The organism is Streptomyces sp. S07_1.15, from assembly GCF_020739505.1.
GTDB classification, from domain to species: domain Bacteria; phylum Actinomycetota; class Actinomycetes; order Streptomycetales; family Streptomycetaceae; genus Streptomyces; species Streptomyces xinghaiensis.
In genome coordinates, this window is the sequence record NZ_JAJBZK010000001.1 from 3,272,065 (window position 1) to 3,500,365 (window position 228,301).

The window sequence follows — 228,301 nt, forward strand, 5'->3', positions numbered from 1 at the left end:
AGACCGGGTTCCCGCTCACGGACAAGCTGACCGAGGAGTACACCCGGCAGCATCCGAACATCACCTTCGACATCAACCGGGACACGTTCCAGAACCTCACGGCCAACGCCCCCCGGCTGCTGGCCAGCGACAATCCGCCGGACCTGATCCGGCTGCCCACCATGGGCGAGACGGTCAAGGACGGCCTGCTCGCCGATCTCGACCCGTACCACAAGGCGTACGGCTGGGACTCCTGGCCCGAGGCCCAGCTCGAACCGCTCCGGATGAACGAGGACGGGGTCCGCGGCTCCGGCCCGCTCTACCAGCTCGGCCTGGGCTACAGCGTCACCGGCATCTACATGAACACGAAGCTCGCCGGGGAACTCGGCATCGACGGCCCGCCCGAGACCCTCGCCGAACTGGAGGAGGACCTGGCGACCGCGAAGGCGGAGGGCGTGCTCCCCATCGTCGCCGGCGACAAGGACGGCGTGGTGAACTTCGTCGTCCAGGCGGCGATGAACCAGTACGCCGACAAGGACGAGTTCCTCTCCTGGATGTACAACGAGCCCGGCGCGCGCTACGACACCCCGGGCAACCGGAAGGGCGCCGAGCTGGTCCGGAAGTGGGCGGACGCCGGGTACTTCCCGAAGGACATCAACTCCCTGGACTACTTCGCCTTCGTCAGCCGCTTCTCCGAGGGCAAGGGCCTCTTCACCTTCAACGGCAACTGGGAGGCCGCCAACTACCAGAAGGCGCTCGGGGACGATGTGACCTTCTTCCTGGTGCCGCCGGAGAAGAAGGGCGGCAAGCACGTGGCCATGGGCGCCGCCAACTCCTTCTCCGTGGCCGCGAAGTCCCCGCACAAGAACGAGATCGTCCACTTCCTGAACTGGGTCCACAGCGACGAGAAGGCCCGCCAGATCGTCCTCGACGTCTCGGGGGCCTCGGCCGGCGGCGACCCGGACCTGCCCCAGCCGAAGGCGGAGGCCGGCTCGCTCGCCGAGGCGGCGCTGGAGATGTCCGCCCAGCTCGCCGAGGAGGGCGGACAGGTGGACTTCATGGCGAACACCACGGCCGGCATCTACTCCGGCTCGATCATCCCGGAGTCCCAGCTCCTGGTGACGAGCAAGCTCAGCGGCAAGGAGTTCGTCCGGCGCGTGCAGAAGTTCTACGAGAAGGAGGTCGGCAAGCGATGACCACGGGCATCGCGCGCCCCGTCCCCCGCCCGGCCTCCGCGGCCGGGCGGGCGGGCCGCCCCGCACGGGGAGGGCCGCAGTGACCGGCGCCCCGGCCCCCCTGCACCGCTCCGGCCGGGCACGCTCCCCCAGGGGTCCCCGGCGCGGGGCGGCGCGCGGGTGGCTGCTGCTCCTCCCCGCCCTCGGCGCCTACACCGGCTTCGTGGTCTGGCCCCTGATCGTGGGCGTGCAGTACTCGTTCTACGACTGGAACGGCGTCGGCACCGCGACCTGGGTCGGGCTCGGCAACTACGCCACCGTGTTCACGGACCCGGAGCTGCTCGGCGCCATCGGCAACGCGTTCGTCCTGCTGGTCTTCTTCACGGTCATCCCCGTTGGCGCCGGGCTGGTGCTGGCGACCCTCATCCGGTCGCTGCGCTCCGGCGGCTTCGCGCGGGCGTCCCAGACGATCCTCTTCCTTCCGCAGGTCATCCCGCTGGCCGCGGCCGGTATCGCCTGGTCCTGGATGTACGCGCAGACCGGCGCCGTCAACGAGATCCTCCGGGCGGCCGGCCTGGGGTGGCTCGCCCGCCCCTGGCTGTCGGACTACGGCACCGCGCTGCCCGCGGTGGGGCTGATCGGCTCCTGGGTGCTGACCGGTCTGTGCACGGTGCTGCTGCTCACCGGGATCGGGAAGATCGACCGCTCGCTCTACGAGGCCGCCCGGATCGACGGGGCCGGCTGGTGGCGGGAGTTCTTCGCCATCACACTGCCCGGGCTGCGCCAGGAGATCGCCGTCCTCGTCACGCTCAGCATGATCGCCGCGCTGAGCAGCTTCGACATCATCTACACCTCGACCCAGGGCGGCCCCGGGCGCTCCACGCTCGTCCCGGCCATCTCGATCTACCGGATCGGGTTCACCCAGAGCGATGTGGGGCTCGCCTCGGCCTTCGGCATCGTGCTCATGATCCTCGTGGTGGCCTGTGTGCTGCCCGTCCAGCGACTCGCCCGGGCAGGTGACCGATGAACACCAGCCGTACCGAAACCCTGACCGGCCGCGTCCTCCTCGTCCTCGCCCTGGTGCTCACACTGCTGCCGCTGCTCAACATGGTCTCGGCGGCGCTCCAGCCGGCGGACGTCAACCCGACCGGCCTCGCCTGGCCCACCGACCCGCAGTGGGGCAACTTCGCCGCCGCGTTCGAGACCGGGCACGTCGGCAAGCTCATGGGATCGAGCCTGCTGATCGTGGCCGGGGTCGTCCCCGCCGCCCTGCTGGCCGCCACCCTCGCCGGCTACGCCCTGGGCTCGCTGCGCGTCCGGGGCGGCGGCGCCGTGCTGATCTTCCTGGTGCTGGGGCTGGCCATCCCGTTCGAGTCCCTGATCATCCCGCTCTACTACCAGGCGCAGACGCTGGGGACGCTCAACACCCGGTGGGCGGTCGTCCTGCCGCTGATCGGCCTGTTCATGCCGTTCGGCGTCTTCTGGATGCGCGCGCACTTCGTCAACGTGCCCCGGGAGCTGTCGGAGGCCGCCCGCGTCGACGGCGCCGGGCTGTGGCAGGAGTTCCGGCGGATCCAGCTGCCGCTGGCGCTGCCCGCGGTGTCCGCGCTGGCGATCCTCTACTTCCTGTGGACGTGGAACCAGTTCCTGCTGCCGGTGGTGCTGATCGACAACCCGCTCGACCGGACGGCGGCGGGAGCGCTGACCTTCTTCCAGGGCCAGTACTCGCTGAGCATCCCGCTGCTCAACGCGGGCGCGCTGATCGTCATCACCCCGGTGATCATCGTGTTCCTGATCTTCCAGCGCCAGTTCGTCAAGGCGCTGCTCTCCGGCGCCGTCAAGAGCTGACCTCCGGGGCCCGTGCGGGCCCCGCCCCCGCCCCCGCTCTCGCTCTCGCGAACCACCGAAACGAGCACTCGTGACCTTCGCCCTCGACGACCACTGGGTCTGGGACTTCTGGCTCGCCGACTCCGGCGGCCTCCACCACCTCTACTACCTGCACGCACCCCGCTCCCTCGGCGACCAGCACCTCCGCCACCGCAACGCCGCCATCGGCCACGCGGTCTCCACGGACCTGCGCCACTGGGAGGATCTCGGCCCGGTGCTCGGGCCGGGCGGCCCCGGGGACCACGACGAGACGGCCACCTGGACCGGCTCCGTCGTCCGGGGCCCGGACGGCCGCTGGCGCATGTTCTACACCGGCGCCCGCTTCCCGGTGTCCGGCTCCGCGGCGAACATCGAGACCATCGGCGTGGCCGTCTCCACCGACCTCCACACCTGGACCAAGGAGCCCGCGGCGGTCGTCTCCGCCGACCCGCTCCACTACGAGACCTACGCGGACGGGACCTGGCGCGAGGAGACCTGGCGCGACCCGTGGGTCTTCCCCGACCCCTCCGGTGACGGCTGGCACATGCTGGTCACCGCCCGCGCCGCGCACGGGGACCCGCTCGACCGGGGCGTCATCGGCCACGCCACCTCCCCGGACCTGGAGACCTGGTCGGTGCGGGAGCCGCTCAGCTCCCCCGGTGCGGGCTTCGCCCATCTGGAGGTCCCGCAGCTCGTCACCGTCGAGGGCCGGCACGCGGTGCTCTTCTCCTGCGACACCCCGCACGTCGTGGGCGAGCGCCGCACCCGCGGGGAGCGCGGCGGCGTCTGGGCCGTTCCCGTCACCGACCCGGCGGGCCCCGTGCCCGCCGGGGACGCGACCCTTCTCACCGGCGAGGAGCTCTACAGCGGGCGCGCCGTCCGCACCCACGACGGGCGGTGGGTGCTGCTCGCCTTCGAGAACACCGGCCCGGACACCGACTTCGCCGGCCGGATATCCGACCCCCTTCCGCTCGGCTGGTCCCCCGACGGGCACCTGTCGGTCGCACGCCTGCAGGAGACCCGATGACACCCGCGACACCGGCGAACCCCGCCAACCCCGCGACCACCGCGACCCCCGCCGTCCACGGCCGGACGGCCCCCGGCTACGAGACGGTGCGACGCGCCTTCGAGCGCGCCTTCGACGGCAACCCGCGCATGGGGGCGGCCCTGGCCGTCCGCCACCACGGCGAACTGGTGGTCGACCTCTGGGGAGGCGTCGCGGACACCCGCACCGGCCGCCCCTGGGAACGGGACACCGCGAGCGTGATCTTCTCCTGCACGAAGGGGCTGATGTCCGTCCTCGCCGCGCGACTCGTGGCGGAGGGCCGGCTCGACTACCGGGCGCCGGTCGCCACCTACTGGCCGGAGTTCGCACAGGCCGGCAAGGGGGGCATACGGGTGCTGGACATCCTCGCCCACCGCTCCGGGCTCTCCGCGCCCCGCCGCGCGCTCTCGCCGTCGGACGTCCTGGACTGGCACACCGTCACCGGCGCCCTGGCCGAGCAGAAGCCGCTATGGGAGCCGGGCACGGGGTACGCATACCACGCCCTCACCCACGGCTGGCTGATCGGCGAGGTCATCCGGCGGATCACCGGCCTGCCGGTGCGCGAGGCGTTCGCCCGGTTCCTCGCCGAACCGCTCGGCGCCGACGCCTGGGTCGGCCTGCCCGGGCACCTCGGCGGGCGGGTGGCCCACCTCCACGCGGGGGCCGGCCTCGTGGGCCACGTGGCCCGGCAGGCGGCGGCCCGCGTGCCGGGCGATCCGGACTGGCCCGGCCGGGCGATGACCCTCGGCGGCGCCTTCACCCCCGAACTGATCACCCCGGACGGCGGTTTCAACGACCCCGCCGTCCGCGCCGCCGAGATCCCCGGCGCCGGCGGGGTGGCGACCGCGCGGGCGCTGGCCACCCTCTGGTCGGCCACGGTCACCGCCACGGAGGGCGTCCGCCTCCTGGACGACACGACCCTGGAGAGCGCGCTCGCGGTCCAGACCGAGGGCGCTCCCGTGTTCGACGTGCCGGGGCCGTGGCCGCGCTGGGGCATGGGCTTCCAACTCGACTCCGCGGCCCGCCGCTACCTCTCCCCCGGCAGCTTCGGCCACGACGGGGCCGGCGGCCAGGTCGCCTTCGCGGACCCCGGCGCGGAGATCGGCTTCGCGTTCCTCACCAACCAGATGGAGGCGGACGAGGACCTCCGCGCCACCGCGGTGGTGGACGCCTTGCGCGAGACCCTGAGCGGCTGACCGGCACGGGCCGGCAGCCGCCGGGGCCCACCGGCCTCCGGTGCGCCGGGACCAGGCGAGGCAGCCTCCGGGTCCCGGCCGGGGCCGGCGCCCGCGGTCAAGAAGCCTCGTGCCCGCTCACTGCCGCACGTCACCGGACCCGAGGCGGTCCGCGTACCACGCGTACACCTCGCCCACGCCCTCCCGCAGGCCGATCCGGGGAGCCCAGCCCAGTGCGGTGATGCGGGAGATGTCGAGGAGTTTGCGGGGGGTGCCGTCGGGCTGGTCGGCGTTCCATTCGACGCGCCCCCGGTAACCGACCACTTCGGCGACCATCTGCGCCAGTTCCCGGATGGACAGGTCGGTGCCGGTTCCCACGTTGACCGGTTCGTCCCCGTCGTAGTGCTCCAGGAGATGCAGACACGCCCTGGCCAGATCGTCGACGTGCAGGAACTCCCGGCGGGGAGTCCCGGAGCCCCAGTTCACCACGCGCCGCGCCCCCGTCCGCCGGGCCTCGTGGAAGCGCCGGATGAGTGACGGCAGCACATGGGAGTGCTCGGGGTGGAAGTTGTCCCCGGGCCCGTACAGATTGGTCGGCATGGCGGAGATCCACGGCAGACCGTGCTGCCGCCGGACCGCCTGCACCTGCAGGACACCGGCGATCTTGGCGATGGCGTAGGCGTCGTTGGTCGGCTCCAGAGGGCCCGTCAGCAGCGCCTCCTCCCGGATGGGCTGCTCGGCGAACTTGGGGTAGATGCAGCTGGAGCCCAGGAAGAGAAGCCGCTCGACCCCCTGCTCCAGGGCCGCGTCCAGCACATTGACCTGGATGCGCAGATTCTCCGAGAGGAACTCGGCGGGCCGGGTGGCGTTCGCCTTGATGCCGCCCACGCGCGCCGCGGCCAGGACCACCACGTCCGGGCGCGTCTCCGCGAACCAGTCGAAGACCGCCCCGCGTTCCCGCAGGTCCAGCTCCGCGGAGCCGGGCCCGACCACATCGGTGAACCCCTCACGGAGCAGTTCCCTCCACACCGCCGAGCCGACCAGCCCCCGGCCTCCGGCCACGAACACCCGTGCGGAGCGGTCAAGAGGGCGCCACCTCGCACCCCGGGCGCTCGGCTCCGCGGCGGCCGGGCGGGTGGCTCCGGTATGTGTACAGGTGACCATGGGCATCGCTGTCCTCCTTCACCGGCGTGATGCCGAGTTCTCGACGAGCGCGGAAGGGCTGGGCCTCGCGCCTGCGAAGAGCATCCCCGTCCGGGTCCGGCGGACGTGTGAGGCGCGCACGGGCTGCGGAGCCGACACGGCGCCGGGGCCGGGCCATGGCCTGCCGGTCGGGACGAGAGCCGTCCCCGGTGCGGACCCCGGGGGAACGAACGCCGTGTGCGCCGAATGGAACCGGGGTCACATGCATGGCATACACGACACACAGTCATAACAAGGACAAAGAATAGGATTTCCGTATTCTGGCCGGGTGCCCCGAGGTGCTCGCGATGTGAGTCGCCGTCTGCCCACCCCGACAGCCCAGCAAGAGAAGGCCCCATGACAGTCAAGACCGCGCTCATCACCGGCATCACCGGCCAGGACGGCTCCTATCTCGCGGAGTTGCTGTTGCGGAAGGGATACGTGGTGCACGGGATCGTCCGCCGCGCCTCGACCTTCACCACGCAGCGCATCGACCACCTCTACCGGGATCCGCACGATCCGGAGGCCCGTCTCTTTCTGCACTACGGGGACCTCACCGACGGGACCCGGATCGCGGGTCTGCTGAAGCAGGTGCAACCGGACGAGGTGTACCACCTGGCCGCCCAGTCACATGTCCGCGTGTCGTTCGACGAACCGGAATGCACAGGGGACTCCACGGGTCTGGGGACGACGCGGCTGCTGGAGGCCATCCGGACCACCGGCCTCCCCTGTCGCTTCTACCAGGCGTCCAGCTCGGAGATGTTCGGCGCCGCCCCACCGCCCCAGAACGAGGGAACCCCCTTCCACCCCCGCTCGCCCTACGGGGCGGCGAAGGTGTACGCGTACTGGGTCACCCGCAACTACCGGGAGGCCTACGGGATGTACGCGGTCAACGGCATCCTCTTCAACCACGAGTCCCCGCGCCGCGGCCCCACCTTCGTCACCCGCAAGGTCGCGACGGCCGCCGCGCGCATCAAAGCGGGCCTGGAGGACGTGGTCTACCTCGGCAATCTCGACGCCCGGCGGGACTGGGGCTACGCGGCCGAGTACGTCGAGGCGATGTGGCGGATGCTCCAGCAGGACGAGCCCGACGACTACGTGGTCGCGACCGGTGTCAGCTACAGCGTGCGCGACTTCGTCGAGCAGTGCTTCGCCCACGTCGGCCTCGACTGGCGCGACCACGTGCGCTTCGACGAGCGCTATCTGCGCCCGACCGAGGTCGACCACCTGATCGGCGACGCCTCCAAGGCGGAGTCGCACCTCGGATGGCGAGCGACCGTCCGCGCACCCGAGCTGGCCCGCCTGATGGTCGACGCGGAGCTCAACGTCCTCGGGAACGGCCTCGCGCCGGTGGACCAGGCCGCGCCGACCGCCGTTCCCGCCCCGGCCGCGCGGTGACCCGGTGCTCGCCGACCGCATCCCGCCCGGAGGCGCCCCGCGCGGCGTAGCTGTTCTGATGACCTGTCACAACCGCCGGGACAGGACGCTCGCGGCCCTCGCCTCGGTGTACGCCCAGACCGGTCTCCCGGCCGGCACCCGCTGTACGGTCCACCTCGTCGACGCCGGCAGCTCCGACGGCACGGCCGACGAGGTGCGCGCCGCCTTCCCCGGCACCGACGTGGTGACGGTCGGCACGGACGTCCACTGGGGCACCGGCACCGGGATCGCCGCCACCCGCGCCGATCCCGCCGCCCATGTGCTGTGGCTCAACGACGACGTGGTCCTCGACCCGGGGGCCCTCGCCGCACTGCTGCGCACCGCGGCCCCCCTGGACCGCCCGGCCGTCGCCGTCGGCGCCATGCGCTCCGGCGACGGAACCCGCACCACCTACAGCGGCTACCGCCTCGTCCGGCCCCGGCTCCGCCCCCCGGTTCTGGAACGGGTCGAGCCGGACGACCGGCACGCGAAGCCGTGCGACACCTGCAACGGCAACGCGGTCCTGGTCACCGCCCCCGCCCGGCGGATGCTGGGCGACCTCGACCCGGCCTTCCCCCACCGCATGGGAGACCACGACTACGGGCTCCGGGCCCGCCGGGCCGGCATCCCCCTGCTGCTCGCACCGGGCCACGTCGGCATCTGCGACGACAACTCCGGTGCCGTGCGGGGAACTTCGGCCGAACCCGGTCTCGACGCGCGCACCGCCCTGCGGCGGCTGGCCTCGGTGCGGGAGCAGCCGCCGGCACCGTGGTGGCGGTACTGCCGCCGCCACCTCGGGCCCTGGGCGCCGCTGGTCTTCTGCTCCCCGTATGTGAAGACCGTCCTGAGAGCCGGCGTGCGCCTGCCGGGAGCCGTACCGCGGCACCGGCAGTCGTCCCTTCGCGCCGAACCCTGACCGGTCGCGCACGCGGCCGGGCTCCACGGCCGACCGCACCGCCCGGCCGGGTCCACCCCCAGCGCGTTCCCCCATCCCAGAACGGATCACGGTGCGACTCCTACCCGCCGACCCGCAGACCCTGCTGATGCTCCTCGCGGCACCCCCGCTCGTGGGGCTGCTGCTGTGGGTCTTCGCCCGGCGCTGCGGAATCGCGATCGGGCTTCTGTTGGGCACCCAGGTCTGGGTCGTCGTCGCCGGGGGGCAGACGGCCGCCCTCGACATCGGCGTTCGCGTGTACCCGACCGACATCCTGGACGTGTGCGCGATCTCCGTCGCCCTGATGCGCGTTCCCCGCCGCAACCTGAAGTCCCACGCCGGGGTGGCGGCCCTGCTGGCCATGGTCGTTCTCACCGCCTGGTCCACCCTCCGCGGGGCGGACGCCTTCGGACTGCAGGCCGCGGGAAACGACTCCCGGACGTACTTCTGGCACTTCCTCGCCATCACCCTGTACCTGGCCACCGCACCGCTGAGCGCCTCGCTGAGCCGGATCGTCCCCCGGGCCTGGCTGGCCACCGCGGCTGCGTACGCGCTGCTCAGTGTGGCCGGCTGGGCGGACCGCGGACTGCATGCGGCGAACGCCCATCTCGCCGTCGACGGTGTGACGGTCGACTCCCGGCCGGTGCCGGCCGCCGCGGCACTGGTCCTGTCCCAGGCCGCGATGCTGCTGCTGGCTCCGGGCGCACCCGCCCCGCCGGCCGCCGGTGTGCCGGACCGCGGCGGCCCGGCGGGCGGACCGCGGGTGAACGGAAGACATCTGACGGCCTTCCTGTTCCTCGTTCTCGTGGTACTGCTCCAGCACCGGACGGTCTGGGTGGCCACCGCGATGATGGGGCTGGCCTGGTGGGTGCTGCGTCCCGCGCGCGGCGGACGGCGCTTGGTGTCGGCGGGCGCGGGAGCGCTCGCGCTCTCCCTGGCGGCGCTGCTCTACGCCGCCGGTGCCTTCGGCGCGATCGGCGGTTCCCTGACGGACTCGTTCAAGGAGACGCAGGGCACCCGCAGCACCTTCGTGTGGCGGATGCTCGGCTGGCAGGATCTGATCGAGGCCCCGCGGACCTTCGCCCAATGGCTGGTCGGCGCGCCGTTCGGGTCGGGCTACGAGCGGTTCATCGGGGGCGGTCTCGTCACGGTGTCCCCGCACGACTACTACCTGCACATCATGCTGCGGCTCGGACTGGTGGGGCTGCTGGCACTGCTCGTCGTCTATGTCCGGACCTGGAGGCGGCTCGCGCGCGGTGGCGCCGAGACCCTGGCCCTCCGTGTCGTGATGGTCGGCCAGCTGGTGCTGTTCGTGTCCTACTCGGCCTTCCCGGAGCAGGCGGTGCTGCTCGGGTTCTGTCTGTGGCAGGCGCGGCTCCGGTCGGCCGACGAACTCCCGCCGGCGCCGTCGCCGGGCGCTCCCGCCCCCGTGGCACCCGTGCCACGTCCCGAGCCGCCCGCTCGATCCGCCGTCATGGAGCGGGAGGGCGCGGCCCCGTCGGAGACCGGCGGAACCCGTGAGGGCACGGCGTGTAGGACATCGCTATCAGTGACAAAGCGTACGTAAGTCGATCACAATGGGCGGGTGACTCTTCTCCACCGGGGCCGCAAGGCCGTGCAGCGCTTCGGATTCGACGTGAACCGGTTTCCGGAGTGCTCCTACGACTACCGCACGGTGCGGCTGCTGCGTCATTCCGGCGCCGACGTGGTGCTGGACGTGGGGGCGAACCGCGGTCAGTACGGGCGCAACCTGCGGCGATTCGGGTACCGAGGACGCATCGTGTCCTTCGAACCGCTGCGCGGACCGTTCGAGGCGCTGCGCCGCCGGGCGGCCGCGGACCCGCTGTGGACCGTGTTCCCGTACGCCCTCGGCGACGAGCGGACCTCCGTCACCCTGAACGTGGCCGGAAACAGCGGACTGAGCAGTTCCGTACTGCCCATGCTGCCGCGGCACGCCGAGGCGTGCCCGGACTCCCGGTACGTGGGCCGCCAGGAGGCCGAGCAGTACCGCCTCGACGACCTCTGGCCGCAGCTGGCGGAACCCGAGGACCGCGTCTTCGTCAAGCTGGATGTCCAGGGCTACGAGGAAGCCGTCCTGAGGGGGGCCGAGGATCTCGCACGACGCTGCTGTGGACTGCAACTGGAGGCGTCCTGCGTCCCCTTGTACGAAGGCGGTCCCCTGCTGCACCAGGTGATGGACACCGCGCAACGGCGCTACGGCCTGACCCTGATGGCGGTGGTGCCCGGCTTCACCGACGGCCGGACCGGCCAGATGCTCCAGTGCGACGTGGTGTTCCTCCGCGACCCGGAGCCGTCGAGGCAACCGGAAGCGGCACCCGGGCGCTGATCACTGCGCCTGCGGCCGGGTGGTCCGGCCGCGGCGGAGGCCCGGTACCCGGAGGGGAAGCAGACCACGGGCGGCCGCCACCGTGTACAGCGGAAGCCGGGTGCGCAGCGGGCGGCAGACGAGCACGGCGAGTCCGACGGCCGGCAGCACCAGCAGGACGGCCGGGCAGGACTGGCCGGCGGCCGTCCGGGACAGCGCGGCTCCCGCCGCGTACGCCGCGAGCCCCAGGGTCGCGTGTACCGCGTAGCCGACCCACAGACGACGTGCCTCGACCACGCCGTGACCGCGCCACTTCCACATCTGCACCGCGAGACCGCCCAGTTGGCCTGCCAGGGCGGCCAGGGCCAGCAGGGTGAGGCTGTCTCCGGCGATGGCCACCACCGCCCCCGCCAGGGTCACGACCGCCGCCGCGGCCTGGGCGGCCGCCATCCAGCGGTGGGAGCCGCACACCGTGTCCACGGAGAGCCCGACCGCGTAGACGACGGCGACGGCGGAGAAGAGGCACAGCGGGGGCACCAGCCTGGCCGCCTCGTCCCAGCCGGGTCCCAGGAGCAGCCGCAGCGCGCCGGCCCCGGCCCCGGCGAGGAACGCGAATGGCAGGAAGGACAGCGCGGAGGCCGCGAGCAGGACGTCGGTCGCCGCGCGGCGGACGGCGGGCTCCTCCCGGCCTCCGGGCGGGCCCGTCTCCGGCGACGACTCCGGCGGCTGCGCACGCACCCTGGTGAGGGCGGGGGTCGTGACACGGGTCAGGCCGGCCGCGAGCGTGGTGAGGAGCAGCCCGGTGAAGAGTGTCGCCCGCGAGTAGTACCCGGCCGCGACAGGACCGAGCATCGCCCCGGCCGCCCACAGCGGCACCGTGTTCGTGACGAACTGGGCGAGCTGGTGTCCGGCCAGGAACCCGGAGGACCCCGCGAGTTCGCGGTACCGGCCGGGCCGGCCGCCGGCCCGGCCGCCCGGCGGCGGCAGCCGCCGGGCGGCCAGCACGCCGGCGAGGACCGCGATGCCCAGCTGGGTGGTCACCGAGGTGGCGGCCAGGCCCAGCGGGTTCCAGCCCGCCGCCAGGAGCAGGGTTCCCGTCAGCAGCCCGGCGGCCAGCGCCCCGGTCTCGACCAGGACCGCGGCCCGCTGGGCCTGCAGCCGCCGCAAGCCGGCGGTGCTCACCGCTCCCACGGGAAGGAACAGGAACTGGAGGCCCAGCACGCGCAACAGCCCCGTCGTCTCGGGGGCGTTCCACACCTCGGCCCACAGCGGGGCCGTCGCCTGCACGAGGGCGAAGCACACGAGTCCGCTGAGCAGGCCCAGACGGACCGTCGCCACCAGCAGTCCGCGCGTGAGCTCTCGCGAACGCAGCACGGTCGTGGCGAGTCCGGCGTTGGCGAAGTAGCCCAGCAGCTGGGTGATGGACAGGGCGGACGCGAAGGCCCCGAAGGCCGCGGCGCTGACGGCGCGTCCGGTGTAGGCCGTGTAGCCGAGCTGGAGGAGGGACGCCACGACGGCCGCCGAGTAGTTCCACAGCGTCCCGCTGACCACCGCGTGGGAGTGCGGACGCTCCTCACCGGGGAGGGCGGTCTCCTTCCCCGTCAGCGCTCCACCCGCCGGGCCGCCGTCGGTCCTCACCCCCGGTGTTCCTCCCGGGCCGCGATCCGCTTCCATGGGTCGGCGGGCGGCGAAGGCAGCGGCAGGAACGCGCCCAGCATGAACTGGACGGAGTGCAGATCGGTCAGGCGCGAGCGCACCCAGCGGCGCAGTCGCTCCGCGGCGGAGTCCAGCTCGTGCTGCTCCGCGCGCAGCAGGTCCCCCACGCGGTCCACCGCTTCCCGGGGAGTGCGCATGAGGTGCAGCCCGTCCTGCGGACCGGGCAGCCATTCCATCCCGGGCCGGCCCTGGCCGACGTGGACGCGGCCCGCGGCCCCGGAGATCGGCAGCCGGTCGGAGAAGTACCCGGGGTACCGCCCGTAGTGGTCCCATCCCACGCTCATCCGCGCGGAATGGAGGACGGCGATCTGCCGCTCGAAGGGGACCGGGCCCCGGGCGTGCGGACCGTGCCAACCCGAGCCGAACACGCCGAGCCGGCAGCCCAGGCGTCCCAGCCCGCGGACGACCCGGACCCGCTCGCCTGCGCCCGGCAGGCGGGGGAGGATCCGGGCCCGCACCACGCTGTTGCCGATCGTCACCACGTCGAACACGGCTGCGTCGCCCGGTGGAGCGGGCCGGTCCTGTTCGGGAAAGCAGTCCAGCGGCAGGGTGTGCGGCACGTAGCGGACCGGCTTGCCCGCGATGCGCCGCAGCATGGCCAGCTGCGCGCCTCCGGCGACGCTGAACACGGCGTCCGCCACGCGGAGCCACGAGCGGCTGGACGCGGGAAGCCGTTTGTTGCCGCCCCACGCGTCGCCCTCCTGGTACACCACGGGGGGTGAGCCCGCCAGCCGGAGCAGCCGGGCGACCTCCTCGTCGGAGAAGGGGAATCCGTGCGGAGACTGGACGAAGACCACGTCGGGCCGGCACTCGACGACCGTGGCCTCCAGCGCTTCGACTGCGGCCCGGTGCCCACCGCGGAGCAGTTCGGCCCGTGGCGCGGCCGGTACATGATTGAGGTGTCCCTCGGCCTGCAGTCTCCGGAAGGCGCCGGTGAACCGGCTGCGCCGCGTCAGCTCGGTCTCGTTGTTGAGGTGCAGCACCACCGGTGCGCTCACTTGTGCTCCTCGCGTCCAGGGTCACCGTCGCCACGGACCTCTGCGGCGTCTTCGCCAGGCCCGGAACGTCAGTCCACGAGGAAGTTGGCGTACCGCGGCGGTGGCACGAATCCGGGCGGGGCGGGCACCACTCCGTCCCTCCCGAGGTGGCGGATCTGCCGGTAGCCGAGTTCGAGGACGGCTCCGCGCAGCCTCTCCAGGGCGGTTCCGTCGAGGCACTCGGCGATGATCGTCGGACGGTGGGCCGAGATCGTGCGGCTCATGCCGCTCAGCACCTCGGGTTCCAGCCCTTCGACGTCGATCTTCACCAGATCGACGGGGAGGTCCCCGATCGCGTCGTCCCCGGTGGTGACGTCGACTTCCACCGTGTCGTTCGAGGGCTCCGCCGCGAGCAGGGAGGCGGCGGTGGTGTCGGCCGGGATACCGAGGACCGCGCGGCCGCCGGCGCTGGACAGCGCCTTCTCGACGAGGACGACCCGGTCCTGGAGGCGGTTGACCTCGATGTTGCGGCGCAGTTTGCACATCGCGGCCGGATTGGGTTCGACGGCGACGGCCCGGAGGCGCGCGTTGGCCCGGCAGGCCAGCAGGGTGTAGATGCCGGAGAAGGCGCCGATGTCCACGAACCCCCGGGCGTTGCGGGCGAGGTCGAAGAAGACCGGGTGGGTGGTCTCCTCCCAGTGGCGCATGTTCGTCCAGATGAGGCTGCGGGCCAGAATGTCGTCGGCGTCGCTGGCGTAGCGGAACCCACTGCCGTCCGGGGCGCGCAGCGTCCATACGCCGGTGGGGTGCAGGCGCTTCCATACGGCGTTCGGCACGCAGCCGCGCATCGTGGCGAGTCGGACGGTCCGCTGCACACCGGGGAACCGGAACAGCGAATCGCGGGTACTGCGCAAGGTGTCGTGCACTGTCACGCGGGTCAACGTACGGCAGCGGCCTCGGAGATCCGCGGCCAACGCCGAAGTGTCGGTGTTCTTCCCGGCCGCTTCACTCCTCGGCACCAGTGGCCCGGTGGGCGGCGGACTCTCCGCGGCACCGGGCCCGGGGCGTCATCCGGCGACGGGCTCCGCCCGCTTCCGGCCGGCGGGCGTGCGCGGAGCGCGGGTCTCGGGCGTTCTCAGGGACGCCACGTAGTTGCTCACCCCGCGGAAGTGCTCGAGTTCCTCGGTGTACTCCCGCACGGGCAGCAGGACCCCGCCCGGGCAGATCCGCCACAGGCGGTAGCCGAGCGGGGAGAGGAGGTCCCAGAAGTCGCGGAAGAAGGTGCGGGAGTAGACGTTGGCCGAGCCGAACTCGAAGGCGATGGTCGTCACCCTCCGGTCCCTGAGGCTGCCGGCCGCCCCGCGCAGGGCCTGGAACTCCGCTCCCTCGATGTCGAGCTTCAGCAGGTCGACCCGCTCGACCCCCCACCTCTCGACCTCGCGGTCGATGGTGGTGACCGGCACCCTCTCCTGATGGGCCGTCATATCGCCGAAGTAGGAGTCACGGCGGCGGTGGACGGACGCCACGCCCGAGCCCGGAGTGTCGGCGAAGATCGTCGCGGAGCCCTCCTCGTCGCTCACCGCGGCGGGAATGACCACCTGGTTCGGGATCCCGGCCCCGGCCAGCGCCGACCGGCACGTGGGCTGCGGTTCGAACAGGAAGAAGCGGCCGTTCGGCGTGCCGAGGGCGGAGCGCAGCCCGGCCGACCACTGGCCGTAGTTCGCACCCACATCGAAGACCACGGGGTCCTCGACGCCCCGGAGGCAGCGCCGCGCGGCGTGGATTTCGCCACGCAGGTCCCAGCCGGTCCCGGCGCCCCTTCCCTGGAGGATCTCCAAGTAGATCTCGAGCAGACGGGTCCCCTGCCGCATCCGCCGGCTGCTCGCCAGCCGGCACAGCTGGGGCGCCGCGGCCTTGGCGGTCCGGCCGAGGAGGCCGGCTTCATGTACCTGCATGCGGATTCCTTTGGTCTCGTTCCATCGCCTGCAGCAGCCCGTCGCCGAAACGCGCCGCCATGCCCTCCGTCGTGTACGCCGCGGCATCGCTCCGGCAGGCCGTACGGAGGGCGTCCAGCCGTGCGGGGTCGCGCAGCAGCGCGGTCACGGCGCCGACGTAGGCCGTGGGGTCGTCCGGCGCGACCAGCGCGTTGCGGCCGTCGGCCAGGTACTCGAACTCGGGGGCGTGCCAGGGCCAGTCCGTGGTGACGACGGGCGTGCGCAGGGCGAAGGAGTCCACCGCGCAGAGTCCGACCCGGCCCGGCATCAGCATGACGTCGCCGACCGCCCCGAGCGGCCCGGCGCTCGCTCCGCCCCGCCGGCCCACCGCGACGACCGGGCTGCCGGGCCGGTTCGCTGCGGCCTCGACCAGGTGGCGGTCGGCGCCGTCGCCCGCCACCAGCAGCCGGAAGCCCGGGAGTTCGGCGGCGATGCGGTCGGCGCACTCCAGCAGGAACGGGATCCGCTTGGGCGCGTCCAGCCCTCCGAGGTACAGGGCGGTGCGCCCCTCGGTCAGGCCGTACCGCTCGCGCAGCAGCGCCGCCTCGGCGAACTCCGCCGTCCCCGGCCGCACGGCCCGGGCGCGCGCGGCGACGAGTTCCGCGGTGTCGACGGAGTTGCGCACCACGGTGATGCGGTCGCGGGGGAAGCCCCGGGAGGCGACGTGTGCCGCTCCGCCCTCGGTGTAGGCGAAGAACCAGGATCCGAGCCGGGTCAGGGCGCCCTTGGCGACGGCTTCCACGCGGCTCGGCGGCTTGGTGTAGGTCCGGCCGTGCCCCCAGAACGCGACCCGGGGGGCGCGCCGCGGGCGGCCCGTCGACCGGAGGAGCAGGGGGTACGCCTCCAGGTTGTGCAGCGCCTGCTCCAGGACGACGAGGTCGGCGGAGGCGGCCCGGCGCTGCACTCGGCGCCAGAGCAGGGGCCGTCGCCCCGGCAGGGCGACGCGCCGGGTGTCGACCTGGGTCGCGCAGGCGCAGGACGCGGCGTCCCCGCGTTCGGCCTGGTGCGCGGGCGCGGGCCCGTGCAGCACTTCGAGTTCCACGCCCTCGGCGGCGAGCCGTGTCTGCAGCCGGTCGAAGAAGGACGTGCGGTAGCCCGGGACGTACGGCTGCACCACGACCACGCGGCGCCGGCCGCTTCCGGCGGTCACCACGACGGCTCCGCGACAGCGGCCGCCGGCCGGCTCGCGGCCCGCGCCAGGGCCTGGGCGTACACGGCCTCGATGCCGGCCGCCCAGGACCGTGCGCTGTACCGCTCGGCGTGCACCCGGCGGCAGTGCTCACGCAGCAGGGGGAAGCGCTCGCGTGCCGTCACGAGGGCGTGCGGCAGCTCGACCGAGGCGCCGTAGACCGCCCCCGTGCCGTCCCTGCGCACACTGTCCGCCGCCGCCGAGCCCGCGAGGGCGAGCACCGGCACGCCCGCCGCCAGCGCCTCCTGGCACACGAGCGCGGTGGCGGACTCGGGGCAGACGCTGGGGAAGACCAGACCCGTGTAACGCGGCAGCCGGGCGGCGACCTCCTGGCGCGGGAGGGGGCCGAGCAGCCTGACCGCGCCGGGCGCGACCTCCCTGCACGCCGACTCCAGCGGTCCGGAACCGATCACGTCGAGGGGTTCGCTCTCCGGCCAGTTCCGGAGCAGGGGCAGGATGCCCTTCTCCTCGCTCAGCCGCCCGGCGTACACCCATCGCGCGGCCGGTGCCGCGGGCAGGCCCCCGGGGCCGGTCCCCGGACTCCCCGGCGCGACGAAGTTGGGTACCAGGGCCAGCTTCTCCGGGGGCACCCCGAACCGCTGGTACAGGTCCCGGCTGCGCTCGGAGAGCGCCACCAGCCGCTCGGCGCGCCGCAGAAGGGGATGGGCCGCCGCTCCGTGCCGGCCGGCCCAGGTGAGGGGGAGTGTCGCGCCGCGCCGGCCCCGGTAGCACCCGTGCCGCAGTCCGGTCCACCGGTCGCCGTCGGGGCACGCGGTGCAGGTCTTCCCGTCGCGGAAGAGCGTGGCGGCCGCGCACACCGGCCGGTAGTTGTGGAGCGTGGCGACCACGGCGCCGGGCCAGCGGTCCAGCCAGTCGGTGGCGAAGTTGGGGAACAGGTTGTGCACGTGCACCACGTCGGGGCCGAGCCGGCGGAGTTCGGCCAGCGGCGACCTGCCGCGGCCCGTGGCGACCCGGACCGCCGCACGCAGGGTGTAGCCGCGCTCGGTCTCCAGCGCGTCGGTGTGGGCGGCGACGAGGGTGACGTCGTGCCCGGCGGCGCGCAGCGCCTCCGCCTGGTCGAGCACGGCGGCGTTCTCCCCGCTCGGCCGGCGGGAGGAGTAGAAGCTGTGCACCAGCGCCACGCGGTGGGCCGACGGGGTGCCCGGTGGACGGTCCGTCCGGAGACGGGGTGCCTCTTGTGCTGGCATGCGGTCTGCTGCTCTTTCGGTCGCGGATGGGCGGTGGACGGTGGGCGGCGCGCGGTGGGCGGCGGGGCCGGCCGTCGGACGGCGGCGGGCGCCGGCCCGGCACGTCAACGACGGTTCAGCACGGCCTCGTACAGCCGCTCGGCGAACTCGGCCTTCGCGGCCCAGGTGTGCTGCCTGGCCCACCGAGGCCCGGCCTCCGCCGTGCGGCGGCGGGCCTCCTCGTCGGCGAGCATTCCCGCCAGCGCGTCGGCGAGGCGCCCGGGCAGGTCCGCCGGGTCGCCCAGCGGCACGGGAGCCGCGCAGTCCGGCGCGGAGAAGTCCCCGACCCCCTGGTGGTCGAGATGCACCACGGGCAGCCCCCGGGCCCACGCCTCGAGGTTCTGCACGCCGAAGGAGTCGCGGAGGCTGGTGAAGAGCAGCACGTCCGCGTCGTCGTACGCGGCGAGGGTGTCCTTCCAGGGCAGCCGGCCCCGGAAGGACACGGACCCGGTGAGCCCCAGCCGGACGGTGAGCCGCTCCAGGTCCGCGCGGAGCGGGCCGTCCCCGAGCACCACGAAACGCGCGTCGGGAACGCGGGCCGAGAGGAGCGCGAACGCCCTCAGGGCCAGTTCCGGCGCCTTGATGGCGGTGAGCCTCCCGACCCAGAGCACGGTCGGCGGGCGGTCCGGCCGCTCCGGCCCCTCCCGCGCGGGCTCCCGCAGCAACGCGTCGGGCACACCGTCGCTGAGGACCATGCGGGGATCGGCGCGGCCCAGGCGGCGGGCCCGTCGCGCGGTGTCGCGATTGGTGGTGAGGACCAGGGCCGCCTCCCGGACCGTCGCACGGCACATCGGACGCAGGCTCATGCCCCGCACCCACAGCAACTCCCGCACCATCTCCTGGAAGTACGCGGGTCCCAGCCAGCGGCGGTGGCTGCGCGGCGCGGTCTGCCCGCCGCCCACGGGGCCGAACACCAGCGGCGGTCCGAGCCGCCGCAGCGCGCTGCCGCCCACGAGCGAGCCGTACGACACGTGGTGCACCAGATCGGCGCAGCCGAGCCCGTGGCCGCGCGCGTGTTCCAGGGCGCGCCGCTGCCATCCGTCGTAGTGGACGAACTCCAGGGCCTGGCCGCGCAGGAAGCCCGGCAGCAGACGGACCCACCAGGGGCGGGGCGGGGCCGGCACGACATGCGTCCTGATCCGCCGCCCCACCGGGCCGAGGGCCTCGATCCGCCTGCCGATGTGCTCCGTGTTGCCGCCGTGGGGACGGGTGAGCAGCTCGACCGTGTGTCCGCGCCGGGCCAGCGCCTCGGCCCAGGCCCAGCCCATGCCCGGCTCGGTGCCGCGGCTCGGGTCGCACGCGTACGACGCCAGGACGATGCGCAGCGCCCGCGCGGTGGGGGCGGGGGGCGGGACGTCGTGCCGGTGGCGTACGTCCGGGGCCCGGCCGGTCGGGGCCGTCAACGCGCCCTCTCCCGTCTGCCGGTGAGTCCCGTCCCGACGTCCGAAGACCGCGCCGGCGGGGCGGACGCCCGCGGAGCCCGCCGGAGGGCCGCCTGCCGGACGGCGCCCCCGATGAACCGGGCGTTGCCGAACAGATAGCGCCGCCACAGCCGGCGCGGCTCGCAGCCCAGCCGGAACAGCCACTCCAGTCCGCCCTGTTGCATCCAGGACGGCGCCTGCCGCTTGCTGCCCGCGATGAAGTCGAACGCGGCGCCCACCGCCATGGTCACCACCGGCAGCGCGGCGCTGAGCTCGGCGGCCCGGTGGTCCTGCAGCGGGGTGCCGAGACCCACCCAGACGATGTCGGCCCCGCGTGTGCGGATGTCCTCCTCCTGGTCCCGGAGCTCCTGGGCGGTCAGCGACCGGAACGGCGGGGAACAGGAACCGGCGAGCACGGCGCGGGGGAAGCGCCTCCGCAGTTCGCGCTGCAGCGCGGCCAGCACCTCGGGCGTGGAGCCCAGCAGGTAGTGGCGCAACCCCGTGCCCTGGCTCATGGAGAAGACGTCCAGCATCAGGTCGGGGCCGTAGACGCGCCCACGCGGCAGCGCCGTGCCCCGGTGGAGGAGCTGGTTCGCCCAGACCACCGGCTGCCCGTCGGCGAGGTTGAGGAACGCCGAGCGGAGGATCCTGAGCAGCACCGGGTCCCGGTCGGCCAGGGCGAGGGTGTAGGCGTTGCACAGGTGCACGTCGCTCCCCGCGGGGGCGAAGGCCGCTGTGCCGGCCCGTGCCGACCGGTGCGCCTCGCGCGCCTCCCGGGTGTGCAGGGCGCGGTCCACCACCCGGCGGGCGGCGCCCTCACGGGTGTGCGCCGTGACGGGCACGCCCAGACACGAGACGACGGGTACGGAGGCTGTGCCGCTCGCCGTTTCACCGACCGCCGTCATCGACGGGCCGTGCCGTTCACCACGGTGACGGGGTGCCGCCGGGGGGTGGTGCCGCCGGAGTCGATACGGCGGCGGAAGTCCCTGATGGTTTCGCGCAGGCCGTGCTCCACCGGGGTCGTAGGGTTCCAGTCCAGCAGTTCGCGAGCCAGCGTGATGCTCGGACGGCGTTTCTCGGGGTCGTCCTGCGGCCGGGGGACCAGCACGATCTCGGACGGGGACTCGGTGAGCTTGCTGATCCACTGGGCCAGTTCGAGCATCGTGATCTCGTGGGGGTTGCCGAGGTTGACCGGGCCGCCGTGGCTGCTCCCGATCATCCGCGTCAGCCCGTCGACCAGGTCGTCCACGTAGCACAGCGACCTGGTCTGGCTGCCGTCCCCGGTGACCGTGATCGGCTCTCCCCGCAGGGCCTGGTGGATGAACGTGGGGATCGCCCGGCCGTCGTCCGGCCGCATCCTGGGCCCGAAGGTGTTGAAGATGCGCACGATCTTGGCGTCCACGCCGCGTTCCCTGCGGTACGTCATCGTCAGGGCCTCGCCGAAGCGCTTCGCCTCGTCGTACACCGCGCGCGGGCCCACCGGGTTGACGTGCCCCCAGTAGCTCTCCGGCTGCGGGTGCACCTGCGGGTCTCCGTACGACTCGGAGGTGGACGTCAGCAGGAAACGGGCGCCCTTCCGCGCGGCCAGGTCGAGGGCGTGCCAGGTGCCGGCCGAGCCGACACGGAGTGTCTCCAGGGGCAGCCTCAGGTAGTCCGCCGGCGAGGCCGGTGAGGCCAGGTGGAGCACGGCGTCCACGGGGCCCGGCACGTCCAGGCCCTGCGTGATGTCCCGGTGTTGGAAATGGAAATGCCGGTTGCCGGTGAGGTGTTCGATGTTGTCGGGGCTGGAGGTCAGGAAGCTGTCGACGCAGACCACCTCGTGGTCCTGCTGAAGCAGCCGCTCACACAGGTGCGAGCCGATGAATCCGGCCCCACCCGTCACTACCGCACGCATGCAGATCCTCTCGGCCGTCCCGCCCGGGCAGCTGGGCGGCGGCAAGCCGCAGTGTCACTGCCGAGACTCGGACTGAAGTCATGTTTCTATTCGTTTGTCTGATATGGGTGTATTTGTCATTATCAGGGCGGTAACGCTCCTGTGTACGGCATGTTCCACCCGTCTGTCGCAGTCAGGAGAAGGGGTGTTGCATGCCGGTGTCCACAGCCGAAACGGCTCACCGCACACCGTCCCCGTGCCGGCAGGCGCGCCGGGGAGGCAGGACGGCCAAGCGGGCCATCGATGTGCTGGGCGCCGCCGTCCTGCTCCTGCTGGTGGCGCCGGTACTCCTCGCGGCGGCCATCGCCGTGAAGGTCGACACCCCCGGCCCACTGCTGTTCCGCCAGCGCCGTACCGGCTGGCGGGGCAAGGAGTTCGAGGTCCTCAAGCTCCGCACCATGGGAGTCGGAGCCGAGCGGTTGCGGGCGGCCATGTCCGCCCGCAACGAGGCGGACGGACACCTGTTCAAGATGCGGGAGGACCCCCGGGTGACCGCGGTCGGGCGGTGGTTGCGCCGCTTCTCCCTGGACGAGCTGCCGCAGCTGGTCAATGTGCTGAAGGGACAGATGTCCCTGGTCGGCCCCCGCCCGCTCCCGGTCGGGGACTCCGCGTTCACCGGGGAGGCCCGCCGCCGTCTGCTGGTCCGCCCGGGACTCACCGGTCTGTGGCAGATCAGCGGCCGGTCCGACCTCGCCTGGGAGGACGCCCTGCGCCTGGATCTGGAGTACGTCGACGCCTGGTCGGTCAGGCTGGACCTGACCATCCTCCTCCGGACCCTTCCCGCTGTGCTGCGTGGTGACGGTGCCTATTGAACGGTGCCTATTGAGGGGTGTCCGCCGAGCCGCGAGGGGACCGTCAGCCGCACGCCGGGCACCGACGAGGCCGCCGAGCACGGGCCACCGGACCCGGCCAACGGGATCAGCGAAGGAAAGTGACACCGGATGCCCGAGTTCCGCCCTGGTACGTCGCGCAGTCGGACGCCCCCTCCCCGGACCGGGTGGAGGCGCCCGGGACGCCTGCCGCCCCGGCGGACGAACGGCGGCCGGCGCGTCACCGGCCTCCCCCGGCTGCCCGCGCGCCGCGTCAGGGTGCTGGTGTACGCGACGGCCGGGCTGCTCCTGGCCGGTGCCGCCTGGATCGCGGTGACCGGTGTGCTCGCCGCCCAGGAGCTGCTGGCGGCCCAGCGGAAGCTGGAGTCGCTGCGCCCGCAGCCGGCCGCGTCGCGGTCAGCGGCGGGCCCACCCGCCGAGGCCGCGTCGCTGACGCGAACCGCCGAGGCCGCGGTGCGCGACGCCGCCGGGCATGCGGCACGGGCTCATCGCCTCACCACCGGCCCGGCCTGGTATCCGGCCGCTCAGGTGCCCGTGCTCGGCGCCCCGCTGCGGACCGTACGCGGTATCGCGGAGGCCGCCGACCGGCTGGCCGCCGACGTGCTCTCCCCGCTGGCGCGCACCGCCGGCGAAGTCGGCGCCGGCCCGGGGGAGGACGGCGGGCTGCTGAACCTCTCCGCCGTGCGCCGCGCGGCTCCGCTCCTCGATCACGCCGCGCGCAGCGCGGCACGGGTGCGGACCGAGGTCGACGACCTCCCGCACCACACCTGGCTGCCGGCCGCCGACCGGGCGCGCACCCGGCTCGCCCGGCAGCTCGACCGGCTCCGTCCTCTCACCGGAGACGCCGCGGCGGCGGCCCGGGTGATGCCGTCGATGCTCGGAGCGGACGGGCCGCGACGGTACCTCGTGGTGTTCGAGAACACCGCCGAGGCGCGTGGCACCGGTGGGCTTCCCGGGGCCTTCGCGGTGCTCAGGGCGGATCGGGGCCGGATGAGTTTCGAGCGCTTCGGGAACGACAGCGAACTGGCCGCGGTCACAGCGGATGTGGACCTGGGGGCCGAGTACGACGCGTTGTACGGTCCCAGCGCCCCGGCCGCGACCTGGGTCAACTCCAATGTCAGCCCGCACTTCCCCTATGCGGCCCGGATCTGGGCGGCCGCTTGGCACCGGCACAGCGGCCGGCGGGTGGACGGTGCGTTCTCCCTCGATCCCAGTGTGGTGTCGGGACTTCTCGCCGCCTCCGGCCCCGTCCGGCTGCCCGACGGGAGCACCGTCACCGCCGACAACGTGGTGGACCTCACCGAGCGCGCCAGCTACGCGGTTCATCGGGACACCCCGCGGCGCAAGGCCTTCTTTCTCGACGTCGCGCGTGCCGTGGCCACCCGGCTGCTCCACGCCGCGGACGATCCGGCGCGCCGGCCCGCCCTCGTCGCGGCGCTGCACCGGCAACTGGCGGCGGGGCGGATCAAGGTGTGGAGTGCCCACCCCGCCGAAGAGCGCGAACTCCTGGCGGGGTCGTTCGGCGGAGCGCTGCCCGACGGGTCCGTCCCGCTGGCCGGACTGGTGGTCAACAACGCGGCGGGCACGAAGCTGGACTACTACCTGGACCGCGAGCTGGTCTGGGCACCGGGACGGTGCGTCGACGGCCGGCGTGAGATCACCGTGACGGCCCGTCTGACCAATCGGGCCCCGGCGTCGGGGCTCCCGCCGTATGTCACCCAAAGGGTGGACGACCCGCTCCACGCCACCCGGCCGGGCGACAACCGTCTGCTGGTCTCCTACTACGCGAGCGCGGGGGCGATGCTGTCCCGGGCCACGCTGGACGGCCGCCCGGCGCTCCTGAACCACGCCACCGAGCGCGGCCACCCGGTCTTCACCCTCGATCTGGAACTGCCCGCGCGCAGCACGCGCACTCTCGTACTCCACTTGCTGGAGCCGCCTTCCGGCCGTGCTCCGGTCGTGCTGCGCCAGCCGCTGGTGCGTCCCCTGCGGGCCACGGTGCGCGAGAACGGTCCGTGCGGCGCCTGACACCCCACCGAGCAAGAGAGCACTGACGCCATGTCGGACGTTTTCCTCCCCGTTCCGGCCGAGGGCACCGCGCCTCCGCCGTATTTCCGCGTGCTCATCGTGTGCACCGCCAATCTGTACCGCTCGCCGCTCGCCGAGTGCCTGCTGAGGGAACGGCTGGCCGCGGCACGCGAGGTGGTTCAGGTGAGCAGCGCGGGAACACACGCCGCGCCGGGCGGGCCGATGGCGGCCGAGGCCGCCTCCGTCCTCGCCGGCTGGGGCGGGGATCCATCGGGTGCCGTCTCCCGCCGGCTCACCGCCGAGCTGGTCGAGAGAGCGGATCTGGTGCTGGGTGCCGCGGCGGAACATCGTGAGGCGGCCGTGCGGCTGTCCCCCGTACGAGCGTTGTCCCGCGCGTTCACGCTGCGCGAATTCGCCCGGCTGCTGCGGGCCGAGGACGCGGCGGACGCGACGGCACCCGTCACCCGGCTCACCTCGCTGGTCCGGGGCGCGGCCGGCCGGCGTGGAACCGAACGGGTGCAGGGGGGCGATGACGACGTGGCCGACCCCCTGGGCGCGGACGTGCGGAGCGCACGGCAGTGCGCGCTGCGCATCGAGGAGTCGGTGAACACGATCGCCGCGGCCATGCGAGCCGGCTGCTCCCCCGCCATCAGCTCTCAGCAGCGCGGCCGGCGGCACCCGTCCGCCCGGTGACGGACCTTCCGTCACCGGGCGGACGTGGCGCCGGGCCGTGCGGGGCACTGCCGCGGAGACCGCGGCGTGGGGTGAGGCGGGAGCTGTCAGTGCTTCCGGAGCCGGCGGGCGAGGAGGACCCCGCCACCGCCCAGGGCCGCCAGGCCCGCGGCCCCGCCCATCAGGAGAGGCGTTTTGTCGTCACCGGTGTCGGCCAGGTTCTGCTGTCCGGCGGGGAGCGCGGCGGTACGGGCCTGCTGCTTCGGTACCGCCTTGGTCGTGCAGGGATCATCCCCGGGGCGCTTGAGCACGGTGATCCCGGCCTCGAGGATCCGATTCGGGTTCGACGCCCGCAGCCGGAAGACATGATTGCCCGGCGTCGTGCACCGGGGGATACGCACCGATCCCCAGACCGCGCCGAGCCTGTTGGCCCTGAAGTTCCCCAGCCTGGTCTGTTCCGGAAGCAGTTCGGCCACGACCGCCTGTTCGGAGGCGAACCCCCTCCCGATGAAGGCGAGCTTGGCCCCCTGGTATACGGCCGTGGAACTCAGGGTGAGGCCCGGGGACGGTGGTGGGTATTGGGCGTGGGCGGGCTGGGCGCCCAGGACCGGCACGGCGGCGAAAGCAGCGGAAGCCGCCACGGCCGCCACGGCGGTACGCCACTTCGATGGCGCAGTCATCTCGTTCACTCTCCTCAGGTGGCATCCGACCGATGGAACATAACTGCCAAAAAAGACATGTTCATATATAACGACATATAGGCTTGACTAACACCTTGGACTTGGGTAGTCGCCGGATGGCTTACGCGAATGGCCCGACCGGCCCCGCCCGGCTCAACGACGGGCGGATCCGCAGCCCTGCACCTTTTGTGCGGGTTTCACGGATATGATCGCTTGACCTCTTACACCCCGTCTTGTCGATCTTGTGAACACCTGGGATGGATATCGTGGATCTGTCCGACTGCCTCCGGTTCCTCGTCAGGCGCTGGCGCGCCATCGCCGCTCTGGGGCTGCTGGGAACGGCGATCGGTGTGTTCGTCACCTACGCCACCACTCCTCAGTACCGGGCCACCTCGACGCTCTTCGTGTCTCTTCAGGACTGGGACGACACGGCCAAGCTCAACCAGGGCAACAGCTTCGCCCAGGCCCGCGTCCGTTCCTACGCGGAAGTGGTCCCCAGCCCCCGGGTGACCAGGCCCGTCGCAGAAGCTCTGGACCTGGGCCTGACGCCCTCCCAGCTCGCCCGGAAGATCACCACGGAGGTGCCGCTCGACACGGTGCTTCTCAAGATCACCGTCATGGACGCCCAACCGTCCCGGGCGGCCCGGATCAGCAATGCCGTCGCCCAACGCTTCACCGAGGTCATCGCCGATATCGAACGACCGGAGGGCGCCCGGAGCTCACCCGTCCGGCTGAGCGTCACCGAGCCCGCCACCAGGCCGGCCTCGCCGGCCTCGCCCACGCCCGTGCTCAACGTGGCGCTCGGACTCGTGGCCGGGCTGACCCTCGGTACCGGACTGGCGTTCGCACGGGAGTCGCTGGACACCTCGGTCCGCGGCCGCAACGACCTGACCCGGTGTCTCGCCGCGGCCGGTGGACCGGCCGTACTCGGCAGCGTCGTCTACGACCAGCGCGTGTCCCGACACCCGGTCGCGACGGACGACGACGTGTTCGGCCGGCGGGCGGAGGACTTCAGACGGCTGCGCACCAGCCTCCGGTTCGTGGACATCGACAGGCCCCCCAAAGTCATCGCGGTCACCAGCGCGGTGCCCGGCGAGGGGAAGACGAGCGTCTCGATCAACCTGGCCGCCGCGCTGGCCGAGTTCGGGTCCTCCGTCTGTCTCGTCGACGCGGATCTCCGGCGCCCCAACGTCGCCCGGACCCTCCGCCTGGTGGAGGGCGCGGGACTGACCACCGTGATGATCGGCCAGGCGAGTGCCGAGGAGGTGTTGCAGTCGGCGGGTTCCTTCACGGTGCTGGCCAGTGGGGTGCTGCCACCGAACCCGGCGGAGATGCTGGGCGCGGGGCAGTTCCGCACCGTGGTGCGTTCGCTGGCCGACCAGTTCGACCATGTCGTGATCGACACCGCGCCGGTGCTCCCGGTGGCGGACACTCCGGCCATGGCCTCGTCGGTGGACGGCTATCTGCTGGTGGCCCGGTTCGGGAAGAGCACCACGGGCCAGATCACCGAGGCCGTGCGGTCCTTGCAGGAAGTCGGCACGGCGGTGCTGGGCGGCATCCTCAACATGTCCCCCGCGAAGGGCGACACCGAGCAGTACGGCTACGGCTACACGTACAAGCCGAAGACCCAGGGCCGCCGAGCCCGGCTCCGGCGCCGCGGAAAGCCCGCGCCGATGGACGCCTTTCCCGCGCCGGCGGCACCGGCCGTACGCAGCTCCAGGCCCCTGCGCGGCGACAGCTCCGGGGACGGCTCCCCGGACCCGGCGGAGAACCGCTCCGCCCCGTCGGCCGCGAACGAGAGCGGAGACCGTCACTGACCGAAGAGGGCGGCACGCGGGCATGGTGCCGTGGACCCGGTCGTCGTCCGCACCCGGGATCCGGCGCGGCGCACGGTGTCTCCCGGCCGGCGTGCCGGTCCCGGCCCCTGCGCGCACTCCTGGCGTACCCGGCCGTCGCGGCCGTGGCTGTGGCCGGAGCCGTGCTCGTCCCCTCCTGTGGAACGGACGGGGGCTCACCGCTCCGGCCGGAGGCCGCGGCCCCGCCCGCCGCCGATCGCGTCGATCAACTGCGGACCGAGGTCCTCGACGTCATGCCGCATGATCCCAGGGCCTACACCCAGGGCCTTGAGATGGTCGGCGGCACCCTCTACGAGTCGACCGGCATGGCCGGGGAGTCGTCGGTCCGTCTGGGCCCGCCCGGCCGGCCTCCCACCGTGCGCGCCGACCTGCCGGAACCGCTGTTCGGGGAGGGCATCACCGTCCTTGGGCCGACGCTGTGGCAGTTGACCTGGCTCGACCACGTCGCGATCGAGCGCGACGCCAGGACACTGGCGGAGCTGCGCCGGGTCCCGTACGCGCAGGAGGGCTGGGGTGTGTGCCACCAGCCCGGGCGCGGCCGGCTGGTCACCAGTGACGGTTCCGCCCGGCTCACCTTCCGGAACCCGCGGACACTGGCCCCGACGGGCGGGATCGCCGTCACCCTCCACGGCAGCCCCGTGCCCCAGCTCAACGAGCTGGAGTGCGTGGGCGACAGCGTGTACGCCAATGTCTGGCCCTCCAGCCGGATCGTGCGCGTCGACGCCGGCACCGGCAGGGTGACTGCGGAGATCGACGCGTCGGGGCTGCCGGTCCCGGGAAAGCAGCGGCACACCGCCGTACTGAACGGCATCGCCGCCGTCCCCGGAACCGAGGAGTTCCTGCTCACCGGCAAATGGTGGCCCAGGATGTTCCGGGTGGCCCTCGTCTCCAGCTGACCCGGCGAACGGTTCCGCGGCTGCATCGCGCAGCCAGTCGCGGACCACGGTGTCGCCCTTGGGCTCCGATGCCGCGAAGCGCTCGTCCGGACCCGCCGGTCCTTCCGGGCCGATCCGGTCCACGGCACGACTGAGCGGTCGGCGGCGCCCGTGCCGTGAGACCCGTGCCCTGAGACCATTCGGATCCGGCAGACGTTCACAAGAACCGCCCCCGGCCTGCGCACGTCTGGATCTACGGTGCCATCAGTCACCTGCGACGGGGGAGAGTTCGTGGAGCAGACGAGAACCGCGCTCGCCGAGCGCATTGCCGAGCGGCGGAGGGGTGTGGGTGACCCTCGGGCGCTGGTCGGTGAGATGCGGCGTTCGGTGCTTCTGGTGCCGGTGGCCGGTGGGGGCCTCTGGTCGGCTCGGTCGGGCGGGGTGCGGTGGATCTGCGGGTTCACCGACGAGGCGGCGCTGGCCCGGTTCGCCCTGCGTCACGGATCCGGTGACCGGCCCATGGACTACGCGGCGTTGCTGGGCGCCCGGATCGTCGACGAGGTCGTGCCGTCCCTGGACGAGCCCGCCGGTCTGGCCGTCGACATCGCGACCGAGGACGGGTCGATGTTCTTCCCGCCGGTCGCCGGCATCGTTCCGGACGGTGTCGCCATCGACGCCGTCGACACCGGGGCACAGGAGGGGCGGGGCCATGGGCGGTGACGGGAGCGATCTGCAGTTCGACAAGGCGGCGGTCGCGAAGTTCACGCGGGGCGTGGGCGCGACCATCGACGGGCTCGGTGATCTCGGCGGCGCCACCGGTTCGGTGATGGCAAGGGTTTCTCGGCACTGTCGATGACGGGGGTGACTCCACCCACGCGTGAACGCGTGGGCTTCCTGCGGCGGTGGTTAGGCACCGTCGCAGAGGACCAGCCCGGCCCTGTGTTTGACGTTCAGCGCGCCGACGTGGTCGGCATGGGCCACCAGGCCACAGTTGACGCACTCGAACTTCGCCTGGGTGACGCGGTTCTCCTTCGCCACGTGCCCGCATCCGCCGATCTCCGGTGGGCAGGTGCGGGACGTGTTGCGGGCGTCCACCGGGATCACACGGCGACCGGCGCTTTCAGCCTTGCCCGCCAGGATCCGCAGGAACTGCCCCCAACCCGCATCCAGAATGCTCCGGTTCAAACCCGCCTTCGCCGCCGCGCCGTTCGCCAGGAACGCACCGTCGCGGTCGGGGTCGGGCCGGGGTGCGGGCGCTCGGGTCATGCCCGCGGTGTTCAGCCGCTCGCGCCCGATCACATCATGTTTACGGACCAGGGCCAGGGCCTGCTTGTGGTGATGATCCAGACGCCGGCGCCGGATCTTCGCGTGCAGCCTGGCGACCTTACGAGCTGCGGCACGGTGCTTCTTCGTCCGACGCCGCGTGCGCCTCGGAAACGTCGCCAGGTGCCGCTGCGCCGCAGCCAACTCCTCGGCCGAGGCCCGCAGGAACCCGGGGGTTTGGACGTGATGTCCGTCGGAGTCGGTGAGGAAGTGGACGGTGCCCAGGTCGCTGCCGACCGTGCTGCCGGTCGGGGGCAGCGGCTCGGCGGGCACCTCCTCACAGGCCAGGATCACGTACTAGCGACGGCCCTCCCGCTTCACACTCACCGTCTTCACCCGGCCCCGCACCGGGCGGTGCCGGTGGACCCGGACGTGTCCGACGCCTTGGAGGCGGACACGGGTGCGCGCGTCGTGGGGGGTGGAGTCCCACCGGCAGCCGTCCCCGTCCCTCGGGAACGTGACGGTGTCGAAATGCCCCACCCCCTTGAACCGCGGATACCCCGGTGCGCCACCGGCCTTCACCCGCCGGAAGAAAGCCTGAAACGCCCGGTCCAGGCGACGCAGGGTCGCCTGCTGGGAGGAGAAGGACCACCGCCCCTGACGCTCCGGATCAAACGCCCGGATCTCCCTCAACTGCGCCGACTGCTCCCCATACCGCACCGACGTCCGGGAACTGTGCCGCCAGGCATCACGACGCTCCCGCAACGCCCCGTTGTACAAGGAACAGTGATCCCGCAGCATCTCCACCAGCGCCCGCTCCTGACCAGCCGTGGGACGCAGAAGAAACTTGTACGCCCGCCTCACACGACCCCACCTCCCCCGGCTTCACGCTTGGCCGACCCTGGTTGCGTTCACGCTACCGGCCCCTACTGACAACCCAGCGCGCTCCGCCGCTGCGCGGCTCCGGCCCAAGGATGCGACTCCCCCACCGGCTGAAGCCGGTGGTCCCCTCGCAAGAAAGTCTGATGGACCTACGACGGCGAGGGCAACTGCCTCACCCACACCGACGCCTCCGGTGGCGTCTCCCGCTTCGAGTACACGCACTTCGACCTGCCGGCCGCCCGCACGCGACCCGACGGCGCCCGCTACGAGTTCGAGCACGACGCCGAACTGCGCCTCACCCGCGTCACCAACCCGCAAGGTCTGACCTGGAATTACGAGTACGACCCCGCGGGCGACGTCGTCTCCGAGACCGACTTCGACGGCCGCACCCTCACCTACCGGACGGACGCCGCGGGCCGGCTCGCCGAGCGCGTCGACGCGCTCGGCGGGACCATCTCGTTCGAGCGCGACCGGCTCGGCCAAGTGGTCCGCAAGGACGTCGACGGCCGGGTGACGACCTACGCCTACGACCGGGCCGGGCGCCTGGTGGAGGCCGTCGGACCGGGCAGTGAACTGCGCTACCAGTACGACCGCCGCGGACTCACCAAGGCGGAACTGGTCGACGGCCGGCCCATCCTGTACGCCTACGACGTCCTCGGCCGCCGCACGCGCCGCACGACACCCACCGGTCACGTCACGTCTTACGCCTACGGCGCCGACGGCCTGCCCCACCGCCTGACCAGCAGAGGGCACCGGATCGACTTCACGCACGACGCGGCCGGCCGGGAACTCGCCCGGGTCTTCGGCGACGCGATCACCATGACGTCGGCCCGGGACGCGGCCGGACGGCTCTCGACGCAGCACATCACCGCCGGAGGGCGCGACGTCAGCAGCCGCGCCTACACCTACCGCGCCGACGGTCACCTGGTCTCCGTCGCGGACCGGCTGTCGGGCACCCGCGCCTTCGATCTCGACCGGGCGGGCCGCGTCACCGCCGTCCACGCCCGGGGCTGGACGGAGCGCTACGCCTACGACGACGCCGGCAACCAGACCTCGGCGTCCTGGCCGTCCCGCCACCCCGGCAGCGAGGCAACCGGACCGCGCGCCTACACCGGCACCACCCTCACCCGGGCCGGAGACGTCCGCTTCGAGTACGACGATCTCGGCCGCGTCACCCTGCGCCAGAAGACCCGCCTCTCGCGCAAGCCCGACACCTGGCGCTACGCGTGGGACACGGAGAACCGCCTCACCTCGGTGACCACCCCTGACGGGACCCGGTGGAGGTACCGCTACGACCCGCTCGGCCGCCGCACCGCGAAACAGCGCCTGGCGGCCGACGGCGAGACCGTGCTGGAGGAGACCCGGTTCACCTGGGACGGCCTGACCCTGTGCGAACAGACCAGCCACCGGCCGGACGACCCGACCGTGGTCGCCCTCACCTGGGACCACCGGGACGTCGTCCCCCTGGCCCAGACCGAACGCATCCTCACGGCCGGCGACCGCCAGGAGGAGATCGACCGCCGGTTCTTCGCCATCGCCACCGACCTCATCGGCACACCGACCGAACTCATCGACGAGACGGGTGACATCGCCTGGCGCACCCGGAGCACACTCTGGGGCGCCACGGCCTGGTCCAGGAACTGCAGCGCCTACACCCCTCTCCGCTTCCCGGGCCAGTACTACGACCCCGAGACCGGCCTCCACTACAACCACTTCCGCCACTACGACCCGGAGACCGGCCGCTACACCTCCCCCGACCCCCTCGGCCTGGCCCCCGCGCCGAATCCCGTCGGCTACGTGGACAACCCGCTCATCGGGTGCGACCCGCTGGGCCTCATGCCCAAGTACACGAGGGAGGAGAGAGCCAGGAAACGGCTCGACAAGGTTCTGGACGAAATCGTCGAGAGAGCACAGGACGGCGGGTTCAAGAAGCGCCACGACTACCACGGGGACACGATGCACGGTATGAGCGACGAACGGGTTCTGGACATCCTGAAGAACCCAGACGCGGTGTACCACTCGACAGGCACGTCCGGAAGACTCACATTCCGGCAAGGCGAAGACATCGTCGTGGCCGATGGGCTCGGGAACACGCAAGGACAGGCCATCACGGCGTACGGACCGTCGGGTATCAAGGGCGATTCCGGGGTTGAGGCACTCGGCGGCAAGCCCACGGACCCCGGTGCCCCGGTGACCCACGAGGACATCGTGGAGGGCAGGATTCCTGCCAAGGGCGGCTATCTGGCCCCAGCAGTGCAGATCAGGTGAGGCAGGAATGACCACAAAACTGTCGTTCGACGGCGGCTGGCACGCAACAGTGACGGACGATCCGCTGCACATCGCCCCCCGGTTCGCGAGCAACTCCGTGTACGTCGCGCCCTACGCGAACGTGAAGGAACGTGAGGGCTTCCTGGTGACCACCTTCGGCAGCAAGGAATGGCTGTGGGACGCCCCTGACACCCTCCGGTTCGACCCGGACAGCCGGAAGCTGGTCGGGGCCGAATTTCAGATGCCGTACGGCTCCGCATACCACGAGACGTCCGTTCGCGTTCCCGTCATGCCCGCGGTACGCCCGGGCGGGCTCCGCGCGGACGAGGTCCGGGACTTCCGGCATGAGATGTGCGCCGTGCTGTGCCGCCATCCCGGGGACGCGGTGCTGACCTCCCTGCGCGATCTCGACGTCCTCGACAAGCCGCTGGAGGCCCGCATCGGCATCGCGCCCGACGTGGCGCTCCTCGTCCAGCACGGCACCGTCGTCGGCTGGAGCCTCACCGATCCCGCGCGCTACCTGACCACCGCCTTCGCCGCCCCCGACCCCGACCCGCCCGCCCCCGCCACCCGTCGCCTGCTCACCGAGTGCCTGAACCTGGTCACCACACCACTGGTCGACGACCTGGTCGACGGCGAACCGGCCGCCCTGGCCCGCCTCCGGGCCGCCGACGAAGCCCTGCGCAACCAACCGGAGGACCGGCACCGGGCCGACGCCCTGCGCGACCTCATCGCCACCATGGTCGACGACTACGGAAACTGGTGACCGAGTTCGACACGGGGCGTTCCCGTGCCATGAAGACGTCGGGGACGAGGCGGCACTCGCCATGAGACTCACCCTCGACGGCGACTGGAACGCGACGGTGACCGGCGATCCCCTGCGCATCACCCCGCGCTTCGACTTCCCGGGCCAATGCGTGCGCATCGCGGAGTACGCGGACGTGGAGCGATGGCAGCGCTTCCTCACGGACACCTTCGGCAGCCACGCGTGGCTGTGGGACGATCCCGACGAGCTCCGGTTCGCCCCGGACACCCGCGAACTGGCCGGCGCCGGGTTCCGGCTGCCCTATGAGTCCCCTACCGCCGAGGACCACGCCCGCGCTCCCGCCACACCACCCGTCCATCCGGGCGGCCTTCGCGCGGACGAGGCCCGGGACCGTGAAGGCCCAGGGCACAGCTCCGGCTCATCAGATCCGAACGCACACCCCCTGCGCTCCCCCTTCATCCGCGACCACGCTGCAGCATGACCAGCCATCGGAGGAGCAACGCAAAAGACCAGGTCAGAAGGGTTCTGACCTGGTGTTTGAGCGGAGCCGCCTTCGGGATTCGAACCCGAGACCTACGCATTACGAGTGCGTTGCTCTGGCCATCTGAGCTAAGGCGGCGAGCTGCGGCGACGACCCGGCCTCGCGGCACACGGGGGTGTCGGCAACAGCGCCAAGTCTACACAGTGCGGGAGGGTGCCCCGTACCGGGTTACGGCCGGCCCGGCGGCTGCCCTGCCCGTACCGCTGTGTGGCCGCCCGTTTGCCCTCGGCCTGCCGTCCGGCCCCGTCCCTCCCCGGCTCACGTGCACTTCGTGCCGTCCGACGGAGGCTTGCCCCGCAGCAGGTACGTGTTGACCGCCTGGTCCACGCAGGCGCTGCCGCGCCCGTATGCCGTGTGGCCGTCGCCGTCGTAGGTCAGGAGGGTGCCCGAGGAGAGCTGGCCGGCCAGGCCGCGGGACCAGATGTACGGGGTCGCCGGGTCGCGGGTGGTGCCGATGACCACGATCGCCGCTGCGCCCTCCGCCTCGATGCGGTGGGGCTTGCCCGTCGGCTCGACCGGCCAGTACGCGCAGTTCAGCGCCGACCACGCCAGCCCCTCGCCGAAGACCGGGGACGCCTTCCGGAACGACGCCGTGTGCTTCCGCACCTCCTCCGGGCTCGTGAAGGAGGCCGGGAGGTCCAGGCAGTTGACGGCCGGGTTCGCGTACATGAGGTTCTCGTACGAGCCGTCCTCATCCCGCTCGTAGTAGAGGTCCGCGAGCTGGAGGAGGGCGTCGCCGCGGCCCTCCATCGCGGACTGCAGGGCCATGCGGAGCCGGGGCCACGCCCCCTCGTCGTACATCGCGGCGATCACGCCCGTGGTGGCCAGCGACTCGCCCAGCTCCCGGCCCCCGCCCGCGGGGATGGGCCGGGCGTCGAGCTTCTCGAAGAACGCCCGGAGGCGCTTGCGCGCGTCGTCGACGCTCTTGTCGCCGAGCGGGCAGTCGTCGCCGCGCAGGCAGTCCTCGGCGAAGGCGGTGAAGGCGGTGCCGAAGCCGGCGGTCTGGTCGCGGTTCATCTGCACGGACGACAGGGAGGGGTCCATCGCGCCGTCGAACACCATCCGGCCGACGCGGTCCGGGAAGAGCCCGGCGTACGTCGCGCCGAGGAAGGTGCCGTACGAGGCCCCGACGTAGGTCAGCTTCTCGTCGCCCAGCGCTTCCCGCAGCAGATCCATGTCGCGGGCCGACTCCCTGGTGGAGACGTGTCCCAGGACGTCACCCGTATGCCGCTCGCAACCCTCGGCGAACTTCTTGTACGAGGCGACGAGCGCGCCCGTCTCCCGCTTGTCGTCGGGGGTGATGTCGACCTGGGTGTAGGCGTCCATCGCCCGGTCCGTGAGGCATTTGACCGGCTCGCTGCGGGCCACCCCGCGCGGGTCGACGGCCACCATGTCGTAGCGGGCGCGCACCGGCTCCGGGTAGCCGACGGCCGCGTAGGACTGCAGGTAGCCGACCGCCGAGCCGCCCGGTCCGCCCGGGTTGACCAGCAGCGATCCGAGGCGCTTCCCCGGGCCGGCCGCCTTCTTGCGCGATACGGCGAGCCGGACGTCCCGGCCCTCGCCCGGCTTGTCGTAGTCGAGGGGCGCCTTGAGGGTGGCGCACTGGAAGCCGGCGGCTCCGCAGGCCCGCCAGCGCAGCTTCTGTTCGTAGTACGGCCTGAGGGCCGGCGGGACGGCGGCGGGCAGGGGCTTCAGCACGTCGCGGGTGCCGGGGATGCGCCCGGGGCCGCCGGGGCCCGAGGCCGAGATCTCCGTGTCGGCACCGGACGAGCAGCCGGAGAGCAGCAGGGCGGCGGACACGATGAGGGCACCGGCGGTACGGCGCGGTCGGCGGCTGGTGTCCATGGGTACCCCTCGGGTCGGCGCGTTCTCGGTGTGCGGCGCTTGCTCGGCGTACGGCGGGCCGGCGCGCGGGACGCGTGCGGCGCGGAGGTGCCGCCGGGGCGGCACGCGCGGCGCGGGGGTGTCACCGGTTGCCCCGGGCACCACCGCAGCGGCGCGCGACGATCTGCGGCTTCTGTTCGGAGCGTAACCGTACGGGCCCTCGGGGACGCGGCCCACGGGGCCCGTACGAGTGAGCGAGCGCGGGCCGCGGCCGGACGGAGGGACGACGGACGGACGGGCGGGCAGAGGGGGTGCGGACGGGCGGGCAGGAGCACGGCCGACGGAACGGCCGCGTGGCGGGGCAAGCACCGAGGCGTGCGCGGACCCGGCCGCCCGGGCCCGTGGGCGCCCGGATCAGCCCGCGCGCAGCGCCAGCGTCATGGCCTCCACGGCCAGCAGCGGGGCGACATTGCGGTCCAGGGCACGGCGGCAGGCCAGGATCGCCTCGATCCGGCGCAGCGTCCGCTCCGGGGTGGACCCGCGGGCTATCCGCTCCAGGGCGTCGCGCTGCTCGGTGTTGGCGATGGCCACCGGGGAACCGAACTGCAGGGCGAGCACATCGCGGTAGAAGCCGGTGAGGTCGGTCAGCGCGAGGTCGAGGGTGTCGCGCTGGGTGCGGGTGCCGCGGGTCTTCTGCCGCTTCTCCAGGTCCTTCATCACCCCGGCCGTGCCGCGCGGCAGCCGGCCGCCCGGTCCGGCGGCGGCGCCGAGGGCGGCGCGCAGCTCCTCTGTCTCCTTGGTGTCGACCTCCTCCGCGACCTGCTTGGCGTCCTCGGCGGCGGCGTCCACCAGCTCCTGGGCGGCCTTGAGGCAGCCCCCGATGTCGTCGACGCGGAGCGGCAGCTTCAGCACGGCGGCGCGGCGGGACCGGGCCCGCTCGTCGGTGGCCAGCCGGCGGGCGCGGCCGATGTGGCCCTGGGTGGCGCGGGCCGCGGCGTGGGCGAGCTCCGGCTCGATGCCGTCCCGCCGCATCAGCAGGTCGGCGACGGCGTCCACCGGCGGGGTGCGCAGGGTGAGATGGCGGCAGCGCGAGCGGATCGTCGGCAGGACGTCCTCCACCGACGGCGCGCACAGCAGCCAGACCGTGCGGGGCGCGGGTTCCTCGACGGCCTTCAGCAGGACGTTGCCCGAACCCTCGGTGAGCCGGTCGGCGTCCTCCAGGACGATCACCTGCCAGCGGCCGGCGGACGGGGAGAGCTGCGCGCGCCGTACGAGTTCGCGGGTCTCCTTGACACCGATGGAGAGCAGATCCGTGCGGACGATCTCCACATCGGCGTGGGTGCCGATGAGGGCGGTGTGGCAGCCGTCGCAGAAGCCGCAGCCGGGAGCCGCGCCCAGGGCCCGGTCGGGGCTGACGCACTGCAGCGCGGCGGCGAAGGCGCGGGCGGCGGTGGAGCGGCCGGAACCGGGCGGCCCGGTGAACAGCCAGGCGTGGGTCATCCGAGAGGTCGAACGGTCGCCGTCCGGGGGCCCGGAGGCCGGGAACGGAGCCGGGGCCTCCGCCTCCGCCTCCGCCGCTGCCCCGCTGGGACGGCTGCCCGTACCGAAGCGGTGGTCCGCGCGCTCCTCGGCGCCCGCGGACTCCGCCGCCGTGACGTACGCGTCCGCGTCCCGGGCGGCCGCGGTGAGCGTCTCCGTCACCCGGTCCTGGCCGACCAGGTCGTCCCACACCGCCATGACCGCCACCCCTCTCCACCGGTTCTCGTCCGTACGCCCTCGCGGCTCCCCATTGTGGTGCACCGCGCCGACAACCGGCGCCGGCCGGGGCCGGCCAGTGGCGTCGCGCCTGTGCGCGGGGTCCGGGGGCGGCTGCGGCCGGGCACGGCCATCCGCACGGTCGGCCGCCGTCCCCGGCGACCGGGCCTCTGGCCGCGCGCCCGGGTGCTGCGCGCCGCGCCGGGGCGTACGGGCCGGGCCACCGCCCGCGCTCCGGAAAGCCCTGGGCGGCGCCGGCTCCGGCCGAGCCCGGACGGACGGCCCCGGCCGGTCCGACCCGAACAGCGCTCAACGCACCGGCGCCCGGGGGCACTTGGCCGACCGGGCGCCCGGTGAGGCGGCGAAGCGGGAAGCGGCGACCCGGCGGACCGGGACGGGAGCCCCGGCCGGCCCGCCGTGTCAGCCTCTGCGGCCGCCCCGCCGCCGGCCGTCGTCCTCGTCGTCCCTCGGGCCGAGCAGTTCGTCGGCGAGGGTCGGAAGGTCGTCGAGCGGGGTCTCCTCCGCCCAGTCCGGGCGGGGCCGGCCGCCGCGGCGTCCCGGCTTCCGTCCGGAGCGGCCCGCGGTGGTGCCCCGGGAGGTGTCCTCGTCCGGGTTGATCTGCGGGAGTTCCCGGGTCCGCTCGGCATCCGGGTCCGGGCCCGCGTCCGGGCCGGGCGTCCGGCCGTTCCCGTCCTCCTCGCGGTACAGCCACGGCGGTACGCGGTCCGCCGTGTCACCCTGCCGGTCCGGACGGGCGGACGGCGCCGGGTGCGCTCCCGACCGCTCACCGCGCGGCCCGCCGTCCCCGGGACGCACCGGCGGGAGGACGGCCGTCTCGTCGGCGGCGTCACTCCCCCGGCCGGTGCCCGCCTCCGGCACCTCCGGCAGGACGGCCGTCTCGTCGTTCTCGGAGGCGCGCGGCAGGACGGCCGTCTCCTCGGCGTCCGGTCCCGGCCGGTCGGCCCGCGGTGTGGGGACCGGCTGTGTGGCCTCCGTCTCCGGGGCGCGCGGTGCGTCCGGCTTCCGGGGGGACGGCTCGCTCGCGACGGGGGTCTGCGTCTGCACCGTCGGCGCGTCGTCCGGCCCGGCGGCAGCGGTCCCGCCCGCCGTTCCGGCCGCGGCGGCGGTGGCGGCCTCGGCCGCCTGCCGTTCCCGCTCCGCCCGCAGCAGCGCCTCCTCGGCCTTCCGCTGCTTCTCCAGCCGGCGCTCCTCGGCCTCCCGGCGCAGCCGCTCCTCCTCCGCCTGCTGGCGGCGGACCTGCTCCTGCTCGGCGCGGCGCTCCGCCTCCTCGGCCTCGCGGCGGACGCGTTCCTCCTCGGCGCGGCGCTGTGCCTCCTCGGCGAGCCGGCGGGCCTCCTCCGCCTGGCGGCGGGCCTCCGCGACCCGGGCCTCCTCGGCCTCGCGCCGCTTGCGCTCCTCCTCCTCGGCGCGCAGCCGGGCGAGCTGTTCCTGCCGCTCCCGCTCCAGCCGCTCCTCCTCGGCCTTGCGCGCGGCCTCCTCCTCGGCGCGGCGGCGGGCCTCCTCCTCGGCGGCCCGCCGGGCCTCCTCGCGGGCCCGGATCTCGGCCTCGGAGAGCGGCAGCACCTGGTCGAGCCGGTGCCGTACGGCGGTGGTGACGGCCTCGGGCTCCTGCCCGGCGTCCACGACCAGATAGCGCGCGGGGTCGGCGGCAGCCAGTGCCAGGAAGCCGGACCGCACCCGCTGGTGGAACTCGGGCGGCTCGGACTCCAGCCGGTCCGGTGCCTCGGTGAAGCGCTCGCGGGCGGTCTCGGGAGAGACGTCGAGCAGCACCGTCAGATGCGGTACGAGACCGTCGGTGGCCCACCGGCTGATCCGGGCGATCTCGGTCGGTGACAGATCACGGCCCGCACCCTGGTAGGCGACGGACGAGTCGATGTAGCGGTCGCTGATGACGACGGCGCCGCGTTCGAGCGCGGGCCGTACGACGCTGTCGACGTGCTCGGCGCGGTCGGCCGCGTACAGCAGGGCCTCCGAGCGCGGCGAGATCCCGGACGAGGAGACGTCCAGCAGGATCGAGCGGAGCCGCTTGCCGATCGCCGTGGCGCCGGGCTCCCGGGTGACGACGACCTCGTGGCCCTTGGCGCGGATCCAGTCGGCCAGCGCCTCGACCTGGGTGGACTTGCCCGCTCCGTCGCCGCCCTCCAGAGCGATGAAGAAGCCGTTGCCGGCCGGTGCGCGCCGGTCGGGGTCGCCGCCGCGCAGCGCGTCGCGCAGGTCGCGGCGGAGCGGTACGCCGGACCGGTCGTCGGTCCGGATCAGGACCAGCGCGGCGACGGGCAGCAGCAGCGCGCCGGTGAGCATCAGCGCGAAGCCGGCGCCGCCGTGCGCGAAGACGAACGAGCCGCTCTCCAGCCGGTGTTCCCCGATCGCCCCGGCGAGCAGCGGTGCCGCCACCGCCGCGACGGCGACGAACACCCGTACGACGGCGTGCAGATGATCGGTCGTCCGGCCGCGCCGGCTCTCCTCGGTCTCCTGGTCGAGCAGCGTGTGCCCGGTGTTCGCGGCGATGCCCGCGGCGGTGCCGGCGACGAGGGCCAGGAAGAGGACGGTCGCCGGGTCGGGCGTGAGGCCGACCGCGAGCAGCGCCAGCCCGGTGAGCGCGATGGACAGGGCCAGCATCCGCCGCCGCGACAGCGCGGGCAGCACCTTGGGCGCGCTGCGGATACCGAGGACGGTGCCGCCGGTCAGGGCCAGCACGAGCAGGGCGAAGCCGACCGGGCCCCCGCCCAGGTCGTCGATGTGCAGCAGGGACACCGCGACGGCCGCGGCGATCGCGGCGGCGACGGTCGCGGAGGCGGCCACCAGCAGCGGGACGGCGCCCGTGCGTCCCTTGTCGGCCGTGCGTCCCTTGTCGCCCGTGCCGCCGCTCGTGGGCCGGCGCAGCCCTTCCAGGGGCGAGCGCACGCGGGGCGTCCGCCCGCCGGGCAGTTCGACGAAGTAGAGGATCGACACGCAGGCGGCGAAGAGCCCGGCCGCCACATAGGAGCCGAGCGCGGCCTGGTGCAGATGGAACCACGCGACGACGGCACCGAGCAGGTTGCTGAAGAGCGTGATGGTGACGAAGGCCGCGGCGGCCAGCGGCAGCGCCACGAAGCCGGTGCGCAGCGAGAGCCGGCGCAGCGCGTCGAGATTGTCCGGAAGCGGCCGTACGGCGGCGTCGCCGGCCGGGACGGACGGCAGCAGCGCGGGGGCGGCGCTCTCCCGGCAGATGGTCCAGAGGCGTTCGGCGACCCCGGTGACGAAGACGGTGACGAGGAGGACGGCGGTGGCCTCGCCGGGGGTCCAGTCGATCCACAGCGGGGCGACGACGAGGAGCGCCACCCGCAGACCGTCGGCGGTCATCATGGTCCAGCGGCGGTCGAGCGGCCCGCCGCCGCTGCCGCTCTTCTTCCGGGCCGTGGTTCCCCTGGCGCCCTTCCCGGGCTTCTCCGGCTTCTCCGGTTTCCCGGGCCCGCCGGGCTTCTCCGGTCCGGACTCGCCGTCCGGCTCCTCCCGCGTCTCCCGCGGTCCGGGCTCCGGCTTCTTCTCACCGGTCCCGATCAGGGAGGTCAGCGGTCCCAGGAGTACCGCCCCGAAGAGCAGCGTCGCCAGGATGCGGGCCCCGAACACCGCCGCGACCGCGAAGGCCGCACCGCGGTATCCGGCGCCGAAGGTACCGGCCGCCACTGCCGCCTGATAGGTCAGCACCAGCAGGACCAGCAGGGCCAGTGCGTCTCCGACGCCGCCGACGAGCTGGGCGCTCCAGAGCCGCCTCAGCGGCGGGAACCGCAGCAGGGCTCGCACGGCGCGTTCGCGGGAGTCTGCGGCAAGGTGGTCCGAGGGGGGACTCACGACCGTTGGCTGCTCGGCTCGCGTCATCCGGCCAGCCTATCCGGACTGGCCGAATCCATGCCGCCCCGTCCGAACATGCGGCCGTACTTTCCGGAAACGGCCGGCCGCGGCCGGCCCCGAGCCCTCCGCGGGCCCGTCGCGGGCGGGGATCCGGCGGCCGGACGCGGCACGTCCGGCCCGCGCGGAGCCGCCCGCCGCCTCGGCTACTCGGTGCCGTCGGCCGCGGAACTGCTCTTGGCCGCCGCCTTCTTGGCGGTCTTGGCGGTGGTCTTCTTCGCCGCCGGCTTCTTGGCCGCCGTCGTCTTCTTCGCGGCCGTCTTCTTGGCCGCGGCCTTCTTCGCCGGGGCCTTCTTGGCGGTGGCGGCGCTCTTCTTCGCCGGCGCCTTCTTGGCCGTCTTCTTGGCGGGCCCCTTGGCGCGCTTTTCGGCCAGGAGTTCGTACCCGCGCTCCGGGGTGAGCGTCTCGATGTCGTCGTCCCGGCGCAGCGTCGCGTTGGTCTCGCCGTCCGTGACGTACGGGCCGAAGCGGCCGTCCTTGACGACGACGGGCCGCTCGCTGACCGGGTCGGTGCCGAGCTCCTTCAGCGGCGGCTTGGCCGCGCCCCGGCCGCGCTGCTTGGGCTTGGAGTAGATCTCCAGCGCCTCTTCGAGCGTGAGGGTGAAGAGCTGCTCCTCCCGCTCCAGGGAGCGCGAGTCGGTGCCCTTCTTGAGGTACGGGCCGTAGCGGCCGTTCTGCGCGGTGATCTCCTCGCCCGAGGCGGGGTCGGTGCCGACAACCCGGGGCAGCGACATCAGCTTGAGGGCGTCCTCCAGCGTCACCGTGTCCAGGGACATCGACTTGAAGAGCGAGGCGGTGCGCGGCTTGACGGCGTTCTTGCCCGTCTTGGGCGTGTCCTCGGGCAGGATCTCGGTGATGTACGGGCCGTAGCGGCCGTCCTTGGCGACGATCTTGCGGCCCGTCTCCGGGTCGGTGCCGAGTTCGAAGTCACCGCTCGGCTTGGCCAGCAGCTCCTCGGCGAGCTCGACGGTCAGCTCGTCCGGCGGGAGGTCGTCGGGGACGTCGGCGCGCTGCCCCGGCTCCGGCTTGCCGCCCTCCTCGGCGGGCGGCGCGGGACGCTCGACATAGGGACCGTAGCGGCCGACGCGCAGGACGATGCCGTTGCCGACGGGGAACGAGGAGACCTCGCGGGCGTCGATCGCGCCGAGGTCGGTGACCAGTTCCTTGAGGCCGCCGAGGTGGTCGCCGTCGCCGTTGCCCGCCTCGGCCGCGGCACCGCTGCCGGCCTCGTCGGCGCCGAAGTAGAAGCGGCGCAGCCACGGCACGGACTGGGCCTCGCCCGCGGCGATGCGGTCGAGGTCGTCCTCCATGCGGGCGGTGAAGTCGTAGTCGACGAGGCGGCCGAAGTGCTTCTCCAGCAGGCCGACGACGGCGAAGGAGAGGAAGGACGGCACCAGGGCCGTGCCCTTCTTGAAGACGTAACCGCGGTCGAGGATGGTGCTGATGATCGAGGCGTAGGTCGACGGGCGGCCGATCTCGCGCTCCTCCAGCTCCTTGACCAGCGACGCCTCGGTGTAGCGGGCCGGGGGCTTGGTGGCGTGGCCGTCGGCGGTGATCTCCCGCGCGGTGAGCGGGTCGCCCTCGGAGACCTGCGGGAGGCGGCGCTCGCGGTCGTCGAGTTCGGCGTTGGGGTCGTCGGCGCCCTCGACGTAGGCCTTGAGGAAGCCGTGGAAGGTGATGATCTTGCCGGAGGCGGAGAACTCGGCGTCCCGGCCGTCGCTCGCGCGCCCGCCGGTCTTCACGGTGACGGACTGGCCGACGGCGTCCTTCATCTGGGAGGCGACGGTCCGCTTCCAGATGAGCTCGTACAGCCGGAACTGGTCGCCGGTGAGGCCCGTCTCGGCGGGGGTGCGGAAGCGGTCGCCGGAGGGGCGGATCGCCTCGTGCGCCTCCTGCGCGTTCTTGACCTTGCCCGCGTACATCCGCGGCTTCTCCGGCAGGTAGTCGGCGCCGTAGAGCTGGGTGACCTGGGCGCGGGCGGCGGCCACGGCGGTCTCGGAGAGCGTCGTGGAGTCCGTCCGCATGTACGTGATGAAGCCGTTCTCGTACAGCTTCTGTGCGACCTGCATCGTCGACTTGGCGCCGAAGCCCAGCTTGCGCGACGCCTCCTGCTGGAGGGTGGTGGTGCGGAACGGCGCGTAGGGCGAGCGCCGGTACGGCTTGGACTCGACCGAGCGGACGGTGAAGGCGGCGCCCTCCAGGGCGGCGGCCAGCTCGCGCGCGGCGGTCTCGTCGAGGTGGAGGACCTGCGAGCCCTCCTTGAGCGTGCCGGTGGAGCCGAAGTCGCGGCCGGTGGCGACGCGGCGGCCGTCGACCGTGGTGAGGCGGGCGCCGAAGGTGCCGGGGTCCGTGGCGTCACCGGTGCGGCCGGTGGCGAAAGTGCCGGTGAGGTCCCAGTACTCGGCCGAGCGGAAGGCGATGCGCTCGCGCTCCCGTTCGACGACGAGCCGGGTGGCGACGGACTGCACCCGGCCGGCCGACAGCCGCGGCATGACCTTCTTCCACAGCACCGGGGAGACCTCATAGCCGTACAGACGGTCGAGGATCCGGCGGGTCTCCTGGGCGTCGACGAGGCGCTTGTTCAGCTCGCGCGGGCTGCGCACGGCGGCCTGGATGGCGTCCTTGGTGATCTCGTGGAACACCATCCGGCGGACGGGGACCTTGGGCTTGAGGACTTCCTGCAGATGCCAGGCGATGGCCTCGCCCTCGCGGTCCTCATCGGTGGCCAGGAAGAGTTCGTCGGACTCCGCCAGCAGCTCCTTGAGCTTGTTGACCTGGCTCTTCTTGTCTGCGTTGACGACATAGATCGGCTGGAAGTCCTGGTCGACGTTGACGCCGAGCCGGGCCCAGGACTCGCCCTTGTACTTCGCGGGGATCTCTGCGGCGACTTTGGGCAGATCGCGGATGTGCCCGACGCTCGCCTCGACGACATAACCCGGGCCGAGATAGCCCTTGATCGTCTTCGCCTTGGCAGGCGACTCGACGATGACGAGTCGGCGGCCGCCCTTCGCGGTCTCGCTGGTCGGGGACAACTTCGCTCTTCTCTCCGGTCGACGCTCGGTGAATATCACTGCCACTTCTGTGACGGCGTTGTCATGACGATGCGGAGTGTGACGGTACCTCCCGCCCCGCTGTCAAGCGGAAAAAGCCCGCAACGCCACTCGAACGGTAACCCGACAAGGGGCGTGCGTGCCGCCGTACCGCGAGGACCCCGCCAACCTCACATCCCGGGGCCCGGAGCCCACAGGTGCTTGCCAGCGCCCGGAGCCCGGCTGGCAGGATGGCGGGTGCCGGGGGCGTTCCCGGCGGCGCGCGCCGCGCGTTCAGTCATTCGCACTCACGGGGGGAAGCCCATGTCCAATCCCTACGGCCCGCCGCCGCAGGACCCCAACGGCGGCTACGGATACCCGCAGCAGGGCCAGCAGCAGGGCGGCCAGCAGCCGTACGGCCAGCAGCCCGGCTACGGCTACCCGCAGCAGGGCCAGCAGCCCGGCTACGGCTACCCGCAGCAGCAGCCCGTGGCCCCCGGCCAGTACACCGGCGACCCCAACGCCCCGTACGGCTACGACCCCTACGGCCGGCCCTACTCGGACAAGTCGAAGATCGTCGCCGGGGTCCTGCAGCTCTTCATCGGCACCCTCGGCATCGGCCGGTTCTACACCGGCCACACCGGCATGGCGCTCGGCCAGCTGTTCACCCTGGGCGGCTGCGGCATCTGGGCCCTGATCGACGGCATCATGCTGCTCACCGGCCAGCCCACCGACGCCCAGGGCCGTCCGCTGCGTGGCTGACGGCGGTATGGCCGGCAGCGGTGTGACCGGCAGCGGTGCGGCCGGTGGCTCCACGGTCACCGGCGGCGCGGTCGGCGGAGGCCCTGCCGGAGGAGGCGCCGACGGCGGAGGCATGCGGACGGTGCTCCGCAAGGCGGCCTCGCACCCGGCCGCAGCACCGCTCTCGGTGCTGGCGGCCGGGGCTGCCGGGGCCGTCCACCTCTACGGCACGAACCCCCATGAGGCGGGGCAGTGGCTGCTGCGCTGCCCCTTCAACTGGCTGACCGGCCTGGACTGCCCCACCTGCGGCGCGACCCGCATGGTGTACGACCTGATGCACGGCGATGTGGCCGCGGCCTTCCACGACAACGCGGCCCTGCTGGTCCTCGGCGTCCCCGCCGGCCTGTTCCTCGGCTGGCGCTGGGTGCGCGAGGGGCTGCGCGGGCGGCGCTACCGCCCCTCACCCGGCCGGGTGCTCACCGCGGTGGCGCTGACGCTCACCGCGCTCTGGGGCATCGGGCGCAACCTGGTGGGCTGACGCACGGTCCGGGGCGGGCTGGGGACGAGCCACCGTGAACTCCCTTGATGGGTCCGGCCCGCCGGGTCCGGCCGCCCGGATCGTCCCCCTTCTCCCCGCCGTTGCATCACCGAACGATCACAATGCCGTGAGCCGCACAACTGATCGGCTCTCTCCCGGGTCATGTGATCGTCGCGGCACGTCCCCAGGTCCCGCGCGGAACATTCATTCGTGAGAGAAGAGTCCCACCTCATGTCGCACCCCGCTCAGCCGCCGGCCGTGGCCCCCAACGGGCAGCCGTACTCCGAGAAGTCGAAGATCGTCGCCGGCATCCTCCAGCTCTTCATCGGCACCCTCGGCATCGGCCGGTTCTACACGGGTCACACCGGGATGGCCCTCGGTCAGCTGTTCACCCTCGGAGGCTGCGGCATCTGGGCGCTGATCGACGGCATCCTCTTCCTGACCAGCAATGACCGTACGGACAGCGAGGGCCGCATCCTGCGCGGCTGACGCCCCGCCGGCTCCTCGCCGCGGCCCGCGTTCCGGATCGTACGGACGCGGGCCGCGCGCGTGCCGCCGGTTGCACACCGGCCTCCGGAGTCCGCCGGGCTCCGGCCCGCCGTGCCCTCCGTGCGCGGCGGACCCGCCGTCAGACCGACAGCAGAAGCCAGCCCCCCGTGACGAGCGCGGCCGGGCCGAAGAGCAGAACCAGCGGGACGGGCAGCGGAGAGCTCACCCCCTCGACCACCGGTGCGCCGCTGCGCAGGCGCGTTCCCGCCCACACCAGCAGTGCCGCTCCGAACAGGACGAACACTGTTCCGGCGAATATGGCCGGCCCGCTCTCCATCACTGCGTACCCCCTAGCACCGGGCATGGTGTGCCGGAGCGTGGCACGTCCGCGCGGCGCGGGAGCGAACGCCCGGTGAACAGCAGCCTCCGCCGTGCGCCCCGGCGCGTCCCCCGCGCCACCGCTGGAGCCCGGAGCCCGGGCCTTGGAGCCCGGGCCTGGGACCCCGGCCCCGGTCACTCCACGGGGATCAGGAACCCCTGTTCGACGAGCAGACGGACGGCTTCCGGCGTCCGGTCCCGCAGCAGCACCGGGTCCTCGCCGACGAGCTGGGCGATGGCGTCGAGGATGCGGCCCGCGCTGAGCGTTCCGTCGCACACCCCCGCGAAGCCGGCACCGACCGTGTCCACCTTCGTCGCCCGGCGCATGCCGCGGTTCTGACGGAGCACCACGTGCTCCGGGTCCTCCGCCCCGGGCAGCCCGACCTGTTCCTGCACCACGTCGTCCGCCAGCCGGAAGCGGGCGGCGAGCAGCGCCGCGTCGTCCGTGCGCCGCAGGAAGTCCTGGAGCGCGAAGTGGTCCAGCACCGTCTGTCCCAGTGGCTGTTCGACCGGGTGCGGCCACTCCTCCGCGATGACGGACGGCCGGGCGGCGCCCGACTTGCGCACGGTGATCCAGCCGAAGCCGACGGCCGTGGTCCCGCGCGCCTCGAACTCCTCCAGCCAGGCGCCGTAGCGCGCGGCGTAGGTCTCCGGCCCGGCCCGGTGGTCACCGGCGTCGCGCAGCCAGAGCTCCGCGTACTGCGTGACGTCCTGCACCTCGCGCTGCACGATCCAGGCGTCGCACCCGGGCGGCACCCAGGCGCGGACCCGGTCCCGCCAGTCCTCGCCGTCCCGGTGCTCCCAGTTGGCGAGGAGCTGGCAGTGGCCGCCGTCGGCGAGGTGCTCCGCCGACTGCCGGACCAGGGTCCGGCAGAGGTCGTCACCGGCCATGCCGCCGTCCCGGTAGGTCAGCCGGGCGCCCGGGGAGATGACGAAAGGCGGATTGGAGACGATCAGGTCGTACGGCTCCTCATCCGCCACCGGCTCGTAGAGCGAGCCCTCCCGGAGATCGGCCTCGTGCGCGCCGGAGAGCGCCAGCGTGAGCCGGGCGAAGGCCAGGGCCCGCGGATTGACGTCGGTGGCGGTGACGCGGGTGGCGTGCCGAGCGGCGTGCAGGGCCTGCAGACCGGAGCCGGTGCCGAGATCCAGCGCCCGCCCGACGGGGGTCCGCACGGTGAGACCCGCGAGCGTGGTGGACGCCCCGCCCACCCCGAGGACGAGCGCGGCGCGGTCCTGACCGGCGGACCGCCCGCCGGCAGTGCTCGCGCCGCCCGCGCCGCCGACGGCGCAGCCGAGGTCGGAGACGATCCACCAGTCCTCGCCCTCCGGCCCGCCGTACGGGCGGATGTCCACGGCCGCCCGCACCTCGCCGCCGTCCCGGAGCAGCCAGCCCTCGGCCAGGCAGTCGTCCGCGGGCAGCGCCGCCGACGCCTGCCCGTACTCCACCGGGCGCTGCAGCAGGAACAGCCGGACCAGGGTTTCCAGCGGCGATCCGCCGCGGGTCGCCCGCAGGGCGGGCACGGTCTCGCTGCGGGCGAGGGCCGCGTAGGCCGGTGCGCCGAGCAGGTCGAGGAGCCCGTCCGCGGTGAAGGCCGCGGCCAGGAACGCCTCGCGGAGCCGGGCCGGGAGGCCGGTGCCGGACCGGGGCGGCGCGGTGAGGGAGCCGTGCGGCGCGGTGCCACCGGACCCGGGTGCACCGGAGGGACCGGAGGGGCCGGGCTGCTCGGACCGGCCGGGCTGGGGGTGCTCGTGCGTACTCACCGGCCCATTGTCGGGGCTCGGGACCGGGAACGGCGACGGCCCGGAGCCCCGGGACGTCTTCCCGGGGCTCCGGGCCGTGCGGCGCGGGCGGACGGACCCGGCGAGCCGGGCCCGGTCAGGTGCTCGCGCTGGGTGAGCCGGACGGGCGCCGGCAGCCGGGCTGTTCGCTCATGGCCGCGCCGATGTCTCCGGACTGGAGCTTCCGGATGGCGTCGCCGCCGACCTTGTTGACCTTGTCGAGGTCCTCCGCGACGCCCTTCAGCCCTTCGGCGAACTTGGCCTGGTCCTTGGTGTCCAGCTTGTCGACGGAGGTCTTCAGGCCCGCGTACGCCCCGGCGGTGTCGTCGAGCTCCTTGACGGCCTCCCGCCGCGTCTTCTCACCGTCGTCGACCGGCGGGACGCCCGCCTTCTCGACCGAGTCCGACATGGCGGCGTAGGCGTCCGAGATCTTCTGGAACGCGGCCGAGTCGGCTTTCTTGATCTCCTCGGGCTTGCCGTCGGCCGCCGTGGAGGTGATGGACTGGTTCGCCTGAGCGATCTTCTCCAGCTGCGGCTGGACCTGGTCGCACACCTTCTTGGCGTAGGCGTCGACCTTCTCGTCGGTGTCGTCGCCACAGCCCGACAGCGCGAGTACGAGTGCCGCACCACCGGACAGCGCGGCCGCGAGCTTCTTGTTCACCGGATGGCCCCTTCCATGACTCTCGGCCCGGAACATACACGGCCAAAGGCCCGGGATCGCGAGCCCGATATCCCCGAAGGGGTTTTTGCGGTCTTCTGCACCGGACCGGTGCGGGCCGTCCGCCTCCGCTTCCGGGGCCGGGCAGACGGGCGGGCGGTGCGCCGCAGCACACCGCCCGTCCACCGCCTGACCTGGCACGGACCGGCCGGAACCGGTCCGGCGCTCAGGACACCACCGCGGCCCCGGAGGAGGGACCCGACGGCTCGGACACCCGGTCGGCGTTGTTGTCTTCGTCACCCACGGCGATTCCCCGCCGCTTGGATACGTAGACGGCGCCGATGATGATCCCGATCGCCACCAGCGCCACGAGCGCCCGGATGGCCGGGCTGGTGTCGTCGCCGTAGCTGAACTGCACCACGGCCGGCGCGATCAGCAGGGCCACCAGGTTCATCACCTTCAGCAGCGGGTTGATGGCGGGGCCCGCCGTGTCCTTGAACGGGTCGCCGACGGTGTCGCCGATGACCGTCGCGGCGTGCGCCTCGCTGCCCTTGCCGCCGTGGTGGCCGTCCTCGACCAGTTTCTTGGCGTTGTCCCAGGCGCCGCCGGAGTTGGCGAGGAAGACGGCCATCAGCGTGCCCGCGCCGATGGCACCGGCGAGGAACGATCCCAGGGCACCGACCCCGAGACTGAAGCCGACGGCGATCGGGGCCAGTACGGCGAGCAGGCCGGGGGTGGCGAGCTCGCGCAGCGCGTCCTTGGTGCAGATGTCGACGACGCGGCCGTACTGCGGCTTCTCCGTGTAGTCCATGATCCCGGGGTGCTCGCGGAACTGCCGCCGCACCTCGTAGACCACGGCGCCGGCCGACCGCGACACCGCGTTGATCGCCAGCCCCGAGAAGAGGAAGACGACCGCGGCGCCGAGGACCAGGCCGACCAGGTTGTTCGGCTGCGAGATGTCCAGACTGAGGTTCATCTCGCCCGCCCGGGCGTTGACGTCCGCGACCGCCGTGGCGATCGCGTCCCGGTAGGAGCCGAACAGCGCGGCGGCGGCCAGGACGGCCGTGGCGATCGCGATGCCCTTGGTGATCGCCTTGGTGGTGTTGCCGACCGCGTCGAGGTCGGTGAGCACCTGGGCGCCCGCGCCCTCCACGTCGCCGGACATCTCCGCGATGCCCTGGGCGTTGTCGGAGACGGGCCCGAAGGTGTCCATGGCGACGATGACGCCGACCGTGGTCAGCAGGCCGGTCCCGGCCAGGGCGACCGCGAACAGCGCCAGCATGATCGAGGTGCCGCCGAGCAGGAACGCCCCGTAGACACCCAGGCCGATCAGCAGCGCCGTGTACACGGCGGACTCCAGACCGATCGAGATCCCGGCCAGGACGACGGTCGCCGGTCCCGTCAGCGAGGACTTCCCGATGTCCCGGACCGGACGCCGGGTGGTCTCGGTGAAGTACCCCGTGAGCTGCTGGATGAGCGCGGCCAGCACGATGCCGATCGCGACCGCGACGAGCGCGAGGACCCGGGGGTTGCCCTCGTGCCCGGCGATGGCGATGTCCACACCGTCCAGGTCCGCGTAGGAGGACGGCAGATAGGTGAAGACCGCCACGGCCACCAGCACGAGCGAGACCACCGCGGAGATGAAGAAGCCGCGGTTGATGGCGGTCATGCCACTGCGGTCGGTGCGGCGCGGCGCCACCGCGAAGATACCGATCATGGCCGTGAGGACACCGATCGCGGGAACGATCAGCGGAAAGGCCAGACCGGCGTCACCGAAGGCGACCTTGCCGAGGATGAGCGCCGCGACCAGCGTCACGGCATAGGACTCGAACAGGTCGGCGGCCATGCCGGCGCAGTCGCCGACGTTGTCGCCCACGTTGTCCGCGATGGTGGCGGCGTTGCGCGGGTCGTCCTCGGGGATGCCCTGCTCGACCTTGCCCACGAGGTCGGCGCCGACGTCCGCGGCCTTGGTGAAGATGCCGCCGCCGACTCGCATGAACATGGCGATCAGCGCGGCACCGAGGCCGAAGCCTTCCAGCACCTTCGGCGCGTCGGCCGCGTAGACCAGCACGACACAGCAAGCGCCCAGCAGGCCGAGGCCGACGGTGAACATGCCGACGACGCCACCGGTGCGGAAGGCGATCTTCATGGCCTTGTGCGAGACGTCCGTGAGGTCCTTGGCCGGCTCGCCCTCGCCCGGAGTGGCCTCGCGCGCCGCGGCGGCCACCCGCACATTGCTCCGCACGGCCAGCCACATTCCGATATAGCCGGTCGCCGCGGAGAACAACGCGCCGATCAAGAAGAACACGGACCGCCCGATGCGCTGCGACCAGTCATCGGCCGGCAACAGCATGAGCAGGAAGAACACCACGACCGCGAATACGCTGAGGGTGCGCAGCTGCCGGGCGAGATAGGCATTCGCTCCTTCCTGTACAGCCGCCGCGATCTTCTTCATACTGTCGGTTCCCTCGCCCGCCGCCAGCACTTGACGCACCAGCATCACGGCGACACCCAGCGCGGCCAGCGCGACGAGCGCGACGACCACGACGATCAGCCGGTTGTCGGTGGTCAGTTCGGCGGCCGCGAGGGGCAGGGATGGGGAGAGGTCTTGCTGAAGAGGGGTAACGGGCCCCGCCATTCGTCCTCCTTGACGTTTGGCACATGGGCGCGCAGCACAGGGAACTGCCGCGGCACTCAGGCGTCCTGAGCAAAGATTGTGAACGGATTCTAGGGATCCGGACCGGGATCAAGACAGGGGCCATGAGGGGCAATTGACTCCCACCGGGGGAGATGAGCCGGAGAGCCCGCGATTAATTCGCCCGGACGAAGGAAATTGATCCATTCGCTGACGGTCGAATATTGCCTTTTTCTGGATCTTCAAATCCTATGAAATACCAGCTCAGCGGCGGTCTGGAAGAGACGTGGATCACACGGGGCCGGTGCACCGTGGCCATGGCTGCGGTGCGGAGCCACCCGCGGTGGGCGGCCGGAGCCCGCGGGGAAGAAGAAGGAGGAGGGAGGAGGGAGAGAGCGGCGCGGAGCGGCACGACCGGCGGGGACGGGGTCGGCGGTACGGGCCCGTGGCGGTCCGGGGCCGGCGGCCGCGAGGCCCGGAGGGGCCGCGAGCATCGGCTGGGCCGTGCGTGCTGGGAGCCCCGGGGGCCGCGAGGCCGCGAGGGCTACGGCAGGAGAGCGTCGGGGGTCGTCGGCCAGCTCATCCTGATACGGCCGCCCGTTTCGTCCGCGGACACCTCGACATCGTCGACAAGGCCGCTGATGACCGCGAGACCCATCTCGTCCTCGTCCTCGGCGACGGCCTCACCCGGGGTCACGGCGCCGGGCCCGCCGTGCTCGTCCCGCCGTGGGCCGGTGGGCCGGTGGGCGACCTCGTCGGCGACCTCGATGGAGAACTTCTTCTCGTCCTCGACCAGGACGACGCGTACGGGTGCCGAAACGTTGTTGCTGAGGTGCAGACCGACAGCGCGGCTGCATGCCTCGCCGACGGCGAGCCTCACCTCGTCCAGCACGGCCTCGTCGACCCCGGCCCGGCGCGCCACCGCCGCCGCCACCAGGCGCGCTGTGCGGACGTGATTGGGCAGAGCACTGAACAAGAGCTCCACGGTGGCCATGCCATCCCCCTCGGTCATACAGGCTTACGTCATGGAGGGCGGACCGCGGCGGCCCACCGCCGACCCCCCATCACTCCCACCCCCCGGGACGCGCGACCGGTGGACGGCACGCGACCCGGGGCACGGAAGCTGTCAGTCGGTGGCCGAGACGGCGTCATCGACCGAGGTGTGAATCGGGAACACCTTGGTCAGACCGGTGATACGGAAAATCTTCAGAATGCGCTCCTGGTTACAGACCAGGCGCAGCGAGCCCTCGTGCGCGCGGACGCGCTTGAGACCACCGACGAGGACGCCGAGACCGGTGGAGTCGAGGAAGTCGACGCCCTCCATGTCGACCACCAGGTGGTAGCTGCCCTCATTGACAAGCTCGACCAGCTGCTCACGCAGCTTGGGCGCGGTGTATACATCGATCTCGCCACCGACCTCGACGACCGTGCGGTCGCCAACGGTACGCGTCGACAGAGACAGGTCCACGGATCCTCCAGCACCTTGCAACGAGCGGTCGCCCCCCATGGATCGGCAGCCGCGATGGCATTCAATCACTTACCGGCAGGCGCGCACGACGCCTTGAGCCCATTCTTCATCAGGCCAGTGACACACTCGGTGCCGATGGCCGACGACCAACTCCCGCAGTCTGCGGGCACGCGCCCCGCCCCACGGGCGGTACTCGGCCTGCTCGCCGGCACGGCGGACCGGGCTGCACGCGTCACTCATACGGAGCACTTGCCCCCGCGCGTGGGCCGCCATGCGGACTGGCCGCGGGGGATCCGGGAAGAAGTCGTGGAAGCGCTCCGGAGCGCCGGAATGGAGCGGCCGTGGGAGCACCAGGCGCGGGTCGCCGGACACGCCCTGCGCGGTGAGTCGGTGATCGTGGCCACCGGTACCGCCTCCGGGAAGTCCCTCTCGTATCTCACACCGGTTCTCAGCTCCCTCCTGGACGGTTCCGAGGCACCGAACGGACGGGGGGCGACGGCGCTGTACCTCGCGCCGACGAAGGCGCTCGCCGCTGACCAGCGCCGGGCCGTGGGCGAACTCGCCGCTCCCCTGGGCCGGGCCGTGCGCCCCGCGGTGTACGACGGTGACACCCCGGTGGAGGAGCGCGAGTGGGTGCGCCAGTACGCCAACTACGTGCTGACCAACCCGGACATGCTGCACCGGGGCATCCTCCCCGCTCATCCGCGCTGGGCCTCCTTTCTGCGGGCGCTGCGCCATGTCGTCATCGACGAGGCCCACACCTATCGCGGGGTCTTCGGCTCGCATGTCGCGCAGGTGCTGCGCCGGCTCCGCCGGGTCTGTGCCCGCTACGGCTCCGACCCGGTGTTCCTGCTCGCCTCCGCCACCTCCGCCGAACCCGCGCTGGCCGCCGGCCGGCTGACCGGCCTGCCGGTCGCCCAGGTCACCGAGGACGCCTCGCCCCGGGGAGAGCTCGTCTTCGCCCTCTGGGAGCCCCCGCTGACGGAACTGCACGGCGAACACGGTGCGCCGGTCCGGCGCACCGCCACCGCGGAGACCGCCGACCTGCTGACCGACCTGGTCGTCCGGGGCGTGCGTACCGTCGCCTTCGTACGGTCCCGGCGCGGCGCGGAGCTGATCTCCGTGATCGCGCAGGAGCGGCTGGCCGCCGTGGACCGGTCGCTTCCCGGGCGTGTCGCGGCCTATCGCGGCGGTTATCTGCCGCAGGAGCGCCGTGCCCTGGAGGCCGCCCTGCACCGGGGGGACCTGCTGGGGCTCTCCGCCACCAACGCCCTGGAACTCGGTGTGGACATCGCGGGGCTCGACGCCGTCGTGATCGCCGGCTACCCCGGCACCCGCGCCTCGCTGTGGCAGCAGGCAGGCCGGGCGGGCCGCGCCGGGCAGGGCGCTCTCGCGGTCCTGGTCGCCCGGGACGACCCGCTGGACACCTTTCTGGTGCACCACCCCGAGGCACTCTTCCGGCAGCCCGTGGAATCGACCGTCCTCGATCCGGACAACCCGTATGTCCTCGCCCCCCATCTCTGCGCCGCGGCGGCCGAACTCCCGCTCACCGCGGCGGACATGGAGCTGTTCGGCCCCGCCGCGCCCGATCTCGTCCCGCAGCTGGAGCGCCGCAAGCTGCTGCGCCGGCGGGCCACCGCCTGGCACTGGACCCGCCGGGAGCGGGCGGCCGACCTCGCGGACATCCGCGGTGAGGGCGGCACCCCCGTCCAGGTCGTCGAGGCCGCGACGGGCCGCCTGCTGGGCACCGTGGACGCCTCCTCCGCCCACACCGCCGTCCACGACGGTGCCGTCCACCTCCACCAGGGCCGCACCTACCTCGTCAAGCGGCTGGACCTCGAGGACTCCGTGGCCCTGGTCGAGGAGGCGGACCCGCCCTACTCGACCACCGCGCGGGACACCACGGCCGTCACCGTCCTCGACACCACCACCGAGGTGCCCTGGGGGGGCTCCCGGCTGTGCTTCGGTTCGGTCGAGGTCACCCACCAGGTCGTCTCCTTCCTCCGCCGCAAGCTCATCACCGGGGAGGTGCTGGGCGAGTCCAGGCTCGATCTGCCGCCCCGCACCCTGCGGACGCGCGGTGTCTGGTGGACCGTCACGGAGGACCAGCTCGACGCCGCCCGGATCTCCCCGGAGCAGCTCCCGGGTGCGCTGCACGCCGCGGAGCACGCCTCGATCGGCATGCTGCCGCTCTTCGCCACCTGCGACCGGTGGGACATCGGCGGTGTCTCCGTGCCTCTGCACCCCGACACCCTGCTGCCGACCGTCTTCGTCTACGACGGCCACCACGGCGGCGCGGGCTTCGCCGAGCGCGCCTTCCACACCGCCCGGCGCTGGCTGACGGCCACCCGGGAGGCCATCGCGTCCTGCGAGTGCGAGTCGGGCTGCCCGTCCTGCGTCCAGTCGCCGAAATGCGGCAACGGGAACGACCCTCTGGACAAGAACGCCGCCGTCCGGCTGCTCTCCGTTCTCCTGGCCGGAGCCCCCGCGGAGTGACGGCCGGGGCCGCCCGGGCCCCGCCGTCCCCGGCGCGCGGACGCTGCCGTGCCCGCCGTCGGGCGCTGTGCCGGGGCCTTGCCGCTCGTCGTGCAGGCCGTCGTGCCGGGTGCCGTCCCGGGTCATCCCCCGCCTGAACCGGGTATCCGTTCCCGGGGACGGCCGGGGCCGTCCCTCTCCGGGTCCGCGCCTCCCACCGGGTGGTCCGCCGGACCCGCGCGGGCCCGGACCCGGGACGCGAACGGTCCGGTAGCGGCCTCGGCGGTCACGTCCGAGACCTCACCGCGCACCACACAGCGGACCAGCCGGACTCCCTGAGCCTCGGCGACCCGCCGGGCCAGTCCGCAGGCCGCGTCCTGGCCCGACAGTGCGTGATCGGCCGCCGCCAGGGCCGCGAGGTCCGCGCCGCCGCCCGCCCGGTGGCGGGTGACCACGGCTTGCCCCAGGGCCAGCACGGCCGCGAACACGGCGCACAGAGCCGTGGCCGCCACGGTCGTCCACACCGTGGCCGAGCCCCGGTCCGCATCCGGTGCTCCTCGCGCTCTCACCGTCCGCCCCCGGACTTCTCCGGCGGGCCCGCCGGGTCCACCGGTTCCGCGGCACCACCGTCCGGTGCCGGAGGGCCGGTACCGGACCGACCGGTCTCCGTCTCCTCCGGCGGGCCTGCCACGGACTCGTCCGAGGCGACGGCCTCGGACCGCAGCCGGAGGCCCAGCGGCCCAGGGCCCGGAGCCCGGACCGCGACCGTCACCCGGACCAGCCCGTCACCGCGGCGCAGGCCGATCTCCGCGCCACGGGGTGCGGCCGCGCGGGCCGCTGCCAGCGCGGCTTCCCGGGGTTCCGACCGGGCGGCGGCCCGCGCCCCCGCCCGTGCCGCGTCCACACACCGGATGTGTGCGGACGCGGCCATCTGACCCCAGATCAGGATCATGGCGAACAGTGCCAGCACCGGCAGCGCCACGGCCGCCTCCGCCGTCACATACCCGCGGTCAGAACTGCGCATCGAGCGCCTTTCCGATCACGGACTGCAGGGCGCCCGTGACCGCGTCACTGGTCACCACTTTGTAGAGGACGGCGCCGAAGCCGGCAGCCGCGATGGTGCCGACCGCGTACTCGGCGGTCGTCATACCGGCCTGCGCGTCCTTCCCGCGCAGCGCACGCCTGCGGTCCCACAACCAGGTATCCATGCCCACCCCTTGTCCCGCCCCGCTCCCGGGGCGTCCGTTCATGTGTCGTTCCGTGCCGATACCGCCTGAGCCCCGTTCGTCCGGAGGGGCTCTGGGCCGTGTCCGACAGCTCATCGAGGGCCGCTCAGCAGATCGCTCGCCAGACCGATGAGCACCGGCGCCACCCCGACGGTCAGAAAGGCGGGCAGGAAGCACAGGCCCAGGGGCGCGGTGGCGAGCACCGCCGCCCGCCGCGCCGACGCTGCCGCCGCCCGCGCCCCTCCGGCCCGGCACTCGGCCGCCACCCGAGCCACCGGCTCCACCGCCGACACGCCCGTGACCTGCGCTCGCGCCAGGCACCGGGCCAGCCCGGCCGCCCCGGGCACCTCGGCCAGCCGTCCCCACGCCCCCTCCGGATCTCCGCCCAGGCGCAGTTCGGCGGCCACTCGGTTCAGCCGCTCACCGACCGGCCCGCCGAGCGAACGGCCCACGGCCAGGGCGGCCTCTCGCGGCCCCGCACCCGCCGCCAGGCAGGCCGCCAGCAGATCCGCGGCCAGCGGCAGCCCGGCCGCCTCCGCACTCCGCCGGGCTTCTGGATCGGGTCTTCTCCGGGCCCATCTCCGGACGGCGTATCCGGTCGCGATCCCCGCCGCGCAGCCGACCGCTCCGCCGATGACCGCCACCGAGGCCAGTCCCGCACCGACCACCGGCCACCACTCCCGGGCCGCCCCGGTCCACCGCGCCGTGCGGCCGCGGCCGGAGCGCCGGCGGCCCCGCCAGGACATGCCGTGGCCGGGTGGGCGGCGCAGCGCGGCACCGTCGCGCCCCGGGGCATGGGCCGGGCTCAGCAGCAGGGCCAGCCGCCGCCGGGAGGCCCGGGACCGCGCGCCCCGCAGCACCGCTGCCGCGAAGACCGCCCCACCCGCCAGCGCCACCGCCCACAGGGTGTGGACGAGTTCCGTGTTCACGCCGTCCTCCCGGGTCCGAGTGCGGTGGCCCGGCCCTTGCCCGGGCCGTCGGTATACGCGGTGCCCTCGGCACCCCCGGCGTACCGGCCGTGTGCGGGCCCCGGGGGCTCCATCGCATCCGGCCGCGCCCCGCCGGACCCCTCCGCGGCCCGTACGATCCGCGCCGTCCAGGCCAGTCCGGCCGATTCCAGCGCCACCCCCGTCAGCAGACAGGCCAGGCCGGCCGGTGTGTGCAGCAGCACGCGGAGCGGATCCGCGCCGAGCAGGCCGCCCATCAGCAACCCGAAGGCGGGCAGCAGGGCCAGCAGAAGCGCGGTGGATCTCGTCCCCTCCAGTTGAGCGCGGAGGTCCTCCCGCTGCTCCCCTTCGGCTCGCAGGGCGGCCGCCACCCGGTCGAGCCCGCCCGCGAGCCCGGCCCCGGTGTCGGCCGCCGCCTGCCAGCAGGCCGCGACCCCGGCCAAGCCCTCCGCGCCCGGCCATCGGGCGGCCTGCCGCAGGGCTCCGGGCACGTCGCCGCCGAACCGGGCCGCGGCCGCCACCGAGGCCTGGGAGGGCCCCGGCCGGACCGGCGCGGCCAGCAGCGCCTCGGCCGGTTGCCGGCCGGCCCGCAACTCCCCGGCCATCACCGCGCACCACTCGATGACCTCCTTGGCACGCCGTTCCGCCGCCCGCCTCCCGTCCCGCCGCCGCAGCCGACGGCGCACCAGCGGTACGGCCCCGAGAGCCGCGAGCGGTGGGAGCGGCGAATTCCCGAACCAGCCGATCAGGAACCCGGCCGGCAGACACAGCCACTCCTGGCCGAGCCGGGGCCGTGTCCGCTCCCACCAAGCCCGGGCTGCGGCCGGCCATCGCGCGTACCGGCGGAGTCCGCCGTCCCCGTGGGCCACCGGGCGCGCTCCGGGCAACAGCAGCCGTGCGCGCTGTCGTTGCCCCCGCCGCCCCGCCGACAGCCACACGGCCAAACCCACGCACAGCAGAGCCGCGCAAGCCGTCATCTGGGCGGCGGGCCCCGTCACCCCGGTCACCACGTGCCTCCCTCCTCCGGGCTTGCGCCGGCGGGCACGGCCAGCAGCCGGTCCAGCCGCCGCCATCCGGGACCGAGCACGGGCTCACCGCCGGCCGTACCCCAGACCGCCGCCGGGACCGTGGTGACGAGGCCGGTGCCGTCCCGCTCCAGCACATGCATCTCGGCGATCCGGCGCAGACCCGTCCGCCGGTCCCGCACCAGATGGATGAGCACCGACAGGGCGGCCGCCAACTGGCTGTGCAGCGCCGCGCGGTCGAGCCCCGCGGTGGAGCCGAGAGCCTCCAGCCGGGCGGGGACATCGGCGGCGGCGTTGGCGTGCACCGTGCCGCAACCGCTGTGACCGGTGTTCAGCGCGGCGAGCAGATCGGTCACCTCCGGACCGCGGACCTCCCCGACGACCAGCCGGTCGGGCCGCATGCGCAGGGCCTGCCGCACCAGATCCCGCAGGGTGACCCGGCGGGACTTAGGAACAGTTCGGCTGTCTCAGCTCGCCTGGTGTCTAATCAGGGCTCGTGCGCAAATCCACCACCGACCCCACTCTTCTGCATTGAGATGTCTCACGAAGCGTTACCACTCCGTTACCTTTCTGGCTGACACCAAGCTGCCCAGCCACAGTCGACACGAGGGCACCACCACAGGCCACCGACCGACCGCCATGCTGCAGCAGAGCCGCAACTGCGGCTGCCCTGGCATGGCACCCATCCCGAGTCCGGGAGTTGCTTGGGATGACAGAGCAGGCAAGACCGGTGTTGCGCCCGATCTGAGCGATAGCGGATCAAGCAAAGTTCCGCGCCCCCACGAGACCGCCCAATGGCCTGCCATCGCGGACCAGCCTCCGCGAGCCAACCGCCTGCGGCCCAGGTCCGCCCCCTACTGGGGCAGCTGGACAGGCCCCTGGGCCTCCAGCTGAACCACATCCCTGAATGTGACTGACAGTACTTTCACGCATACTCTACGATGATCGCACATGGGTGCATCGAGGGAGCTGACTTGTCGATCTCAAACTCAGGAAACGTGAGTCCGGATGCGTCTCAGCGTCGCTTGGGGCGAGCCGTACTATTCCTGCAACAGCAGGCGCCACTAATTACGAATAATGTAGTCAGGGCGGATATTGAAACTCTCCTCCTGACTGGCTCAGCGATGGACCTGGCCTCACGCCTCAAGGGTTTCGGCAGAATTGACCGACCTGAACTCGTTCGTCAATTCGCGCGCCAATCGGGCGTGCCCGAGCGGCAGCTCCACAGTCAAGTACTCCCCGTACTAAAGCAAGCCGATGTCATCGACTACAAGGTCGATGTTGACGGCGGACTGACCCACCTCGAAGAATTTGTCGGTGTCACGGGTAACATCATCGCCCAAACTTTTCGCGTGCTTGATAGGCTCGGCCCCACGAACGCTGAGCTAGCGCTCCTCCATAGCATTGAAATTGCGTCTTGGGCACCACTGACTCAAGCACAACACTTGGACCAAATCACCAGGAGAGGGCTCACAGAGAGTGAGGCTCAAGAAGGTCTGAAGTATTCGCTTGCGATCTCTATCAATCAACGCATCTCCTCGACCGACCTCAATGAGCAGGTGGTCTTCAACCCGCACGTATGGGGCACGGGCCAAGTGTCGATCGCAAAATTCCTTCGCGACCTTCCACCGAACGAGCGGGACGCCTTGCTCGGGATTTGCGAAGGAGCTACGAAACGCCCTGGATCCACCATCGAGCGCCTAGGCGGTGATGCGAGCATCGTGAAGAGCGCACGAAAGGTCGGCCTAATCCAGGCAGCCACCGTAAAGTCGAGCACGGGTGGCAGGAACCTGAGTCAGACTTACGTTTTCTCACCTCTGATTCAAACTGAAGACGATCAGGCAACCACCACCGAGGCCCTCCATTTTCGCAAGCTGTTCTTGGCTCACATCCTTTTCGGAAAGGAGAAGGCACAAGCCGGTTACGGAAGGATTATCAGTCCTGTCGCTCTCGTCTCGAAGTTGCTTCGGACTGGCGCGGTCGGCCCGGCAACGAACATCGGAACCGACTACCACATGTTGGAGGCGGCCGGAGTTGTCCAAGTGCAAGATAGCTCTGGGGGACGTGCCTTCCTTAAGCTGATCAAGGAAGATATCGTGCGTGATGGGTTGGATTGGCTTAATGCAAGCCTCGGAAACACGCCAACGGGCGCCGGCAGTGCCGATGTGCTCAAGCTGGAGAATGTTCCGGGAACTTTCGTTAACCCCGAACGTGACCGCTCGACGCTGTCCGATGATGGCGCGAGTCATGAGATCGTGAGTTCAGCGGTCTTGGAGCTACGGAAGGAAGCCCAGCGTGCAGTCACGCACCAGAGCCCGTTCGGCCGGTAGCACGAGCAACTCCGGAGACCGGCTGAATCCCGGTGATGAACTTGAGGCAAGGGTCGCCCAGTTGTGGTTCTGGGAGGGTTTTTACTCTCGACGCGGTGTCAATCTTGAGAGGCACTACCAAGAACCCCTCACGATCACCGACGTGGATCTCTTCGCCTTCGACTTCAGTCCACAACTCGCATTGACTAAGTACATCGGTGAAGTCAAGTCCGGTACTGGCAAGAGTGCCGCTAAGCCGCTCGACCGCATCATCTGGCTCCGGGGGCTTAAGGAGCTCATCGGAGCGGATGCAGCGGAACTGACCATCGCAAGCCGCGTGTCCGATAAGGTCCGCTCCCTTGGGCGAAGTCTGGGCGTTTCCGCTCAACACGTACAGGACTTTGAGCGCCGGGAGAGCGACGCAGTTGGGCCACTCGCCGATTTGGGTGCCCACGGAGTCAGTTCGTTTGTCCTTGAGAAAAAGGTCCAAGCTACCTGCAAGCGCCAGGAAGACCTTGAGAGGGCCTTCTGGTTCCTGCGGGGGGAAGTCTTCTTCCTCGAACCTTTTCTGGCGATCAAACAGTTGGTTGAGTTGCTTCGACGGGTGAGTCAACTATGGACCCCCCGTATGCAGGATGACGAGTCCCAGGCAGTGAGATGGCTCGCTGCGGAAGCTGTCAGCCTGCTGACACTGAACCTCGTGGCCGCAGCCGGTACCGCTGTCACCCTCAGTAGAGAGAGCTGGGATGCTCTCGCGGCTGAAAGGATGGCAGAGGGTGCCGTTCCAATGCATCAAATGCGGCGGCTCTCAGATTCCATCGACAAGTTTGTCGCTGGCATCCTAACGACTGCCAAAGTTGCGCCAGAGATTCGTACTGATGTCATTGGCGCCTTCCTACCGGAGCCTCCCGACTACACAGACTCGCTCGCTGAAACATGCTGGCGAATGAAAAGCGATGCTCCAGTGGCTCGAGCCTTGCCTCGCCAGATGGACCTTCTTCTCTTCGAGAGGTTGGTCCTGCAGCGGGACCTTTCGACCTCCGCGATCTCGCGTATGGGCCTTGACCGAGAGGGAGCCGTGCGGATGAGACGTCTCGTTGCCGCCTTCCTGCGCGGCTGCGAGGCAAGCTTCGATGAGCTAGAAATGGCGCTAACAAAGACAGATAAACCGGCCAGTTGAGTCAGTACGTCTAGGGTCGCCAGGCCCAATTCTCCATGGAGCTCGCGGACGATCGTGTCGGCTGGGGGGTTCCCTGGACATCCTCGCTTGCGGGCGCGAGCCGGCCGTCCGCGAGTTCATCCACCGCTCCCGCACCGGACTCGGAATCGCCGCCTGAGCTGCCGTTCAAGTCTTGGGCGGCTTCTTGGCCAGCGAGGGATGAAGGCCCAGCAGCAGACGCGGCATCTCCCCCCACTTCGGCGTTGGCTGGCCTACATACTCGGCTGCGGCTTCGGCTGTGACCCGGACCACCGAGGTGAAGAAGTTCCGGCAGTCGATCGCATCGGTCAGCCGCAGTGTCGGGTCGGCCTTCAGCTTGGCGGATGCCTTCGGATCACGGACCGCAGTCAGGATCGGGAGGGCGTGAACGGTCGCATGGCCATGGGCGACATCGTGCCGGATCCGCAGCCACATCCCGATCACGTCAACCACGTGCTGGGGATTGACCTGAACCGAGCCGCTGCCCTGCCCGCCTCGCTGTTTCCATGCCCAACTCGGGTTGGGATTGAACCCTGCCCTCTTCAGCAGTGCGATCGTCTGAGCGGCGTCTGGCGTTGAGAACCTCTCCATCGCGCCGTCGAAGTCCGACTTCCACTGCGTCATCGCCGCGGCCAGGAGAGGTCGATCAAAATCGTCACCCATCTCGGCGAAGATCGCATCCCGTAAGGCCGTGGCCAAGTCCTGGACGAACGCCTGCCAGGCCGCAACGGTCATGACTATGGCGCCGCGGTTGATCGAGGTCTCGGCATCGCGCCGTCCGCGTCCACCGTTTCCTGCGGCCCGATGAGCCTTCTCAAGATTCTTGCAGTGCTTGATCGCGTTCGCGTAGTTGCCCACCGCAGTCTGAACGTCCACCCTCTGCCCCCTCGGAGACCGTTGAGGACCCATCGTCGCGGGCCTCGGCGTATTGAGCACCGCGTTCGGTGTCGCCGCTTGATCACGTTGCCGCATGCTTCCCCCCTCCCTGGGGGAAGCACGGAGGAACGTCCCCGGTCGCGTACGACTCTCTCGTGCGCCACCACGTACGGATCTATGTGCTCAGCCGTCTGTTCGAACGGGATCCGGCTCGGTGGCAGGGGCAGGGAGAGACGCCAGACGGCGACTGGTGCCGAGTTTCCTCTTCAGCGCAAGGTTCTCGTGGTAGAGATTCGCGGCGACTGCGGCCAGCGCGTCCAGCTTGCCCTGGACCTCGGTGACCTGGGCCTTAACCTCCCGCAGCTGCTTGCGGAGCTCCGCGATCGACTCGTCCCGCTGCACTTCGCCGGGGGTCCGCAGGACCGGCCGGGCGACCTTGGCGTCCCATTCAGCCAGGATCTCCTCGGCCCGGTGAACGGACGCGTGGCTGACCTTCGCCTCACGAGCGAGGTTCTCCTTGGTCAGAGCCCCGTTCGTGCGCAGGGGCTCGCCGGCCAGCAGCCGGGCCATGGCTTCGCGTAGTTTCGTGGCGGTCGCGGCGGATACCGGCATCAGAGGTCACCTTCCAGGGTGGCGAATTGTGAGGTGACCGACTGCACCTCGGCGAGACGGATCTCGAGGGACTCACGCCGCGGCGGGGACAACCGCTCCCGACGCAGGGTTTCCTGGAGGTCACCTTCTTCGGCGATCCAGTAGGGAGCGTTCTTCAAGGTCAGCACCGAGTTACGGCACTTGCCGGGCTGGCAGGCGCCGAGTAGGGGCTGCTTGCCCCGTTGCTCTGCCGGCAGCTGGTTCTGGCATTCCGCGGTCGATGCCTGCCACAGACAGTGGTTGATCGTGCCGAAGTGCAGCTGGGTGAACTCGTCCCGTAGCAGGCTGGCCTGCATCCGTTCGTCCGCGATCTGGGCCTGGAGGTGCGGGTCGCTGTCCATGGTCGTGATGACCTTGTCCAGGCCGGCGTGCAGTCGGGCGGCGCCGGGGCCGATGGCGACCGGCTCGCCCTGTCTGCGGGCTTTGAGGAGCTCGACAAGCTTGCGGGCGGCGGCCAGCTCGAGCTGGTTGTCGAACTCCTTGTGCCAGTTCTGATCGATCCTGCCGTAGCCGGCGGTGACCTGGTTGGCCAGGGCCCGGCGTGCGGCGTGCTTGAGCTGTATTCCGAGCGCGATCTCCCCGTCGGGCTGCTGTGCGGTGATGATCGCCATGGTCTTGCGGAACATGTGCGGCCGCACTAGACCCGCGGGGATGGCCTCCAGGCCGGTCCGGTCCAGCGTCTTGTTGATGTTCTCGATGAAGAAGTCGATGTCGCGGAAGGCGTCGAAGCCGGCACGGCCGCGGGTTCCTTCCGGCAGGAACCTGCTGGGCGGGGCCAGGGTGGCGAAGATGTGGCTGTCATGCCAGGACAGTCGTTCGGCGACCGCCACGGCCTGTGCGACGGGCTCGGTGATCCACCACTTGAGGCGGGGCCGGGATTCGTCGTGCTTGACCTTCCGCGAGGCGAGCGCTGGAGAGCCGAAGTACTGGACCACGGAGTCCCGTTCGATCTCCTGCAGTTCGCTGTCACGCATGAGTGTGAGTGCGGCGATGAAGATGTAGCAGGCAGCTCGGACCATCCTCAGGGCGTGCTCGAGATCGCCGTCCTCGATATAGTCGGTGCGGTCCTCGGTGATCGCCTCACGGACCCACTGCTGTCGTTGCCGGGTACGGGCGGTGCCGCTCGTGAAGACGTTGGCCTTGGTCACCGTGTCGAACACGCGGCTTTCCAGGGTCAGCCAGACTGGCTCGTCGGCCGGTCCGTGAGCGCTGGTCTCCCTGCGGACCGGGATGCGGTTGGCCGGGTCGGCCAGCCACTGGCGGACCTGGGTATCGAGGTCGTCAGGTCGCCGGTTGCGGCCACGGACGGGCCGGTTGATATTGCCCAGGGCAGCCCGGCCCTCGGAGGCCGTGATGGGTCGGACCCGGCCAGCGTCGACGAGTCGGTGCACCATCGTCCGCCTCATCTGGTGGCGCTCGGAGTTCCGGCCGGTCTTGAAGACGCCCTGGCTGACGCCGTCTGTCAGCCACAGGCTCAGCGTCGACCACATCACCGTGCCGGCCGGGTATCCGCGGTAGTCCCTGGCGTGGACGGGCACGAGGGTGGCGGGGTCCTGAACCCAGTCGGCGAGTTTCGCGTCGATGTCCTGGGCACGATGGGTTTGGCGCCGCGTCCCAGCAGAGGCCGCCAGGGCTGCGGCCTGCTGGTCGCGGCGTTCAAGGATCTGCGGGGCCATCTCGTCGATGTAGAACCAGCCGGCCCGTAGGAGCGGCCACCAGATGGCCGGGGGGATGGAGGGTGTGGTCAGCTCTCCCGTGTGTGTCCGCTCGGCGACCTCCGCGGCCGACTTCCCCGGCCAGGGGTCCTCGAGCAGGCCACCACCGGTCAGCAGCGGAGCGAAGTCCAGCAGGCGGCGAATGGTGAGGACATCGCTGGCCAGCGTCGATGTCCCGGATGTCAGCGCGTGATGGTCGAGGTAGTTCTGCCAGTCGTCCGCCGCCCAGGCGGCCAGATCGTGCGGCATCTCCTGCTCGACCGCCCATTTGGCGAGGAGCCGCATCTTGTCGCACATGTCCTTGACCGAGGACAGACCCCAGTTCTCTGCCCGGAAGAACAGACCGACATCCCGGAGGATCTTGTGACTGGAGTTGAGCATCCCGAAGGCGATCTCGCGAGTCCGCAGGTTCCAGAGCGGATCCGCGGGGAACGATGCCTGCCAGGCGCTCTTCACCCGGTTCACCGGCCGGCGAAGGCAGTCGCCGGGCCAGTACCCGGTCTGCCCGAAGAGCGGGACATCCACTCCGCGGATGAGGTTGCGGTGGCCGCCCAAGACGGGTGTGCCGTCGGGGATGGTCTGCGAGGGCAGAGCCTGGAAGGCGGCGGCGGTCGTCATCGGTCGTACTCCGTTCGCATTCCGAGCGGCAGATCGAGGCGGAATTTGCCCTCCTCGATCTGCTGGCGGGCATCGGGAAGCTGTTCCGCGCACTCGGCGAACACTTCCTTCAGCGCGGCTTCCTGAACACCCCAGGTGGCCTGCCAGACTGGTGGATTCAGTACCTTGCGCATGTGGGCGATGTGGTCGTCGAGCATCAGGAGCCGGGGTAGCTGCGAGGTGAACACGACCGCGTTCGGGCAGATCATGCACATCGCCGGCGCGACATGGCAGAGCCTGCCTTTGGGTGTGTGCGGGGAGTCTCGGGGATCCCGGCAGTTGACGACACCCATGTCGAGCTCTCCGTGCTGAAGGGCTTTCCCCTGCTCGGCCGAGATGCCCAGCTCAGCGGCCGTCTCCGGCTCCGCAAGCATGGCCTCGGCCCCCTCGGTGACCAGCACGGGCTTGCCCGATTTGATCTTGCTGAAGACTCCGCGCTGAGCCCGGTTTACGGCCCGGCCTGCGAGGACATGTGCGGTCGTGCCGTGCGCGTAGTGGCCTCGGAAGACCTCGATGTGGTGGTCGTCCCCGGCCAGGTCGCTCAGGCTGCCGCCCAGAGCGGCGACCCGTGTGGTCTTCGATGTCTTCCGCAGCCGCCGGACGTCATGCGGCTGGGAGATCTTCGCCGGCTCCCCATCCATGTCCGGATGGGTGGTGATCCAGTCGGTGAACCGGCGCCCGGAGAGCTTGAACATCGCCCGCCCCGCCTCCATGCGCTGGCGATAGTTAGTGGATTCGACGGCTGTGAACAGCCACGGATCGGTCTCGAACGCCTCCCGTGTCATAGTGTTCACCGCGATCAGGCGCCGCAGCAGTCCCGGGACGTCCCAGTTTCCGGCGCCGGGGTAGGCGGACTCACCAGGCGCCTCATCCTCTTCGAGAGTCCGCTCGCTCTCCCTCGGTCCGTCATTGCCGTGCAGATGCGGGCGGACCCGCTGGGCCCGCAGTTTGGTCTGGAGCACCCGGACTCCCTCGTCGCTGAACTCCAGGTCGCCCAGGGCGAGATCGTGCACCTCTTCGGGGGTGACATCGCCCATGGCCAGCAGGAGCAGGACACGGAACGGCTGCAGGTCGAGTTCGCTTGGGAACAGCAGCCCGGTGACCGTGGTCATCACCCCGTACTTCCCGCTGAAGCGGGCCATGTAGAGCGGGTCGGTCACCACGCCCCGCAAGGGCTTCGGCCACCGCTTGAAGTGCGACGGAAAGTGGGCCAGCAGAGCGGGCATGTCGAGCACGCCGTGCCGGGCCGCCCAGACCAGGTTCGGCAGCGACCGCCAGCCCTCGCTTCGTGGGTCCTGCCCCTCGGCGAGCAGGGCCCGGCCAGCGGAGAGCCGCTTCTCAAGGGCCCGAATATCGGCTTGGGCGGCATCCCGCAGGAGCAGACGCTCGTGATTGGCGAACTCGTCCAACGGCTCGCTCGAGCCGCCCCGGAACGTCGGAGGCATCTCCGCCCGCCGCCTCAGACGCTCGGGCACCTTCGTGTCCCGGACCGCCCGGTGACCCACCAGGGTCAGCAATGCCCCAGCCAACTTGTTGGGGCGGTTCGACGTCGGCTTGTAGCGGGGCAGGAGGTCTTCCTCCCACTGGTAGATGACTTCGGCCAAGTCGATCGGTCCTCCGTCGAGACGGGCTTCAGCCGGATCGTCGCCCTCGGCCGCCAGATGCGTGTCGGCGAATGCCAGAAAGCTGCGGATCGCGGAGACGTAGGTGTTACTCGAGGTCAGGCCCGCCTTGTGGTGATAGTCCAGCCAGGCGTCGGCCAGCTGGCCCGCCAGCAGCGAGCACCGGAACTCCGCCGGATCGATCCGGTGGGCCATCCGCTGGTGCCGGTAGACATAGACGAGTTCCCGGACCGCAATCCGTCCGGGCGGAGCTGGCGGCTTCGCGGCAACTGTGGGACGCGGCCGGCTCTTGCGTTCTCCTCGGCGTGGCATCAGGCAGCCCTCCCCGGGACGAGACGGGCCGCGTAGTCAGCGTAGGTGGTGTCCTGAGCGTTCCAGTCCGCGATCGCCCGGGCGACCAGCAGGTTCGTCTTTCGGATGTAGCGCAGGTAGCGCATGGTCGACGCCGCCTGACGATGGCCGAGCAAACGCTGAACCGTCAGCTGCGGCGACGTGCTGATGTGATCGGCCAGGTAGGCCGTGTGGCCGCCCAGGCTGCGCAGATCTGCCTCCTGCTTCGCGACCAGTTCGGTCAGCAACTGGAGCATGAAGATCGCGAATGTGTGGCGCAGATCGTGGATCTTGAATACTCGCGGCACCACCGTCTCGAGCTTGTGCTCCTTACTGATCCGCAGGGCCCGCACATGGGCTTCCTCGAAGATCTGATGCCAGCGTTGCGAGGAGAGCATGCGTCCGCCCCGGCCGACGAACAGCGCCATCGGCTCAAGCCCTCGGTCGCCTTCCATAACCGTGATCCGACGCGTGGCCACGTCCATGTCCTTGATCGTGAAGGTCCGCCGACGGCCGTGCAGGACCCCGCTGAGCTTGCCCTGCCGGGAGTTGATGTCGTCGACAACGAACAACTCCGCCCGGTGACGGTGCAGCGTGCGGGCCGCAGCATGCACGATCTTCGCCCGCTCAGTGCGCCGGTAGAAGTCAATCTCCCGCAACGTGGCGTGCTGGATCTCCACCGTGCGAGGCAGCTTGTACTTGGCCATCGCCCTCAAGTCCACCAGCCCCGCCGAGCCGTCCCGGCGGGGTGGTCCGACCTCAATGTCGAGGAGGGTGCTGAATTCCCGCAGACGCATCCCGGTGGTCACCGCCAGCTCCGCCGCCGCGCTGTTGCGCAACGGCGCCGCCCCCCGGAACGAGCGATCCGCCCGCTCGTCCGGCAGCAAGCCGCGAAGCCCTACCTGCTTCAGGAACCGCCACTGCGAATAGGTCAGGTGCCGGACATCGAGGTCGTTGACGACGGACACGGACAGGGCGTCCTTGCCGTTCTTGCGACGGTGATACGGACGCCGGTCCAGCAGCTTTACGTCCTCGACTGCCCAGTCGTAGAAGTTGTGGATCGCGGCCCGCCGGCGCATCCACGTCGCCGCCGACACCGGTTCCTCCCGGTACTCCATCAGCTCGTCTTTGTACGCGACGAGATCGTCCTCCGTAGCCGACAGCAGGTCCGTCGGCGGATCCAGACCTTCCAGGAAGTCGACCAAGTCCATCAGGTCGTACGCGTAGTCCTGCAGAGAACCCGCATCCAGCCGCTTGGCCAAGTCGAAGAAGCAAGAGGCCAACGGCTCCAGCGGGCGCATGTCCGACCCCAGGAAGAACGGCGTGCCCTCCTTGAGCGCCCCCGCACGGGTCACGTACCCGACCCAGTCCAGATCCACGCCAGCCACGGCACCCGCGTGCCGGCGCACCTTGGCATGCGACACGAAGAAGTACTCCACGAAGCCCTCACCCCTGAGACATCAACAATCACTTGAACCTAACAACCACCCAGGGCGTACCACTGAGACAGAGAGACATCTATAAACTCTTGTCCTAACCGGTGCCCTCCTGATTCGGCGGCCGGGTCTCCAGGCGGACCACATGCGGATGTCCGGGGCGCAGTTCCGCCGAGTCCTCGGCGAGCACGATGCGCTCGGCGGGATCCACCAGGCTCAGCAGGCTGGAGAGCAGGGTGGTCTTCCCCACTCCGGCGCCCCCGCTGACCAGAAAGGACAGCCGGGCCTCCAGCAGTGCTCGCAGCAGCCGTTCGCCACCGGGCGGCACCGTTCCCGCGGCGACCAGCCCCGTCAGGCCGAAGGCCCGGGGGCGGACCACCCGCAGCGACAGACAGGTGGAGCCGACGGCCACCGGGGGCAGCACCGCGTGGAGCCGGGTTCCGCCGGGAAGCCGGGCGTCCACCCAGGGCCGCGCGTCGTCCAGCCGGCGCCCGGCCACGGCGGCCAGCCGCTGGGCCAGTGCCCGCACCGCCGCGGCGTCGGGGAAACCCACATCCGTCAGTTCCAGCCCGCGGCCGCGGTCGACCCACACCCGGTCGGGCGCCGTGACCAGGACATCGGTGACCGCGGGATCGGCCAGCAGCGGTTCCAGGGGGCCGGCCCCCACCAGCTCCGAGCGCAGCGCCGTCACCACGGCGAGCACCCCCGCGTCACCGAGCAGCCGGCCCTCGGCCCGCAGCGCGGCGGCCACTCGCGCCGGTGTCGGCTCGGCCCCCGCCTCGGCGAGGCGCAACCGGACCGCGTCGACCAGGGCCGGCGGTACCGGCTGCCGCTGCCACGAGTTCCCCGCCGCTTCCGGTCCCGGGGCAGGCGCCCGGCAGGCGCGCCCGGAACCCTGTGGCGGTCCCAGGCCGCGTCCTCCGGGTTCCCCGGGTTCCCTGGCCCAACTGGGCGGCGCGGGCCTGCGGTTCGTCTCCGTACCGTTCATGCGGCGGCACCCCCGCCACCCGGCAGGGCCCGGTCCCAGAAGGCCGAGCAGAACCGGGCCAGCGGTCCGCGGGTGTTGTCGCCCGGGACGGACTCGCCCGGCGCCTCCGCGGGGAGTCCCGGCTCCGGAGGGATCTCCCCCGCCAGCGGGAGCCCGAGCAGCGCGGCGATCTCCTCGTCCTCCAGCCCCGCGCCGCAGGGCCCGCGTACCACGACCCGGAGATCCGGGAGGACGGTGCGGACGGCCGACGCCACCCGGTGCGCCGCGGCGACCGAACGCAGCCCGGCCGGTACCACCAGCAGCCCCAGATCGAGCTGGGCCAGTGCCTCGGCGACCGTCTCGTCCAGCCGCCGGGGCAGGTCGACGACCACGGCACCGCCCCGCCGCCGCGCGGCGGAGAGCACGGAACGCATGGCCTCGGGCGGGACGGCCGCCGTGTCGCCCCGGTCCCAGCTGAGCAGGCGAAGGGAGCGCAGCCGCGGAAGCGACTCCTCCAGCGCGCCGGCGGCCACCCGGCCGCGCGACTGGGCGAACGCCGGCCAGCGCAGCCCCTCGACGCTCTCCCCGCCGAGCAGCACGTCCAGCCCGCCACCGAGCGAAACGGGCGGGTTCCAGGAATCCTGAGCGGGTTTCGTCGAGAACCCGTAGCTATGTCCGGGGTTTTGAGCCTAGTGGCATGTAGGTTCGTCAGGGAGCGATCGGGTCTGGGCGGATGTCGGCCGGGTGTGCGGTGGCGACATAGTTCACCGCGGTGGTCTCGGCCAGGCCGAAGAGCCTCATCAGGTGGACGGGGTCTGCGGTCGCGTGGGCCTCGTCGAGGATCCGATCCTGGCGGAGGGCGCTGGCGGAAATGCCGACCCGGCGGAAGGTGGCTTGCAGCGGATACTTGGTGATCTCCGGGTTGCCGTCAGAGGCCGCGGTGACGCGGCTGATCAGCAAGTGTGGGTTGGTAGTTCGGGGCCAGAGGCGGCTGCGCTCGATCACCCAGTCCGTGGCCAGACCGAGTGTGAGCTCGTCGAGGAACACGATGTGATCACTGCGGCCGGGCCTGATCACCCGAAGTTGACCGCTGGCTCGGTCCAGGCCGCGCAATTGCAGTCTGCGCAGGTTGGCCGGGGTGAGCGCGTGGATAGCCACCAGCGCGAGGATGAGCCGGCCGCGGGTTTCAGGGACCTTGTCCAGCAGGCCGCGGAGCCGGTCGGAGGGGAGCGGGGCAGGCAGGCGGGGGCTGACGTGCAGGCGGATACCTCGCGCCGGATCGCGGAAGATCAGCCGTTCACGTCGCAGGGCCCGGAACAGCGAGCGGAGGGCGACGTGCCGGGCTCGACGCTCGACGGGGTCGGTGTCGTCGGTGATGGCGTCTTCGACGTGCGTTTTAGTGATCGCCCGGAGGTCGGTGAGCCCGTCGGCGTCCCACTGCTTCAGCACCGCGACGGCGTCGCGAACGTAGCGCCGGGCGGTGGCCGGTGCGACGGGCAGGCTGGGCTTGGTGGCCTGCCCGACCAGGACGTCGATCCAGGTGTTCACGGCCCTCGCGAACGCGTCGGGCAGTCCGTCAGCCACCGCCCGGGCTCCCGCCAGGTCGGCGTTCACCGACTCGTCCTCGTCCAGCAAGTCCCGACGACGTAGGTAGTCGATCACGCGAGCGCACTGATGATTGGAGCCCAGGGAGGCGAGCGAGCGGATGTCCGCCTCGCGGATCGGGACATCGGCGCCGAGGTAGGCCATGAGGATCCTCAGCACCCGGATGCTGCTGCCGACCTGCTCGCGCTGCCAGCCGCGGTCAGGGAGGTGGTGGCGCCCGAAGTCATCCAGCACGGCCGCCGCCGCGGCGGTCATCGCGGGCAGTTCGGCCTCGTCCAGCCGGCTCCAGTCGCGCGCCGGCCCGTCGAATAGTGCTTGCTGCCCGGGGGCGGCCAGGTGTGGAGAGAGCGGGCGGGCGGCGCGGGCAGCGGCCTTGGCCTGACGGCGGAGGGCCGCGTATCGGCCCTTGCTGGGTGCGGATCCGTCGGGGCCGTAGTCGGTTCGCATCGTGGGAGTGAACGGGCCACCGAACCAGAGCTGGTCTCCGCCGACCAGCGCGGCCTGGTGCAGGTCGACCTCGGTCTCGGCCAGGACGAGGGTGCAGAACCGGCAGAGGCTCTTGCTCAGTGGCAGGACTCGCCTGCAGCGTGAACACGGCGCCGGGTCAGGGTGCTTGATGCGCCAGTCCGTGCATGGAATGCAGACTTTCCACCGGTCGTTTGCCCAGGCCAGACAGTGCTCGCAGCTGCCGCGTGTGTGGTGAGATTGAGGAACAAGTCGCGGGCGGCGCCGGTCCAGCAGCCCGGCCCGGGCCAGGGCCTCGGCGATCGTGGGGGCCATCTGCGGCAAGTCGGTCAGCGTCTCGGGCCGCACCAGATCCTCGCCCGGTTCCCGTGCGGCCAGCGCCAGCAGGCCCAAACTGCGGACCAGTGCTCGCCAGCGATCACCAACACCGCGCTCGGCAGCCATGGCGTCCAGAACATCAAACAGTTCGGACCGACCGGGTAATTCGCGTCCCTGCAGGTGGGAAGCATGGCTCAGCAGCAGCGTCCGGGGTGGGGAGGCGAACAGGACGAGCTGTCCACTGAGCTGCAGCGGACACACCTCCAGCCCCTGCCGAACCTCACCCTCCTCCGCGCCGGAGCCGTGCTCGTCCTCGAGCCGGGGCAGGCGACGGGCCTTCGAGCTCGACTTCCCCACCCGGTTCCCTTTGCGGAAAGGCTGGAACCGCGGGAACTGCACTCCCGCCAGGAAGAATGCCAGCTGCCTCGGCCGACCCTTCGGGAGAGCCTCGCCGCGGACCTCCGCATGCATCCACTCGTCGTCCTCGCCGAGGCGAACGGCCAGGATGCAGGGTGAACATGTGCCCTCTGCATTGACAGCGGTCGGCCATCCGCAGCGGCGACAAAACGCCATCCGCCGTTCCCCGCTCCCGGACTGGGCAGCGAGCCAGTGGCGGTTGCAGGGCGGACACATCCCACTGACGCCATTGACGGCGCCCCAGCTGGCGCAGAGGGAACAGCTTCCTGTCCGACGACGCGGCGGCATGCCCCGGCCCTCCTGGGCGTCTCAGTTCGGCGGCAGGCCGCGGCGGCGGCCGCCGGTGGCTGGCCTGGGCACCGGCCGTGCTGACCCGGCAGAGGGACGGCCACTGTCTCCGACCGCCCGCTGTTGTGGGCCGTGCTCGGACTCGGGCAACTCGACCGGCTCAGCCTCCATGAGGTCGGCGACCGTGCACTGCAGCGCAGTGCAGATCTTGTCCAGGTCATCGAGCCTGATGGTGATCGGCTTGTTCGACCACAGTGCGGCCACCTTGCTCAGCGACGGGGTGAACCCCACCTCAGCAAAGGCCGCCTGCAACTGGACCGGCCTCCAGATGTCGCGCCGGGCCGCAGCCCAGCGCAGGTTCCACTTCACTTCATGCCTCCCCACTCAGTCGGCGAACAGCGCGCCGGGACGACTCCAGGCTCCTCCGCTCGGGATCTCCCTTGGCGGTCGCCAGATATCCAACCGTGGTGCTTGGCCACTCATGTCCGAGCAGCACCTGAACGTCCCACAAAGGCATCCCTGCCTCGTAGTTGTGAGTCGCGCACGCATGCCGCAGGAGATGCGGGAATAGCTCGGTGACCGGGCCCTTCAGGTGCTTGCGCGAGGCGGCCTTGAGCGCCCTTCGGAAGGTGTCCGCGCCCACCGCCGGGGCAATCGGCATGTTCAGAGCCTCGATGGCCTCCGGCAGCCGCTCGGAGGGGAACAGCGGCGCCTGCGGGTCGTTCACCTCGTCGCCGAACTCGCCGCGGATGTCCTCGATGTACCACCACAGCAGATCGCGTCCTTCCTGGAACATGAACGCCTCGCGTTCGCGCGGCCCCGAACCGCGGGCGCCCTTGCCCTGGACGACGAACCGTCCCCACTGGCCCAACTCCCAGTGAAGATCACACATGCGGACGCAACAGAGCTCCGAGGCCCGCACTCCGGACAGATAGGTGACCTTGGCCATCACGTAGTTGCGGACGGCCACCAAGTACTTCCGCTCGGCCGGAAGCGCGGCCCGCCAGTCGGCGAAGAACTCCTTCGTCGCCCGCGCAGACGGTGGGACCCTCAGCCCGAAGTCACCCCGGTGCTTGGGGCGGTTGAACGAGTCCACTGGCGACTCGACCGCGGCCCCGAACCGCATCATGATCTCGCCGGCGTATCGCTGCTCCAGGAACGCGAAATAGTTGTCGATCTTCGTGATCTTCGAGCGCATCGTCGAGTGACGACCCGGCTTGCCCGGTCCCGCGAAGTAGCGGTCCACATCTCGCGAGGTCAGACGCCATGGCACGACCTCGTAGAACGCGCAAACCTCCAGCACTGGTTGGACGAGGTTCTGCAACGTCCGCGGCGACAGTCCCGCGACGTCCCTCGCCCAGCAGTACTCGGCGAGGGTGTCCTGGTACAGATCCCGCTCGGCGTCCGGCGACGACGACTCGCTCGCCCGCCGCTGGAACGTACGCACATCGGCGAGCCCAGCCCCACGCTCCAACGTGCCTGTGCCGCCCTCACCTGCGATCAGCGAGAAGCGGCGAGTCCCGAAATCTGTCACGAGCTGCGAAGTTACGCGGCTAACTCCAGGAATCTGCCAGCAATCGTGGAAACCTCACACGATCGGGTGAAGCTACCCCACAAGCCCTCGACCAGGATGAACAGCAGAGACACACTGCGGGACCCCCCACAGGAACCCGTCGGATCTCCACTTGGATCACCGTCCACGAGCATGGTGCGCCGGCCGTCGCGTGCCGCCGTGACGGCGAGCGCGCAGGCCAGGGTGGAGGCCCCGGCGCCGCCCCGCCCTCCGATCACGCCGACGGCGAGCGCCGGTGCGGTGGTGCCCTCCAGGGCGTCGGCGATCCGGTCCACCAGCCAGGCCTCGCAGCCGGGGAGGGGAACGACGTGGTCGGCGCCGACGCCGACGGCCCGCTGCCAGATGCCGTGGTCCCCCGGGTCCCGGCTGATCAGCAGGACCCCGGCCCGCCGCACGGCGTTGCGCAGCCGGGGCACGGCGTCGTCGCCGACGATCACCATCGGGGCGCGCTCCCAGCTGCCGCGCTCCGGGACGCCGTGGCAGACCTCTGGCTCGGCACCCGCCGCGGCGCACAACCGCAGGAGCTCGTCCAGGAGTTCCGTGTCCTCCGTGACCACCAGGGGTGGCCCCGCTCCTGTTACGGCGCTTTCCAGCCGATCGGAAGTGTTCAGTCCGTTCATGGCGGATCCCCTCTCGCTTCAGCACTCTCACTGCGCGAACCTCGCGGGAATCAGCGTGCGGCGATCCGGGAAATCCCGTGGATCTTGGTCTAAATCTGTGGACAACTCGGCAGTTGTGAATATCCGGACCACCTATACCGGTGACTTCCATCCGCAGCGTGACGATTACGCTCTGTAACAATAGAGGGTAGGGGGAAGCGGTCCGGCAGAGAACCGGACGGAGCGCCGAGCGAAGGGCGGGAGGACGGCAAAACGCGTCCGGACATGCGACGACCCCCGCCGGGGGGGAGAGCGGGGGTCGTCCCCACGGCCGACTCGGGGGGGGGAGGAGTCGGGCCGGGTTAGCACGGTCGCGAACGATCCGTGACTTCCATGGTGTACCCGAGGGCCTTCTCAGGCAAACCCACACGCCTCAGCTTACGCCGAATGGAGGGCCTTATGCTCGACCCGTGGAAAACCCCTCCTTGCCGCGCACAGCCGCCTTCTTCGACCTCGACAAGACAGTGATTGCCAAGTCGAGCGCACTGGCCTTCAGCAAGTCCTTCTACCAGGGCGGCCTCATCAACCGCAGGGCCGTCCTGCGCACCGCTTATGCCCAGTTCGTCTATCTTCTCGGCGGGGCCGACCACGACCAGACGGAGCGGATGCGGGAGTACCTCTCCGCGCTCTGCCGCGGCTGGAACGTGCAGCAGGTGCGGGAGATCGTCGCCGAGACCCTGCACGACCTGATCGACCCGATCATCTACGACGAGGCGGCCTCGCTGATCGAACGCCACCACACCGCGGGCCACGACGTCGTGATCGTCAGCACCTCGGGCGCCGAGGTGGTCGAGCCGATCAGCCGGCTCCTCGGCGCGGACCGGGCGGTCGCCACACGGATGGTCGTCGAGGACGGCTGCTACACCGGCGAGGTGGAGTACTACGCCTATGGGCCCGCGAAGGCCGAGGCCATCGCCCGCCTCGCCGAGAGCGAGGGGTACGACCTGACCCGCTGCTACGCCTACAGCGACTCGATCACCGACATACCCATGCTGGAGGCGGTCGGCCATCCCCACGCCGTCAACCCCGACCGCGGGCTGCGCCGCGAGGCCGTCGCCAGGGGCTGGCCCGTTCTCTCCTTCGACCGGCCGGTCCGGCTGAAGCAGCGCGCGCCGTCGCTCTCCCTCCCCGCCTGGGGACCGGCCTGGACGTCCCCGAGCCGCCCCCTGGTCGTCGGCGCGGTCGCCGTGACGGCGGCGGCAGCGGCCGCCGGACTCGTCTGGTACGCCGGCCGGCGCCGTGCGGCCGTCTGCCCGCCGGCATGAGAACCGGGCAAAGAATCCCGGCCCGGGCTTCCACTTACCGGCCTGGAGGAGTACAAAGGAATTACCGGCCCGTGAGACCGGGGAGACCTTTCCAAGAGGTCTTCCGCAATTGTCCACGGCCCCACGGACCGAAGCACGGAAGCCGGGCACCCACGCGACGCCGACCCGTCGATTACGGGCCAGTCGCACAGGTCACGGGCTCAGACCCGACCTGATGCGCATCTCGTGCACGCACTGGTAACCCGGCGGACGTGCCAGCGGCGGTACCGCGAGGTACCGCCGCATTAATGCCCGCCCGGAGTCGTGGGAAATACTGTTCGCATCCCCTCCGCAGCGGCTGCCGGAAATGCACCCGCCGCATTCCGGATCCGGATCGGCCCGGCCTCTTCCCCGGTCAGGCCGCACCCCGCTGGAGAGCCTCGCAGACCGCCGTGCTCTCCCGGGCCCCCAGTTCGACCGCCCGTCCGCAGTGCGCGATCCAGGCCGCCACCCCCTCGGGCGTACCGGAGGCATAGCCCGCCAGCGCCTCGGTGTACGCGGCGGATCCCAGCTCCGCGTGCCCGACCTCGGACGGGCACACCGCCTTGGGGTCCAGCCCGCTGCCGATGAGCACGATCCGCTCGGCGGTCCGCGCCACCAGCCCGTTGTACGAGCCGAACGGGCGGAGGGTGAGCAGTTCGCCGTGCACGACCGCCGCCGTGACCAGGGCCGGCGCGCCGCCCCCGGCCAGCAGCAGTCCGGCGAGCCCGTCCAGCCGTCCCGCCATCTCGTCCGCCTCCGGCAGCGGCAGTGTCACCAGCGGCTCGTCGACGGCCTCGCCCGCCAGCCGCGGCCGGCCCACCGAGTCCTCCGGCGCCGCGCCCGAGGCGGCCACCAGATGGAGCCGGGCCAGCACGCGCAGCGGCGACTGCCGCCACACGCCCAGCAGCTGCCCCGCCTCCGCGGTCAGCCGCAGGGCCGCGCCCACCACCCGGGGCTCCCCCTCGGCGCTGAAGTCCGTGCGCCTGCGGACCTCTTCCAGAGCCCAGTCGGCACCGGCCAGCGCCGCGGAAGCGCGGGCGCCGCGCAGGGCGGCCTCGGAGGTGATCTCGGTGCTCCGGCGGCGCATCACCCGGTGGCCGTAGACCCGGTCCACGGCCTTCCGTACGGAGTCCACGGAGTCGGCCACGCCCGGGAGGGCGCCGAGAGCGGCGAGCGGATCGGCATTCGTACGCATGGGAACGACCCTACGCACTCGGAGGTCGGCGCTCCCGATGGAGTGGTGTTGTTCACTGGCGTCCCTCACTCCGCGCTTCCGGTCCACTACGCTTGTTGAACATGAAGATCGCTTTCGTTGGGAAGGGCGGCAGCGGCAAGACGACGCTGTCCTCGCTCTTCATCCGCCGGCTCGCCGCCGCCCGGATCCCGGTGCTCGCCGTGGACGCCGACATCAACCAGCACCTGGGGACCGCCCTCGGCCTCGGCGACGAGGAGGCGGCCGCGCTGCCGGCCATGGGTGCCCGGCTGTCGCTGATCAAGGACTGGCTGCGGGGCACCAACCCGCGGATCGGCTCGGCCGAGACCATGATCAAGACCACCCCGCCGGGCACGGGCTCACGGCTGCTCCGGCTGTCCGAGGACAACCCCGTCTTCGCCGCCTGCGTCCGGCCGGTCCCGCTGGACGAGGGCGAGGCCGGGCTGATGGTCACCGGCCCGTTCACCGAGGCCGACCTGGGCGTGGCCTGCTACCACTCGAAGACCGGGGCGGTCGAACTCTGCCTCAACCACCTGGTCGACGGCCGGCAGGAGTACGTGGTCGTCGACATGACGGCCGGCTCGGACTCCTTCGCCTCCGGGATGTTCACCCGCTTCGACATGACGTTCCTGGTGGCCGAGCCGACCCGCAAGGGCATCGCCGTCTACCGCCAGTACAAGGAGTACGCGCGCGACTTCGGCGTCGCGCTGCGCGTGGTCGGCAACAAGGTGCAGGGCCCCGAGGACCTGGCCTTCCTCCGCGAGGAGACCGGGGACGACCTGCTGACCGCCTTCGGCCACTCGGACTGGGTCCGCGCCATGGAGAAGGGCCGCCCGCCCCGCTTCGACCTGCTGGAGGAGCCCAACCGCGAGGCGCTGCGGACCCTGCACGAGGCCGCGGACGGTTCGTACGAGCGCCGGGACTGGCGGCGTTACACCCGCCAGATGGTCCACTTCCATCTGCGGAACGCGGAGAGCTGGGGCAACACGCGGACGGGCACCGATCTGGCGGCCCAGGTGGACCCCGGTTTCGTCCTGGACGAGCGGGCGGTCAGTCCGCAGCCTGCCTGATCCGGGCCGGGATGCCCGCCGGCCGGGCCGGGCCCCCCGGTTCCGCGGGGCGCCGGGGCTCCGCGGAACCGGCGGGCCCGGCGGGCGGTCCGCCGAGAAAGGCCTTCCAGCCCTCCTCCGGCCGCTCCCCGACCCCCAGCGTGCGCAGCTTCGCCAGCACCCCGGGGTCCTGGACGTCCAGCCAGTCCGCCAGTTGCTTGAAGGTCACGCAGTGGACGTCCTTCTGCGGGCAGATCTCCTTGATGGCCTCTTCGACGGCACGCATATAGGCGCCCCCATTCCAGGACTCGAAGTGGTTGCCGATGAAGAAGGGCGCCCGGTTGCCCTCGTGGGCCCGCCGGAATCCCTGGAGGAGCCCGTCGCGCATCTGGCGGCTCCAGAGGGCGTGCTGCGCGGGGTCGCCCCGGACCGTGCCCGACTGGTTGGCGAGGAAGTTGTAGTCCATCGAGAGCGTTTCGAATCCGCGTCCCGGCATGGGGATCTGCTGGAGCGGGAAGTCCCAGAGGCCGCCCTTCTTCGACGGCCAGACCTGCAGGCCCCCGGGCGAACTGGCGTCGTAGCGGAAGCCCTCGGCCTTCGCCGCCGGCAACAGGCTCCGCTGCCCCTCCAGGCAGGGGGCGCGGCCGCCGACGAGTTCCCGGTCGTAGTCGAAGGGCAGTGGCGGCGCGCCGTCGAGACCCGCGTGCGTCTTCCAGCTCTTGACCAGGGCCTCGGCCTGCCGGATCTCGTGGCGCCACTCGTCCGTCGTCCAGGTCCCGACGCCGCCGTCCGGGCCGCAGAAGTGCCCGTTGAAGTGGGTGCCGATCTCGTTGCCCTCCTGCCAGGCCCCGCGCAACTGCTCCAGGGTGGCCTTGATCCCCCCGATGTCGTTGAAGCCGATGTCCGAGGAGCCGGGGGCGTGCCGCGGCGGCTTGTAGACCTCGCGCCGGGCGTGCGGAAGGACGTAGACACCGCTCAGGAAGTACGTCATCTTCGCGTCGTACTCCCGGCCGATCCGGCGGAAGTGGGAGAAGAGCTTCTGACCGTCCTCGCCGGCCCCGTCCCAGGAGAAGACCACGAACTGGGGCGGGCGGTGGCCGGCCTCCAGCCGCTTCGGGACGGGCTGGTTCGGCTGGCGGCCGGTGAAGGCCGTCGATCCGTCACCGATCAGCCTGACCGGGCCCGAGACCGCCCCGTGCTCCGCGGATCCCTGCCGCGCGTCGTCCGCTTCCCGCTCCCCGGTGGCGGAACAGCCGGTGACCGCCAGCGCCAGAACGGTGGCGACGGTCCCTGTGGTCACTCTCCGCGGGGCGGCCATCGGCCCACCTTCTTTCCTCCGCCTCGTGCGCTGCCGACACAGCGCGGACCAAGGTCGCATGGGAGGAAGAGCGGTTCATATCGACAAGCCGATAAACATACATATTCACCCTATTGAGTCAATCAACCAGCACTTTGTCCCGGATCACCCTCCACGGTCTTTACTCTGCATTACGGTTCGTTTACCAAGAGTTGGCATACCGCGTATGGCAGAGCCCAGGAGGCCGTCCCCGTGTCCCCCTGCACCCCGCCCCGGTCCGGCGATCTCGCCGCTTCCGTAACCGTCTTCCTGATCGCCGTTCCGATGTCCCTCGGTCTCGCCGTGGCCATGGGCGCCCCGCTGCAGGCGGGCCTGATCGCCACCGCTGTCGGCGGCATCCTCGGCGGGCTGCTCGGCGGGGCTCCCCTCCAGGTCACCGGCGCCTCCACCGGGCTGACCGTCGTCACCGCCGAGTTGATCCAGGTCTACGGCTGGCCGGCCACCTGCGGCATCACCGTCCTCGCAGGTCTGCTGCAGCTCGCCCTCGGCTGGCTCCGGGTGGCCCGCGCGGCGCTCGCCGTCAGCCCCGCCATCGTGCACGGCACCCTCGCCGGCATCGGCGTCACCATCGCGCTCGGACAGCTGCACGTGGTCTTCGGAGGTGAGCCGCACAGCACGGTCTTCGGCAATCTCCGCGCCCTCCCCGGCGAACTGGCCGGGGCCCCGCCCGCCGCGCTCGCCGTCGGGGCGCTGACCGTGGCCGTCCTCATCGGCTGGCCGCGGCTGCCGGGCCACGCGGGCAGGGCGCTGCGCCGCCTCCCCGCCGCCCTGGCCTCGGTCGCCGTCGCCACGCTCGTGACGGTCGTGGCCGCTCCGGAGCTGGACCGCGTCGATCTGCCCACCTGGCGGGCCCACATCCTGCCGGAGGCACCGGACGGCGCACTGCTGGGACTGCTGGCCGCGGTGCTCACCGTCGCGCTCGTCGGCGCCCTGGAGTCACTGCTCTCCGCGGTCGCCGTCGACCGGCTGGCCCGCGACCGCCCCGCGGGTGCCGTGCCGCCCCAGGCCGACCTGGACCGCGAACTGCGCGGACAGGGGACGGCCAACACCGTCTCCGGCCTGCTGGGCGGGCTGCCGGTCTCCGGCGGCGCGATGCGGGGCTCGGCCAACGTCCGCGCCGGAGCCGCCGGCCGCTGGTCCACCGTGCTGCACGGGGTCTGGGTGCTGCTCGCCGCAGGGCTTCTGGCCTCGGTGCTGGAGCAGATCCCGCTGGCGGCCCTCGGCGCGCTGGTGGCCGTGGTGGGCGTGCAGATGGTGAGCTACGCCCACATCCGCAACGTCCACCGGCACCGCGAGTTCCCCGTCTACGCGGCGACGATCGCGGGGGTGGTGCTGGCCGGCGTGCTGGAAGGGGTCCTGCTGGGGATCGCCGCCGCCCTGGCCGTGTCCCTGCACCGGCTGGCCCGGACCCGTATCTCCGTGGCCGAGGCCCGCGGCGTCCACCGGGTCCGCGCGCACGGCCAGTTGACGTTCCTGGCGGTGCCGCGGCTGAGCCGCGCCCTGGGCCGGGTGCCGCCCGGGGCCACCGCGCTCGTCGAACTGGACGGCTCCTTCATGGACCACGCGGCCTACGAAACCCTGCAGCACTGGCGCGAGACACATGTCGCGCGGGGCGGACGGGTCGCCGTGACGGGGCGGGCCGGGCAGGACATCTGCGAGCCCTCCTCGGGGCACGGCTGCAGGCCCTGGACCCCGTGGCGCAACCACCAGTGCGTTCAGGGACCGGCCGGGGAGGCGGTGCCCCGCGGGGAGAGGCGCCCGACGGCCGGCAGCGTCCAGCTCACGGGCGGGCTCCGGGCCTTCCAGCGCAACACCGCACCCCTGGTCCGGGAGGAGCTGGCCCGTCTGGCGAGGGAGGGCCAGCGGCCGTCCCAGCTCTTCCTGACCTGCGCCGACTCCCGGCTCGTCACCAGCATGATCACGTCCAGCGGGCCCGGCGACCTCTTCACCGTCCGCAACGTCGGCAACTTCGTGCCGCCACCGGGAGCGGACTCCGCCGACGACTCCGTCGCGGCGGCCATCCAGTACGCGGTCGACGTCCTGGGGGTGAGCAGTATCACGGTCTGCGGTCACTCGGGATGCGGCGCCATGCAGGCGCTGCTGGAGTCACCACCGGGCGGCTTCGCCACCCCGCTGGGCCGCTGGCTGCGCCACGGGATCCCCAGCCTGGAACGGCTGCGCGGCGGGGAGCCGGAACCAATGATCTCTGGCAGGCGCGCCGGGGACTCAGTTGAGCGGCTCTGTATCACAAATGTGATCCAGCAGCTGGAGCATCTGTCGGCGCATCCCTCGGTTGCCCGGCGGGTGACCGAGGGCACCCTCACGCTGCACGGAATGTACTTCCATGTGGCGGAAGCACAGGCCTACTTGCTCATCAACCAGGGCAAAACCTTCACACCCGTACAGCCGGAGGCCTGGTCCACCGGAGCCGGCGAGTCGGCGGAATCTCCACCTCTGCAGGTCTAGACCTCTTGTAGCAAGCTCTTGTCAGGTCCGGCAGTGGCCTGATGTGCTATCGCCGGGACCACAGCGGACACCCAGGGAATGGGAGTAGTCGTGAGCAATGAAAGCCTGGCCAACCTGCTGAAAGAAGAGCGGCGGTTCGAACCGCCGGCCGACCTGGCAGCGGCCGCCAATGTCACCGCCGAGGCGTACGAACAAGCCAAGGCTGACCGGCTGGGCTTCTGGGCCGAGCAGGCCCGTCGGCTGACCTGGGCGACCGAGCCGACCCAGACCCTCGACTGGAGCAACCCGCCGTTCGCGAAGTGGTTCGCCGACGGCAAGCTCAACGTCGCCTACAACTGCGTGGACCGCCACGTGGAAGCGGGCAACGGCGACCGCGTCGCCATCCACTTCGAGGGCGAGCCCGGTGACACCCGCGCCATCACCTACGCCGAGCTGCAGCGCGAGATCTCCAAGGCCGCCAACGCGCTCACCGAGCTCGGCGTCCAGGCCGGCGACCGGGTCGCGATCTACCTGCCGATGATTCCGGAGGCGGTCTTCGCGATGCTGGCCTGCGCCCGCATCGGCGCCCCGCACTCCCTCGTCTTCGGCGGCTTCTCCGCGGACGCCCTGGCCACCCGTATCGAGGACGCCGACGCCCGGGTGATCATCACCTCCGACGGCGGCTACCGCCGCGGCAAGCCCTCCGCCCTCAAGCCGGCCGTCGACGAGGCCCTGACCCGCCCCGGCACGGAGAACGTCCGCAACGTTCTCGTCGTCCGGCGCACCGGTGAGGACACCGCCTGGACCGACGGCCGCGACGTGTGGTGGCACGAGCTGGTGGACCGCCAGTCCGACCAGCACACCCCCGAGGCCTTCGACGCCGAGCACCCGCTGTTCATCCTCTACACCTCGGGTACGACGGGTAAGCCGAAGGGCATCCTGCACACCACTGGCGGCTACCTCACCCAGGTCGCCTACACCCACCGGGCCGTCTTCGACCTCAAGCCGGAGACGGACGTCTACTGGTGCACGGCCGACGTCGGCTGGGTGACGGGCCACTCGTACATCGTCTACGGCCCGCTGGCCAACGGCGCGACCGAGGTCATCTACGAGGGCACTCCGGACACCCCGCACCAGGGCCGCTGGTGGGAGATCGTCCAGAAGTACGGCGTCACGCTCCTCTACACCGCGCCCACCGCGATCCGTGCCTGCATGAAGTGGGGTGACGACATCCCGGCCAAGTTCGACCTGTCGTCGCTGCGCATCCTCGGCTCCGTGGGTGAGCCCATCAACCCCGAGGCCTGGATCTGGTACCGCAAGCACATCGGCGGCGACCGCACCCCGGTCGTGGACACCTGGTGGCAGACCGAGACCGGCGCCATCATGATCAGCCCGCTCCCGGGTGTCACGGCCACCAAGCCGGGATCGGCCCAGATCCCGCTGCCGGGCATCTCCGCGACCGTCGTCGACGACGAGGCCAAGGAGGTCCCGAACGGCGGTGGCGGTTACCTCGTCCTGACCGAGCCGTGGCCGTCGATGCTCCGCACGATCTGGGGTGACGACCAGCGCTACCTCGACACCTACTGGTCCCGCTTCGAGAATCGTTACTTCGCGGGCGACGGCGCCAAGAAGGACGACGACGGCGACATCTGGCTGCTCGGCCGGGTCGACGACGTCATGCTGGTCTCCGGCCACAACATCTCGACCACCGAGGTGGAGTCGGCGCTCGTCTCGCACCCCAAGGTGGCCGAGGCCGCCGTGGTCGGCGCCACGGACCCGCAGACCACGCAGGCCATCGTCGCCTTCGTCATCGTGCGCGGCAACGTGGACAGCGAGGAGGAGGGACTGGTCGAGGAGCTCCGCGCCCATGTCGCCAAGCACCTCGGTCCGATCGCCAAGCCCAAGCGCATCCTGCCGGTCGCGGAGCTGCCCAAGACCCGCTCCGGCAAGATCATGCGGCGGCTGCTGCGCGACGTGGCGGAGAACCGCGCCCTCGGTGACGTCACGACCCTCACCGACTCCTCGGTGATGGACCTCATCCAGACCCGGCTGCCCGGCGCCGCCTCCAGCGAGGACTGACCACCGGGCACCACCCCTGACCGGCCGAGAGCCGGGAGACGCCGCCGACCAGGACGGTTTCTCCCGGCTCTCCCGGGTAGGGTGAAGAACACAGCAGTCGTTCGATAGTCCTCAAGGTGCGCCGGGAAGTCTGGTCGGCAACCGCCGAGTCGTGCCCGGAAAGCGCGGCTCCGGCTGGTCTCCATGTCACCGACCGGAGGGTTCCTTTTCCGTGGCCACGCCCCAGCACCCCAAGTTCCTCGGCCGCATGTCGCTCCCGGAGCGCAACTTCGTCGCCGACGCGCTGCGGACCGAAACCGTCGGCGGTGTGCTGCTGCTCGCGGCCGCGATCGTCGCCCTGGTCATGGCGAACACCCCGCTGAGCGACTTCTACCAGAGCGTGCGGGACTTCACCGTCGGCCCCGAGTCCCTCCACCTGGACCTCTCGATCGGCGACTGGGCCAAGGACGGCCTCCTCACCATCTTCTTCTTCGTGGCCGGCATCGAGCTCAAGCGGGAGCTGGTCGCCGGTGAGCTGCGCGATCCCAGAGCGGCGGCCCTGCCCGTCGTCGCGGCGCTCTGCGGCATGATCGTCCCCGCGCTCGTCTACCTCGCCACCACGTCCGGCCTGGGCGGCAGCCTCGACGGCTGGGCGGTGCCCACCGCCACCGACATCGCCTTCGCCCTCGCCGTCCTCGCCGTGCTCGGCACCTCGCTCCCCGCCTCGATGCGGGCCTTCCTGCTGACCCTGGCGGTCGTCGACGACCTCGGCGCGATCCTCATCATCGCCCTCTTCTTCACCACCGACATCAGCCTCCCCGCCCTGGGACTCTCCCTGGCCGGGCTGGCCCTCTTCTGGTTCCTGCACCGCAAGGGCGTCCGCGGCTGGTACGTCTACGTCCCGCTGGCCGCGGTGATCTGGGCGCTGATGCACGCCAGCGGCGTGCACGCCACCGTCGCCGGTGTCGCGATGGGCCTGCTGCTGCGCTGCACGGTCCGCGAGAACGAGAGCCACTCCCCCGCCGAGCACATCGAGCATCTGGTCCGCCCGCTCTCCGCCGGCGTCGCCGTGCCGCTGTTCGCGCTCTTCGCGGCGGGCGTCTCGGTCTCCGGCGGGGCTCTCGGTGACGTCTTCACCAAGCCCGAGCCGCTCGGCGTCGTCCTCGGCCTCTTCCTCGGCAAGGTCATCGGCATCTTCGGAGGCTCCTGGCTGGCCGTCCGCTTCACCCGGGCCGAACTCAACGACGAGCTGGCCTGGGCGGACATCTTCGCGGTCTCCTCGCTCGCGGGCATCGGCTTCACCGTCTCCCTCCTCATCGGCGAGCTGGCGTTCACCGAGGACCCCGCCCTCGCGGACGAGGTGAAGGCCGCGGTCCTCATCGGCTCCCTGATCTCCGCCGTCGCCGCGGGCATCCTCCTCAAGCTCCGCAACAACAAGTACAAGCGGCTCTACTACGAGGAGAACCTGGACGAGGACGAGTCCGGCATCCCGGACATCTACGAGCGGCACGACCCCGCGTACCACCTCCGGATGGCGGCGATCCACGAAAAAAAAGCCGCCGAGCATCGGAAGCAGGCGGAACTCGCCGCCGCGGAACGCGCGGCCGGCGATGATCCGGCATGATCGGGGGCAACCGACCGGTAGATCCCGCCAGGGAGTGCCAGCAGACCGGAATTGAGGGATGAAGCGATGAGCCCAGTCGAACAGGACGGCGACCGCAGCCTCGGACAGCTGATGGCCACGGCGACCACCGAACTGTCCGCGCTCGTGCACGACGAGATCGCGCTGGCCAAGGCCGAGCTGCGGCAGGACGCGAAGCGGGCGGGCATCGGCGGCTTCGCCATCACCACCGCCGGAGTCCTGGCCCTGTTCTCCCTGCCCGTGCTGAGCTTCGCCGCCGCGTACGGCATCCACAACCTGGGGCTCGGACTGGCCTGGTCCTTCCTCATCGTGGGCAGCGCCTATCTGCTGCTGGCCGCGATCCTGGGCCTCTTCGCCGTCGCCAAGTTCAAGAAGGTGAAGAAGCCGGAGAAGAGCATGGCCTCCGCCCGGGAGACGGCGGCCGTGCTCGGCAACGCCAAACCCCACCCCCGCACCCGGGCGGCCGTGCCCGCCGAACCGGCGCCGTAGCGGGAGTGTGTGGCACGCTCTCCGCATGACCTCGCCCGAGACCCCCGCCACGGCCGTCAGGATCGGCGGTCCCTGGACCCACCGGGACGTCGCCGCCAACGGCGCCCGCTTCCACATCGCCGAGGCCGGCGACGGGCCGCTGGTCCTGCTGCTCCACGGCTTCCCGGAGTTCTGGTGGGCCTGGCGGCACCAGCTGACCGCCCTCGCCGACGCGGGCTTCCGGGCCGTCGCCATGGACCTGCGCGGCGTCGGCGGCAGTGACCGCACCCCGCGCGGTTACGACCCGGCCAACCTCGCCCTCGACGTCACCGGGGTGATCCGCTCCCTCGGCGAACCGGACGCCGCCCTCGTCGGCCACGGCATCGGCGGCTATCTGGCCTGGACCGCAGCGGCGATGCGCCCCAAGCTGGTGCGCCGGCTCGCGGTCACCTCCATGCCGCATCCGCGCCGCTGGCGCTCCGCGATGCTCACGGACGTCCGGCAGACCCGGGCCGGTTCGTATGTCTGGGGCTTCCAGCGCCCCTGGGTTCCCGAGCGGCAACTCCTCGCCGACGACGCCGCGCTGGTGGGCCGGCTGATACGGGAGTGGTCCGGCCCGCGGCTGCCGGAGGACGAGACGGTGGACGCCTACCGCCGGGCCATGTCGATCCCCTCGACCGCACACTGCTCGATCGAGCCGTACCGGTGGCTGGTGCGTTCGATGGCCCGCCCCGACGGCATCCAGTTCAACCGCCGGATGAAGCGCCCGGTCCGGGTCCCGACCCTGCATCTGCACGGCTCACTCGACCCGGTGATGCGGACGCGGAGCGCCGCCGGTTCCGGCGAGTACGTCGAAGCGCCGTACCGCTGGCGGCTGTTCGACGGCCTCGGCCACTTCCCGCACGAGGAGGACCCGGCGGCCTTCTCCCACGAGCTGATCAGCTGGCTCAAGGACACGGAACCGGACCGGTAGGCCCGGCAGCCGCCACCGGCCGGGCCGCGGCCGAGCGGGGACCGGCCACTTGCCCGGCGCATAGGCCAACTGGCCGAGTCCCGGGCGGTTACCGACCACCGGTCCCGGGAAAGCCCCCGGTATGGGTTGGACGCACGACTACCGTGACGTATCTCGTGATCACCGCGCCGCCATCGTGCGGAACACCCCCCAGGGGGTGGTCTCCCCCGGATCCTCCGGAAAACGGGCCCAAAACCCGTCCGTGGCCTTCCACCTGGAGCCTCCGGGTCTCGGTATCCCGCACATCCTCCGCCGCCGCGCCCGCTGGGTGTCGGCGCGCCTGCGCCATCCGCGCGACTGATCGCCGACCGCTGACGGCCGGCCGCCGGACCCCGGGCCGACTCGCGCAGACGGTTCCGGTACCGGCGCCACCGCACCACCGTCCCGTACGACATCCGACGCCGCCCCGGCCCCACGGGACCGGGGCGGCCCTCATGCGTACGGCCTGCCCGGCACCGCCGCTACAGGGCGCAGCCCTGGCTGTCCACGGTCTGCTCGGCGGTGCGGCCCCGGCTGATGTCCTCGCGCACCTCGTCGACCGTCAGCGCGTACCCGGTGTCCTCGTCGTCGAGGGACTTGGCGAAGATCACTCCGTAGACCCGGCCGTCGGGGGTCAGCAGCGGGCCGCCGGAGTTGCCCTGGCGGACCAGCGTGAAGAGGGAGTAGACGTCGCGGCTCACGGTGCCCCGGTGGTAGATGTCCGGGCCGTCGGCCTGTATGCGGCTGCGGACGCGCGCCGCGCGGACGTCGAATCCGCCGTTCTCCGGGAAGCCCGCGACGATCGCGCCGTCCCCGCGCTCGGCGTCCTTCTCGGCGAACTCCAGCGCCGGTGCGTCGAGGCCGGGGACGTTGAGCACGGCTATGTCGCGCTCCCAGTCGTAGAGCACGACCGTGGCGTCGTAGAGCCTGCCCTCGCCGCCGATCTGCACGGTCGGCTCGTCGACACCGCCGACGACGTGGGCGTTCGTCATGACACGGTTCCGCGCGAAGACGAAGCCGGTGCCCTCCAGGACCTTGCTGCAGCTGTCCGCGGTGCCGAGCACCTTGACGATGCTGCGCTGCGCGCGGGCGACGACCGGGCTGTTCACCAGCTCGGGGTCGGGCGGCTCCACGGTGGTGATGGGTTCGTTGGAGAACGGGCTGAAGACCTGAGGGAAGCCGTTCTGCGCCAGGACGGAACCGAACTCCGAGAACCAGCTGTTCGCGGCGTCCGGGATCACCTGCTCGACGCCCAGCAGCACCTTGGAGTTGCGGACCTCCTTGCCCACCGGCGGGAGCGCCGTGCCGGCCAGCGCCGAGCCGATCAGCCAGGCGACCAGCAGCATCGCGACGACGTTGACCAGCGCGCCGCCCGTGGCGTCCAGCGCGCGCGCCGGTGACCAGGTGATGTGCCGGCGCAGCTTGTTGCCGAGGTGCGTGGTGAAGGCCTGTCCGACGGAGGCGCAGACGATCACGATGACGACGGCCACCACCACCGCCGCGGTGCCCGGCGGGGAGCGGTCGGTGAGCCGGTCCCAGATCACCGGCAGCAGGTAGACGGCGACGAGACCGCCGCCGAGGAAGCCGACCACGGAGAGGATGCCGACCACGAAGCCTTGGCGGTAGCCCACGACCGCGAACCACACGGCGGCGAGCAGCAACAGGATGTCCAGCACATTCACCGGGACACCGTCTCACGCGCGCCAGTCGAGCGGCACTTGTCTGCCGCGGTCCCACGGCCGCTCCCAGCCCGCGTGGTGCAGGATCCGGTCGATCACGCCGGCCGTGAATCCCCACACCAGCGCCTCTCCGACCAGGAACGCCGGGCCGCGGTAACCACTGGGGTGGACGGTGGTCGCGCGGTTGCCGGGGTCCGTGAGATGCGCCACGGGGACGGTGAAGACCCGCGCCGTCTCCGCCGGGTCGACGGGGGCGACGGGCGTGGGCTCGCGCCACCAGCCGAGCACGGGAGTCACCACGAAGCCGCTCACCGGGATGTAGAGCCGCGGCAGGACGCCGAAGAGCTGCACCCCGGCCGGGTCGAGGCCGGTCTCCTCCTCGGCCTCCCGCAGCGCGGCGCGCAGGGGGCCGTCGCTCTGCGGATCACCGTCCTCCGGGTCGAGCGCCCCGCCGGGGAACGACGGCTGCCCGGCGTGCGAGCGCAGGCTGCTGGAGCGCTCGATGAGCAGCAACTCCGGCTCGCGGCCGTCACCGGCACCCCGGCCGTCACCTCCGGGGACGTGGCCGCGAGCACCGTCCCCGCCGCGGCCCTCGCCCTCTCCGAAGAGGATCAGCACGGCGGACTGCCTGCCGCCGGACTCCGGCGGCAGGAACCGGCTGAGCTGCCGCGGCTGGACGGTACGGGCCGCCTGCGCCACCGGATCCAGCCAGCCGGGCAGCCCGTCGGCGGTGACGGTGATGTCGCCCGCGCGGGCCGGCCGGGGACTCGCGGAGCCCGTCACTCCGCCCCCAGCGGCGGTGCCGGCCGGCCCGGGTAGTCCGCGGGCGGGTTCAGACGCTGGCCCGGCTGCCCGCCCATCTCGTACTTGAGCAGCTTCTTCGCCTTCTCCGGGTCCGTCTCGCCCTCGCCGTACGCCGGGCAGAGCGGGGCGATGGGGCAGGCACCGCAGGCCGGCTTGCGGGCGTGGCAGATGCGGCGGCCGTGGAAGACGATCCGGTGCGAGAGCATCGTCCACTCGCTCTTCGGGAAGAGGGCGGCGATCTCGGCCTCGACCTTCTCCGGGTCCTCCTGCTCGGTCCACTTCCAGCGGCGAACCAGCCGCCCGAAGTGGGTGTCGACCGTTATCCCCGGCACCCCGAAGGCGTTGCCCAGCACCACATTGGCCGTCTTCCGGCCGACGCCGGGCAGCTTGACCAGGTCCTCCAGCCGGCCCGGCACCTCGCCGCCGAAGCGGTCCCGGAGCGCGGCGGAGAGGCCCAGCAGCGACTTGGCCTTGGCGCGGAAGAAGCCCGTGGGCCGGATGATCTGCTCCAGCTCCTCGGGGTGGGCGGCCGCCATCTCCTCCGGGGTGGGGTACGCGGCGAAGAGACCGGGAGTGGTCTGGTTGACCCGGAGGTCGGTGGTCTGGGCGGAGAGGACCGTGGCCACCAGCAGCTCGAAGGGATTGCGGAAATCGAGCTCGGGGTGGGCGTACGGGTAGACCTCCGCGAGTTCGCGGTTGATCCGCCGCGCCCGGCGGACCAGGGCCAGCCGCGACTCGGGCTTCGCCGCCCCGGCGGACTTGGCCGCCCGGCCACCCTTCGCGGCTTTCCGTGCTGCCGCGGGCTCGCGTTCGCCCACAGCGGAATCAGGCGCCTCAGTCACCCGTCCGGCCCCCTTATCCTGTGCTCTCAAAGGCGTATTGGATACCCGGCCAGCCTAAGGCCAGGCACCGTCATCCGCCCCGGCCACAAAGAATCACCCCCCAATCGGCCCCCTGCCGTATGGCTTGCGGCAGCGATGCGCCACACTTGTGTTTGATCACACAGTTTTGCCGTCCGGCATCATGGGGACCAAGGTCCTCTGGGCATGTCGACAAGGAGAGATCTCGTGGACGACGTTCTGCGGCGCGCCCCGCTTTTCGCGGCGCTCGATGACGAGCAGGCCGCTGAGCTGCGCGCCTCGATGGCCGAGGCCACCCTCGCGCGAGGTGAGGCCCTGTTCCACGAGGGCGACCCGGGCGACCGCCTGTACGTGGTGACCGAGGGCAAGGTGAAGCTCCACCGCACCTCCCCCGACGGCCGCGAGAACATGCTCGCCGTGCTCGGCCCGGGTGAACTCATCGGTGAGCTGTCGCTCTTCGACCCGGGCCCGCGGACGGCCACGGCCACCGCTCTCACCGAGGTCAAGCTCCTCGGCCTCGGCCACGGCGACCTGCAGCCCTGGCTGAACGCCCGGCCCGAGGTCTCGACGGCGCTGCTGCGCGCCATCGCGCGGCGGCTGCGCCGGACCAACGACACCATGTCCGACCTGGTCTTCTCCGATGTCCCGGGCCGTGTCGCCAAGGCCCTGCTGGACCTCTCCCGCCGCTTCGGCGTGCAGTCGGAGGAGGGCATCCACGTGGTGCACGACCTGACGCAGGAAGAGCTGGCCCAGCTGGTCGGCGCCTCCCGCGAGACGGTCAACAAGGCGCTCGCCGACTTCGCCGGCCGCGGCTGGCTGCGGCTGGAGGCGCGCGCCGTGATCCTGCTGGACGTCGAGCGGCTCGCGAAGCGCTCCCGCTGACCTGCGGGCCCCGGCCGGTTCCACGGCCCCGGTCGCGCGGACGGGCCCCTGCCCGGATCTCCGGTCCCCGGACGTCCGGGCAGGGGCCCGTGCGCTGCCGGAGTGCGCCGTGTCCCCCGTGAACTCAGATCAGTCCGTGCTCCCGCAGGTAGTCGAGCTGCGCGCGGACCGACAGCTCGGCGGCCGGCCACAGCGTGCGGTCGACGTCGGCGTACACATGGGCCACGACGTCCGGCGCCGACCGGTGGCCGGCCTCGACCGCCGTCTCCACCTGCGCCAGTCGGCTCGCCCGGTGGGCGAGATAGAACTCCAGGGCGCCCCGGGCATCGTCGAGCACGGGGCCGTGGCCGGGCAGCACGGTGTCCACCCCGTCGTCGACGGTCAGGGAACGCAGCCGCCGCAGCGAGTCCAGGTACTCCCCCAGCCGCCCGTCCGGGTGGGCCACCATCGTCGTGCCCCGGCCGAGCACCGTGTCGCCGGTGAGGACCGCCGCGTCGGCCGGCAGATGGAAGGAGAGGGAGTCGGAGGTGTGCCCGGGGGTCGGGACGACCCGCAGTTCGAGACCGCCGGTGGTGACGACGTCCCCCGCGCCGAGCCCTTCCTCCCCGAGCCGCAGGTCCGGGTCCAGGGCCCGTACCGCCGAGCCGGTCAGCGCGGCGAAACGGGCCGCGCCCTCCGCGTGGTCGGCGTGCCCGTGGGTGAGGAGCGTCAGCGCGATCCGCTTGCCGGCGCGCTCGGCCGTCGCCACGACCTCGGTGAGATGGGTGTCGTCCAGCGGTCCCGGGTCGATGACGACGGCGAGGTCCGAGTCCGGTTCGGAGACGATCCAGGTGTTGGTGCCGTCCAGCGTCATCGGTGAGGGGTTGGGGGCCAGGACGCAGACGGCCCGTTCCGTGGCGGGGCCCGAGGCGACCCGGCCGCGCGGCTGTCCGGGCAGCGCCGCCGCGTCCGTCATGCGCCCGTCCCCTCGGCCGGGGCGGACGGGGCCGGATCGGGGGACGGGGAGGACGGCGGCGCTCCGGGCCCGCCCGGGATGTGGGTGGTGAACTCGTCGTTGCCCGGCCAGCTCAGCACGATGCCGTCGTCGCGCAGCTCCGCCACCGCCAGGACGGGCGTCAGCTCGCGGTCCGCGGCCGCGGCGAGCACCTCGGCGGCCGAGGCGTACGGCTGGAGGCGGCGCAGCGTGGCGATGGTCGGCGGCATCATCGTCAGTTCGCCCCGGTCGTGTCCGGCGGCGGCCTCCGCGGGGCGGATCCAGACCGTGCGGTCCGCCTCGGTGGAGACGTCGCGGGTGCGCTGGCCGCGGGGCAGGACCGCGGCGAAGAACCAGGTGTCGTAGCGCCGGGGCTCGAACTCCGGGGTGATCCAGCGGTCCCAGGGGGCCAGCAGGTCGCTGCGGAGCAGCAGCCCGCGCCGGGAGAGGAAGTCGGCGAAGGAGAGATCGCGGGCGACGAGCGCGGCCCGGTCGGCTTCCCAGTCCTCGCCCGTGGTGTCCTCGACGACGGTGCCGGGGCTCGATCCGGCGAGGAGCACCCCGGCCTCCTCGAAGGTCTCCCGGACGGCCGCGCAGACGATGGCCTGGGCCGCCGGCTCGTCGGTGCCGAGCCACCGCGCCCAGTCCGCGCGGGACGGGCCGGCCCAGCCGACGGGGCGCTCGTCGCGGGCGTCGACGCCGCCGCCCGGGTAGGCGTACACACCGCCGGCGAACGCCATGGACGTGCGCCGGCGGAGCATGTGGACTTCGGGCCCGGCGGTGCCGTCCCGCAGCAGCAGGACGGTCGCGGCCCGGCGCGGTGTCACGGCGGTGAGTTCACCGCTCGCCAGGGCCCGGATGCGTTCGGGCCACTCGGGCGGATACCACTGGCCATTCGTTGCGGACATGGCCGGATGCTATGCGCTCCCGGGCTGATGTTCGAGGGCGGCCGGGCAGGTGAGGGGCCTGCGGCGGCCGGACAGGGCAGCACGGCGGGCCGCACGGCCCGCCGGCCCGGCCGGAAATCTCCGGCCCCCGGCGAGGCCCCGGCCCCGGTCCCGGCCCGGGCTCAGCCCTCGACCTCGACCTGGATCTCGACCTCGACGGGCGCGTCCAGCGGCAGGACCGCCACTCCGACCGCGCTCCGCGCGTGCACGCCCTTGTCGCCCAGCACCTCGCCCAGCAGCTCGCTGGCGCCGTTGACGACGCCCGGCTGGCCGGTGAAGTCCGGGGCGGAGGCCACGAAGCCGACGACCTTGACGACACGGACGATCCTGTCGAGGTCACCGACCACGGACTTGACGGCCGCCAGGGCGTTCAGCGCGCAGGTGCGGGCCAGGTCCTTGGCCTCGTCGGCGGTGACCTCCGCGCCGACCTTCCCGGTCAGCGGCAGCTTGCCCTCGACGAGCGGCACCTGCCCGGAGGTGTAGACGTACGGGCCGGTCCGCACGGCCGGGATGTACGCGGCGACCGGCGCGGCCACGCCGGGCAGCGTCAGCCCGAGTTCCGCGATCCTGTTCTCGACGGCGCTCACGCGGTCTTCTCACGCTTCAGGTAGGCCACGAGCTGCTCCGTGTTGGGGCCCGGTACGACCTGGACGAGTTCCCAGCCGTCCTCGCCCCAGGTGTCGAGGATCTGCTTGGTGGCATGGACGAGCAGCGGCACGGTCGCGTATTCCCACTTGGTCATGGTGGTGACTGTAATGCCTGCGACACCCGGGCTCGTGCGTAGCCCGGGCCCCGACTGGTTAGGCTCCCTTGCATGAGCAGGCTCCACGTCGTCAGCGGCAAAGGCGGTACCGGGAAGACCACGGTCGCCGCGGCCCTCGCGCTCGCCCTGGCCGATGAGGGGCGGCGCACTCTGCTGGTCGAGGTGGAGGGCCGGCAGGGCATCGCGCAGGTCTTCGAGACGGACGCCCTGCCCTACGAGGAGCGCAAGATCGCGGTCGGCCCGGGCGGCGGCGAGGTGTTCGCCCTCGCCGTGGACGCCGAGCGGGCCCTCCTCGACTATCTGCAGATGTTCTACAAGCTCGGCGGCGCCGGCCGGGCGCTGAAGAAGCTCGGCGCGATCGACTTCGCCACCACCATCGCGCCGGGCCTGCGGGACGTCCTGCTGACCGGCAAGGTGTGCGAGGCCGTCCGCCGCAAGCGGAGGAACGGCCGCCCCGTCTACGACCACGTGATCATGGACGCGCCGCCGACCGGCCGCATCACCCGCTTTCTGAACGTCAACGACGAGGTCGCCGGGCTGGCCCGGGTGGGCCCGATACACAACCAGGCGCAGGCCGTGATGCGGGTGCTGAAGTCCCCCGAGACGGCGGTCCACCTGGTGACGCTGCTGGAGGAGATGCCCGTCCAGGAGACGGTGGACGGGGTGGCGGAGCTGCGTGCCGCCGCGCTGCCGGTGGGCGGGATCTTCATCAACATGGTGCGGCCGCCGCTGCTCGGCGAGGAGGAGCTGCGCCGGGCCGCGGACGGTGAGCGCCCGGCGGTCGCCAAGGCGTTCTCCCGGGCCGGCCTCGGCGGGGCCCGCCGCGGCGGGCTGGCCGAGCGGCTGGTCGATCCGCTGCTGGAGCAGGCCCGGGAGCATGTCGTACGGGTCCGGCTGGAGCAGGAGCAGCGCAAGGAGATAGCCGGTCTCGGACTTCCCGCGCCCGAACTGGAGTTCCTGGACGAGGGCGCGGACATCGCCGGTCTCTACCGGCTGGCCAAGGACATACGGAAGCAGGGAGTGCCGGGGGTGGCCGGATGAGCGGCGAGCGTCAGCGACCGGAGTCCACCGGGCACTCGGTCCTCGACGGGCCGGTGCCCCGGCTGGACACGGACGCCCTCCTGGACGATCCGGGGACGCGCATCATCGTGTGCTGCGGCTCGGGCGGGGTGGGCAAGACGACGACGGCGGCCGCCCTGGGCGTACGGGCCGCGGAGCGCGGGCGCAGGGTCGTGGTGCTGACCATCGACCCGGCCCGGCGGCTGGCCCAGTCGATGGGGATCGCCTCGCTCGACAACATCCCGCGCCGGGTGGAGGGCCTGTCCGCCGGGGACGCCGGGGACACCGGAGCAGCCGGCGAGGCCGGCGGGACCGGAGGAACCGGAGCCGGAGCGTCCGGCGAACTCCACGCCATGATGCTCGACATGAAGCGCACCTTCGACGAGATCGTCGAGGCGCACGCCGACCCGGAGCGCGCACGGGCGATCCTGGCGAACCCCTTCTACCAGTCGCTCTCCGCCGGCTTCGCGGGCACGCAGGAGTACATGGCCATGGAGAAGCTGGGCCAGCTCCGGGCGCGCGACGAGTGGGACCTGATCATCGTGGACACCCCGCCGAGCCGGTCCGCGCTGGACTTCCTGGACGCGCCCAAGCGGCTCGGCTCCTTCCTGGACGGCAAGTTCATCCGGGTGCTGATGGCGCCGGCGAAGGTCGGCGGCCGGGCGGGGATGAAGTTCCTCAACGCCGGTATGTCGGTGATGACGGGCACGCTCAGCAAACTGGTGGGCGGGCAGCTGCTGCGGGACGTCCAGACGTTCGTCGCCGCGATGGACACCATGTTCGGCGGCTTCCGCACCCGGGCCGACGCCACGTACCGGCTGCTGCAGGCACCCGGTACGGCGTTCCTCGTGGTGGCGGCGCCGGAGCAGGACGCGCTGCGCGAGGCCGCGTACTTCGTGGAGCGGCTCGCGGCCGAGAAGATGCCGCTGGCCGGGCTGGTGCTGAACCGGGTGCACGGCAGCGGGGCCGACCGGATCAGCGCCGAGCGCGCCCTGGCCGCCGCGGAGCAGCTCGAAGCGGAGAACGAGTCGGAAAATCTTGAGAACGGCCGCATCGCCGACGCCGCCGGCGGGCAGGCTGACCCCACCGGGACGGTTCCCGGCGATGCCCCGCCCGCGGACTCCCCCGCCGCCCCGGACACCGCCGAGGACGGCGCCTCCGGCGAACCGGCGACGGCACGGCCCGCGGCGGACACGGTGGACGGACCCACGGCGGATCAGCTCGCCGCGAGGCTGCTGCGGCTGCACGCCGAGCGCATGCGGACGCTGGCCCGGGAGCAGCGCACCCGGGAGCGCTTCACCGCCGTCCACCCGGATGTGCCGGTGACGGAGGTGGCCGCACTGCCCGGTGACGTACACGACCTGGCGGGGCTGCGTGCCATCGGGGAGCAGTTGGCGGGTCAGCCGGCGGCGGCGTAGTTACCGGCCTCCTCGAGCTCCACGGGCAGCAGGCCCGAGCTCTGCTCGTACTCCGCGCGTGCGGTCTCCAGCAGCCTGCGCCAGGACGTGACCGTCGGCCGCCGGCGCAGCAGTGCCCTCCGCTCCCGCTCCGTCATTCCCCCCCAGACGCCGAATTCGACGCGATTGTCCAGAGCGTCGGCAAGGCACTCCGTGCGCACCGGACAGCCGGTGCAGACGGCCTTGGCCCTGTTCTGAGCCGCTCCTTGAACGAACAGTTCATCCGGATCGGTAGTGCGGCAGGCTGCCTGCGCACTCCAGTCGGTTACCCAGCCCATGCTGGCGCCGTCCTCTCCCGAATCGAGGCTCCCCCACGGCGGCAGCGGCATATTCACCGTTGCCAGTTGAGGACGTTACGGAAGGTGGACAGAGCGCAACACCCCCAGCGGGCCCAATCTTGAATGGCCCGAACGGACTATGCGTACGCGGCAGATCACCCAACGGAGTGAGCCGGGGACATCACGGAAATCCCGGTCGGAGGGGGGTGGTTCAGGCTCGCCCCGACGTGAATCGGGGGGTACATGTCCGCATTGATGACAGATGTCGCACCCGAAGGAGCGGAAAAGAGTACGCGATGACAGCGTCGTTACGCTCGTGATGAGCTTAGGCCAAGGGATGCGTACCTGTCCGGCGAATGAGAACGTAGGCTGCCTCTATGGCTAACAAGCGCCCCGGCGGTGGCCGCTCGACCTCGCGACAGGCCGCCAAGTTCCTCGGTGTCAGTGTGCTCTCCGGAGCCGTGCTGGCCGGCATCGCGCTTCCGGCAGCCGGCGCGCTCGGACTGGTGGCCAAGGGTTCGGTCGAGGGATTCGACGAGATCCCCGCCAACCTCAAGCGTCCGCCACTGAGCCAGAAGACCAGCATCCTCGACTCCGAGGGCGGTCTGATCGCCACCGTCTACTCGCGCGACCGCACGGTGGTCCCGCTCAAGGACATCTCGCCGTACATGCGGAAGGCGATCGTCGCGATCGAGGACGAGCGCTTCTACGAGCACGGCGCGATCGACCTCAAGGGCATCCTCCGCGCCCTCAACAAGAACGCCCGGTCGGGCGAGGTCTCCGAGGGCGCCTCGACACTGACGCAGCAGTACGTCAAGAACGTCTTCGTCGAGGAGGCGGGCAACAACGAGGAGAAGTTCGAGGCCGCCACCCAGCAGACCCTCGGGCGCAAGATCAAGGAACTGAAGTACGCGATCCAGGTTGAGGAAGAGCTCGGCAAGAAGAAGATCCTGGAGAACTACCTCAACATCACCTACTTCAGCCAGCAGGCCTACGGCGTGGAGGCCGCGGCGAAGCGCTACTTCAGCAAGTCCGCGAAGGACCTGGAGCTGCAGGAGGCCGCGCTGCTGGCCGGCATCGTGCAGTCACCCAGCCGCTGGGACCCGGTGGCCAACGGCGACCAGGCGCTCAAGCGGCGCAATCTGGTCCTGGACCGGATGGCCGAGCAGGGCCACGTCAGCAAGGACGAGGCCGCCGAGGCCAAGAAGAAGGACCTGGGCCTCGACGTCAGCAAGCCGAAGAACGGCTGCATCACCGCCGTGAACGGCGCCGGCTTCTTCTGCGACTACGTCCGCAGGGTCTTCCTCGGCAGCGAGGAGTTCGGCAAGACCCGCGAGGAGCGGAACAAGCGCTGGAACGAGGGCGGGCTGACCATCCGCACCACCCTCGACCCCAAGGCGCAGAAGTCCGTTCAGGCGTCGGTCAAGGAGCACGTCTACCAGAGCGACGAGGTGGCCGCCGCGGTGTCGCTGGTCGAGCCGGGCACCGGCAAGATCCTCGGCATGGGCCAGTCCCGGCCGTACGGTCTCGCGAAGGACGAGACCACGATCAACTACTCGGTCAACAAGAGCATGGGCGGCGGCATGGGCTACCAGCCCGGCTCGACGTACAAGCCGATCGTCGCGGCGGCCGCGCTCGAGCGGGGGGTCAACCCGTCGCGGGCGTATCCCTCGCCGTACGAGATGACCTACCCGAGCCCGGTGCCCAAGTGCGAGGGCCAGTGGTCGTCGACGAACCCGCCCAAGGTCTCGAACGAGAACGAGTCCGAGGTCGGCCCGTACGGCATGCGGGAGGCCACCGCGAAGTCGGTGAACACCTACTATGTGCAGCTGATCAGCGACATCGGCATCTGCCCGGTGGTCGAGATGTCGGAGAAGATGGGCATCGAGCCGGCCGGGGGTGACGAGCTCAAGCAGGTGCCGTCCGTCACCCTGGGCGTCCAGGAGATGTCCCCGCTGACCATGGCCGCCGGCTACGCCGCCTTCGCCAGCCGCGGCACGTACTGCACCCCGGTCGCCATCGAGTCGATCAAGGACGCCAACGGCAAGTCCCTGGACGTCCCCAAGAGCAAGTGCACCCGGGCGATGAACGAGCGGACCGCCGACACGATCAACACCCTGCTGAAGGGCGTCGTCCAGGACGGCACGGGCACCCAGGCCGGTCTCACCGGCCGGCCGAGCGCGGGCAAGACCGGGACCACCGACTCCCGGTACGCGGCCTGGTTCGTGGGCTACACCCCGAACCTGTCCGGCGCCGTCTGGGTGGGCGACCCGCAGCACCAGCGCAAGATGATCGACATCACCATCGGCGGCGATTACCACGCCAAGGTCTTCGGTGGCGGCGTCCCCGGCCCGATCTGGCGGGACGCGGTGGCGGGGGCGCTGGAGGGCAAGGAGGCGCCGGGCTTCGTCGAGGTGCCGATCGCCGACCCGCCGAAGAAGGACGACAAGGAGAAGGACGAGGACGACCGGAAGCCGCGCGACCGTTTCCCGGGCGGCGGCAACGGCGGTCTCATCGGTGGCGGAGGCGACGGAGGCACCGAGCCGAACCCGACGTTCTCCATCCCGGAGGGCTTCATCCAGGGCCCGGGGAACGGCTCCGGCGGACGCCGCTGAGCCGGCCCGGCCCGCATCCGATGCGGACGGCCCCGCTCACCCTCCCGCGGGAGAGGGGAGCGGGGCCGTCCGTCCAGGCGCGCGGGGCCGCTGTCCGGCTCTCAGCCGGCGGCGAGCCGCTTCTTGACCTCGGCCGCCACCCGGCCGCCCTCGGCCCGGCCCGCGACCCTCGGGTTGACGATCTTCATGACCGCGCCCATCGCGCGGGGGCCCTCGGCGCCGCCGGCCACCGCTTCCTTCACGGCCTCGTCGACGATGGCGGCCAGCTCCTCGTCGGACAGCTGCTGCGGCAGGTACTCGGCCAGCACCTCGCCCTCGGCCCGCTCCCGCGCGGCCGACTCGGTGCGACCGCCCTGCTCGAAGGCGTCCGCGGACTCGCGGCGCTTCTTCGCCTCGCGGGCGATCACCTTCTGCACCTCGTCGTCGGAGAGCTCGCGGGCGGAGGTGCCCGAGACCTCCTCCTTGGTGATCGCGGTGAGGGTCAGCCGGAGCGTGGAGGAGCGCAGCTCGTCGCGGGACCGGATGGCCGCGGTGAGGTCCTCCTGCAGGCGGTTCTTGAGCGTGGTCATGCCGTGAGTGTGCCAGGAGGGGCGCCGATCCGCCCAGCTCATTAGCCCCGTCCCCCTCGGCGCACCGCGCCCCGGACGCGGCCCTCGGCTCACCGTGCCCGTTCCACCGGGGCGGGCCCGCGGGGCACCGGCCTCCTCGTCGTACCGCACCGCTCCGGCTCTGCGACCATGGAGGGATGCGCGCGCGATACGCAGTACCCCTGGGAATCACGGCAGTCGGCGCGGCGGGAATCGCCTACGCCGCCGGCTTCGAAGTCCGCTCGTTCCGGCTGCGGCGGGTGACGGTGCCCGTCCTGCCGCGCGGGATGCGGCCGTTGCGCGTCCTGCAGGTCTCCGACATCCACATGGTGGGCGGTCAGCGGAAGAAGCAGCGCTGGCTGCGCGAACTGGCCGGGCTGCGGCCCGACTTCGTCGTCAACACCGGCGACAACCTCTCCGACCCGGAGGGCGTGCCGGAGGTGCTGGACGCGCTCGGCCCGCTGATGGAGTTCCCCGGCACCTATGTCTTCGGCTCGAACGACTACTACGCGCCCAAGCTGCGCAACCCCGGCCGCTATCTGCTGGAGAAGGTCCGCGGAGAGCACGGACTGAACGGCAAGAACGATCCGGCGATCGGCGTCCGCCGCAACCCGTGGGAGGGACTGCGGGACGCCTTCGACGCCGCCGGCTGGGTCGGCCTGTCGAACTCGCGCGGGCGGCTGAAGCTGGACGGTATGGAGATCGCCCTCACCGGCCTCGACGACCCGCACATCAAGCGGGACCGCTACGAGGAGGTCGCCGGCGGCCCGGAGCAGGACGCGGACTTCTCCCTCGCCCTGGTCCACGCCCCGTACCTGCGCACCCTCGACGCCTTCGCGGCGGACGGCTACCCGCTGATCCTGGCCGGCCACACCCACGGCGGGCAGCTCTGCGTCCCCTTCTACGGGGCCCTGGTCACCAACTGCGACCTGGACACCGAGCGCGTGAAGGGCCTCTCCACCCACCGGGCGGCCGGCAACACCGCGTACCTCCACGTCTCGGCGGGCTGCGGCACCAACCGCTACACCCCGGTCCGCTTCGCCTGCCCCCCGGAGGCGACGCTGCTGACGCTGGTGGAACGGCGGGACTGAGGGGGGCGCTCGGCCGGGACGAGGGGGCCCACGTGGCCCGGGGGCTAGCGGCCTGAGCAGCCGGAACGGCCGCCCGGGCCCTGGTCTGGGCGACCGCGGCACCACCCCCGGATATCGGATTTCTCCTGTGGCTCCGGGTCCGCTAAAGTAGAGCTCGTTGCTTCGGGGTGTAGCGCAGCTTGGCAGCGCGCTTCGTTCGGGACGAAGAGGTCGTGGGTTCAAATCCCGCCACCCCGACTGAAGAAACACCAGGTCAGGGCCTGATCCAGCGAGTGGATCAGGCCCTGACGGGTTTCTGGAGATCGTTCGGGAGAAGATCCTGCTCGGGTTCTCCCAAGGGGTGACCAGGCCATCTGAAGTGCGGCGCCTGAGGGCACTCGGACCTGCGCGTTCGCGAACCCGGCCCGCGTAGTCGGCCGGGATCACCATGCCCACCCGCCTCAACCGCCCTTAGGATCACGACACATGGAAAGCCATCACTCAGCGCGCCCCCACGACCACGCCCGAGCACTCGCCCAGCGCGTGCGGGCGTTGCGGGATGGCCGAGGGTGGTCACGGGAACGGCTCGCCAAGGAAGCCGGCATCGCCGTAGGGACGCTGGCCCGCCTGGAGAGCAAGGGAGCGATCCAGCCAGGTTTCTTCACAGTCGGAGCGGTCGCCGAGGCACTTGAGGTCTCCCTCGATGAGCTCTTCCGGGAGACCAGGGCCACTCCCGGCCTCTGGTCCGCTGGGTACGAAGGCCGGGACATCGACTCGTTCATCGCCTCTCTTCTCGGCAGCCGTATCGATGTCGTGGCGGACGTACGACTCACGCCGATCAGCCGCAAGAAGGGCTTCAGCAAGACTCGCCTCGGGGAGGCACTTGCCGAGGCCGGCATCGAGTACACGCACCTGCGTGGCCTGGGCAATCCCAAGGACAATCGGGCGCCGTTCTGGGACGGCCGGCTCGACGTCGGCCGGGCTCGGTTCCGTGGGGTGTTGCGGTCGGAGGAGGCGCAGATCGATCTTAAGCGCCTCGCGGAACATGCCCGGCGGTCCCGGGTCGCGGTCCTGTGCTTCGAAAAGGACGAGAGCCGCTGCCACCGGCAGGTCGTCCTGGACACGGTCCGCAAACGGGCCGCGGTGCCTGTCATTCCTCTGGCCTGACTGCGTCCCTCGCTCCTGTACGCGCCCTTACGCGCCCTTGCCGGTGGCGCAGGCCTCTCCTCCAATCGGATCGGGAGATCAGTGGAGGGGGCAACCATGGGATCGCGGAATCGGCGGCGCGCAAGGATCATGATCACCGTCAAGACATACCCGGAGCTGTCCAACAGGTACCGCGAGACCAGCTGTGTGGCCGGCATACGCCTGGACCAGGGCGAGCCACAGCACGTACGGCTCTTCCCAGTGCCCTTTCGGCTCCTGAGCGAGGACGCCCAGTTCTCCAAGTACTCGATCATCGAGGTCGACGTCGAACCTCATCGTCCGGAGCGAGACTCACGCCCGGAGAGTCTCCGGCCCGACCTCGACACCCTGGAGATCGTGGGGGAAGTGCCGCCCGACGGCGGCTGGAAGAAGCGGTACCGGTATGTCGAGCCGCTGATCGCCCCGTCGCTCTGCGCCATCAAGCGGGATCAGGAGAAGCGGGGAACATCTCTGGGGGTCTTCCGGCCCGCCGAGATCACCCGCTTCCGGCTGGAGCCCGCCGCACCCTGGTCCGTGTCCAAGGCCGCGCTGGCCGACCAACTCGACCTGTTCGAGCAGGAGCTGAACCCGCTGGAGTGGGTGCCGCTCGACCTCCGCTACAGCTTCCGCTGTGCCGACGACGGCTGCCCGACCCACGACATGGGGCTTAAGGATTGGGAGGCTGGCCAGTCATACCGCAAGTTCCTGCGCAAGTACGGCGGGCGCGGGGTCCGTGATGCGCTGCGCGAGCGCTGGTACGACCGGATGTGCGCTCCGAACCGGGCCGTCCACTTCTTTGTGGGCAACATCGCGGCCCATCCCAAGACGTTCATGCTGCTGGCCGTCTTCTACCCGGAGCGGACGGTCGTCGAGTACGTGCAGGACAGCCTGTTCGGTGAGTGACGCGTCCCAGCCGGACATTCAGGCGGACTTGCTGTGCTGCTGCGCGCCGTTCCGCCTGTGGCGAACTGGTGGATAGATGAACATGTAGGGTCTCAAGTTTTGCTTCGGAATCTCACGCCTGGTGCCGGATGGTTGCCGGACCCGACCTGGCGCTGAGACGCACGGCCGCGCCGGGAACAGCGGGTGCGGCCGGCGCTGTTGCATCGACCGAGGGACCGGCGCTGCATGGGCGAGGAGCTCGGAGACCACAAGGTCGTCCGCCCCGACAGGATCCGGGCCCCGGGATCGCGGTACGCCCGCCGCGCGCTCGGCCCACGACGTATTTCTGCAGGAGGACTGCTTGATGACTGACCGGCCCTTGACGCTCATGGCGGTGCACGCCCACCCCGACGACGAGGCCACCGGAACCGGAGGAGTCCTCGCGCGGTACGCGGCGGAAGGCATCCGCACGGTTCTCGTGACGTGTACCGACGGCGGTTGCGGTGACGGGCCGGGGGGTGTCAAGCCGGGCGACCCCGCGCACGATCCGGCGGCTGTCGCCTTGATGCGCCGTGAAGAACTCAGGGCGAGCTGTGACGTCCTGAAGGTCAGCGATCTGGAGATGCTGGACTATGCCGACTCCGGGATGACGGGCTGGCCGAGCAACGACGCCCCGGGATCGTTCTGGCGGACCCCCGTGGAGGAAGGCGCGGCCCGGCTCGCGGAACTCATGCGGCACTACCGGCCTGACGTGGTCGTCACCTACGACGAGAACGGCTTCTACGGTCACCCCGACCACATCCAGGCCAACCGCATCACGATGGCGGCGCTGGAGATGACCGAGCTGACACCGAAGGTGTACTGGACCACGGCGCCCCGCTCGATGATGCAGCGGTTCGGCGAGATCATGCGCGAGTTCCATCCGGACATGCCGGAGCCGGATCCTGCCGAGGCCGCCGCGATGGCCCAGATCGGCCTCCCCGACGACGAGATCACCACGTGGGTGGACACCACCGCGTTCAGCGGCCAGAAGTTCGACGCGCTGGCCGCGCACGCCAGTCAGGGCGAGAACATCTTCTTCCTCAGGATGGGCAAGGAGAGGTTCGGCGAGTTGATGGGCATGGAGACCTTCGTACGTGTCCAGGACGCCACCGGCGAGGCCGTACCCGAGAACGATCTCTTCGCCGGACTGCGCTGATCCACTCGTCCGGAGCGGAGCCCTGGAGAGCTCAGTGCCTTCGTGACCAGGTCGGTTTGGCAATGCGTGGTGTCTCATCAGCGGCACCGGGCAGGAATCGGCCGTCCCCTCGGCTGCTGGTGCCTCCGCATGAGACTCCGGCCGTGACGGTGGCGGCCGTGCCGGGGGTGGTCATGCAGCGGGAAAAGCTTGTGCCCGGCCCCGGACCCCGCGGCTAACCTCGGCCCTCATGAACCAGCGGCAGCGGAAGAAGCTCTCCCGGCGTCTCTTCGGAGCCATTCTCGTGGGTGATGCCGCTCAGGCGAAGGCGGTTCTGCGCGCCGGAGCCGATCCTGAGCGGAGGGACGGCGACGGCGTCACCCCTCTTTACGCGGCATCCGTGCAGGGTGCCGCGGACATCGTCCGCCTGCTCCTGGCGGCCGGAGCCTCCCCCGGCACCGAGAGCCGCGGACCCGGCTCGGAGGGCACGCCGTTGTGCGCGGCCGCCTGCTGGGGGCACGCCAAGACGGTGCGGGAGCTGTTGGCGTACGGCGCGGATCCGAACCAGCGCGAGGATCACGGCACCGGCCTTTCCCCGTTGGCATGGGCTGACGCAGGCCCCCACCCGGAGACGGCCGGTCTCCTCATCGCGGCGGGTGCAACCCGGTCTCGGTAATGCGCACGCACGGCAGTATGCGCGCGCCCGTCACTCCCGGCGGCGTGCCGCGTCCGTGGCGCGCAGGCGGGCGATGACCGTCTCCAAGCCGTCCTGGATGGCCGACAGTTGTGGCGCCGGTAGGTCACCGAAGAGGTGTGCGGCCAGTTCGTCGCGGCCGGCTTGCAGGCCGGCGGTCAGGGTGCGGCCCGGTTCGGTGAGGGTGACCAGGGTGGCGCGGCGGTCGTCCGGGTGGGGCTCGCGGGCGACCAGGCCGTCGGTCTGGAGGGCGTCCAGCAGGCCGGTGACGTTGCGCGGGGTGACCCGCAGGTGCGCGGCCAGGGCCCGTTGCGTCATCGGGCCGTGGTGGAGGAGCGCCCACAGCAGCCCGGCCCGGGCCCGGGTCAGTCCGCGTTCGGCGACCCCGCGCTCCATCAGTGCGCCGAGCACTTCGGCGAGTTCGAAGAGCCGGTTCAGCGAGGCGCTGGCGGAAGTGGTCTCCCCGGGCCTATCGTGAAGTGGCTTCACTATGTAGCACCTCCACGCTCCATCGTAGCCCCGAGACACTGCCGCCGAGCAGGACGGTGACCCACCATGACCCCACAGACCGCCGCGCGGGCCAAACGCCGCCCGGTGTTCGCCCGCGTCTACGCGAAGTACGCGGGGCCCGCCCTGGACCGGGCCGGCATCACGGAATACCGCAGACGCCTGCTGTCCGGCCTCACCGGCGAGGTCGTCGAGATCGGCGCGGGCAACGGGCTGAACTTCGCCCACTACCCGCCCGGGGTGCGGCGGGTAGTGGCCGTCGAACCCGAGCCGCGCCTGCGGTCCCTGGCCGAGCAGAGCGCCCGCACGGCACCGGTCCCGGTGGACGTCGTCGGTGCCGTCGCCGAGCAACTGCCGTACCCCGACGGCTCGTTCGACGCGGCCGTCGCCTGCCTCACCCTGTGCTCGGTGGCCGACCCGCATGCCGCCCTCGCCGAGCTCCACCGTGTCCTGCGGCCCGGCGGGCAGCTCCGCTTCTTCGAACACGTACGCGCCGATACGCCCGCGATGCGCCGTGTCCAGCGGGCCCTGGACGCCACCCTCTGGCCCCTGCTGGCCGGCGGCTGCCATACCGGACGCGACACCGGGGCGGCCGTCGTCGCCGCCGGGTTCACGGTCACCTCGATGGAGAAGTTCCCCTTCCCCGAGAGCGGCTTCCCCTCCCCCGCGAGCACCCACATCCTCGGCACCGCGGAACGCCCCCGCCCGGGCGGCGCGTCATGACCGGCCCCGGGAACGAGACGTCACCGGCCCGGCTGCCGGACGCGGACGCTTCGGCCGCCCATGCCTCCATCACTCTGCTGGAACGCCTGGCCGACAAGCTCGGCGGCCGCGCCACGGTCACCGCCGTGTACGGGGAGCCCATCACCGCCGACGGCGTCACCGTCATCCCGGTGGCCAAGGTCGCCTTCGGCTTCGGCGGCGGCGCCGGGCGCGAGGCGGGCGCCGCGAAGAACGGCGACGGGGGAGGCGGCGGAGGCGGGGTCGAGGCCAGACCCCTGGGGTACATCGAGATCCGCGACGGCACCGCCACGTACAAGCCCATCCGCGACCCGTGGTCGGATGTCGTCCTTCCCCTCGCCGCCCTCGCCGTCGGAGGCGCCCTGCCGAAGATCTTCCGCTCGCTGCGCCGCCGGCGGGGGTGAGGGCGCCGCACAGTGTCCGCCGGGAGCGTTACGTCAACGCACCGTCTTCGGAGATACGTTCGCCGCCGCGTTCTCCACGGCTCCCTTGTCCGCGCGGTGTTCTCCGGCCGCGGCACGGGAAGCCGCCGGGGCCGTGCGTTCGTCCTGCCGCTCCCCCTGCCGCCGCGTCATCCCCACCCCGGCCAGGACCACCACCATGCCGATGACCACCCGCGGGCCGACGTCCTCGTTCAGGAAGAGCGCGCCCAGCAGCACGGAGACCACCGGCAGCAGATAGCCGACCACGGCCGCGTTGGTGGCGCCCTCCTCAGCGATCACGCGGTAGGTGAGATGGAAGGTGATCCCGGTGGTGAAGACGCCGAGGATCACGACCGCGATCAGCGTCGTCGTGCCCAACTCCGGTGGGCCCAGGCCCCCGGCGGGCAGGGCGAACGCGGCCAGGCCGGTCGCGGCGGTGAGCTGGGCGGCGGAGAGCGAAAGGGTGGGGATGCCCCTGCCGACGAGGGTGCGGCCCATGTAGGTGAAGGCGACGGCGTAGCTCGCCGCGGCGGCGACGATGGCGAGGGCGCCCCAGCCGACAGGACCGCCGTCCTGCCACGGGGCGAAGATGACGGCGGTGCCCGCGAAGCCGAGCAGCAGCCCGGCCAGGCGTACGGGGCGCGAACCGCGTTCCGTGCCCAGGACGAGGCCGAGGGCCAGGGACCAGAGCGGGGTGGTCGCGTTGAGGACGCCGGCCAGGCCGGAGCCGACGGTCTGCTGGCCCAGGCTGAACAGCGCGAACGGCAGGGCGTTGCAGAAGAACGCGGCGATGACGATGTGCCGCCAGACGGTACGTCCCCGCGGCAGCCGCCGGCCCGTCGCGCAGCCGGCGACGACGAGCACGAGTGCGCCCAGCGTGCAGCGGGCGAGGGTGACCTGAAGGGGCGACAGCCCGCGCAGCGCCAGCTCCGTCCACAGGAACGTCGATCCCCACAGCAGGGCGAGCACGGCCACCCGCACCCCACCGCCCACCAGGCTCCGCGTGCCGCTGTTCACAGCGTTTCCTCCATCGGTTCCCCCGCCCCCGGTCGGCCGGTCCGTCCGCCGGTGCTTCGACGGTGACCCACTCAAGCTTTCAGGACAAGCGAAAGTTTCTGCACAGACCGTTAAGCTGAGCTGCATGCTCGACGTCAGGCGACTCCAGGTCCTCCGCGCGGTCGTCACCAGCGGCACGGTGACCGCTGCCGCCGCGCACCTCGGCTACACCCCGTCCGCCGTCAGCCAGCAGGTGTCGGCGCTGGAGAAGCAGGCGGGTACGGCGCTGCTGGAGCGGGTCGGCCGGGGCGTACGGCCCACGGCGGCGGGCCTGCTGCTCACCGAGCACGCCGCGCTCATCAGTGCGGCCGTCGCCCGGGCCGAGACGGCCCTGGCCGACCTGCGCGCCGGGCGCACCGGCCGGCTGTCGGTGCGCTACTTCGCCACGGCGGGCTCCACCCTGGTGGCGCCCGCGCTGGCCCGGCTCCGCGAGGATCATCCTGGTGTCCGGATCGACCTCCGACTTGCCGACCCCGGGGACCCGTACCGGGAGGTCGCGCAGGGTCGGGCGGATGTGTCCGTGGTCGTTCGGGCCTCAGGCCACCGAGCCGACGACGGCGGCAGCGTCCGTGTGGTGCACCTCCTGGACGACCCGTACGCCGCCGTCCTGCCCGCCGGACACCCGCTCGCCGGGCAGGAGGTGCTGGACCTGCACGAGCTGGCCGGGGAGCAGTGGGTCGGCAGCGAGCCGCCGGGGCCCTGCCTCGAACCGGTGCTCGACTCCTGCGCGGCGGCGGGTTTCAGCCCCGATTTCGTGATCCAGAGCGAGGACTACGCGACCGCGCAGGGCTTCGTGGCGGCCGGTCTCGGCGTCGGCCTGATGCCGGGACTGGCGCTGCGCACCCCGCACCCCGGCGTCGTCGTACGGCGCGTCCGCAACCCGGAACCGGTCAGGGTCATCTCGGCGGCGGCCCGGAAGACCTCCCTGGAGCAGCCCGCCCTGCTCGCGCTCCTCGACGCCCTCCGGAACGCGGCCACCGCGGCCGGCCCGCCCGGCCCGCCCGACGCCCACGCGCCGGACTGACCGGGGTCCACGCCGCCAAAGGGCGATGACGGCGCCGGGCAGTCGTCGCGCCCCGCTCCCCTCCGCGGACGCCGGACGTCGGTGTCGTCACCGCGCCCCGCCCCGGGCGCCTGATCTCTGCCCCGCGTGCCCTGTGGAGGCGGGCGCGTGGGGAACCCCATGCGCGAGCTCGACACCGCTCTCCGCGTCCGAGGGCGATGGGGCAGAACGGCATGGATCACGTGCCCATCAAGCCAGTCGAGGCGTCCGTCGACACCTCCGCCCAGACCGTCTTGCCCACCAGGTGACGGGGCGCGCAGCCCCAGCGCACCGCCAGGACGTCCACCAGCAGCAGCCCGCAGCCCGACTCGCCCTCGGGACACGACGGGGGCGGGGCGGCGGGCGGCCGCTTCCCGGAGGCCGCGTCCGCGACCTCGATCCGGACCAGGCCCGCCGCGCCGTCCAGGCCGAGCCGGAGGCCGAAGTCCCGTCCCGGTACGCGGCCGTGCCGCACGGCGTTGGCGGCGAGTTCCCCGACGACGAGCGCGACCGCACAGGACACGTCCGACTCCGGCGGGTACCCCCAGTCCTCCATGCGCCGCACCGCGAGGCGCCGGGCGAGCCGCGCGCCTCGGGGGGACGAGGCGAACCGCGCCAAGAACTGCGGTGCGGATGCCAGGCGTTGGCCGGTCTCGCCGTCGGGCGCGACGGCCTCCGCCACCGGGGATCCGGTGCCCCGACGAGGTTCTTCACCCGAGATGGTCGTTCCTGTCAGCACAGTGTTTCCGTCCTTACCCGTTGAGCCGTCGCACGTCTCGCGGTGTAGGCGATGTGTCACGTTCCGTGCTCAAGCGTCGCCGGTCGGCCCTAGGCTCGGAAGACGGCTCAGCCTTATCTTGTGGTTCGTAAGGAACGGAAGTAACGCCTTGGCCAACGGAATTGACCCCAGTACGTCCATGGCGGCGCTGTTCGGTGCACGGGTGCGCAGACTCCGCACGGCGGCCGGTCTGACCCAGGCGGAACTCGGCCGGAGAACGCACGTGGTGAGCACCCGCATCACGCAGATCGAACGGGCTTCCGGGGCGAAACCAACGCTGGAGCTGGCACGGGCGCTCGATGCGGTCCTCGGCGCGGACCACCTGCTGGTGGACCTGTGGCCGTACGTGTACCGGGAGGCGTTCCCGGACTGGTCGCGGAAGTTCATGGCGCACGCGGAGCGGGCGGTGACCATCCAGCAGTACGCAGCACACGTGGTGCCCGGTCTCTTGCAGACCGAGGACTACGCACGGGCTGTTCTCGGCTTGGACGCGCTGCTCGACAGTGATGAGCGGTTGGAGGAGCGGGTCACAGCCCGAATGGGACGACAGGAACGACTGCGGCTGCCGGACCGACCGGAGCTGTGGGCGATTCTCGACGAGGCGGTATTGAGACGTCCCATCGGCGGCAGTGTCGTGATGCGGGAACAGTTGGAACGGTTGCTCGATGCGGCGGAACAACGCCACATCACCGTGCAGGTACTGCCGTTCGACCAGGGCGGGCACCCGGCGATGGGGGGATCGCTGACGGTCCTGACCCTCCCGGACGGCTCGGAGATGGCGTACACCGAGGGCTCGGATTACGGCCAACTCATCGAGGAAACAACCGAGGTCGACCGCTACAGGGTCATTTACGATCGGCTGCGGGCGGCAGCCCTGCCCCCACTCATGTCCCTCGACATGATCCGATCCGTGATGGAGGGCAACCACCGTGGAGCGAAAGTCCCGTCCCGATCTGAACGGCGCCGACTGGCGCAAGAGCAGCTACAGCAATCAGGCCGGGGGCGACTGCGTGGAGGTGGCCGACGGCTTCCCCGGCCTCGTCCCCGTCCGTGACAGCAAGACCCCACATGGCCCCGCCTTGGCCTTCGAGGCCCGCTCCTGGACGGCGTTCATAGGCGAGTTGAAGGCCGGACGGCACCAGGTCTGAGCCGGCCGGGCCCCGGTCGGGAGCCGTCTCCCGGGTCCGCCGGTTCCTCGTCCACCAGGTCCCGGCGGGCCGCTGACCTCCCAAAGAACCGGGAACAGAACTACCCGCCTACCCACCCTCCCGGCCCCGTGTCACCCGTCCGGGTGACCGGCTTGCCGGGGCGGGATTTGGGCCGTTACGTTCACCGGGACAACCACAAACAGACGGCCCCCGGCCGGGACGGCAATCCCGATCGAGGGCCTGACCGATCAGGAAGAAAGCCCCTTCCCGATGGCTGACCCGCAGTCTAACGCGCGCCTGCGCGCCGACGCCGGAGCTCCGACCTCCGGCGTGATCCACCTCCGCACCCGCCTCATGGCCGACTTCACCGTGATCTCCAACGCCCTCGCCCAGCGGCGCGGCAGCGCGGTCACGATCGGCGTCGCGGCGTACATCCTCTCCCTGCCCGACGGCTCCCCCGTGAGCATCGCCGCGCTCTGCGAGCACTTCACAGAGGGGGAGATCCTGATCTCCCGGGCGCTCAAGGAGCTTGAGCGGGCAGGGTACTTGGAACGCCGCCGCGAGCGGCTGCCCTCGGGGCGGATCCGCACCCGGACGTACTTCCGCGACGTCCCGGGCTCCGGACCCGATCCGGACGGACCCCCTCCTAGGTCGCCGGGGCCGCACCGGACCGGGCCCCGGAAGCGGTCCGTCCCGGCGGCGGCCGCACCCGTACCAGCGCCCGCGCCCGCTCCCCCGCCCGCGCGGATGGCGGCGGAGAGGCCGACCCCACTCGCCGACGCCGCACCGCAGCCGACCACCAGCCCGGAGCCTGCGGCTCGGCCCCAGGAACCCGCCGACCTGCAAGCAGTCACCGACCCCCGAGCCCTCGCCGTACTCGCCGCCCTCCGCCGGGCGGATCCACGTCTGGTCCTCTCCGCACAGGAGGCCGCGCGCCTCGCACCGGCGGTCGCCCAGTGGCTCGCTGCGGGCGTCGAAGCACCGCAGATCACCGAGCTGCTGACCACCGGGCTCCCGGACCGCTTCCACGCCCGCCCGGCGGGCATCCTCGCCTTCCGACTGCGCGAAACACCCCTCCCCGCCCCACCTCCACCCCCACCGGCGCACCCCGTGAACCACCCGGCCGTCCTGCCCTTCCAGACCTGCGACGGCTGCGAACGCGCCTTCCGCGCCCAACGCCCCGGACGCTGCCGGGACTGCCGCTCCGCGGGCGGTCTCCGAGCCGCCGGTTGAGCCGGCGGCCGGGGAACACCACCCGATCAGGCAGGGTGCGCGGTCCTGTATCGCCCAACGACGCTCCCCGTTGCACGAGTTCAAGGGCTGAGGTCCAGGGTGCGGACCGGTTGTTCCTTCCACAGGTGCGGTGTCGTGGTGGCGATCAGCGCGCCGTCCGGCCGGTCCGGGCCGGGCTGGGCGGCGTGGAACGTGTGCGCGCCGGACCATGTGGTCTCGCGGGCCACCGCCAGCGCGGCGGGCAGGTCCAGGTCGACGATCACGATGCCGGGCAGGGCCGCGATGTGCTCCGCGGTGCCCGGCCGGCCGCGATCCGCCTCGACCAGGGCGCACACGGTGGCGTACAGGAACCAGCCCGGCTCTGCGTGCGAACGGTGGATCAGCCGGGACGCCAGCACGTTGCCCCGCCCGGCCGCCACCATCGCGCTCTCGTCGAGCACCACGTGCACGTCACGCGTCACGGGGCACCCGCCTCAGCCATGCGGCGGTCCAACTCGCTGTCCAGCGCCGTCTGCTCACGCTCGCTGGGGTCGTAGCCGTTCCACTCGCGCAGCACCGTCCGTGCCTTCTCCGCCCGCTCGGCCCGCTCGGCCGGAGTGAGCAGCGTCTCCGCCAGCCGGGCCAGGTAGGCGCGCAGGGACATGCCCTCTCCAGCCGCTATCTCGGCGAGCCGGTCACGCGCCTCGGCGGGGATACGGACGTTGGCGTCGGACATGGTGCGACTCCCTTTCGACAGCTCTACCGGGGTACGGGTACGCACCCGTACCCCTCTGGAAACTGTAGCCCACCCGAACCCGGGCAGGCCGCCCGATGGTCCGGGCCGCTGCTCGGCACGGCGCGGCAGCGTCCCGGACAGCCGGTGCTCCTGCCGCCTGCGGTGCTGCCGTCGGGAGCGGCTGTCAAGACGCTTCAGGCGGCGCCGCGTTCGCCGGCGGGCCGGCGGCGGAGGCCCGGCTGCTGGAGGGCCGGCGGCACGTAGGCCTGGTCGAGCGGGCCTACGTCGGTGCCCGGCGGGACGATCTCGTCGATCCGGTCGAGGAGGTCGTCGGTGAGCGTCACGTCGATGCCGGCGAGCAGGTCGTCGAGATGGTTCATGGTGCGCGGTCCGACGAGCGCGCTCGTCACACCGGGGTGGGCGATGGCGAAGGCCATGGCGAGGTGGGTGAGCGGCACGCCCGCCTCCTCGGCGAGCGAAGTGAAACGCTCCACGGCATCGACACGGCGCTCGTCCGTCATGTGCCGGAAGAGGCCGGCGCGGCGGAGTTCGTTCGGCCCGCCCTTGCGGACGCGCCCCGTGAGCAGGCCCTGTCCGAGCGGGCCCCACACCAGCGTCCCCACGCCGTGGCGCTGGGCGACCGGCAGCACCTCGCGTTCGATACCGCGGTCGAGCAGCGAGTACGGCGGTTGCTCCGTGTGGAAGCGCGCCAGCCCGCGCCGCTCGGCGACCCACTGGGCGTCCAGGATGTCGGACGCCGGCATCGTGGACGTCCCGATCGCCCGGACCTTTCCGCTGCGGATCAGGTCGGTGAGCGCGGAGAGCGTCTCCTCGATGTCCGTGGTGGGGTCCGGCCGCTGGATCTGGTAGAGGTCGATGTGGTCGGTCCGCAGACGGCGCAGCGAGTTCTCGACCGCGGTCATGATCCAGCGCCGTGAGGCCCCCTGGTGATTGGGGTCGTCCCCCATCGGCCGGCTCACCTTGGTGGCGAGGACGACGCCGTCCCGCCGGCCCTGCAGCGCCTTGCCGACGACCTCCTCCGAGTCGCCGTAGGCGTCGGCGGTGTCGATGAGGTTGATACCCGCGTCCAACGCCCTGTGGATGATGCGGGCCGAGTCGCCGGGGTCGGGGTTGCCGAAGGACGTGGCGAACATCAGCGCGCCGAGCCCGTAAGGGCTGACCTTGATTCCGGTTCGCCCGAGTGTGCGGTACTGCATGCGGAACAGTCCTTTGTTCGCTGGGAAATTCGCTGGGAAGTGCGCTGGGAAGGAGGGTGCACGGCAGCGTCGGCAGACCTCGCGGAGGCGGACGAACTGCCGTGCGGACGGCACCGGTCCGCCGCGCCGGGCTCCAGCGTGCGGCGGTGCGGGCGGCGGCGGGAGAGACGTCCTTGTCCGGGGACGGGCGGTCCCTGGCTGCGCCCGGCGGGCCGGGGCACAGTGGGGGCGTGGACCGAACCGAACTGGCCGACTTCCTGCGCCACTGCCGTGCCCGGCTCGCCCCTGCCGACGTGGGCCTGCCGCGGGGCGCGCGGCGCCGCACGCCGGGGCTGCGCCGCGAGGAGGTGGCGCAGCTGGCGGGTATGTCCACCGATCACTACACGCGGCTGGAGCAGGCCAGGGGCTCACGCCCGTCCCGCCAGATGCTCGCCGCCGTCGCCCGCGCGCTGCGGCTGACCGGCGACGAACGCGACCACCTCTTCCACCTCGCCGGCGAGGAGCCCTCGCGCCACCGGCCGGTCACGGAGCATGTCCGCCCCGGCCTGCTGCTCGTCCTCGACCGGCTGACGGACACGCCCGCCCAGGTGGTGAGCGACCGCGGCGACGTCCTCGCGCAGAACGCGATGGCCAGGGCGCTCCACGGAGACGTCTCCGCCCGCCCGGCAGCAGAACGCAACATCGTCTGGCGCTACTTCACCGACCCCACCGCGCGGGAGCTCTTCCCGGTTGAGGACCGCGACCGTGCCGGCCGCGCGGCGGTGGCGGACCTGCGCGCCACCCTGGCCCGCCGCCCGGACGACGCCCGGCTGGCCGGGCTCGTACGCCGGCTCCGGGCCCGCAGCGAGGAGTTCTCGGCGCTGTGGGACGCCCACCACGTCGCCGTGCGCCGCACAGACGTCAAGCGCTTCGTGCACCCGGTCGTCGGCTTGCTGGAGCTGGACTGCGAGGTCCTGCTGAGTCCGGAGCACGACCAACGGCTGATCGTCTACACCGCCCGTCCGGGCAGCAGGTCCCACGAGAGGCTCGAACTGCTGCGCGTGGTCGGCCTCCAGGACCTCGACCGGGGCTCCGTGGCGGGCGGGGGCAGCGGCCTGCCCGCCTAGGTTCGCGGCGGGCAGCGCGGATCACCAGTCGGCCCGGCACGGCGCCCGGCTCAGCGCTAGGCGGCGGCGCAGCGCCGGGCCAGGCGCGCGAAGGCGTCGGTGAGTTCCGCGGGGCCCACGACCTCGAAGTCGGCGTCGAACCCGGCGACGGCGGCGGCTAGAGCCGGCCAGGACCAGGAGCCCAGGACCAGCCGGCAGCGGTGCGGCCCCAGATCCTCGACCGTTCCGTCGTGGACGTACGGGGCCGCCTCGGCGGCGGGCAGGTCCAGGATCACCTCGCCTCGGCAGGGCCAGCCATGGCCGCCGGGGCTGCCGGAGCTGCCGGAGCTGCCGGAGCTGTCGGAGCTGTTGGAGCTCGCGTGGTCGCCGGGGCCGGCTGGGGTCTCCGAGCCCCGGAACCTGGCGGTGACGAAGGCGGCCACGTCGCCGCCGGGCAGTTCGCGCGGGGTGAAGCGGGGGCCGGTGGGGGTGCGCGGGGTGATGCGGTCGGCGCGGAAGGTGCGCCAGTCCTCGCGGTCGAGGTCCCAGGCGACGAGGTACCAGCGCCCGCCCCAGGTGATCAGATGGTGGGGCTCGGCCCGGCGCGGTGGGGGCGCGCCGGTGCTGCCGCCGGGGGCCGGCGCGGACGGGGAAGCGGACACGGACGCGGACACCGGCCCAGGCGCGGAGGTGTAGTCGAAGCGCAGTGTCTCGTGCGCGCGGACGGCGGCGCTGAGCGTCATCAGCACGTCACCGCCGGCCCGCGGGGCCGGCCTACCGGCCGACGGCTCGACGGCGGTGAGGTGGAGGGTGTCGACGCGGTGGCGCAGCCGCGCGGGCATGACCTGCCGGACGGTGGTCAGCGCGCGGGCCGCGGCCTCCCCGATACGGGCACCGCCGGTGGTGGCGGTCTTCAGCGCGATGCCCAGGGCGACGGCCTGCTCGTCGTCGAACAGCAGCGGTGGCAGTCGCGTGCCGGCGCCGAGCCGGTATCCGCCGTCGGGACCCTTGGCGGCCTCGACGGGGTAGCCGAGTTCGCGCAGGCGGTCGACGTCGCGGCGCACGGTGCGCGGACTGACGTCCAGCCGTTCGGCCAGCAACGCCCCCGGCCAGTCACGGCGCGTCTGGAGCAGGGAGAGCAACGACAGCAGCCGCGCGGAAGTCTTCTGCATGTTCCCCATGCTGCCCCGGAAAGAGGACACATCCTGTCCGCTACTGCTGCGACGGTGGTCCTCGAACCGACCGGGCCGCCGGGCCCGCGGACCCGACCGCCACCGGTGGTCCGTGCGGGCTTCGGCTCTCAGGCGACGGGCCCGGTCCCGGTGGACCGGCGCGTTCAACGGCCCTTGCGGCCGGGCGCGTCAGCCATCTTGTGTTGTTCCGAGGCGAGGGAGCCCATCATGTCCGTCAACGCAGTGACCCATCTGAACTTCCGGGGCGATGCCCGCACCGCCCTGGCCTTCTACCAGTCCGTCTTCGACGGGCAGTTGACCGTGGTCACCTACAAGGACGCCGGCGACGTCCAGGACCCGGCGGAGGCGGATCAGGTGACGTGGGGCCAGGTCACCGCCGACAACGGGTTCCGGGTGATGGCCTACGACGTTCCCTCCAGCGAGGCGTGGGACCAGGGCGAGAACGCGTTCTTCCTCTCGCTGCGCGGCGATACGGCCGACGAGGTCACCGCCTACTGGGACGGGCTCAGCGAGGGCGCGACCGTCCTGCAGCCGCTGGGCCCCGCACAGTGGGCGCCGCTCTACGGCATGCTCAGGGACCGCTTCGGCGTCACCTGGGTCGTCGACGTCGCCGTCGCCTACCCCGCGGGCTGACCGGCCCCGGCCCGGGCGGGCGGACACCCGCCGCCTCCCGGGCAACGCCCGGCCACCGGCTCGCCGGAGACCGGCGACACGCCGCAGGAAAGCCGCACCCGGCTCCCCGGGTACCACCACACACCACACGGGGACCGCCGGGGCAGACCCCGGGAAGAAGGCAGACCGTATGACCGTTCTGGACGACAGGGCCCTGGGCCGCGCGACACTCGCCCGGCAACTGCTGCTCGAACGGGCCGACTTGCCGGCCGAAGACGCCATCACACATCTCGGCGGCCTACAGGCCCAGGAACCCCAGGAACCGTTCACCGGCCTCTGGTCACGGCTGCGCGCCTTCGCGCCGTCGCACCTGTCCGGCCTGCTGACCGGACGGCGCGTGGTGCGGACCCACCTCATGCGCCGCACCGTGCACCTGCTCACCGCCGGCGACGCCCTGGACTGGCGCTCCCGCCACGAGAGCATGCTCCGCCAGCGGGTCCTCGGCGTCTACCGCGGCGAACTCGCCGGGGTCGATCTCGATGAACTCGCCGCAGCGGGCCGGGCGGTGATGGCCGACGCCGAGCCCCGGACCATGAGCGAGCTGCTGCGGGCCGTCGAGGAGCGGTGGCCGGTGGCGGGGCAGTGGCCGGCCGCGGGGCGGCAGCGGCGCGCACTGGGCGAAATGCTGATCCCGGCCCTGGTGCCCGCCGCGCAGATCCCGCCGCGCGGGCTGTGGCGCACCAGAGCCGGTGTGCGCCACGTCCTGCTGTCCGCCTGGCTCGGCCGCGAGATCACCCCGCCCGCCCGGCACGGCACCGACCCCGTCGGCCAGGCCCTCGTACGGCGCTACCTGGCCGCGTACGGGCCCGCCACCTCGGCCGATGTGCGCGCCTGGTGCGGCCTCGCCGGGCTGCCCGCGGCGATCGCCGCGATCCGCGAAGAGCTGGTCACCTTTCGCGACGAGCGCGGCCGGGAACTCCTCGACCTGCCCCACGCCCCCCGCCCCGATCCCGGCACCCCCGCCCCGGTCCGGTTCCTGCCCGCCTTCGACAACGCCGTCCTCGGCTACCAGTACCGGGGCAGGATCATCGACGACGCCCACCGTGGCCTGTCGGTCGCCGGCGAGCGCGTCGTCCTGGCCGACGGCCGGGTCTGCGCGACCTGGACCACCGACCGGGACGCCACCGTCACCATCACCCCGCTGCGCCGCCTCTCCCGCACGGAACGCTCCGGCGTCGCCGAAGAGGGCCGGGCACTGGCCTTGTTCCTCTCCGACCAGGACAGCGACAGCGTGGAGATCACCGAGACTCCCTGATCCGCCGGGTGGGCGCGGGTTCCCGGAAACGAGACGGCCCGCCGGGGTCCGTCCCGGCTGGCCGCGCGAGTGCGTCAGTCCTCGGCGAGCAGGCGTTCCACCGTCTCGACCTTGGTGGTGAGGCCGTTCGTGACGCCCTCGCGGATGTCGGCCTTGAGGACGAGGCTGACGCGGCCCGCGCGGGCCTCGACCGCCCGGACGGCGCGCTTCACCACGTCCATCACTTCATCCCACTCACCTTCGATGCTGGTGAACATCGCGTCGGTGCGGTTCGGCAGGCCGCTCTCCCGTACGACGCGTACGGCCTCGGCCACGTCTTCGCCGACGTCCTCGCCGGATCCGATCGGCGTCACGGAGAACGCGACGATCATCCTTGGTCACTCCCTCGGCTGTCGGTTGTCGTGGAGCTGCTGGTCCGATCATGCCCGCGCGGGCGGCGCCCCCTCACGGCCGGGTGGCGCGGAGTGAGTAGAGCAGGGGGACGAGGGGGCGGTCGGCGGGGCGGCGGGGGCCGGGTCTGCGGGGTTCCAGGGAGCCGAAGCGCTGGAAGCGGGTGATGTCGTGCTCGTGGAGGAAGTCGACGCGCAGGCCCGCCTCGGCGACGGCGGTGACGACCTCGCCCATCGGGTGGCGGACGGCCTGGGTGTCGAAGTCCGGATGGCTGTCCGGCGTGTCGTCGAACGGGTCGCGGCTGAAGTGGTCGCGCACTATCCGGGCGCCCATCTCGTCGTCGAGGACGCCGGTGAGCGGGTGGAACTCGGTGAGGTGGAGGAAGCCGCCCGGGGCGACCAGGGCCGCCGCGGTCTCGGCCCAGCGGCGCAGGTCGGGGAGGCGGGAGAGGGTTCCGGCGCCGGTGTGGACGATGTCGTACGCGGGGTCCGGCACGGCCTGCGCCGCGTCGTAGAGGGGGGCGGTGACGAAGGCGGCGCGGTCCGGGCCGAGGCCCAGGTCGGCGGCGAGCTCCCGGGCGGCCTCCACGGCGGCCTCGGAGCTGTCGAGGCCGACGACGTGCCGGGCTCCCTGCCGCGCCCAGGAGAGGGTGTCCAGGCCGCTGCGGCAGCGGAGGTGCAGCAGGGTTCTGCCGGTGACGTCCCCCACCCCGGACGCCTCGATCTCGCGGATCGTGTCCTGTCCGTGCCGGAAGGCGTCGAGGTCGTCGGAATCCTCCGGCTCGGGCCAGTCGTCGGGGGCGGCGCGTCTCGCATGCATGCCGGGCACGTTATCCACAGGCGGCGGACCGCACCAGCGGCTTGTCGCACGCCTCCCGCAGAATGGGGGCATGACCGACGAGACCTCTGCCCGCTCCTCCGCCCTGCCCGCGTCCGCCGCCACCGGGGCCGCCGCGCCCTCCGGGCCCGGTGTGCCCGACTGGGAGCTGCGGTTCCGGGCCCCGCGGGTCGGCCTCCCCGAGTGGGCGGAGGACGCCCCGGACCGCTCGCTGTTCGTCTCGAACGCCACGGGCGTCTTCGAGCTGTACGCCTGGGACCGCTCGACGGGCGCGCAGCGCCAGGTCACGGACCGGCCGAACGGCACGACGGACGGCGTGCTGAGCCCGGACGGCCGGTGGATCTGGTGGTTCCGCGACACGGACGGGGACGAGTTCGGCGTCTGGATGCGGCAGCCGTTCGAGGGCGGGGAGGACGTACCGGCGGTGCCCGGCCTCGCCCCCTCGTACCCGGCCGGGCTGGCCCTCGGCCGGGACGGCACGGCGGTCGTCGGCCGGTCGGTGGACGAGTCCGCGGACGGCGAGGGGGAGGGCGGTTCGTCCCTTCATGTGGTGCGGCCCGGCGGTGAGCCGGTGGAGATCTACCGGCATCCGGAGTCCGCGGGGGTCGGCGATCTGTCGTACGACAGCTCCCTGATCGCCCTTGAGCACACCGAGCACGGCGACGCCATGCACTCGGCGATCCGCGTCGTCACGCTCGACGGGAAGACGGTCGCCGAGCTGGACGACACCAAGGGCGGCTCCGAGGAGCTCGGGCTGATGGTGATGGGCTTCGCGCCGGTGGCCGGCGACTCCCGGCTGCTGGTCGGGCACCAGCGCGGCGGCCGCTGGGAGCCGATGATCTGGGACCCGGTCACCGGCGAGGAGACCGCCCTCGCCATCGGCCTTCCCGGGGACATCGGCGCGGGCTGGTCCCCCGACGGCTCGGCGCTGCTGGTCGAGCACAGCCACCAGGCCCGCGGCGAGCTGTGGTGGTACGACCTGGCCGGCCGCGAGCTGTCCCGGATCGAGACGCCCGCCGGTACGGTCTCCGGCGCGACGGCGCGGCCGGACGGCACCGTGGAGTTCCTGTGGTCCTCGGCGGCGCAGCCGCCCGAGATCCGCTCGACCGCCGGCCGGGTCGTCCTCGATCCGCCGGGAGCGAAGGCGCCGGGTTCGGTGCCGGTCACCGACGCCTGGGTGGAGGGGCCGGGCGGCCGGGTGCACGCGCTGGTGCAGAAGCCGGCCGGCGAGGGGCCGTTCCCCTGCGTCTTCGACATCCACGGCGGGCCCACCTGGCACGACAGCGACGCCTTCGCCTCCGGCACGGCCGCCTGGGTCGACCACGGCTTCGCCGTCGTCCGCGTCAACTACCGCGGTTCCACCGGCTACGGCCGGGAGTGGACCGACGCCCTCAAGCACCGCGTCGGGCTGATCGAGCTGGAGGACATCGCGGCCGTCCGGGAATGGGCCGTGGAGTCGGGGCTCGCCGACCCGGAGCGGCTGGTGCTGTCCGGCGGCTCCTGGGGCGGCTATCTCACCCTGCTCGGTCTGGGCACCCAGCCGGGGTCCTGGTCGCTGGGGCTGGCGGCGGTGCCGGTCGCGGACTACGTCACGGCGTACCACGACGAGATGGAGGCGCTCAAGGCGATGGACCGGACGCTCCTCGGCGGAACGCCGGAGGAGGTCCCGGAGCGGTTCGAGGCCTCGTCACCGCTGACCTACGTCGACGCGGTGCGGGTCCCGGTCTACATCTCGGCCGGGGTGAACGACCCGCGCTGCCCGATACGCCAGGTGGAGAACTACGTCCGCCGCCTGGAACAGCGCGGCGTGCCGCACGAGGTCTACCGCTACGACGCCGGGCACGGATCGCTCGTGGTGGAGGAGCGGATCAAGCAGCTGCGGATGGAGATCGACTTCGTGCGGCGGCACCTGGGGGTGTGACCCCGGCGCCGGGGCGGCGGCGTGGCTCCGGGCGGGGCGTGCGGGTCAGGCTTCCGCTCCGGGGCGCCCGCCGCCGCTCCGGCCGGTGGCCGTCCCCGCCGGTGGCGGAAGCGCGGGTTCGTCCGCCGGCGTGTCCGGGGCGGCGGTCTCCGTGGGCTCCTCGGCCCCGGCCGCCCCAGCCGCCCCGGCCGTCCCGGCGGAGGGCGCGGCTTCTCCGGTCGGCGCCGTCCCGGCGGACGGAGCGAGTGCGGTGGCCGGGCCCGCCGCGGCCGGGACCAGGCCGAGGGCCAGGTCGCGCTGGGTCTCCACCTCCCGGCGGAACAGGCGGAACCACATGAAGAGCACGAAGCCGGCGAAGACGAACCACTCACCGGTGTAGCCGAGGTTCTGGAACGCCTTGAGGTCGAGTCCGGTGTTCTGGGCGACGGCCGGAGGAACCGGGCGCAGCCCGTCGCTGCCCTCGGTCAGGGTGATCCAGGCGTTGTGCACATCGTCCGGCACCACATTGACGAGCGCGGCGGCGCTGATGATGCCGATCTGCCCCTCGGGCAGGCCGCCGGCGCGCGCTCCCTCGGACCTCCGGTTCTCCGGGGCCTGAAGCGCGCCGACGACCGTGACCTCGCCCTTCGGCGGCGCCGGTGCCTCCGCGGTGTCCGCGTCACCGGGCAGCCAGCCCCGGACGACCGGCAGGGCGGGACCGCCACCGGTACGCAGCAGGGTCAGGACGTAGAAGCCGTCCCGGCCGTCCAGCCGGCGTTCCGGGACGAGCAGTTGGGTGCCGTAGGTTCCGGTCGCCTCGGCGATCCGGCCGGTGGTCCGCTGGGTGACCGGCAGCAGCTCGGCCAGCGGCTCGGCGGTCTGCCGCGTCGTGGACTCCGCGCTCTGCTGCTGCTCCCGGTGCGAGTCGGCGCGCGCCTCGAACCGGCCGAGCTGCCAGCTGCCCATGAAGAGGCAGAAGGGAATGGCGAGTGCGGCGAAGACATTGATTCCCCACCATCGGGGAGTCAGCAGAAACCGGTACACACACCCACGGTACGGGGAGACGGCCGCGGAGCGGATGCCGGGGTGCGCCGGGCCCCGGCCCGTCCCCCTGAACGCACCGCCTCGTCCGGCCGGGGACGCAGCCGGAGCGCGACCGGGGTTCAGCCGGCGATGACGCCGGTGCGGTAGACCGTTCCCGCGCAGACATTGCCGATCGTCACCGTGGACGCGGCCGGTTCACCCGCCTCGGGGATGTGCGTGAGCAGCACGCTGCCGCTCGGGGGCGGCTCCTCCTCCGTCGGCGCGCCCATGGTCTGGTTGCCGCCGTCGGACATGGTGCCGTCTCCGCTCGGGCTGTCGGAGGTCTCCGGTTCCGGGGACGTGCCCGGGGTCGGGCACCCTCCGGCACCGCCCTGGGCCGGCACCCAGGCGAATCTCACCTCGTACGCCTGGCCGGGTTCGAGGATGAGCTGCTGCGTGTCCTCGGCAGGGTCCGGCAGGCCGGTGGCCGCGTCGCCGAGCGTGTGGTCGACGACCTGGATGTTCTCCGCCGTGCCCTGCGGTGCGGCGGTCACCAGCCCGGGACCGGAGACGGTGCAGGTGGTGTCGGAGACGTTGACGAGACGGAAGCTGCCGTAGATCTTGCTCTCGGAGTCCGGTTCGCCCTTGACCGCCGTTCCGCTGCCGAGCTGAGTGCGTTCGCAGCTGGGCGAACTGGCGGCCATGCCCTGGGAGGGGGTGGCACCCGCGCTCGCACCGCTGCCGTTCCGCTGCCGGTCGCGCTCGCTCTTCCCGCCGGCCTCGGCGTCCTTGCCGCCGTCCTTCTCCGCGGTCTTGCCGGGCTTGCGCTCATCGGTCTCGCCGGCCCCGGAGTCGTCACCGCCGGTGCCGTCGGCGCCGCCCTGGGTCCGCTGGCTGCTGGCCGTGTTGGCCCGCTGGTCCTCGTCGGTCGTGCCGGAGTCCGCGACCCGGAGCAGACCCGGCACGGCGGTGCCGACGAGCAGTACGGCCGCGACGGCACCGACCAGCGCCTGCCGCTTGCGCGCACGGCGGGCCGGTACGGCGTGCCGCAGGTGATCCAGGGAGTCGCGGGACGGTTCGATGTCCTCCACGACGGTCCGCAGCAGCCGCCGCAGCGCCTCTTCGTCCATGGCCGAGTCCGGCTCGGCGGCGTCCGGGCCACCGGACTTCTCCGGGCGGGCGGACGGCTCCGGGCGGTCGCCCCGGGGGCCGGTGTCCTCCGGGGACTCCGGTTCCGCCCCGTTCTCCGGCGCCCCGGTCGCCCCGGTCGCTCTCAGGGCTTTCAGCAACTCCTCGACACCGGAGCCGGCGGATTCCCCCGCGGGCCCGTCCGTGCGGTCCGCGCCGTCCGCGCTCTCCGGGGAGCCCGAGGGTTCCGGCTCTTCGAGGCGCGGCGAATCATGGGAACGGTCCGGCCTCTCGGGGCCGTCCGCTCCATGCTGCAGATCTGTCATGCCGGGGCCTCCATGGCGACGCGCAGCGCCGCGATCCCCCGTGATCCGTATGCCTTGACCGAGCCGAGCGATATGCCGAGTGTGTCAGCGACCTGCGCTTCGGTCATGTCCGCGAAGTAGCGCAGGACGAGGACCTCGCGCTGCCGGCGCTGCAGCCCCCGCATGGCGCGGATGAGCTGGTCCCGCTCGAGTTGTTCGTAGGCGCCTTCCTCGGCGCTCGCCATGTCGGGCATGGGCTTGGAGAGCAGCTTGAGCCCGAGGATGCGGCGGCGCAGGGCCGAGCGCGAGAGGTTGACGACCGTCTGCCGCAGATACGCGAGGGTCTTCTCCGGGTCGCGGACACGGTTGCGGGCGGAGTGCACCCGGATGAAGGCTTCCTGGACGACGTCCTCGCACGAGGCGGTGTCGTCGAGCAGCAGTGCGGCGAGACCGAGCAGGGAGCGGTAGTGCGCGCGGTAGGTCTCGGTGAGGTGGTCGACTGTGGTGCCCGCTGCGATCACGTCGTCAGCGCCCTCGCGCTGGGTGGGGATGCGGGCGGGCCGCGCTGCGGGCATCGGGGCGATCACCGGCATCCCGCCGAGCGTGCGCGAACGGGGCGGGCGCAGAACCGCCGCGCCGCCCCCAGGGGTTGATGCCATACCGAATGCCTCTGCCACGCCTGTTGGACACGCGACCCCCCGTCAGGGTTGTACGCGCGCCCCGCCACGTTTGCCGATGCATCGAATGCCCTCATGTGCACAGTTCATCCCCCAATGCCCCATTGAGTTGAGCGACTTCGAGGGACTACTGCAAAGACGCTCCCCGCCCGGCCGCGGTTGCGGCAGGCGGGGAGCGCATCGTCGAACAGAACAATGATCCAGTTCAAGCGCCCTTGATCATCGTTACGATCACAAAGCCTTCACAGAACCCGCAAAGCGTCCACATCTTATCGCCTGGGTCAACCTTGTCGACCGGTTTCCGTCCGCTGAGCGGGCAGCCGAGCGGGCACAGCGTCCCGTCCCTTCGTACCCCCCAGCGTCCGGGGCGGCGTCCGCGTCACACCGCGGTCGCGTCACACCGCGGCCGTGAGCTCCGCGGCGACCACCTCGGCGATCTGGGCGGTGTTGAGCGCCGCGCCCTTGCGGAGGTTGTCGCCGCAGACGAAGAGCTCCAGCGCGTGCGGGTCGTCCATGGACCGGCGCACCCGGCCGACCCAGGTCGGGTCGGTGCCCACGACATCGGCCGGGGTGGGGAACTCCCCCGCGGCCGGGTTGTCGTAGAGCACCACACCGGGGGCGGCGGCGAGGATCTCGTGCGCCTGGGCGACGGTGACCTCGTTCTCGAAGCGCGCGTGGACGGTCAGCGAGTGCGTGGTGACGACCGGCACCCGGACACAGGTCGCGGTGACCCGCAGATCCGGCAGGCCGAGGATCTTCCGGGACTCGTTGCGGACCTTCAGCTCCTCGGACGTCCAGCCGTCCTCCTTGAGCGAGCCGGCGAACGGCACCACGTTGAAGGCGATCGGCGCCGGGTACGGACCGAGGTCGCCGACCACGCGGCGGACGTCGCCCGGCTGGGTGCCCAGCTCCGTCCCCGCGATCTTGCCGATCTGCTCGCGCAGGGTGTCGACGCCCTCCTTGCCCGAGCCGGAGACGGCCTGGTACGAGGAGACGATCAGCTCGCTGAGGCCGAACTCGGCGTGCAGCGCGCCCATCGCGACGATCATCGACAGCGTGGTGCAGTTGGGGTTGGAGATGATGCCGCGCGGACGGATCCGGGCGGCGTGCGGATTGACCTCGGGGACGACCAGCGGCACGTCCGGGTCCATCCGGAAGGCGCCGGAGTTGTCCACGGCGACCGCGCCCTTGGCGGCGGCGACCGGCGCCCACTGCGCGGACACCTCGTCGGGCACGTCGAACATCGCGACGTCGACGCCCTCGAACGCCTCTTCGCTGAGCGCGACGACCTCGACCTCCTCACCGCGCACGGTGAGCTTCTTCCCCGCCGAGCGCGGCGAGGCGATCAGCCGGATCTCGCCCCAGACGTCCTTGCGCTCGGAGAGGATGCCGAGCATGACCGTGCCCACGGCACCGGTCGCCCCGACGACGGCGAGGGTCGGCTTGCGGCCGGCCCCGCCGCCGGCGCCTGTGCCGGTTCCTGTGCCGGCGGCACTCATCGGCCGGTCCCTCCGTAGACGACGGCCTCGTCGCTGTCGCTGTCCAGGCCGAAGGCGGTGTGCACGGCGCGCACGGCCTCGTTGACCTCGTCGGCGCGGATGACCACGGAGATGCGGATCTCGGAGGTGGAGATCAGCTCGATGTTGACCCCGGCCTTGGAGAGCGCCTCGAAGTAGGTCGCGGTGACGCCCGGGTTGGTCTTCATGCCGGCGCCGACCAGCGACACCTTGGCGACCTGGTCGTCGTAGCGCAGCGACTCGAAGCCGACCGCGTCCTTGATCCGCTCCAGCGCCGAGATGGCCTTCTTGCCGTCCGTCATCGGCAGCGTGAAGGTGATGTCGGTGAGGCCGGTGGTGGCCGCCGACACGTTCTGCACGACCATGTCGATGTTGATCTCGGCGTCCGAGATCGCCCGGAAGATCTTGGCGGCCTCGCCCGGCTTGTCCGGCACCCCGACGACCGTGACCTTCGCCTCGGACGTGTCGTGCGCGACACCGGAAATGAGCGCCTGCTCCATCGGCTGGTCCCCTCGCGGTTCGTTGCTGACCCATGTTCCCTGCAGTCCGGAGAAAGAGGACCGCACGTGGATCGGGATGTTGTATCGGCGTGCGTACTCGACGCAGCGGTGCAGCAGCACCTTGGAGCCGGAGCTCGCCAGCTCCAGCATGTCCTCGGACGCGATCCAGTCGATCTTCCGGGCCTTCTTGACGACCCGGGGGTCGGCGGTGAAGACGCCGTCGACGTCGGTGTAGATCTCGCACACCTCGGCGTCGAGCGCCGCGGCGAGGGCGACGGCGGTGGTGTCGGAACCACCGCGGCCGAGGGTGGTGATGTCCTTCTTGTCCGCGGAGACGCCCTGGAAGCCGGCCACGATGGCGACGTTGCCCTCGTCCACCGAGCTGCGGATCCGGCCGGGCGTGACGTCGATGATCCGGGCCTTGTTGTGGACCGAGTCGGTGATGACCCCGGCCTGGCTGCCCGTGAAGGACTGCGCCTCGTGGCCCAGGTTTTTGATCGCCATCGCCAGCAGGGCCATGGAGATCCGCTCTCCGGCGGTCAGCAGCATGTCGAACTCGCGCCCCGAGGGCATCGGGGACACCTCTTCCGCGAGTTCGATCAGCTCGTCCGTCGTATCGCCCATCGCGGACACCACGACGACCACTCGGTGGCCGTTCTTCTTGGCTTCCACGACCCTCTTGGCGACGCGCTTGATGCCCTCGGCATCGGCGACGGAGGAGCCGCCGTACTTCTGTACGACAAGGCCCACGGTGCGCTCCTCGCAACTCTTGTCTTCCGGGGGCCCCGCGGCGAAGCGGAACCCTGCGGTCGGCTCAGTTTATCGAGCGGGCGAAAACGGACGCCCGGGTTTCACCCACTGAGACACCGTCTCAGAACATGATCACCGGGCGGGCGTCCCCACCCGCTCCAGCGACGACCCCTGCCCGGTTTCCGGCACCCCACACGGGAACGAGACGCAGCTCACGTACTGAGACGGCGCGTAACGGGGTGCTCACGGTCCCGCACCGGGGGCGGGCTGCGGGGAGCCGTCTCAGGGGAGATTGGCGAAACGTTCGACCTTGTCGATGCGGCCGAGGATGAGGATGACGTCCCCGTAGGCCAGAACGGTGTCGGGGGTGGTGTGGGTGAACTCGCCGCCGGAGGGCTGGACGGCGACCACGGTGACGTCGTACCGGTTCCGCACCCGGGCCTCGCGCAGCGGCACGCCGACGAGTTCCCCGGGCGGGCTGACCTTGACGAGCGCGTGGGCCGGGTCGAGTTCGATGTAGTCGAGCATCCGGCCGGAGACCAGATGGGCCACCCGCTCCCCCATGTCGTGTTCGGGGAAGACGACATGGTGGGCGCCGATCCGGTCCAGGATCCGGCCGTGCTGGATGCTGATCGCCTTGGCCCAGATGTTCTCGATCTCCAGCTCGGTCAGGAGCGAGGTGACCAGAATGCTGGACTCGATGTCCGAGCCGATGGCGACCACGGCGCGCGAGAAGTCGGGCACGCCCAGCTGACGCAGCGCCTCGATGTCCGTGCAGTCCGCGGTGACGGTGTGGGTGAGCCGGCCCGACAGGCTCTGCACCACCTTCGGCCTGTTGTCGACGGCCAGGACCTCGGTGCCCCGGCTGGTGAGCTCCAGGGCCAGGGAGCTCCCGAAGCGGCCCAGGCCGATCACGACGACGGGTTCCCTGCTGCTGTCAGCCAACGATGGTCCTCTCCTCGGGAAGCTCGTAGCGGCGGGCGCGGTCGCGCAGGGCGAGGGCGGACGCCACGGTCAGGGGGCCGAGCCTGCCCACGAACATCAGGACGGTCAGGAGCACCTTCCCGGCCGGTGGCAGTTCGCCGGTGATCCCGGTGGACAGACCCACCGTGGCGAAGGCCGAGATCGCCTCGAACAGTACTTGGTCCAGGCTGTAGGAGGTGAGAACCAGCAGGTTGAAGGTCGCCAGCGCCACACCGCCGACGCTCAGCAGGACGATGGCGAGCGCCTGCCGCTGGTTGCTCTCGGGCACCTTGCGCCGCCCGACCTGCACCCCCGGCTCGCCCCGCATCTCCGCCCACAGCACGAAGGCGAGCAGCCCGAAGGTGGTCACCTTGATCCCTCCGGCCGTGCCCGCGCTGCCCCCGCCGATGAACATCAGGACATCGGTCGCCAGCAGGCTCTCCGGTACCTGGGCCGAGGTGTCGATGCTGTTGAACCCCGCCGTGCGGGACATCACCGAGGCGAAGAAGCCCGCCAGCCACTTCCCGGGAGTGTCCAGCGGCCCCAGCGTCCGGGGGTTGGTGTATTCGGCGGAGGTGATCACGACGGTGCCCAGGACCAGCAGGACCGACGTCAGCACCACGGTGATCCGGGTCAGCACCGACCACGACCGCGGCCGCCGCCAGCCCCGCGCCAGCTCGAAGACGACGGGGAACCCGAGACCGCCGACGACGACGGCCGCCGCGATCGGCAGGCACACCCACGGGTCGTCCACGTATCCCATGAGGCTGTCGGAGTTGAGGGAGAAACCGGCGTTGTTGAAGGCGGAGACCGCGTGGAAGACCGCGTCGTACAGGGAGGCGCCGAGGGGACGGTCGTGGACGGTCAGGAACACCGCCGCGAGCACCGCGGCCACCACCGCCTCGACGGCCAGGCTGAACAGCACGATGTTGCGCACGACGCGGCGCATCCCGCGCATGCTGAGCGTCTTGGTCTCCATCTGCGCCAGAAGCCGGGTGCGCAGCCGCAGCCGGCGCGACACCAGCACCGCGAGCAGCGTGGCCAGCGTCATGATGCCCAGACCGCCGGCCTGGATGAGCACCAGGATGGTGACCTCCCCGAAGGTGGACCAGTGCCCGGCGGTGTCCACGGTGACCAGACCCGTCACGCACACCGCGGAGGTGGCGGTGAAGACCGCGTCGACCAGATGCGTGCGCTCCCCGGTCTCCGTGGCCACGGGCAGCGACAGCAGCACCGTGCCGACCGCCACCGCCGCCGCGAACCCGCCGACGAGGATCTGCCCCGGATGGCGCAGCGGGGCCGCCATCCCGGGGCGGAAACCGCTCCGTCCGAAGCGCTTCGCCACGAGGCCGGTCACCGGGGCACCGCCGGGGCGGCCGGGGCGGCCGGGGCGGCCGGGGCGGCCGGGGCGGCCGGGGCGGCCGGGGCGGCCGGGGCGGCCGGGGCGGCCGGGTGGACCGTACCGGTGGCCCCGTCCGGCCGCCCCACCGCGGCCGTCATGATCCGCACGTCACGTCTCCGCACTCCGCTCCGCGCTCCGTTCCGCATTCCGTTCCGCGTTCCGCGGCTCGGGACCCCCATCATGCTGCCGCGCTGCTCACCTGCCGCACCCCGGGCCGGGCGGGGCGGTGCGCGGCGGTGCGGTGCAGGGCAGTGCGGGGCAGGCATATGACCGTACCCGCCCTCAGTATGAACGGACCGGTCACGGGCGTCCCGCCGGAGGGATGCGCTCGGCGGACGGGGGCGGGCCCGGCGGGGTGCCGTCGCCGAAGGGACGGCCGCCGAGCTGCTCGCGGTGGTGGGGGGCGAGCCAGCCGGAGAGGTCCGGGCCGGCGGGGACGATGCCCGTCGGATTGATGCCGGTGTGGACCCGGTGGTAGTGGCGCTTGATGTGGTCAAAGTCCACGGTGTCGCCGAAACCGGGCGTCTGGTAGAGGTCGCGGGCGTAGGCCCACAGCACCGGGTCCTCGCTGAGCTTCCGCAGGTTGCACTTGAAGTGGCCGTGGTAGACGGCGTCGAAGCGCACGAGGGTGGTGAACAGCCGGATGTCCGCCTCCGTGATGCTGTCGCCGACCAGGTAGCGGCGGTCGGCCAGGCGTTCGGAGACCAGCGCCAGGCGGCGGAAGACGCCGCGGAACGCCTCCTCGTACTCGTCCTGGCCGGTGGCGAAACCGGCCTGGTAGACGCCGTTGTTGACGTCCCGGTAGACGCCCTCCATCACCTCGTCGATCTCGTCGCGCAGGGGCTCGGGGTAGAGGTCGGGTGCGCCGGGGCGGTGCAGGGCCGTCCACTCGGTGGCGAGGTCCAGGGTGAGGCGCTGGTAGTCGTTGGTGACGAGCCTGCCGGACGGTATGTCGACGACCGCGGGAACGCTGACGCCGCCCGGGTGGCCCTTCTCCCGCGCCTCGTACGCCTCGCTGAGGAAGCGGATGCCGAGGACGGGGTCGCGGCCGTCCGGGTCGAGGGTGAAACGCCAGCTCCGGTCGTCCTGAACCGGGTCCGCGACGGCGAGCGACAGCGCGTCCTCCAGGCCGAGCAGCCGCCGGGAGACCAGGGCACGGCTCGCCCAGGGGCAGGCGCGGCTGACGACCAGGCGGTAGCGGCCGGCCTCGACCGGCCAGCCGTCGCGGGCGTCGGCCGTGATCCGGTCGGTGAAGTGGCTCTTCGAGCGCCGGAAGGGCCGGTGTCCGTAGGCCGTGTTGCTGTTGGGGCCGTTCGCCTCGGGGCCGCCGGTCTCCGTGTCGGCGGTGTCCGTCTCGGCGGTGTCCGTGTCGGCGGTGCCGTCCATCCGTCGCTCCTCTCCCGCAGTGCTCGCGCCCGGGCCCTTCGGCGGCGGCGGTGCGCGGTGCCGGCACCGCGGGCGGCGGGCGTCGGTCTCCGTGCTTCTGCCCTGTTCCGGAGGGGATGTGCCCCTGAGGCCCGGTCCGGACGGTCCGGACGGTCCGGACGGTCCGGACGGTCCGGTCCCGGAGCGCGGGGTGCGCGCCTGCTCCGGGACCGTCCGCCGGTATCCGGCCGGTGATCAGCCGGTGGCCCCCGGGGCGCGGGTGGCCGCGTCCGCGATGCGGAGGGTCATCTCGGTCTGGGTGTCGTCGCGATGGGTCGGGTTGAAGGCGTAGACAAGACGGCGCTGCTGGTCGCGCGTGGCGACCATGCCGCCCGCGTAGCCGTAGCGCTCACCGGTCTTGCCCCAGAAGGTGACTCCGTTGACGGTCGCGGTCTGCAGGCCGGTGCTGTAGCGGGCGGGGCTCCCGTCCGTCATCGTCACGCCCTCGGGCAGGGTGAACATCCGGTCCAGCAGCCGGGGCGGGAGCAGCCGTCCGGAGAAGAGGGCGGTGATGAAGCGGGTGAGATCCCCGGTGGTGGAGATCATCTCGCCCTGGCCGAAGGAGGCCGAGGGGTCGAACGCGGTGATGTCCCGCAGGGTTCCGTCGGACATCTCCAGATAGCCCCGCACATGCGGTCCGCGGATCCCCGGATCGTCGACGGGCACGGAGGTGTGACGCAGGCCGAGCGGGCGGAGCAGGCGGGCGCCGATCGCCTCGCCGAAGTGGCGGCCGGTCACCTTCTCGACGAGGAGAGCGGCCAGGACGTAGTTGATGCCCCGGTACTCCTGCCGCTTGCCGGGCTCGAACTTCATCGGACCGGGAGGAAGGGTGGCGAGCCGCTGCTCCCGCGTCCAGTGGTCGAACCGGTGCTCGAAGACCGCCTCCGGGGTGCTCATGTCGGGCCATCCGACCTCGGCGGGCAGCCCGCTGGTGTGGTTGAGGAGCTGCTCGACGGTGACCGGGGCGTACGAGGCGGGCAGCGCGTCCGGCAGATAGTGCTGGATCGGGGTGTCCAGGTCCACGCGGCCCTCGGCGACGAGCTGGAGCACCACCGTGGCCACGAACACCTTGGTGACGCTGCCGACCTTGAAGCGGTCGTCCGGCCGCACCTTCCGGCCGGAGCGCAGGTCGGCCACGCCGGAGGCGCCGTACCAGGAGCCGGCCGACCCGCTGATCCGCACCTGCGCGGCGGTCACCGGCGGGTGCTCCAGGTCGTCGATCGCGGCGCGGAGCGCGGACGGGTTCAGGGCCGGTACGGGCGCGGAGGGCGCCGGGCGGCCCGCAGGGACGGAGCCGGCAGGGGCAGGGGCGGAGGCGGGCTGGGTGGGAACGCCCGGGGCGGCGTGGGCCGGTAACGGACGGGGGCCGGCCACCGCGCTCGCCGGCGGCGCGGCACCGGCCAGCAGGGCCGCGGCGGTGAGGGCGGCCGCGCCCGGCAGCAGCAGCCGGCCGTGGCAGCGGCGATGCGGTCCGGCCGGGCGCGCCCGGTCCGGCCCGCCGGGCTGTTCCGGTGTGGACGGGTTCACTGTGGACGGGTTCGGTGTGGACGGGTTCGGTGTGGACGGGTTCGGTGTGGACGGGTTCGGTGTGGATGCCATAGGGCAACGCTCTCCGTCCGGGCTCCCGGCGGGCATCGGGGCCGTCCCGGGACGGTCCCGGACCGTGGGCGGGGAGCGCCCCGGGGATGCCCCCTACATCCGTCGCGTCCGTACGGCCCTCCGTGCCCCCGCGCACCGGCCGCGCGCCGCCCGTACCGGCACCTCGCCCGTGTCCGTACGGTCCGGGCGGCCCGCCCGGTCGGGGTCGGTCCGGCCGGCCGGGCCTGTGTGCGCCGGCGGGCGGAAGGGCAGCGGCAGACCGCCCCGCTTCGAACGCCCTCGGTCACCCGGTCGGCGTCAGCGGCGCGGCGGGCTCGAGTCGCGGACGACGAGTTCGGGCTGGAGGACGATGTGCTCGTGGCGGTGGTCCGCCATGTCGCCGCCGGACTCCTGGAGGAGCAGTTCGGCGGCCAGCGTGCCCATCCGGACGGCCGGCTGGCGGACCGAGGTCAGCGGGACGGTCGCGGCCGCGGCGAACTCGATGTCGTCGTAGCCCACGATGGCCATGTCCCGGGGCACGGCCACCCCGGCGGCGAACATCGACTGGAGCAGGCCCAGCGCCAGGAGGTCGTTGGCGCAGAACGCGGCGGTGGGGCGGTCGGCCAGGCCCAGCAGCCTGGCTCCCGCGTCACGTCCGGCGGGGACGTCCAGGCTCTCGGTGGGGATCTCGCAGAGCGTCTCCGGCTCCAGTCCGGCCTCGGCGAGGGCCCGGAGGACGCCCTCGCGGCGGTCGCGGATCTGCTGGAGGTGCGGCGGTCCGCTGATGTACGCGATGGAGCGGTGACCGGCCGCCACCAGGTGCCGGACCGCCAGGGCGCCGCCCGCCACGTCGTCCACCGAGACGGAGCACTCGGCCGCGTCCGCCGCCACCCGGTCCACCAGCACGAACGGGATGCCGTGCCGGCGGAAGGCGTCCAGGTTGCGGCCGGTGGCGTCGGCCGGGGTGAGCAGGACGCCGCGCACCCGCTGCTCGGCGAAGAGGGAGAGGTACTCCGCCTCCTCCTCCGGGCTCTGCGCGCTGTTGCACACCATGACGCGCATCCCGGCCGCCCGCGCCGCGCGTTCGGCGCCGCGCGCGACGTCCACGAAGAAGGGGTTGCCCATGTCGAGGACGAGCAGGGCGACGATACGGCTCCGGCCGGCCCGCAACTGGCGGGCCGACTCGCTGCGGACATAGCCCAGCCGTTCGATGGCGGACTGGACCCGGGCACGGGTCTCCACCGCCACCGCGTCCGGGCGGTTGATCACATTGGAGACCGTGCCGACGGAGACCCCGGCGGCCCTGGCCACGTCCTTGATGCCCACCGACTGCGCCGCCATCAGAGCACCGCCCCGGGAACTCCGGCTCCGGCCCGGACCCCGGTTCCGGCTCGGGCTCGGGCTCGGGTTCGGGCTCGGGTTCGGGCTCGGGTTCGGGCTCGGGTTCGGGCTCGGGTTCCGGCTCGGGCTCGGGCTCGGGTTCCGGCTCGGGCTCCGGCCCCGTCCGCCCCGCTTCCGGGGCCGATCGGTGCGCGCATGACGGCGGGGACGCGGGTGGCCATCCGGGACTCCTGGAACTGGGGCGGGTGCGGGGCGGAACACGGGCGTGGGCATGGGCGGGGGCGTCCACGAGGGCGGGCGCCGCGGTGAGGGCCGGGGCGCGGGCCGGGGCACGGCGCCTCAGTCGAGATGGAAGACCTCGGCCAGCGGGCGCATGGCCTCGTCCGGCCGCGCCCCGTCGGGTGTCTCGAAGAAGGGCGCCATCTCCGCCTGCCAGCGGGCGTTGACCTCCGTCTCCGCCATCGCCCGCAGGGCGGCCTCGAAGTCGTCCGTCTCCAGATAGCCGACGAGCAGGCCGTCCTCCCGCAGGAAGAGCGAGTAGTTGCGCCAGCCGGCCGCGGAGAGCGCGTCGAGCATCTCCGGCCAGACGGCGGCGTGCCGCTCCCGGTACGCGTCGAGGCGCTCCCGGCGGACTTGGAGCAGAAAGCAGACACGCCGCATGTCCGGTCCCCTTCCGGTCCCCGTCGGCCGGGCTCAGAAGTCGAAGTCGTCGATGTTGTCCTCGGTGAAGACCGTCGGAGGGCCGAGAACGACCTCTCCGTCCGTGCCGATCGTGTACTCACCGAGCTCCCCGGCCGTGAACGTCTCGCCCTCCGCACCGGTGATCTGCCCGGAGGCGAGGGCCGCCGCGGCGTAGGCGCCGAGATAGCCCGGCTTCTCCGGGTCCCACAGGGAGAACCGCTCCACCGTGCCGTCCTTAATGTACTTGCGCATCTGGTCGGGCGTGCCGAGGCCGTTCAGGACGACCTTCCCTGTGTACGAGGAGTCGCTGAGGTAGCGGGCCGCCGCGGAGATGCCGACGGCGGCGGGCGAGATGATGCCCCGGGTTCCGCGCCCGGGTCGGACTCGTTCATGGGGGCTCCTCGGCGGCGGGGGCGGCTCGACGGTTCCGGGGCCGGGACGGCGAAGGGGTGGAGCGAGGAGGCCGGGTGAAAGGATTCATCCCGTTGCCGGGGAACGTAGAACCGCCCCGGCGGCGGCGTCAATGGGCGTGCACGCGGCAGTTCCCGATCTTCGCCCGCGAGCCTGGTTTGCCGGGTCCGGGCGGGCCGTTCCGCACCCTTGACAGCTCGGGAGGGCGCCCTTAGCTTCCGAGTCAAAACGATTCAATACCGAGGCCCGGGGGAGCGCCGATCCATGACTGCCGCCGTATCCGCCGTGCAGGCGGCTCTGAGGTCCCTGGCCATCGAGACGCCCTCATGGGCGTACGGCAACTCGGGCACCCGGTTCAAGGTGTTCGCGCAGCCCGGCGTCCCGCGCACGGTCCGGGAGAAGCTCGACGACGCCGCCCAGGTGCACCGGTACACCGGCGTCGCGCCGAGCGTCGCCCTGCACATCCCCTGGGACCGGGTGGACGACTACGCGGCGCTCGCCGCGTACGCCCGGGAGCGGGGACTGCGGCTCGGCACGGTCAACTCCAACGTCTTCCAGGACGACGCCTACAAGCTCGGCTCGGTCACCCACCCCGACCCGGCCGTGCGCCGCAAGGCCACGGACCACCTGCTGGAATGCGTCGCCATCATGGACGCCACGGGATCGCGGGACCTGAAACTGTGGTTCTCCGACGGCACCAACTACCCCGGCCAGGACGACACCGCCACCCGCCAGGGCCGGCTCGCCGAGGCCCTGGCCGAGGTGTACGAACGGCTGGGCGAGGGGCAGCGGATGCTGCTGGAGTACAAGCTCTTCGAACCGTCCTTCTACACGATGGACGTGCCGGACTGGGGCACCGCCTACGCGCACTGCCTCAAACTCGGGCCCAGGGCACGGGTGGTGGTCGACACCGGGCACCACGCCCCGGGAACCAACATCGAGTTCATCGTGGCCCTCCTGCTGCGCGAGGGAAGACTCGGCGGCTTCGACTTCAACTCCCGCTTCTACGCCGACGACGACCTGATGGCGGGCGCCGCCGACCCCTTCCAGCTCTTCCGCATCCTGCACGAGGTGGCCAAGAACGGCGGCTTCGAGGACGGGGACGGCATGGAGGGCGTCGCCTTCATGCTCGACCAGTGCCACAACATCGAGGCCAAGATCCCCGGGGTGATCCGCTCGGTGATGAACGTCCAGGAGGCCACCGCCAAGGCCCTGCTGGTCGACCTCGACGCGCTGCGCGCCGCACAGCGGGCCGGTGACGTCCTCGGCGCGAACGCCGTCCTGATGGACGCCTACAACACCGATGTCCGACCGCTGCTCGCCGGACTCCGCGAGGAGCAGGGGCTGCACCCGGACCCGATGGCCGCCTACCGGGAATCCGGCTGGCAGGAACGGATCGTCGCGGAGCGGGTGGGAGGCGAACAGGCCGGCTGGGGGGCCTGAGCCGGGTCGGCCCGGCCCGCCCGGCCGCGCCCCCTGCTCACCCGGTCCGCCGGCTCATCCCCGTACCCCGGTACACCCGGTCCCCCGGTCCACCGGTCCCCCTGTACATCCGGCCCTTCGCCCGCCTGTTCCACCGTCCGCCCCGCCGGTACGCCGCCCGCGCGCCGGCACCCGGAGCCCCGTACCCCCAGCTCCCCGCACCGTCTCCCGTCCCCTCCCCGCCACTTCGCCCCCGCGGGTCCGCACGCCTCACGCCTCTCCCCCGCACCGGCCCGTCCCCGTACCGAAGGGCTCCGCCATGGCTGCCACCGTCCCCACCGTCCACCCCGAGGTCGCCGCCCTGCTCGAACGCGCGCACCGGCTGGGCTCCGACCCCCGGAACACCAACTACGCGGGCGGCAACGCCTCCGCCAAGGCCACCGCCACCGACCCGGTCACCGGCGGCCCGGTCGAGCTGATGTACGTCAAGGGCTCCGGCGGTGATCTGGGCACCCTCACCGAGGCCGGGCTCGCCGTGCTCCGCCTGGACCGGCTGCGCGCCCTGCGCGAGGTCTACCCCGGGGTCGAACGCGAGGACGAGATGGTCGCCGCCTTCGACTACTGCCTGCACGGCCGGGGCGGCGCCGCGCCCTCCATCGACACCGCCATGCACGGCCTCCTCCGCGCCCGCCACGTGGACCATCTGCACCCCGACTCCGGCATCGCGCTCGCCTGCGCCGCCGACGGCGAGGCGCTGACCAAGGAGTGCTTCGGCGACCGCGTGGTGTGGGTGCCCTGGCGCCGCCCCGGTTTCCAGCTCGGGCTGGACATCGCCGCCGTCGAGGCCGCCCACCCGGAGGCGATCGGCGTCGTCCTCGGCGGGCACGGCATCACCGCCTGGGGCGCCACCTCCGAGGAGTGCGAGCGCAACGCGCTGCGCATCATCCGGGGCGCCGAGGAGTTCCTAGCCGAACGCGGCCGGGCGGAGCCCTTCGGGCCCGTGCTCGACGGATACGCACCGCTGCCCGAGGGGGAGCGCCGCGCACGCGCCGCCGCCCTCGCCCCGCTGATCCGCGGGCTGGTCTCGACCGACGCCCGCCAAGTCGGCCGCTTCACCGACTCCCCCGCCGTCCTCGACTTTCTCTCCCACGCCGCACATCCGCAGCTGGCCGCCCTGGGCACCTCCTGCCCCGACCACTTCCTGCGCACCAAGGTCCGCCCGCTGCTGCTGGACCTGCCGCCCGGCGCACCCCCGGCCGAGGCCGCGGCCCGGCTGCGGGACCTGCACGCCGCCTACCGCGAGGAGTACGCCGCCTACTACACCCGGTACGCGACGGCGGACTCCCCCGCCCTGCGCGGCGCGGACCCGGCGATCGTGCTCGTGCCGGGCGTCGGCATGTTCTCGTTCGGGAAGGACCAGCAGACCGCCCGGGTCGCCGGTGAGTTCTACCTCAACGCGATCAACGTGATGCGCGGCGCCGAGGCCGTCTCCTCGTACGCGCCCATCGAGGAGAGCGAGAAGTTCCGGATCGAGTACTGGCAGCTGGAGGAGGCCAAGCTGCGGCGGATGCCGGCGCCCAAACCGCTGGCGACGCGGATCGCGCTGGTCACCGGCGGCGGCTCGGGCATCGGACGGGCCGTCGCCCACCGGCTGGCCGCCGAAGGCGCGGCCGTGGCCGTCGCCGATCTGGACGGGGAGCGGGCGCGGACGGTCGCCGGGGAGCTGGGCGGGCCGGACCGGGCCGTCGCCGTCACCGCCGACGTCACCTCGGAGCAGGGCATCGCGGACGCCCTGCGCACCACGGCGCTCGCCTTCGGCGGGGTGGACCTCGTCGTCAACAACGCCGGGATCTCCGTCTCCAAGCCGCTCCTGGAGACGACGGCCGCGGACTGGGACCGGCAGCACGCCATCATGGCGCGCGGCTCCTTCCTCGTCTCCCGCGAGGCTGCCCGGATCATGACCGACCAGGGCCTGGGCGGCGACATCGTCTACATCGTCTCCAAGAACGGCGTCGTCGCCGGCCCCGACAACATCGCCTACGGCGCCGCCAAGGCCGACCAGGCCCACCAGGTGCGGCTGCTCGCCGCCGAGCTGGGCGGACACGGCATCCGCGTCAACGGTGTCAACCCGGACGGCGTGGTGCGCGGCTCCGGCATCTTCGCCGGGGGATGGGGCGCGCGGCGGGCCGCGGTGTACGGGGTGCCGGAGGAGAAGCTGGGCGAGTTCTACGCCCGGCGGACGCTGCTGGGGCGGGAAGTTCTGCCGGAGCATGTCGCGAACGCCGTCTTCGCCCTGACAGGAGGGGAGTTGAGCCACACCACCGGGCTGCACATCCCGGTGGACGCGGGGGTGGCGGCGGCGTTCCTGCGGTGAACCGGGGGCAGGGTCGCGGGCCGGGCGCGCGTGCGCCGGCCGGGCGCGTCCCGGTGACGGAGCGCGTGCCCCGTGAGCCGTGCGCCCGTGGAGCCGCCCCGGGTACGCCGCACGCCGCCCGTCGCCGCTGTACCCGCACGCCACCCGCGCCGCTGTGCCCGTACACCGTCCCGCTGCCACGGGCCGGCCGTTCCGCATCCGTACCGCGGCCGTCCTCCTTCTCATTCCCCGCCCCCCGTCTCCCGCCCCCCGCCCCCCCCGTCCGAGGTGCCGATGACGTCCACCGCTCAGTCCTCTCCCTCGCCCTCCACCTCGCCCTCGTCCTCCCCCTCCGCCGCCGTACCGCCCGTGTTCGCCGCGGCGGACCTCGGGGCGACCAGCGGCCGGGTGATCCTCGGCCGGTTCGGCCCGGGCCGGCTCGACCTGACCGAGGCGCACCGCTTCCCCAACATCCCCGTCCGGCTGCCGGGCGGGCTGCACTGGGACGTCCTCGCCCTCCACCAAGGCGTCCTGGACGGGCTGCGCGCGGCGGCGCGGGCGGGCGGCGTCACGTCCGTCGGCATCGACGGCTGGGCCGTGGACTACGGACTGCTGGACGCCGACGGCCGGCTGCTCGGTAATCCGCACCACTACCGGGACGGGCGCACGGAGCACGCGGCCGAGCAGGTGTTCGCCGTGGTGCCGCGCGAGGAGCTGTACCGGATCACCGGCCTGCAGCACTTGCCGTTCACCACCGTCTTCCAGCTCGCCTCGGCCCGGGGCAGCGCCCAACTGGACGCCGCACGGACCCTGTTGCTCGTCCCCGACCTGCTGGTGCACTGGCTGACCGGTACCGTCGGCGCGGAGGCCACCAACGCCTCCACCACCGGACTGTTCGACGCCACCACCCGTACCTGGTCCGCCGGGCTGGCGGACCGGCTCGGCATCCGGCCCGGACTGCTGCCGCCGCTGCGCCTCCCCGGCGATCCGGCCGGGACCCTGCTGCCGCACGTCGCCGCGTACACCGGGCTGCCGCCCTCGACCCCCGTCACCACCGTGGCCTCGCACGACACCGCCTCGGCGGTCGCCGCCGTGCCCGCCCGCGGACCGGACTTCGCCTATGTCTCCTGCGGCACCTGGTCCCTGGCCGGTCTGGAGCTGGACGCGCCGGTGCTCACCGAGGCCGCCCGGACCGCCGGCTTCACCCATGAACTGGGCACGGACGGCACCGTCCGCTTCCTCCGCAACATCATGGGCCTGTGGCTGCTGACGGAGACCCTCGGCACCTGGGCGGCGCGGGGCCTGCCGCACGCTCTCGGCCCGCTGCTGGACGAGGCGGCGCGGGCCCGGCCGTTCGCCGCCGTCATCGACCCGGACGCGCCCGGGTTCCTGCCCCCCGGTGACATGCCCGCCCGGATCGCGGCCTTCTGCGAGCGCACCGGGCAGGCGCCCCCGGAGAGCCCGGGCTCGCTGGTGCGCACCATCCTGGAGGCGCTGGCCCTGGCCCATGCCCGGACGGTGCGGCGGGCGGCGGAGCTGACCGGGCGGGACGTGGCCGTGGTGCATCTGGTCGGCGGCGGCTCGCGCAACGCACTGCTGTGCCAACTCACGGCCGACGCGGCCGGGTTGCCCGTGGTGGCCGGACCCGCCGAGGCCACGGCCATCGGCAGTCTCCTGATCCAGGCCCGCGCCCACGGCGTCGTCGGGGGCGACCGCTCCGCGCTGCGCCGGCTGGTCGCGGCCACGCAGCCGCTACGGCGCTACGAGCCGGGCGGTGACCGGCGTGCCTGGGCCGCGGCCGCCGCCCGGACCGGGCAGCGCGATCCCTGAGGCCCGGTCCGCCTCCCGCCCTTGACCCGCGGCAGGCCCTCCGGACACCGGCCGGGGCTCAGGACCGGCCGGACTCGATGGTGACGCCGAGCGGGATACCGATCTCGGCGGCCATCACCCGGCCCGCCTCCTCCTCCAGCGAACCGTCGTCCGTCTTGGCCTCGGCGTCGAGGTCGAGGCCGTCCAGCTCCTCCAGCGGACTGCCGGTCCGGATGTGGCTGAGCAGCGACTGGAGGGCGCGGAGGGCGGCCGAGGCCGTCGGGCCCCAGGTGTTGAAGTAGGAGAACTGCCACCACCACAGCGCCTCGGCGACCCGGCCGGCCTTGTAGTGGGCCATGCCGTGCCGCAGATCGCTGATGATGTCGGCGAGGTCGTCGGAGATCCGGTGCGGCACCGGCTCGCTCCGCGGCACGTACGGGTCGAAGACCTCGGAGTAGACGTCCGCCGGTTCGAGCAGCACCGCGAACCGCTCGCGCAGCTCGTCCATGTCGGGCTCCGGGCCGGTGTCCGGCTCGTACCGCTCGACGGGGACGAAGTCCTCGTGCGCACCGAGCCGCCCGCCGGCCAGCAGCAGCTGCGAGACCTCCAGCAGCAGGAACGGGATGGCGCTGCCGGGTTCGTCGCCCTTCGCCACCTCCGTGACCGCGACCAGGAAACTCTCGATCTGGTCCGCGATCTGTACGGAGAAGTCGTCCGGGTTCATCTGGGGGTTGTGCAGCGTGGCGTCAGACATCGAGCAGTCGTCTCCCTTCGAAGGCACGCCCGAGGGTGACCTCGTCGGCGTACTCCAGGTCCCCCCCGACCGGGAGGCCGCTGGCCAGTCGTGTGACCTTCATGCCCATGGGCTTGATCATGCGCGCGAGGTAGGTGGCCGTGGCCTCTCCCTCGAGGTTCGGGTCGGTGGCCAGGATCAGCTCGGTGACGGTGCCGTCGGCGAGCCTGGCCAACAATTCCCGTATACGCAAATCATCGGGCCCTACACCCTCGATCGGACTGATCGCTCCGCCGAGGACGTGATAGCGGCCGCGGAACTCCCGGGTGCGCTCGATGGCGACGACGTCCTTGGGCTCCTCGACCACGCAGATGACGGACGGATCGCGGCGCGGGTCCTGGCAGACCCGGCACCGCTCCTCCTGCGCCACGTTGCCGCACACCTCGCAGAACCGGACCCTGGCCTTGACCTCGGTCAGCGCCTGGGCGAGCCGGCGGACATCGGTGGGCTCCGCCTGGAGGATGTGGAAGGCGATCCGCTGCGCGCTCTTGGGACCGACGCCGGGCAGCCTGCCCAACTCGTCGATGAGGTCCTGGACCACGCCTTCGTACACGGGCCGCCTTCTCCTTCTTCTCTTCCCGCCGCCGCCTCACCGGACCGGTGTCCGGAGCGGCCGGCGGCGGTGTTGTGCCGCCGTCCTGCTGTCCTGCCGTGTTGCTGTCCTGCCGTGCTGCTGTCCTGCTGCGGTGCTCAACCGGTGGCCGGGCGGCCGCGGTTGGCCGGGCGGGGACCCGGCGGGGAGACCGCGGCCGGGGTCCGGACCGGCGGGCTCAGAAGGGCAGGCCCGGCATCCCGCCGAGCCCCTGGGTCAGCGGGCCCAGCTTCTCCTGCTGGAGCGCGCTCGCGGCGGCGTTGGCATCGCGCACCGCCGCCAGGATCAGGTCGGCGAGGGTCTCCGTGTCCTCAGGGTCCACCGCCTTGGGATCGATGGCCAGACCCTGGAGCTCACCGGATCCGGACACCGTGACCTTGACGAGCCCACCGCCCGCGGAGCCCTCGACCGACGACTCGGCCAGCTCCTGCTGCGCCTCGGCGAGGTCCTGTTGCATCTTCTGGGCCTGCTGCAGCAGCTGCTGCATATCGGGCTGGCCACCACCGGGAAACACGCGAGTTCGCTCCTGGCATCGACAACGGTTCGGTCTTCGCTTGACGAGCCTACGTGGTCCCCGGGCGCCGCGCTCTACACCGCAAGAAGGAGAAACCGGTACGGGACACCGACCCGTGCGCCACCGCCCCGGCTTCCGCTCCGCTGCGTATGAGGGCCGTCAACCGTCCGTACACCACGGGACACCAGGACCTCCGGCGACGAGTGCGCTCAAGGGCTGAGGGCACTCGGGGCCGGTGGTCGCCCCGGACCGGTGGACGCTCCGGGCTGGTGGACGCTCCGGGCCGGTGGACGCTCCGGGCCGGTGGACGCTCCCGGCCGCTACTCGTGGGCGATCTCCTCCACGACCGTCGCCCCCAGTTCGCGAACGATCAACTCGTGCCCGGAGAGGGCCGAATCGTCGAGGTCGGGGTCGTCGGCGGCCGGCATGTCGTCCTCCGGGGCCACCGGGGTGCGCCGCGGCTCACGCGAGGGCTGGGAGGGGACCGGAGCGGTCGCCTCCGGACGGGACCGCGGCTGCGCCGGGGCCGCACCCGGCGACCCCGGGTCCGCGGCGGGCGCCGGTGCGGCGGAGGGCTGGGCCGGAGCGGACTGCCGGGGCGCGGACGGGGCTCCGCCCCCGAAACCGCCTCCGCCGCCGAAGCCTCCTCCGCCGTTCCCGCCGCCGTAACCGCTTCCGCCGCCGAAGCCCGATCCCGGCCCGGAGGCGGGCGGGGCCGAACCGCCTCCGCCGCCTCCCGTGGTGTCGACCACCGATTCGATCTTCCACTGCACATGGAGCGACTCGGCCAGCGCCTGCCGCAGCACGTCCTCGCTGCCGCCGCTGACGAAGCTGTCACGGGCCCCCGCGTTCGAGAAGCCGATCTGCAGGGTCGTGCCGTCGAAGCCCAGGACATGGGCGTTCTGGCTCAGCAGGATCCAGGTGAACCGACGGCGGTTCTTGACCGCCTCCAGGATGTCCGGCCACATCTGCCGCACCTGGGCGGCGCCCTGTGCCGACCCCGGCGCGGGAGCGGACGCGGCGGCGTCCGGCACCGGTGCGGACTGCTGCGGCCCGGGCGCTCCGGCTCCGCCGGGCCCGGCGGAGCCGCCTCGCGGCCCCTGGCCGAGCGCGGCGGCCGTGGGCCAGCCGCCGGGCCGGTGACCCGCGCCCTCCGCACCGGCTGTACCGGGAGCCGCGCCCTGCGCACCGCCCGGGCCGCCCGCGCCGGGCCGTCCACCGGGCCGCTGCCCGCCGTCAGCGGCTCCGCCGCCCTGACCCGCCGGGGCCCCGCCGCCCTGACCGGGCCAGGCTCCGGCTGGCCGCCGCTCCTCACCGGCGCCCGCGCCCGCACCCGTTGCCGGAGCGGACGCGGCAGGGGGCGCCGCGGCCGGAGCCGCGCCACTGGGCCACCCTCCGGGGCCCGCACCGGGACCGGCCGGGGCCGCTCCGCCCTGCTGCCCCGGGGCACCGCCCGGAGCCGTCGCCCTTCCCTGCTCCTGACCCGGGCCGCCCGCCCCGGGGGAACCCGGAGGCGGCCCCTGAGCCGCCGGGGCCGTGGGCTCCTGACCGGGAGCCGGCGGCTGCTGCGCGGCCCGGTTCGGCAACGCGGCCCGGGCCGCGGCGGGCCCCGCCGGACCGGACGGACCGCCGGCCGGGGCCGCGTAGGCGTCCGGACCGGGCCCCGGACCCTGGCCCGCACCCGAACCCGCGCCCGTGCCCATGGCCGCGCCGCCCGCGAGGGCCCCACGCTCCAGCCGGTCCAGCCGGGCCTGGAACGAGCGCTCGTCGTCGAAGGCGGCGGGCAGCAGGACGCGCGCGCAGATCAGTTCGAGCTGGAGCCGCGGGGAGGTGGCCCCGCGCATCTCGATGAGCCCGGTGTTCACCAGGTCCGCGGCCCGGCTCAGCTCGGCCGCGCCGAACCGCTCGGCCTGCGCCCGCATCCGGTCGAGGACATCGGCGGGGGCGTCGATCAGCCCCTTGTCGGCGGCGTCCGGCACGGCGGCCAGGATGACCAGGTCGCGCAGCCGCTCCAGCAGATCTGCGACGAAGCGGCGCGGATCGTTGCCGCCCTCGATGACGCGGTCGGTGACCTCGAAGGCGGCGCTGCCGTCCCCCGCCGCGAAGGCGTCCACGATGGCGTCGAGGAGCGAGCTGTCGGTGTAGCCGAGCAGGGCCGTGGCCATGGCGTACGTCACGCCGTCCTCGGCGGCGCCCGCGAGGAGCTGGTCCATCACGGACATCGAGTCCCGCACGGAGCCGGCCCCGGCCCGTACGACCAGCGGCAGCACGCCCTCCTCGACGGGGATGGCCTCGCGCTCGCAGACCTCGGCGAGATAGTCCCGCAGGGTGCCGGGGGGCACCAGCCGGAACGGATAGTGGTGCGTCCGCGACCGGATCGTGCCGATGACCTTCTCGGGCTCGGTGGTCGCGAAGATGAACTTGAGGTGCTCCGGCGGCTCCTCGACCACCTTCAGCAGGGCGTTGAAGCCCGCCGGGGTGACCATGTGCGCCTCGTCGATGATGTAGATCTTGTAACGACTGGAGGCGGGGCCGAAGAACGCCTTCTCGCGCAGGTCACGGGCGTCGTCCACGCCTCCGTGCGAGGCGGCGTCGATCTCGATGACGTCGATCGAACCGGGGCCGTTGCGGGCGAGGTCGCGGCAGGACGGGCACGCGCCGCAGGGCTGGGGCGTCGGCCCCTGCTCGCAGTTCAGGCAGCGGGCGAGGATCCGGGCGCTGGTCGTCTTGCCGCAGCCGCGCGGGCCGCTGAACAGATACGCGTGATTGACCCGGTTGTTCCGCAGCGCCTGCTGCAGCGGGTCGGTGACATGCGACTGCCCGATGACCTCCGCGAAGGTCTCGGGACGGTAGCGGCGGTAGAGCGCGAGGGACGACACGCATACGACGATATCGGCCGCCGCCGACAACCGGCCCCACCCCGCGAATGACCCCGCGCACACGACCCGCGGCGCCTCGCGCGCCCCGCCCCCGGGCCGTCCCCGCTCACCGGCCGGCCCCGGGAACGTCAACGCCCCCCACGCACCCGCCAGAGCCCACTTACCCTTGCTGCCTTCCGGCCCTGGGGGAGTTCGGTGAGATAGCGCCACGTGAGGGGCTGGCCCCCACCCTAGCGGATCCCGGACCCCGATTCGAACCGGCGGGGTACCCACCGGACACCCGCACGGCACCCGGCGACAGCCCCGGCCGGCCTCCGCCGGGGGCCCGGGGTACGGGTTCGCTAGCACTGCCTCGCGTCTTGTATTGTTTGCGGCGGAGGATTCGCCTAGTGGCCTAGGGCGCACGCTTGGAAAGCGTGTTGGGGGCAACCCCTCACGAGTTCGAATCTCGTATCCTCCGCAGCCGCCTGAACAGGCGCACCGAAGACCCCGGACCGCTTCAGCGGTCCGGGGTCTTCGGCATGCCCTGGTCTCGGTTCCAGTCTCATCACTTCCGGCATTCGCGACATTCGTTGCGATGCACCGCGACGCCTCTCCAGCCGCCACCGAACGCCCGGACCGAAGACGCACGCCAGTGGCAGAAGATAGGAGTGCGTTTTATGAAGGTGTACTTCTCTATCTGGTGATCCGCCGTCCCCGTCCCGGTGAAGCCCGCAGCCATGGCGCACCCGATCCCCGCAGCGGCGGCGCGTTCCGCCCCCTACGGCGGGGTCTGCCCGCCGGGTGTGGCGGCGGCCGTTCCGGTCCGGTCCGCGGGCGGTTCGGTCGGGGTGGGGGTCGCCCATGTCTCCGCCGGTTCCCGCGTGGCGGTGCCCGGGCCGGTCGGCGGGCCGGACTCCTCGGGGCGCGGGCTGCCGGAGGGAACAAGGCCGGGGGTCTCCGGCGCGGTCGACGGGGTGGGCTCCGCCGGCGGGGTGGAGGGCGTCACCCGGCCGTGGGTGGGCGGGGGCGCCTGGGGGACCGTCGGGGTCGCGGGCGCCCCCGGTGACGCCAGGTAGAACGGCAGGGCGACGAGGGCCGCGACAGCGGCGGACAGACCGGCGCCGGCCGCGGTGCGCAGCAGCCGGCGGCGGGACGCGGCGCGGCGGACCGCCTCGTAGCGGCCGGGGGGCGGGCCGAGGCAGTCGGAGGCGGGCCGCAGGATCACCGCGAGGGGGTCGTCGGGCTCGAAGGGGCCGGGCTCCGGACCGTCGTCAAAGCGTGTGGTCAAGGCTTCTCCTCAGGTGTGCGCGGAGCAGTTCACGGGCCGCGTGGAGATCGGCCTTGACGGTTCCTTCCTTGCGCCCGGTCAGCGCGGACACCTCCCGGATCGGCATGTCAGCGTAGTAGTGCAGCAGGATCGGGACCCGCAGTCTCTGCGGCAGCGACTGCACGAGCAGGCGCACCGACGGGTCGGACTGTTCGGTGTGCGGGCGGACGGCGGCCTCGGTGGTGGCACGCCGCACCGCCTTGCGTTCGCGTTCCAGCTTGCGCCAGTGGTCCCGGACGAGGTTGGCCGCGGTGACGTAGAGGAAGCCGCGGGGCTCCTCCACGGACGTCCAGCGGGCCCAGAGCCGGGTGAACGCCTCGGAGGCGACCTCGTGGGCCGTTTCGTCGTCGTCGACGAGACGGCGGCACCAGCCGGCGAGGCGCGGGTAGAGGGCGGCGAACAGCTCGGACGCCGCCTCGTCACGGGACCGTTTCAACGCTCTCCAGGGTCGTGGTGGTGTGCCGTGCGTGCCCGGCTGGAAGATGCCGGGCCGCCGGTGTGCGTTCCGCCGGCCCGGCGTCCGCTCCGGGGGCAGGGTTCGTTCCGGGGTCAGGGGTCCGGCGGGCTCGGCGCGGCGAAGGCGATCACGTTGTCGCGGTAGCCGTCGGCGGTGCGGGGGCCGCCGCAGGTGATCAGCCGCAGCTCCGGGCGGTCCACGTCCCCGTAGACGTCGTCGGCCGGGAAGTCCGCCCGGGCGACCGTCCGTACGGTGCTGACGGCGAAGGCCACCGTCGTGCCGTTCTCCAGGCGCACCTCGATCCGGTCGCCGCGGCGCAGCCGTGCCAGGTGGCGGAAGACCCCGTCCCGGCCCTCGCCGACCGTGACGTGGCCGAGGATGACCGAGGGGCCGGTCCGCCCCGGGGGCGGCGAATGCCGGTACCAGCCCGCCCGGTCGTCCGCCGTGGCCGGGGGGACTTGCACGGTGCCGTCCGCCGCCAGTCCCAGCCGCATCACCGGGGTGTCGACCCCGATGGCCGGGATCCGCAGCCCGACCGGCACCGCCCCCGGCCGCCCGGAGGTCCGCCCCGGCCGCCCCGGCTTCCCGGTGGCGGGTGAGGACGGTGGCGGGGACCGGGGCGGCGGGGTGCTGCCGGAGGACGGGGTCGCGGCCCCGCGGCCTCCGCAGCCCGCGAGCAGGGAGGACACCGCCGCGGTGGCGAAGGCGCGCCTGGAGAGCGGCATCACGGGTCAGGCCCCGGTCGCCCGCCGGCGGCGTACGACGAGGGCCCCCGCGCCGCCCGCGACGAGCACCGCGGCGGCGGCACCGCCGATCAGCCCGCCGCCGGTCCCGGACTGCGGGGAGTCCGCCGTCACTCCGGTGTCGGGAGCGCCCGACGGGACGACGGAGACCTGCCCCTCGGCCGGCTCGCGGGACGGTTCGACGGTGGGGACCGCGGAGGCGGGAGCCGGCGCCTCGGACGCTTCGGCCCGGTCCGTCGGCGAGGCCGGGACCGGCGCCTCGGTGGGGACGGCCGTGGGAGCCGGGGAGGCGTCCGCGGCCGGACGGGCCGTGAGGGCCTCGGCCGCCCCGCCGGCGAACGCGGGCCCGGTGCCCGCCAGTACGGCGGTGCACGCGAGTGCGAGGGCACTGAGGACAGTTCGGCGCATGGGATCGCTCTCTTTCGTCGGTCCGCCCGGGTGCTCGGCGGACTGGGTGACGGTCGAGCGGAGAGACGAGGCGGCGGCGGAGCGGGTTGTAAAGAGCGGGCAAAGTCCGGTTTCCGGCAGCTCGCCGGCCGTGCCTCAGCGTTTGACGCGGCCGCGGACGGCCAGGACGGCGAGGCCGAGCAGAAGGGGTTCGGTGAGGCGGGAGGCCATCTCGATGTAGACGCCCGCGGTGGTCAGTTCGGCTTCGGCGGAGCGGAAGACCACCGAGTTGATCGCGACCCGTACCGACTTCTCCCACCGTTCGGTGGTGAGACGTTCGGCCAACGCGCCGTCCGGGGCGGCTGGTTCGGCGGGCGGTTCCGCGGCCGGTTCGCCAGCCGGTTCGGCGGCCGGCTGCGCGCTCTCGCGGTCGGCTCCGGCTGCCTGCCCCGGCTCGGGAACGGCGGCGGGTATGCCCCACAGCATCAGCGTCAGCACGGTGACGGAGATGGCGCCCAGCAGCCAGCACATGGCCCGTGAGGCGCGCAGCCCGTAGCCGGAGAGCGCCCAGTAGGTGGTCAGCAGTCTCCGTTCGGCGGAGGCCCGGGTGGGGTCGTGCCGGCGCATCTCCATCTCGCCGTAGTAGAAGTCGGCGGCGTCCGGTTCGTTCTTGCCGTCCTCCAGGGACTTGCGCAGCTGGCGGTAGAGCACGGCCAGCGCGGCGGGCTCCGGGGGGCGTGTGCCGTCGGGCGGCGGTTCCCAGCCGTGGGGCCGTCCGGGGCGGCGGCCGGATTCCCGTCCGGCCCGCCAGTGGTGCTCCTCCACCAGGGTGCTGCGCCGGGCCCAGCGGCGCGGCAGGATCCCGGTCCGGCCGGCGGGGCTCCGGCCGAAGACACACCGGCCCTCCAGGCGCAGCTGGTCGAGGTGGAGGGTGCCGGAGAAGCGGCAGGCGGTGAGGTCCACGTCGTTGAGCGTCAGATGCGCGGCGTCGGCTCCGGTCAGCGAGAGGATCCGGACCGCCGGGTCGCCGTCCGGCAGTTCCGCCTCGGGGACCGTGCCGCCCTCCGGGGCGGTGAAGGGGGCCGGGGCCGCGGCCACGGTGAGGGGGTATTCGAGGACGGCGTCGGTCAGGTCGACGCCGGCGTAGCGCAGCCGGAGCGTCGCCGTGGACGACCAGCGGGTCTGGACGCAGACCGCCTTCGTGACCGCCGCTTCGACGACGACGGGCGCCGCGAACACCGCACCGGAGAGGACGAGGGTGTCGGCGCAGGTCAGCGGGCCGAGTACGGGCGCTTCGTCGAACCGCGCCATGTCGAAGCGGGCATTGCCCGCGAAGCGTGCGCCGTGGAACAAGGTCTGCCCGGAGAACTGTGCCCCGCCGAAGCCCGCCGATCCGCGGAACTCCGTCCCGTCGAAGCCGGCGGCGCCGGAGAACCGGGTCACGGTGAAGTAGGCGTCGCCCTGGAACCGCGTGTCGTTGAAGCGGGCGTCACCGGCGAAGCGGGCCGCGCCGAACCGGGCCCGCCCCCGGAACCGGGCGCCGGTGAACCAGCAGGCCCCGTGGAACCGGGAACTGCCGAACCACCCGTCGCCGCCGAACCGCGTGTCGTGGAACCAGGCGCTGCCGCGGAACTGGGCGGCGCCGAAGCCCGCGGTCCCGGCGAAGCGGACCCCCTGGAACCAGGCGTCGGCGGCGAACTCCGCCCCGGACAACGACATGTCGCCGGCGAACCGCGCCCCGGAGAACCAGGCGTCGCCGGTGAAGCACGCCCCGCCGAAGTCGGCTCCGCCCGCGAACCGCGCCCCGTCGAACCGGGCGGTGCCGATCCGCGGCCGCCGGATGGCGGGGTCGCGCAGCGCGGTGAGGAGGGCGGTGAGCAGTTCCTGGGTGAAGGGGGTGCCGCGGTGGTCGACATCGGCGCCCGGGGTCAGGGAGGCCAGATAGGCGGCCCGGTCGGCGTCGGTGAGATGGGCGAGGCAGGCGCCGTGGTCCCCGACCGGGGTCCCGTCACAGGCGGGCGGGCCGGCGGCGGTGCCCGCGCCGGGGCCAGTGCCCGCGCCGGGGTCAGTGCCGGTGCCGGCGCCAGGGCCGGGGCCAGTGCCGGTGCCGATTCCCGTGCTCGTGCCGGTCGTTCGGCTCTCTCTGTCCACGTCGTCCTCCGCGGGAAGCCTAGTGGCGGTCGGTCGCGGGTCCGTGGCGGAGGGGCAACTCCACGGGCCGGAGAACCACTTGGACGGCGGGTTCCGGGGGCGCACAGCCGGAGGCCGGGGCACCGGGGACCGGCGTGCGGGGCCGCGGCGCGGCGGTGGCGTCACGGAACCGTAAGCACTCGGCGGCCCGTTTCCGGGCCGGTGGCGCCTAGATTCGCCGCTGACACACCGAATCCTGGGAGCTGCCATGCGCGTCCGTGTCCCCGTCCGCCGCTCGTTCCTTCCGGCCCTCGCGGCCGCCGTCCTCCTCACCGTCGCCGGGTGCGGCTCCGGCGGGGAGTCCGGCGCGTCGGGCGGATCGGGGGAGGCGGGCACCGCCGCCGGCTCCTCGCCGGAGGCCGGGTCCGGCGAGGAGCCGGCCGACGGGTCCGGCACGGACGACGGGACGAAGGGCGGGGACGCGAACGGGTCGGCGGAGGTGCCCGACGCCTTCCGGTTCACCGGGCAGACCCTGGACGGACAGAAGTTCGACGGGGCGGAGCTCGCGGGCAAGCCCACCGTGCTGTGGTTCTGGGCCCCGTGGTGCCCCAAGTGCAAGGCGCAGGGCCCGGAGACGGCGAAGGTGGCACAGGAGTTCGAGGGCAAGGCGCATGTGGTCGGCGTCGCGGGCCTCGACAAGCCGGCGGCCATGAAGGACTTCGTCAGCTCCGCGAAGGTCGGCGGCTTCCCCCAGCTCAACGACGAACCCGGCGCACTGTGGCGCAAGTTCGGGGTGACCGAGCAGAGCGTCTACGTGGTGCTCGACGGCAAGGGCGAGACGGTCTTCACCGGCAATCTGCCGGCCGGTGAGGGACTGGCCGGCAAGGTCCGCGAGCTGGTCGGCTGATCCGCCGTGCCGGATCTCCCCCTCGCGCTGGCCCTGACGGCGGGCATGCTCGCCGCCGTGAACCCCTGCGGATTCGCACTGCTGCCCGCCTACCTCTCCCTGCTCGTCCTGGGCGACGGCGGGGACGCCCCCTCCCGCGCGACCCTGGTCGGCCGCGCGCTGACCGCGACCGCCGCCATGACGGCCGGCTTCACGGCCGTGTTCGCCGTGTTCGGGCTGGCCGTCGCCCCCGTCGCGGGACAGGTGCAGCGGCATCTGCCCTGGTTCACCATCGTCTTCGGGCTGCTGCTGGGCCTCGTCGGCGTCTGGCTGCTGGCCGGCCGCCAGCTGCCCGCGCTGCTCCCCAAGCTCCGCCGCGCGCCCACCGTTTCCCGCTCCCTGCCCTCCATGGCCCTGTTCGGCGGCGCCTACGCGATCGCCTCCCTCGGCTGCACCATCGCGCCGTTCCTCGCCATCGTGGTCTCCGCGTTCCGCGGCGGCTCGGTGGCGGCGGGTGTGGCGCTCTTCGCGGCCTACGCGGCCGGGATGGGCCTGATCACCGGTGCGGCCGCGCTGTCGGTGGCCCTGACCCGCACCGCGCGGGTGGGCGGGCTGCGCCGGCTCGGCGGGGCCGCGTCCCGGCTGGGCGGCGGGCTGCTGCTCCTGGCCGGCGCGTATGTGGCGTACTACGGCTGGTACGAGATCCGGGCGCTCGGCGGCGGTCCGGTCGCCGACCCCGTGGTGGACGGCGCGGGCGCCGTGCAGCGGCTGCTGGCGGGGGCGCTGGCGGAGATCGGCGTACCCGTGGTGGCCGCGGTGTTCGCCGGGTTGCTGGCGGCGGTGTTCCTCCTCCTCCGCGCCCGCCGGGCCGTCGGTGCGGCAGCGGAGCCGGCGTTGGCGCCGGAGAAAGAAATGGGGCCGGAGCCGGGGCGGGAGTCCGGCCCGGAACCCGGTGACGGCCGGGACCGCCCGGCCGGGGAACCGGCCCGGCACGCGCCCGAGCACCGGTGACGCCCGTCCGCGCGTTCGACGGCACCGCCCCCGCGGCCGGCTCCGGGCCCGCCGCCGCTGCCCCCGGTCCGCCCCGGCGCGTCGTGCCGTGTCCCGCCCCGGGCCGGGTAGCCGAGCGGTCATGGGCGAGATTCTGGTGGGGACGTGTTCCTGGACGGACCGCGCGCTGATCGCCTCGGGCTGGTATCCGCCGGGCCGCCGGGACCCGGAGGGGCGGTTGCGGCACTACGCCGAGCGGTTCCCCGTCGTCGAGGTCGACGCCTCGTACTACGCCCTCCCGAGCCGTCGCAACAGTCTGCTCTGGGCCGAACGCACCCCGCCCGGCTTCGTGTTCGACGTCAAGGCGTTCTCCCTGCTGACGGGGCATCCGACACCGCAGGGGTCCCTGCCCGCCGATCTGCGGTCCTCGCTCCCCCGGCAGCGGGGCCGCGGCCCGGGCAGTACCGACCCGGCTCTGCTCGACGAGGTGTGGCAGCGCTTCACCACGGCGCTCGAACCCCTGCGCGAGGCAGGCCGGCTGGGCACCGTGCTGTTCCAGTTCCCGCCGTGGTTCGCGCCCGGCGCGCGGGCCGGAGACGTCCTCGGCGCCTGTGCGGAGCGCACCGCGGGCTGGCCGGTCGCGGTCGAGTTCCGGCACCCGGACTGGTGGCACGCGGACACCCGCGAGGCCACGGCCGCCCTGCTGACGCGGCTCGGCTTCGCGGCCGTGGCGGTGGACATGGCGCGGGGTCTGCCCGCCTCGGTGCCCCCGGTCACCCCGGTGACGTCGCCGCGGCTGGGCGTGGTCCGCTTCCACGGCCGCAGCACGGCCTGGGGGACCGGCAGCAAGGAGGACCGGTTCCGGTACGGCTACACGGAGGACGAACTGGCCGCCTGGACACCGAAGGTGCGGCGAATGGCGGAGCGGGCGGAGCGGCTGCACGTGCTGTTCAACAACTGCTGCGGTGACGCGGCCGTCCGGGCGGCGGAGTCGATGCGGACGCTGCTCGGGCTTCCCGCCGGGGTGACCTGAGACACCGTCACGGTGCCTCGGCCGCCGCCGGGACGACGAGGACGTCGCAGACCGCCTCCTGTGTCACGTGCCGGGCGACCCCGCCGAGCAGAGCGCGGCCCAGCCGGCCGTGCCGGGCACCGGTGCCGACCACGACCAGGCCGGCGCCGTAGCGGTCGGCCAGCTCGGGGACGGCGTCCTCGGCCCGGCCCGGGGTCACCAGGACCTGCGCGGGCGGCGGCACGAGCCCGGCCGCCCTGCGCTCGATCTCCGTCCGCGACCGCTCGGCGGCCGTACCCCGCAGCTGTTCCAGCTCGTGCTCGCCCATCCCCCGCATCAGCAGCAGGTGCTCGCCGGGGACGGTGATGGCATGGGCCAGCAGGTGCTCCGCGCCCGGGGTCAGCGCGATACCGGCCCCGGCCGTGATGAAGGAGGACTCGGACGTGCCGACGGCGAGCAGCACCCTGCCGTAGGGCACCCCGGGAGGGATCCGGACGACCAGCACCGGGATGTCGCTCGCCCGCACCAGGTCCTGAGGGGTGCCGCCGAGGAGACCCTCGGCCCTCCGGTGCCCGCCGTGCGCCCCGACGACGAGCAGGTCCGCGCCCCGCTCCCCCGCCTCCTCCAGGACTTCGGCCGCGGTTCTGCCGGAGCGCACCACGGCGTGCGCCTCCACCGCTCCCGCGCACCGGCCGAGCTGCGCCCGGAGCCGGTCACCGGCGTGCGCCAGGAGGCCGGGGTCCAGATCCGGGTCGGTCACGTGGACGGCGGTCAGCGCGGCGCCGTGCTCCGCGGCGAGCGCCGCCGCCCGCGCGACGGCCCGCTCCGCGTGCGCGGAGAGGTCGGTGGCCACCAGGACGTGCCGGGGCGGCCCCGGGCGCACCCGCGTCGCTCCCGCCGGATCGGACATGCCGTCACGCTAGCCCGTCCCCGGCCGGTACGGCACCTCGGACGGCACCTCGGAGGGCAGCGCGTCGGAAGCCGTCCCGGACGCCCCGGCCGGGTTCAGGCACCGTGCCCGCCCGCCCCGCCGTCCCGCTCCCGGCCGCCCTCGCCGTTCTCCGCGCCGCCGCTCTCCCGCTCCGCCCGTGCGACGTTCTCCTTGACGAGGAGGAAGCTGTCCGGCGTGACGGAGATCGAGTCGATCCCGGCGCCCACCAGGAAGCGGGCGAAGTCCGGGTCGTCGCTGGGGCGCTGCCCGCACAGCCCGGTCTTGCGGCCCTTGCGGTGCGCCGTCTCGATCAGATACTCGATGCTCCGGGTGACGGCCGGGTCGCGCTCGTTGAACTCCCGGGCCAGCAGCTCCGAGTCGCGGTCGATCCCCAGGGTCAGCTGGGTGAGGTCGTTGCTGCCGATGGAGAAGCCGTCGAAGCGGTCGGCGAACTCCGCGGCGAGGACGATGTTCGAGGGGATCTCCGCCATCACGTAGATCTCCAGCCCTTGCCGGCCGCGTTCCAGGCCGTGGGCGGCCATCGTCTCCAGCACCCGGTCGGCCTCCTGGAGGGTGCGGCAGAACGGGATCATGACGACGGTGTTCGTCAGCCCCATCTCGTCGCGCACCCGGCGGATGGCGCGGCACTCCAGGGCGAAGCCCTCGCGGTAGCCCTCGCTGTAGTAGCGGCCGGCACCGCGCCAGCCCAGCATGGGGTTCTCCTCGCCCGGTTCGAACGGCTCTCCGCCGATGAGCCGGGCGTACTCGTTGGTCTTGAAGTCGCTCATCCGGACGATGACGGGCTTGGGCCACCAGGCGGCGGCGATCCGGGCGACGCCGTGGGCGAGCCGGTCGACGAAGAAGGCGGTCTTGTCCTCGTAGCCGCGGGTGAGGGCGTCGATGCGGGCCCGGGCCTCCGCGTCCTCCAGGGTGGCGTGGTGGACGAGCGCCATCGGGTGGATCTTGATGTGGTTGTTGACGACGAACTCCATCCGGGCCAGCCCCACGCCGTCCGCCGGCAGCCGCCACCAGCGGAAGGCCGCCGAGGGGTTGGCGATGTTCAGCATGACCCGCGTGCGGGTGGGGGCGATGTCCGCGAGGTCGGTCTCGTGTTCGTCGTAGTCGAGGATGCCGGGGTAGACGCGGCCCTCCTCGCCCTCGGCGCAGGAGACGGTGATCTCCTGGCCGCTGCTGAGCACGGTGGTGGCGTCGCCGGTGCCGACGACGGCGGCGAGGCCCAGCTCCCGGCTGACGATCGCGGCGTGCGAGGTGCGGCCGCCGCGGTCGGTGACGATGGCCGCCGCCCGCTTCATGATCGGTTCCCAGTCGGGGTCGGTGGCGCCGGTGACCAGCACCGCCCCGTCCTCGAAGTCGGCGATCTCCCGGGCCGTGCGCAGCCGGCAGACCTTGCCGGTGGCGATGGCGTCACCGACGGCCAGGCCGGTCACCAGCGGACCGTCGTGGCCGGTCAGCCGGTACGAGCGGAGGATCCCGGCGTCCTTGCGGGTCTGCACGGTCTCGGGGCGGGCCTGGACGACGGAGAGCTCGCCGGTCCGCCCGTCCTTGGCCCACTCCAGGTCCATCGGGCAGCCGTAGTGCTCCTCGACGACGACGGCCCACTCGGCCAGCGCCAGGATCTCCTCGTCGCGGAGGACGCGGGACTCCCGCTCCTCCCCGGAGGTCTCCACGGTCTCGGTCGGCGCCCGGCCCGGGCCCCCGGCGCCGTAGACGATCTTCGTCTGCTTGCGGCCGGCCGTCCGGGAGATCACCGGTTTCAGCCCCGGCTTCCCGAGCAGCGGCTTGAAGACCAGGTACTCGTCCGGGTCCACCGTGCCGGAGACGACGGACTCGCCCAGCCCGTACGCGGCGTTGATCAGCACGACGCGGGGGAAGCCGCTGTCGGTGTCGAGCGTGAACGCCACCCCGGCGCCCGCCAGATCGGAGCGGACCATCTCCTGGACGCCCACGGACAGCGCCACCTGGAGATGGCCGAAGCCGTGGTGCTCGCGGTAACTGATCGCGCGGTCGGTGAAGAGCGAGGCGTAGCAGCGCCGGCAGGCGTCGAGCAGCGCCTCCTCACCGGTGATGTTGAGGAAGGTCTCCTGCTGCCCGGCGAAGCTGGCCTCGGGGAGGTCCTCGGCGGTGGCGCTGCTGCGCACCGCGACATCCGGGTCCTGCCGCCCCAGCCGGGCGGCGAGCTCCCGGTAGGCCTCCCGTACGGCCGCGGTCAGGCGGGGCGGGAGCTCCGCGCCGAGGATCAGCTCCCGGATCGCCCGGCCCGTCCCGGCCGGCGCGGCCCCGGCGCTCAGCGCGTCGAGCCGTTCCCGGATCCGGCCCCGCAGGTCCCCGGTGGAGAGGAACTCCTCGTAGGCCGCGGCGGTGGTGGCGAAGCCGGGGGGCACCCGGACGCCCCGGGCGGAGAGGTTGGAGATCATCTCGCCCAGGGAGGCGTTCTTGCCGCCGACCACCGCGACATCGCCGGAGGAGAGGTCCTCGAACCAACGCACCATGTCCCCGGCATCCTGACTGGCCATGCCGCCCCGGGTAGCCCCGAACGGCCGAAACAAAACAGGAAATTCCGGACGCCCTCGTCATCCCCGCAGACCCCCCGGGCACACCGCTCCCCCGGGCCCGGACACCGCCGCCACCGGCCCGCCGCGTCCCGCGTCCGGGGCCGCTCCTCCCTGGCGGCACCGGGCGACGGGCAGCAGGATGACGATCGACGCACCGACGAACCGGGAGTTGACATGGGCCGCTTGGACGGTCGCACGGCCATCATCACGGGTGCCGCGCGGGGCATCGGCGCGGCCATGGCCCGCCTCTTCACCGCGGAGGGCGCCTCCGTCGTCCTCGGCGACGTCCTCCGGGAGGAGGGCGAGGCGCTGGCCGCCGAGCTGGGCCCCGCTGCCCGCTTCCACCCGCTGGACGTCACCGTCGCGGACGACTGGTCCGCCGCCGTCGCGGCGGCCGAGGAGGCGTACGGCCCGGTGTCCGTGCTGGTCAACAACGCGGGCATCGTCGACTTCGGCACCGTCGGTGAGCAGAGCCCGGAAGCCTTCCGGCGGGTCCTGGACGTCAACCTCTACGGCGCCTGGCTGGGCCTGCACACGGCCGTCCCGTCCCTGCGCCGCGCGGGCGGGGGCGTGGTCGTCAACATCTCGTCCACGGCGGGGCTGATGGGCTACGCCAACCTCGGCGCCTACACGGCGAGCAAGTGGGGTCTGCGCGGCCTGACGAAGTCGGCCGCGCTGGAACTGGCCCCGGACGAGGTGCGGGTCTGCTCCGTGCACCCCGGCCCGATCGCCACGCCGATGACCGCCGGGCTGGACCCGTCCCTGGTCGCCACGCAGCCGCTCCCGCGCTTCGGGCGGCCGGAGGAGGTCGCGAAGATGGCGCTGTTCGTCGTCGCGGACGCGACGTACTCCACGGGCTGCGAGTTCGTCGTGGACGGCGGCGCGACCACCGGCTTCCCCCTGCCGGTGGAGGCCCCGCGGGAGTAGCGCAGGAGGAGGGAATGGGCCGTGAGGGACCGCGGACCGCTCCCCTCCCGCCGCCGTCCCGGGCCGGGCACACCGGACACCGATGCCGCACCCGTCGCACATGCCGCGCACCCCACCGGACCGGATACTGCCGTCATGACCGGAGAACCGCCGTCACAGGACGTCCTCACCACCGATCTCTACGAGGCGACCATGTGCCTCGCCTATCTGCGCGAGGGCATGACCGGCGAGGCCACCTTCAGCCTGTTCGTCCGCAAGCTCCCGCCGGGCCGCGGCTTCCTGGTCGCCGCGGGCCTCGAACCGGCGCTCGACCACCTCTCCCGGCTCCGGGTCGGCCCCGCCGAGACGGCCGCCTTCGCGGCGGCGATGAACCGGCCCGCCGAGGAGCTGGAGGCGATGAACGGCCTGGAGTTCCGCGGCGAGGTCCGCGCCGTCCCCGAGGGCCGGATCGTGCTGGCCGGCGAGCCGCTGCTGGAGGTCACCGCCCCGCTTCCGCAAGCCCAGCTCGCGGAGACCATCCTGCTCAACCAGGTCAGCCACCAGACGGCGGTCGCCTCCAAGACGGCCCGCTGCGTCCTCGCCGCCCGCGGCCGCCCGGTCGTGGACTTCGCGCTGCGCCGGACCCACGGCACCGAGGCCGGTCACGCCATGGCCCGGCTCAGCGCCCTGACCGGCTTCGCCGGCACCAGCGACGTCGCCGCCGCCCGCGCCTTCGGCCTGCGGGCCGTCGGCACCATGGCGCACTCGTACATCGAGGCGTACGAGGACGAGGAGGCGGCCTTCCACGCCTTCGCCCGCGTCCACCCCGGCCCGGTCACCCTGCTGGTGGACACCTACGACACCGAGGAGGGCGTCCACGCCGCGGCCCGCGTCCTGCACGACCTCGGCTACGGACCCGGCTGCGCGGTCCGCCTCGACAGCGGGGACCTGGGCGAACTGGCCGTCCGCTCCCGGCACATCCTCGACACGGCCGGGCTGCCCGAGGTGCGGATCACCGCCAGCGGCGGCCTGGACGAGTACGAGATCGACCGGCTGGTGGCCTCGGGCGCCCCGATCGACACCTACGCGGTCGGCACCCGGGCCGGCGTCTCCGCCGACGCCCCGTATCTGGACTCCGCCTACAAGCTGGTCGCCTATGACGGCCGCCCGGTGATGAAGCTGTCCCGCCGGAAGGTCACCCGGCCGGCGGCCAAGCAGGTCTTCCGCCGCCCCGGCCTGCGGGACACGATCGCGCTCCGGGACGAGCCGCTGCCGCCGGGCGCCGAACCGCTGCTGGAGACCGTGATGACCGGCGGGCGGCGCACCGCCCCGGCGGCCCCGCTCGACGCCGCCCGGCGCCGCTTCGAGGCCGATCTGGCCGAACTCCCGGACGCCGCACGGCGGATCAGGGATCCGCAGGCGCCGGAGGCCGGGGTGTCCGAGGCGCTCGCCCGGCTCACCGAGGAGGTCCGCCGGCGGATCGAGACCCGCGTCCTGGGCACACCGGGCCGCTGAACCACACCCGCCCACCGGGGCCGCGGCGGCCGCGCCACGCCGCGGAAGCGCCCGGCGCCCGGAGCCCGCCCCGGCCGCCCCGGCCGTCCCGGCCCGGGAGTTCAAGCCCGGAGGCGCCCAGGCCAGGGAGTTCAGGCCCGGGGAATCAGGACCGGCGGTCCGGTCCGCCCTCGTGGTGCAGATGACGGATGTGCGCGTCGGGCCCCGGGAAGACCACCGTCACCCGGCCGGTGTCCGACCAGCGCACGTCGTACGGGGGCGTGCCGTCGGCGTGGTGCAGTCCGACGATCTCGCCGTCCCGACGGGCGCCGCCCGTCGTTCCGCTCTCCACCACGATCTGGTCGCCGAGCTGTGCCTGCATCGTCCTCACCGCTCTCTGCCGGAGCTTCCGCCTCCAGCCTGGCACGCCCGCGCGGAGAGGGCACGGTGGCGGACGGAACGGCCGCCGCCGGGCCGCCCGGCGGCTCCCGTCCGCCGCACCCGGCCGTCGCACCCGTCCGGCCGCGCCCACCCGGCGGAGGCGGATGCCGAACGTGAAAATTCGAGGTGAAAACGTCGCGGCCGTTCCCAGCGGCGGCCCGCATCCCTTAACTTTCCCTTCCACACCGGCTGTTCGCATCACGGACCCGCTCCACCGGATGCCGGACAGTCGTCGCCGACCGCCCCCCATCGGCCCAGTCCTCTGCCGGAAGGAACCTCCGTGGATGTTCGCCACCCGCGCCGGACGATAGCGGCCATAGCCGCCGCCGCGCTCGCCACTCCGCTGCTGCTGGCCTCGGCCGGCCCGGCCACCGCCCACCCGGACCCGGCCCACCGGTCCGCCAAGCTCGCCAAGAAGCTGGTCAAGCGCTCCTCCGCCGAGAACGCCCACCGCCACCTGGAGAGATTCCAGGCCATCGCAGACTCCACCGGCGGCCACCGCGCCGCCGGTTCGCTCGGCTACGACGCCTCCGCCGCCTACGTCTACAAGCTGCTCAAGAAGGCCGGCTACAAGGTCGCCTACGACGACTTCACGTTCGTCTACACCGAGACGCTCGCCGAGAAGCTGTCCGTGGTCTCGCCGGAGGCGCGGGACATCGAGGTCTCGGCGATGACCTACACCACCAGCACCCCCGAGGGCGGCATCACCGCGCCCCTCGCCGCCGCGCCGGTGGACGAGGACGGCACCAGCGGCTGCGACGCCGCCGACTACGCCGGCCAGACCTTCACCGGGAAGATCGCGCTCATCAAGCGCGGCGGCTGCACCTTCGCCCAGAAGCAGGCCACGGCCGCCGACGCCGGGGCCGTCGGGGCGATCATCTACAACAACACCGACGGCTCCCTCGCCGGAACCCTCGGCGCCGCCGACGCCGGCCGCATCCCGACCGGCGGCATCACCCAGGAGGCCGGTGAGGCGCTCGCCGCCGGGGCCGCGCAGGGCGAGGTGACCGTCTCGTACGAGATCCGGGCCCTCCAGGAGGAGCGCACCACCCGCAACGTCATCGCGGAGACCCGCGGCGGCAGGGCCGACCACACGGTGATGCTCGGCGCTCACCTCGACTCCGTCGCCAAGGGCCCCGGCATCAACGACAACGGCTCCGGCTCGGCCGGCCTGCTGGAAGTGGCGCTGCAGCTGGCGAAGTCCCACGCCAAGCCCGCCAACAAGGTGCGCTTCGCCTGGTGGTCGGCCGAGGAGCTGGGCCTGCAGGGCGCCGAGAACTACGTCGCCGACCTGACCGAGGCACAGCGCGAGCAGATCGAGCTCTACCTCAACTTCGACATGATCGCCTCGCCCAACTACGGCCTCTTCGTCTACGACGGCGACGACTCCGACGCCGTGGGCGCCGGTCCCGGCCCCGAGGGGTCGGCCCAGCTGGAGCGCCAGATCACCGACTTCCTCGACCGCCGCGGCACGCCGCACGCGGGCACGGACTTCACCGGTCGCTCGGACTACGGCCCCTTCATCGAGGCGGGCATCCCCTCGGGCGGCACCTTCACCGGCGCCGAGGGCGTCAAGACGGAGCAGCAGGCCGAGCTGTTCGGCGGGCAGGCGGGCGTCGCGTACGACCCGTGCTACCACGAGGCGTGTGACGACCTGTCGAACGTCAGCATGGAGGCGTTCGACGTCAACATCGACGTGATCGCCAACGCCGTCGGCACCTACGCCCACGACCTGCGCTCCCTCACCGAGCCGGTGGAGTCCGTCCCCACCGACGGTGACGCGGGCAGCGGCGGCGGCCTGCACGAGGGCCACACCCACGAGCGGCCCACCGAGTAACACCGGGCGGAACCGGCCGGCACCCCGGCCGTCTCCCCGCCCGGGCGACCGCGGGTGCCGGGCCCTCCGCCCGGCGCCCGCGGCGCACACGCGGGCGCCCCGGGCGGGCCGCCTCGGATCGCCCGGCGCTCCGAGGCTGCGCCCGGAGTGCCCGGCCCGGTAGGCTTTCCGTGTGATCTTCAAGCGCATCGGAAACGGGCGGCCGTACCCGGACCACGGCCGGGACAGCACCCGCCAGTGGGCGGACGTGGCTCCCCGCCCGGTCCGCCTCGACCAGTTGGTGACGACCAAGGGGCAGCTCGACCTGGAGACGCTCCTGGCCGAGGACTCCACCTTCTACGGCGATCTCTTCGCCCACGTCGTGAAGTGGCAGGGCGATCTGTATCTGGAGGACGGGCTGCACCGCGCGGTCCGCGCCGCGCTCCAGCAGCGCCAGGTGCTCCACGCCCGCGTGCTCGACCTGGGCTGAGCCCGGCCGCCCGGCCGTCTGTTGCCCCTTTCGGGTTGAGGGGCCCGCCACACATTGATCCTTTAGTAGGCAGAAATGACAGCCCGCACTACGCTGCGCCCATGAGCATGCTCACTCCTCCCGGCATGGGCGGGAAGTACCGCATCACGGGCAACCGTTACCCGCGTATGCGCAGGCCGCGGCACCGCCGCGTCGTTCTCGCGGCGATCGGCGCCACCGCGGCCGTCGCCCTCATCGGGTGGGGCACGCTCCAGGTCGTCGACATCTTCACGGGCGGCGGCGGCAAGGCCCGCGCGGCCGCCGGCAACAAGAACTGCGCGGTGAGCCGCCAGGCGAGCGCCTCCCCCGCGCCGAAGCCGAGGGTGCTGCCGAAACCGGGCGAGATCACGGTCAACGTCTACAACGCCACCACCCGCGCCGGGCTGGCCAAGAAGACGGCCAAGGCGCTGGAGAAGCGCGGCTTCACGATCGGCGAGGTGGACAACGCCCCGGCCGCGTACGACAAGAAGGTCAAGGACACCGCGCTGCTGCTGGGCGCACCCGCGGCGGAGAAGGGCGCGTTCGAGGTGGTCGGCGCCCACGTCACCGACTCCCGGACGAAGCAGGACAAGGGCCGCAAGAAGACGGCCGAGGTCGACTTCATCATCGGCAAGGCCTTCACCGGGCTGGCGCCGGAGAAGCAGGCCGCCGAGACGGTCACCGCCCTGGTCAGCCCTTCACCCAGCCCCTCCGCCACCCCGAAGTGCTGAACCGGCCGCCGCCGGACGCGGCGGAGCCCGCCACCCCGTGAGGTGACGGGCTCCGCCGCGTGGGTCCGGGGGTCAGCCCGCGGTGCCGTACATGCGGTCCCCCGCGTCACCGAGGCCGGGCACGATGTAGCCGTGCTCGTTCAGCCGCTCGTCCACCGCGGCCGTCACGACCGTGACCGGGGCGCCGTCCAGCTCCCGCTCCATCAGCTCCACGCCCTCGGGCGCCGCCAGCAGGCAGAGGGCGGTGACGTCGTCCGCGCCCCGGGTGATCAGCTCATTGATCGCCGCGATGAGGGTGCCGCCGGTCGCCAGCATCGGGTCGAGGACGTAGACCTGACGCCCGGAGAGGTCGTCCGGCATCCGGGTCGCGTAGGTCGAGGCCTGCAGCGTCTCCTCGTTGCGGAGCATGCCGAGAAAGCCCACCTCGGCGGTGGGCAGCAGCCGCACCATGCCCTCCAGCATCCCCAGCCCGGCCCGGAGGATCGGCACCACCAGGGGGCGCGGGTGGGAGAGCCGCACCCCGGTGGTCGCGGTCACCGGGGTCTCGATGCCGGCCTGTTCCGTGCGCACGTCGCGGGTGGCCTCGTACGCGAGCAGGGTCACCAGTTCGTCGGCGAGCCGCCGGAAGGTGGGGGAGTCGGTGCGCTTGTCGCGCAGTGTGGTGAGTTTGTGCGCCACCAGCGGGTGGTCGACGACGTGGATCCGCATGGCACCGACACTAACCGCTCCCCGGCCGGGCGTGCGCCGCGCGGGCCCCCGGCGCACGCCCCGGCCCGCCCGCCCGCGTCCGGTCGCATCAATATCCGCGCGCGGGGAAAGTGGGAGGAATACCCCCCGGGCCACGGGGCCCGGGACCGGCACCGCCGTCCGGGCGGTGCCGCGAGCGGATGGGGATGGTGTCTGCATGGCGGACCGCGACCGGGGAACCGACGAGGCCTCGCCCGCGACCGCGGCGGAGTCCGCCGCGGAGCGGCGCCGGCGCCGTGCCCAGTTCCTGCGCGAACTCCACGAGGCCCGGGAGCTCCGCGACCGGGTGCAGCCGCGGCGCGCCCGCGCCGCCCGGATGCGCCAGCAGATGCGGATGCGCACCTTCCGCTGGTGAGCGGAGCCGGACACGCCGCCGACAGCCCTTCCCCTCCTTGCATTTCAGGGCAGCCCCGAACCGTCTCGATCAGGCTCGATAAGAGACCGATCACAGGACTGGTACACGACGCACAGTCGAAGACCTCTCACAATGGCGTTGTTTCTGCCACGATTCCGAGTGGACGGGACAGCGGAACAGCCGCGCCCGGTACGGCCCCGGCACACGCCTATGACCAGTGGGAGAGTCACGGTGTACTTCGCCGCACTGCTCGCGCGCACCGAAGACGGGTGGGAAGCGAGCGACACAGAGCTCGACGATGTGGAGTCCCTGGCCGATCTGATGGATCTGGCCCGAGGGGCATCGACCGACGACGACACGGTGATCGCCTTCATCGAGCAGGAGGACGCCTGGTTCGGCCTCCTGCGGGTCGACGGCGAAGAGGATCCGCGCATCTTCATCTCCGACGGGGCGGCCGCCGCCCGCAGCTCGTACGGCGAGATCATGCTCACCGACGAACTGCTCGGCAGGGACCCGGACGACCTCGACGACCTGGTCGACCTCGACGGCACCGAGGACGGCGAGCCGGACGACGACGAGGAGACCGCCGACGACGGCGTGCCCCCCGGCCCGATCGGGGACTCGCTGATCCTCGACGACCTCGGGATGTCCGAGAGCGACCTGCTCGCCCTGGACACGGACGCGCTCAGCTCGATCGCCGACGCCCTCGGCTGCGTGGACGTCCTGGAAGCGGTCCGCTGAGGAGCGGGCCGCCCCGCCCCTGCCCGACACTGTCCCCATGGACCCCACCCCCTCCCCGGCCGTCCGGACCGGACACCCCGGCCCGGACGGCCGCACCGAGCCCCCGCACGACCCGGTACGGGACCGCTGGCGGCCCGCCATGCGCCTGGCCCTGACCGAGGCCGTCCGCGCGCCGGAGACGGGTGACGTCCCGGTGGGCGCCGTCGTCCTCGGCCCGGACGGGGCTGTGCTCGGCCGCGGCCGCAACGAGCGGGAGGCGGCCGGCGACCCGACGGCGCACGCCGAGGTGCTCGCGCTCCGCGAGGCGGCCCGCGCCCGCGGGGAGTGGCGGCTGTCCGGCTGCACCCTCGTGGTGACCCTGGAGCCCTGCACCATGTGCGCAGGCGCCGCCGTCCTCTCCCGCGTCGACCGGGTCGTGTACGGGGCGCCCGACGCCAAGGCGGGCGCGGCCGGCTCGCTCTGGGACGTCGTACGGGACCGCCGGCTCAACCACCGCCCGGAGGTGATCGCCGGGGTGCTCGCCGAGGAGTGCGCCGCTCCGCTGACCCGCTTCTTCCGGGGCGGAGAGCCCTGACGGGCCCGTCCCGCCCGCCGCACGGGGAACCGGATTTCGATCCCGGGGCCGCCTCCGCTAAGCTCTCTCCCGGTAGCGTGTCCGAGCGGCCGAAGGAGCTCGCCTCGAAAGCGAGTGTGGCGCAAGTCACCGAGGGTTCAAATCCCTCCGCTACCGCTCTTCGCGAAGGGCCCCGCCGATCCGGCGGGGCCCTTCGCGCGTCCCGTTCCGGCCCTCTCCGCGTCCGCGGGTATCCGCAGGCCACCGGCCCATTGCCCGGAGCGGCAAGATCGCCGTACGCTCTGGCCCCGCACGGGCGTTCGGGCGCTAGACTCACGCGACTGCTCAGGGGGCAGCACGCTCGGCACCGGGGCAGGGAGGCGGTTCGTCATGGCACAGGCGAAGAAGATCGGGATGTACCTGCTCATCGTCTTCGTGCTGTACACGATCATCACCTCCCCCGACCGGGCCGGTGAGCTCGTCCAGATAGGCTTCGACGGCATATCCACCGCCGCCCAGGGCGTCGGTGAGTTCATGTCCCGGCTGGTCAACTGAGCCGGCCGGTGTCCGGCCGGGGGTCCCCGCCGGCCCCGTGAGCCCTGTGAGCCGCATGAGCCCCGCGAGGAGCGTCCCGTGATCCGCCATCTGGTCCTTTTCAAGCTGAACGAGGGCGTGCGGCGCGACGACCCGCGGGCCGCGGCCGGCGCCGAGGCGTTCCGGGAGCTCGGCGGAGTGATCCCGGAGCTGGAGTTCTGGGAGTGCGCCTGGAACATCGCCGACCGGCCCATCGCCTACGACTTCGCCATCAACTCCGCCGTGGCCGACGCGGACGCCCTGCGGCGCTACCTCGAACACCCGGCGCACCAGGCCGCCGCGGCGATCTGGCGCGAGTTCGCCACCTGGGTGATCGCCGACTACGAGTTCTGAGGCCGGCTCCGGCCGCGGGCGGCCCCTCACCCACCCCGGGTGAGGGGCCGCCGCCGTACCCGGGCCGGCCCCGAACACCCCCGGGGCGCGCCCCTAAGCGGCCGGGAACCGCCCGGGCGGCCGCTCCGCGCCGCGCCTCCGCGCACTCCTCACCGGCCGCGCCGACGGCCCAACTTGCCACGGACACGGCAGTATCCGGTGCTTGCACACGACGCGCATGTCTTGTGATGCTATGACCGCTTTTGCCGGATGATGAACTCTGTGAAGGGGTGGCATGACCGCTTCGGCTCGCACCGCGCCCGCGACGCCCTTCCGGAGCGGCATCGGCCGATCCCGCGAGAGCCGCGGGGCCGACACCCGCGCCCTCACCCAGGTCCTCTTCCAGAAGCTCTCCGGACTGACCCCCGGCACCGCCGAGCACGCCCGGGTGCGCACCGCCCTGATCGAGGCGAACCTGCCGCTGGTGCGCTACGCCGCCGCCCGCTTCCGCAGCCGCAACGAGCCCATGGAGGACGTGGTCCAGGTCGGCACCATCGGCCTGATCAACGCCATCGACCGGTTCGACCCCGAACGCGGCGTCCAGTTCCCCACCTTCGCCATGCCGACCGTCATCGGCGAGATCAAGCGCTACTTCCGCGACAACGTCCGCACCGTCCACGTACCGCGCCGGCTGCACGAGCTGTGGGTCCAGGTGAACGGCGCCACCGAGGACCTGACCGTGCTGCACGGGCGCTCCCCCACCACGGCCGAGATCGCCGAGCGCCTGCGCATCCCCGAGGAGGACGTCCTCGCCTGCATCGAGGCCGGCCGCTCGTACCACGCGACCTCGCTGGAGGCGGCCCAGGAGGGCGACGGCCTGCCCGGTCTGGTCGACCGCCTCGGCTACGAGGACCCGGCGCTCGCCGGGGTCGAGCACCGCGATCTGGTGCGGCATCTGCTGGTCCAGCTGCCCGAGCGGGAGCAGCGCATCCTGATGCTCCGTTACTACAACAATCTGACGCAGTCGCAGATCAGCGCGGAGCTGGGGGTCAGTCAGATGCATGTGTCACGCCTGCTGTCGAGGAGCTTCGCACGCCTGAGGTCCGCCAATAGAATCGAGGCGTAACCGGGACGAGTGGCCATTCCTGCGCAGATAAATCGACTTGGCACTACAGCGCGTTGCCGACATGTGACATTCTGCAGGAACTGTGTTTGCCGTGGCGCCGCCTCCGGTATTCAGGTGGAGGCTGGTTCTCCTCTTCCGCGAGGATGCCGCTGCGACTCGTCCGCAACCCAAGGGGGTGGCATGTCCGTAGAACTGGGCAGCTCGAAGGTGCTCACCAATGACGCACCGCATGTGTTTGACGACTGCGCCGCCATCGACACCCGCACCCTCTCCCGCTCCCTGTTCCTGCGGCTCGCCCACCTCGACCAGGACAGCCCCGAGCGTGCCTACGTCCGGGACACCCTGATCGAGCTGAACCTCCCCCTGGTGCGCTACGCCGCCGCCCGCTTCCGCAGCCGCAACGAACCCATGGAGGACATCGTCCAGGTCGGCACCATCGGCCTGATCAAGGCGATCGACCGGTTCGACTGCGAACGGGGCGTGGAGTTCCCGACGTTCGCGATGCCGACCGTCGTGGGAGAGATCAAGCGCTTCTTCCGGGACACCAGCTGGTCGGTGCGGGTCCCGCGCCGGCTCCAGGAGCTGCGGCTCGCGCTCACCAAGGCGAGCGACGAGCTCTCGCAGCAGCTCGACCGGTCCCCGACCGTCCCCGAGCTCGCGGCCTGCCTCGGCGTCTCCGAGGAGGACGTCGTCGACGGCCTCGCGGTGGGCAACGCCTACACCGCCAGCTCCCTGGACTCGCCCGCCGCCGAGGAGGACGGCACCGAGGGCTCCCTCGCGGACCGCCTGGGCTACGAGGACACGGCGCTGGAGGGCGTCGAGTACCGGGAGTCGCTGAAGCCGCTGCTGGCCAAACTCCCGCCCCGGGAGCGGCAGATCATCATGCTCCGCTTCTTCGCCAATATGACGCAGTCGCAGATCGGCGAGGAGGTCGGCATCTCCCAGATGCACGTCTCCCGGCTGCTCACCCGCACCCTCTCCCAGCTCCGCGAGGGCCTGGTCTCGGAGGAGTGACCCACGCCGGCCCCCGGGGCCGGTGACGCGTACGTACGCACGGACGGCCGCCGCGGCGCAGGGAAGCGCCGCGGCGGCCGTCCGTGTGGTGCAGAGGGTGAGGGGCGGGGCGGGCCCGTGGAGCGCGTCCCGCCCGGAGCTCCGGGCACGGCTCCGTACGCGGATCCGCGCGGGGCCGTACCGAGCGGCGCGGACGCGCGCCCCGGCCCGGGAGTGAACGGGCCCCGGGCCCCGGGGCCCGGGCGGCTCAGGACATGGCGAGCCAGGCCACCCCGGCGATGATCGCGAGCGCGGCGACGACGCCCACGATCAGTCCGACGCGCGGCCCGGAGGCGGCGGGGGCGGGCTGCCGCTGCGGAGCGCCCTCGTCGACGAAGGCGCGGAACATCTGGGTGCTGCCCGCGGGGTCCGGCTGGTGCGCGGGGCCGTGAGGGTTGTTCGTCATGGGGCGGACCCTAGCGAACCACCGGCCGCGCCCCAACCCCCGGGGCGTTCCGGGGGCCGTCCGCCCGCCGGGCCCGTCCGGGCCGGTCCCGGCCGGCCGCGCCCGGGTACCTCGTCCGCTTCCGGGGCGGCAGCCGCTCCCCGCCGGAACACCGGCGGCAGCGCACGGCAGCGCACAGCAGCGCACGGCCCGGGCGGCAGCCTTTCCGCTTCCTTTACCCGAGCCGCCCGGGTATGAACTTGCCTTCAGCAACCAACAGAACTTACTGTTGCCCTGAGCAACTACCAAGGAGGGGTGCGTGGCGGAGCTGAGCCACTTCGAGGAGCTGGCCCGCCGGCTCGGCGGCGTCGAGGCGGTGAGGCGCGGCCTCTCCCGCGCACTCCCGCCCGACTGCCAGCCCGCCTCGGCCACCGTGCTCGCGCTGCTGCACCACCACGGGGAGATGCGCATGAGCCGCCTCGCCGAACTGCTCGACATCGACATGTCGGTGACCAGCCGGCATGTCGCCCATGCCGTCGGCCGCGGCTGGATCGACCGCGCACCCGACCCGCTCGACAAGCGGTCCCGGCTGCTCAGCCTGAGCCCCCGCGGCCGCGAACTGCTCCGCGGGGTGTCCGCCCGCAGCGCCGCGACCCTCGCCGAGGCCCTGGCGGACTGGGCCGACGAGGACGTCGAGCGCCTGAACGAACTGCTGGCCCGGCTGCGGGCCGACTTCGGCTCCACCTGCCGGACCCGTGGTGAGCGGCATCAGCGCGCCGCGGGGCCCGGCACGGCGGATGCCCCCGCTCTCCCCACCGCCCCCTCGTCACCGTGATCCCCGAAACCCCCGTGAGGAAAAGGAAGCGCATGGCCACCACCCCGCCCGCCGGTGTGCGGAGGGACGCCCCCACCGGCTCGCCCGCCGGAGACACCCCGCCCATGACCCACCGGCAGATCATGGAGGCGCTCTCCGGGCTGATGCTCGGCATGTTCGTCGCGGTGCTCTCCTCGACGATCGTCTCCAACGCCCTGCCGGAGATCATCTCCGACCTCGGGGGCGGGCAGAGCGCGTACACCTGGGTGGTCACCGCGTCGCTGCTCACCATGACGGCGAGCACCCCGCTCTGGGGCAAGCTCGCCGACCTGGCGAGCAAGAAGACCCTGATCCAGCTCTCCCTGGTCGTCTTCGTGCTGGCCTCGGCCGGCGCGGGCCTCGCGCAGAACACCGGCACCCTGATCACCTTCCGGGCGGTCCAGGGCCTGGGCATGGGCGGCATGGCCGCGCTCACGCAGATCGTGATCGCCGCGATGATCTCGCCCCGCGAGCGCGGCCGGTACAGCGGCTACCTCGGGGCCACGTTCGCCGTCGCCACCGTCGGCGGCCCGCTGATCGGCGGTGTCATCACCGACACCTCGTGGCTCGGCTGGCGCTGGTGCTTCTACGTCGGTGTGCCGTTCGCCGTGGCCGCGCTGATCGTCCTGCAGAAGACCCTGCGGCTGCCGGTCGTCAAGCGGGACGTGAAGGTCGACTGGGCGGGCGCCTCGCTCATCGCCTCGGCCGTGTCGCTGCTGCTGATCTGGGTGACCCTGGCCGGTGACACGTACGCCTGGGCCTCCTGGCAGACCGCCGCCATGGTGGGCGGCTCGATCCTGCTCGGGCTGGCCTTCGTCCTCGTCGAGTCGCGGGCGAGCGAACCGATCATCCCGCTGCGTCTCTTCCGGAACCGGACCATCACGCTGACCTCGCTCGCCAGCCTCTTCGTCGGTGTGGCGATGTTCGGCGCCACCGTCTTCCTCAGCCAGTACTTCCAGCTCGCCCGGGGCGAGTCGCCGACCATGTCGGGCGTGCTGACGATTCCGATGATCGCGGGCCTGTTCCTCTCCTCGACCGTCTCCGGCCTGCTCATCACCCGGACCGGCCACTGGAAGCGCTGGCTGGTCACGGGTGCCGTCCTGCTCACCGCGGGCCTCGGCCTCCTCGGCACCATGCGGTACGACACCGCCTACTGGCAGCTCGCCGTCTCCATGGCCGTGCTCGGGCTCGGGGTCGGCATGATGATGCAGAACCTCGTCCTGGCCACGCAGAACCAGGTGGAGCCGGGCGACCTCGGCGCGGCCAGCTCCGTCGTCGCCTTCTTCCGCTCCCTCGGCGGCGCCATCGGCGTCTCGGCGCTCGGCGCGGTCCTCGGCCACCGCGTCGCCGGCTACGTCCGCGAGGGCCTGGCGGGGATCGGCGTCCGGCAGTCCGGTGACAGCGGCGGCATCCCCGACCTGGACACGCTCCCGGCGCCGGTGCGCGCGGTCGTCGAGAGCGCCTACGGACACGGCATCGCGGACATCTACCTCTACGCGGCCCCGGTCGCCCTCGTGGCACTGGTCCTGACGCTGCTGATCAAGGAGGTTCCGCTGAGGACGACCGGCGGCCTCCAGGAGGCCGTCGCCCGGCGGACGGCGGACGAGACGGCGACGGCCGGCCCGGGCACCGTGAAGACGGAACACCGGACTTCCGCGGGGGCCGGAACCACCACGGACGCCGGGCCCTCGGGCCCCCTCGCCGCGGCCGGCAGCCACCGGGCCTGCTCCGCGGCCTCCTCGCCGGACGGGAAGAACGGCTGACGGCCCCACGGCGCACCCCCGCGCGGAAGGGTCCCGGAGCGGGCGGCCCCGCGGTTCACGCGCCGCCCGCTCCGGGCTCCGTCCGCCGCTCCGCCCCGCCGCCGCCGCGCCGCACCGGCGGAGCCGCGGGACCGGCGGGCCGGATGCCGAAGTCGCGGGCGGCGTTGTCGTGACAGACCGCGCGCAGCCAGTCGTCCCCGAGGTCCAGCCGGGCCAGCGCGCGGAGGGCGTGCGCGTACGGGTAGGGGATGTTGGGGAAGTCGGTGCCGAGCAGCACGCGGTCACCGAGCGCGGCCAGCCGGGGGAGTTCCGGGAGAGGGAAGGGGCAGATCTCCTCGGAGAAGTCCGTGAACGCCATGGTGGTGTCCAGCCGCACCCCCGGATGGCGCTCGGCGAGGTCCAGGAAGTCCGCGTACTCGGGCATGCCCATGTGGGCGACGATCAGACGCAGCCGCGGGTGGCGGGCGAGCAGCCGGCCGACCGGCCCCGGACCGGTGAACCTCCCCGGGACGGGCCCCGAACCGCAGTGGATCACCACGGGGACGGCGGCCTCCGCCAGCAGCCCCCACACCGGGTCGAGCAGCGGGTCGTTCGGGTCGTACGCCCCCACCTGAAGGTGTGACTTGAAGACGCGGGCACCGCCCTCGACCGCGGCCCGCACATACTCGCCGGCCCCGGACTCGGGAAAGAAGGTCGCCGAGTGCAGGCAGTCCGGTGTGCGGCGGGCGAAATCGGCGGACCAGGAGTTGAGCCAGGCGGCCATCCCCGGCTTGTGCGGATAGAGCAGCGAGGTGAAGGCGCGCACCCCGAAGGCCCGGAGCAGGGCCGTGCGTTCCTCCTCCGTCCGCCGGTAGGTGATCGGCCAGGGCCGCCCGGTCAGCGGCCCGGCGGCGTCGAAGTAGGCCCAGACCTTGCGCAGCACGCGCTCGGGCATGAAGTGCGTGTGGACGTCGATCAGCCCGGCCAGCCCCAGCTCCCGCCGGAACCGGGCCACCTCCCGCACCTCCGCCCCGCCGCCCTCCCCCGGGCTCTCCTCGGCGGGCGCCCCGCTCCCGGCCGGGCCGGCGCCCCGTCCGGCGTGCCTCGGCGGCTCAGTCCTCCCGGTCATACAGCATGCTCCCCGGCTCGGCGGTCACGGAGCCGCCAGTATGCGCCGCGGGCCTGTCCGGCAGGTGTGGGAGGGGCACCTGATCCGGACGGCAGCCGTGGCCTCGCCGGGCCGAGGCGGCCACGTGCACCGGGAGCCCGGCGTTGTCGTCACCGACGGCGGACGGTCACCGCGCCACCACGGGGGGCGGCCTTTCAGCGCGAGCGGCACGTCGGCGACCGTGACCTCCGGGGCGGCCACGGTCGCCTCCCCGCCGTTCCTCCGCCGCGTCCCTGCCGTCTCCCCCCGCCGTCGGCGGGCTCGGTGCCCGGCCCGGGTCCAGTCGTCCGGCAGCAGGATCATGCGGTGGGCTTCGAGCGCTGAGCCGCGGCGGTGCAGACCGGGTCACTCTTGTCCGGCACCGGCACCGGCACCGGAACCGGCACAGGCACCGGCAGATGCAGATGCAGATGCAGATGCATACCGTTCACCTTCCTCGCTTGTCGTTCACCATCGGTCCGACTCGGAGGGGCCTTCTCGGAGCATGCCCCGATCGACCGGGCACCGGACCGACCGGACCAGTGCCCGCATCGGATGCCGTGCCGGCGACGCGCGCCTCACACCGGGCTGGGCAGGGCGCCGAGCGCGCGGCCGGCACGGTGGGCGGACTCCAGTGCTCCGGCGTGCATCCGCGCGGCCTGGTCCTTGAAGGAGTCGAGGGCGGGATTGACGCCGACGAGGGTGAACTCGCGTTCGATCACGGTGAGGTCGGCGCCCCAGTGGTCGGCGATGATGCGCCGCAGGTACGGCGTGGAGTGGTCCCAGCCCTCCCGCGGCGTGCCCGGGCCGTAGGCGCCGCCGCGGACGGTGGCGAGCACCACGGGCTTGCCGCCGAGGAACCGCTCTCCGGCCGCCCGCGGGTCGGCGCAGACGAGGTCGATGTACGTCTTGAAGTGCTGGGAGACGCCGTAGTTGTAGAGCGGGACGCCGAACAGGACCGCGTCGGCGGCGATCAGTTCGTCGACGAGCGCCGCCGCCAGAGCCACGGCCTCCCGCTGTTCGGCGGTGCGGTCGGACTCCGGCGTCATGCCGCTGGTCACCGCCGCCGCCCAGGCAGTGGCGGGCAGGGTCTCGACGCCGATGTGGCGGCTCACGACCGTGTCCCCGGGGCGGGCGGCGAGCCACTCCTCCTCGACCATGTCCGCGATCTCGCGGCTCGCGGAGTCATGCGTGCGGATGCTGGCGTCCAGCCGGAACAGGGTCACGGCTCCTCCTCGGATCGATTAGTTCAAGCTTGAAGTCACCATACCACCTCAACTTCAAGCTTGAACTGAACCGGAAGTTGTTACTTCACTCGTGAAGCGAACGGCTACGCTGAGCGGCATGCAGGACGAACCACGGTGGCTGTCCAGCTGGGAGCGCGAGGCCTGGCTGGCCCTGGCGGGCCTCATGCTGAAGCTCCCCGGCGCCCTGGACGCCCAGCTCCTGCGTGACAGCGACCTCACGCTCTTCGACTATCTGGTGCTCAGCTCCCTGTCGATGACCCCCGGGCGGACCATGCGACTCAGCGACCTGGCCCACCACACCAGCAGCTCACTGTCCCGGCTGTCGAACGTCGTCAAGCGGCTGGAGCGGCGCGGCCTGCTGCACAGGGAGCCCGATCCGGACAACTCCCGCTACACCGTCGCGGTGCTGACCGACGCCGGCCTGCAGCGCGTGGTCGAGGCGGCTCCGGGGCACGTCGCGGCAGTGCGCCGCTACGTCATCGACGGACTGACCAAGCAACAGGTCGAGGTACTGCGCGAGGTGGCCTGCCACGTGACCCGGCAGGTCGACGGAGAACCGGAGAAGCCGCCGGAGACGCCATCGTGACGTGAAGGGCCGGCCCTTCAGCTCACCGGCGGCGGCACCGCGAGGACCAGCCCGTTCCGCCCCTGCTCCTGCGCGGGGATTCCGCCCCACCCGTGCCATCCGGCAGCGAGGGCCGACCCCGGCGGCTGTCGCTTCACTGCCTACGGCACGCGAAAGCCCCCCGGATGATCTCCGAGGGGCTTCTGAACTGTGCGCGCTCGGCAGGATTCGAACCTGCAACCTTCTGATCCGTAGTCAGATGCTCTATCCGTTAAGCTACGAGCGCTTGCTTTTCCGGCGTTTCCGGCCGGTCGGCGTTGCGGGAACAACATTACATGACCCGTCGCGTGAGGCGAAATCCATTGTTCGGACCTCGCCCGACCTGCGGAAACAGCCGTTCGGGGCCCTCGCGCGGACCTGCCGGGACGACGGAAGCCCCGGCCGTCGGCCGGGGCTTCGATGATCCTGGGGATCGAGCGGAGGCTCCGGGATTTGAACCCGGGATGGGGGGTTACCCCAAACCGCATTAGCAGTGTTCTCCCCTTCGTCCGGCGGCCACCTTCCCCGACCTCTGCCGCTCCCTTTGCCCAGCTCAGAGGCATGGGCCCGTCCGGCGTGGACCACCCGGGACGACGCGCGGCCGTGCCTCTTGGTGCCATCGGTGTGCCATCCGAGGGACGGCCGGACGCGCGAGAGCCGCACCCCGGGAAGGCGTGCGGCTCTCGACGGCGCGGCGGATCAGAGGTCGGTGCGCTTCCCTTGGCCCGGCCGCTGGAAGTTCAGGATCGTGGCCGGCTTCCACACCGGGGAGCGGCCGAAGACGGCATCTTCCTTCGGCAGCTCGCCGCGCTTGCGGGTGCGGTACGCGCGGATGGTCTGCGGCTTGACGCCCCAGTGGTCGGCCACGTCCTGCACCGTCCAGTAGTCGGCGTTCGGGTCTGGCACGGTTCGCTCCCCTGTCTTCGTGGTGTGGACAAAGTGTATGGCCCCCAACTTCGCTCGCCTGATGTTGACAAGGTTCTACCCTGCCCCGTAACCTTGTCAACATCACAGGGACAAGGTGAGGGACAGGACATGACGAAGACCGAGGCCACCCAGACGGCCAACTGCCTCCGTTGCGGCAGGGCTCTCCGCGCCCCCCGCTCGATCGCCAACGGCTACGGCCGCACCTGCAAGGCCAAGGTCCGCGAAGCCGCCCGCGCCGAAGTCATCGCCGCGCACAAGCCCGCCCAGGTCGCCAAGGCCCTGGAGCTGATCGAGCTCGGCGGCATCGTCGCCGTCCGCGGCCGCCGCGTCTTCCGCACGGTGAGCAGCGACGGCACCCGCACCTACCTCAGCGCCCCGCAGGCGTGCAACTGCGCCGCCGGCCTCAAGGCCAAGCACGTCTGTTTCCACCGGATCGCAGCCCAGATCGTGGCCGCGGCCTGACAGCAGGACGGCCCCGGGCCGGTGCACGAACACCAGCCCGGGGCCTCGACCCGACCGCCCTCCGAGACAGGGAGATCAGACCTATGCAGGACCGTACCCCCGGCGCCCCGCCGGACAACCCCCGCACCGAGCCCGAGCCGCAGCACGACCGCGCCGAGGACACCCCGGCCGACGCCCTCCCCCCGCTCCCCCAGCGCACCCGCGGCGGGTCGCTGTGAACGCCCGGCAGCAGGCCGCCGCCGAGCTGGAGGCCGCCCGCCGCCAGGCCGCCGAAGACCTGGCCGCCGCCCGGGCCGCGCTCGACGCGCAGCGCGAGGCCGCCGCCCGCCTGGCCGCACTCCACCGAGGAGCCCAGCAGTGAACGCCCGCGACATCCCCGCCCCGGTGCGCGAGCTGCTCGCCGCCCTGGCCGACGCCGTCGACCTCCCGCTCCCCGACATCACCGACGCCGACGAGCGCCGGGCCGGGTACGTCCTCCGCGACCGGGCCCGCTCCGCCGTCGTCGTGGCGCGCACCGTCCTCGACAACGGCCACGACCCGGCCCACGCCGCCGCCTACCTGCGCAGGCGGACCGCCGAGACCCCCGCCGACTACCAGCCCTGGCGCGGTCCGCTGAACGGCGGTGAGGGCCGATGACCGCCGCCGCCCGTACCGTCCGCCGCGCCGTCCTGGCCGCCCACCACTTGATGGGCCGCCCCCCGGTGCTGCTGGCCGCCCTGGTCGTCGCCGTCGTCCTGCTGCTGGCCCACCAGTGGGAGCCCGCAGCCGCCGCCCTGGTGGTGGCCGCCGCCGGATGGGCCAGCGCCACCCGGCCCATGACGGGCGCCCCGGACGGCTGCCCGCTGTGCGCCCCCGCCCCCCGCACCACCGAGGAGACCCCCGATGCGTGATGTCCTGACATGGGCCACCGCCCACCCCCTGCCCGCGGCCGGCGCCGCCCTGCTGCTCCTGGCCGCCGTCTCCGCCCTCGGCTGGCTCGCTGTCCGCACCGTGCGGCGCGCCACCGCCCGCACCCCCGGCGCGGTCGTCACCGCTGCTCTGGCCGCCGCCGCGTGTACCGCCTACAGCGCTGACACCTCGTGGCGGTTCGCCGCACACCGGCTCGACATGGACAGTGCCATGGAGCGGGCCGCGATGTTCGCCGCGGCCGAGCTGGCCCTGTTCGCCACCGCCCTGATGGCACGGCAGAACCTGCGCACCACCGGAGCACCCGGCACCCCGGGCGCGCTGGTGTGGCTCATCACCGGGGTGCAGATCATCCCCGCGTTCGCCGAGTCCGGGTTCGTCGGCGGCCTGGTGCGCGCCGTCGTCGGCCCGGTGCTGGCCGCGCTGCTGTGGCACCTGGCCATGGGCATCGAGCTGCGGCACCACAAGCCGGGCGAGGAATCCGGGAGCCTGCCCGCGGTGCTCGGCAGGGAGCTGCGTGAGCGGCTGCTGTCCCGGCTCGGCCTGGCGGTGCGGGACCGCAGCGCGGAGCAGATCAGCCGGGACCGGGCCACGGTGAAGGCCGTCGCCCTGGCCGCCAAGCTGGCCGACATGGGCCCGAAGGCCCGGGGCCGGGCGCGGGTGGCGCACCGCCTGTCCGTGGCCGTTGGGCGGGCGCAGGCGGGCGCGGATGCGGATCAGCGGCGGATGCTGCTGGAGCTGCTGGCCGCGCGCCGTCACGCGGCCGACCTGGCAACGATCGCCCTGCCCTCGCCGTGGGAGACCGGGCGGACGCAGGTGGACGCCGAGGTGACGGTCGAGCGGGCCGACGGGTCCGGGGAGCCCGCCGAGGTGGACGCCGAGGTGAACAACGAGGTGACACCCGGGCCCCGCCCAGAGCTCGCGCCGGCACCGGCCGAACCGCTGGTCATCTGCGGTGGACACACCGCGTTCACCCCGGCCGTTCCGCCCCGTGAGGTGGACACCGAGGTGAACAACGAGGTGGACACCCCGGCGGGTCGGCTCTCCGCGGATGAGGCGATGAACCGTATCCGTGTGGCGTGGACGCTGGGCAAGCCCGTCACCGAGGCGGCCGAGCTGTCCACCCGGTCCCGGTCCTACGTGCACAAGGTGTACGCCCGGCTCGACGAGGAGCGGCATGAGCGCTGGGAGTCGGACCGTTCCGCGGATGCCGCCTGGATGGAGCAGCTGAACGCCGACCGGTCCGGGGCGGTGATGTCGTGAGCGCCCGCCGCGCCCCCAAGCGGGCCGCCGCCCCGGTCCCCGGACAGCTCGGCATCTTCGGATCCCCCGACCCCTGGCAGCCCACCGGCTGCGCCTGCTGGCCGCCCGTCCCCCGGGGCTGCCACCACTGCCGGACCTGCGACACCTGCCAGGACTGCGGCCGCTGCGCCGGCACCGGCTGTCTCTGCGAATGCGAGGACTCATGACCGAGCACGTCCACCACGCCGGATGCGGCTGCTACTCGCCCGACGCGCTGCCGGTGCACCGCCCGCAGCCGCTCCCCACCGAGCCGCAGCAACAGGCCGTGCCGCAGGTCGTCCACGTCCACCAGGCGCCGCCGGACCGCACCGTCCAGCGGGTCGCGCTCGGCGCCGGCATCGGCGCCGGGACGGTCGCGGCCGGGGTGTACTTCGGCCCGCTCCTGGTGGCCGCCATGACGTCCATGGCGATCAGCCTCGCCGTCGTCGCCCTGGTCGTCGCCGTCGTCGGCTGGACGGTCGTCTCCGTCGTCCGCGCGGTCGGCGGACCGGAAGGCACGCAGGCCGCGAAGAACCTCAAGCGCCGGAAGGGCTGACCGGCTGCCTGTCCTCGCCCGACCACGACGGCCGGGCGGGGGCGGGGAGCCGGGACAGACCCGGCCCACCACCGAGGAGGACACCCATGGACCGCCACCAGCTGCCCACCGGCCTGGACCTGGAGAACATGACCGGCCGCCAGCTGCGCGACCTCACCCCGGCCGACTTCCGGGCGAAGGCTGTCGCGCTGCTGCTCAAGGCCGAGATCCCCGGGGAGCACTACCGCCGCGCCGAGCTGACCGAGCGGGCCGCCGTCTGGGCCCGGCTCGCCACCGCCCCGCAGGAGCGCTGACCGATGCCGCTGCCCGAACGCACCTACACCCCGGCCGAGCGGCGCCGCCGTGCTGCGCTGCTGCTGCGCACCACCAAGCAGGCCGCCGCCGACGCCGTGAGCCCGCGGCTCAACCGGGAGATCGACCGCATCGACGCCGCCGCGGAGGAGCGGGCCGCCCGTGAGCGCAACGCCCTGGCCCGCGAGCTGGAAGCCGCGAAAGAGGAACTGGCCGCCGCCCGCGTCGCCGAGCGGTGCGCGCCCCGGCCGGACCGTGCCGCGGCCAAGACCGCCCGCAAGCAGGCCGAGGACCGGCTGCGCCGCGCCGAGCGGGCCGCCCGCAGGTAGAGACCCCCGGGGCGGGCGCCACGCCTGCCAGCAGACCGCCCGCCCCGGGCCCCCGGCACCCCTGTTACGAGCACCAGGAGAGACCAGCATGACGGAAACCACCACCGTCCCGGAGCAGGTGAACGGCATTGCCGTGCCCGCCCCGCCGACCGTGCCCCTGACCAAGCCCGAGCCCGCTGCGGAGGCGCCGGCACCGGCCGCCGTCGACGCCGACCAGGAGCAGCAGGCGCAGCCCGTCGACAACCCCGCGCTGCCCGCGCCCGGCGTCACCGAGGAGAAGCGGCGCCCGATCATCCCCGAATGGCTCCGCACCGACGCATGGGCCACCACCCGGCACGCCGCGTCCCGGGCCTGGTACGCCACCGCCTACCACGGCGTCCGGCTCCCCGCGTACAGCGTGCAGCTCTCCGCCATGGCGCCCCGCGGCGCCGCCCGCTTCCTCACCAGCACCGGCCGGTGGGTGTGGGACCGGGAGGCCGCGCCGCTCCGTGCGGCCGCCGTACGGGCCGAGGACGCGGCCGAGTACCTGACCCTCGCCCGGCTGCGGGCGCAGCGGGTCCGGCTGCGGGCCCTGGTCACGCTGGTGGCCGCCGTGTTCGGCGTCGGCCTGGCCGCCTCCCTGTACGTCATGGCCCCGGGCTGGCTGTACGCCATGGCGTCCGTGTCCGTCCTCGCCCTCGGGTGGGCCGGCCAGTCCGAAGACGCGCCGGTCGTCGGCCCGGCCGTGCTGCGCACCGAAGTGCAGAAGCTGACCAGCCACATCGTGCTGCGCGGGCTGGACGCCATCGGCAACACGAAGATCTCGGCCGCCATCAAGAAGGGCGGAGACATGAACGGGCTCCGCTTCACCGCCCCCATCACCCGCGACGGGCCCGGCTACCGCGCCGACCTCGATCTCCCCTACGGCGTGACCCCCGATGACGTCATGGAAGCCCGCAAGCCCCTCGCCTCCGGCCTGCGCCGCAAGGTCGGCTGCGTGTGGCCCTCCCCCGACCCCGACGAGCACGAGGGCCGCCTGGTCCTGTGGGTTGGCGACCGGCCGATGAACGAGACGACGAAGCCCGCATGGCCGCTGCTGCGGGAGGGGCAGGTCGATCTCTTCCGCCCGGTCGTGCTCGGCAACGACCAGCGGATGAGGGACATGACCGTGACCCTGATGTTCGCCGCGATCGTCATCGGCTCCATCCCGCGCATGGGCAAGACGTTCCTGCTGCGCCTGCTGCTGCTCATCGCCGCGCTCGACCCGCGCGCCACCCTGTATGCCTTCGACTTCAAGGGAACGGGGGACCTCGGCGCCCTCGAAGACGTGTGCCACCGCTACCGGGCCGGGGAGGAAGACGAAGACCTCGAATACGTGGTGGCCGCCCTGCGCGAGCTCAAGGACGAACTGCGCCGCCGGGCGAAGGTGGTCAAGTCCCTGCCGCGGTCGCGCTGCCCGGAGTCGAAGGTCACCCCGGCCCTGGCCAGTGACAAGTCCTTGGGTCTGCACCCGATCGTCGTCGGGTTCGATGAGTGTCAGGTGCCGTTCGAGCACGAGACGTATGGGGCTGAGCTGGAGTCCATTTGTACGGACATCACCAAGCGCGGCCCGGCCCTGGGGATCGTCGGCATCTTCGCCACGCAGCGGCCCGACGCCAAGTCGCTTCCGCCCGGGATCTCCGCGAACGCCGTCCTGCGGTTCTGCCTCAAGGTGATGGGGCACACCGCAAATGACATGGTGTTGGGGACCGGGGCCTACAAGGCGGGCATCCGGGCGACGATGTTCTCCCGGTCCGACCTCGGTATCTGCTGGATGGCCGGCGAGGGCGACGACCCGCGGATCGTGGCGTCGGCGTTCGTGGACGCGCCGGCCGCTGAGAAGGTGGTGGCCCGGGCGCGCAGGCTGCGTGAGGAGTACGGCAACGTGACCGGGCACGCGCTCGGCCAGGGGCCAGACGCCACTGCCGGGACGGACGTCCTGGCCGACGTCCTGGCCGTCCTCGCCCCTGACGAAGAGCGGGTGTGGTGCGAGCGCCTGGCCGCGCGTCTCGCGGAGCTGCGGCCGGAGACGTACGGCGGGTGGAAGGGCGAGCAGGTGACCGCTGCGCTCAAGCCGTGGGGCATCAAGAGCGGCCAGGTCTGGGGCACCGATGACGAGGGCCAGGGCGCGAACCGGCGCGGGATCACCCGGGCCGACGTGACCGCCGCCGTCACGCGCCGTAACGCCGATCGGGCCGCGGGCTGAGCCGAGCGGGGGTGCTAGGTCTAGCGGCCCGCGCTGCTAGGTCTAGCACCCCCGCTAGCGGCCGAACCCCGGCCTGACCAGTGATCTAGTGTCTAGCGCCTCACCAGCGCGAACGCCCGGAATCCCGCCCAGACAGGGAGTTGAGACCCCGATGGTCCTCGCTATGATCTCCGCCGTCCTCTGGCTCGCCGCTTACTCTGCGTTGTGTGCGGCGCAGCCGTTCACCCCGGCCGGGAAAGCGCGGCTCGGCCGCCGTCTGCTGAACCGGTGGCGCGCCACCAGGGACGCCGGCAGCCGCTGATCCCGCCCCCGCACGACGATGACGGCCCCGCCCCTGGGGAGCACCAGGGCGGGGCCGCCGTCGTGTTCTCAGCCGTCGGTCGGCGGGTGCTCGGCGACGAACGAACCCATGCCGGGCGTCGTCACGATCAGCCCCTCATCCCGCAGTGCCGCGGTGACCTTGCGCACCGTGGCCCGGGCCACGCCGAACTCGGCTTCCATCTGCACTTCGGACAGCCGGTGGTGCGGCGGGTACTCGCCGGTGCGGATGCGGTCCCGGATCACTTCGGCTATCTGTGCCCACTTCGGCCGGGTCGGGTCGAATTCGATCACGCGCCGGACTGTACGTATGCGGACACACCCGGGCATAGATGCGCCTAGGTATGGCTATGGATAGACACCCGTATACAGGATGTCTACGGTGTGTGAACCGCGAGAGCCCCGGCAACCGCGCGAACGGTCCCGGGGCACGGCCACCAGCGTGAAGGGCTGATGACATGACCGATGCTACCGACGGCCCAGACGGCCGCCCCTCGAACGGCTGCGAGACCTGCGGGCGGGACGGACGGGACGTCCAGCCGCGGCACATCATCGGCGGCACCGGCACCGGCTGGACGGTCGTCCTCTGCGACGACTGCGCCGGACTACCCCCGGACCCGGGCCGGGTGCCCGCCGGGGTCGACGCGGTGCTGCTGCGGACCGCCGAGCGGCGCCGCCGAGCGCGCGGCCAGTAGACCCCCGTCCCGGCCGGGGAAACCCTGGACAGGTCGAGCGGCCGGAGACGGGCCCCGGGCCCCGGTTGTCCTGCTTCCCCCTGTGGCAGGCGGCCGGGGCCCCTTCGCCTCCGGGGTGAGCCCGGGCAGGACGCGGCGTCACGAACCCGTCACAACCCCCCAGTACCCGCCCGACCACCCCACACCAGCCGACACCCTCACCACCCATGCGAACACCACACACCGCCGCCATAGCCACCGCCGCCGCGCTGCTCCTCACCGCCTGCGCCGGCCCCGACCCCGACCCCGCCGCGTGCAAGCAGGCCATGGCCGAGCAGCTGGACGACGCCATGAACACCGGCGCCGAAGGCCAGCGGCCGGCCGCCTGCGAGGGCGTGGACGCGGCCACCCTGGAACGCATCGTCGGGGAGGTCACCGAAGAGAAGATCGGCGAGGAGCTGGAAGACGCCTTCGGCGACCTCGGCGAGGACGAGGCGGAGCCCGCCACCCCGTAGCCCTCAGCGCCCGCCAGACGCCCGCACACGGGCCCCGGGCACAGCACGGCGCCCCCGGCCCGGGAACAGGCCAGGGGCGCCACCTGAGGGACGCTCAGTCGCCACGCCGCCGCGTGCTCAGCACCACCTGTGGGTTACCCCCACGGACGTGGATCGCCTGGCGCAGCCACATCAGCATCATGTCGTCCGTCCGGCCACCAGACGAGCGGATGTCCAACTCAACCTTGACCACCTGCTGACCACCGGCAGCAGCGATCCGCCGCGAGTCACCCGCCGTCCGCACCGTCGACCCCGGCGCCAGGTCCACCAACTCCGGGCCCTGCTCCCCGACCCACGTCAGACTCCCGCGCGGGCCGCCCGCGGCAGCACCACCGATGATCCCACCGTGAGCCTGCGGCTTGGCCTTCATGCTGCCGACGATGTTCATCACCACCGAGCCCACCGTGGCGCCCTGCCAACGGCGGATCGTGTCCCGCAGCGGCGAGGCGTCACCGAAGATCTTCGACGTCTTCGACGGCGCCCGCCACGCCTTCACCACACCCGCCGTCGCGTTGAACGCGGCCCGGTTACCGGCGATGATCGCGGTCTTCCTCGGCATCACCGTGTCGCGCACCCGCTCAACGGTGTTGTCGAATCCCTTCTTCGTGCCGCTGATCTTCGCCTGGTACTTCTTGGCGGCCGCACTGTCGCCCTGCCGCACCGCCTCCCGGATCTTCGTCTCCCAATCCGCGATGTTCTGCAAGAGCCGGCCGCGCTTCTCCGGCGGGAGATTCTCGTCGTTCAACTGCTCCCGCGCGGTGGCGATGTTGTCCTCCCAGTTCCGGATGTTCATCATCAGCCGGTTCTGTTCGAGCTTCGGCAGCGTGGAGTCGCGGAACTCATTCAGCTTCCCGGCCGCAGCGTCCAAGTTCTCCAGCACACCGTCCTTGAAGACTCGGAAGCTGTCAGCCGCGCCCTTCACGTCCTCGCCGATCCCGGGAATCCAGCCGAACGCGGTAGCCGCACCGTTGGCGATCACCCCGAACGCTTCCAGGGCGACGACCGCCATGATGCGGAAGATCCCGAACGCCTTCGGCAGGCCGTCCACCACCGCAATGGCGAACCGCATCACCGCGTCCGTGCCCTGCTGGAAGATCTCCTGAATCCTCCCGCGGTTGTTCTTCACGAAGTTCGTCAGCCGGTCCGTCCACCCCATCGAACCGTTCATCGACCCGAACGCCGGCAACACCGAATCCAGCAGGGCGCGGCCGAGGTTCTTCACGTACGGCAACGCGATCTGGAACAGGTCAAACAGGTTCTTCATTGGGATGATGGCCAGGCGCACCGCGCCGCCGAGGACCTTCCCGAACAGCTCGGCGAGCGGGCGCACCGATCCGCTGGTCTTGTCCAGCGAGCCGGCCATCGTGTCCATCAGCGGCTTGAGTGCGTCGATGGCGGGGCGCAGGCCGTCCATGATGGCGCTCACCACCGTGCCGATATGCCGGAACACCGCGCCGAGCGCTGCGCCGAACGTGTCGGAGAGCGACCCGGACAGGCGACCCAATGCGGGCAGGATCATGTTCAGCGCGTCGAAGAGCCCGGTGAACATCTTCGCCGAGCCGCCGATGCCCTGCTCCAAGCCCTTGAACATCCCGGGCAGGCCCTTGCCCAGGACATCCGCGAGGCCGCCGCCGAGCGCGTCCAAGGTCTGCTTGGACTTCGCACCGAACTCAAGGAACGCGATCGAGAACGAGCCCACCGACCGGGCGAACCGGTCCACGAACTGCGCCCCGAGTTCCATGTTCTTCTTGAGCGCCGACCGGAACCGGCTGCCGGCAATGAACTCCCCCGCGTCACGGCCGAGGTCACCGAGGACTTTCGCCATGTCCCGCAGCCCGCCCTTGAAGGTGTTCACCGCGGGCGCCGCGGCCTTGAGCCCGGCCGTGAATCCGGGAAGGGCGATCTTCTGAATCTCCTTGCCGAACCCGCCGAACTCTTTCTTCGCCGACACCAGCGTCTTGGTGAACTCCCGCTGCGCCGGACTCATCCGCTTGAGCGCCTTCGCGTACTCCTTCTGGTCCTCACCCGCCAACTGCACGGCGTCCCCCACCCCGGCAAATGCGAGCTTCGCCGTGATGCCCGCGACCGCGGCACCGGTCAGCATCGGCGCGAAGGAGCCCAACGCCGGGAGGGCGGACAGCGCGGCGACACCGGCCGCCGCCAACGCCCCCGCCATCCCCCCACCACCGCCGCCGGCCTTCGACCCGATCGCGCCGGTGGCATCCCCGGCCGCGTCCGCCAGCCCGTCCAGCCCCCCGGCGATACGGCGCAGGTTGCCCCGCAAGCCCGAGCTGTCGTCGGTCAGGCCGCGCATCCCGTCGCCAAGACTCGACACCCGCCCGTCAAGGTCGTTCAACCCGTCACCGAGCCGCACCGCGTCGTCGTTGAGGTCGGAGAACCGGGAGGTGACCGCGGCCGCCCTGGTGGACAAGGTCCGCAGCCCCGTACTGGCAAGCACTGCGTTCGTCCGCAGGTCCCCCAACGCCTCGGACGTCGCAGCCACCCGGCCCCGCAGCGTCCGCAACGCCCGCGACGCGCCCTGAGCGGTCCTCTCCAGCGCGTTCAGCGCCACCCCGGCCAGATCCGCCCGGGACGCCATGCCGTCCAGCGCAGGCCCCGCCTGGCGGGCGTTCTGCCGCAGCTGGCGGACGGCCTGGTTCACCGCGGCGATACCCGTACCGGTCTGGTTGGCGACCCGCACGCGGATCTCGATGTCATTCGCCATGCGGGCCACCGCCCGCCAGGAGCAGCAGCAACTCGGCCTCATCGCCCGGACCCCACGGCCCGGCATCCGCGGCGTCCACGGCCGCGGCCCGCAGCGCGTCCAGCAGCTGCTGGAACTCGGGCGCGTCCACCTGCCCGGACTCCCCCAGCTCCCACGCCCGCCGGAACTCGGCCTCCGTCCACCCGGGCAACGGGATGTCCAACCCGTCGAACTCGGCGAACCCGTTCAACCGCACCACCACCGGCACCGGCCCGCCTGCGCCGGAACCCCGGCCCTTCAACCAACCGAGCATGGCGACCTCCTCAAGGTCTTTGGACAACGTTGTCAGAACCCGGCCGAAGAGAAGGGGCGGACCAGCCGCCCCCGCCCCCGGCCGCCCCGGGCTACGCCACACGCCCGCACTCCTCCAGCAGCGCCGCCCCGCCCGCCGCCGCCCGCGGCTCACCACACGACGGCCACCGCATCCGGGACAGCACATGCCGCGGCGCCACCCCCGCCACCACCCGGGACAGGCGCTGCACCAGCAGCGACGGGCCGTCGACGGGAAGCCACTGCCGTCCGTCCAGGCGCAGCCCGCCGTCCCGGGCGCCGCCGGTCTCCTCCCCCTCGCCGGCCCTCAGGCCGCGCCGCCGGAGCTCGGCGGACGCCTCCCGCACCTGCGTGTCGTACGCGGTGAGCGCGGCCAGGGCTGCGGCCATGGACTGCTCGGCCGCGGCGAGGGCGTGTACGGCGTCCTCGCGGGCCGTGGCGATGCTGCGGGCGGTGGGCGTCATGTCCTTGGCGGCGGCGCGCCCTGCGGCCGCGCGGGCGTCGCGTGCGCCCTGCTGGGCGGCGTAGTCCTCGCGGAGGGTGCGCAGTCGTGCGGCGGCGTGTTCGGCGGCCATGCGGGCGTCGTGGAGTCGGTCGTGGGATCGGGTGTTGACGGCGCCTCGGGCGAACTCGCGCTCGATGGCGGCGCGGGTCGCTTCGGCTTGGGTGGCGGTGTGCTCGGCGGCGGTGAGGTCGTCGGTGGTGATGAGGATCATCGGGTCTCCCGTGGGCTGGTTTCCGTGATGCGGAAAGTTGTTTCCGGTGTTGTGTTGTCCGCGTAGGGGTTGGGCCGGGCTGGCCTGTGGCGGGGCGGTGTGGCGGAGTTTGGCGGCGTGGCGGTGGGCGAGTCCTGCGGCGCGTGCCGTGGCCCGCTGCTGTCGGTCTTGGCGGGCGGCTGTGCGGCGTTGTGCGGCGTTGCGGATGGTGGCTTGGATGCTGGTCTCGACTCCGGCGAGGACGGCGGCGAGTAGGGCATCGTCGTCGCGGGCGGTCATCGGGCACCGGCCGGGGTGTGTTGGGTGGTGCGCCATGCTTCGGCGGCTTGGATGAGTGCGGCTTGTCGGCGGGGGTCGGCGGGGTCGAGGGCGAGCCATGCGGGTGTGCCGTAGGTGGGGGCGGTGGTGAGGTGGCCTATCTCGGTGGCGGCCCACTGGGCGGTTTGGTCGTGGAGTTGGTCCGGTGTGGTCACCGTGGGCCCCTTCCTGGGTGTGGTGTGGTGTTGGGTGGCCGGCCCCGGTTGCTGCGGGGCCGGCCGTCGTGCTGCGGGTCAGGTGGTGACGCCTGCGCTGGCGAGGTACGCGGCGCGCTTGAAGGGGTCTTGCATCTCGCGGGCGTCGGCTTCCCATACGGCGCGCAGTCGGGGCGCGGCGGCCTGGTGGTCGGCGCAGTAGGTGACCCGGAGGCTGGTGCCTTCGGCCGGGTGCTGCTGGGTGATGGTGTTGCGGACGGCGATGGCGCCGGGGCGGGGGCAGGTGTCGTTGCCGTGGCTGCATTCGCCGGTGCTGACCGGGGTGATCTGCACGACGTACCGGGTGTCGCGGTCGTCGCCGAGTTCGATGACGGTCGTCTGGTCGGCGCGGGTCAGGAGTTCGTCGACGTGGCAGGGCTGGTCGAGCGGGCAGCGGCAGGCGAAGGGCGTGTCGGGGTAGTCGGTGGCGGCCAGGACGGGGAGGTCCGGGTTCTGGTTGAGGTGCTGGCGGTAGAGGCTGAGGGCTTCGGCGAGGGTGTGGCGTAGTCCGCATTCGGGGCAGGGCGTCTTGCGGCCGGGGGTGTCGACGGGGTGCGGGTTGGCGAACGGCGACTTCGGGAGGTGGGGGCGTTGGCGTCCGGCCCAGTGGGCGCGGGCGGGGATGTTGGGGTGGTACATGTCGCCGGTGACTTGGACGCGGCGGGGGTGTGGGGTGTGGGTCATGGTGCTGCTCCTTCTTCGGGTTGGCCGGCCGCCGTTCGACGGCCGGTAGCTCAGTGGTTGTGGTCGTCGTGCTGCGGCTCGGCGTCGTCCTGGTCGTCGTCCTCGGTGGGCCACTTGCCGTACGGCCCGTGCTCACCGGCCTGGCGGGCGCCGAGGTCGGAGGCGCCGCGGACACGCTGCGGGGTGCGCCACATCAGGCGGACTCCGTTCCGGCGCCGGGGTCGTGGTTGGGGCGGTAGACGATGGAGCGGCTGAACGCCTTGAAGTCGTCGGCGTTCATCAGGAGCGGTGGCGTGCAGGGGCCGCCGTCGACGTACGGCAGGAGCGTCGGCTCGCCGTCGGTGTCGGCGCCGGGGAGCCAGGCGACGACGGGAGTCAAGCTCTCGCCTTGCTCGTCGATCTCGTGGAGGTACCAGCCGGGGGCGGCGGGGATGGGGTTGGTCATGGGTCTGTCCTCGGGTCGGGGTTGGGCTACGGACGGGGGGGACAGGGGGGACGCGGTTTGTCCCCCCCTCCCTCGCGCGCTATGCGAGTCAAATAGTTGTTGATCTTGATTTTTGTTTACGCAGGTCAGAGGCTTAGTTGAATGAGAGAAAGTTTCGGGATGGAACTTGTTTCGGCTTCCGGGAGGGAGAGAGGGGGGACAAACCCTGTCCCCCTGTCCCTCTGTCCCCCCCGGTTGTCCCCCCCTCACGACGGGGGGACAGGTCCCGGGACGAACCTGCCGTCGGCCTCGACAAGCCACTCCCGCAGCACCGCGTAGGCGTAGGCATCGGGCAGCAGCTTCTTCTCCCGCCCGGCCGCCCGATCCCTCAACACAGACCGCGGCTGCGCCCCGTTCGCGTGGACATAGGCCGAGACCCTCCGGGCCAGCCGCTCGACAGCCCGCTCCGCCCGCTTCTCCTCGGCGGCCTGCTTGGCGCCCTCGACTCGCACCTCTTCCTCGATGCGGGCGAGCGTGCGCTGCTCCTGCTCCACGCGCCGCTTCGTCTCGGCGTACGCGATGACCGCATCACGGGTCTCGCACGACGCCGCCCACAGCATCTGAGCAAGCCGCCAGTCCTCGGGGTTCACGTACCGGCGGCCGGCGAGGATGGCCAGCAGAGAGGCGAGCTTCACCTTCATCACGGGCGCCTGCGAGTCGAACGGGTTCTCCAGTGCCTGCGACGCATGCCCGCGCGCCTTGGCCAAGTCCGCCGCCCGCAGCTCCGCCTTGATGGCCGGGTCGAAGGTGACCAGCGCGGGCCCGCTCGCTTCGTCGCCCGGTGCCGCGATGCCCGCGGTCTGCCACGCCCGCAGCTCGCCAGGCCACTCGGGCTGTTCGTCCGGGATCGCGGGGTCGATGACCTGAATCCACACGAAGCGCTGAGGCGTGCCCTCCGCGACCTCTTCGAAGAGCGGGGCAACGGTCTCCGGCTGGAAGCCGACCAGCATCCCCATGCTGTAGGAGCCACCCGGGATGTACCGGGTGGTGTCCTTGCTGGCGTTGGTCTGCCCGAGAGTCTGGCCGACGGCCGCGCTGCGGAGCGTCTCCCCGAGCGTCGACCCTGAGCGCTCCTTCATGAGGCGCGTGAGCGAGGCGCCCTCGTCAACGTAGAAGAAAGCGTGGTGCCGGACCTGCTTGCGGACCTGCACCGTGACGGGTGTCTCAGTCCCGCCGCGCCCCTTGCGCACCTCTCCGGTGTGCTCCTCGACGACGCCCATGAACACTTCCGCCAGGCCCTCGCCGGAGCCGATGGGGAGGCCGTCGCGGAAGTCGAGCCCGGGCGGCGCGGGCAGGAGACGACCGGCGACGCCGACACCAGACGACTTGCCGATGCCGGACGGGCCGATGATCCCGCCGAACAGATTCAGGGAGGCGAAGTCGGCCACGCCGGTGTCTGCCCGGATCTGGTGGGAAACCAGGGCCGACAGCCGTGTGAGCACGGCGAGTAGGGCAACGTCGCCGGAGCGGCTGCGGGAGTGGCCAGCCTGGCGGATGTGCCGCAGCTCTGGCCGCGCCGCCCAGAAGGCTTCCGGGATCAGCCCGCGGACGATGGGTGCTGCTTCGCTGGGCGCCCCGTCCGGGTCCTGCGGGGGTTCGTCCTGCGGCCCGTCCCACGGGTCCTCTGCGAGCGGCGCCCGTGGGCGTTCGTCGTCCCGGATGCATCGGCGTTTCACCTCGGCGAGGACCGGGGCGGGCAGCCGTGCAGCAGCTCCCGCCGCAGTGCGTCCGGCTGCGGCGCGCATGATGTCCCGCGCGGCTTCGCTGGTGTTCCCGGCGTAGTTCAGGTGGGCCCACAGGGTGGGGATGGTGAGCTTCCGCCCGGGAGGCAGCGCCCCGACCGGGAGGTCCGCCCGCTCCGACCAGTTGACCGCCACATGGTCGTCACAGACCAGACTGTGTGTGCTGCTGGCCGGACCGTCCGCTCCCTCCGGCCGCCTCCACATCTCCCGTCCGCCGGTCGTGCCCTGGTAGGTGAACCCCGCGGGTTCCAGCACGTCGCGGAAGGTGAGCATGTCGGCGAGGACGTCGAGCGGCCCGTCGCCAGAGTGCGCGGCGCGCGGGGCCTGCCGGGGCACGGCGGCCGGGGCGGGCTGGCCGAGGCGCGCAGCCTTGCGCTGCTGCTTCTCCTGGTCCGCCCGCGCCATGGTCTCCCGGGCCTCCGGACCCAGCCGGTCCGCGGCGGCGTGCAGCTCCTCCAGCTGGTAGAGGACTGCGGTCCCTTCGCCGATGGCCGTGGGCCGCTCCATGCCCTCCTTGCGGTTGACGGTGCCGGGCAGCCTCATGAGCCGGTCGAGGTTGCCGACACTGCCGTCCCACGACCAGCCGTAGCGGTATGCCTGCGCCGCGAGGATCGTCTGCCACGTAGTGGTCAGTGACTCGGTGCGGGCGCGGTCTTCCTCGCTGCTGATGACGTGCGTGTCGGCGAGCACCCATACGGGGTTGTAGCCGCCGCCGGAGTAGGCCCAGCCGGTGGGTTCGGGCAGGCCGGACTCGGCAACGACCTTCGCCACGGCGTCCGGGTCCGGCGGCGCCGGGAGGTCGTCGAGCCCGGGCTTGTGCCCGACGGTGCCGTAATCGCCATCGGCCCAGAGGTGGGAGACGGCATGGGCCAACTCCTTGCCGCCGCGGCCGCTGGCCGGCCGCTCCCGGAGGGTGGTCGTCTGGACGTAGATGCCCTTCGGCCGTCGCCGGTCCAGCTTCACGGCGTACCTGACGGCGGCTTCGATGCCTGCGGCGTCGGTGGCGAACCGGCGGCCCTGCTTCTCGGCGTCGGACCAAAGGCCGATCAGCCCGGGCCGGTCCGCGTACAGGAGCGTGAGCCACGTCCGGACCGTGTCCGGCTCCATGGCGGCGCCCTGGTCGGCGGCGTTCTGGTGCTTGGTCACTCGCGTGTCTCCAAGAGGTGCGCTGCTGCGCGCGAGTGCGGACGGGCGCAGCAGCCGGAGGGAAGGGGGGTCAGCATGCGGGCGCCCCGCAGTGGGCGGTGAGGGCGCGGGCGAGGGCGTCACGGGTGGCGGCCACGCCGTACGGGTCGGTGCCTACGACTTCGATCTCCGCGCAGTCGGTGAGGGCTCCGGCCAGGTGCTCCATGCGTTCGGGCATGCAGTGGTTGGCGGGGCCGATGTCGATGCGGAGCACGGTGCCGGGCGGGTACGGCAGGACTCCGCCGTATTGGGAGGTGGGCTGTGGGAGCCACACGGTGCGCCGGTCGTGGGGGAGTCGGAGGATGGTGACGCCGCGCACCGCGGGCCCCCGCCGCACGAGGGGGCGGGGGCTGCGGTTGCGGGCGGGGGTGGTCACTCGCCGGCCTGCCGGTTGCGGAGGGCGTCGCGGGCGGCGTCCGTGGTGAAGGTGGCGAGCATCCCCGTCAGCTCCCCGACCGCGCGGGCCGCGGGGATACCGCGCTCGTTGGCGTCGGCCACGCAGGCCGCGAAGAGCCCGTCGAGGTCCCTGATGCTGCGGCCGAGGCGGACGTTGTACCGGTCGGAGACTTCGCCGCGCGGCTCGCAGTGGGGGTCGGACGCCTGGTTCTCACCATCGAGGACGATGGCGGCGTCTTCGGTGCCCTGTTCGGCGGCGTGTGCGATGTCGAAGGCGCGGATGCGGGCGGGCCGGTCGTCGTCGTTCTGGTGGGCGTAGGTGTGGGCGGCGGTGAGGGTGAGGTCCCGGACGGCGGTGCGGACGCTGTCGGGGGTGATGGGCGCGGGGTCGGCGAGGGCGGCGGCCGCGAAGGTGTGGGCGAGGGCGACGGCGGCGGGGAGGCGGCCGGTGCCGGTGGTGGTGGCCTGCTGCGGGATCGTCGTACGCTGGTTCATGGCGTTCCTTCCAATCGGTTGAGACGGGCCCCGGGTAGCTGGCGAGCTATGAGCCCGGGGTCTCCGTCGTTCTGGTGGGGCGCTGAGGCCGCGGTCTCGTCGGTGCTGGAATCACCGGCGCGGCCGCGGCTGTCTTACGGGGCCGCCCGGAGAGGGCGGTACACCCCCTCCGAGGTCGACCTACAACCGCATTGGGAATGCGGTTCCGTGGCTGTGGCCTGCGGCGTTGCGGGGTGTTGGCACGGGGATGGCACACCGGCCTGCGGTGCGGAATCCAGCTCCGGCGCGTAGAGGACGGCGACGAGATCGCGCGTCGGGATCTTGATGCACCGGCCGATGCGCAGCACGCGAGTGATGTCCCACTCCCCGCGGCGGATCGCGCCGTACACGGTCTCCGCGTCGACGCCGACGATCTCGGCGGCGGTCGGCACGGTCGTGGTGGGGCCGAGAGCTTCGATCGCTTCGCGGGTCCACCTCACGGTCATGCCTCCTCCCGAAGGGTGCGCATCGCCGTGACGTACCTCTCCAGCAGCACGCCCTGCGGCGTGCGGGTGCCGGCCTCCCAGTGGCTGACGGCTTGGCGCGTCACTCCGATGGCCTGGGCCAGTTCCCCCTGCGAGAGGCCCGAGGCCTCCCGGATGGCTCGCCGCTGCGCCGGAGCGGGAAGGTCCCGACGAAGGCCAAGGCGAGCCCGAACGCGTAGCGCTGTGGCTGTCATGTGGCCAGCTTGGCAGACCTGGTTAGGCACGTCAACCAGGTCTGCCGGGCTGGTGTGTTGACCTGGTGTTGCCCATTTGGGATGCTCACCCCGTGACGAATCCCGAGACACCCGCATCATCCGGCGACCCGGAAGAGGTCTTCATCCGCGCCGACGCCCGCCCCGGCGCCGCGCTCAACGCAGCAGAGGGAGACGTCGTAGCCACCTTCGAATGCCGCCCGAGCACGGGAGAGTGGGCGGCCACCGGCGACGTGGCCAGGCACGCTCAAGGGCTGGTGATCTCCCGCCTCGAACTCTCAGCCACGGACCCGGCCGGCAACGGCATCACGGGCAGCCTGCTCCGCCGCGTCCAGATCAGCGACGTCCTGCACGTCGCCCGTGCGCACGTTGCGCTCTCCGTCTACGGCGGACCCGAGCAGCAGGCCGGCCCGCAGGAGAAGAGCAAGAGCCGCAGCGGCGGCCGCGCCGGCCTCAGTGACGAACTGCTGCGCAGCGTCGCCGTCGCCTACCTGGCCGAGACCGCGCCGGGTCGCCCGGCTGGCGCGGTCAAGCGCATCGCGGAGGAGTTCGGACGTCCTGACGAGACCATCCGCTCTTGGATCGCCCGAGCCCGGAAAGCCGGGTGGCTCGGCCCGAGCGTCAAGGGTCGCGCCGGTGCCGAGCCCGGACCGCGGTTGCGGAACCTGACGCCGGAGGAGTTCGCCCGGATCTTCTCCGAGGCGTACCCGACTCCTCCGGAGAGCCTGGCGGAGTTGGCCGCGGGGTTCGAGTCGATGCCCAAGGAGCGGGCGCAGGCCGCCTCTGTCGCCTGGCTCACCCGGGAGCGGATGGCCGAGCACAACCGGGCGGCCCTCGAATGGGACCGCCAGGAGCAGGAGCAGCAGGAGCAGCGCGAGAGCGGCGAGGGGGAGAAGGAGTGAAGCCGTACCGGGCCTGTTCCTGCCGCGATCCGGAGACGAAGAAGCTGCTGGGCAAGCAGTGCCCCGACCTCAAGAAGAAGGGGCACGGCGGCTGGTACGCCCGGTACGAGGCGCCCCGCTCCGCGGACGGGAAGCGCCGGCAACCGCGGGTCGGCCCGTACGACACCGAGCGCGAGTGCAAGAACGAGCTGGCGCGCGTGCTCGGCCAGGCCGGGAACGCCAAGGCCGTCGATGACCGCAAGACGACGCTCGGCGAGTACCTGGAACGCCGGTACGCCTGGCGGAAGTCGGAGGCCGAGACCGGCGGGCTCAAGGCCACGACGCTTGCCAGTGAGCGGGAGGCCATCGACCTGTACTTGGTCCCGGGCATCGGGCACGTCAAGCTGCTGGACCTGAGCGATCAGCACATCCGCGACCTGTACGCGGCCATGCGGAAGCTCAACCGGCCGGACGAAGCGGAGCAGCGCTCCGAGCTGCTGCGCCGCCTCCAGCAGGTGCGCGCCACCCGCGACGGCCGGCGAGTCCACACCCGGCCCATCTCGGAGTCACGCATCAAGCGCGTGCACGCCGTCCTCGTCGGTGCGCTCAACGATGCGGTGATGACGTCGAAGATCCTCACCGCCAACCCGGCCGACGGGGTGTGGCGGACGAAGGGCGGCAAGCGGAACAAGGGCCGCGTCCGTCCGCTGCTGTGGACCGCGGAGCGGGCGGAGCGGTGGGAGAAGACCGGGCACATCCCGACGAAGGTCATGGTGTGGAGCAGCGCCCAGTGCGGCGCGTTCCTGGACTTCGCGGAGGCGACCGGGGAGCGGCTGTATCCGCTGTTCCACCTTGACGCCTACTGGGGACCGCGGCGCGGGGAGCTGGTCGGTCTGGAGTGGTCCGATCTCAGCTTGGAGACGCGCCGGCTGCACGTCCGGCAGTCGCAGGCCGATGACGAGCTGGACGACACGAAGACCGAGAGCGGTGACCGGCAGATCACCTTGGATGAGGAGACGGCCCGGGTCCTCAAGGCGTGGCGGAAGACGCAGCTGGCGGAGCGGCTGCAATGGGGTGAGGCGTACCGGGACTCCGGCCGCGTCTTCACGTACGAGGACGGCAAGGAGTTGAAGCCGCCCTACGTCTCGCAGCGGTTCCGGCTGCTGATCGAGCGGCACGGGAAGCTGCGGGAGCGGCACGCAGATGGCTGGTCGGTGGAGCGGATCGCGCGGCAGCACCGGGTGCCGGCCGACGCGGTCCGGCTCGCGCTCGCCGCGCCCCTTCCGCCCATCCGGTTCCACGACCTGCGGCACGGTGCGGCCACGATGCTGATCGCCGCGGGCGTCCCGATGAAGCTGGTGTCCGAGGTGCTGGGGCACGCGTCGACGGCGTTCACGATGGACGTGTACGCCACGGTGGCGGAGGAGCTGGCGGAGCAGGCAGCGGTGGCGATCTCGGCGTTCATCCCTCGTTCGCGCCCGGCGGCCGTTGGTGCCATCAACGTGCCATCAGGGGGCGGTTCGTGAGCCCGGACATGACGAAGGGAGCCCGCCCCGTCGGGGTGGACTCCCTGGTCAAGCGGCGGAGGCTCCGGGATTTGAACCCGGGATGGGGGGTTACCCCAAACCGCATTAGCAGTGCGGCGCCATAGACCAGACTAGGCGAAGCCTCCACAACCGCCCGCGTGAGCGCGAGTGGCGTGTGCAGATGATGGCACAGCCTCATGGGCTGTCACCAATCGGACCCCACGGTACTCGGCGCGCGGGCCTCAGGGCAAAGCCCTTACCGGTCCGCACCGGCTCCCCGGAGCACGGGACACCGCGGAGACGGCCGCTCTCCCCTGCCTCCCACCCCCTGTTTCCGGCCACGCTGCTTCCAGGCGGGGCCGCCGTCCCCCGCTCCGCGCACCGGTGTCCGGGCCCGGCGCCCCCGAGCGCCCGGCACCCCTGCGCCGCGCCCGCCGAGAGCCCCCGCTCACGCCGGGCGTGCGCCCCCCGCGTGGATCAGCTCGTACGTACGGACGCGGCCGGATTGCGCAACGCAACGGCGCCCCCAGCGTTAGGAGAGACGAGGCCGGTGGGTTCTGCCGGACCCGTCCGCCCCGGCGGGGACGGCGCGAGAGGCACCGTCCCTTCCCCCTCGCCGTCCACCGCACCCCAGGAGACCCCATGCCGCTCCGCCGTCTCGCCGCCGGCGCGCTCTGCGCGCTCGCGCTCCTCACCGCCGCCCCCGCCGCCAGCGCCGGGGCGCCCCCGTCCCCGCCGTCCTCCCCGGCCGAGCCGGTGGACGGGTACCGCGTGCCCCCGGCAGGGGAGGACCGGCTGACCATCCTCGTCCGCGACGGCGGCGGCGACCGCATCCTGGAGGGCGCGTACTCGCTCGACTGCCACCCGCCGGGGGGCACCCATCCCCGGGCGCGGGCCGCGTGCAAGCGGCTGGACGAACTCACCCGGTACGGCAGGAACCCCTTCGCGCCCGTCCCGCCGCGCTCCGACTGCACCATGATCTACGGCGGTCGGGCCACCGCCCGGATCACCGGCTCCTGGGCCGGACGTCCGGTGAACGCCCGCTACAACCGCGTCAACGGCTGCGAGATCGCTCGCTGGAACCGCCTCCGCCCCGTGCTTCCCGACGTGGGCCACTGACCGGAGCGGCCGGACCTGGCCGGACCGCCTGCGTCCGGAAACCGTCAACCCCGGGAACCACCGGGGACACGGAACCGGAAGCACCGCAAGGGGAGCGCGGGCGGCTTCGCACGGGCCGCCCGCCGGCCCCGCCCCAAGCCGTCCGGCGCCGCCGGCGGCCTCCGCGGAACCGGCCGGGCACGGTCGCACGTCATATGTCCGGTCTACGCGGACCTGGACCGACCAGCACAAGGTCAACTTCTCCCCTCCCCTCATCCACCGCCGACCGCCGGGCGGCTGCCCGTAGACTCCCTCTAGTGACAGACCGCGGGACGCGCGCCACGATGTCCGGGGCTGTCGGCAATACGCGGTAACAGGAAGGAAGCGCCGTCGTGAGCAGCAGGCCATCCCGAGGCGCTGCTCGCCTCGCCGCCATACTCGACGCACTGCCCGACGCCCTGTTGCTGGTCAACTGCAACGGCACCGTCGTCAACGCCAACACCATCGCCCTGGAGACCTTCGAGTCGCCGGGTACCGCGCTCGTCGGCCGCGGCCTGCTCGACCTGCTGCCGTCCTTCGACTCCAAGCGCATTCCCGGTTCGATGCGCCGCCCCGACAAGGGCGACGAGGGCCGCACCAAGCCGACGCGGATGCTGGCCCGGCGCACCGACGGCAGCGAGTTCCCGGTCGAGGTGACCAGCGCGAACCTGGAGGACGGCCGCACGCCGTACGAGTCCGCGTTCGAAGCGGCGTACGCGGACCACCACCACTACACCGGTGACGAACTGCTGATGCTCGTCGTCCGGGACCTGACCGGCACCCTCGACACCGAAGCCGAACTGGCCCGCCAGCAGCGCCAGACCGAGATGATCCTGCGCGCGGCGGCCGAGGGTGTCATCGGCGTGGACGGCGAGGGCCGGGTCGTCCTGGTCAACCCCGCCGCCGCGCAGATCCTCGGTTATCGCGCGAGCGACCTCGGCGGCAAGGAACTGCATCCGCTGATCCACCACTCGCGCGCCGACGGCTCCCCGCTGCCGTTCGAGGAGACACCGCTCGCGGGCACGCTCAAGTCCGGGCTGAAGCACCGGATGCGCGGCCAGGTGCTGTGGGCGAAGGACGGGCGGCCGGTGCCCGTGGACCTCACCACCGCGCCGGTGCGGGACGGCGACCAGCTCGTGGGCGCCGTCCTGGCGTTCACCGACCGGCGGCAGTACGACGCCCTGGCCGCCCGGCACGCCCAGCTGCTGGCCGTCCTGGACCAGTCGCTGCGCGGCCCCCTGGACCAGCTCAGCGGTGAACTCGGCGGGCTCGCCGCCGACCCGGGCGGACAGCTCTGGCCCGAGGCCAACCAGATCCTGCACCACCTGGCCGCCGGGTACTCCCGGATGACCACCCTCGTCGACAACGTCCTCGCCTATCAGCGGCTCGACACCGGCAAGGAGAAGCTGCGGCGGGAGCCCGTCTCGATGGACGCGGTCGTCGCGGCCGGTGTCGAGGGCGCGGTCGAGCTGATCGGCCCGGGGCGCGCGCAGTTCGCGGTGCACGCCCCCGCGATCGAGGCGGAGGTCGACGGCGAGCGGCTGGCCACGGCCCTGGCGCATCTGATCGCGGATGTGGCGGGCGTCGACTCCACGGGCAACACGATGGCCGGAGGCGGCTCCGGCGACTCCACGATCGTCGTGGCCGCCGCCCAGCGCGGAGAAGTCGTACGGATCGAGGTCCGCGGCCCGTACACGGCGGGCGACCCCGTGCACGGGCCGATCGTGCGCGGCATCGTGCGGCGGCACGGCGGTGTGCTGCAGACCCACGAGGTGCCGGGGGTGGACGGCAGCGCGTACGTGCTCGAAGTGCCGCTCACCGCCGACGCCGGTTCCGCCGTCCGGCCGCAGGGCGACGCCGACCGCGACCGGGAGGGGGAGACGGCGGCCACGGTCATGCCGGTGCCGACGGCCCCCGCGCGCGGCACACCGGACGCGCCCGGAGCCCCCGGCATGCCGAACGCGCGGGCGAGCGCTCCGGCTTCCGAAGCCGGTGGCGCCCCGGTCACGGACGGAACGGCGACGGCACCGGCCGGCGGTGCCCCGGGCGGTGGGCCCGCGGAGAACGGTCCGGGCGACGGCGCCGGCACCGCGCCCGGCGTTCCGGGACCGGCCCGCCCCCGTCGCGGCCCGCGCCGGGAGATCGGCGCGGGCCCGCAGACACCCGAGCGCGCGACGGCGCCCGCGCAGGCCGCCGCGCACCCCCCGGCACAGGCCCCCCCGGCGCCCCCCGCCGGCCGGCGGGCCATGCCGGCCCTGCCCCCGGCCGCGGGCGACGCCGCCGGGCAGCAGGGCGGACCGGCCGCGGCCGAACTGCGCCCGGTCGGCAACGGCCTCCCCTCCCCCGGCGGACCGGCCGGCGCGGCCGGTCCCACGCCGCCGGGGCACCCCGCGGCACCACCGCCGTCCGGTGACGCGGCCGACCCGGCCGCTGCCGCTGCCGCTGCCCGGCCCACCGGTCGGCGACGCGGCCGTCCCAGTCCCGCCGAGGAGCAGCCCGGCGCGGGCGGTGTTCCCGTGGCCCCGCAGGCTGAGCCCGCTGCTCCGCAGGGCCGGCGGGCCCGCCACGGCGGGCCCCCTGCCGCCGCACCGGGCGGCGCCGGTCCCACCGGACCGCAACAGGGGCGGCCGGCCCTGCCCGCGGCCGCACCGGCACCCGCGGCCGCTCAGCCGTATCCGCGGCCCGGCGGGGAGCACCCGGGCGCTCCGCCCCACCAGGCCGCGGTGGCGACGGCGCCCGCCGAGTGGCCGGTGCCCCGGGAGGACATGACCGGCGAGGACGACTACGCGTCCGCGGCGCCCCAGGCCCCGTCCGCGGAGAACGCTCCGCAGCAGAACCCGGCGGGCCGTCGCGCCCGCCGGGTCCCCGGGCCGGCCGCCGAACCGGGCACCGGGGAACCCATGGCCGGTGCCGGTGCCGGTACGGGCTGGGGCCCGCAGGCCGCGCAAGCCCCGGCCGCGCTGCCGCGCCCGGCACAGCCCCAGGACACGCCGGTCACCGCCGGACGGCCGCAGCCCGGCGGCGGAACCGGCGCCCCCGCGGCGCAGAGCAGCGCCCTCCCGCAGCAGAGCGCCGGTGCCCCCGCGGGCCGGCGTGCCCGCCGCGCCCTCGCCCCGGGCGACCGGCCGATCCCCGAGCAGCCCCAGCCGCAGACCCAGCCCCCGTCGCAGCCTCAGCAACCGGTGTCCGGGCGGGCACAGCCCGCGCCCCAGGGACAGCCCGGACAGGCCGAGCCCCCCGCCGCACGGCAGGCGTTCGCACTGCCGCCCGCCGAAGCGGACCGGCAGCCGCCGCCCCCGCCCTCGGGCGCCCCGGCCGTCGCCGTCCCGGTGCCACCCGGTCCGGCGGGGCCCCCGCCCGCCCCGGCCCCCGGTGGCGGTGCGGGCGGCCCGCAGCCGTACGCGCCGGAGAGCGCCGGCGGGCAGCCGTACGCCCAGGGCGCACCCGCCGCCGGTCCCGGGCAGCAGCCGCGGCCACCACAGCCGTCGCGGCCCCGGCCCGCACAGCCGTACGAGCAGGAGGCGCACGGGCAGCTTCCTCCCGGAGCGGACCAGGACCACACCCCTCCGCAGCCGCACCCGCTCCCCACCGGACGCCGCCGCGCCCGTCCCGCGCCCGACGCCGGACAGCCCGTGCCCGGCGGCACGCCCCCGGCTCCGCAACAGGCCGCCGCCTCCACCGGGCAGCAGCCGCAGCCCGGTTGGGGCACCGACGGCCGGAGCGGCCACCCGGCCGCGCCGCCGGCCCCGGCACCTGCCGCGCCGGCGCCCGCCCAGGCACCGGCGCACCCCGGCGGCTGGGGTACGGACGGACGGGGAACCGCCGCGGCCGCCGCGCCCGCGGGCGGACAGCAGCAGACCGGCACGCATCCGTACCCGTCACAGCCCGCCCCGGACGGCGCCACCCCGCCGCCCGGCGGCCCCGCCGCCACCGGCCGCCGTGCCCAGCCACCTCAGCCGGCGGCGGACGGGCCCGCACAGCCCGCTCCGCCTCAGCCCGCACAGCCCACACAGCCCGCACAGCCCGCTCCGGCGCGGCAGGCGGCGCCGGAACCGGCACCCCGGCAGCAGACACCGGCGCCTCACCAGGCGCCGCCACCGCCGCAGGCACCGCGGCAGCAGGCCGTACCTCTCCGGCAGTTGCAGCAGCCCGCGCAGCCACAGCAGACACGGCCGCCGGTCACCACCGCCCAGGAGGCGGACACCACGCAGGGGCGCTCCATCAGCGTGCGCACCCTCGGCCAGGGTGTGCCGTTCGTCCAGCAGATCGCCGAGCGCAGCCGGGCTCAGCAGCAGCAGACCTCTCCCCAGCAGCCGTCTGCGCAGGCCGTCCCCCAGCCCGGCGGCCGGCGCCGCAAGCTGGCGGCCCCGCCGGAGACGGAGCCCACCGCGGGGACGTCCGCCGCCGCGCCCCCTCCCGGGCGCCCCCGGCAGCAGACCGCCCCGCAGCCGAACCCGCAGCAGCCGCCCCGGCTCCTGGACTCGCAGGGTGACGGCCGCGCCTACGCGATAGGCGCTCCCCAGGAGGGTTCGGAGGGCCCGGAGCCGCTGGACGGCCCGAACGGCGCGGTCGACGTCACCGACGCGCAGACCGGTCCGCCGCTCGACGACGAGCTGCCGCCGGAGCCGCTGGACAATCCGCGCCGGCTGCTCGTCTGGCCGGTTCCCGACGTGGGCACCCAGCAGGCGCTGAGCGACCGCGGCTACCGCCCGGTGATCGTCAACTCCCGCGAGGAGGTGGACGCGCAGATCGCCGCCTACCCTGCGGCGCTCTTTGTCGACCCGCTGACCGGGCCGATCACCCGGACCGCGCTGCAGTCGCTGCGGGCCGCCGCGGTGGCCGCCGAGGTGCCCGTGCTCGTGACGGCCGGTCTCGGCCAGGCCACGCGGGAGGCGGCGTACGGAGCCGACCCGGCGGTGCTGCTGAAGGCCCTCGCGCCGCGCGACAGCGAACAGCACCCGCCGCGTGTCCTGCTGATCGAGGAGCGCGACGCGATCGCGGGCGCCCTGACGGCGACACTGGAGCGGCGCGGCATGCAGGTGGCGCGCGCCGTCTCGGACGCCGACGCGGTGACTCCGGCGGCGCAGATGCGGCCGAATCTGGTGGTGATGGACCTGACGCAGGTGCGCCGCCGCCGGGCCGGCATCGTGGACTGGCTGCGCGCGAACGGGCTGCTGAGCCGCACGCCGCTGGTCGTCTACACCTCGGCCGGTATCGACCCGGCGGATCTGCAGCTGCTGAGCACGGGGGAGACGGTGCTCTTCCTGGCCGAGCGGTCGACGAGCCCCGAGGTGCAGGACCGCATCGTCGATCTGCTGGCGAAGATCGGCGCCAACTGACCGGCCGGGACCCGGTTCCTGCTCCGGGCGGGCCGCCCGGCCCGGCGGCCGCGCCCGTTGCCGTTGCCGTTGCCGTTGCCGTGTCCCCGAGGCCGCTTCCCGACCGGCGCCCGGGGCGGATCCTGCGACGGCCCTGACACGCAGGCCGCCGCCACCCCGCCCCTGGGCGGAGCGGCGGCGGCCGTTGCGCGATCCGGCGCCGGGCCGGCGGGCGCCGGCGGCCGGGCCCCGGTCAGACCTCGCTGACGTCCAGCTGACCCTCCGCGTACTGCTTGCGCAGCACCTTCTTGTCGAACTTGCCGACGCTGGTCTTCGGCACCGACTCGATCACCGACCAGCGCTCCGGCAGCTGCCAGCGGGCGATCCGCTCGCCGAGGAAGGTCTTGAGCGCCTCCAGGTCGGCGGTCGCCCCCTCCTTGAGCACGACTGTCGCCAGCGGGCGCTCGCCCCACTTCTCGTCCGGTACGGCGACGACCGCCGCCTCCGCGACCTCCGGGTGTCCCATCAGGGCGTTCTCCAGCTCGACGGAGGAGATCCACTCGCCACCGGACTTGATGACGTCCTTGGCGCGGTCCGTGAGGGTGAGGTAGCCGTCCGGGCTGATGGTGCCGACGTCACCGGTGCGCAGCCAGCCGTCGGGGCTGAACTTGTCCTCCGGGCGGAAGGGCTCGCCGTCCCCGCCGCCGTAGTACGCGCCCGCGATCCACGGTCCGCGTACCTCCAGCTCACCGGCGCTCTGTCCGTCCCAGGGCAGGTAGTCACCACCGGGCCCGGCCAGCCGCGCCTCGACGGAGGCGGGGAAGCGGCCCTGCGTGACGCGGTATCCCCAGGCCGCCTCCGCGTCCGCCCCGGCCGGCGGGTGCGCGATGCTGCCGAGCGGCGAGGTCTCCGTCATGCCCCAGGCGTGCACGACGGTGATGCCGTGCCGCTCCTCGAAGTCCCGCATCAGGGAGGGCGGGCAGGCGGAGCCGCCGATGACGACGTTGCGCAGCGAGGAGACGTCGCGCGGCTTGGCGTCCAGTTCGGCCAGCAGGCCCTGCCAGATGGTGGGGACGGCGGCGGCGAGCGTCGGCCGCTCGCTCTCGATCATCTCCGCGAGCGGTGCGGGCTGCAGGAAGCGGTCGGGCATCAGCAGCGAGGTGCCGGCCATGAAGGCGGCGTGCGGCAGGCCCCAGGCGTTGACGTGGAACATCGGAACGACAGGCAGCACGGTGTCGGCAGCGGTGGCGCCGAAGGACTCGCCGCTGTTCGACTGCATCGAGTGCAGGTAGATCGAACGGTGGCTGTAGGCGACGCCCTTGGGGTCACCGGTGGTGCCGGAGGTGTAGCAGAGGGCGGCGGCCTCGCGCTCGTCGATCTCCGGCCAGGCGTAGTCGGACGGGCGGCCGGCGATGAGCTCCTCGTAGTCGTGCACGCGGGGGCGGCAGCCGTCCAGGACGGAGCGGTCGCCCGGTCCGTTGACGACGACGTGCTCGACGGTGCCGAGCGCGGGGAGCAGCGGGGCGAGCAGCGGCAGCAGCGAGCCGTCGACAATAACGACGCGGTCGGCGGCGTGGTTCACGATGAAGGCGAGCTGGTCGGCCGGCAGCCGGAGGTTCAGGGTGTGGAGCACCGCGCCCATGGAGGGGATCGCGAGATACGCCTCCAGATGGACGGCGTTGTTCCACATCAGCGTGGCGACGCGCTGGTCACCGTGTACGCCGAGCTCGTCACGGAGCGCGTGAGCCAGCTGTCCGGCGCGCTCCCCCACCTCGGCGAAGGTCCGGCGCTGCGGGGCCCCCTCACCGGTCCAGGTGATGACCTGCGAGGTGGCGTGGATCGTCGAGCCGTGTCGCAGGATACGGCTCACGGTCAGGGGTACGTCCTGCATTGTGCTCAGCACCGTCGGCCTCCCGGGGCAGCGGTTACGCAGCGGTAATGTGCCGCTGATTCTGCGGCCATACCACTCGGTATGTCACTACCTCTGAGGTAACGCTTCTGCAATCCGGCCGCCCCCGGGGTCCGCCACCGGTGGGTGCGGGCGCGGGTCAGTCGCGCACGGGCCGCAGCTCCGGGTCTTCCCGCAGCTTGGCCAGTGCCCGGGAGACCGCGCTCTTGACGGTGCCGACGGAGACCCCGAGCACCTCGGCGGTCCGCGCCTCGCTCAGGTCCTCGTAGTACCTGAGGACGACCATGGCCCGCTGGCGGTCGGGCAGCCGCATCACGGCACGCCACATCGCGTCGCGCAGCACCTGCTGCTCGGCCGGGTCCGGCCCGGGGACGGCCTCGCGCTCCGGGAGCTCGGCGCACGCGAACTCGTCGATCCGGCGCTTGCGCCACTGGGAGGTGCGGGTGTTGATCAGGGCGCGCCGGACATAGCCGTCCAGCGCCCGGTGGTCCTGTATCCGCTCCCACGCGACATACGTCTTGGTCAGCGCGGTCTGCAGCAGGTCCTCGGCGTCGCACGGGTCCGGTGTCAGCGAGCGGGCGGTGCGCAGCAGCACCGGCCCGCGGGCCCGTACATAGGACGTGAAGTGGGTCGCGGTCGCACTGGTGCGGACTGGCGTGGTCATGGCTCAACGCTAGGAGCGGGCTTACCGCGGCGGATCGCCCGCAGGTGCCGAAGCCGCGTCCGCCTCAGGTTGTAGGGGTGTACTCAGGTGCACCCCCTCCGGGTGGAGAGGTGTCGTCCCCCGGGATCGGGACGGCCGGGGCCACGACCGCGGTCCGGGCCGGCCGTTTCCGGAACGGCGGGACGCCGCGGAGACGGAGAAGGGCGGTGTCCGGCTCAGCCGATGACGGCGACCGGGGCGTCCACCGCGTTGCGGTCGATCTGCATCGGCACCCCGCCGTGGCGCTCGGTGACGTCGCCCGCGTACTGGTGGATCCTGCGGTGCGGCTGCCAGGCATCCCGGTCCAGCACCGGCTCGTCGTCGACCGCCGGTTCGACACCCCAGCGGGCGAACCACATCACCTCGGGGAGATCCCGCACACCCTCCCGGCGCGCACGCTCCATGTGAGCCACGCCGGTTCCCGCGCTGCTGTAGAAGCCGGGGAGGTACCCGCGCCGGCGGACCTCGCGGCTCCAGGCCCGGACGAAGCGCAGGGTGGTGTCGGCGCAGCGGGTGTCGTCGTGGTCGTACGCCTCCATGTCGAGGTAGAGGGGGCTGCGTTCGGCCATGCCGAGCGCGGCAGCGCGGCGCACGGCGTCACGGCCCTCCGCCGTGCCCTCGCGCCAGGGCTCGTCGCCGATGGGGGTGTGCTTCTTGTTGTCGCTGTGAACACAGGGGGACTGGGATCCGACGTAGAGCGGCAGCAGCCGCCAGCCCGCCCGGTGCACGGCGAGCGTCCAGCGGCGGTTGAGGTTCGGCTGCCGCTTGCAGGCCCGCCCTCTGCCGCCGAAGTAGACGCCCACGGCCCGGTAGTGGGACTTGCGCCAGGCGTTCATGGCGCCCAGGGACGGCGTACGGCAGGTATCGAACCCGTACCCCCGGAAGATCTCCGCGCCCGGCTCGCGCGGATCGCCGGATCCGGCATCCGGCCCGCCGCCGGAGCTGCCGGAACCACCGGCCGGAACCGCACCGGTACCGGCGGGGCTCGCCGCGGACGGCGCGGCGGCGGTGGGCGCGGAGAGCAGCCCCGCGACGAACGAGGCCAGGGCGGTCAGCATGGCCACGAGGTATTGGATGATCTTCTTTCGTCGTTCCATACGGGGAAGTGAAAAGGTTCCGGAGCCACCGCGGCGGGCGGACACGCGACGGAGACCATGGAGATCATCCGTCTGCACCAAGGACGTCCCGGAACCCACCGAGCCCCGCGCCCCCACTCCCACCAGGGGCAACGGCCCCCCGCGCCCGCCGGCCCGCCGTTTCGCGAACTTGCCGCACCGGGCGGGCTGTGGCAAGAGCCGGAAGCAGGCCGACCGGGACCGACCACCGCGCCTCCACCTGCCCAACGGCGTGGTATCCGGCGCCCAAGCGACTGTTCCCTCCTCAGGCCCGGCACCTGGCACGGCGGGACTGGGCGTCCGGCCGTGATGATCCCGGTTTGCCGTCCCGCTGCTGTTGGCGTACGAAGTAGTGTCCCGATGCCCGTGCGGGGCCGGAGCTCGCAACGTGCAAGGTCTTCAAGGCGCGCTCGACCACCGGACCGTGACGCCGCACGGCGAACTACTTGGACTCCAATGCTCGCCTGCGCCTGCACGAAGCCCATCGGGCCTCTCGTGGGTCTGCCCCGGGACAACCGCCTCGGGCTGCGGGTCGGGCGCCATGTGGAGCAACACACCACCGGGAAGGCCGGATAGCCTGCCGAGTCACGCGGACAGCGCGAGAATCTCAGCCCCAGACGCTGGCAACGGCTCTGGATCTGTGCTGAGAGCCGTCAGACCGGGGACGTGATCGTGGAAGCAGCTGGCACATTAATCGGATTCACTGCGGCATTTTCGGTTCCTACGGGATTCGGGTGGCATTCAAAACGACCGTGGCATGCAATTGCATTCACCCTGATATATGGCGTTTTTGTGGTGGCACCTTCAGGAATCACACTGAAAGAAGCCGTTGCCGCAGCCTGCATCACCACAACTTCTGCATGCTTCGCACTGCTGCGCAAGCCAGCGTCCTGGAAATTTCCACACTTTGGATTAGCATGGCAGAAAATCAAGTCGAAGTTAATCGATCCCCCACAGCCGACAAAGGTTGAATACACCGCCGCGACCGCCGGGATCATTTCGATATTGTTACCGATTTTCCTAGGGCTGGATGCAGGGGTCAGTCTTGTTCGACGAGGCATTACCGAAGACGATCGATTCATCGTCGTCACCTCGGGGCTACTCATTGCGGTGTTCGGCTGCCAGCAACTGATCGGCACGATCGTACGACCACTCGTCAAGAAAATCTTAGAGAGGATCGAGAATGGCGACTTCGATGAGAACGTTGGGAGTTTCATCAAGGCAGGTCCTCATGTTGGATGGATCGAGAGATTCATCCTCTTCTCCTTCCTGATCTCCGGAAATCCGGCTGCTGCCGCTCTGGTGGTCACCGCCAAGTCGCTCGCCCGCTTCCCGGAAATTCAGCAGGCAGAGAAGCTTGTGGGTGACTACTATCTCGTGGGGACGCTCACCAGTGTCGCGGTAGCACTCGCCACGTCCAGCATTACCAGGTTGGCACTCGGGATGCCACCTCTATAGGAGGACCTTCATGGCGCTGCGCGATCACCCATTCTTTCGTGAACTGACGTCCCTGCGACTCCCTGCCGAAGACTATGTGATCGCGGGCAGTGCACCCATGCTGGCACATGGAATCAAAAGGGAGATCGGTGACATCGATGTTGTTGCCCGAGGGGAAGCATGGAAAATAGCATTGGGCCTTGGCCGGGTTTCGAAATCTCCACTGGGCCCCGCGCAACGCGTCGTACTCTTCGGCGGGGATATCGAAGTGCTCGACGGATGGTTCGATTACCCTGTTGATTTGTTGATCAACGAAGCTGACTATTTCGAGGGAGTCCGGTTTCTGCCGCTGGCCAGGACGATGGAGTGGAAAAGAACTCTCGACCGGGAAGTGGACAGAGAAGATATCGCTTTGATCCGTGATTCCCTCGGCGGCGCATAGAGGGATCTCTCCTCGGCGCGAACTGCCCGTATTCATGCACAAGGCTTCCGGTGCATCTTTCGTGATCACGAAGCTCTACAGAAGGCTGATCAGCAGGCACTTTGCAGAGACCCGACGCGCACGCCAATGAAAAGATGCGCGCCCTGAAGCGAGTCGACTCACTCGGGGCACAAGAGCCTGGTGCTGGTTGCATCGGGCGCGTTCTTGTGCGTCGTGCGGTGGGACCTTGGTGGAGGCCCGTTCGGCGGTGTCCTGCTGAATAACCGAATGATCACTTCGAACGCCTGCTCGAAGATAATGCACAGAAAGGCTTCGTAGGCACCTTGGGGAGGATGACGCAGGGAGCAGGCGTGCCTCCAGCTTCGTGGTCGCTCTCCGGGAGCTCGCTCTCTGCTGCGCACTCCGGAAGCTTGGCCCGCCGATGGCCACTGATGCTGGTCCACTCCCGCAAACTGGGGGAACTGCTAGCACACAGAAGAGGCACCCTCTATCGGAGAGCGCCCCTTCTGACCAGCATGTTTGATGACCTGGGCGGAGGGTGTGGGATTTGAACCCACGGTGGTGTCGCCACCACGACGGTTTTCAAGACCGTTCCCTTAGGCCGCTCGGGCAACCCTCCCTCGCCCCCGCCCACCTGCGGCGGAAGCGCCTACAGCCTACCTGGCGGGGCCGGGCGCCGGGGCTCTTGGTCCGTCCCTGGTCCGTGGCCTCGGAGACCGTGCTTCCGGCCGCTCGGCGCCGTGGGCAGGCGTCCCCATGCTAAGCGGCACGATCGCTTCTCTGTGGGGCAGTTGAGGAAGCAGCACGTCATGCTCACGTGGATGACCGCGACGTCGAGCAGGTGGTCTCCGCAGTTGTGGGCTGGACGAGATGCCCACCGCGGCTTTCAAGACCATCCCCGTAGCCCGCTCGGGCACCCCTTTCCCCCACCGGCACCAGGCTGGGGTGTGGTGCGGGAAAGGGCCCTCCTCGCCGTTCGTGGCGGGGAGGGCCCCGAGGTGGTGCGGTGGAGTTGCCGGTCTGGCTCCCGTGCCCCGGGCTCAGCCGTATCGGCCGGGGTCAGTGGCGGGGAGCGTCCGGTGGGCTTCCGGTCAGTCGCCCTTGCGCTGGCCCAGGGTGACGTCGACCGTGGTCTCCTTGCCGTCGCGCTCGTAGGTGATCTTCACCGTCTCACCCGGCTCGTGGGTCCAGATCTCGCTGATCAGGGTCGGGCCGCTGTCGATGACGGTGTCGTCCAGCTTGGTGATGACGTCGCCGGGCTTCAGGCCCGCCTTGTCGGCCGGTCCGCCCTCGGTGATCGGATCGCTGCCGCCCTGGCCGGTTTCGGGGATACGGGCGCCCTCGCTCTGCTGCCGCATGTCGACCTGGACGCCGATCACCGGGTAGATGGGCTCCCCGGTCTCGATGAGGTTCTCGGCGACGCGCTTGGCCTGGTTGATCGGGATGGCGAAGCCCAGGCCGATGCTGCCGGCCTGCGATTCGCCGAAGCCCCCGCCGCCCGCCGACTGGATCGCCGAGTTGATGCCGATCACGGCGCCCTGGGCGTTGAGCAGCGGGCCGCCGGAGTTGCCCGGGTTGATCGACGCGTCGGTCTGCAGGGCACTCATGTACGAGGCGTTGCTGCTGCCGCCGTCGCTGGAGGCGACCGGGCGGTTCTTGGCGCTGATGATGCCCGTGGTCACGGTGCCGGAGAGGCCGAAGGGAGCGCCGATGGCGATCGTGGCGTCGCCGACCGCGACCTTCTTGTCCGAGTCCCCCAGCGGCAGCGGCTTGAGATCCGCGTCCGAGGCGTTCTTGAGTTTGATCACGGCCACGTCATAGCCCTCGGCGCGGCCGACGATCTCGGCCTGGTACTCCTTGCCGTTGGAGAAGGTGGCGGTGAGCTTGCCGCCTTCCGCCGCGGAGGCCACCACGTGGTTGTTGGTGAGGATGTGGCCTTCCTTGTCGTAGACGAAGCCGGTGCCGGTGCCGCCCTCGGCCTCCTGACCGCCGCCCTGGGCGTTCAGCGTGACGACGCTGGGGAGCGCCCGCTGCGCTATGCCGGCGACGGAGTCCGGCGCACGGTCGAGAACGTCGGGGTCGCCGGGGGCCGAGACCGTCGTCGAGCCTCCGTCGTTCTGCTCGGCGGCCCAGAAGCCGAGGCCACCGCCGACACCGCCCGCGACCAGCGCGGCGGCGAGTACGGCCGCCACCAGCCCGCCGCGGCCCTTCTTACCCGGCTTGCCCGGCGCGGCACCGGGCGGCGGGGGTACGTGCCCCGGGGCGCCCCAGCCCGCGGCGCCGGAGGGGGGCGGCGGCGGAGGCCAGGCGGCGTTTCCCGCGCCCGCACCCGGCCCCTGGGCCGCTCCGTGCGCCGCGAGGCCGGCACCGTCGGCGGGAGCGCCGTACTGCTGTCCCTCTCCGGCCCGCGCTCCCTCGGCGCCGTGGCCGTCTGCCGGAGCCGGCTGGTGCGCCGGTACGGCCGGCTGCTCCGGCGGCCGGCCGGCCGCCGCCGCGCCGGGCTCGGGCCGCGGAAGCGGGTAGTCCGACTGCGCCGCGTTCCCGCCGGAGGGGCCCTCCGGGCCGTGCGGCGGCGCGGAGGGCGGGCTGGGCGGCGCTCCCGGCGCCGGCCGCTCCGTTCCCGGCGGAACGGCGGCGCCCTCGTTCTCGGTGCTCACGGCATTCTCCTTGGGTGCGCGAAAAATCTTGAGTCACGGCCCACAGTGCTGCATGTCCACCACCAGCTTTCCCCACGGCGTGTCAGGGCGCTGTAAGCGCGGCGGCTCGTCCGCCCGCCCTTCCCTTCCGGACATAACGCACGGCTTCCATGATGCCCGGGTCTCCGGACGGCGGCCGTTCACCCTGTGTGCCCGCAGGGGTGGCACCATAACGCGGTGACCGATGTGCGCCCGGCCCCCGGCCTCCGCCCGGAGCCCCCCACCACTGCTGTCGTCGCCCACCGCGGCTCGTCCGAGGAGGCCCCGGAGCACACGCTGGCCGCGTACCGCCGAGCCATCGAGGACGGCGCCGACGCTCTGGAGTGCGATGTGCGGCTCACCGCCGACGGGCACCTCGTCTGCGTCCACGACCGGCGGGTGGACCGTACGTCCAACGGCCGGGGGGCCGTGTCGGCGCTGGAGCTCTCCGAGCTGGCCGCGCTCGACTTCGGCTCCTGGAAGGACCGGGACGAGGCACCGGACTGGGAACGCACATCCGTCCTCACCCTCGAACGCCTGCTCGAACTCGTCTGCGACACCGACCGCCGGATCGAACTCGCCATCGAGACGAAGCACCCGACCCGCTGGGCCGGCCAGGTCGAGGAGAAGTTGCTGGACCTGCTCCGCCGGTTCGGGCTGACCGATCCGCCCCGGGGCGAGGACTCAGCCGTACGGGTGATGAGCTTCTCGGCCCGTTCCCTGCACCGCGTCCGGGTGGCGGCGCCCCGCATACCCACCGTCTATCTGATGCAGTTCGTCTCGCCGCGCCTGCGCGACGGGCGGCTGCCCGCCGGGGCCCGGATCGCCGGGCCGAGCATGCGGATCCTGCGGAACCAGCCCGAGTACGTCGCCCGCGCGCACCGGGCGGGCAACGAGGTCCACGTCTGGACCGTCGACGACCCCGCCGACGTCGAGCGGTGCGTGAGTCTCGGCGTGGACGCCATCATCACCAACCGGCCCGGGAGAGTTCTGTCACAACTCGGGCGTGCGGACGGCCTCCGGAACGGCTGAATTCCCCGGTGGGGAGCGCACCGGCGCGTTCAGTACGTCGTCGGTCGCGCGGAGTGCGCCACCGGATCGCTTATGGCCGGTTTCCGGCCCACCGGGGGAGGGCATCCATCCTCTGGCGTGGGGCGAAGGAGGTCTCGGGGGTGGCGTTGGTGGTGGCACAGGAAGTGCCGACTTCATCGAGCATGGCCGTGCCCCATGGGCCTTCGGGCGTGGGCATGGCACGGCGCCGGATGCGCGAGGGACTGGGCATGAGCGGCGTTCCCGAGGGAGTCGTCGACGATGCGGTCCTGGTTCTGTCGGAGCTCCTCAGCAACGCCTGCCGCCACGGCAGGCCCCTGCGAACCGGGCTTCCGGGCTGCGGCGAGGGCGAGGCGGTGCGCGCGGCCTGGCGGGTGGACGAATTCGGGCGTTTGACCGTTGAGGTGACAGACGGGGGCGGTCCGACCCGACCACTTCCGGCCACTCCGTCCGTAACGGCCCGCGGCGGCCGCGGGCTCAACATCATCAGATCCCTCGCCCAGGACTGGGGGGTCCGGGACGAGATGAGCGGTGAGGTGACCGTCTGGGCCCGCTTCGCCCCGGTGGCGCGGAACCGCGGGAACGGCCTCGGTGACCGGCTCGACCTGGGCGCGCTGCCCGGGCTGGAGGTCGCCGATCTGCTGGACGATCTGGCCTGACGGGCACGCGGCCGCACCGGGCACCGGCGCAGAGCAGCCGGGCGCGCCCGGGACTCGGGGCACGGACCCGTACAGCCGCAGTGCACGCGGCCGGGCGGCACGTTTCCCGGCCGCTCCCCTCCGCCGAGGCCGTGCGGCACCCGTTGCGTGTTCCGGACGGGCTCCTCCTTTCCTTCCGCGGGCGGCCTGCCGAGGACCGGCTCCGCCGTCCGCTTCCCGCCCGGCGCACGCCGCCCAGGCCAACGCACCCCGCCCCGCCCGGGGCAGGCCACGCCGCCGGCCCTCCGCGTTCGGCGGGCGGAGCCCCTGCGAGGGGCTAGGCTCGGCGGCCAAGACCTACCGCCGCACCCGGGAGAAAGCCACGCCATGGCGAAGAAGCGACCCCAGACCAAGGCCGGCAAGTCGTCCTCCGCGCGGGGCTCCGGCGTCCGCCCGGCGGCCGTCGCCGATGCCGACATCCCCGTCGTCGGCGCCCGCGAACCCTGCCCCTGCGGCTCGGGCCGCCGCTACAAGGCCTGCCACGGACGGGCCGCCGCCCAGGCCGTGACCGAACTCGTCCGGCGGCCCTTCGAAGGGCTGCCGGGTGAGTGCGACTGGGTGGCCCTGCGCGAACTGGTCCCGGCGGCCACGGCCGAGCTGCGGCTCAAGGAGCCGCTGCCCGACGGCGTGCCCTCGGTGACCCTGGCGACCGTTCTGCCGATGGCCTGGCCGGCGCTGCGCCGGGACACCGGCGCCGTCCTCCTGGCCCTCCAGAACGACACCGCCTCCGGCGACATCAGCCGCGATCTGGCCGATGTGCTCGGCCGCGCGCTGACCGCCACGCCGGGCAGCCCGATCGCCGCCGAGCGGGTGCCGGCCGGCGGGCCGCGCCTGCAGGACCTGCTGGACACCGGGGCTGCGTTCACGCCGGTGATCCACGACGGGTTCGAGTTCTGGCTGGAGGACGCCTCGAACACCACCCCGGAGGTGGCCGCCTCCCTGGAGCGGGCGAACGAGGCGGCCATCCCGACCGTCCGGCTGTCCGGCGTCGACGCCGCGTACTGGTGCGAGACACCGGAGAAGAACCATCTGCGCTGGGTGATGCCGCACTCCGAGGACGAGCTGCTCGACGCGCTGGCACGGCTGCACGCCGCCGGAACCTCCTCGCTCGGCGAGGGCACCCGGCTCGTCGGCTCCTTCCGGGCGCACGGTCTGCTGGTCCCGGTGTGGGACCTGCCGCGCGGTATGAGCGCCGACGACACCGAGAAGCCGGCGGCGGCGTTCGCCGAACGGCTCGGCGAGGTGCTCGGCGCGACGGCTCCGCTGACGCCGGAGGAGCGCCGGGCCCGCGGCGGCCTCACGAACCGTCAAGTCACGCTGAGCTGACGGGAGATGACGACTGCTGCGGTAGGAGTGATTCCTGTCACACCAGCTTCTACCGAGCAGTAAATTCGCCCTCGGATCCGCGCGATCGAATTTGCGAACGGCCGATCTCTTGTTACCGTTCTAGGAGCCCGGTCGCTGGTGCATCCCCCGTCGCCAGCGACCGGGCCTTTCCATGCCCGGCGCCGGGTACGCCCGGGTACCTCTCGCGTCCGGCCCCCAGAACCGGGAGCGTGGCGGAGAACTCCCCGCCCCGGCCCGCGATATGACCCGCCGCGGTGCGGGCAGCACACACGGCGGGCCGCTCCGGGCCCGGTGGGTACGACGGACGGGCTCACCGGTGGGTACGACGGGCTCAGTAGGGCAGTCGGCTGCCGCCGCCGGGCGTTCCGGCGCTGGCCTCCACCAGCGCCTCCACCACGGTCTCCACCCGCGGCAGCCACGGCCCGGCGGATCCCCGCCGCGGGGCCTGCTCCCAGCGGACGTGCCCGGCGCCCGTCTCCGAGGGCGGCAGGGCCAGGTACCCGCCCTCACCGTGGAAGCGCAGCGAACTGGGGACCCAGTCCTGGCTGTAGAGGAGTTCGCCCAGCTCCGGCAGCGAGTACGGCGCCACGAGCAGCGCCCAGCGGGACGGGGTGGCGACGACCGGCCCCAGCCGGACCCCCATCCGCCCCAGCTCGGTGACCGCTTCGGCACCCGCGACGGCCGGCAGGCTGACGGCGCACGGGGCGCGGCCCCCGGTCGCCAGGATCACCGGCGCGGAGGGGCGGTTGGTCCACCACCAGCGCACCATGCGGGCGTCGGTGGTCGCCGCGAGCAACCCCGGATCGAACGGATGTGCGCCAGGGGCGGCGCAGTCGGGGTGCGGGCAGGCGCAGTGGACCGCGCCGCCCCTTCCCGGCTGGGTGCCCACGCCGGGCAGTACCGGCCACCGCCACTCGGTGGCGCAGGTCAGTGCCGCATCGAGCATGACCGACCTTCCGCCGCGCCTGCGCTTGAGCAGGAGCCTGCGTCGCATTCCGGGGATCTCGCGCATGAGCGCTCGTTCCTTTCCGTTAACGCCGAGGGCTGTTTCCGTCGCGTGGAACTGCGTCTGACTGCGTGGAGCAGTGGAGCAACTGTCTGGCAACTACCTGGAGCGGAACTGCACGAACTGCGTGGCACTGCGGGTACCGCGCGCCCGGGACCCGGCCCGTCGCGCCGCGCGGAACACACCTGACTGTGCGTGGATCAGCGCATCACACCGCCGACCGGCGTGGAGCATGGCGTGGGGTGGCGCCCGTTCGGCGCGTGCCGCCCCCGTACCCCCCAGTGGCGAGGTGCCCCCCACCTGTCCGCTCACGAGTGGGAGCGCGGCGTTCGCAGGCTAGGACGCGCCCGGCCGCTGCCGGGTTCCAGCACGCCCCACTGCCCCCGCCCCCTGCCGAGTAGGTACCCGCCGTGGTGGACGTGACGCGTTGCCGACGAGCCTCAGTCGACCGCGCATCGACTGGAGCACGTCGTTTTCCGGCCAAACGTAGCAGCCTCCCGGGCCTCGTCAAACCCGGATACCCGAGGTCGGTCCCGGTACACGGGTCCCTGCGCGTCCGGGCCCCCCGGCCCGGCTCCTCACCGCGGGGGCGCCGGGCAGGGTGAGGGTGACCGCTCCGGTTCGTCCCGTTCGGCCTTGTGCCGGGGTGCCGCGGGACGCCCCCGCACCCGCTTCCGGCATATGCCGCCCAGCGGGCGGATCGGCGCAGAAGGGGTGGACGGAACGGGGGTCCGCCACCCCGGGGTGGCGACCGTGCGTACGTCATGTTCACGGAAAGTGGCCGGAATCCATCTGATCGCCCCGGGCTCCGGCCATAATGCCCGGCTCTTCGGAGCAGCCCTTGCGGCGCCGCCCTCCGGCTCACGGCACCGGCCGCTCCGGCCGCCCCGGCCGCCGGGGACGGCGCGCGGTGGTCCGGCGGCGGCTCCGCGCCGGTGTGCCCCGGCCTTCACTCCTGCCCCTGCTGTGCCCTTCCCGCCGCCCATACGATGGGGAGAAGGTCCCGTTCAAGGAGGAAACCGTGACCGAGCAGCCCGTACCGGCCCAGCAGAGCGAAACCGCCCCGGCGGGCGACCACCAGCCGGTCAAACAGCGGAAGAACGGTCTCTACCCGGCCGTCTCCGACGAACTCGCCGCCCATATGCGGAGCGGCTGGGCCGACACCGAGCTGCGCGGCCTGGAGCCGCTGCCCCAGGCGGCCGAGACCGCCCGCCGCCGCGCCGCGCTCTCCCGGCGTTTCCCGGGCGAGCGGCTGGTCGTTCCCGCGGGGAATCTCCGGACCCGCTCCAACGACACGGAGTACCCGTTCCGGGCCGGCACGGAGTACGCCTATCTGACCGGGGACCAGACGGAGGACGGCGTACTCGTCCTGGAGCCCGCGGCGGACGGCGGTCACGAGGCGGTGCTCCACGTACTGCCCCGCTCCGACCGGGAGAACGGCGAGTTCTGGCTGGACGGCCAGGGCGAGCTCTGGGTCGGCCGCCGCTACAGCCTGCGCGAGAACGAGCGGCGGCTCGGGCTGCCCTGCCGCGACGTCCGCAAGGCCGCCGGCGAACTGGCGGAGCTCGACGGCCCCGTCCGCCTCGTCCGCGGCCACGACGCGGGGCTGGAGGAGGCCCTCGCCGGCCGGCTGGACCCCGCGCGCGACGAGGAACTCCGGGTCTTCCTCAGCGAACTCCGGCTGGTCAAGGACGCGTTCGAGATCGGCGAACTGCAGAAGGCCGTGGACTCGACGGTGCGCGGCTTCGAGGACGTCGTCAAGGTGCTCGACCGGGCCGAGGCCACCTCAGAGCGCTACATCGAGGGCACCTTCTTCCTGCGCGCCCGGGTCGAGGGCAACGACGTCGGCTACGGCTCGATCTGCGCCGCCGGCCCGCACGCGACCACCCTGCACTGGGTGCGCAACGACGGCCCCGTACGCTCCGGCGAACTGCTGCTGCTGGACGCGGGCGTGGAGACCCACACCCTCTACACCGCCGACGTCACCCGCACCCTCCCGGTGAACGGCCGCTTCACCGATCTCCAGCGGAGGATCTACGACGCCGTGTACGAGGCCCAGGAGGCCGGGATCGCCGCCGTGCGCCCCGGGGCCAAGTACCGCGACTTCCACGACGCGGCACAGCGGGTCCTCGCCGGGAGGCTCGTCGAGTGGGGGCTCGTCGAGGGACCGGTCGAGCGGGTGCTGGAGCTGGGGCTGCAGCGCCGGTGGACCCTGCACGGCACCGGGCACATGCTCGGCATGGACGTGCACGACTGCGCGCTGGCGCGGACCGAGAGCTATGTGGACGGCACGCTGGAGCCGGGCATGTGCCTCACCGTCGAGCCCGGGCTGTACTTCCAGGCGGACGACCTGACCGTGCCCGAGGAGTACCGCGGCATCGGCGTCCGCATCGAGGACGACATCCTCGTCACCGAGGACGGCAACCGGAACCTCTCCGCCGCCCTGCCGCGCGCTTCCGCCGAGGTGGAGTCCTGGATGGCGCGGCTCAAGGGCTGAGCGGTCCGCGGGCGCTCGGTCCCCGGGCGCTCCGTCCGTGGGCGCTTGCTCGGTGGGTGTCTGCTCGGTGGGTGCCTGCTCGGTGGGCGTTCACGGGCTGAGGACGGGGCCGGCCACCGGGCCGCCCGCGAGGTGGGCACCGTCCCGCCACTTGAGCATCTTGCTGAAGCAGACGACCGCGCCCCGGCCCGGCCGGTTCCGGACGTGGAAGTGGTCGGCGAGGGCCTCGATCAGCAGCAGGCCGCGGCCGTGCTCGGCGTGGTCGGTGCGGCCGGCCTGCTCCGGGTGGTCGGGGTGGCCGGCATGGCCGGTGCGATGCGCACGGCCGGCGTGGCCGGTGCGGTCCACGGGGCCGGGGCTCCGGAGAGGGCCCTGGCCCTCCGGCCACGCCCGCCGGCCGCGGCGGCGGTCCGCGGGCCCGCCCGGTTCCTCACGCGCGGCGGGGAAGCCGGGGCCCGAGTCGGCGACCTCGATACGGCACTTCTCGCCGTCCAGGTACGCGGTGACGCGGTACCGCCCGCCGCCCGGGTCCGCACCGCCGCCACCGCCGTGTTCCACCGCGTTGGCACAGGCCTCGGAGAGGGCGACGGACAGTTCGTAGGACGTCTCGGGGTGGACCCCGGCGGTCTCCATGGTGCCGATGAGGAGCCGGCGGGCCAGCGGCACACTCGCCGCCTCGCGCCGCAAGTGGAGTGACCACCAGATGCTCATGCTGCGGCCTCCTGGCTGCGGCTCGACATACCGGTACGTATTGCCCGGGCCCCTCCCCGGTAAGCCTGTGCCGGACGGGACTCCGCTCGTTCGGCGGTGTGCCCCCGCAGGCGCGCGGGGGCGTGCCGGTGCGGCCGGCGTGTGCCTCCGCACCACCCACCCTGACGGAGGCGGCAGCGGGGAGCGGTGCGATGATGAGTCCGCCATGTCTGGTTTCACAGCACGCGCCGGCACGGGCCTGCGCCTGGTGAGGGCCGCGGTGTTCGCCGCGGTCTGCGTCGTGCTGTCCGCGACCGGGCACGTCCTCGCCTCCCCCGCCGTGGTCCCGCTCTGGGCTCTGGGCGGGGGGTTCCTCGTCGTCCTCGTGGTCGCCGCGGTGCTCGCCGGCCGGGAGCGTTCGCTGCCCGGCATCGCCGTGGTGCTGGGCACCGGGCAGGTGCTTCTGCACACCCTCTTCGGATACGCCCAGCAGCTCGCCGGTCCGGCCCCCGCTCCGGCGGGCGGCGGTTCGCCGGACGCCGTGACGGCGCTCGCCGCGCGGCTGCTGTGCGGTGAGGGCGGACATCCCCTGTCGGCCGCCGAGGCCCATCGCGTGGTGACCGCCGCGGGCATCGACCCCGGCGCGCACGCGGCCGCCGCGACGGCCAGGGGGACCGGCGGGCTCGGGACGGCGCTCCCCTCGGCGCTCCCGGCCTCGCTGCTGCCCTCGCCGGAGATGCTGCTGGCCCATGTGCTGGCGGCGCTCCTGCTCGGGCTGTTGCTGCGGCGGGGTGAGGCCGCGCTGTTCCGTCTCGTACGGCTGTCCGTACGGGGGCTGGCCGAGGGGGCGCTCGTACGGTCGCTGCGGGCCGCCGTCGGGCTGGCCCGGGCGCTGCTCGCGGGGCTGCCCGGGGCCGGAGGTCCGCGGGTGCGCGGGCTCCGCTGCCGCCGGTACGGACCGGGGCGTCCGCGGCCGCTGTATCTGGAGCACTCGGTCAGCAGGAGGGGTCCGCCGGACGTCCGCCTGGCGGCCTGAGGCAGCGGTTCCACCGGCCATGGCCGGGATCCGCGGGTGCCTCCGTACGCGCGTTCGGAGCCCCCGTCACCCCTGCCCGTGGGGATTCCCCCGCATGCCTCCCGCACGTGCCCGATGCGTCCGGTGGCCGGGCCCGGGGAAGCCGCCACCACCGCTCGCGGCCCGGCATCCCCGTGTTCCCACCGGCACCGCCGGTGACCTCCGGCCTGCCCGCCGCCCGCCGCCCTCCGAGGGCCTCACCGGCCCGGCGGACGATCCGGCGATCCGTACCCCCACCACGACCCAAACCAGGAAGACCCCTATGCGAACCACCCATCGCCCCGCCCGCAGGCGCGGCGCGAGGCGGACACCTCTGTGGCACGGCGGCGTGCTCGCCGTCACCGCCGCTCTGGCCCTCAGCGCGTGCGGAGGTGGCGGCGACGGCAGCGCCGGGACCGCCGCGGAGGTCTCCGCGGAACCCTCGAAAGCCGCGACCGTTCTCGACAATCCGTTCGAGAAGCCGGACCTCGTCCTCACGGACACGTCCGGTCGGGAGTACGACCTGGTCGAGGAGACCAAGGGACACCCGACACTCCTCTACTTCGGCTACACCCACTGCCCCGACGTCTGCCCGCTGACGATGAGCAACATCGCCGTGGCGAGCAAGACACTCAGCGAGGACCAGCGGAAGGACCTGCGGGTCGTCTTCGTCACCTCCGACCCCGAACGGGACACCCCCAAGCGGCTCGGCGCCTGGCTGCGCGGCCAGGACCCCGACTTCATCGGCCTGACCGGCGACTTCGACGCGATCCAGGCCGGCGCGCGCAGTGTCGGCATCGGCATCGCACCGCCGACCGAGGACGAGAACGGCGACATCGTCTCCACCCATGGCGCCCAGGTCCTCGCCTTCTCCCCGGAGGACGACAAGGCCCACGTCCTCTACGGCGAGGACACCACCGTCGACGACTACACCGCAGACCTGCCCAAGCTCCTCGAGGGAGAGACCCCGTGAACCGCCGCACCTCCACCGTTACCGCCCTCAGCACCGCACTGGTGCTCGGTGCCACGCTCTCCCTGACCGGCTGCGCCACCGGGCCGGAGCTCGGGACGAGCGGCGGCTACGTCCCGGAGCCCGTCATGCCCGACATGGCCGGCGGATTCCTCACGGTGACCAACACCGGTGACACCGCCGACCGGCTCACCCACGCCACCAGCGACATCTCCGACGACGTGGAGCTGCACCGCACCAAGGACGGCAAGATGCAGCAGGTCAAGTCGTTCGAGGTGCCGGCGAACGGCGAGCTCGTCCTCGAGCGCGGGGCGAACCACATCATGTTCAAGGAGCTCAAGCGCAAGCCGGCCGTGGGCGAGGAGGTCTCCGTGACGCTGCACTTCGCCGAGTCGGGCGCCCTCGAGGTGACCCTCCCGGTGAAGGCCGCCACCCACAACCCCGCGATGAAGAAGCACTGACCGGCATGGCCCCCGCACCCTGCCGGGACCGTCCGGCCGCCCCTGCCACCGCTGCCGTGCCCGGCACGCACGCGCGAGCCGCGCGCCCCGCGCGTGCCACCGCCGTGCTGCTCGGCGCCGCGGCCGTGCTGGGCGTACTGGCCGTGCTGCTCGGCGCCGCCCCGGCCTCGGCACACGCGGCGCTGACCGGGAGCGTTCCGCGGCAGGGTGCGGTGGCCGACCGGGCACCCGAGGAGGTGGTCCTCACCTTCTCCGCGCGCGTCACCCTGTCCGCCGACTCGATCCGGGTGCTGGCTCCGGGCGGCGGACGGGCCGACACCGGTGAGCCGCGCGACCTGGGCACCGGTGGCACCGTCCGGCACGGCGTCGCTCTGCGGCCGGGGCTGCCGGACGGGACCTACACCGTGGCCTGGCGGGCCGTCTCGGCCGACGGGCATCCGGTCTCGGGCGCCTACACCTTCTCCGTCGGCGCCCCGTCGGCGACCGCCGCGGCCCTGCCGGACGACCGGGCGGGCGGCGGGCTCACCGGCCTCCTCCACGCCGTCGCGCGGTACGCGGCCTACGCGGGCTTCGTCCTGCTCGTCGGTGGTGGCGCGTTCATCCTGGGCTGCCGCCCGGCCGGCGCCTCCGTTGCGGCACTGCGGCGGCTCGTGGTCCGGGGCTGGGCCGTGGTCACCGCGGCCACCTTCGCGCTGCTCCTGCTGCGCGGGCCGTACACCGGGGGCGGCGGACTCGCGGGGATGTTCGATCCGGGGGCGCTGCGGGACGTCGTGGCGACCCCCTCCGGGACCGCGCTGGTCTCCCGGCTGCTGCTGCTCGCGGTGGCCGCTCTCTGCGTGACGGTCCTGCTCTCCCCGGACCGGTGGTCCGCCGGCAGCGCGGAAGGAGCCACCGGGGAGTCGGCGCGGGAGCACCGGAATCCAGGCTTCTGGCTCGCGGCGGCCGGCGGGGCCGTCGTCGCCACCGGCCTGGCGGCCACCTGGGCCGCCGCCGGGCACGCGTCGACCGGTCTCCAGCCGTGGCTCGCCGTCCCGGTGGACCTACTGCATCTGCTGGCCGTGGCGCTCTGGCTTGGCGGTCTGGCGGCCCTCCTGGTGACGCTCCACCGGGGACCGGTGGCGGAACGGCAGGTGGTGCGGCGGTTCTCGCGGGTGGCCCTCGGCAGTGTGCTGGTGCTGGCCGCGACCGGGCTGTACCAGTCCTGGCGGCAGGCCGGCTCCTGGGACGCCCTCACCACCACCTCGTTCGGACGGCTGCTGCTGGTCAAGGTGGGGATGGTGGCCCTGCTGCTGTTCTTCGCCCGCTGGTCGCGGCAGCGCGCCGGCCTGCTGCCGGACGGGCCCGCGGGCACCGCCGGGGAGCGGCCGGATGAACCCGCCGCCCCGCCGGTGACGGATCCGGTGCCCGTACCGGAGCCCCCGGCGGCGGACCGGCCGGCGCCCGCCCGGAGCGGTGCCGCCTCCTCCCGCACCACCCCGGTGGACGCCGAGCGGGCCGCCCAGCTCGCCCGCCAGCGCGCCGCCCTGGCGGCGGCCCGTGAGCGGCGGATCCGTGACGCCGACCCGGAGCGCACCCGGCTCCGTCGCTCGGTGCTCGCCGAGGCCGGCGTGGCCGCACTGGTGCTCGCCGTCACCACCTCCCTGACCAGCACCGAACCGGCCCGTACGGAGGTGCGGACGGCCGGCGCGGCCGCCGGCACCCCGTCCGCCGCGTCCGGGCAGCCCGTCATGCTCGACATCCCCTTCGACACCGGCGGCGAGAAGGGCGCCGGTACGGCCGGGCTCCACCTCTTCGACCCGGCCAGCACCTGCGGCAATAGCCTCCACCTCTGGCTCGAGGACCCGGACGGCAAGCCGTTGGACGCCGCCGAGGTGAAACTCGCCTTCACCCTCCCCGCCGAGGACGTCGGACCGCTCCCGGTGAAGCTGGCGAAGCTCGCCACCGGCCACTGGTCGGCCGCCCGTTTCCAGCTCCCCCTGGCAGGGACCTGGAAGGCGTCGCTCACCGTGCGGACCTCCGACATCGACCAGATCACCGAGACCCGGAACGTGAAGATCAACTGATGACGACTTCTCCCCTCTCCCGGCGCAGACTGCTCGGAACCGCCGGCGCGGCCGGTGCCGCCGGACTCGTCGCCGGCGCGGCGGGCGGCGTGGCGGGCACCGCACTCGCCGGGGACGACACCCCGCCGCTCAGCACCGTCGGCTCCACCACCGTGATGTTTCACGGGAAACATCAGGCCGGCATCACCACCGCACCGCAGTCCCGCGGCCATCTGGCCGCCTTCGATCTGCTGCCGGACGCCGGCCGGAAGGGGGCGGCCGCCCTGCTGCGCCGCTGGTCCCGGACGGCCGAACGCCTGACCGCGGGCCGCGCGGTCGCGGACGACACCGCGATCGCCCTGGACGCCGGCCCGTCCTCTCTCACCGTCACCTTCGGCTTCGGGCACAGTTTCTTCAGCCGCACGGGGCTGGAGGACCGCCACCCCGCCGCGCTCGACCCGCTGCCCGCGTTCTCCTCGGACGCCCTGGACCCGCGGCGCAGCAACGGTGATCTGTGGGTGCAGATCGGCGCGGACGACGCGCTGGTCGCCTTCAACGCCCTGCGCGCCCTCCAGAAGGACGCCGCGGGGACGGCCCGGGTGCGCTGGCAGATGAACGGCTTCAACCGCTCCGCCGGGGCGACGGCCCGGCCCATGACCACCCGCAACCTGATGGGCCAGATCGACGGGACCAGGAATCCGCGCCCGGAGGAGGCGGACTTCGAGCAGCGGGTCTTCGTCCCCGGGGGCGGCGGGGCGAAGGACCCGGAGTGGATGGCGCACGGCTCGTACGCCGTGGTCCGGCGCATCCGGATGCTGCTCGACGCCTGGGAGGAGCTGTCGCGGGAAGAGCAGGAACGGGTGATCGGACGCCGCAAGGACACCGGCGCGCCGCTGACGGGCGGCACCGAAACCACCCCCCTGGACCTGGAGAAGACCGGCCCCGACGGCAGGCCCGTCGTTCCCGCCAACGCGCACGCCCGGATCTCGATGCCGGAGACGAACGGCGGGGCGGCCCTGCTGCGGCGTCCCTTCTCCTTCCACGACGGCTTCGACGAGAAGGGGGTACCGGACGCGGGTCTGCTGTTCGTCTGCTGGCAGGCGGATCCGCTCCGGGGCTTCGTGCCGGTGCAGCGCAAGCTCGACCGGGGGGACGCGCTGTCGCCGTTCATCCGGCACGAGGCGAGCGGTCTGTTCGCGGTGCCGGGCGGCTGCGAGCCGGACGGCTATGTGGGCCGGGAGCTGCTGGAGGGATGAGTCCGTACGGCCCGTACGGGGAGCGGCGGTCTCCGTACGGGCCCTCGCCGGGAGCGGTCGCGGTGGGCGGGCCGGGCTCCTCCGCCGCCGGTATGGTGGGAGGCTCCCCGTGAGAAGGAGCCCCGCAGCGATGTCCGTCAGCCGCTACACGTATCTGGGCCCCGAGGGCACCTTCACGGAGGCCGCGCTCAGGACCCTGCCCGAGGCGGCGACGCGCGAGCTGATGCCGATGGTCTCCGTCCCGGCGGCGCTGGACGCGGTGCGGTCCGGCGAGGCGGGCGCCGCGCTGGTGCCGATCGAGAACTCGGTCGAGGGCGGGGTCACCGCGACCCTCGACGAACTGGCCACCGGCAAGCCTCTGATGATCTACCGCGAGGTGCTGCTGCCGATCTCCTTCGCGCTGCTCGTCCGGCCCGGGACCGGGCTGACCGATGTGAAGACGGTGACCGGGCACCCGGTGGCGCAGCCGCAGGTCCGCAAGTGGCTGGCGGCACACCTCCCGGACGCCCAGTGGGAATCCGCGGCCTCCAACGCCGACGGAGCCCGGCTGGTGCAGGAGGGGCGGTACGACGCGGCCTTCGCGGGGGAGTTCGCGGCCGGGACGTACGGGCTGAAGCCGCTGGTCACCGACATCCACGACGCGCAGAACGCGGTGACCCGCTTCGTGCTGGCCGGACGGCCGGCCCGGCCCGCGGCGCGGACCGGTGCCGACAAGACGTCCGTGGTGATCTGGCTGGGTGACGACCATCCGGGCGCGCTGCTGGAACTGCTCCAGGAGTTCGCGGCCCGCGGGGTCAACATGATGCGCATCGAGTCGCGTCCGACCGGTGAGGGGATCGGCCGGTACTGCTTCTCGGTGGACTGCGAGGGGCACATCACGGACCGCCGGGTGGGCGAGGCCCTGATGGGTCTGAAGCGGATCTGCCCCAAGGTGCGCTTCCTCGGCTCGTATCCGCGCGCCGGTGCGAGCCCGGAGGAGCTTCCGCCGCTGCGGCACGGGACCACGGACGAGGAGTTCTCGGCCGCCTCGGACTGGCTGGCCCGCTGCCTGGACGGGCGGAGCTGAGCGCGCCGGACCGGGGGACACCGTAACTCGGTCAAGCGCTTCGGGGCTCCGGGGCGGAAGTCCGCGGACAGGCTGTGCACAGTTCGCCGAGTTATCCACAGGCCGGGACCGCCGCCTGGGGACAAGTCGACACAGCAACCGGACACAACAGACAAAACGTCCCAGTCGCCTCCCTTCCGTACACAGCACCTTCGATCCCTTTTCGTCAGCACAATTCTCTGCGGACACTCTTCGGAGTGAGGTATTACCGCCCGAAAGAGTGTGTGGAATGGGTTTGAGAAGGGAATTCATCGGCCTGCACGGAAGGGGCCGGAATGATCAATTCCGACTTCCACAGTTCTCGCACACAGCCTGTGGATAAAGTCTCCACCCCGCCCCCACCTGTGGAAAACCCCTCCGGCGAAATGTCCGCCCCCGCCGCGCCGGTCCTGTTGCCGACCGACTCCGTTCACCCCCATATCACCCGCGGCATCCTCGCCGGACGGCCGCGTGCGCCATTCCGGCCCGGGTTCGTTGATTTTCCTTTTCGGAACAAAAGGGACAAAACACTCCAGTCATTATCGGAGTCGAAGGCCGGGGCTCCGCACCGGTAGCCTGGAGCCGTGATTGACCTTCGCCTGCTCCGTGAGGACCCCGACCGTGTCCGCGCGTCCCAGCGCGCCCGTGGAGAGGACGTCGGCCTCGTCGACGCCCTGCTCTCCGCCGATGAACGGCGCAGGTCGTCCGGCGTCCGCTTCGACGAACTCCGCTCCGAGCAGAAGGCGCTCGGCAAGCTGATCCCCAAAGCCTCCGGTGAGGAGAAGGCGGAGCTGCTGAAGAAGGCCGGCGAGCTCTCGGCCGCCGTCAAGGCCGCCGACGCCCAGCAGAACGAGGCCGCCGAGGAGACCCAGCGCCTGCTGAGCGGTCTCGGCAACCTCGTCCACCCCGAGGTGCCCGTGGGCGGGGAGGACGACTTCACCGTCCTGGAGACCGTCGGGACGGCGCGCGACTTCGAGGCGGAGGGCTTCCGGCCGAAGGACCACCTGGAGCTCGGACAGCTGCTCGGCGCGATCGACGTCGAGCGCGGCGCCAAGGTCTCCGGCTCCCGCTTCTACTACCTGACGGGCATCGGTGCCCTGCTGGAGCTGGCGCTCGTCAACGCCGCCATCGCCCAGGCGACCGAGGCCGGCTTCATCCCCATGCTCACCCCGGCGCTGGTCAAACCCCGCGCCATGGAGGGCACCGGCTTCCTGGGCCAGGCCGCCGAGAACGTCTACCAGCTGGAGAAGGACGACCTCTACCTGGTCGGCACCTCCGAAGTCCCGCTCGCCGCGTACCACATGGACGAGATCGTCGACGCGGACCGGCTGCCGCTGCGCTACGCGGGCTTCTCGCCCTGCTTCCGCCGCGAGGCCGGCACCTACGGCAAGGACACCCGCGGCATCTTCCGCGTCCACCAGTTCGACAAGGTGGAGATGTTCTCCTACGTCACCCCGGAGGACTCCGAGGCCGAGCACCGCCGGCTGCTGGAGTGGGAGAAGCAGTGGCTCACCGCCCTGGAACTGCCCTTCCGCGTGATCGACGTGGCCACCGGTGACCTGGGTGCCTCCGCCTCCCGCAAGTTCGACTGCGAGGCCTGGATCCCGGCGCAGGGCAAGTACCGCGAGCTCACCTCCGCCTCCAACTGCACCGAGTTCCAGGCCCGGCGGCTGTCGGTGCGGATGCGCGACGGCAAGCACGTCCGCCCGCTGGCCACCCTCAACGGCACACTCTGCGCCGTGCCCCGCACGATCGTCGCGCTGCTGGAGAACCACCAGCGGCCGGACGGCTCGGTGCGGGTCCCCGAGCTGCTCCGCCCCTACCTGGGCGGGCGCGAGATCCTGGAACCCGTGACCGCGTGAGCGCCCCCGCCACCGCCCGCCCGGAAGCCCCGGGCGGGCACCTCCCGTACCGGCTGATCGCCACCGACCTCGACGGCACCCTGCTCCGCGGCGACGACACCGTCTCCCCGCGCTCCCGGGACGCCCTGGCCGCCGCCACCGCCGCGGGCGCCGCGCACATCGTCGTCACCGGCCGCGCGGTGCCCTGGGCCCGGCACGTCCTCGACGACCTGGGGTACCGGGGACTCGCGGTGTGCGGACAGGGCGCGCAGGTCTACCACGCCGGTGAGCACCGGCTGCTGACCTCCGTCACGCTCGACCGGCAGCTCGCCGGGCTGGCGGTCGCCAAGATCGAGGCCGAGACCGGGCCTCTGGCGCTGGCCGCCAGCCGGGACGGGCTGGACGGCGAGGTCCTGGTCGGCCCCGGCTACCAGGCACAGGGCCCGCTGCCGTACCTCACCTTCCAGGACATGGACGAGGTCTGGTCCGCGCCGCTCAACAAGCTCTACATCCAGCACCCGGAGCTGGACGACGACGCCCTCGCCCACGTCGCACGCACCGTCGCCGGGCATCTGGTGGGCGTGGTGATGTCCGGAGCGGGCATCGTGGAGCTGCTGCCCCTGGGGCTCAGCAAGGCCACGGGGCTCTCCCTGGCCGCCCGCCGGCTCGGACTGCGGGCGGCGGACACCATCGCCTTCGGCGACATGCCCAACGACATCCCCATGTTCGGCTGGGCCGGCTACGGCGTCGCCATGGCCAACGCGCACGCCGAACTGAAGTCCGTCGCCGACGAGATCACGGCCTCCAACGACGAGGACGGCATCGCCGTCGTCGTCGAACGCCTCTTCGGCTGACCTCCGGCCCCGGCGAACGTCCGGCTCCGCGTGACCGCCGCGCCGGCGGCTCGTTGCCCACCATGCGTGGAGGCAACTGGAGTTCGAGACGTCGAGAGTGCGTGAAGTGGCGGATTGCCGGGCGGCAGAACCGGTCATCGAGTACGTGGCTATATG

205 protein-coding genes, 7 tRNA genes, 1 other RNA gene and 8 pseudogenes (1 of these 221 cut by a window edge) are annotated in these 228,301 nt (G+C 72.5%); 107 read left to right on the forward strand and 114 right to left on the reverse strand.

The annotated features are described in order from the left end of the window. The 5 genes from LIX60_RS13985 to LIX60_RS14005 form a co-directional block, all read left to right on the forward strand. A protein-coding gene (locus LIX60_RS13985) for an ABC transporter substrate-binding protein (RefSeq protein ID WP_227958700.1) crosses the window boundary here: on the forward strand, positions 1 to 1,175 show its 3' portion. Its footprint begins 199 nt before the window's first position; the window shows 1,175 of its 1,374 coding nt (coding positions 200-1,374); its start codon lies off the left edge, out of view; the stop codon is at positions 1,173 to 1,175. Positions 1,176 to 1,254: 79 nt separating this feature from the next. Then, entirely contained in the window at positions 1,255 to 2,181 is a 927-nt protein-coding gene (locus tag LIX60_RS13990; RefSeq protein ID WP_227958701.1) for a carbohydrate ABC transporter permease, read from the forward strand. After that, a complete protein-coding gene (locus LIX60_RS13995) occupies positions 2,178 to 3,002 on the forward strand; it encodes a carbohydrate ABC transporter permease (protein ID WP_227958702.1) in 825 nt (274 codons plus the stop codon). The genes LIX60_RS13990 and LIX60_RS13995 overlap by 4 nt, the downstream gene beginning before the upstream one ends. A 70-nt stretch (positions 3,003 to 3,072) precedes the next feature. Next, positions 3,073 to 4,047, forward strand: coding sequence for a glycoside hydrolase family 68 protein (locus tag LIX60_RS14000; protein WP_227958703.1), 975 nt, complete (start codon positions 3,073 to 3,075; stop codon positions 4,045 to 4,047). Continuing rightward, positions 4,044 to 5,261, forward strand: a complete 1,218-nt coding sequence (locus LIX60_RS14005; RefSeq protein ID WP_227958704.1) for a serine hydrolase — start codon at positions 4,044 to 4,046, stop codon at positions 5,259 to 5,261. Before LIX60_RS14000 ends, LIX60_RS14005 begins: the two co-directional genes overlap by 4 nt. Before the next feature lie 117 nt (positions 5,262 to 5,378). Here the strand turns inward: LIX60_RS14005 and LIX60_RS14010 are convergent, their stop codons facing one another. After that, entirely contained in the window at positions 5,379 to 6,404 is a 1,026-nt protein-coding gene (locus LIX60_RS14010) for a GDP-L-fucose synthase (protein WP_227962768.1), read from the reverse strand. Between the two features lie 375 nt (positions 6,405 to 6,779). Here LIX60_RS14010 and gmd point away from each other — a divergent pair, with 375 nt between their 5' ends. The 4 genes from gmd to LIX60_RS14030 all read left to right on the forward strand — a co-directional run bounded on the left by gmd (position 6,780) and on the right by LIX60_RS14030 (position 11,119). Continuing rightward, complete coding sequence (gmd, locus tag LIX60_RS14015; protein WP_227958705.1) at positions 6,780 to 7,820, forward strand: GDP-mannose 4,6-dehydratase; 1,041 nt, start codon at positions 6,780 to 6,782, stop codon at positions 7,818 to 7,820. Between the two features lie 4 nt (positions 7,821 to 7,824). Next, positions 7,825 to 8,754 (forward strand): glycosyltransferase family 2 protein, encoded by a 930-nt coding sequence (locus tag LIX60_RS14020; protein WP_227958706.1) that lies wholly within the window; start codon positions 7,825 to 7,827, stop codon positions 8,752 to 8,754. Between the two features lie 91 nt (positions 8,755 to 8,845). Continuing rightward, a complete protein-coding gene (locus LIX60_RS31750) occupies positions 8,846 to 10,339 on the forward strand; it encodes an O-antigen ligase family protein (protein ID WP_227958707.1) in 1,494 nt (497 codons plus the stop codon). 18 nt (positions 10,340 to 10,357) lie between these two features. Beyond that, positions 10,358 to 11,119: an FkbM family methyltransferase gene (locus tag LIX60_RS14030; RefSeq protein ID WP_227958708.1), complete on the forward strand. Its 762-nt coding sequence runs from the start codon at positions 10,358 to 10,360 to the stop codon at positions 11,117 to 11,119. On the opposite strand, the gene LIX60_RS14035 is transcribed toward LIX60_RS14030, so the two are convergent. The 9 genes from LIX60_RS14035 to LIX60_RS14075 all read right to left on the reverse strand — a co-directional run bounded on the left by LIX60_RS14035 (position 11,120) and on the right by LIX60_RS14075 (position 21,536). Further along, a complete protein-coding gene (locus LIX60_RS14035; protein ID WP_227958709.1) occupies positions 11,120 to 12,736 on the reverse strand; it encodes an oligosaccharide flippase family protein in 1,617 nt (538 codons plus the stop codon). It lies immediately after the preceding gene. Beyond that, entirely contained in the window at positions 12,733 to 13,812 is a 1,080-nt protein-coding gene (locus LIX60_RS14040; RefSeq protein ID WP_227958710.1) for a hypothetical protein, read from the reverse strand. Before LIX60_RS14040 ends, LIX60_RS14035 begins: the two co-directional genes overlap by 4 nt. Before the next feature lie 68 nt (positions 13,813 to 13,880). Next, complete coding sequence (locus LIX60_RS14045) at positions 13,881 to 14,723, reverse strand: FkbM family methyltransferase (protein WP_227958711.1); 843 nt, start codon at positions 14,721 to 14,723, stop codon at positions 13,881 to 13,883. A 135-nt stretch (positions 14,724 to 14,858) separates the two neighbouring features. Continuing rightward, positions 14,859 to 15,746: an FkbM family methyltransferase gene (locus LIX60_RS14050; RefSeq protein ID WP_227958712.1), complete on the reverse strand. Its 888-nt coding sequence runs from the start codon at positions 15,744 to 15,746 to the stop codon at positions 14,859 to 14,861. Beyond that, positions 15,733 to 16,938, reverse strand: a complete 1,206-nt coding sequence (locus tag LIX60_RS14055; RefSeq protein WP_227958713.1) for a glycosyltransferase family 4 protein — start codon at positions 16,936 to 16,938, stop codon at positions 15,733 to 15,735. Before LIX60_RS14055 ends, LIX60_RS14050 begins: the two co-directional genes overlap by 14 nt. After that, positions 16,932 to 18,182: a glycosyltransferase family 4 protein gene (locus LIX60_RS14060; RefSeq protein WP_227958714.1), complete on the reverse strand. Its 1,251-nt coding sequence runs from the start codon at positions 18,180 to 18,182 to the stop codon at positions 16,932 to 16,934. Before LIX60_RS14060 ends, LIX60_RS14055 begins: the two co-directional genes overlap by 7 nt. A gap of 104 nt (positions 18,183 to 18,286) precedes the next feature. Further along, the gene (locus LIX60_RS14065; RefSeq protein WP_227958715.1) at positions 18,287 to 19,624 is read right to left on the reverse strand and encodes a glycosyltransferase family 4 protein; all 1,338 of its coding nucleotides are present in this window, start codon (positions 19,622 to 19,624) and stop codon (positions 18,287 to 18,289) included. Further along, a complete protein-coding gene (locus LIX60_RS14070; RefSeq protein ID WP_227958716.1) occupies positions 19,621 to 20,547 on the reverse strand; it encodes a WecB/TagA/CpsF family glycosyltransferase in 927 nt (308 codons plus the stop codon). The genes LIX60_RS14065 and LIX60_RS14070 overlap by 4 nt, the downstream gene beginning before the upstream one ends. Next, complete coding sequence (locus LIX60_RS14075) at positions 20,544 to 21,536, reverse strand: UDP-glucuronic acid decarboxylase family protein (protein WP_227958717.1); 993 nt, start codon at positions 21,534 to 21,536, stop codon at positions 20,544 to 20,546. The genes LIX60_RS14070 and LIX60_RS14075 overlap by 4 nt, the downstream gene beginning before the upstream one ends. 191 nt (positions 21,537 to 21,727) lie before the next feature. On the opposite strand from LIX60_RS14075, the gene LIX60_RS14080 reads away from it, so the two are divergent. From LIX60_RS14080 to LIX60_RS14090, 3 genes are all read left to right on the forward strand, one after another. Next, on the forward strand, positions 21,728 to 22,387 hold the full coding sequence (locus LIX60_RS14080) for a sugar transferase (protein WP_308101302.1): 660 nt from the start codon (positions 21,728 to 21,730) through the stop codon (positions 22,385 to 22,387). 282 nt (positions 22,388 to 22,669) lie between these two features. Beyond that, positions 22,670 to 24,433, forward strand: coding sequence for a DUF4012 domain-containing protein (locus LIX60_RS14085; protein ID WP_227958718.1), 1,764 nt, complete (start codon positions 22,670 to 22,672; stop codon positions 24,431 to 24,433). A 30-nt stretch (positions 24,434 to 24,463) separates the two neighbouring features. Then, positions 24,464 to 25,126 carry a low molecular weight phosphatase family protein gene (locus tag LIX60_RS14090; RefSeq protein ID WP_227958719.1) on the forward strand — a complete coding sequence of 221 codons (663 nt, stop codon included), beginning with the start codon at positions 24,464 to 24,466 and terminating at the stop codon, positions 25,124 to 25,126. 86 nt (positions 25,127 to 25,212) lie between these two features. Here the strand turns inward: LIX60_RS14090 and LIX60_RS14095 are convergent, their stop codons facing one another. Continuing rightward, the gene (locus LIX60_RS14095; RefSeq protein WP_227958720.1) at positions 25,213 to 25,785 is read right to left on the reverse strand and encodes an LPXTG cell wall anchor domain-containing protein; all 573 of its coding nucleotides are present in this window, start codon (positions 25,783 to 25,785) and stop codon (positions 25,213 to 25,215) included. A 257-nt stretch (positions 25,786 to 26,042) separates the two neighbouring features. Here LIX60_RS14095 and LIX60_RS14100 point away from each other — a divergent pair, with 257 nt between their 5' ends. The 4 genes from LIX60_RS14100 to LIX60_RS14115 all read left to right on the forward strand — a co-directional run bounded on the left by LIX60_RS14100 (position 26,043) and on the right by LIX60_RS14115 (position 29,372). Next, positions 26,043 to 27,602, forward strand: coding sequence for a polysaccharide biosynthesis tyrosine autokinase (locus tag LIX60_RS14100; RefSeq protein WP_227958721.1), 1,560 nt, complete (start codon positions 26,043 to 26,045; stop codon positions 27,600 to 27,602). A 143-nt stretch (positions 27,603 to 27,745) separates the two neighbouring features. After that, positions 27,746 to 28,537, forward strand: a complete 792-nt coding sequence (locus tag LIX60_RS14105) for a glutaminyl-peptide cyclotransferase (protein WP_227958722.1) — start codon at positions 27,746 to 27,748, stop codon at positions 28,535 to 28,537. A 270-nt stretch (positions 28,538 to 28,807) separates the two neighbouring features. Beyond that, positions 28,808 to 29,236, forward strand: a complete 429-nt coding sequence (locus tag LIX60_RS14110) for a hypothetical protein (RefSeq protein WP_227958723.1) — start codon at positions 28,808 to 28,810, stop codon at positions 29,234 to 29,236. Beyond that, complete coding sequence (locus tag LIX60_RS14115; protein ID WP_227962987.1) at positions 29,226 to 29,372, forward strand: hypothetical protein; 147 nt, start codon at positions 29,226 to 29,228, stop codon at positions 29,370 to 29,372. The genes LIX60_RS14110 and LIX60_RS14115 overlap by 11 nt, the downstream gene beginning before the upstream one ends. Positions 29,373 to 29,422: 50 nt before the next feature. Here LIX60_RS14115 and LIX60_RS14120 read toward each other — a convergent pair. Further along, positions 29,423 to 30,643, reverse strand: a pseudogene (locus LIX60_RS14120) (RNA-guided endonuclease InsQ/TnpB family protein). A gap of 162 nt (positions 30,644 to 30,805) precedes the next feature. Here LIX60_RS14120 and LIX60_RS14125 point away from each other — a divergent pair. From LIX60_RS14125 to LIX60_RS14135, 3 genes and pseudogenes are all read left to right on the forward strand, one after another. Then, positions 30,806 to 32,929, forward strand: a pseudogene (locus LIX60_RS14125) (RHS repeat-associated core domain-containing protein); the annotation flags it as partial. A 7-nt stretch (positions 32,930 to 32,936) separates the two neighbouring features. Continuing rightward, a complete protein-coding gene (locus LIX60_RS14130) occupies positions 32,937 to 33,695 on the forward strand; it encodes a hypothetical protein (protein WP_227958724.1) in 759 nt (252 codons plus the stop codon). Positions 33,696 to 33,756: 61 nt separating this feature from the next. Beyond that, the gene (locus LIX60_RS14135) at positions 33,757 to 34,176 is read left to right on the forward strand and encodes a hypothetical protein (protein ID WP_227958725.1); all 420 of its coding nucleotides are present in this window, start codon (positions 33,757 to 33,759) and stop codon (positions 34,174 to 34,176) included. 64 nt (positions 34,177 to 34,240) lie between these two features. Here LIX60_RS14135 and LIX60_RS14140 read toward each other — a convergent pair. The 5 genes from LIX60_RS14140 to topA form a co-directional block, all read right to left on the reverse strand. After that, a tRNA-Thr gene (locus LIX60_RS14140) sits at positions 34,241 to 34,314 on the reverse strand. A gap of 180 nt (positions 34,315 to 34,494) precedes the next feature. Then, positions 34,495 to 36,081 carry an alpha/beta hydrolase gene (locus tag LIX60_RS14145; protein WP_227958726.1) on the reverse strand — a complete coding sequence of 529 codons (1,587 nt, stop codon included), beginning with the start codon at positions 36,079 to 36,081 and terminating at the stop codon, positions 34,495 to 34,497. Positions 36,082 to 36,474: 393 nt separating this feature from the next. Next, a complete protein-coding gene (locus LIX60_RS14150; RefSeq protein ID WP_227958727.1) occupies positions 36,475 to 37,797 on the reverse strand; it encodes a DNA polymerase III subunit delta' in 1,323 nt (440 codons plus the stop codon). 438 nt (positions 37,798 to 38,235) lie between these two features. Beyond that, complete coding sequence (tmk, locus tag LIX60_RS14155) at positions 38,236 to 41,694, reverse strand: dTMP kinase (RefSeq protein WP_227958728.1); 3,459 nt, start codon at positions 41,692 to 41,694, stop codon at positions 38,236 to 38,238. A gap of 176 nt (positions 41,695 to 41,870) precedes the next feature. Next, positions 41,871 to 44,756 (reverse strand): type I DNA topoisomerase, encoded by a 2,886-nt coding sequence (gene topA / locus LIX60_RS14160; protein WP_227958729.1) that lies wholly within the window; start codon positions 44,754 to 44,756, stop codon positions 41,871 to 41,873. Between the two features lie 321 nt (positions 44,757 to 45,077). Between topA and LIX60_RS14165 the strand changes: the two genes are divergently transcribed. From LIX60_RS14165 to LIX60_RS14175, 3 genes are all read left to right on the forward strand, one after another. Then, positions 45,078 to 45,515: a TM2 domain-containing protein gene (locus tag LIX60_RS14165; protein ID WP_227958730.1), complete on the forward strand. Its 438-nt coding sequence runs from the start codon at positions 45,078 to 45,080 to the stop codon at positions 45,513 to 45,515. Continuing rightward, positions 45,508 to 46,032, forward strand: a complete 525-nt coding sequence (locus LIX60_RS14170; RefSeq protein ID WP_374117855.1) for a DUF2752 domain-containing protein — start codon at positions 45,508 to 45,510, stop codon at positions 46,030 to 46,032. Before LIX60_RS14165 ends, LIX60_RS14170 begins: the two co-directional genes overlap by 8 nt. Positions 46,033 to 46,263: 231 nt before the next feature. Next, positions 46,264 to 46,521 carry a TM2 domain-containing protein gene (locus LIX60_RS14175; protein WP_030543866.1) on the forward strand — a complete coding sequence of 86 codons (258 nt, stop codon included), beginning with the start codon at positions 46,264 to 46,266 and terminating at the stop codon, positions 46,519 to 46,521. A 139-nt stretch (positions 46,522 to 46,660) separates the two neighbouring features. Here LIX60_RS14175 and LIX60_RS14180 read toward each other — a convergent pair whose 3' ends face one another. The 6 genes from LIX60_RS14180 to bldG form a co-directional block, all read right to left on the reverse strand. Next, complete coding sequence (locus LIX60_RS14180) at positions 46,661 to 46,825, reverse strand: hypothetical protein (RefSeq protein ID WP_374117856.1); 165 nt, start codon at positions 46,823 to 46,825, stop codon at positions 46,661 to 46,663. Between the two features lie 209 nt (positions 46,826 to 47,034). Further along, positions 47,035 to 48,660, reverse strand: coding sequence for a methyltransferase (locus LIX60_RS14185; RefSeq protein ID WP_227958732.1), 1,626 nt, complete (start codon positions 48,658 to 48,660; stop codon positions 47,035 to 47,037). Positions 48,661 to 48,775: 115 nt separating this feature from the next. Continuing rightward, positions 48,776 to 49,339, reverse strand: a complete 564-nt coding sequence (locus LIX60_RS14190) for a hypothetical protein (protein ID WP_063831702.1) — start codon at positions 49,337 to 49,339, stop codon at positions 48,776 to 48,778. A 223-nt stretch (positions 49,340 to 49,562) separates the two neighbouring features. Then, a complete protein-coding gene (locus tag LIX60_RS14195) occupies positions 49,563 to 51,974 on the reverse strand; it encodes a sodium-translocating pyrophosphatase (protein ID WP_227958733.1) in 2,412 nt (803 codons plus the stop codon). Between the two features lie 541 nt (positions 51,975 to 52,515). Continuing rightward, positions 52,516 to 52,965 (reverse strand): ATP-binding protein, encoded by a 450-nt coding sequence (locus tag LIX60_RS14200; RefSeq protein WP_039820447.1) that lies wholly within the window; start codon positions 52,963 to 52,965, stop codon positions 52,516 to 52,518. A 132-nt stretch (positions 52,966 to 53,097) separates the two neighbouring features. Next, on the reverse strand, positions 53,098 to 53,439 hold the full coding sequence (gene bldG, locus LIX60_RS14205) for an anti-sigma factor antagonist BldG (protein ID WP_019707568.1): 342 nt from the start codon (positions 53,437 to 53,439) through the stop codon (positions 53,098 to 53,100). A gap of 54 nt (positions 53,440 to 53,493) precedes the next feature. On the opposite strand from bldG, the gene LIX60_RS14210 reads away from it, so the two are divergent. Continuing rightward, complete coding sequence (locus tag LIX60_RS14210) at positions 53,494 to 55,935, forward strand: DEAD/DEAH box helicase (protein WP_227958734.1); 2,442 nt, start codon at positions 53,494 to 53,496, stop codon at positions 55,933 to 55,935. A 122-nt stretch (positions 55,936 to 56,057) separates the two neighbouring features. On the opposite strand, the gene LIX60_RS14215 is transcribed toward LIX60_RS14210, so the two are convergent. The 6 genes and pseudogenes from LIX60_RS14215 to LIX60_RS14240 all read right to left on the reverse strand — a co-directional run. Then, positions 56,058 to 56,426 carry an Rv3654c family TadE-like protein gene (locus LIX60_RS14215; protein ID WP_374117857.1) on the reverse strand — a complete coding sequence of 123 codons (369 nt, stop codon included), beginning with the start codon at positions 56,424 to 56,426 and terminating at the stop codon, positions 56,058 to 56,060. A 53-nt stretch (positions 56,427 to 56,479) separates the two neighbouring features. Further along, positions 56,480 to 56,938 carry a TadE family type IV pilus minor pilin gene (locus LIX60_RS14220; RefSeq protein WP_227958736.1) on the reverse strand — a complete coding sequence of 153 codons (459 nt, stop codon included), beginning with the start codon at positions 56,936 to 56,938 and terminating at the stop codon, positions 56,480 to 56,482. Next, on the reverse strand, positions 56,925 to 57,122 hold the full coding sequence (locus LIX60_RS14225) for a DUF4244 domain-containing protein (protein WP_227958737.1): 198 nt from the start codon (positions 57,120 to 57,122) through the stop codon (positions 56,925 to 56,927). The genes LIX60_RS14220 and LIX60_RS14225 overlap by 14 nt, the downstream gene beginning before the upstream one ends. Before the next feature lie 110 nt (positions 57,123 to 57,232). Then, positions 57,233 to 58,069, reverse strand: coding sequence for a type II secretion system F family protein (locus LIX60_RS14230; protein ID WP_227958738.1), 837 nt, complete (start codon positions 58,067 to 58,069; stop codon positions 57,233 to 57,235). Beyond that, on the reverse strand, positions 58,066 to 58,956 hold the full coding sequence (locus LIX60_RS14235; RefSeq protein ID WP_308101311.1) for a type II secretion system F family protein: 891 nt from the start codon (positions 58,954 to 58,956) through the stop codon (positions 58,066 to 58,068). The genes LIX60_RS14230 and LIX60_RS14235 overlap by 4 nt, the downstream gene beginning before the upstream one ends. 134 nt (positions 58,957 to 59,090) lie before the next feature. Next, positions 59,091 to 59,549 (reverse strand): annotated as a pseudogene (locus LIX60_RS14240) (ATPase, T2SS/T4P/T4SS family); the annotation flags it as partial. A 537-nt stretch (positions 59,550 to 60,086) separates the two neighbouring features. On the opposite strand from LIX60_RS14240, the gene LIX60_RS14245 reads away from it, so the two are divergent. Then, positions 60,087 to 61,442: a hypothetical protein gene (locus LIX60_RS14245; RefSeq protein WP_227958739.1), complete on the forward strand. Its 1,356-nt coding sequence runs from the start codon at positions 60,087 to 60,089 to the stop codon at positions 61,440 to 61,442. Continuing rightward, a complete protein-coding gene (locus LIX60_RS14250) occupies positions 61,408 to 62,601 on the forward strand; it encodes a hypothetical protein (protein ID WP_227958740.1) in 1,194 nt (397 codons plus the stop codon). The genes LIX60_RS14245 and LIX60_RS14250 overlap by 35 nt, the downstream gene beginning before the upstream one ends. Positions 62,602 to 62,766: 165 nt before the next feature. Here LIX60_RS14250 and LIX60_RS14255 read toward each other — a convergent pair whose 3' ends face one another. The 11 genes and pseudogenes from LIX60_RS14255 to LIX60_RS14305 all read right to left on the reverse strand — a co-directional run. Continuing rightward, a complete protein-coding gene (locus LIX60_RS14255) occupies positions 62,767 to 63,495 on the reverse strand; it encodes a hypothetical protein (protein WP_227958741.1) in 729 nt (242 codons plus the stop codon). A gap of 183 nt (positions 63,496 to 63,678) precedes the next feature. Further along, the gene (locus tag LIX60_RS14260; RefSeq protein WP_227958742.1) at positions 63,679 to 64,107 is read right to left on the reverse strand and encodes a hypothetical protein; all 429 of its coding nucleotides are present in this window, start codon (positions 64,105 to 64,107) and stop codon (positions 63,679 to 63,681) included. Next, the gene (locus tag LIX60_RS14265; RefSeq protein ID WP_227958743.1) at positions 64,107 to 66,479 is read right to left on the reverse strand and encodes a hypothetical protein; all 2,373 of its coding nucleotides are present in this window, start codon (positions 66,477 to 66,479) and stop codon (positions 64,107 to 64,109) included. The genes LIX60_RS14260 and LIX60_RS14265 overlap by 1 nt, the downstream gene beginning before the upstream one ends. After that, positions 66,476 to 68,452: a hypothetical protein gene (locus tag LIX60_RS14270; RefSeq protein WP_227958744.1), complete on the reverse strand. Its 1,977-nt coding sequence runs from the start codon at positions 68,450 to 68,452 to the stop codon at positions 66,476 to 66,478. The genes LIX60_RS14265 and LIX60_RS14270 overlap by 4 nt, the downstream gene beginning before the upstream one ends. Beyond that, complete coding sequence (locus tag LIX60_RS14275; RefSeq protein ID WP_227958745.1) at positions 68,452 to 69,909, reverse strand: site-specific integrase; 1,458 nt, start codon at positions 69,907 to 69,909, stop codon at positions 68,452 to 68,454. The genes LIX60_RS14270 and LIX60_RS14275 overlap by 1 nt, the downstream gene beginning before the upstream one ends. 97 nt (positions 69,910 to 70,006) lie before the next feature. After that, positions 70,007 to 70,894: pseudogene (locus tag LIX60_RS14280) on the reverse strand (CpaF family protein); the annotation flags it as partial. Next, positions 70,891 to 71,490 (reverse strand): annotated as a pseudogene (gene ssd / locus LIX60_RS14285) (septum site-determining protein Ssd); the annotation flags it as partial. The pseudogenes LIX60_RS14280 and ssd, both read right to left, overlap by 4 nt. Positions 71,491 to 71,581: 91 nt before the next feature. Continuing rightward, complete coding sequence (gene xerC / locus LIX60_RS14290; RefSeq protein WP_227958746.1) at positions 71,582 to 73,618, reverse strand: tyrosine recombinase XerC; 2,037 nt, start codon at positions 73,616 to 73,618, stop codon at positions 71,582 to 71,584. A gap of 369 nt (positions 73,619 to 73,987) precedes the next feature. Then, on the reverse strand, positions 73,988 to 74,335 hold the full coding sequence (locus tag LIX60_RS14295) for a helix-turn-helix transcriptional regulator (protein ID WP_227958747.1): 348 nt from the start codon (positions 74,333 to 74,335) through the stop codon (positions 73,988 to 73,990). 1 nt (position 74,336) lies between these two features. Next, positions 74,337 to 75,440: a tyrosine-type recombinase/integrase gene (locus LIX60_RS14300; protein ID WP_374117977.1), complete on the reverse strand. Its 1,104-nt coding sequence runs from the start codon at positions 75,438 to 75,440 to the stop codon at positions 74,337 to 74,339. Positions 75,441 to 75,559: 119 nt separating this feature from the next. Next, positions 75,560 to 76,159: pseudogene (locus LIX60_RS14305) on the reverse strand (septum formation initiator); the annotation flags it as partial. A gap of 449 nt (positions 76,160 to 76,608) precedes the next feature. Here LIX60_RS14305 and LIX60_RS14310 point away from each other — a divergent pair. Further along, complete coding sequence (locus LIX60_RS14310; RefSeq protein WP_227958748.1) at positions 76,609 to 77,463, forward strand: HAD family phosphatase; 855 nt, start codon at positions 76,609 to 76,611, stop codon at positions 77,461 to 77,463. A gap of 394 nt (positions 77,464 to 77,857) precedes the next feature. Here the strand turns inward: LIX60_RS14310 and LIX60_RS14315 are convergent, their stop codons facing one another. After that, the gene (locus LIX60_RS14315; protein WP_227958749.1) at positions 77,858 to 78,679 is read right to left on the reverse strand and encodes an oxidoreductase; all 822 of its coding nucleotides are present in this window, start codon (positions 78,677 to 78,679) and stop codon (positions 77,858 to 77,860) included. A 101-nt stretch (positions 78,680 to 78,780) separates the two neighbouring features. On the opposite strand from LIX60_RS14315, the gene LIX60_RS14320 reads away from it, so the two are divergent. Continuing rightward, positions 78,781 to 79,767 carry an ATP-binding protein gene (locus LIX60_RS14320; protein ID WP_227958750.1) on the forward strand — a complete coding sequence of 329 codons (987 nt, stop codon included), beginning with the start codon at positions 78,781 to 78,783 and terminating at the stop codon, positions 79,765 to 79,767. On the opposite strand, the gene LIX60_RS14325 is transcribed toward LIX60_RS14320, so the two are convergent. Then, positions 79,748 to 81,064, reverse strand: coding sequence for a hypothetical protein (locus LIX60_RS14325; RefSeq protein ID WP_227958751.1), 1,317 nt, complete (start codon positions 81,062 to 81,064; stop codon positions 79,748 to 79,750). The genes LIX60_RS14320 and LIX60_RS14325 overlap by 20 nt on opposite strands. 231 nt (positions 81,065 to 81,295) lie before the next feature. On the opposite strand from LIX60_RS14325, the gene LIX60_RS14330 reads away from it, so the two are divergent. From LIX60_RS14330 to LIX60_RS14355, 6 genes are all read left to right on the forward strand, one after another. Next, positions 81,296 to 83,569 carry a SulP family inorganic anion transporter gene (locus tag LIX60_RS14330; protein ID WP_227958752.1) on the forward strand — a complete coding sequence of 758 codons (2,274 nt, stop codon included), beginning with the start codon at positions 81,296 to 81,298 and terminating at the stop codon, positions 83,567 to 83,569. Positions 83,570 to 83,659: 90 nt separating this feature from the next. Continuing rightward, positions 83,660 to 85,627 (forward strand): acetate--CoA ligase, encoded by a 1,968-nt coding sequence (gene acs / locus LIX60_RS14335; RefSeq protein ID WP_227958753.1) that lies wholly within the window; start codon positions 83,660 to 83,662, stop codon positions 85,625 to 85,627. 211 nt (positions 85,628 to 85,838) lie between these two features. Beyond that, positions 85,839 to 87,230: a Na+/H+ antiporter NhaA gene (gene nhaA / locus LIX60_RS14340; protein ID WP_374117858.1), complete on the forward strand. Its 1,392-nt coding sequence runs from the start codon at positions 85,839 to 85,841 to the stop codon at positions 87,228 to 87,230. A 66-nt stretch (positions 87,231 to 87,296) separates the two neighbouring features. Then, the gene (locus tag LIX60_RS14345; protein WP_227958754.1) at positions 87,297 to 87,737 is read left to right on the forward strand and encodes a phage holin family protein; all 441 of its coding nucleotides are present in this window, start codon (positions 87,297 to 87,299) and stop codon (positions 87,735 to 87,737) included. 25 nt (positions 87,738 to 87,762) lie between these two features. Then, a complete protein-coding gene (locus LIX60_RS14350) occupies positions 87,763 to 88,689 on the forward strand; it encodes an alpha/beta fold hydrolase (protein WP_227958755.1) in 927 nt (308 codons plus the stop codon). A gap of 121 nt (positions 88,690 to 88,810) precedes the next feature. Then, positions 88,811 to 89,029: a hypothetical protein gene (locus LIX60_RS14355; RefSeq protein WP_078649557.1), complete on the forward strand. Its 219-nt coding sequence runs from the start codon at positions 88,811 to 88,813 to the stop codon at positions 89,027 to 89,029. 160 nt (positions 89,030 to 89,189) lie between these two features. Here LIX60_RS14355 and LIX60_RS14360 read toward each other — a convergent pair whose 3' ends face one another. The 3 genes from LIX60_RS14360 to nth are packed head-to-tail and all read right to left on the reverse strand — an operon-like array spanning position 89,190 to position 92,032. Further along, entirely contained in the window at positions 89,190 to 90,389 is a 1,200-nt protein-coding gene (locus tag LIX60_RS14360) for a MarP family serine protease (protein WP_227958756.1), read from the reverse strand. A 12-nt stretch (positions 90,390 to 90,401) separates the two neighbouring features. Further along, positions 90,402 to 91,169, reverse strand: a complete 768-nt coding sequence (locus tag LIX60_RS14365) for a CoA pyrophosphatase (protein ID WP_227958757.1) — start codon at positions 91,167 to 91,169, stop codon at positions 90,402 to 90,404. Beyond that, positions 91,166 to 92,032, reverse strand: a complete 867-nt coding sequence (nth, locus tag LIX60_RS14370) for an endonuclease III (protein ID WP_043464697.1) — start codon at positions 92,030 to 92,032, stop codon at positions 91,166 to 91,168. Before nth ends, LIX60_RS14365 begins: the two co-directional genes overlap by 4 nt. A 225-nt stretch (positions 92,033 to 92,257) precedes the next feature. On the opposite strand from nth, the gene LIX60_RS14375 reads away from it, so the two are divergent. After that, positions 92,258 to 92,932: a Crp/Fnr family transcriptional regulator gene (locus LIX60_RS14375; protein ID WP_019707551.1), complete on the forward strand. Its 675-nt coding sequence runs from the start codon at positions 92,258 to 92,260 to the stop codon at positions 92,930 to 92,932. A gap of 124 nt (positions 92,933 to 93,056) precedes the next feature. Here the strand turns inward: LIX60_RS14375 and LIX60_RS14380 are convergent, their stop codons facing one another. From LIX60_RS14380 to LIX60_RS14395, 4 genes are all read right to left on the reverse strand, one after another. Then, positions 93,057 to 93,887, reverse strand: coding sequence for an MBL fold metallo-hydrolase (locus LIX60_RS14380; protein WP_227958758.1), 831 nt, complete (start codon positions 93,885 to 93,887; stop codon positions 93,057 to 93,059). Then, positions 93,884 to 94,813, reverse strand: a complete 930-nt coding sequence (locus LIX60_RS14385) for an NUDIX hydrolase (RefSeq protein WP_227958759.1) — start codon at positions 94,811 to 94,813, stop codon at positions 93,884 to 93,886. The genes LIX60_RS14380 and LIX60_RS14385 overlap by 4 nt, the downstream gene beginning before the upstream one ends. Positions 94,814 to 94,974: 161 nt before the next feature. Continuing rightward, complete coding sequence (locus tag LIX60_RS14390) at positions 94,975 to 95,439, reverse strand: RidA family protein (protein WP_227958760.1); 465 nt, start codon at positions 95,437 to 95,439, stop codon at positions 94,975 to 94,977. Then, positions 95,436 to 95,594 carry a DUF4177 domain-containing protein gene (locus LIX60_RS14395; protein WP_019707547.1) on the reverse strand — a complete coding sequence of 53 codons (159 nt, stop codon included), beginning with the start codon at positions 95,592 to 95,594 and terminating at the stop codon, positions 95,436 to 95,438. Before LIX60_RS14395 ends, LIX60_RS14390 begins: the two co-directional genes overlap by 4 nt. A gap of 72 nt (positions 95,595 to 95,666) precedes the next feature. Here LIX60_RS14395 and LIX60_RS14400 point away from each other — a divergent pair, with 72 nt between their 5' ends. Both LIX60_RS14400 and LIX60_RS14405 read left to right on the forward strand, forming a co-directional pair. Next, positions 95,667 to 96,656 (forward strand): ArsA-related P-loop ATPase, encoded by a 990-nt coding sequence (locus tag LIX60_RS14400; RefSeq protein WP_227958761.1) that lies wholly within the window; start codon positions 95,667 to 95,669, stop codon positions 96,654 to 96,656. Further along, positions 96,653 to 98,092, forward strand: coding sequence for an ArsA family ATPase (locus LIX60_RS14405; RefSeq protein WP_227958762.1), 1,440 nt, complete (start codon positions 96,653 to 96,655; stop codon positions 98,090 to 98,092). The genes LIX60_RS14400 and LIX60_RS14405 overlap by 4 nt, the downstream gene beginning before the upstream one ends. On the opposite strand, the gene LIX60_RS14410 is transcribed toward LIX60_RS14405, so the two are convergent. Continuing rightward, positions 98,074 to 98,409, reverse strand: a complete 336-nt coding sequence (locus tag LIX60_RS14410; RefSeq protein ID WP_039820431.1) for a WhiB family transcriptional regulator — start codon at positions 98,407 to 98,409, stop codon at positions 98,074 to 98,076. The two genes, LIX60_RS14405 and LIX60_RS14410, sit on opposite strands and share 19 nt — an antisense overlap. A 377-nt stretch (positions 98,410 to 98,786) precedes the next feature. Here LIX60_RS14410 and LIX60_RS14415 point away from each other — a divergent pair, with 377 nt between their 5' ends. Then, positions 98,787 to 101,024, forward strand: a complete 2,238-nt coding sequence (locus LIX60_RS14415; protein ID WP_227958763.1) for a transglycosylase domain-containing protein — start codon at positions 98,787 to 98,789, stop codon at positions 101,022 to 101,024. A gap of 101 nt (positions 101,025 to 101,125) precedes the next feature. On the opposite strand, the gene LIX60_RS14420 is transcribed toward LIX60_RS14415, so the two are convergent. Then, the gene (locus LIX60_RS14420; RefSeq protein WP_227958764.1) at positions 101,126 to 101,593 is read right to left on the reverse strand and encodes a GatB/YqeY domain-containing protein; all 468 of its coding nucleotides are present in this window, start codon (positions 101,591 to 101,593) and stop codon (positions 101,126 to 101,128) included. A 176-nt stretch (positions 101,594 to 101,769) separates the two neighbouring features. Here LIX60_RS14420 and LIX60_RS14425 point away from each other — a divergent pair, with 176 nt between their 5' ends. The 6 genes from LIX60_RS14425 to LIX60_RS14450 all read left to right on the forward strand — a co-directional run bounded on the left by LIX60_RS14425 (position 101,770) and on the right by LIX60_RS14450 (position 106,601). Further along, positions 101,770 to 102,702, forward strand: a complete 933-nt coding sequence (locus tag LIX60_RS14425; protein WP_227958765.1) for a metallophosphoesterase — start codon at positions 101,770 to 101,772, stop codon at positions 102,700 to 102,702. A gap of 163 nt (positions 102,703 to 102,865) precedes the next feature. Then, positions 102,866 to 102,939 (forward strand) — tRNA-Pro (locus tag LIX60_RS14430). 228 nt (positions 102,940 to 103,167) lie between these two features. Next, entirely contained in the window at positions 103,168 to 103,848 is a 681-nt protein-coding gene (locus LIX60_RS14435) for a DUF488 family protein (protein WP_227958766.1), read from the forward strand. A gap of 129 nt (positions 103,849 to 103,977) precedes the next feature. Continuing rightward, a complete protein-coding gene (locus tag LIX60_RS14440; protein ID WP_227958767.1) occupies positions 103,978 to 104,769 on the forward strand; it encodes a hypothetical protein in 792 nt (263 codons plus the stop codon). A gap of 343 nt (positions 104,770 to 105,112) precedes the next feature. Beyond that, complete coding sequence (locus LIX60_RS14445; protein WP_227958768.1) at positions 105,113 to 105,946, forward strand: PIG-L family deacetylase; 834 nt, start codon at positions 105,113 to 105,115, stop codon at positions 105,944 to 105,946. Between the two features lie 229 nt (positions 105,947 to 106,175). Next, positions 106,176 to 106,601 (forward strand): ankyrin repeat domain-containing protein, encoded by a 426-nt coding sequence (locus tag LIX60_RS14450; RefSeq protein WP_227958769.1) that lies wholly within the window; start codon positions 106,176 to 106,178, stop codon positions 106,599 to 106,601. A gap of 30 nt (positions 106,602 to 106,631) precedes the next feature. Here the strand turns inward: LIX60_RS14450 and LIX60_RS14455 are convergent, their stop codons facing one another. Further along, positions 106,632 to 107,108 (reverse strand): MarR family winged helix-turn-helix transcriptional regulator, encoded by a 477-nt coding sequence (locus LIX60_RS14455; RefSeq protein ID WP_227958770.1) that lies wholly within the window; start codon positions 107,106 to 107,108, stop codon positions 106,632 to 106,634. A 66-nt stretch (positions 107,109 to 107,174) separates the two neighbouring features. Here LIX60_RS14455 and LIX60_RS14460 point away from each other — a divergent pair, with 66 nt between their 5' ends. Together LIX60_RS14460 and LIX60_RS14465 are read left to right on the forward strand one after the other, a co-directional pair. After that, a complete protein-coding gene (locus tag LIX60_RS14460; protein ID WP_227958771.1) occupies positions 107,175 to 107,849 on the forward strand; it encodes a class I SAM-dependent methyltransferase in 675 nt (224 codons plus the stop codon). Beyond that, positions 107,846 to 108,271, forward strand: coding sequence for a spore germination protein GerW family protein (locus LIX60_RS14465; protein ID WP_227958772.1), 426 nt, complete (start codon positions 107,846 to 107,848; stop codon positions 108,269 to 108,271). Before LIX60_RS14460 ends, LIX60_RS14465 begins: the two co-directional genes overlap by 4 nt. 33 nt (positions 108,272 to 108,304) lie before the next feature. Here LIX60_RS14465 and LIX60_RS14470 read toward each other — a convergent pair whose 3' ends face one another. After that, positions 108,305 to 109,306 carry a DMT family transporter gene (locus LIX60_RS14470; RefSeq protein ID WP_227958773.1) on the reverse strand — a complete coding sequence of 334 codons (1,002 nt, stop codon included), beginning with the start codon at positions 109,304 to 109,306 and terminating at the stop codon, positions 108,305 to 108,307. A 124-nt stretch (positions 109,307 to 109,430) separates the two neighbouring features. Between LIX60_RS14470 and LIX60_RS14475 the strand changes: the two genes are divergently transcribed. Then, complete coding sequence (locus tag LIX60_RS14475; protein ID WP_227958774.1) at positions 109,431 to 110,369, forward strand: LysR family transcriptional regulator; 939 nt, start codon at positions 109,431 to 109,433, stop codon at positions 110,367 to 110,369. 217 nt (positions 110,370 to 110,586) lie between these two features. Here LIX60_RS14475 and LIX60_RS14480 read toward each other — a convergent pair whose 3' ends face one another. Next, positions 110,587 to 111,027: an ATP-binding protein gene (locus LIX60_RS14480; protein WP_374117978.1), complete on the reverse strand. Its 441-nt coding sequence runs from the start codon at positions 111,025 to 111,027 to the stop codon at positions 110,587 to 110,589. 277 nt (positions 111,028 to 111,304) lie between these two features. Here LIX60_RS14480 and LIX60_RS14485 point away from each other — a divergent pair, with 277 nt between their 5' ends. The 3 genes from LIX60_RS14485 to LIX60_RS14495 all read left to right on the forward strand — a co-directional run bounded on the left by LIX60_RS14485 (position 111,305) and on the right by LIX60_RS14495 (position 113,546). Further along, entirely contained in the window at positions 111,305 to 112,219 is a 915-nt protein-coding gene (locus LIX60_RS14485; protein WP_227958776.1) for a helix-turn-helix transcriptional regulator, read from the forward strand. Then, positions 112,182 to 112,313, forward strand: a complete 132-nt coding sequence (locus LIX60_RS14490; protein WP_227962773.1) for a DUF397 domain-containing protein — start codon at positions 112,182 to 112,184, stop codon at positions 112,311 to 112,313. Before LIX60_RS14485 ends, LIX60_RS14490 begins: the two co-directional genes overlap by 38 nt. A gap of 270 nt (positions 112,314 to 112,583) precedes the next feature. Beyond that, positions 112,584 to 113,546 carry a hypothetical protein gene (locus LIX60_RS14495; protein ID WP_227958777.1) on the forward strand — a complete coding sequence of 321 codons (963 nt, stop codon included), beginning with the start codon at positions 112,584 to 112,586 and terminating at the stop codon, positions 113,544 to 113,546. Positions 113,547 to 113,626: 80 nt separating this feature from the next. Here LIX60_RS14495 and LIX60_RS14500 read toward each other — a convergent pair whose 3' ends face one another. The 3 genes from LIX60_RS14500 to LIX60_RS14510 form a co-directional block, all read right to left on the reverse strand. Then, positions 113,627 to 113,968 carry a hypothetical protein gene (locus LIX60_RS14500; protein ID WP_265585435.1) on the reverse strand — a complete coding sequence of 114 codons (342 nt, stop codon included), beginning with the start codon at positions 113,966 to 113,968 and terminating at the stop codon, positions 113,627 to 113,629. 35 nt (positions 113,969 to 114,003) lie between these two features. Beyond that, a complete protein-coding gene (locus LIX60_RS14505; RefSeq protein WP_227958779.1) occupies positions 114,004 to 114,261 on the reverse strand; it encodes a hypothetical protein in 258 nt (85 codons plus the stop codon). 194 nt (positions 114,262 to 114,455) lie between these two features. Further along, a complete protein-coding gene (locus tag LIX60_RS14510; RefSeq protein ID WP_227958780.1) occupies positions 114,456 to 115,478 on the reverse strand; it encodes an aldo/keto reductase in 1,023 nt (340 codons plus the stop codon). 230 nt (positions 115,479 to 115,708) lie between these two features. Here LIX60_RS14510 and LIX60_RS14515 point away from each other — a divergent pair, with 230 nt between their 5' ends. Further along, the gene (locus LIX60_RS14515; RefSeq protein ID WP_227958781.1) at positions 115,709 to 116,584 is read left to right on the forward strand and encodes a helix-turn-helix transcriptional regulator; all 876 of its coding nucleotides are present in this window, start codon (positions 115,709 to 115,711) and stop codon (positions 116,582 to 116,584) included. Positions 116,585 to 116,640: 56 nt separating this feature from the next. Here LIX60_RS14515 and LIX60_RS14520 read toward each other — a convergent pair whose 3' ends face one another. Further along, complete coding sequence (locus LIX60_RS14520) at positions 116,641 to 117,735, reverse strand: YafY family protein (RefSeq protein WP_227958782.1); 1,095 nt, start codon at positions 117,733 to 117,735, stop codon at positions 116,641 to 116,643. 228 nt (positions 117,736 to 117,963) lie between these two features. Between LIX60_RS14520 and LIX60_RS14525 the strand changes: the two genes are divergently transcribed. After that, positions 117,964 to 118,389 (forward strand): VOC family protein, encoded by a 426-nt coding sequence (locus tag LIX60_RS14525; RefSeq protein ID WP_227958783.1) that lies wholly within the window; start codon positions 117,964 to 117,966, stop codon positions 118,387 to 118,389. Positions 118,390 to 118,558: 169 nt separating this feature from the next. After that, complete coding sequence (locus LIX60_RS14530) at positions 118,559 to 119,683, forward strand: winged helix DNA-binding domain-containing protein (RefSeq protein ID WP_227958784.1); 1,125 nt, start codon at positions 118,559 to 118,561, stop codon at positions 119,681 to 119,683. A gap of 74 nt (positions 119,684 to 119,757) precedes the next feature. Here the strand turns inward: LIX60_RS14530 and LIX60_RS14535 are convergent, their stop codons facing one another. Beyond that, positions 119,758 to 120,054 (reverse strand): MTH1187 family thiamine-binding protein, encoded by a 297-nt coding sequence (locus LIX60_RS14535; protein WP_227958786.1) that lies wholly within the window; start codon positions 120,052 to 120,054, stop codon positions 119,758 to 119,760. A gap of 73 nt (positions 120,055 to 120,127) precedes the next feature. Next, positions 120,128 to 120,892: a bifunctional 2-polyprenyl-6-hydroxyphenol methylase/3-demethylubiquinol 3-O-methyltransferase UbiG gene (locus tag LIX60_RS14540; RefSeq protein ID WP_227958787.1), complete on the reverse strand. Its 765-nt coding sequence runs from the start codon at positions 120,890 to 120,892 to the stop codon at positions 120,128 to 120,130. A 70-nt stretch (positions 120,893 to 120,962) separates the two neighbouring features. On the opposite strand from LIX60_RS14540, the gene LIX60_RS14545 reads away from it, so the two are divergent. Continuing rightward, positions 120,963 to 122,831, forward strand: coding sequence for a prolyl oligopeptidase family serine peptidase (locus LIX60_RS14545; protein WP_227958788.1), 1,869 nt, complete (start codon positions 120,963 to 120,965; stop codon positions 122,829 to 122,831). 45 nt (positions 122,832 to 122,876) lie between these two features. Here LIX60_RS14545 and LIX60_RS14550 read toward each other — a convergent pair whose 3' ends face one another. The 13 genes and pseudogenes from LIX60_RS14550 to LIX60_RS14610 form a co-directional block, all read right to left on the reverse strand. Next, a complete protein-coding gene (locus LIX60_RS14550) occupies positions 122,877 to 123,854 on the reverse strand; it encodes an SURF1 family protein (RefSeq protein ID WP_227958789.1) in 978 nt (325 codons plus the stop codon). Positions 123,855 to 123,973: 119 nt separating this feature from the next. Further along, the gene (locus LIX60_RS14555; protein WP_227958790.1) at positions 123,974 to 125,287 is read right to left on the reverse strand and encodes a hypothetical protein; all 1,314 of its coding nucleotides are present in this window, start codon (positions 125,285 to 125,287) and stop codon (positions 123,974 to 123,976) included. Next, the gene (locus LIX60_RS14560) at positions 125,284 to 125,859 is read right to left on the reverse strand and encodes a SigE family RNA polymerase sigma factor (protein ID WP_308101327.1); all 576 of its coding nucleotides are present in this window, start codon (positions 125,857 to 125,859) and stop codon (positions 125,284 to 125,286) included. Before LIX60_RS14560 ends, LIX60_RS14555 begins: the two co-directional genes overlap by 4 nt. Before the next feature lie 479 nt (positions 125,860 to 126,338). Further along, positions 126,339 to 127,442: an aspartate-semialdehyde dehydrogenase gene (locus tag LIX60_RS14565; protein WP_019707499.1), complete on the reverse strand. Its 1,104-nt coding sequence runs from the start codon at positions 127,440 to 127,442 to the stop codon at positions 126,339 to 126,341. Beyond that, positions 127,439 to 128,710, reverse strand: a complete 1,272-nt coding sequence (locus LIX60_RS14570) for an aspartate kinase (RefSeq protein ID WP_227958792.1) — start codon at positions 128,708 to 128,710, stop codon at positions 127,439 to 127,441. The genes LIX60_RS14565 and LIX60_RS14570 overlap by 4 nt, the downstream gene beginning before the upstream one ends. Before the next feature lie 282 nt (positions 128,711 to 128,992). Then, the gene (locus LIX60_RS14575) at positions 128,993 to 129,655 is read right to left on the reverse strand and encodes a TrkA family potassium uptake protein (RefSeq protein ID WP_227958793.1); all 663 of its coding nucleotides are present in this window, start codon (positions 129,653 to 129,655) and stop codon (positions 128,993 to 128,995) included. Continuing rightward, the gene (locus LIX60_RS14580; protein ID WP_227958794.1) at positions 129,648 to 131,030 is read right to left on the reverse strand and encodes a TrkH family potassium uptake protein; all 1,383 of its coding nucleotides are present in this window, start codon (positions 131,028 to 131,030) and stop codon (positions 129,648 to 129,650) included. Before LIX60_RS14580 ends, LIX60_RS14575 begins: the two co-directional genes overlap by 8 nt. Continuing rightward, the gene (locus LIX60_RS14585; RefSeq protein WP_227958795.1) at positions 131,027 to 131,197 is read right to left on the reverse strand and encodes a hypothetical protein; all 171 of its coding nucleotides are present in this window, start codon (positions 131,195 to 131,197) and stop codon (positions 131,027 to 131,029) included. Before LIX60_RS14585 ends, LIX60_RS14580 begins: the two co-directional genes overlap by 4 nt. 178 nt (positions 131,198 to 131,375) lie before the next feature. Next, on the reverse strand, positions 131,376 to 132,461 hold the full coding sequence (locus LIX60_RS14590) for a glutathione S-transferase family protein (protein WP_227958796.1): 1,086 nt from the start codon (positions 132,459 to 132,461) through the stop codon (positions 131,376 to 131,378). A gap of 234 nt (positions 132,462 to 132,695) precedes the next feature. Continuing rightward, positions 132,696 to 134,027, reverse strand: coding sequence for a serine hydrolase (locus LIX60_RS14595; protein ID WP_227958797.1), 1,332 nt, complete (start codon positions 134,025 to 134,027; stop codon positions 132,696 to 132,698). Between the two features lie 369 nt (positions 134,028 to 134,396). Continuing rightward, a complete protein-coding gene (locus LIX60_RS14600; protein ID WP_227958798.1) occupies positions 134,397 to 135,419 on the reverse strand; it encodes a LacI family DNA-binding transcriptional regulator in 1,023 nt (340 codons plus the stop codon). Positions 135,420 to 135,758: 339 nt separating this feature from the next. After that, on the reverse strand, positions 135,759 to 136,079 hold the full coding sequence (locus LIX60_RS14605; protein WP_227958799.1) for an L-rhamnose mutarotase: 321 nt from the start codon (positions 136,077 to 136,079) through the stop codon (positions 135,759 to 135,761). Positions 136,080 to 136,112: 33 nt separating this feature from the next. Continuing rightward, positions 136,113 to 136,463 (reverse strand): annotated as a pseudogene (locus tag LIX60_RS14610) (substrate-binding domain-containing protein); the annotation flags it as partial. A 312-nt stretch (positions 136,464 to 136,775) separates the two neighbouring features. Here LIX60_RS14610 and rhaI point away from each other — a divergent pair. The 3 genes from rhaI (at position 136,776) to LIX60_RS14625 (ending at position 142,116) form a co-directional block, all read left to right on the forward strand. Then, positions 136,776 to 137,954 (forward strand): L-rhamnose isomerase, encoded by a 1,179-nt coding sequence (rhaI, locus tag LIX60_RS14615; RefSeq protein WP_227958800.1) that lies wholly within the window; start codon positions 136,776 to 136,778, stop codon positions 137,952 to 137,954. A 298-nt stretch (positions 137,955 to 138,252) separates the two neighbouring features. Beyond that, complete coding sequence (locus LIX60_RS14620) at positions 138,253 to 140,307, forward strand: bifunctional aldolase/short-chain dehydrogenase (RefSeq protein ID WP_227958801.1); 2,055 nt, start codon at positions 138,253 to 138,255, stop codon at positions 140,305 to 140,307. 273 nt (positions 140,308 to 140,580) lie between these two features. Further along, positions 140,581 to 142,116: a rhamnulokinase family protein gene (locus LIX60_RS14625; protein WP_227958802.1), complete on the forward strand. Its 1,536-nt coding sequence runs from the start codon at positions 140,581 to 140,583 to the stop codon at positions 142,114 to 142,116. A gap of 58 nt (positions 142,117 to 142,174) precedes the next feature. Here LIX60_RS14625 and LIX60_RS14630 read toward each other — a convergent pair whose 3' ends face one another. From LIX60_RS14630 to ffs, 5 genes are all read right to left on the reverse strand, one after another. Beyond that, the gene (locus tag LIX60_RS14630) at positions 142,175 to 142,849 is read right to left on the reverse strand and encodes a DUF5063 domain-containing protein (RefSeq protein WP_019707484.1); all 675 of its coding nucleotides are present in this window, start codon (positions 142,847 to 142,849) and stop codon (positions 142,175 to 142,177) included. Next, a complete protein-coding gene (gene recR / locus LIX60_RS14635) occupies positions 142,842 to 143,441 on the reverse strand; it encodes a recombination mediator RecR (RefSeq protein ID WP_019707483.1) in 600 nt (199 codons plus the stop codon). The genes LIX60_RS14630 and recR overlap by 8 nt, the downstream gene beginning before the upstream one ends. A gap of 217 nt (positions 143,442 to 143,658) precedes the next feature. Continuing rightward, positions 143,659 to 143,994, reverse strand: a complete 336-nt coding sequence (locus LIX60_RS14640) for a YbaB/EbfC family nucleoid-associated protein (RefSeq protein ID WP_037679409.1) — start codon at positions 143,992 to 143,994, stop codon at positions 143,659 to 143,661. A 320-nt stretch (positions 143,995 to 144,314) separates the two neighbouring features. Next, the gene (locus tag LIX60_RS14645) at positions 144,315 to 146,873 is read right to left on the reverse strand and encodes a DNA polymerase III subunit gamma and tau (RefSeq protein ID WP_227958803.1); all 2,559 of its coding nucleotides are present in this window, start codon (positions 146,871 to 146,873) and stop codon (positions 144,315 to 144,317) included. A 124-nt stretch (positions 146,874 to 146,997) separates the two neighbouring features. Next, positions 146,998 to 147,096, reverse strand: an RNA gene (gene ffs, locus LIX60_RS14650) — signal recognition particle sRNA small type. A gap of 152 nt (positions 147,097 to 147,248) precedes the next feature. Here ffs and LIX60_RS14655 point away from each other — a divergent pair. Continuing rightward, positions 147,249 to 147,333 (forward strand) — tRNA-Ser (locus LIX60_RS14655). Positions 147,334 to 147,633: 300 nt separating this feature from the next. Here the strand turns inward: LIX60_RS14655 and LIX60_RS14660 are convergent. From LIX60_RS14660 to LIX60_RS14680, 5 genes are all read right to left on the reverse strand, one after another. Next, positions 147,634 to 148,143: a hypothetical protein gene (locus LIX60_RS14660; RefSeq protein WP_227958804.1), complete on the reverse strand. Its 510-nt coding sequence runs from the start codon at positions 148,141 to 148,143 to the stop codon at positions 147,634 to 147,636. Continuing rightward, positions 148,127 to 148,618, reverse strand: coding sequence for an RNA polymerase sigma factor (locus tag LIX60_RS14665; RefSeq protein ID WP_019706082.1), 492 nt, complete (start codon positions 148,616 to 148,618; stop codon positions 148,127 to 148,129). Before LIX60_RS14665 ends, LIX60_RS14660 begins: the two co-directional genes overlap by 17 nt. Positions 148,619 to 148,731: 113 nt before the next feature. Further along, entirely contained in the window at positions 148,732 to 149,367 is a 636-nt protein-coding gene (locus LIX60_RS14670) for a class F sortase (RefSeq protein WP_227958805.1), read from the reverse strand. 3 nt (positions 149,368 to 149,370) lie between these two features. Then, complete coding sequence (locus LIX60_RS14675) at positions 149,371 to 149,790, reverse strand: Tat pathway signal sequence domain protein (RefSeq protein WP_227958806.1); 420 nt, start codon at positions 149,788 to 149,790, stop codon at positions 149,371 to 149,373. Between the two features lie 135 nt (positions 149,791 to 149,925). After that, the gene (locus LIX60_RS14680; RefSeq protein ID WP_227958807.1) at positions 149,926 to 151,920 is read right to left on the reverse strand and encodes a pentapeptide repeat-containing protein; all 1,995 of its coding nucleotides are present in this window, start codon (positions 151,918 to 151,920) and stop codon (positions 149,926 to 149,928) included. A 247-nt stretch (positions 151,921 to 152,167) separates the two neighbouring features. On the opposite strand from LIX60_RS14680, the gene LIX60_RS14685 reads away from it, so the two are divergent. From LIX60_RS14685 to LIX60_RS14695, 3 genes are all read left to right on the forward strand, one after another. Next, complete coding sequence (locus tag LIX60_RS14685; RefSeq protein WP_227958808.1) at positions 152,168 to 152,806, forward strand: redoxin domain-containing protein; 639 nt, start codon at positions 152,168 to 152,170, stop codon at positions 152,804 to 152,806. Between the two features lie 6 nt (positions 152,807 to 152,812). Then, a complete protein-coding gene (locus tag LIX60_RS14690) occupies positions 152,813 to 153,796 on the forward strand; it encodes a cytochrome c biogenesis protein CcdA (RefSeq protein WP_308101331.1) in 984 nt (327 codons plus the stop codon). A 121-nt stretch (positions 153,797 to 153,917) separates the two neighbouring features. Continuing rightward, a complete protein-coding gene (locus LIX60_RS14695; RefSeq protein WP_227958809.1) occupies positions 153,918 to 154,808 on the forward strand; it encodes a DUF72 domain-containing protein in 891 nt (296 codons plus the stop codon). Positions 154,809 to 154,815: 7 nt separating this feature from the next. On the opposite strand, the gene LIX60_RS14700 is transcribed toward LIX60_RS14695, so the two are convergent. Both LIX60_RS14700 and ppsA read right to left on the reverse strand, forming a co-directional pair. After that, on the reverse strand, positions 154,816 to 155,697 hold the full coding sequence (locus tag LIX60_RS14700) for a universal stress protein (RefSeq protein WP_227958810.1): 882 nt from the start codon (positions 155,695 to 155,697) through the stop codon (positions 154,816 to 154,818). Positions 155,698 to 155,792: 95 nt separating this feature from the next. After that, positions 155,793 to 158,252 carry a phosphoenolpyruvate synthase gene (gene ppsA, locus LIX60_RS14705; protein ID WP_227958811.1) on the reverse strand — a complete coding sequence of 820 codons (2,460 nt, stop codon included), beginning with the start codon at positions 158,250 to 158,252 and terminating at the stop codon, positions 155,793 to 155,795. A 213-nt stretch (positions 158,253 to 158,465) separates the two neighbouring features. Here ppsA and LIX60_RS14710 point away from each other — a divergent pair, with 213 nt between their 5' ends. Continuing rightward, a complete protein-coding gene (locus LIX60_RS14710) occupies positions 158,466 to 159,218 on the forward strand; it encodes a glucose 1-dehydrogenase (RefSeq protein WP_227958812.1) in 753 nt (250 codons plus the stop codon). A 135-nt stretch (positions 159,219 to 159,353) separates the two neighbouring features. Then, on the forward strand, positions 159,354 to 160,712 hold the full coding sequence (locus LIX60_RS14715; protein ID WP_227958813.1) for a nicotinate phosphoribosyltransferase: 1,359 nt from the start codon (positions 159,354 to 159,356) through the stop codon (positions 160,710 to 160,712). Positions 160,713 to 160,857: 145 nt separating this feature from the next. On the opposite strand, the gene LIX60_RS14720 is transcribed toward LIX60_RS14715, so the two are convergent. Beyond that, positions 160,858 to 161,073 (reverse strand): DUF1918 domain-containing protein, encoded by a 216-nt coding sequence (locus LIX60_RS14720; RefSeq protein WP_043471845.1) that lies wholly within the window; start codon positions 161,071 to 161,073, stop codon positions 160,858 to 160,860. 366 nt (positions 161,074 to 161,439) lie between these two features. Between LIX60_RS14720 and LIX60_RS14725 the strand changes: the two genes are divergently transcribed. The 3 genes from LIX60_RS14725 (at position 161,440) to LIX60_RS14735 (ending at position 164,187) form a co-directional block, all read left to right on the forward strand. Further along, positions 161,440 to 162,969 carry a M28 family metallopeptidase gene (locus tag LIX60_RS14725; RefSeq protein ID WP_227962774.1) on the forward strand — a complete coding sequence of 510 codons (1,530 nt, stop codon included), beginning with the start codon at positions 161,440 to 161,442 and terminating at the stop codon, positions 162,967 to 162,969. 172 nt (positions 162,970 to 163,141) lie between these two features. Next, on the forward strand, positions 163,142 to 163,438 hold the full coding sequence (locus LIX60_RS14730; RefSeq protein WP_019707468.1) for a type II toxin-antitoxin system VapB family antitoxin: 297 nt from the start codon (positions 163,142 to 163,144) through the stop codon (positions 163,436 to 163,438). Between the two features lie 101 nt (positions 163,439 to 163,539). Next, positions 163,540 to 164,187, forward strand: coding sequence for a LytR C-terminal domain-containing protein (locus tag LIX60_RS14735; protein WP_227958814.1), 648 nt, complete (start codon positions 163,540 to 163,542; stop codon positions 164,185 to 164,187). A 72-nt stretch (positions 164,188 to 164,259) separates the two neighbouring features. Here the strand turns inward: LIX60_RS14735 and upp are convergent, their stop codons facing one another. Beyond that, the gene (gene upp / locus LIX60_RS14740) at positions 164,260 to 164,895 is read right to left on the reverse strand and encodes a uracil phosphoribosyltransferase (RefSeq protein ID WP_227958815.1); all 636 of its coding nucleotides are present in this window, start codon (positions 164,893 to 164,895) and stop codon (positions 164,260 to 164,262) included. A 196-nt stretch (positions 164,896 to 165,091) separates the two neighbouring features. Between upp and LIX60_RS14745 the strand changes: the two genes are divergently transcribed. From LIX60_RS14745 to LIX60_RS14780, 8 genes are all read left to right on the forward strand, one after another. Beyond that, entirely contained in the window at positions 165,092 to 165,289 is a 198-nt protein-coding gene (locus LIX60_RS14745; protein WP_019707465.1) for a hypothetical protein, read from the forward strand. A 210-nt stretch (positions 165,290 to 165,499) separates the two neighbouring features. Beyond that, positions 165,500 to 166,030 carry a hypothetical protein gene (locus LIX60_RS14750; protein ID WP_227958817.1) on the forward strand — a complete coding sequence of 177 codons (531 nt, stop codon included), beginning with the start codon at positions 165,500 to 165,502 and terminating at the stop codon, positions 166,028 to 166,030. A gap of 37 nt (positions 166,031 to 166,067) precedes the next feature. Continuing rightward, positions 166,068 to 166,604, forward strand: a complete 537-nt coding sequence (gene tadA / locus LIX60_RS14755) for a tRNA adenosine(34) deaminase TadA (protein ID WP_227958818.1) — start codon at positions 166,068 to 166,070, stop codon at positions 166,602 to 166,604. Positions 166,605 to 166,675: 71 nt separating this feature from the next. Next, positions 166,676 to 166,760: transfer RNA gene (locus tag LIX60_RS14760), tRNA-Ser, on the forward strand. A gap of 213 nt (positions 166,761 to 166,973) precedes the next feature. Beyond that, entirely contained in the window at positions 166,974 to 167,138 is a 165-nt protein-coding gene (locus LIX60_RS14765) for a hypothetical protein (protein ID WP_019706288.1), read from the forward strand. A gap of 78 nt (positions 167,139 to 167,216) precedes the next feature. Further along, positions 167,217 to 167,510, forward strand: a complete 294-nt coding sequence (locus LIX60_RS14770; RefSeq protein WP_227958819.1) for a Dabb family protein — start codon at positions 167,217 to 167,219, stop codon at positions 167,508 to 167,510. Between the two features lie 274 nt (positions 167,511 to 167,784). Further along, entirely contained in the window at positions 167,785 to 168,615 is an 831-nt protein-coding gene (locus LIX60_RS14775) for an RNA polymerase sigma factor SigF (protein ID WP_019707463.1), read from the forward strand. A 180-nt stretch (positions 168,616 to 168,795) separates the two neighbouring features. After that, a complete protein-coding gene (locus tag LIX60_RS14780) occupies positions 168,796 to 169,629 on the forward strand; it encodes an RNA polymerase sigma factor SigF (protein ID WP_227958820.1) in 834 nt (277 codons plus the stop codon). A 247-nt stretch (positions 169,630 to 169,876) separates the two neighbouring features. Here the strand turns inward: LIX60_RS14780 and LIX60_RS14785 are convergent, their stop codons facing one another. After that, positions 169,877 to 170,074, reverse strand: a complete 198-nt coding sequence (locus tag LIX60_RS14785; protein ID WP_227958821.1) for a hypothetical protein — start codon at positions 170,072 to 170,074, stop codon at positions 169,877 to 169,879. Between the two features lie 298 nt (positions 170,075 to 170,372). Between LIX60_RS14785 and LIX60_RS14790 the strand changes: the two genes are divergently transcribed. Together LIX60_RS14790 and LIX60_RS14795 are read left to right on the forward strand one after the other, a co-directional pair. Next, complete coding sequence (locus LIX60_RS14790) at positions 170,373 to 170,888, forward strand: MarR family winged helix-turn-helix transcriptional regulator (protein ID WP_227958822.1); 516 nt, start codon at positions 170,373 to 170,375, stop codon at positions 170,886 to 170,888. A 32-nt stretch (positions 170,889 to 170,920) separates the two neighbouring features. After that, positions 170,921 to 172,490, forward strand: a pseudogene (locus tag LIX60_RS14795) (MDR family MFS transporter); the annotation flags it as partial. Positions 172,491 to 172,724: 234 nt separating this feature from the next. Here LIX60_RS14795 and LIX60_RS14800 read toward each other — a convergent pair. The 3 genes from LIX60_RS14800 to LIX60_RS14805 form a co-directional block, all read right to left on the reverse strand. Next, the gene (locus LIX60_RS14800) at positions 172,725 to 173,777 is read right to left on the reverse strand and encodes an amidohydrolase family protein (RefSeq protein WP_227958823.1); all 1,053 of its coding nucleotides are present in this window, start codon (positions 173,775 to 173,777) and stop codon (positions 172,725 to 172,727) included. 338 nt (positions 173,778 to 174,115) lie between these two features. Then, the gene (locus tag LIX60_RS31465) at positions 174,116 to 174,238 is read right to left on the reverse strand and encodes a hypothetical protein (protein WP_265584859.1); all 123 of its coding nucleotides are present in this window, start codon (positions 174,236 to 174,238) and stop codon (positions 174,116 to 174,118) included. 135 nt (positions 174,239 to 174,373) lie between these two features. Continuing rightward, positions 174,374 to 175,021: an FMN-dependent NADH-azoreductase gene (locus LIX60_RS14805; RefSeq protein WP_227958824.1), complete on the reverse strand. Its 648-nt coding sequence runs from the start codon at positions 175,019 to 175,021 to the stop codon at positions 174,374 to 174,376. A 118-nt stretch (positions 175,022 to 175,139) separates the two neighbouring features. Between LIX60_RS14805 and LIX60_RS14810 the strand changes: the two genes are divergently transcribed. Next, positions 175,140 to 175,628: a MarR family winged helix-turn-helix transcriptional regulator gene (locus LIX60_RS14810; RefSeq protein ID WP_227958825.1), complete on the forward strand. Its 489-nt coding sequence runs from the start codon at positions 175,140 to 175,142 to the stop codon at positions 175,626 to 175,628. A gap of 192 nt (positions 175,629 to 175,820) precedes the next feature. Here the strand turns inward: LIX60_RS14810 and LIX60_RS14815 are convergent. Further along, a tRNA-Arg gene (locus LIX60_RS14815) sits at positions 175,821 to 175,893 on the reverse strand. A 452-nt stretch (positions 175,894 to 176,345) separates the two neighbouring features. After that, positions 176,346 to 176,552 carry an AlpA family transcriptional regulator gene (locus tag LIX60_RS14820; protein ID WP_227958826.1) on the reverse strand — a complete coding sequence of 69 codons (207 nt, stop codon included), beginning with the start codon at positions 176,550 to 176,552 and terminating at the stop codon, positions 176,346 to 176,348. A gap of 129 nt (positions 176,553 to 176,681) precedes the next feature. Between LIX60_RS14820 and LIX60_RS14825 the strand changes: the two genes are divergently transcribed. From LIX60_RS14825 to LIX60_RS14870, 11 genes are all read left to right on the forward strand, one after another. Continuing rightward, the gene (locus LIX60_RS14825) at positions 176,682 to 177,035 is read left to right on the forward strand and encodes a DUF6011 domain-containing protein (protein WP_227958827.1); all 354 of its coding nucleotides are present in this window, start codon (positions 176,682 to 176,684) and stop codon (positions 177,033 to 177,035) included. Between the two features lie 83 nt (positions 177,036 to 177,118). After that, positions 177,119 to 177,253: a hypothetical protein gene (locus LIX60_RS31470; protein ID WP_265584860.1), complete on the forward strand. Its 135-nt coding sequence runs from the start codon at positions 177,119 to 177,121 to the stop codon at positions 177,251 to 177,253. Then, entirely contained in the window at positions 177,250 to 177,396 is a 147-nt protein-coding gene (locus LIX60_RS14830; RefSeq protein WP_227958828.1) for a hypothetical protein, read from the forward strand. The genes LIX60_RS31470 and LIX60_RS14830 overlap by 4 nt, the downstream gene beginning before the upstream one ends. After that, positions 177,393 to 177,671: a hypothetical protein gene (locus LIX60_RS14835; protein ID WP_227958829.1), complete on the forward strand. Its 279-nt coding sequence runs from the start codon at positions 177,393 to 177,395 to the stop codon at positions 177,669 to 177,671. Before LIX60_RS14830 ends, LIX60_RS14835 begins: the two co-directional genes overlap by 4 nt. Next, positions 177,668 to 177,925 carry a hypothetical protein gene (locus LIX60_RS14840; protein WP_227958830.1) on the forward strand — a complete coding sequence of 86 codons (258 nt, stop codon included), beginning with the start codon at positions 177,668 to 177,670 and terminating at the stop codon, positions 177,923 to 177,925. The genes LIX60_RS14835 and LIX60_RS14840 overlap by 4 nt, the downstream gene beginning before the upstream one ends. Continuing rightward, positions 177,918 to 179,204 (forward strand): hypothetical protein, encoded by a 1,287-nt coding sequence (locus LIX60_RS14845; RefSeq protein WP_227958831.1) that lies wholly within the window; start codon positions 177,918 to 177,920, stop codon positions 179,202 to 179,204. Before LIX60_RS14840 ends, LIX60_RS14845 begins: the two co-directional genes overlap by 8 nt. After that, a complete protein-coding gene (locus LIX60_RS14850; RefSeq protein WP_227958832.1) occupies positions 179,201 to 179,410 on the forward strand; it encodes a hypothetical protein in 210 nt (69 codons plus the stop codon). Before LIX60_RS14845 ends, LIX60_RS14850 begins: the two co-directional genes overlap by 4 nt. Continuing rightward, entirely contained in the window at positions 179,407 to 179,778 is a 372-nt protein-coding gene (locus tag LIX60_RS14855; protein WP_227958833.1) for a DUF6251 family protein, read from the forward strand. The genes LIX60_RS14850 and LIX60_RS14855 overlap by 4 nt, the downstream gene beginning before the upstream one ends. A gap of 86 nt (positions 179,779 to 179,864) precedes the next feature. Further along, entirely contained in the window at positions 179,865 to 180,071 is a 207-nt protein-coding gene (locus LIX60_RS14860) for a hypothetical protein (protein ID WP_227958834.1), read from the forward strand. A gap of 3 nt (positions 180,072 to 180,074) precedes the next feature. Beyond that, positions 180,075 to 180,398: a hypothetical protein gene (locus LIX60_RS14865; RefSeq protein WP_227958835.1), complete on the forward strand. Its 324-nt coding sequence runs from the start codon at positions 180,075 to 180,077 to the stop codon at positions 180,396 to 180,398. A gap of 88 nt (positions 180,399 to 180,486) precedes the next feature. Continuing rightward, positions 180,487 to 182,622 (forward strand): FtsK/SpoIIIE domain-containing protein, encoded by a 2,136-nt coding sequence (locus tag LIX60_RS14870; RefSeq protein ID WP_227958836.1) that lies wholly within the window; start codon positions 180,487 to 180,489, stop codon positions 182,620 to 182,622. A gap of 369 nt (positions 182,623 to 182,991) precedes the next feature. Here LIX60_RS14870 and LIX60_RS14875 read toward each other — a convergent pair whose 3' ends face one another. Next, positions 182,992 to 183,234 (reverse strand): GntR family transcriptional regulator, encoded by a 243-nt coding sequence (locus tag LIX60_RS14875; protein WP_227958837.1) that lies wholly within the window; start codon positions 183,232 to 183,234, stop codon positions 182,992 to 182,994. 164 nt (positions 183,235 to 183,398) lie between these two features. Between LIX60_RS14875 and LIX60_RS14880 the strand changes: the two genes are divergently transcribed. Next, the gene (locus tag LIX60_RS14880) at positions 183,399 to 183,635 is read left to right on the forward strand and encodes a hypothetical protein (protein ID WP_227958838.1); all 237 of its coding nucleotides are present in this window, start codon (positions 183,399 to 183,401) and stop codon (positions 183,633 to 183,635) included. Positions 183,636 to 183,841: 206 nt separating this feature from the next. Further along, positions 183,842 to 184,129 (forward strand): hypothetical protein, encoded by a 288-nt coding sequence (locus LIX60_RS14885; protein ID WP_227958839.1) that lies wholly within the window; start codon positions 183,842 to 183,844, stop codon positions 184,127 to 184,129. A 94-nt stretch (positions 184,130 to 184,223) separates the two neighbouring features. On the opposite strand, the gene LIX60_RS14890 is transcribed toward LIX60_RS14885, so the two are convergent. The 12 genes from LIX60_RS14890 to LIX60_RS14945 all read right to left on the reverse strand — a co-directional run bounded on the left by LIX60_RS14890 (position 184,224) and on the right by LIX60_RS14945 (position 194,254). After that, positions 184,224 to 186,893 (reverse strand): hypothetical protein, encoded by a 2,670-nt coding sequence (locus LIX60_RS14890; RefSeq protein ID WP_227958840.1) that lies wholly within the window; start codon positions 186,891 to 186,893, stop codon positions 184,224 to 184,226. Beyond that, positions 186,883 to 187,185, reverse strand: a complete 303-nt coding sequence (locus LIX60_RS14895) for a hypothetical protein (protein ID WP_227958841.1) — start codon at positions 187,183 to 187,185, stop codon at positions 186,883 to 186,885. The genes LIX60_RS14890 and LIX60_RS14895 overlap by 11 nt, the downstream gene beginning before the upstream one ends. Before the next feature lie 91 nt (positions 187,186 to 187,276). After that, positions 187,277 to 187,918 carry a hypothetical protein gene (locus LIX60_RS14900; RefSeq protein WP_227958842.1) on the reverse strand — a complete coding sequence of 214 codons (642 nt, stop codon included), beginning with the start codon at positions 187,916 to 187,918 and terminating at the stop codon, positions 187,277 to 187,279. A gap of 275 nt (positions 187,919 to 188,193) precedes the next feature. Further along, the gene (locus LIX60_RS14905) at positions 188,194 to 188,391 is read right to left on the reverse strand and encodes a DUF2742 domain-containing protein (RefSeq protein ID WP_227958843.1); all 198 of its coding nucleotides are present in this window, start codon (positions 188,389 to 188,391) and stop codon (positions 188,194 to 188,196) included. A 78-nt stretch (positions 188,392 to 188,469) separates the two neighbouring features. Continuing rightward, positions 188,470 to 189,114: a DUF4326 domain-containing protein gene (locus tag LIX60_RS14910; protein WP_227958844.1), complete on the reverse strand. Its 645-nt coding sequence runs from the start codon at positions 189,112 to 189,114 to the stop codon at positions 188,470 to 188,472. A gap of 50 nt (positions 189,115 to 189,164) precedes the next feature. Then, complete coding sequence (locus tag LIX60_RS14915; protein WP_227958845.1) at positions 189,165 to 189,308, reverse strand: hypothetical protein; 144 nt, start codon at positions 189,306 to 189,308, stop codon at positions 189,165 to 189,167. Then, positions 189,308 to 189,559, reverse strand: a complete 252-nt coding sequence (locus LIX60_RS14920) for a hypothetical protein (RefSeq protein ID WP_227958846.1) — start codon at positions 189,557 to 189,559, stop codon at positions 189,308 to 189,310. The genes LIX60_RS14915 and LIX60_RS14920 overlap by 1 nt, the downstream gene beginning before the upstream one ends. Before the next feature lie 245 nt (positions 189,560 to 189,804). Continuing rightward, a complete protein-coding gene (locus tag LIX60_RS14925) occupies positions 189,805 to 192,486 on the reverse strand; it encodes a hypothetical protein (protein ID WP_227958847.1) in 2,682 nt (893 codons plus the stop codon). A gap of 70 nt (positions 192,487 to 192,556) precedes the next feature. Continuing rightward, a complete protein-coding gene (locus tag LIX60_RS14930) occupies positions 192,557 to 192,901 on the reverse strand; it encodes a chaperone NapD (RefSeq protein WP_227958848.1) in 345 nt (114 codons plus the stop codon). Further along, positions 192,898 to 193,416: a hypothetical protein gene (locus LIX60_RS14935; protein ID WP_227958849.1), complete on the reverse strand. Its 519-nt coding sequence runs from the start codon at positions 193,414 to 193,416 to the stop codon at positions 192,898 to 192,900. The genes LIX60_RS14930 and LIX60_RS14935 overlap by 4 nt, the downstream gene beginning before the upstream one ends. Before the next feature lie 134 nt (positions 193,417 to 193,550). Further along, on the reverse strand, positions 193,551 to 193,901 hold the full coding sequence (locus tag LIX60_RS14940; protein WP_227958850.1) for a helix-turn-helix domain-containing protein: 351 nt from the start codon (positions 193,899 to 193,901) through the stop codon (positions 193,551 to 193,553). Continuing rightward, the gene (locus LIX60_RS14945) at positions 193,898 to 194,254 is read right to left on the reverse strand and encodes a helix-turn-helix transcriptional regulator (RefSeq protein WP_308101348.1); all 357 of its coding nucleotides are present in this window, start codon (positions 194,252 to 194,254) and stop codon (positions 193,898 to 193,900) included. The genes LIX60_RS14940 and LIX60_RS14945 overlap by 4 nt, the downstream gene beginning before the upstream one ends. On the opposite strand from LIX60_RS14945, the gene LIX60_RS14950 reads away from it, so the two are divergent. Both LIX60_RS14950 and LIX60_RS14955 read left to right on the forward strand, forming a co-directional pair. Further along, positions 194,227 to 195,054 carry a hypothetical protein gene (locus LIX60_RS14950; RefSeq protein ID WP_227958852.1) on the forward strand — a complete coding sequence of 276 codons (828 nt, stop codon included), beginning with the start codon at positions 194,227 to 194,229 and terminating at the stop codon, positions 195,052 to 195,054. The two genes, LIX60_RS14945 and LIX60_RS14950, sit on opposite strands and share 28 nt — an antisense overlap. Beyond that, a complete protein-coding gene (locus LIX60_RS14955; protein ID WP_227958853.1) occupies positions 195,051 to 196,559 on the forward strand; it encodes a site-specific integrase in 1,509 nt (502 codons plus the stop codon). Before LIX60_RS14950 ends, LIX60_RS14955 begins: the two co-directional genes overlap by 4 nt. Positions 196,560 to 196,615: 56 nt before the next feature. Here the strand turns inward: LIX60_RS14955 and LIX60_RS14960 are convergent. Next, positions 196,616 to 196,705 (reverse strand) — tRNA-Ser (locus LIX60_RS14960). Between the two features lie 496 nt (positions 196,706 to 197,201). Here LIX60_RS14960 and LIX60_RS14965 point away from each other — a divergent pair. Next, entirely contained in the window at positions 197,202 to 197,678 is a 477-nt protein-coding gene (locus tag LIX60_RS14965; protein ID WP_227958854.1) for an SSI family serine proteinase inhibitor, read from the forward strand. Between the two features lie 371 nt (positions 197,679 to 198,049). Beyond that, the gene (locus LIX60_RS31755; RefSeq protein ID WP_227958855.1) at positions 198,050 to 203,035 is read left to right on the forward strand and encodes a PAS domain-containing protein; all 4,986 of its coding nucleotides are present in this window, start codon (positions 198,050 to 198,052) and stop codon (positions 203,033 to 203,035) included. Between the two features lie 232 nt (positions 203,036 to 203,267). On the opposite strand, the gene LIX60_RS14975 is transcribed toward LIX60_RS31755, so the two are convergent. The 3 genes from LIX60_RS14975 to LIX60_RS14985 all read right to left on the reverse strand — a co-directional run bounded on the left by LIX60_RS14975 (position 203,268) and on the right by LIX60_RS14985 (position 206,723). Beyond that, positions 203,268 to 204,917: a long-chain fatty acid--CoA ligase gene (locus LIX60_RS14975; RefSeq protein ID WP_227958856.1), complete on the reverse strand. Its 1,650-nt coding sequence runs from the start codon at positions 204,915 to 204,917 to the stop codon at positions 203,268 to 203,270. 145 nt (positions 204,918 to 205,062) lie between these two features. Further along, positions 205,063 to 205,587, reverse strand: a complete 525-nt coding sequence (locus LIX60_RS14980) for a SigE family RNA polymerase sigma factor (protein ID WP_019707451.1) — start codon at positions 205,585 to 205,587, stop codon at positions 205,063 to 205,065. A gap of 215 nt (positions 205,588 to 205,802) precedes the next feature. After that, positions 205,803 to 206,723 carry a DUF1906 domain-containing protein gene (locus tag LIX60_RS14985; RefSeq protein ID WP_227958857.1) on the reverse strand — a complete coding sequence of 307 codons (921 nt, stop codon included), beginning with the start codon at positions 206,721 to 206,723 and terminating at the stop codon, positions 205,803 to 205,805. A 684-nt stretch (positions 206,724 to 207,407) separates the two neighbouring features. Between LIX60_RS14985 and LIX60_RS14990 the strand changes: the two genes are divergently transcribed. Next, entirely contained in the window at positions 207,408 to 208,199 is a 792-nt protein-coding gene (locus tag LIX60_RS14990) for a hypothetical protein (protein ID WP_227958858.1), read from the forward strand. Between the two features lie 10 nt (positions 208,200 to 208,209). Next, complete coding sequence (locus LIX60_RS14995; protein ID WP_227958859.1) at positions 208,210 to 208,620, forward strand: hypothetical protein; 411 nt, start codon at positions 208,210 to 208,212, stop codon at positions 208,618 to 208,620. Positions 208,621 to 209,152: 532 nt separating this feature from the next. On the opposite strand, the gene LIX60_RS15000 is transcribed toward LIX60_RS14995, so the two are convergent. Both LIX60_RS15000 and LIX60_RS15005 read right to left on the reverse strand, forming a co-directional pair. Continuing rightward, positions 209,153 to 209,239: transfer RNA gene (locus tag LIX60_RS15000), tRNA-Ser, on the reverse strand. A 472-nt stretch (positions 209,240 to 209,711) separates the two neighbouring features. Continuing rightward, the gene (locus LIX60_RS15005) at positions 209,712 to 211,277 is read right to left on the reverse strand and encodes a S1C family serine protease (RefSeq protein WP_227958860.1); all 1,566 of its coding nucleotides are present in this window, start codon (positions 211,275 to 211,277) and stop codon (positions 209,712 to 209,714) included. Positions 211,278 to 211,493: 216 nt separating this feature from the next. Between LIX60_RS15005 and LIX60_RS15010 the strand changes: the two genes are divergently transcribed. The 3 genes from LIX60_RS15010 (at position 211,494) to LIX60_RS15020 (ending at position 214,369) form a co-directional block, all read left to right on the forward strand. Further along, entirely contained in the window at positions 211,494 to 212,327 is an 834-nt protein-coding gene (locus LIX60_RS15010) for a glycerophosphodiester phosphodiesterase (protein WP_227958861.1), read from the forward strand. A gap of 53 nt (positions 212,328 to 212,380) precedes the next feature. Next, entirely contained in the window at positions 212,381 to 213,004 is a 624-nt protein-coding gene (locus LIX60_RS15015; RefSeq protein ID WP_227958862.1) for an ATP-binding protein, read from the forward strand. Positions 213,005 to 213,370: 366 nt separating this feature from the next. Then, complete coding sequence (locus LIX60_RS15020; protein WP_227958863.1) at positions 213,371 to 214,369, forward strand: DUF5926 family protein; 999 nt, start codon at positions 213,371 to 213,373, stop codon at positions 214,367 to 214,369. A 352-nt stretch (positions 214,370 to 214,721) separates the two neighbouring features. Here LIX60_RS15020 and LIX60_RS15025 read toward each other — a convergent pair whose 3' ends face one another. Further along, a complete protein-coding gene (locus LIX60_RS15025) occupies positions 214,722 to 215,402 on the reverse strand; it encodes a bifunctional DNA primase/polymerase (RefSeq protein ID WP_227958864.1) in 681 nt (226 codons plus the stop codon). A gap of 1,015 nt (positions 215,403 to 216,417) precedes the next feature. On the opposite strand from LIX60_RS15025, the gene LIX60_RS15030 reads away from it, so the two are divergent. Then, positions 216,418 to 217,893 (forward strand): aminopeptidase P family protein, encoded by a 1,476-nt coding sequence (locus LIX60_RS15030; protein ID WP_227958865.1) that lies wholly within the window; start codon positions 216,418 to 216,420, stop codon positions 217,891 to 217,893. A gap of 90 nt (positions 217,894 to 217,983) precedes the next feature. Here the strand turns inward: LIX60_RS15030 and LIX60_RS15035 are convergent, their stop codons facing one another. Continuing rightward, positions 217,984 to 218,604 carry an ATP-binding protein gene (locus LIX60_RS15035; RefSeq protein ID WP_227958866.1) on the reverse strand — a complete coding sequence of 207 codons (621 nt, stop codon included), beginning with the start codon at positions 218,602 to 218,604 and terminating at the stop codon, positions 217,984 to 217,986. 205 nt (positions 218,605 to 218,809) lie between these two features. On the opposite strand from LIX60_RS15035, the gene LIX60_RS15040 reads away from it, so the two are divergent. The 8 genes from LIX60_RS15040 (at position 218,810) to LIX60_RS15075 (ending at position 228,145) form a co-directional block, all read left to right on the forward strand. Beyond that, positions 218,810 to 219,619, forward strand: coding sequence for a hypothetical protein (locus tag LIX60_RS15040; protein WP_227958867.1), 810 nt, complete (start codon positions 218,810 to 218,812; stop codon positions 219,617 to 219,619). Positions 219,620 to 219,920: 301 nt separating this feature from the next. After that, on the forward strand, positions 219,921 to 220,610 hold the full coding sequence (locus LIX60_RS15045; RefSeq protein WP_227958868.1) for an SCO family protein: 690 nt from the start codon (positions 219,921 to 219,923) through the stop codon (positions 220,608 to 220,610). After that, positions 220,607 to 221,068 carry a copper chaperone PCu(A)C gene (locus tag LIX60_RS15050; RefSeq protein WP_227958869.1) on the forward strand — a complete coding sequence of 154 codons (462 nt, stop codon included), beginning with the start codon at positions 220,607 to 220,609 and terminating at the stop codon, positions 221,066 to 221,068. Before LIX60_RS15045 ends, LIX60_RS15050 begins: the two co-directional genes overlap by 4 nt. Positions 221,069 to 221,073: 5 nt before the next feature. After that, positions 221,074 to 223,131, forward strand: a complete 2,058-nt coding sequence (locus LIX60_RS15055) for a copper resistance protein CopC (RefSeq protein WP_227958870.1) — start codon at positions 221,074 to 221,076, stop codon at positions 223,129 to 223,131. After that, complete coding sequence (efeB, locus tag LIX60_RS15060) at positions 223,131 to 224,366, forward strand: iron uptake transporter deferrochelatase/peroxidase subunit (protein ID WP_227958871.1); 1,236 nt, start codon at positions 223,131 to 223,133, stop codon at positions 224,364 to 224,366. Before LIX60_RS15055 ends, efeB begins: the two co-directional genes overlap by 1 nt. A 130-nt stretch (positions 224,367 to 224,496) precedes the next feature. Next, positions 224,497 to 225,432 carry a prephenate dehydratase gene (pheA, locus tag LIX60_RS15065; protein ID WP_227958872.1) on the forward strand — a complete coding sequence of 312 codons (936 nt, stop codon included), beginning with the start codon at positions 224,497 to 224,499 and terminating at the stop codon, positions 225,430 to 225,432. 602 nt (positions 225,433 to 226,034) lie between these two features. Beyond that, entirely contained in the window at positions 226,035 to 227,312 is a 1,278-nt protein-coding gene (gene serS, locus LIX60_RS15070; RefSeq protein ID WP_043464511.1) for a serine--tRNA ligase, read from the forward strand. Next, positions 227,309 to 228,145, forward strand: a complete 837-nt coding sequence (locus tag LIX60_RS15075; protein ID WP_227958873.1) for an HAD family hydrolase — start codon at positions 227,309 to 227,311, stop codon at positions 228,143 to 228,145. The genes serS and LIX60_RS15075 overlap by 4 nt, the downstream gene beginning before the upstream one ends. Positions 228,146 to 228,301: the final 156 nt, after the last annotated feature.

Coding starts and splice junctions, on each gene's coding strand:
- tadA (WP_227958818.1), top strand. CDS start 166,068: ATGGACCCCACCCCCTCCCCGGCCGTCCGGACCGGACACCCCGGCCCG.
- LIX60_RS14165 (WP_227958730.1), top strand. CDS start 45,078: ATGTCCAATCCCTACGGCCCGCCGCCGCAGGACCCCAACGGCGGCTAC.
- LIX60_RS14590 (WP_227958796.1), bottom strand. CDS start 132,461: ATGGACGGCACCGCCGACACGGACACCGCCGAGACGGACACCGCCGAC.
- LIX60_RS14765 (WP_019706288.1), top strand. CDS start 166,974: ATGGCACAGGCGAAGAAGATCGGGATGTACCTGCTCATCGTCTTCGTG.
- upp (WP_227958815.1), bottom strand. CDS start 164,895: ATGCGGATCCACGTCGTCGACCACCCGCTGGTGGCGCACAAACTCACC.
- LIX60_RS14935 (WP_227958849.1), bottom strand. CDS start 193,416: ATGAACCAGCGTACGACGATCCCGCAGCAGGCCACCACCACCGGCACC.
- LIX60_RS14465 (WP_227958772.1), top strand. CDS start 107,846: ATGACCGGCCCCGGGAACGAGACGTCACCGGCCCGGCTGCCGGACGCG.
- LIX60_RS14530 (WP_227958784.1), top strand. CDS start 118,559: ATGACCGTTCTGGACGACAGGGCCCTGGGCCGCGCGACACTCGCCCGG.
- LIX60_RS14880 (WP_227958838.1), top strand. CDS start 183,399: ATGACCGATGCTACCGACGGCCCAGACGGCCGCCCCTCGAACGGCTGC.
- LIX60_RS14210 (WP_227958734.1), top strand. CDS start 53,494: ATGGCATTCAATCACTTACCGGCAGGCGCGCACGACGCCTTGAGCCCA.
- LIX60_RS14630 (WP_019707484.1), bottom strand. CDS start 142,849: ATGTCTGACGCCACGCTGCACAACCCCCAGATGAACCCGGACGACTTC.
- LIX60_RS14320 (WP_227958750.1), top strand. CDS start 78,781: ATGAAGATCGCTTTCGTTGGGAAGGGCGGCAGCGGCAAGACGACGCTG.
- LIX60_RS14050 (WP_227958712.1), bottom strand. CDS start 15,746: ATGCAGGTACATGAAGCCGGCCTCCTCGGCCGGACCGCCAAGGCCGCG.
- LIX60_RS14260 (WP_227958742.1), bottom strand. CDS start 64,107: ATGCCGGTATCCGCCGCGACCGCCACGAAACTACGCGAAGCCATGGCC.
- LIX60_RS14220 (WP_227958736.1), bottom strand. CDS start 56,938: ATGCGCAGTTCTGACCGCGGGTATGTGACGGCGGAGGCGGCCGTGGCG.
- LIX60_RS14890 (WP_227958840.1), bottom strand. CDS start 186,893: ATGGCGAATGACATCGAGATCCGCGTGCGGGTCGCCAACCAGACCGGT.
- LIX60_RS14265 (WP_227958743.1), bottom strand. CDS start 66,479: ATGACGACCGCCGCCGCCTTCCAGGCTCTGCCCTCGCAGACCATCCCC.
- LIX60_RS14415 (WP_227958763.1), top strand. CDS start 98,787: ATGGCTAACAAGCGCCCCGGCGGTGGCCGCTCGACCTCGCGACAGGCC.
- LIX60_RS14115 (WP_227962987.1), top strand. CDS start 29,226: ATGGGCGGTGACGGGAGCGATCTGCAGTTCGACAAGGCGGCGGTCGCG.
- LIX60_RS14005 (WP_227958704.1), top strand. CDS start 4,044: ATGACACCCGCGACACCGGCGAACCCCGCCAACCCCGCGACCACCGCG.
- ppsA (WP_227958811.1), bottom strand. CDS start 158,252: ATGGCCAGTCAGGATGCCGGGGACATGGTGCGTTGGTTCGAGGACCTC.
- gmd (WP_227958705.1), top strand. CDS start 6,780: ATGACAGTCAAGACCGCGCTCATCACCGGCATCACCGGCCAGGACGGC.
- LIX60_RS14745 (WP_019707465.1), top strand. CDS start 165,092: ATGGCGGACCGCGACCGGGGAACCGACGAGGCCTCGCCCGCGACCGCG.
- LIX60_RS14405 (WP_227958762.1), top strand. CDS start 96,653: ATGAGCGGCGAGCGTCAGCGACCGGAGTCCACCGGGCACTCGGTCCTC.
- LIX60_RS14355 (WP_078649557.1), top strand. CDS start 88,811: ATGGGTTGGACGCACGACTACCGTGACGTATCTCGTGATCACCGCGCC.
- LIX60_RS14325 (WP_227958751.1), bottom strand. CDS start 81,064: ATGGCCGCCCCGCGGAGAGTGACCACAGGGACCGTCGCCACCGTTCTG.
- LIX60_RS14510 (WP_227958780.1), bottom strand. CDS start 115,478: ATGCAGTACCGCACACTCGGGCGAACCGGAATCAAGGTCAGCCCTTAC.
- LIX60_RS14600 (WP_227958798.1), bottom strand. CDS start 135,419: ATGGCGGCGCAGTCGGTGGGCATCAAGGACGTGGCCAGGGCCGCCGGG.
- LIX60_RS14350 (WP_227958755.1), top strand. CDS start 87,763: ATGACCTCGCCCGAGACCCCCGCCACGGCCGTCAGGATCGGCGGTCCC.
- LIX60_RS14495 (WP_227958777.1), top strand. CDS start 112,584: ATGGCTGACCCGCAGTCTAACGCGCGCCTGCGCGCCGACGCCGGAGCT.
- LIX60_RS14605 (WP_227958799.1), bottom strand. CDS start 136,079: ATGCGGCGTGTCTGCTTTCTGCTCCAAGTCCGCCGGGAGCGCCTCGAC.
- LIX60_RS14010 (WP_227962768.1), bottom strand. CDS start 6,404: ATGGTCACCTGTACACATACCGGAGCCACCCGCCCGGCCGCCGCGGAG.
- LIX60_RS14720 (WP_043471845.1), bottom strand. CDS start 161,073: ATGCAGGCACAGCTCGGCGACCAGATCGTGGTGGAGAGCGGAACGACG.
- LIX60_RS15055 (WP_227958870.1), top strand. CDS start 221,074: ATGGCCCCCGCACCCTGCCGGGACCGTCCGGCCGCCCCTGCCACCGCT.
- LIX60_RS14080 (WP_308101302.1), top strand. CDS start 21,728: ATGCCGGTGTCCACAGCCGAAACGGCTCACCGCACACCGTCCCCGTGC.
- LIX60_RS15040 (WP_227958867.1), top strand. CDS start 218,810: ATGTCTGGTTTCACAGCACGCGCCGGCACGGGCCTGCGCCTGGTGAGG.
- LIX60_RS14315 (WP_227958749.1), bottom strand. CDS start 78,679: ATGCGTACGAATGCCGATCCGCTCGCCGCTCTCGGCGCCCTCCCGGGC.
- LIX60_RS14450 (WP_227958769.1), top strand. CDS start 106,176: ATGAACCAGCGGCAGCGGAAGAAGCTCTCCCGGCGTCTCTTCGGAGCC.
- LIX60_RS14410 (WP_039820431.1), bottom strand. CDS start 98,409: ATGGGCTGGGTAACCGACTGGAGTGCGCAGGCAGCCTGCCGCACTACC.
- LIX60_RS14130 (WP_227958724.1), top strand. CDS start 32,937: ATGACCACAAAACTGTCGTTCGACGGCGGCTGGCACGCAACAGTGACG.
- LIX60_RS14735 (WP_227958814.1), top strand. CDS start 163,540: ATGAGCATGCTCACTCCTCCCGGCATGGGCGGGAAGTACCGCATCACG.
- LIX60_RS14825 (WP_227958827.1), top strand. CDS start 176,682: ATGACGAAGACCGAGGCCACCCAGACGGCCAACTGCCTCCGTTGCGGC.
- LIX60_RS14380 (WP_227958758.1), bottom strand. CDS start 93,887: ATGACGGACGCGGCGGCGCTGCCCGGACAGCCGCGCGGCCGGGTCGCC.
- LIX60_RS14780 (WP_227958820.1), top strand. CDS start 168,796: ATGTCCGTAGAACTGGGCAGCTCGAAGGTGCTCACCAATGACGCACCG.
- LIX60_RS14100 (WP_227958721.1), top strand. CDS start 26,043: ATGGATATCGTGGATCTGTCCGACTGCCTCCGGTTCCTCGTCAGGCGC.
- LIX60_RS14440 (WP_227958767.1), top strand. CDS start 103,978: ATGATCACCGTCAAGACATACCCGGAGCTGTCCAACAGGTACCGCGAG.
- LIX60_RS14715 (WP_227958813.1), top strand. CDS start 159,354: ATGACCGGAGAACCGCCGTCACAGGACGTCCTCACCACCGATCTCTAC.
- LIX60_RS31470 (WP_265584860.1), top strand. CDS start 177,119: ATGCAGGACCGTACCCCCGGCGCCCCGCCGGACAACCCCCGCACCGAG.
- LIX60_RS14060 (WP_227958714.1), bottom strand. CDS start 18,182: ATGCCAGCACAAGAGGCACCCCGTCTCCGGACGGACCGTCCACCGGGC.
- LIX60_RS14200 (WP_039820447.1), bottom strand. CDS start 52,965: ATGGCCACCGTGGAGCTCTTGTTCAGTGCTCTGCCCAATCACGTCCGC.
- LIX60_RS14420 (WP_227958764.1), bottom strand. CDS start 101,593: ATGACCACGCTCAAGAACCGCCTGCAGGAGGACCTCACCGCGGCCATC.
- LIX60_RS14865 (WP_227958835.1), top strand. CDS start 180,075: ATGCCGCTGCCCGAACGCACCTACACCCCGGCCGAGCGGCGCCGCCGT.
- LIX60_RS14860 (WP_227958834.1), top strand. CDS start 179,865: ATGGACCGCCACCAGCTGCCCACCGGCCTGGACCTGGAGAACATGACC.
- LIX60_RS14345 (WP_227958754.1), top strand. CDS start 87,297: ATGAGCCCAGTCGAACAGGACGGCGACCGCAGCCTCGGACAGCTGATG.
- LIX60_RS14625 (WP_227958802.1), top strand. CDS start 140,581: ATGACGTCCACCGCTCAGTCCTCTCCCTCGCCCTCCACCTCGCCCTCG.
- LIX60_RS14535 (WP_227958786.1), bottom strand. CDS start 120,054: ATGATCGTCGCGTTCTCCGTGACGCCGATCGGATCCGGCGAGGACGTC.
- LIX60_RS13995 (WP_227958702.1), top strand. CDS start 2,178: ATGAACACCAGCCGTACCGAAACCCTGACCGGCCGCGTCCTCCTCGTC.
- LIX60_RS14895 (WP_227958841.1), bottom strand. CDS start 187,185: ATGCTCGGTTGGTTGAAGGGCCGGGGTTCCGGCGCAGGCGGGCCGGTG.
- LIX60_RS14385 (WP_227958759.1), bottom strand. CDS start 94,813: ATGTCCGCAACGAATGGCCAGTGGTATCCGCCCGAGTGGCCCGAACGC.
- LIX60_RS14525 (WP_227958783.1), top strand. CDS start 117,964: ATGTCCGTCAACGCAGTGACCCATCTGAACTTCCGGGGCGATGCCCGC.
- LIX60_RS14445 (WP_227958768.1), top strand. CDS start 105,113: ATGACTGACCGGCCCTTGACGCTCATGGCGGTGCACGCCCACCCCGAC.
- LIX60_RS14485 (WP_227958776.1), top strand. CDS start 111,305: ATGGCGGCGCTGTTCGGTGCACGGGTGCGCAGACTCCGCACGGCGGCC.
- LIX60_RS14520 (WP_227958782.1), bottom strand. CDS start 117,735: ATGCAGAAGACTTCCGCGCGGCTGCTGTCGTTGCTCTCCCTGCTCCAG.
- LIX60_RS15045 (WP_227958868.1), top strand. CDS start 219,921: ATGCGAACCACCCATCGCCCCGCCCGCAGGCGCGGCGCGAGGCGGACA.
- LIX60_RS14920 (WP_227958846.1), bottom strand. CDS start 189,559: ATGACCAACCCCATCCCCGCCGCCCCCGGCTGGTACCTCCACGAGATC.
- LIX60_RS14435 (WP_227958766.1), top strand. CDS start 103,168: ATGGAAAGCCATCACTCAGCGCGCCCCCACGACCACGCCCGAGCACTC.
- LIX60_RS14135 (WP_227958725.1), top strand. CDS start 33,757: ATGAGACTCACCCTCGACGGCGACTGGAACGCGACGGTGACCGGCGAT.
- LIX60_RS14775 (WP_019707463.1), top strand. CDS start 167,785: ATGACCGCTTCGGCTCGCACCGCGCCCGCGACGCCCTTCCGGAGCGGC.
- LIX60_RS14565 (WP_019707499.1), bottom strand. CDS start 127,442: ATGAGTGCCGCCGGCACAGGAACCGGCACAGGCGCCGGCGGCGGGGCC.
- LIX60_RS14475 (WP_227958774.1), top strand. CDS start 109,431: ATGCTCGACGTCAGGCGACTCCAGGTCCTCCGCGCGGTCGTCACCAGC.
- LIX60_RS14545 (WP_227958788.1), top strand. CDS start 120,963: ATGACCGACGAGACCTCTGCCCGCTCCTCCGCCCTGCCCGCGTCCGCC.
- LIX60_RS14425 (WP_227958765.1), top strand. CDS start 101,770: ATGCGCGCGCGATACGCAGTACCCCTGGGAATCACGGCAGTCGGCGCG.
- LIX60_RS14400 (WP_227958761.1), top strand. CDS start 95,667: ATGAGCAGGCTCCACGTCGTCAGCGGCAAAGGCGGTACCGGGAAGACC.
- LIX60_RS14560 (WP_308101327.1), bottom strand. CDS start 125,859: ATGCCGGTGATCGCCCCGATGCCCGCAGCGCGGCCCGCCCGCATCCCC.
- LIX60_RS14695 (WP_227958809.1), top strand. CDS start 153,918: ATGGGCGAGATTCTGGTGGGGACGTGTTCCTGGACGGACCGCGCGCTG.
- LIX60_RS14540 (WP_227958787.1), bottom strand. CDS start 120,892: ATGCATGCGAGACGCGCCGCCCCCGACGACTGGCCCGAGCCGGAGGAT.
- LIX60_RS14940 (WP_227958850.1), bottom strand. CDS start 193,901: ATGACCGTGAGGTGGACCCGCGAAGCGATCGAAGCTCTCGGCCCCACC.
- LIX60_RS14885 (WP_227958839.1), top strand. CDS start 183,842: ATGCGAACACCACACACCGCCGCCATAGCCACCGCCGCCGCGCTGCTC.
- LIX60_RS14075 (WP_227958717.1), bottom strand. CDS start 21,536: ATGCGTGCGGTAGTGACGGGTGGGGCCGGATTCATCGGCTCGCACCTG.
- LIX60_RS14750 (WP_227958817.1), top strand. CDS start 165,500: ATGACCAGTGGGAGAGTCACGGTGTACTTCGCCGCACTGCTCGCGCGC.
- LIX60_RS14945 (WP_308101348.1), bottom strand. CDS start 194,254: ATGATGCGGGTGTCTCGGGATTCGTCACGGGGTGAGCATCCCAAATGG.
- LIX60_RS14620 (WP_227958801.1), top strand. CDS start 138,253: ATGGCTGCCACCGTCCCCACCGTCCACCCCGAGGTCGCCGCCCTGCTC.
- LIX60_RS14675 (WP_227958806.1), bottom strand. CDS start 149,790: ATGCGCCGAACTGTCCTCAGTGCCCTCGCACTCGCGTGCACCGCCGTA.
- LIX60_RS14785 (WP_227958821.1), bottom strand. CDS start 170,074: ATGACGAACAACCCTCACGGCCCCGCGCACCAGCCGGACCCCGCGGGC.
- LIX60_RS31465 (WP_265584859.1), bottom strand. CDS start 174,238: ATGCATCTGCATCTGCATCTGCATCTGCCGGTGCCTGTGCCGGTTCCG.
- LIX60_RS14225 (WP_227958737.1), bottom strand. CDS start 57,122: ATGGATACCTGGTTGTGGGACCGCAGGCGTGCGCTGCGCGGGAAGGAC.
- LIX60_RS14915 (WP_227958845.1), bottom strand. CDS start 189,308: ATGTGGCGCACCCCGCAGCGTGTCCGCGGCGCCTCCGACCTCGGCGCC.
- LIX60_RS14145 (WP_227958726.1), bottom strand. CDS start 36,081: ATGGACACCAGCCGCCGACCGCGCCGTACCGCCGGTGCCCTCATCGTG.
- LIX60_RS14090 (WP_227958719.1), top strand. CDS start 24,464: ATGTCGGACGTTTTCCTCCCCGTTCCGGCCGAGGGCACCGCGCCTCCG.
- LIX60_RS14985 (WP_227958857.1), bottom strand. CDS start 206,723: ATGGAACGACGAAAGAAGATCATCCAATACCTCGTGGCCATGCTGACC.
- LIX60_RS14840 (WP_227958830.1), top strand. CDS start 177,668: ATGACCGCCGCCGCCCGTACCGTCCGCCGCGCCGTCCTGGCCGCCCAC.
- LIX60_RS14810 (WP_227958825.1), top strand. CDS start 175,140: ATGCAGGACGAACCACGGTGGCTGTCCAGCTGGGAGCGCGAGGCCTGG.
- LIX60_RS14175 (WP_030543866.1), top strand. CDS start 46,264: ATGTCGCACCCCGCTCAGCCGCCGGCCGTGGCCCCCAACGGGCAGCCG.
- LIX60_RS14710 (WP_227958812.1), top strand. CDS start 158,466: ATGGGCCGCTTGGACGGTCGCACGGCCATCATCACGGGTGCCGCGCGG.
- LIX60_RS14995 (WP_227958859.1), top strand. CDS start 208,210: ATGGCGCTGCGCGATCACCCATTCTTTCGTGAACTGACGTCCCTGCGA.
- LIX60_RS15035 (WP_227958866.1), bottom strand. CDS start 218,604: ATGAGCATCTGGTGGTCACTCCACTTGCGGCGCGAGGCGGCGAGTGTG.
- LIX60_RS14900 (WP_227958842.1), bottom strand. CDS start 187,918: ATGATCCTCATCACCACCGACGACCTCACCGCCGCCGAGCACACCGCC.
- LIX60_RS14800 (WP_227958823.1), bottom strand. CDS start 173,777: ATGACCGGGAGGACTGAGCCGCCGAGGCACGCCGGACGGGGCGCCGGC.
- tmk (WP_227958728.1), bottom strand. CDS start 41,694: ATGACGCGAGCCGAGCAGCCAACGGTCGTGAGTCCCCCCTCGGACCAC.
- LIX60_RS14845 (WP_227958831.1), top strand. CDS start 177,918: ATGCGTGATGTCCTGACATGGGCCACCGCCCACCCCCTGCCCGCGGCC.
- LIX60_RS14855 (WP_227958833.1), top strand. CDS start 179,407: ATGACCGAGCACGTCCACCACGCCGGATGCGGCTGCTACTCGCCCGAC.
- pheA (WP_227958872.1), top strand. CDS start 224,497: ATGTCCGTCAGCCGCTACACGTATCTGGGCCCCGAGGGCACCTTCACG.
- LIX60_RS14095 (WP_227958720.1), bottom strand. CDS start 25,785: ATGACTGCGCCATCGAAGTGGCGTACCGCCGTGGCGGCCGTGGCGGCT.
- LIX60_RS14685 (WP_227958808.1), top strand. CDS start 152,168: ATGCGCGTCCGTGTCCCCGTCCGCCGCTCGTTCCTTCCGGCCCTCGCG.
- LIX60_RS14980 (WP_019707451.1), bottom strand. CDS start 205,587: ATGACCACGCCAGTCCGCACCAGTGCGACCGCGACCCACTTCACGTCC.
- LIX60_RS14505 (WP_227958779.1), bottom strand. CDS start 114,261: ATGTCCGACGCCAACGTCCGTATCCCCGCCGAGGCGCGTGACCGGCTC.
- LIX60_RS14870 (WP_227958836.1), top strand. CDS start 180,487: ATGACGGAAACCACCACCGTCCCGGAGCAGGTGAACGGCATTGCCGTG.
- LIX60_RS14195 (WP_227958733.1), bottom strand. CDS start 51,974: ATGGCGGGGCCCGTTACCCCTCTTCAGCAAGACCTCTCCCCATCCCTG.
- LIX60_RS14965 (WP_227958854.1), top strand. CDS start 197,202: ATGCCGCTCCGCCGTCTCGCCGCCGGCGCGCTCTGCGCGCTCGCGCTC.
- LIX60_RS14555 (WP_227958790.1), bottom strand. CDS start 125,287: ATGACAGATCTGCAGCATGGAGCGGACGGCCCCGAGAGGCCGGACCGT.
- LIX60_RS14500 (WP_265585435.1), bottom strand. CDS start 113,968: ATGGTGGCGGCCGGGCGGGGCAACGTGCTGGCGTCCCGGCTGATCCAC.
- LIX60_RS14910 (WP_227958844.1), bottom strand. CDS start 189,114: ATGACCCACACCCCACACCCCCGCCGCGTCCAAGTCACCGGCGACATG.
- LIX60_RS14460 (WP_227958771.1), top strand. CDS start 107,175: ATGACCCCACAGACCGCCGCGCGGGCCAAACGCCGCCCGGTGTTCGCC.
- LIX60_RS14070 (WP_227958716.1), bottom strand. CDS start 20,547: ATGACGGCGGTCGGTGAAACGGCGAGCGGCACAGCCTCCGTACCCGTC.
- LIX60_RS15020 (WP_227958863.1), top strand. CDS start 213,371: ATGGCGAAGAAGCGACCCCAGACCAAGGCCGGCAAGTCGTCCTCCGCG.
- LIX60_RS14700 (WP_227958810.1), bottom strand. CDS start 155,697: ATGTCCGATCCGGCGGGAGCGACGCGGGTGCGCCCGGGGCCGCCCCGG.
- rhaI (WP_227958800.1), top strand. CDS start 136,776: ATGACTGCCGCCGTATCCGCCGTGCAGGCGGCTCTGAGGTCCCTGGCC.
- efeB (WP_227958871.1), top strand. CDS start 223,131: ATGACGACTTCTCCCCTCTCCCGGCGCAGACTGCTCGGAACCGCCGGC.
- LIX60_RS14270 (WP_227958744.1), bottom strand. CDS start 68,452: ATGCCACGCCGAGGAGAACGCAAGAGCCGGCCGCGTCCCACAGTTGCC.
- LIX60_RS14150 (WP_227958727.1), bottom strand. CDS start 37,797: ATGGCGGTGTGGGACGACCTGGTCGGCCAGGACCGGGTGACGGAGACG.
- LIX60_RS14395 (WP_019707547.1), bottom strand. CDS start 95,594: ATGACCAAGTGGGAATACGCGACCGTGCCGCTGCTCGTCCATGCCACC.
- LIX60_RS15025 (WP_227958864.1), bottom strand. CDS start 215,402: ATGCGCGAGATCCCCGGAATGCGACGCAGGCTCCTGCTCAAGCGCAGG.